The 230,077-nt window shown below is 67.4% G+C and carries 208 protein-coding genes, 3 tRNA genes and 13 pseudogenes (1 of these 224 cut by a window edge); 113 read left to right on the top strand and 111 right to left on the bottom strand.

The features are described 5' to 3' along the window. The 4 genes in view from QM806_RS19770 to QM806_RS19755 are tightly spaced (at most 36 nt apart) and all read left to right on the top strand, a layout consistent with a single transcriptional unit that may run on beyond the window. On the top strand, window positions 1-771 hold the 3' portion of the coding sequence (locus QM806_RS19770) for a DUF8832 domain-containing protein (protein WP_169694582.1). Its footprint begins 120 nt before the window's first position; 771 of the gene's 891 nt are visible here — the last part of the coding sequence; its start codon lies beyond the left edge, outside the window; the stop codon is at window positions 769-771. Continuing rightward, window positions 771-3,041, top strand: a complete 2,271-nt coding sequence (locus tag QM806_RS19765; protein WP_269591063.1) for a heavy metal translocating P-type ATPase — start codon at window positions 771-773, stop codon at window positions 3,039-3,041. The genes QM806_RS19770 and QM806_RS19765 overlap by 1 nt, the downstream gene beginning before the upstream one ends. After that, a complete protein-coding gene (locus tag QM806_RS19760) occupies window positions 3,038-3,358 on the top strand; it encodes a metal-sensitive transcriptional regulator (protein WP_005254339.1) in 321 nt (106 codons plus the stop codon). The genes QM806_RS19765 and QM806_RS19760 overlap by 4 nt, the downstream gene beginning before the upstream one ends. A gap of 36 nt (window positions 3,359-3,394) precedes the next feature. Continuing rightward, window positions 3,395-5,482 carry a heavy metal translocating P-type ATPase gene (locus QM806_RS19755; RefSeq protein WP_283292538.1) on the top strand — a complete coding sequence of 696 codons (2,088 nt, stop codon included), beginning with the start codon at window positions 3,395-3,397 and terminating at the stop codon, window positions 5,480-5,482. A gap of 26 nt (window positions 5,483-5,508) precedes the next feature. On the opposite strand, the pseudogene QM806_RS19750 reads toward QM806_RS19755, so the two are convergent. Further along, window positions 5,509-6,209 (bottom strand): annotated as a pseudogene (locus QM806_RS19750) (DUF2252 family protein); the annotation flags it as partial. A 193-nt stretch (window positions 6,210-6,402) separates the two neighbouring features. Between QM806_RS19750 and QM806_RS19745 the strand changes: the two are divergent. The 6 genes and pseudogenes from QM806_RS19745 to QM806_RS41405 form a co-directional block, all read left to right on the top strand. Further along, a complete protein-coding gene (locus QM806_RS19745; protein WP_054246477.1) occupies window positions 6,403-7,437 on the top strand; it encodes an extracellular solute-binding protein in 1,035 nt (344 codons plus the stop codon). A gap of 42 nt (window positions 7,438-7,479) precedes the next feature. Next, the gene (locus tag QM806_RS19740) at window positions 7,480-8,538 is read left to right on the top strand and encodes an ABC transporter ATP-binding protein (RefSeq protein WP_005254336.1); all 1,059 of its coding nucleotides are present in this window, start codon (window positions 7,480-7,482) and stop codon (window positions 8,536-8,538) included. After that, complete coding sequence (locus QM806_RS19735; protein ID WP_005254335.1) at window positions 8,535-10,334, top strand: ABC transporter permease; 1,800 nt, start codon at window positions 8,535-8,537, stop codon at window positions 10,332-10,334. The genes QM806_RS19740 and QM806_RS19735 overlap by 4 nt, the downstream gene beginning before the upstream one ends. Before the next feature lie 20 nt (window positions 10,335-10,354). Beyond that, window positions 10,355-11,716: a class-II fumarase/aspartase family protein gene (locus tag QM806_RS19730; RefSeq protein WP_283292534.1), complete on the top strand. Its 1,362-nt coding sequence runs from the start codon at window positions 10,355-10,357 to the stop codon at window positions 11,714-11,716. A 5-nt stretch (window positions 11,717-11,721) separates the two neighbouring features. Beyond that, a complete protein-coding gene (locus QM806_RS19725) occupies window positions 11,722-12,765 on the top strand; it encodes a LacI family DNA-binding transcriptional regulator (RefSeq protein ID WP_210460495.1) in 1,044 nt (347 codons plus the stop codon). Then, a pseudogene (locus QM806_RS41405) lies at window positions 12,732-13,244 on the top strand (recombinase family protein); the annotation flags it as partial. The gene QM806_RS19725 and the pseudogene QM806_RS41405, both read left to right, overlap by 34 nt. A gap of 206 nt (window positions 13,245-13,450) precedes the next feature. On the opposite strand, the gene QM806_RS19715 reads toward QM806_RS41405, so the two are convergent. After that, the gene (locus QM806_RS19715) at window positions 13,451-15,136 is read right to left on the bottom strand and encodes an FAD-dependent monooxygenase (protein ID WP_210460793.1); all 1,686 of its coding nucleotides are present in this window, start codon (window positions 15,134-15,136) and stop codon (window positions 13,451-13,453) included. A gap of 37 nt (window positions 15,137-15,173) precedes the next feature. Then, on the bottom strand, window positions 15,174-16,136 hold the full coding sequence (locus QM806_RS19710; protein ID WP_005249229.1) for an MBL fold metallo-hydrolase: 963 nt from the start codon (window positions 16,134-16,136) through the stop codon (window positions 15,174-15,176). A gap of 123 nt (window positions 16,137-16,259) precedes the next feature. Here QM806_RS19710 and QM806_RS19705 point away from each other — a divergent pair, with 123 nt between their 5' ends. Continuing rightward, complete coding sequence (locus QM806_RS19705) at window positions 16,260-16,415, top strand: hypothetical protein (RefSeq protein WP_210460792.1); 156 nt, start codon at window positions 16,260-16,262, stop codon at window positions 16,413-16,415. A gap of 42 nt (window positions 16,416-16,457) precedes the next feature. Here QM806_RS19705 and QM806_RS19700 read toward each other — a convergent pair whose 3' ends face one another. The 5 genes from QM806_RS19700 to QM806_RS19680 all read right to left on the bottom strand — a co-directional run bounded on the left by QM806_RS19700 (window position 16,458) and on the right by QM806_RS19680 (window position 19,031). After that, window positions 16,458-17,033 (bottom strand): dihydrofolate reductase family protein, encoded by a 576-nt coding sequence (locus tag QM806_RS19700; protein ID WP_065492747.1) that lies wholly within the window; start codon window positions 17,031-17,033, stop codon window positions 16,458-16,460. 204 nt (window positions 17,034-17,237) lie between these two features. Continuing rightward, complete coding sequence (locus tag QM806_RS19695) at window positions 17,238-17,723, bottom strand: SRPBCC family protein (RefSeq protein ID WP_054246480.1); 486 nt, start codon at window positions 17,721-17,723, stop codon at window positions 17,238-17,240. Between the two features lie 3 nt (window positions 17,724-17,726). After that, on the bottom strand, window positions 17,727-18,068 hold the full coding sequence (locus QM806_RS19690) for an ArsR/SmtB family transcription factor (protein WP_054246487.1): 342 nt from the start codon (window positions 18,066-18,068) through the stop codon (window positions 17,727-17,729). A gap of 69 nt (window positions 18,069-18,137) precedes the next feature. Next, entirely contained in the window at window positions 18,138-18,653 is a 516-nt protein-coding gene (locus tag QM806_RS19685; protein WP_054246481.1) for a putative immunity protein, read from the bottom strand. A 111-nt stretch (window positions 18,654-18,764) separates the two neighbouring features. Then, entirely contained in the window at window positions 18,765-19,031 is a 267-nt protein-coding gene (locus QM806_RS19680; protein ID WP_005254325.1) for a helix-turn-helix domain-containing protein, read from the bottom strand. 96 nt (window positions 19,032-19,127) lie between these two features. Between QM806_RS19680 and map the strand changes: the two genes are divergently transcribed. Continuing rightward, complete coding sequence (gene map / locus QM806_RS19675; RefSeq protein WP_054246482.1) at window positions 19,128-19,916, top strand: type I methionyl aminopeptidase; 789 nt, start codon at window positions 19,128-19,130, stop codon at window positions 19,914-19,916. 30 nt (window positions 19,917-19,946) lie between these two features. Here the strand turns inward: map and QM806_RS19670 are convergent, their stop codons facing one another. Further along, window positions 19,947-20,999 carry a YeiH family protein gene (locus tag QM806_RS19670; protein ID WP_005561845.1) on the bottom strand — a complete coding sequence of 351 codons (1,053 nt, stop codon included), beginning with the start codon at window positions 20,997-20,999 and terminating at the stop codon, window positions 19,947-19,949. A gap of 101 nt (window positions 21,000-21,100) precedes the next feature. Here QM806_RS19670 and QM806_RS19665 point away from each other — a divergent pair, with 101 nt between their 5' ends. Further along, window positions 21,101-22,006 (top strand): LysR family transcriptional regulator, encoded by a 906-nt coding sequence (locus QM806_RS19665; protein ID WP_005249219.1) that lies wholly within the window; start codon window positions 21,101-21,103, stop codon window positions 22,004-22,006. Between the two features lie 7 nt (window positions 22,007-22,013). Here the strand turns inward: QM806_RS19665 and QM806_RS19660 are convergent, their stop codons facing one another. From QM806_RS19660 to QM806_RS19650, 3 genes are all read right to left on the bottom strand, one after another. Then, window positions 22,014-22,745 carry a sulfite exporter TauE/SafE family protein gene (locus tag QM806_RS19660; RefSeq protein WP_005561843.1) on the bottom strand — a complete coding sequence of 244 codons (732 nt, stop codon included), beginning with the start codon at window positions 22,743-22,745 and terminating at the stop codon, window positions 22,014-22,016. A 49-nt stretch (window positions 22,746-22,794) separates the two neighbouring features. After that, window positions 22,795-23,823, bottom strand: coding sequence for a phosphotransacetylase (locus tag QM806_RS19655; protein WP_054246483.1), 1,029 nt, complete (start codon window positions 23,821-23,823; stop codon window positions 22,795-22,797). An 89-nt stretch (window positions 23,824-23,912) separates the two neighbouring features. After that, window positions 23,913-25,283, bottom strand: a complete 1,371-nt coding sequence (locus tag QM806_RS19650; protein WP_210460789.1) for an aspartate aminotransferase family protein — start codon at window positions 25,281-25,283, stop codon at window positions 23,913-23,915. Between the two features lie 220 nt (window positions 25,284-25,503). Between QM806_RS19650 and ald the strand changes: the two genes are divergently transcribed. The 5 genes from ald to QM806_RS19625 all read left to right on the top strand — a co-directional run bounded on the left by ald (window position 25,504) and on the right by QM806_RS19625 (window position 31,297). After that, window positions 25,504-26,625 carry an alanine dehydrogenase gene (gene ald, locus QM806_RS19645; protein ID WP_005561841.1) on the top strand — a complete coding sequence of 374 codons (1,122 nt, stop codon included), beginning with the start codon at window positions 25,504-25,506 and terminating at the stop codon, window positions 26,623-26,625. 103 nt (window positions 26,626-26,728) lie between these two features. Next, window positions 26,729-28,198, top strand: coding sequence for a MocR-like pyridoxine biosynthesis transcription factor PdxR (gene pdxR, locus QM806_RS19640; protein ID WP_210460788.1), 1,470 nt, complete (start codon window positions 26,729-26,731; stop codon window positions 28,196-28,198). Window positions 28,199-28,336: 138 nt separating this feature from the next. Beyond that, window positions 28,337-29,440 carry a hypothetical protein gene (locus tag QM806_RS19635; RefSeq protein ID WP_246860013.1) on the top strand — a complete coding sequence of 368 codons (1,104 nt, stop codon included), beginning with the start codon at window positions 28,337-28,339 and terminating at the stop codon, window positions 29,438-29,440. Window positions 29,441-29,544: 104 nt separating this feature from the next. Then, the gene (locus tag QM806_RS19630; RefSeq protein WP_210460787.1) at window positions 29,545-30,135 is read left to right on the top strand and encodes a dihydrofolate reductase family protein; all 591 of its coding nucleotides are present in this window, start codon (window positions 29,545-29,547) and stop codon (window positions 30,133-30,135) included. Window positions 30,136-30,751: 616 nt separating this feature from the next. Beyond that, complete coding sequence (locus QM806_RS19625; protein WP_169694562.1) at window positions 30,752-31,297, top strand: DUF2716 domain-containing protein; 546 nt, start codon at window positions 30,752-30,754, stop codon at window positions 31,295-31,297. Window positions 31,298-31,356: 59 nt separating this feature from the next. On the opposite strand, the gene QM806_RS19620 is transcribed toward QM806_RS19625, so the two are convergent. Beyond that, complete coding sequence (locus QM806_RS19620; protein ID WP_283292521.1) at window positions 31,357-31,782, bottom strand: hypothetical protein; 426 nt, start codon at window positions 31,780-31,782, stop codon at window positions 31,357-31,359. Window positions 31,783-32,243: 461 nt separating this feature from the next. On the opposite strand from QM806_RS19620, the pseudogene QM806_RS41715 reads away from it, so the two are divergent. Then, window positions 32,244-33,075 (top strand): annotated as a pseudogene (locus tag QM806_RS41715) (IS256 family transposase); the annotation flags it as partial. A gap of 149 nt (window positions 33,076-33,224) precedes the next feature. Here QM806_RS41715 and QM806_RS19610 read toward each other — a convergent pair. From QM806_RS19610 to QM806_RS19585, 6 genes and pseudogenes are all read right to left on the bottom strand, one after another. Further along, a pseudogene (locus QM806_RS19610) lies at window positions 33,225-33,517 on the bottom strand (WhiB family transcriptional regulator); the annotation flags it as partial. After that, a complete protein-coding gene (locus tag QM806_RS19605; protein ID WP_169694558.1) occupies window positions 33,514-33,729 on the bottom strand; it encodes a hypothetical protein in 216 nt (71 codons plus the stop codon). The gene QM806_RS19605 and the pseudogene QM806_RS19610, both read right to left, overlap by 4 nt. Before the next feature lie 579 nt (window positions 33,730-34,308). Beyond that, a pseudogene (locus QM806_RS19600) lies at window positions 34,309-35,029 on the bottom strand (alpha/beta fold hydrolase). Further along, complete coding sequence (locus QM806_RS19595; protein ID WP_169694556.1) at window positions 35,026-35,478, bottom strand: MaoC family dehydratase; 453 nt, start codon at window positions 35,476-35,478, stop codon at window positions 35,026-35,028. Before QM806_RS19595 ends, QM806_RS19600 begins: the two are co-directional and overlap by 4 nt. 23 nt (window positions 35,479-35,501) lie before the next feature. After that, window positions 35,502-37,199 (bottom strand): PHA/PHB synthase family protein, encoded by a 1,698-nt coding sequence (locus QM806_RS19590; protein WP_169694554.1) that lies wholly within the window; start codon window positions 37,197-37,199, stop codon window positions 35,502-35,504. Window positions 37,200-37,389: 190 nt separating this feature from the next. Next, entirely contained in the window at window positions 37,390-38,085 is a 696-nt protein-coding gene (locus tag QM806_RS19585) for a DUF8020 domain-containing protein (RefSeq protein ID WP_283292519.1), read from the bottom strand. Between the two features lie 125 nt (window positions 38,086-38,210). Between QM806_RS19585 and QM806_RS19580 the strand changes: the two genes are divergently transcribed. Then, window positions 38,211-39,254, top strand: a complete 1,044-nt coding sequence (locus QM806_RS19580) for an AraC family transcriptional regulator (RefSeq protein WP_169694550.1) — start codon at window positions 38,211-38,213, stop codon at window positions 39,252-39,254. A gap of 478 nt (window positions 39,255-39,732) precedes the next feature. Beyond that, window positions 39,733-43,017 (top strand): protein kinase domain-containing protein, encoded by a 3,285-nt coding sequence (locus tag QM806_RS19575; protein ID WP_283292517.1) that lies wholly within the window; start codon window positions 39,733-39,735, stop codon window positions 43,015-43,017. Between the two features lie 190 nt (window positions 43,018-43,207). Here the strand turns inward: QM806_RS19575 and QM806_RS19570 are convergent, their stop codons facing one another. From QM806_RS19570 to QM806_RS19535, 8 genes are all read right to left on the bottom strand, one after another. Further along, window positions 43,208-44,032, bottom strand: coding sequence for an SDR family NAD(P)-dependent oxidoreductase (locus QM806_RS19570; protein WP_283292515.1), 825 nt, complete (start codon window positions 44,030-44,032; stop codon window positions 43,208-43,210). Between the two features lie 136 nt (window positions 44,033-44,168). Further along, entirely contained in the window at window positions 44,169-44,555 is a 387-nt protein-coding gene (locus QM806_RS19565; protein ID WP_169694543.1) for a carboxymuconolactone decarboxylase family protein, read from the bottom strand. A gap of 31 nt (window positions 44,556-44,586) precedes the next feature. Beyond that, window positions 44,587-46,164: a long-chain-fatty-acid--CoA ligase gene (locus tag QM806_RS19560; RefSeq protein WP_169694541.1), complete on the bottom strand. Its 1,578-nt coding sequence runs from the start codon at window positions 46,162-46,164 to the stop codon at window positions 44,587-44,589. Between the two features lie 30 nt (window positions 46,165-46,194). After that, a complete protein-coding gene (locus QM806_RS19555) occupies window positions 46,195-46,857 on the bottom strand; it encodes a 3-oxoacid CoA-transferase subunit B (RefSeq protein WP_169694539.1) in 663 nt (220 codons plus the stop codon). A gap of 1 nt (window position 46,858) precedes the next feature. Further along, a complete protein-coding gene (locus tag QM806_RS19550; RefSeq protein ID WP_210460781.1) occupies window positions 46,859-47,626 on the bottom strand; it encodes a CoA transferase subunit A in 768 nt (255 codons plus the stop codon). Then, window positions 47,623-48,222, bottom strand: coding sequence for an RBBP9/YdeN family alpha/beta hydrolase (locus QM806_RS19545; protein ID WP_169694535.1), 600 nt, complete (start codon window positions 48,220-48,222; stop codon window positions 47,623-47,625). The genes QM806_RS19550 and QM806_RS19545 overlap by 4 nt, the downstream gene beginning before the upstream one ends. 14 nt (window positions 48,223-48,236) lie before the next feature. Continuing rightward, window positions 48,237-49,574: an MFS transporter gene (locus QM806_RS19540; RefSeq protein ID WP_242322417.1), complete on the bottom strand. Its 1,338-nt coding sequence runs from the start codon at window positions 49,572-49,574 to the stop codon at window positions 48,237-48,239. Window positions 49,575-49,721: 147 nt separating this feature from the next. Beyond that, window positions 49,722-50,780, bottom strand: coding sequence for a beta-keto acid cleavage family enzyme (locus tag QM806_RS19535; RefSeq protein ID WP_283292511.1), 1,059 nt, complete (start codon window positions 50,778-50,780; stop codon window positions 49,722-49,724). 1,374 nt (window positions 50,781-52,154) lie between these two features. On the opposite strand from QM806_RS19535, the pseudogene QM806_RS19530 reads away from it, so the two are divergent. The 3 pseudogenes from QM806_RS19530 (at window position 52,155) to QM806_RS19520 (ending at window position 54,237) form a co-directional block, all read left to right on the top strand. Further along, a pseudogene (locus tag QM806_RS19530) lies at window positions 52,155-53,420 on the top strand (IS256 family transposase). A gap of 63 nt (window positions 53,421-53,483) precedes the next feature. Then, a pseudogene (locus QM806_RS19525) lies at window positions 53,484-53,786 on the top strand (STAS domain-containing protein); the annotation flags it as partial. Window positions 53,787-53,830: 44 nt separating this feature from the next. Next, window positions 53,831-54,237, top strand: a pseudogene (locus QM806_RS19520) (MerR family transcriptional regulator). 14 nt (window positions 54,238-54,251) lie between these two features. On the opposite strand, the pseudogene QM806_RS19515 reads toward QM806_RS19520, so the two are convergent. From QM806_RS19515 to QM806_RS19500, 4 genes and pseudogenes are all read right to left on the bottom strand, one after another. Further along, window positions 54,252-54,556: pseudogene (locus QM806_RS19515) on the bottom strand (DNA ligase-like domain-containing protein); the annotation flags it as partial. Window positions 54,557-54,625: 69 nt separating this feature from the next. Next, window positions 54,626-56,230, bottom strand: a complete 1,605-nt coding sequence (locus tag QM806_RS19510) for an amidohydrolase (RefSeq protein WP_242322416.1) — start codon at window positions 56,228-56,230, stop codon at window positions 54,626-54,628. Next, entirely contained in the window at window positions 56,230-57,726 is a 1,497-nt protein-coding gene (locus tag QM806_RS19505) for a sodium:solute symporter family protein (protein ID WP_182624172.1), read from the bottom strand. The genes QM806_RS19510 and QM806_RS19505 overlap by 1 nt, the downstream gene beginning before the upstream one ends. Next, window positions 57,723-57,980: a DUF3311 domain-containing protein gene (locus tag QM806_RS19500; RefSeq protein WP_242322415.1), complete on the bottom strand. Its 258-nt coding sequence runs from the start codon at window positions 57,978-57,980 to the stop codon at window positions 57,723-57,725. Before QM806_RS19500 ends, QM806_RS19505 begins: the two co-directional genes overlap by 4 nt. 179 nt (window positions 57,981-58,159) lie before the next feature. Between QM806_RS19500 and QM806_RS19495 the strand changes: the two genes are divergently transcribed. Next, window positions 58,160-59,386: a PucR family transcriptional regulator gene (locus QM806_RS19495; protein ID WP_283292506.1), complete on the top strand. Its 1,227-nt coding sequence runs from the start codon at window positions 58,160-58,162 to the stop codon at window positions 59,384-59,386. Here QM806_RS19495 and QM806_RS19490 read toward each other — a convergent pair. After that, window positions 59,336-60,091 (bottom strand): sulfite exporter TauE/SafE family protein, encoded by a 756-nt coding sequence (locus QM806_RS19490; protein ID WP_005561832.1) that lies wholly within the window; start codon window positions 60,089-60,091, stop codon window positions 59,336-59,338. The genes QM806_RS19495 and QM806_RS19490 overlap by 51 nt on opposite strands. Window positions 60,092-60,253: 162 nt before the next feature. After that, window positions 60,254-62,062: a sulfoacetaldehyde acetyltransferase gene (xsc, locus tag QM806_RS19485; protein WP_007298660.1), complete on the bottom strand. Its 1,809-nt coding sequence runs from the start codon at window positions 62,060-62,062 to the stop codon at window positions 60,254-60,256. 199 nt (window positions 62,063-62,261) lie between these two features. Here xsc and QM806_RS19480 point away from each other — a divergent pair, with 199 nt between their 5' ends. From QM806_RS19480 to QM806_RS19465, 4 genes are read left to right on the top strand one after another with little or no spacing between them, the layout of a single operon-like run. Next, the gene (locus tag QM806_RS19480) at window positions 62,262-63,095 is read left to right on the top strand and encodes an IclR family transcriptional regulator (protein ID WP_005265605.1); all 834 of its coding nucleotides are present in this window, start codon (window positions 62,262-62,264) and stop codon (window positions 63,093-63,095) included. 10 nt (window positions 63,096-63,105) lie between these two features. After that, window positions 63,106-64,074, top strand: coding sequence for an AAA family ATPase (locus QM806_RS19475; RefSeq protein WP_039951914.1), 969 nt, complete (start codon window positions 63,106-63,108; stop codon window positions 64,072-64,074). Window positions 64,075-64,084: 10 nt separating this feature from the next. Then, a complete protein-coding gene (locus QM806_RS19470) occupies window positions 64,085-65,791 on the top strand; it encodes a cobaltochelatase CobT-related protein (RefSeq protein WP_283292504.1) in 1,707 nt (568 codons plus the stop codon). Between the two features lie 42 nt (window positions 65,792-65,833). After that, a complete protein-coding gene (locus QM806_RS19465; RefSeq protein WP_120660085.1) occupies window positions 65,834-66,517 on the top strand; it encodes a phosphonatase-like hydrolase in 684 nt (227 codons plus the stop codon). A gap of 78 nt (window positions 66,518-66,595) precedes the next feature. Here the strand turns inward: QM806_RS19465 and pdxS are convergent, their stop codons facing one another. Next, a complete protein-coding gene (gene pdxS, locus QM806_RS19460) occupies window positions 66,596-67,486 on the bottom strand; it encodes a pyridoxal 5'-phosphate synthase lyase subunit PdxS (RefSeq protein WP_005249195.1) in 891 nt (296 codons plus the stop codon). Next, window positions 67,483-69,030, bottom strand: coding sequence for an amino acid permease (locus QM806_RS19455; protein WP_210460332.1), 1,548 nt, complete (start codon window positions 69,028-69,030; stop codon window positions 67,483-67,485). Before QM806_RS19455 ends, pdxS begins: the two co-directional genes overlap by 4 nt. 648 nt (window positions 69,031-69,678) lie before the next feature. Between QM806_RS19455 and QM806_RS19450 the strand changes: the two genes are divergently transcribed. From QM806_RS19450 to QM806_RS19435, 4 genes are all read left to right on the top strand, one after another. Beyond that, the gene (locus QM806_RS19450; protein ID WP_005262364.1) at window positions 69,679-71,082 is read left to right on the top strand and encodes an amino acid permease; all 1,404 of its coding nucleotides are present in this window, start codon (window positions 69,679-69,681) and stop codon (window positions 71,080-71,082) included. 141 nt (window positions 71,083-71,223) lie between these two features. Then, window positions 71,224-72,570: a GlnX family signal transduction membrane protein gene (locus QM806_RS19445; RefSeq protein ID WP_283292500.1), complete on the top strand. Its 1,347-nt coding sequence runs from the start codon at window positions 71,224-71,226 to the stop codon at window positions 72,568-72,570. Then, window positions 72,570-73,580 carry a glutamate ABC transporter substrate-binding protein gene (locus tag QM806_RS19440; protein WP_043788757.1) on the top strand — a complete coding sequence of 337 codons (1,011 nt, stop codon included), beginning with the start codon at window positions 72,570-72,572 and terminating at the stop codon, window positions 73,578-73,580. Before QM806_RS19445 ends, QM806_RS19440 begins: the two co-directional genes overlap by 1 nt. 39 nt (window positions 73,581-73,619) lie before the next feature. Beyond that, window positions 73,620-75,788, top strand: coding sequence for a serine/threonine-protein kinase (locus QM806_RS19435; protein WP_242323481.1), 2,169 nt, complete (start codon window positions 73,620-73,622; stop codon window positions 75,786-75,788). Between the two features lie 14 nt (window positions 75,789-75,802). Here QM806_RS19435 and QM806_RS19430 read toward each other — a convergent pair whose 3' ends face one another. Further along, window positions 75,803-76,018, bottom strand: coding sequence for a hypothetical protein (locus tag QM806_RS19430; protein WP_005564647.1), 216 nt, complete (start codon window positions 76,016-76,018; stop codon window positions 75,803-75,805). 212 nt (window positions 76,019-76,230) lie between these two features. On the opposite strand from QM806_RS19430, the gene QM806_RS19425 reads away from it, so the two are divergent. Both QM806_RS19425 and QM806_RS19420 read left to right on the top strand, forming a co-directional pair. Then, the gene (locus QM806_RS19425) at window positions 76,231-76,998 is read left to right on the top strand and encodes a thiazole synthase (protein ID WP_054247949.1); all 768 of its coding nucleotides are present in this window, start codon (window positions 76,231-76,233) and stop codon (window positions 76,996-76,998) included. A 41-nt stretch (window positions 76,999-77,039) separates the two neighbouring features. Next, window positions 77,040-77,849 (top strand): MBL fold metallo-hydrolase, encoded by an 810-nt coding sequence (locus QM806_RS19420; RefSeq protein WP_242322410.1) that lies wholly within the window; start codon window positions 77,040-77,042, stop codon window positions 77,847-77,849. Between the two features lie 56 nt (window positions 77,850-77,905). On the opposite strand, the gene QM806_RS19415 is transcribed toward QM806_RS19420, so the two are convergent. Next, window positions 77,906-78,904, bottom strand: a complete 999-nt coding sequence (locus tag QM806_RS19415) for a PHP domain-containing protein (protein WP_005262376.1) — start codon at window positions 78,902-78,904, stop codon at window positions 77,906-77,908. A 45-nt stretch (window positions 78,905-78,949) separates the two neighbouring features. Beyond that, entirely contained in the window at window positions 78,950-79,825 is an 876-nt protein-coding gene (locus tag QM806_RS19410) for a LysR family transcriptional regulator ArgP (RefSeq protein ID WP_283292497.1), read from the bottom strand. 72 nt (window positions 79,826-79,897) lie between these two features. Here QM806_RS19410 and QM806_RS19405 point away from each other — a divergent pair, with 72 nt between their 5' ends. The 5 genes from QM806_RS19405 to QM806_RS19385 all read left to right on the top strand — a co-directional run bounded on the left by QM806_RS19405 (window position 79,898) and on the right by QM806_RS19385 (window position 82,770). Further along, a complete protein-coding gene (locus tag QM806_RS19405) occupies window positions 79,898-80,518 on the top strand; it encodes a LysE/ArgO family amino acid transporter (RefSeq protein ID WP_169693010.1) in 621 nt (206 codons plus the stop codon). Window positions 80,519-80,565: 47 nt separating this feature from the next. Continuing rightward, window positions 80,566-81,147, top strand: a complete 582-nt coding sequence (locus tag QM806_RS19400; protein WP_064080315.1) for a hypothetical protein — start codon at window positions 80,566-80,568, stop codon at window positions 81,145-81,147. Then, complete coding sequence (locus tag QM806_RS19395) at window positions 81,147-81,551, top strand: TIGR03668 family PPOX class F420-dependent oxidoreductase (protein WP_054247953.1); 405 nt, start codon at window positions 81,147-81,149, stop codon at window positions 81,549-81,551. Before QM806_RS19400 ends, QM806_RS19395 begins: the two co-directional genes overlap by 1 nt. Window positions 81,552-81,606: 55 nt before the next feature. After that, window positions 81,607-82,275, top strand: a complete 669-nt coding sequence (locus QM806_RS19390) for an SDR family oxidoreductase (protein ID WP_005561667.1) — start codon at window positions 81,607-81,609, stop codon at window positions 82,273-82,275. Between the two features lie 153 nt (window positions 82,276-82,428). Continuing rightward, window positions 82,429-82,770, top strand: a complete 342-nt coding sequence (locus tag QM806_RS19385) for a hypothetical protein (protein WP_005249180.1) — start codon at window positions 82,429-82,431, stop codon at window positions 82,768-82,770. A gap of 3 nt (window positions 82,771-82,773) precedes the next feature. Here the strand turns inward: QM806_RS19385 and QM806_RS19380 are convergent, their stop codons facing one another. After that, a complete protein-coding gene (locus QM806_RS19380; protein WP_120660065.1) occupies window positions 82,774-83,424 on the bottom strand; it encodes a maleylpyruvate isomerase family mycothiol-dependent enzyme in 651 nt (216 codons plus the stop codon). Window positions 83,425-83,585: 161 nt separating this feature from the next. Here QM806_RS19380 and QM806_RS19375 point away from each other — a divergent pair, with 161 nt between their 5' ends. From QM806_RS19375 to QM806_RS19365, 3 genes are read left to right on the top strand one after another with little or no spacing between them, the layout of a single operon-like run. After that, window positions 83,586-84,449, top strand: coding sequence for a TIGR04222 domain-containing membrane protein (locus QM806_RS19375; RefSeq protein ID WP_283292495.1), 864 nt, complete (start codon window positions 83,586-83,588; stop codon window positions 84,447-84,449). Continuing rightward, the gene (locus QM806_RS19370) at window positions 84,446-85,291 is read left to right on the top strand and encodes an MbnB/TglH/ChrH family RiPP precursor modification enzyme (protein ID WP_283292493.1); all 846 of its coding nucleotides are present in this window, start codon (window positions 84,446-84,448) and stop codon (window positions 85,289-85,291) included. The genes QM806_RS19375 and QM806_RS19370 overlap by 4 nt, the downstream gene beginning before the upstream one ends. Next, entirely contained in the window at window positions 85,288-85,617 is a 330-nt protein-coding gene (locus QM806_RS19365) for an SCO6045 C-terminal-like domain-containing protein (protein WP_240482960.1), read from the top strand. Before QM806_RS19370 ends, QM806_RS19365 begins: the two co-directional genes overlap by 4 nt. On the opposite strand, the gene QM806_RS19360 is transcribed toward QM806_RS19365, so the two are convergent. Beyond that, entirely contained in the window at window positions 85,535-86,560 is a 1,026-nt protein-coding gene (locus tag QM806_RS19360; protein WP_005561674.1) for an alpha/beta fold hydrolase, read from the bottom strand. The two genes, QM806_RS19365 and QM806_RS19360, sit on opposite strands and share 83 nt — an antisense overlap. 122 nt (window positions 86,561-86,682) lie before the next feature. Between QM806_RS19360 and QM806_RS19355 the strand changes: the two genes are divergently transcribed. Next, entirely contained in the window at window positions 86,683-87,438 is a 756-nt protein-coding gene (locus QM806_RS19355) for a GntR family transcriptional regulator (protein ID WP_120660062.1), read from the top strand. Window positions 87,439-87,451: 13 nt separating this feature from the next. Here the strand turns inward: QM806_RS19355 and QM806_RS19350 are convergent, their stop codons facing one another. Both QM806_RS19350 and QM806_RS19345 read right to left on the bottom strand, forming a co-directional pair. Continuing rightward, the gene (locus QM806_RS19350) at window positions 87,452-88,153 is read right to left on the bottom strand and encodes a phosphonatase-like hydrolase (protein WP_120660061.1); all 702 of its coding nucleotides are present in this window, start codon (window positions 88,151-88,153) and stop codon (window positions 87,452-87,454) included. 49 nt (window positions 88,154-88,202) lie between these two features. Then, complete coding sequence (locus QM806_RS19345) at window positions 88,203-89,348, bottom strand: TIGR03364 family FAD-dependent oxidoreductase (RefSeq protein WP_054247960.1); 1,146 nt, start codon at window positions 89,346-89,348, stop codon at window positions 88,203-88,205. A 186-nt stretch (window positions 89,349-89,534) separates the two neighbouring features. On the opposite strand from QM806_RS19345, the gene QM806_RS19340 reads away from it, so the two are divergent. Then, entirely contained in the window at window positions 89,535-90,344 is an 810-nt protein-coding gene (locus tag QM806_RS19340; RefSeq protein ID WP_005262397.1) for a CPBP family intramembrane glutamic endopeptidase, read from the top strand. A gap of 22 nt (window positions 90,345-90,366) precedes the next feature. Here the strand turns inward: QM806_RS19340 and QM806_RS19335 are convergent, their stop codons facing one another. From QM806_RS19335 to leuS, 7 genes and pseudogenes are all read right to left on the bottom strand, one after another. Continuing rightward, window positions 90,367-91,458 (bottom strand): DUF6777 domain-containing protein, encoded by a 1,092-nt coding sequence (locus QM806_RS19335; protein WP_005262399.1) that lies wholly within the window; start codon window positions 91,456-91,458, stop codon window positions 90,367-90,369. A gap of 69 nt (window positions 91,459-91,527) precedes the next feature. After that, window positions 91,528-91,902, bottom strand: coding sequence for a nuclear transport factor 2 family protein (locus tag QM806_RS19330; RefSeq protein ID WP_005572254.1), 375 nt, complete (start codon window positions 91,900-91,902; stop codon window positions 91,528-91,530). Window positions 91,903-92,062: 160 nt separating this feature from the next. Further along, window positions 92,063-92,935, bottom strand: a pseudogene (locus QM806_RS19325) (MFS transporter); the annotation flags it as partial. Between the two features lie 186 nt (window positions 92,936-93,121). Next, on the bottom strand, window positions 93,122-93,583 hold the full coding sequence (locus QM806_RS19320; protein WP_054248815.1) for a DUF5994 family protein: 462 nt from the start codon (window positions 93,581-93,583) through the stop codon (window positions 93,122-93,124). Then, on the bottom strand, window positions 93,580-94,098 hold the full coding sequence (locus QM806_RS19315) for a DUF5994 family protein (protein WP_166680656.1): 519 nt from the start codon (window positions 94,096-94,098) through the stop codon (window positions 93,580-93,582). The genes QM806_RS19320 and QM806_RS19315 overlap by 4 nt, the downstream gene beginning before the upstream one ends. A 124-nt stretch (window positions 94,099-94,222) precedes the next feature. After that, a complete protein-coding gene (locus QM806_RS19310) occupies window positions 94,223-94,672 on the bottom strand; it encodes a DUF5990 family protein (RefSeq protein ID WP_065492797.1) in 450 nt (149 codons plus the stop codon). 65 nt (window positions 94,673-94,737) lie between these two features. Beyond that, window positions 94,738-97,602, bottom strand: a complete 2,865-nt coding sequence (gene leuS / locus QM806_RS19305) for a leucine--tRNA ligase (RefSeq protein ID WP_005572261.1) — start codon at window positions 97,600-97,602, stop codon at window positions 94,738-94,740. A 115-nt stretch (window positions 97,603-97,717) separates the two neighbouring features. On the opposite strand from leuS, the gene QM806_RS19300 reads away from it, so the two are divergent. Beyond that, complete coding sequence (locus QM806_RS19300; RefSeq protein WP_005249154.1) at window positions 97,718-98,119, top strand: SdpI family protein; 402 nt, start codon at window positions 97,718-97,720, stop codon at window positions 98,117-98,119. A 22-nt stretch (window positions 98,120-98,141) separates the two neighbouring features. Beyond that, window positions 98,142-99,113 (top strand): DUF1648 domain-containing protein, encoded by a 972-nt coding sequence (locus QM806_RS19295; protein ID WP_283292485.1) that lies wholly within the window; start codon window positions 98,142-98,144, stop codon window positions 99,111-99,113. A 32-nt stretch (window positions 99,114-99,145) separates the two neighbouring features. Here the strand turns inward: QM806_RS19295 and QM806_RS19290 are convergent, their stop codons facing one another. Continuing rightward, the gene (locus QM806_RS19290) at window positions 99,146-99,823 is read right to left on the bottom strand and encodes a FadR/GntR family transcriptional regulator (protein WP_005574062.1); all 678 of its coding nucleotides are present in this window, start codon (window positions 99,821-99,823) and stop codon (window positions 99,146-99,148) included. A gap of 68 nt (window positions 99,824-99,891) precedes the next feature. On the opposite strand from QM806_RS19290, the gene QM806_RS19285 reads away from it, so the two are divergent. The 3 genes from QM806_RS19285 to QM806_RS19275 are packed head-to-tail and all read left to right on the top strand — an operon-like array spanning window position 99,892 to window position 102,956. Next, entirely contained in the window at window positions 99,892-101,175 is a 1,284-nt protein-coding gene (locus QM806_RS19285; protein ID WP_283292483.1) for an MFS transporter, read from the top strand. Then, window positions 101,172-102,164 (top strand): bile acid:sodium symporter family protein, encoded by a 993-nt coding sequence (locus QM806_RS19280; protein ID WP_007301452.1) that lies wholly within the window; start codon window positions 101,172-101,174, stop codon window positions 102,162-102,164. The genes QM806_RS19285 and QM806_RS19280 overlap by 4 nt, the downstream gene beginning before the upstream one ends. A 9-nt stretch (window positions 102,165-102,173) precedes the next feature. Next, on the top strand, window positions 102,174-102,956 hold the full coding sequence (locus QM806_RS19275; protein WP_005574067.1) for a Mut7-C RNAse domain-containing protein: 783 nt from the start codon (window positions 102,174-102,176) through the stop codon (window positions 102,954-102,956). Here the strand turns inward: QM806_RS19275 and QM806_RS19270 are convergent. The 3 genes from QM806_RS19270 to QM806_RS19260 all read right to left on the bottom strand — a co-directional run bounded on the left by QM806_RS19270 (window position 102,944) and on the right by QM806_RS19260 (window position 104,571). Next, on the bottom strand, window positions 102,944-103,120 hold the full coding sequence (locus QM806_RS19270; protein ID WP_005574069.1) for a hypothetical protein: 177 nt from the start codon (window positions 103,118-103,120) through the stop codon (window positions 102,944-102,946). The two genes, QM806_RS19275 and QM806_RS19270, sit on opposite strands and share 13 nt — an antisense overlap. A gap of 82 nt (window positions 103,121-103,202) precedes the next feature. Then, window positions 103,203-103,808 carry a YqgE/AlgH family protein gene (locus QM806_RS19265; RefSeq protein ID WP_005249144.1) on the bottom strand — a complete coding sequence of 202 codons (606 nt, stop codon included), beginning with the start codon at window positions 103,806-103,808 and terminating at the stop codon, window positions 103,203-103,205. 67 nt (window positions 103,809-103,875) lie between these two features. Then, a complete protein-coding gene (locus QM806_RS19260) occupies window positions 103,876-104,571 on the bottom strand; it encodes a TetR/AcrR family transcriptional regulator (protein ID WP_054247759.1) in 696 nt (231 codons plus the stop codon). 143 nt (window positions 104,572-104,714) lie between these two features. On the opposite strand from QM806_RS19260, the gene QM806_RS19255 reads away from it, so the two are divergent. Both QM806_RS19255 and QM806_RS19250 read left to right on the top strand, forming a co-directional pair. Further along, on the top strand, window positions 104,715-105,656 hold the full coding sequence (locus QM806_RS19255; protein WP_120660053.1) for an NAD-dependent epimerase/dehydratase family protein: 942 nt from the start codon (window positions 104,715-104,717) through the stop codon (window positions 105,654-105,656). 10 nt (window positions 105,657-105,666) lie between these two features. Beyond that, the gene (locus tag QM806_RS19250) at window positions 105,667-106,965 is read left to right on the top strand and encodes an MFS transporter (protein WP_005574072.1); all 1,299 of its coding nucleotides are present in this window, start codon (window positions 105,667-105,669) and stop codon (window positions 106,963-106,965) included. An 8-nt stretch (window positions 106,966-106,973) separates the two neighbouring features. On the opposite strand, the gene QM806_RS19245 is transcribed toward QM806_RS19250, so the two are convergent. Beyond that, entirely contained in the window at window positions 106,974-107,384 is a 411-nt protein-coding gene (locus tag QM806_RS19245) for a PaaI family thioesterase (RefSeq protein ID WP_005263525.1), read from the bottom strand. Next, complete coding sequence (locus QM806_RS41710; protein ID WP_005574074.1) at window positions 107,381-107,797, bottom strand: hypothetical protein; 417 nt, start codon at window positions 107,795-107,797, stop codon at window positions 107,381-107,383. Before QM806_RS41710 ends, QM806_RS19245 begins: the two co-directional genes overlap by 4 nt. 213 nt (window positions 107,798-108,010) lie before the next feature. Between QM806_RS41710 and QM806_RS19235 the strand changes: the two genes are divergently transcribed. Then, on the top strand, window positions 108,011-109,564 hold the full coding sequence (locus QM806_RS19235) for a glycoside hydrolase family 183 protein (RefSeq protein WP_120660052.1): 1,554 nt from the start codon (window positions 108,011-108,013) through the stop codon (window positions 109,562-109,564). A 21-nt stretch (window positions 109,565-109,585) separates the two neighbouring features. On the opposite strand, the gene QM806_RS19230 is transcribed toward QM806_RS19235, so the two are convergent. The 6 genes from QM806_RS19230 to QM806_RS19205 all read right to left on the bottom strand — a co-directional run bounded on the left by QM806_RS19230 (window position 109,586) and on the right by QM806_RS19205 (window position 118,607). Next, the gene (locus QM806_RS19230; RefSeq protein WP_265146810.1) at window positions 109,586-110,665 is read right to left on the bottom strand and encodes a sulfate/molybdate ABC transporter ATP-binding protein; all 1,080 of its coding nucleotides are present in this window, start codon (window positions 110,663-110,665) and stop codon (window positions 109,586-109,588) included. Continuing rightward, window positions 110,662-111,468 (bottom strand): ABC transporter permease, encoded by an 807-nt coding sequence (locus QM806_RS19225; protein WP_005263520.1) that lies wholly within the window; start codon window positions 111,466-111,468, stop codon window positions 110,662-110,664. Before QM806_RS19225 ends, QM806_RS19230 begins: the two co-directional genes overlap by 4 nt. After that, window positions 111,465-112,274, bottom strand: coding sequence for a molybdate ABC transporter substrate-binding protein (gene modA, locus QM806_RS19220; RefSeq protein WP_283292476.1), 810 nt, complete (start codon window positions 112,272-112,274; stop codon window positions 111,465-111,467). The genes QM806_RS19225 and modA overlap by 4 nt, the downstream gene beginning before the upstream one ends. Beyond that, window positions 112,271-112,675, bottom strand: coding sequence for a TOBE domain-containing protein (locus tag QM806_RS19215; protein WP_283292474.1), 405 nt, complete (start codon window positions 112,673-112,675; stop codon window positions 112,271-112,273). Before QM806_RS19215 ends, modA begins: the two co-directional genes overlap by 4 nt. Window positions 112,676-112,761: 86 nt before the next feature. Beyond that, the gene (locus tag QM806_RS19210; RefSeq protein ID WP_283292473.1) at window positions 112,762-116,898 is read right to left on the bottom strand and encodes a bifunctional nitrate reductase/sulfite reductase flavoprotein subunit alpha; all 4,137 of its coding nucleotides are present in this window, start codon (window positions 116,896-116,898) and stop codon (window positions 112,762-112,764) included. A 257-nt stretch (window positions 116,899-117,155) separates the two neighbouring features. Continuing rightward, on the bottom strand, window positions 117,156-118,607 hold the full coding sequence (locus QM806_RS19205; RefSeq protein WP_005572815.1) for a CCA tRNA nucleotidyltransferase: 1,452 nt from the start codon (window positions 118,605-118,607) through the stop codon (window positions 117,156-117,158). 149 nt (window positions 118,608-118,756) lie between these two features. Between QM806_RS19205 and QM806_RS19200 the strand changes: the two genes are divergently transcribed. From QM806_RS19200 to QM806_RS19180, 5 genes are all read left to right on the top strand, one after another. Next, window positions 118,757-119,332 carry an NUDIX hydrolase gene (locus tag QM806_RS19200; RefSeq protein WP_037206815.1) on the top strand — a complete coding sequence of 192 codons (576 nt, stop codon included), beginning with the start codon at window positions 118,757-118,759 and terminating at the stop codon, window positions 119,330-119,332. Window positions 119,333-119,334: 2 nt separating this feature from the next. Beyond that, a complete protein-coding gene (locus QM806_RS19195; RefSeq protein ID WP_283292470.1) occupies window positions 119,335-121,725 on the top strand; it encodes a DUF6049 family protein in 2,391 nt (796 codons plus the stop codon). Window positions 121,726-121,838: 113 nt separating this feature from the next. Then, a complete protein-coding gene (gene murJ, locus QM806_RS19190; RefSeq protein ID WP_269591108.1) occupies window positions 121,839-125,717 on the top strand; it encodes a murein biosynthesis integral membrane protein MurJ in 3,879 nt (1,292 codons plus the stop codon). A gap of 47 nt (window positions 125,718-125,764) precedes the next feature. Then, window positions 125,765-126,346, top strand: coding sequence for an RNA polymerase sigma factor SigM (gene sigM, locus QM806_RS19185; protein ID WP_054247671.1), 582 nt, complete (start codon window positions 125,765-125,767; stop codon window positions 126,344-126,346). A 78-nt stretch (window positions 126,347-126,424) separates the two neighbouring features. Further along, window positions 126,425-127,171, top strand: a complete 747-nt coding sequence (locus tag QM806_RS19180; RefSeq protein ID WP_005560821.1) for an RsmA family anti-sigma factor — start codon at window positions 126,425-126,427, stop codon at window positions 127,169-127,171. A gap of 3 nt (window positions 127,172-127,174) precedes the next feature. On the opposite strand, the gene QM806_RS19175 is transcribed toward QM806_RS19180, so the two are convergent. Next, window positions 127,175-127,747 (bottom strand): TetR/AcrR family transcriptional regulator, encoded by a 573-nt coding sequence (locus QM806_RS19175; RefSeq protein WP_242322401.1) that lies wholly within the window; start codon window positions 127,745-127,747, stop codon window positions 127,175-127,177. Between the two features lie 89 nt (window positions 127,748-127,836). Here QM806_RS19175 and QM806_RS19170 point away from each other — a divergent pair, with 89 nt between their 5' ends. From QM806_RS19170 to QM806_RS19150, 5 genes are all read left to right on the top strand, one after another. After that, window positions 127,837-128,808, top strand: coding sequence for an NAD-dependent epimerase/dehydratase family protein (locus tag QM806_RS19170; RefSeq protein ID WP_054247668.1), 972 nt, complete (start codon window positions 127,837-127,839; stop codon window positions 128,806-128,808). Between the two features lie 36 nt (window positions 128,809-128,844). Next, a complete protein-coding gene (gene nox / locus QM806_RS19165; protein ID WP_065492817.1) occupies window positions 128,845-130,032 on the top strand; it encodes a 4,4'-dithiodibutanoate disulfide reductase in 1,188 nt (395 codons plus the stop codon). Between the two features lie 111 nt (window positions 130,033-130,143). Next, window positions 130,144-131,127 carry a thioredoxin-disulfide reductase gene (gene trxB / locus QM806_RS19160; RefSeq protein ID WP_164061726.1) on the top strand — a complete coding sequence of 328 codons (984 nt, stop codon included), beginning with the start codon at window positions 130,144-130,146 and terminating at the stop codon, window positions 131,125-131,127. Window positions 131,128-131,173: 46 nt separating this feature from the next. Then, the gene (gene trxA / locus QM806_RS19155) at window positions 131,174-131,497 is read left to right on the top strand and encodes a thioredoxin (RefSeq protein ID WP_005249122.1); all 324 of its coding nucleotides are present in this window, start codon (window positions 131,174-131,176) and stop codon (window positions 131,495-131,497) included. A 165-nt stretch (window positions 131,498-131,662) separates the two neighbouring features. Continuing rightward, window positions 131,663-132,862 (top strand): N-acetylmuramoyl-L-alanine amidase, encoded by a 1,200-nt coding sequence (locus QM806_RS19150; protein WP_009476734.1) that lies wholly within the window; start codon window positions 131,663-131,665, stop codon window positions 132,860-132,862. Between the two features lie 18 nt (window positions 132,863-132,880). Here QM806_RS19150 and QM806_RS19145 read toward each other — a convergent pair whose 3' ends face one another. From QM806_RS19145 to rpmH, 10 genes and pseudogenes are all read right to left on the bottom strand, one after another. Next, on the bottom strand, window positions 132,881-133,579 hold the full coding sequence (locus QM806_RS19145; protein WP_005249120.1) for a GNAT family N-acetyltransferase: 699 nt from the start codon (window positions 133,577-133,579) through the stop codon (window positions 132,881-132,883). Between the two features lie 157 nt (window positions 133,580-133,736). Continuing rightward, window positions 133,737-134,819: a ParB/RepB/Spo0J family partition protein gene (locus tag QM806_RS19140; protein ID WP_120660049.1), complete on the bottom strand. Its 1,083-nt coding sequence runs from the start codon at window positions 134,817-134,819 to the stop codon at window positions 133,737-133,739. Continuing rightward, the gene (locus tag QM806_RS19135) at window positions 134,816-135,829 is read right to left on the bottom strand and encodes a ParA family protein (RefSeq protein ID WP_120660048.1); all 1,014 of its coding nucleotides are present in this window, start codon (window positions 135,827-135,829) and stop codon (window positions 134,816-134,818) included. Before QM806_RS19135 ends, QM806_RS19140 begins: the two co-directional genes overlap by 4 nt. 68 nt (window positions 135,830-135,897) lie before the next feature. Continuing rightward, window positions 135,898-136,581, bottom strand: a complete 684-nt coding sequence (gene rsmG / locus QM806_RS19130; RefSeq protein WP_283292456.1) for a 16S rRNA (guanine(527)-N(7))-methyltransferase RsmG — start codon at window positions 136,579-136,581, stop codon at window positions 135,898-135,900. A 679-nt stretch (window positions 136,582-137,260) separates the two neighbouring features. Further along, window positions 137,261-137,661 (bottom strand): annotated as a pseudogene (locus QM806_RS19125) (nuclear transport factor 2 family protein). Window positions 137,662-138,781: 1,120 nt separating this feature from the next. Beyond that, window positions 138,782-139,336 carry a Jag family protein gene (locus QM806_RS19120; protein ID WP_037206810.1) on the bottom strand — a complete coding sequence of 185 codons (555 nt, stop codon included), beginning with the start codon at window positions 139,334-139,336 and terminating at the stop codon, window positions 138,782-138,784. 19 nt (window positions 139,337-139,355) lie between these two features. Continuing rightward, a complete protein-coding gene (yidC, locus tag QM806_RS19115; RefSeq protein ID WP_005263485.1) occupies window positions 139,356-140,468 on the bottom strand; it encodes a membrane protein insertase YidC in 1,113 nt (370 codons plus the stop codon). A 4-nt stretch (window positions 140,469-140,472) separates the two neighbouring features. Then, a complete protein-coding gene (gene yidD / locus QM806_RS19110; RefSeq protein WP_005263483.1) occupies window positions 140,473-140,835 on the bottom strand; it encodes a membrane protein insertion efficiency factor YidD in 363 nt (120 codons plus the stop codon). After that, complete coding sequence (rnpA, locus tag QM806_RS19105) at window positions 140,832-141,209, bottom strand: ribonuclease P protein component (RefSeq protein ID WP_005249110.1); 378 nt, start codon at window positions 141,207-141,209, stop codon at window positions 140,832-140,834. The genes yidD and rnpA overlap by 4 nt, the downstream gene beginning before the upstream one ends. Window positions 141,210-141,236: 27 nt before the next feature. Then, window positions 141,237-141,380 (bottom strand): 50S ribosomal protein L34, encoded by a 144-nt coding sequence (rpmH, locus tag QM806_RS19100; RefSeq protein ID WP_005263481.1) that lies wholly within the window; start codon window positions 141,378-141,380, stop codon window positions 141,237-141,239. Between the two features lie 738 nt (window positions 141,381-142,118). Between rpmH and dnaA the strand changes: the two genes are divergently transcribed. The 21 genes from dnaA (at window position 142,119) to QM806_RS18995 (ending at window position 166,181) form a co-directional block, all read left to right on the top strand. Then, window positions 142,119-143,705, top strand: a complete 1,587-nt coding sequence (dnaA, locus tag QM806_RS19095) for a chromosomal replication initiator protein DnaA (protein ID WP_005263480.1) — start codon at window positions 142,119-142,121, stop codon at window positions 143,703-143,705. Window positions 143,706-144,354: 649 nt separating this feature from the next. Next, window positions 144,355-145,539 carry a DNA polymerase III subunit beta gene (dnaN, locus tag QM806_RS19090; RefSeq protein ID WP_005249107.1) on the top strand — a complete coding sequence of 395 codons (1,185 nt, stop codon included), beginning with the start codon at window positions 144,355-144,357 and terminating at the stop codon, window positions 145,537-145,539. Between the two features lie 2 nt (window positions 145,540-145,541). Beyond that, window positions 145,542-146,513, top strand: coding sequence for a phosphogluconate dehydrogenase (NAD(+)-dependent, decarboxylating) (gnd, locus tag QM806_RS19085; protein WP_259465776.1), 972 nt, complete (start codon window positions 145,542-145,544; stop codon window positions 146,511-146,513). Next, window positions 146,514-147,746 carry a DNA replication/repair protein RecF gene (gene recF, locus QM806_RS19080; RefSeq protein WP_283292450.1) on the top strand — a complete coding sequence of 411 codons (1,233 nt, stop codon included), beginning with the start codon at window positions 146,514-146,516 and terminating at the stop codon, window positions 147,744-147,746. Continuing rightward, the gene (locus tag QM806_RS19075; RefSeq protein ID WP_005263477.1) at window positions 147,736-148,299 is read left to right on the top strand and encodes a DUF721 family protein; all 564 of its coding nucleotides are present in this window, start codon (window positions 147,736-147,738) and stop codon (window positions 148,297-148,299) included. Before recF ends, QM806_RS19075 begins: the two co-directional genes overlap by 11 nt. Before the next feature lie 125 nt (window positions 148,300-148,424). Next, window positions 148,425-149,333 (top strand): metal-dependent hydrolase, encoded by a 909-nt coding sequence (locus QM806_RS19070; RefSeq protein WP_007301426.1) that lies wholly within the window; start codon window positions 148,425-148,427, stop codon window positions 149,331-149,333. Then, the gene (locus tag QM806_RS19065; RefSeq protein WP_064080185.1) at window positions 149,330-150,448 is read left to right on the top strand and encodes a PDR/VanB family oxidoreductase; all 1,119 of its coding nucleotides are present in this window, start codon (window positions 149,330-149,332) and stop codon (window positions 150,446-150,448) included. Before QM806_RS19070 ends, QM806_RS19065 begins: the two co-directional genes overlap by 4 nt. Before the next feature lie 46 nt (window positions 150,449-150,494). Then, entirely contained in the window at window positions 150,495-151,433 is a 939-nt protein-coding gene (locus tag QM806_RS19060) for an alpha/beta fold hydrolase (RefSeq protein ID WP_167115483.1), read from the top strand. A 197-nt stretch (window positions 151,434-151,630) separates the two neighbouring features. After that, window positions 151,631-153,673 carry a DNA topoisomerase (ATP-hydrolyzing) subunit B gene (gyrB, locus tag QM806_RS19055; RefSeq protein WP_043787085.1) on the top strand — a complete coding sequence of 681 codons (2,043 nt, stop codon included), beginning with the start codon at window positions 151,631-151,633 and terminating at the stop codon, window positions 153,671-153,673. A 424-nt stretch (window positions 153,674-154,097) separates the two neighbouring features. Beyond that, on the top strand, window positions 154,098-156,929 hold the full coding sequence (locus QM806_RS19050) for an ATP-binding protein (protein ID WP_283292446.1): 2,832 nt from the start codon (window positions 154,098-154,100) through the stop codon (window positions 156,927-156,929). After that, window positions 156,926-157,342: a roadblock/LC7 domain-containing protein gene (locus QM806_RS19045; protein WP_005249096.1), complete on the top strand. Its 417-nt coding sequence runs from the start codon at window positions 156,926-156,928 to the stop codon at window positions 157,340-157,342. The genes QM806_RS19050 and QM806_RS19045 overlap by 4 nt, the downstream gene beginning before the upstream one ends. Before the next feature lie 7 nt (window positions 157,343-157,349). Next, complete coding sequence (locus tag QM806_RS19040; RefSeq protein WP_054248914.1) at window positions 157,350-157,724, top strand: DUF742 domain-containing protein; 375 nt, start codon at window positions 157,350-157,352, stop codon at window positions 157,722-157,724. Between the two features lie 13 nt (window positions 157,725-157,737). After that, window positions 157,738-158,289, top strand: a complete 552-nt coding sequence (locus QM806_RS19035; RefSeq protein WP_005249094.1) for a GTP-binding protein — start codon at window positions 157,738-157,740, stop codon at window positions 158,287-158,289. Window positions 158,290-158,300: 11 nt separating this feature from the next. Beyond that, on the top strand, window positions 158,301-159,143 hold the full coding sequence (locus tag QM806_RS19030) for an MHYT domain-containing protein (protein ID WP_005561077.1): 843 nt from the start codon (window positions 158,301-158,303) through the stop codon (window positions 159,141-159,143). A 151-nt stretch (window positions 159,144-159,294) separates the two neighbouring features. Next, window positions 159,295-161,817, top strand: a complete 2,523-nt coding sequence (gene gyrA, locus QM806_RS19025) for a DNA gyrase subunit A (protein WP_005249092.1) — start codon at window positions 159,295-159,297, stop codon at window positions 161,815-161,817. After that, on the top strand, window positions 161,817-163,223 hold the full coding sequence (locus QM806_RS19020; RefSeq protein WP_283292443.1) for a DUF3566 domain-containing protein: 1,407 nt from the start codon (window positions 161,817-161,819) through the stop codon (window positions 163,221-163,223). Before gyrA ends, QM806_RS19020 begins: the two co-directional genes overlap by 1 nt. Window positions 163,224-163,354: 131 nt before the next feature. Then, window positions 163,355-163,428, top strand: a tRNA-Ile gene (locus QM806_RS19015). A gap of 120 nt (window positions 163,429-163,548) precedes the next feature. Then, a tRNA-Ala gene (locus QM806_RS19010) sits at window positions 163,549-163,621 on the top strand. Between the two features lie 94 nt (window positions 163,622-163,715). Next, the gene (locus QM806_RS19005) at window positions 163,716-164,549 is read left to right on the top strand and encodes a siderophore-interacting protein (RefSeq protein WP_054247685.1); all 834 of its coding nucleotides are present in this window, start codon (window positions 163,716-163,718) and stop codon (window positions 164,547-164,549) included. Between the two features lie 19 nt (window positions 164,550-164,568). Next, window positions 164,569-165,159, top strand: coding sequence for a chorismate mutase (locus QM806_RS19000; RefSeq protein WP_120660046.1), 591 nt, complete (start codon window positions 164,569-164,571; stop codon window positions 165,157-165,159). A 50-nt stretch (window positions 165,160-165,209) separates the two neighbouring features. After that, entirely contained in the window at window positions 165,210-166,181 is a 972-nt protein-coding gene (locus QM806_RS18995; RefSeq protein ID WP_120660045.1) for a helix-turn-helix domain-containing protein, read from the top strand. On the opposite strand, the gene QM806_RS18990 is transcribed toward QM806_RS18995, so the two are convergent. Further along, complete coding sequence (locus QM806_RS18990; protein WP_054247682.1) at window positions 166,171-166,635, bottom strand: hypothetical protein; 465 nt, start codon at window positions 166,633-166,635, stop codon at window positions 166,171-166,173. The two genes, QM806_RS18995 and QM806_RS18990, sit on opposite strands and share 11 nt — an antisense overlap. A 160-nt stretch (window positions 166,636-166,795) precedes the next feature. Continuing rightward, window positions 166,796-167,356 (bottom strand): hypothetical protein, encoded by a 561-nt coding sequence (locus tag QM806_RS18985; protein WP_054247681.1) that lies wholly within the window; start codon window positions 167,354-167,356, stop codon window positions 166,796-166,798. Between the two features lie 100 nt (window positions 167,357-167,456). Here QM806_RS18985 and QM806_RS18980 point away from each other — a divergent pair, with 100 nt between their 5' ends. Together QM806_RS18980 and QM806_RS18975 are read left to right on the top strand one after the other, a co-directional pair. Then, entirely contained in the window at window positions 167,457-167,984 is a 528-nt protein-coding gene (locus QM806_RS18980) for a peptidylprolyl isomerase (protein ID WP_005263459.1), read from the top strand. A 13-nt stretch (window positions 167,985-167,997) separates the two neighbouring features. Continuing rightward, the gene (locus QM806_RS18975) at window positions 167,998-168,915 is read left to right on the top strand and encodes a rhomboid family intramembrane serine protease (protein ID WP_005249084.1); all 918 of its coding nucleotides are present in this window, start codon (window positions 167,998-168,000) and stop codon (window positions 168,913-168,915) included. On the opposite strand, the gene QM806_RS18970 is transcribed toward QM806_RS18975, so the two are convergent. Both QM806_RS18970 and crgA read right to left on the bottom strand, forming a co-directional pair. Beyond that, window positions 168,909-169,367, bottom strand: a complete 459-nt coding sequence (locus QM806_RS18970; RefSeq protein WP_120660044.1) for a PH domain-containing protein — start codon at window positions 169,365-169,367, stop codon at window positions 168,909-168,911. The genes QM806_RS18975 and QM806_RS18970 overlap by 7 nt on opposite strands. A gap of 67 nt (window positions 169,368-169,434) precedes the next feature. Then, a complete protein-coding gene (gene crgA / locus QM806_RS18965) occupies window positions 169,435-169,698 on the bottom strand; it encodes a cell division protein CrgA (protein ID WP_005249082.1) in 264 nt (87 codons plus the stop codon). A gap of 119 nt (window positions 169,699-169,817) precedes the next feature. Between crgA and QM806_RS18960 the strand changes: the two genes are divergently transcribed. Together QM806_RS18960 and QM806_RS18955 are read left to right on the top strand one after the other, a co-directional pair. Next, the gene (locus tag QM806_RS18960) at window positions 169,818-170,519 is read left to right on the top strand and encodes a DUF881 domain-containing protein (protein WP_007301411.1); all 702 of its coding nucleotides are present in this window, start codon (window positions 169,818-169,820) and stop codon (window positions 170,517-170,519) included. Between the two features lie 54 nt (window positions 170,520-170,573). Then, window positions 170,574-171,227 (top strand): aminodeoxychorismate/anthranilate synthase component II, encoded by a 654-nt coding sequence (locus QM806_RS18955; RefSeq protein ID WP_005263451.1) that lies wholly within the window; start codon window positions 170,574-170,576, stop codon window positions 171,225-171,227. Between the two features lie 60 nt (window positions 171,228-171,287). Here the strand turns inward: QM806_RS18955 and pknB are convergent, their stop codons facing one another. The 7 genes from pknB to QM806_RS18920 form a co-directional block, all read right to left on the bottom strand. Next, window positions 171,288-173,207 (bottom strand): Stk1 family PASTA domain-containing Ser/Thr kinase, encoded by a 1,920-nt coding sequence (pknB, locus tag QM806_RS18950; protein WP_005263449.1) that lies wholly within the window; start codon window positions 173,205-173,207, stop codon window positions 171,288-171,290. Continuing rightward, window positions 173,204-174,589: a protein kinase domain-containing protein gene (locus QM806_RS18945; RefSeq protein WP_005561059.1), complete on the bottom strand. Its 1,386-nt coding sequence runs from the start codon at window positions 174,587-174,589 to the stop codon at window positions 173,204-173,206. The genes pknB and QM806_RS18945 overlap by 4 nt, the downstream gene beginning before the upstream one ends. A gap of 2 nt (window positions 174,590-174,591) precedes the next feature. Beyond that, window positions 174,592-176,079: a penicillin-binding transpeptidase domain-containing protein gene (locus tag QM806_RS18940; RefSeq protein ID WP_005263445.1), complete on the bottom strand. Its 1,488-nt coding sequence runs from the start codon at window positions 176,077-176,079 to the stop codon at window positions 174,592-174,594. Then, the gene (locus QM806_RS18935; protein WP_005249076.1) at window positions 176,076-177,530 is read right to left on the bottom strand and encodes an FtsW/RodA/SpoVE family cell cycle protein; all 1,455 of its coding nucleotides are present in this window, start codon (window positions 177,528-177,530) and stop codon (window positions 176,076-176,078) included. The genes QM806_RS18940 and QM806_RS18935 overlap by 4 nt, the downstream gene beginning before the upstream one ends. Continuing rightward, the gene (locus QM806_RS18930) at window positions 177,530-178,999 is read right to left on the bottom strand and encodes a PP2C family protein-serine/threonine phosphatase (protein WP_054247680.1); all 1,470 of its coding nucleotides are present in this window, start codon (window positions 178,997-178,999) and stop codon (window positions 177,530-177,532) included. Before QM806_RS18930 ends, QM806_RS18935 begins: the two co-directional genes overlap by 1 nt. Beyond that, the gene (locus tag QM806_RS18925; protein WP_005249074.1) at window positions 178,996-179,460 is read right to left on the bottom strand and encodes an FHA domain-containing protein FhaB/FipA; all 465 of its coding nucleotides are present in this window, start codon (window positions 179,458-179,460) and stop codon (window positions 178,996-178,998) included. The genes QM806_RS18930 and QM806_RS18925 overlap by 4 nt, the downstream gene beginning before the upstream one ends. 256 nt (window positions 179,461-179,716) lie before the next feature. Beyond that, on the bottom strand, window positions 179,717-181,021 hold the full coding sequence (locus QM806_RS18920) for an FHA domain-containing protein (RefSeq protein WP_005263441.1): 1,305 nt from the start codon (window positions 181,019-181,021) through the stop codon (window positions 179,717-179,719). 255 nt (window positions 181,022-181,276) lie between these two features. Here QM806_RS18920 and QM806_RS18915 point away from each other — a divergent pair. From QM806_RS18915 to QM806_RS18895, 5 genes are all read left to right on the top strand, one after another. Continuing rightward, window positions 181,277-181,362 (top strand) — tRNA-Leu (locus QM806_RS18915). Between the two features lie 277 nt (window positions 181,363-181,639). Beyond that, a complete protein-coding gene (locus QM806_RS18910) occupies window positions 181,640-182,035 on the top strand; it encodes a DUF6292 family protein (protein WP_005263438.1) in 396 nt (131 codons plus the stop codon). Between the two features lie 54 nt (window positions 182,036-182,089). Further along, a complete protein-coding gene (locus tag QM806_RS18905; RefSeq protein WP_133985834.1) occupies window positions 182,090-182,743 on the top strand; it encodes a hypothetical protein in 654 nt (217 codons plus the stop codon). Next, complete coding sequence (locus QM806_RS18900; protein WP_005565380.1) at window positions 182,740-183,201, top strand: RDD family protein; 462 nt, start codon at window positions 182,740-182,742, stop codon at window positions 183,199-183,201. Before QM806_RS18905 ends, QM806_RS18900 begins: the two co-directional genes overlap by 4 nt. A gap of 40 nt (window positions 183,202-183,241) precedes the next feature. Next, a complete protein-coding gene (locus QM806_RS18895; RefSeq protein ID WP_054247677.1) occupies window positions 183,242-183,925 on the top strand; it encodes a helix-turn-helix domain-containing protein in 684 nt (227 codons plus the stop codon). Here QM806_RS18895 and QM806_RS18890 read toward each other — a convergent pair. Further along, window positions 183,915-184,311 (bottom strand): annotated as a pseudogene (locus QM806_RS18890) (VOC family protein). The gene QM806_RS18895 and the pseudogene QM806_RS18890 sit on opposite strands and share 11 nt — an antisense overlap. Window positions 184,312-184,422: 111 nt before the next feature. Between QM806_RS18890 and QM806_RS18885 the strand changes: the two are divergent. Then, complete coding sequence (locus QM806_RS18885) at window positions 184,423-184,818, top strand: SRPBCC family protein (protein ID WP_164709576.1); 396 nt, start codon at window positions 184,423-184,425, stop codon at window positions 184,816-184,818. Window positions 184,819-186,003: 1,185 nt separating this feature from the next. Here the strand turns inward: QM806_RS18885 and QM806_RS18880 are convergent. From QM806_RS18880 to QM806_RS18835, 10 genes are all read right to left on the bottom strand, one after another. Then, on the bottom strand, window positions 186,004-186,312 hold the full coding sequence (locus QM806_RS18880; protein ID WP_133985836.1) for an immunity protein CdiI family protein: 309 nt from the start codon (window positions 186,310-186,312) through the stop codon (window positions 186,004-186,006). Between the two features lie 124 nt (window positions 186,313-186,436). Continuing rightward, window positions 186,437-188,071 carry an RHS repeat-associated core domain-containing protein gene (locus QM806_RS18875; RefSeq protein WP_471897030.1) on the bottom strand — a complete coding sequence of 545 codons (1,635 nt, stop codon included), beginning with the start codon at window positions 188,069-188,071 and terminating at the stop codon, window positions 186,437-186,439. 80 nt (window positions 188,072-188,151) lie between these two features. Further along, window positions 188,152-189,051 (bottom strand): hypothetical protein, encoded by a 900-nt coding sequence (locus QM806_RS18870; protein WP_405134904.1) that lies wholly within the window; start codon window positions 189,049-189,051, stop codon window positions 188,152-188,154. Further along, window positions 188,985-191,099: a putative T7SS-secreted protein gene (locus tag QM806_RS18865; protein ID WP_283292423.1), complete on the bottom strand. Its 2,115-nt coding sequence runs from the start codon at window positions 191,097-191,099 to the stop codon at window positions 188,985-188,987. Before QM806_RS18865 ends, QM806_RS18870 begins: the two co-directional genes overlap by 67 nt. Next, window positions 191,096-191,719, bottom strand: a complete 624-nt coding sequence (locus QM806_RS18860) for a hypothetical protein (RefSeq protein WP_120660043.1) — start codon at window positions 191,717-191,719, stop codon at window positions 191,096-191,098. Before QM806_RS18860 ends, QM806_RS18865 begins: the two co-directional genes overlap by 4 nt. Further along, the gene (locus tag QM806_RS18855; RefSeq protein ID WP_005565367.1) at window positions 191,719-192,096 is read right to left on the bottom strand and encodes a hypothetical protein; all 378 of its coding nucleotides are present in this window, start codon (window positions 192,094-192,096) and stop codon (window positions 191,719-191,721) included. Before QM806_RS18855 ends, QM806_RS18860 begins: the two co-directional genes overlap by 1 nt. A 58-nt stretch (window positions 192,097-192,154) precedes the next feature. Beyond that, a complete protein-coding gene (locus tag QM806_RS18850) occupies window positions 192,155-192,922 on the bottom strand; it encodes a hypothetical protein (RefSeq protein ID WP_283292420.1) in 768 nt (255 codons plus the stop codon). Continuing rightward, window positions 192,919-193,596, bottom strand: a complete 678-nt coding sequence (locus QM806_RS18845) for a DUF8176 domain-containing protein (protein ID WP_005565363.1) — start codon at window positions 193,594-193,596, stop codon at window positions 192,919-192,921. The genes QM806_RS18850 and QM806_RS18845 overlap by 4 nt, the downstream gene beginning before the upstream one ends. A 71-nt stretch (window positions 193,597-193,667) precedes the next feature. Continuing rightward, window positions 193,668-194,528, bottom strand: coding sequence for a glycoprotein (locus QM806_RS18840; RefSeq protein WP_283292416.1), 861 nt, complete (start codon window positions 194,526-194,528; stop codon window positions 193,668-193,670). Between the two features lie 300 nt (window positions 194,529-194,828). Next, the gene (locus QM806_RS18835) at window positions 194,829-195,851 is read right to left on the bottom strand and encodes an FAD-dependent oxidoreductase (protein ID WP_265146820.1); all 1,023 of its coding nucleotides are present in this window, start codon (window positions 195,849-195,851) and stop codon (window positions 194,829-194,831) included. Window positions 195,852-195,905: 54 nt separating this feature from the next. On the opposite strand from QM806_RS18835, the gene QM806_RS18830 reads away from it, so the two are divergent. From QM806_RS18830 to QM806_RS18810, 5 genes are all read left to right on the top strand, one after another. Further along, the gene (locus QM806_RS18830; protein ID WP_005263411.1) at window positions 195,906-196,454 is read left to right on the top strand and encodes a TetR/AcrR family transcriptional regulator; all 549 of its coding nucleotides are present in this window, start codon (window positions 195,906-195,908) and stop codon (window positions 196,452-196,454) included. Window positions 196,455-196,760: 306 nt separating this feature from the next. Further along, entirely contained in the window at window positions 196,761-201,389 is a 4,629-nt protein-coding gene (gene gltB / locus QM806_RS18825) for a glutamate synthase large subunit (RefSeq protein ID WP_120660040.1), read from the top strand. Next, entirely contained in the window at window positions 201,382-202,833 is a 1,452-nt protein-coding gene (locus QM806_RS18820) for a glutamate synthase subunit beta (protein WP_005263409.1), read from the top strand. The genes gltB and QM806_RS18820 overlap by 8 nt, the downstream gene beginning before the upstream one ends. Window positions 202,834-203,014: 181 nt before the next feature. After that, window positions 203,015-203,929: a cutinase family protein gene (locus QM806_RS18815; RefSeq protein ID WP_039953080.1), complete on the top strand. Its 915-nt coding sequence runs from the start codon at window positions 203,015-203,017 to the stop codon at window positions 203,927-203,929. Window positions 203,930-203,951: 22 nt separating this feature from the next. Beyond that, complete coding sequence (locus tag QM806_RS18810; RefSeq protein WP_005561111.1) at window positions 203,952-204,401, top strand: acyl-CoA thioesterase; 450 nt, start codon at window positions 203,952-203,954, stop codon at window positions 204,399-204,401. 32 nt (window positions 204,402-204,433) lie between these two features. Here QM806_RS18810 and QM806_RS18805 read toward each other — a convergent pair whose 3' ends face one another. Then, entirely contained in the window at window positions 204,434-205,099 is a 666-nt protein-coding gene (locus tag QM806_RS18805) for a TetR/AcrR family transcriptional regulator (RefSeq protein WP_005561110.1), read from the bottom strand. Window positions 205,100-205,215: 116 nt separating this feature from the next. Between QM806_RS18805 and QM806_RS18800 the strand changes: the two genes are divergently transcribed. Together QM806_RS18800 and QM806_RS18795 are read left to right on the top strand one after the other, a co-directional pair. Continuing rightward, entirely contained in the window at window positions 205,216-205,659 is a 444-nt protein-coding gene (locus tag QM806_RS18800; RefSeq protein ID WP_283292410.1) for an SRPBCC family protein, read from the top strand. A gap of 1 nt (window position 205,660) precedes the next feature. Further along, entirely contained in the window at window positions 205,661-206,500 is an 840-nt protein-coding gene (locus QM806_RS18795) for an SDR family oxidoreductase (protein ID WP_120660038.1), read from the top strand. Window positions 206,501-206,509: 9 nt separating this feature from the next. On the opposite strand, the gene QM806_RS18790 is transcribed toward QM806_RS18795, so the two are convergent. Then, window positions 206,510-207,418: an SDR family NAD(P)-dependent oxidoreductase gene (locus QM806_RS18790; RefSeq protein ID WP_005263403.1), complete on the bottom strand. Its 909-nt coding sequence runs from the start codon at window positions 207,416-207,418 to the stop codon at window positions 206,510-206,512. Between the two features lie 31 nt (window positions 207,419-207,449). On the opposite strand from QM806_RS18790, the gene QM806_RS18785 reads away from it, so the two are divergent. The 3 genes from QM806_RS18785 (at window position 207,450) to QM806_RS18775 (ending at window position 209,015) form a co-directional block, all read left to right on the top strand. Next, window positions 207,450-207,947: a hypothetical protein gene (locus tag QM806_RS18785; protein ID WP_005263402.1), complete on the top strand. Its 498-nt coding sequence runs from the start codon at window positions 207,450-207,452 to the stop codon at window positions 207,945-207,947. A 61-nt stretch (window positions 207,948-208,008) separates the two neighbouring features. Then, window positions 208,009-208,302 carry a putative quinol monooxygenase gene (locus QM806_RS18780; protein ID WP_005249047.1) on the top strand — a complete coding sequence of 98 codons (294 nt, stop codon included), beginning with the start codon at window positions 208,009-208,011 and terminating at the stop codon, window positions 208,300-208,302. 11 nt (window positions 208,303-208,313) lie between these two features. Further along, a complete protein-coding gene (locus QM806_RS18775; protein ID WP_283292407.1) occupies window positions 208,314-209,015 on the top strand; it encodes a dienelactone hydrolase family protein in 702 nt (233 codons plus the stop codon). Here QM806_RS18775 and QM806_RS18770 read toward each other — a convergent pair. Beyond that, window positions 208,990-209,562 carry a dihydrofolate reductase family protein gene (locus QM806_RS18770; protein WP_054247544.1) on the bottom strand — a complete coding sequence of 191 codons (573 nt, stop codon included), beginning with the start codon at window positions 209,560-209,562 and terminating at the stop codon, window positions 208,990-208,992. The genes QM806_RS18775 and QM806_RS18770 overlap by 26 nt on opposite strands. A 38-nt stretch (window positions 209,563-209,600) precedes the next feature. On the opposite strand from QM806_RS18770, the gene QM806_RS18765 reads away from it, so the two are divergent. The 3 genes from QM806_RS18765 to QM806_RS18755 all read left to right on the top strand — a co-directional run bounded on the left by QM806_RS18765 (window position 209,601) and on the right by QM806_RS18755 (window position 212,958). Next, window positions 209,601-210,131 (top strand): class I SAM-dependent methyltransferase, encoded by a 531-nt coding sequence (locus tag QM806_RS18765; RefSeq protein ID WP_133985839.1) that lies wholly within the window; start codon window positions 209,601-209,603, stop codon window positions 210,129-210,131. Between the two features lie 59 nt (window positions 210,132-210,190). Then, on the top strand, window positions 210,191-211,660 hold the full coding sequence (locus QM806_RS18760) for a DUF7159 family protein (protein WP_283292405.1): 1,470 nt from the start codon (window positions 210,191-210,193) through the stop codon (window positions 211,658-211,660). A gap of 71 nt (window positions 211,661-211,731) precedes the next feature. Next, a complete protein-coding gene (locus tag QM806_RS18755) occupies window positions 211,732-212,958 on the top strand; it encodes a DUF7159 family protein (protein WP_054247541.1) in 1,227 nt (408 codons plus the stop codon). Here the strand turns inward: QM806_RS18755 and QM806_RS18750 are convergent. Next, complete coding sequence (locus tag QM806_RS18750; RefSeq protein ID WP_007301385.1) at window positions 212,955-213,332, bottom strand: winged helix-turn-helix transcriptional regulator; 378 nt, start codon at window positions 213,330-213,332, stop codon at window positions 212,955-212,957. The two genes, QM806_RS18755 and QM806_RS18750, sit on opposite strands and share 4 nt — an antisense overlap. Window positions 213,333-213,472: 140 nt before the next feature. Here QM806_RS18750 and QM806_RS18745 point away from each other — a divergent pair, with 140 nt between their 5' ends. Then, window positions 213,473-214,369: an NAD(P)-dependent oxidoreductase gene (locus tag QM806_RS18745; protein WP_054247540.1), complete on the top strand. Its 897-nt coding sequence runs from the start codon at window positions 213,473-213,475 to the stop codon at window positions 214,367-214,369. Next, on the top strand, window positions 214,366-215,190 hold the full coding sequence (locus QM806_RS18740; RefSeq protein WP_054247539.1) for an NAD(P)-dependent oxidoreductase: 825 nt from the start codon (window positions 214,366-214,368) through the stop codon (window positions 215,188-215,190). Before QM806_RS18745 ends, QM806_RS18740 begins: the two co-directional genes overlap by 4 nt. Here QM806_RS18740 and QM806_RS18735 read toward each other — a convergent pair. Genes QM806_RS18735 through lysX form a run of 4 tightly spaced genes read right to left on the bottom strand, consistent with a single transcriptional unit; the run spans window position 215,168 to window position 220,627 of the window. Then, a complete protein-coding gene (locus QM806_RS18735) occupies window positions 215,168-215,767 on the bottom strand; it encodes a histidine phosphatase family protein (protein WP_120660033.1) in 600 nt (199 codons plus the stop codon). The two genes, QM806_RS18740 and QM806_RS18735, sit on opposite strands and share 23 nt — an antisense overlap. Before the next feature lie 5 nt (window positions 215,768-215,772). Continuing rightward, entirely contained in the window at window positions 215,773-216,591 is an 819-nt protein-coding gene (locus QM806_RS18730; RefSeq protein ID WP_349307603.1) for an alpha/beta fold hydrolase, read from the bottom strand. 14 nt (window positions 216,592-216,605) lie between these two features. Beyond that, window positions 216,606-217,286 carry a DUF998 domain-containing protein gene (locus QM806_RS18725; RefSeq protein WP_054247538.1) on the bottom strand — a complete coding sequence of 227 codons (681 nt, stop codon included), beginning with the start codon at window positions 217,284-217,286 and terminating at the stop codon, window positions 216,606-216,608. Then, entirely contained in the window at window positions 217,283-220,627 is a 3,345-nt protein-coding gene (gene lysX, locus QM806_RS18720; protein WP_283292396.1) for a bifunctional lysylphosphatidylglycerol synthetase/lysine--tRNA ligase LysX, read from the bottom strand. The genes QM806_RS18725 and lysX overlap by 4 nt, the downstream gene beginning before the upstream one ends. 110 nt (window positions 220,628-220,737) lie before the next feature. Here lysX and QM806_RS18715 point away from each other — a divergent pair, with 110 nt between their 5' ends. After that, a complete protein-coding gene (locus QM806_RS18715; protein WP_120660031.1) occupies window positions 220,738-220,965 on the top strand; it encodes an RNA-binding S4 domain-containing protein in 228 nt (75 codons plus the stop codon). On the opposite strand, the gene QM806_RS18710 is transcribed toward QM806_RS18715, so the two are convergent. From QM806_RS18710 to rraA, 4 genes and pseudogenes are all read right to left on the bottom strand, one after another. Then, a complete protein-coding gene (locus QM806_RS18710; protein WP_120660030.1) occupies window positions 220,956-222,311 on the bottom strand; it encodes a dipeptidase in 1,356 nt (451 codons plus the stop codon). The genes QM806_RS18715 and QM806_RS18710 overlap by 10 nt on opposite strands. Before the next feature lie 21 nt (window positions 222,312-222,332). Continuing rightward, on the bottom strand, window positions 222,333-222,566 hold the full coding sequence (locus tag QM806_RS18705; protein ID WP_054247535.1) for a hypothetical protein: 234 nt from the start codon (window positions 222,564-222,566) through the stop codon (window positions 222,333-222,335). 100 nt (window positions 222,567-222,666) lie between these two features. After that, window positions 222,667-222,977: pseudogene (locus QM806_RS41705) on the bottom strand (hypothetical protein); the annotation flags it as partial. Window positions 222,978-223,093: 116 nt separating this feature from the next. After that, window positions 223,094-223,564, bottom strand: a complete 471-nt coding sequence (gene rraA, locus QM806_RS18695) for a ribonuclease E activity regulator RraA (protein ID WP_120660029.1) — start codon at window positions 223,562-223,564, stop codon at window positions 223,094-223,096. Window positions 223,565-223,605: 41 nt separating this feature from the next. Between rraA and QM806_RS18690 the strand changes: the two genes are divergently transcribed. Together QM806_RS18690 and QM806_RS18685 are read left to right on the top strand one after the other, a co-directional pair. After that, window positions 223,606-224,451, top strand: a complete 846-nt coding sequence (locus QM806_RS18690; RefSeq protein ID WP_133985842.1) for an SDR family oxidoreductase — start codon at window positions 223,606-223,608, stop codon at window positions 224,449-224,451. A 36-nt stretch (window positions 224,452-224,487) separates the two neighbouring features. Then, on the top strand, window positions 224,488-225,165 hold the full coding sequence (locus tag QM806_RS18685; protein ID WP_005263375.1) for a TetR/AcrR family transcriptional regulator: 678 nt from the start codon (window positions 224,488-224,490) through the stop codon (window positions 225,163-225,165). Window positions 225,166-225,195: 30 nt separating this feature from the next. Here the strand turns inward: QM806_RS18685 and QM806_RS18680 are convergent, their stop codons facing one another. Further along, complete coding sequence (locus tag QM806_RS18680) at window positions 225,196-225,600, bottom strand: hypothetical protein (RefSeq protein WP_005263374.1); 405 nt, start codon at window positions 225,598-225,600, stop codon at window positions 225,196-225,198. A 134-nt stretch (window positions 225,601-225,734) separates the two neighbouring features. Further along, entirely contained in the window at window positions 225,735-226,640 is a 906-nt protein-coding gene (locus QM806_RS18675; RefSeq protein ID WP_133985843.1) for an oxygenase MpaB family protein, read from the bottom strand. 116 nt (window positions 226,641-226,756) lie between these two features. Here QM806_RS18675 and QM806_RS18670 point away from each other — a divergent pair, with 116 nt between their 5' ends. Next, window positions 226,757-227,662 (top strand): IclR family transcriptional regulator, encoded by a 906-nt coding sequence (locus tag QM806_RS18670; RefSeq protein WP_133985844.1) that lies wholly within the window; start codon window positions 226,757-226,759, stop codon window positions 227,660-227,662. A gap of 39 nt (window positions 227,663-227,701) precedes the next feature. Here the strand turns inward: QM806_RS18670 and QM806_RS18665 are convergent, their stop codons facing one another. From QM806_RS18665 to QM806_RS18655, 3 genes are all read right to left on the bottom strand, one after another. Next, window positions 227,702-229,483: an acetyl/propionyl/methylcrotonyl-CoA carboxylase subunit alpha gene (locus tag QM806_RS18665; RefSeq protein WP_283292389.1), complete on the bottom strand. Its 1,782-nt coding sequence runs from the start codon at window positions 229,481-229,483 to the stop codon at window positions 227,702-227,704. A 26-nt stretch (window positions 229,484-229,509) separates the two neighbouring features. Next, a complete protein-coding gene (locus QM806_RS18660; protein ID WP_005265720.1) occupies window positions 229,510-229,779 on the bottom strand; it encodes an acyl-CoA carboxylase epsilon subunit in 270 nt (89 codons plus the stop codon). Further along, window positions 229,776-230,077, bottom strand: a 302-nt coding sequence (locus tag QM806_RS18655) for a carboxyl transferase domain-containing protein (RefSeq protein WP_283292387.1), incomplete at its 5' end; no start/stop codon positions are given. The genes QM806_RS18660 and QM806_RS18655, both read right to left, overlap by 4 nt.

Below are 230,077 nucleotides of genomic sequence, written 5' to 3'. Positions count from 1 at the left end.
GAGGACGACGGCCACGGAGCGGGAGGCCACGACGCCGCCGCCGACCCGACCCCGGGCGGACTGACGCCCACCGCCGACGGCTACACCCTCGAGCTCGCATCCGACCAGGTCACCGCCGGTGCCGCGGTCCCGGTGCAGTTCCGGATCACGAACCCCTCGGGGGTACCCGTGACGGACTACACCGTGGAGCACGAGAAACTGCTGCACCTGATCGTCGTCCGCCGGGACCTCGCCGGGTTCCAGCACGTCCACCCGACGCTCGACGCGACCGGAACGTGGAGCGTCCCCCTCGACCTCGCCCGCGGCGGCGACTACCGCGTGTTCGCGGACTTCACCCCGGCAGGCGGCGAAGGCGTCACCCTGGGCACGGACCTGCGCGTCGCGGGCACCTACGACCCGCAGGAACTGCCCGCTCCCGCAGCGACCGCCACCGTGGACGGGTACACCGTCACCCTCGGCGGCGCGCTGCGACCGGGAGAGACGTCGAACGTGACCCTCTCGGTGAGCCGCGACGGACAGCCGGTCACCGATCTGCAGCCCTACCTCGGCGCATACGGTCACCTGGTGGCGCTGCGCACCACCGACCTCGGATACCTGCATGTGCACCCGGACGGACATCCCGGCGACGGCGTCACCGCGGCGGGCCCGGGGATCGACTTCGCCGTCACCGCACCCAGCGCGGGCGATTACCGGCTGTTCCTGGACTTCCAGCACGCCGGCGCCGTCCACACCGCGGAGTTCACCGCCTCCGCCGGACCGGAGGACAAGTGATGACCCGCGGGACCGACATTGCTGCACCACCCGATTCCCAGATCGAACTGGCCATCGGCGGGATGACCTGCGCGTCGTGCGCCAACCGCATCGAGCGCAAGCTGAACAAACTCGACGGCGTCACCGCGACCGTCAACTACGCGACGGAGAAGGCCCGCGTCCATTACGACGCCGCGGACGTCTCGCCCGAAGACCTGGTCGCCACGGTCGAGCAGGCCGGGTACACGGCGCGACTGCCCGAGGTGAAGCCCCCGGCCCCGGAGGAAGAGGACCCGGCGGCGGAACTGCGGCAGCGGCTGCTCGTGTCGGCGGTGCTGACGGTCCCCGTCATCGCGATGGCGATGATCCCGGCGCTGCAGTTCACGAACTGGCAGTGGCTCTCGCTCACCCTCGCGGCCCCGGTCGTGGTCTGGGGTGCGTGGCCGTTCCACAAGGCCGCCTGGACGAACCTGCGGCACGGCACCGCGACCATGGACACCCTGGTGTCGATGGGCACGCTGGCCGCGTTCGGCTGGTCGCTGTACGCACTGTTCTGGGGCACCGCCGGCATGCCGGGGATGACGCACCCGTTCGAGCTCACGATCGCGCGGGTCGACGGCACCGGCAACATCTATCTGGAGGCCGCGGCCGGCGTCACCACGTTCATCCTCGCCGGCCGTTTCTTCGAGGCCCGCGCCAAACGCCGGGCGGGAGCGGCACTGCGGGCGCTGCTCGAACTGGGTGCCAAAGAGGTTTCGGTGTTGCGTGACGGCACCGAACAGCTGATCGGCATCGACCAGCTCGAGGTCGGCGACCTGTTCGTGGTCCGTCCGGGCGAGAAGATCGCCACCGACGGCGTCGTCGTCGAGGGTTCGTCGGCGGTGGACGCGTCGATGCTGACCGGTGAATCCGTGCCGGTCGAGGTGTCACCCGACGCCGAGGTGGCGGGTGCGACAGTCAACGTCGGCGGCCGAATCGTGGTTCGCGCCAGCCGGATCGGCGCCGACACGCAGCTCGCGCAGATGGCGTGGATGGTCGAGGACGCGCAGACCGGCAAGGCCGAGGTGCAACGCCTGGCCGATCGGATCTCCGGCATCTTCGTCCCGATCGTGATCGCGTTGTCGGTCGCGACCCTCGGTTTCTGGATCGGCACCGGCGGTTCGGTCGCCGCCGCGTTCACCGCCGCGGTCGCCGTCCTGATCATCGCGTGCCCGTGTGCGCTCGGACTCGCCACCCCGACCGCCCTCATGGTGGGCACGGGACGCGGGGCCCAGCTGGGCATCCTGATCAAGGGGCCCGAAGTTCTGGAATCGACGCGGCGGGTCGACACCGTGGTCGTCGACAAGACCGGCACCGTCACCACCGGCACGATGTCGCTGCACGACGTGGTCGCCGCGGACGGCCAGGACGCTGAGCAGGTTCTGCGGTTCGCCGGCGCCCTCGAGGACGCGTCCGAGCATCCCATCGCACGGGCGATCACCCGCGCGGCACGGGACCGGTTGACGACGCTGCCCGACGTCGAACAGTTCACCAACCTCGCCGGACTCGGCGTCCAGGGCATGATCGACGGACACGCGGTGGTTATCGGCCGCGCGAAACTGCTCCGCGACTGGTCGCTGCAGCTCACCACGGAACTCCAGCGCGCCGTCGACGCGGCGGAGTCGGAGGGCAAGACCGCCGTCGGGATCGGCTGGGACGGCCAGGCGCGCGGCGTGCTCGTGGTCGCCGACACCGTGAAGCCGACGTCGCGCGAGGCGGTGGCGCAGTTCCGCGAACTGGGTCTCACCCCGATCATGCTCACCGGCGACAACACGTCCGCGGCCCGGGCGATCGCCGCCCAGGTCGGCATCGGCGACGTCGTCGCCGAGGTGCTGCCCCAGGACAAGGTCGACGTGATCAAGCGTCTGCAGGCCGAGGGCAAGGTGGTCGCGATGGTCGGCGACGGGGTCAACGACGCCGCCGCCCTCGCTCAGGCCGACCTCGGTCTCGCCATGGGAACCGGCACGGACGTGGCCATCGAGGCCAGCGACCTCACGCTGGTACGCGGCGACCTCCGGGCCGCGGCCGACGCGATCCGGTTGTCGCGCAAGACGTTGAGCACGATCAAGGGCAACCTGTTCTGGGCCTTCGCCTACAACGTCGCGGCGTTGCCCCTGGCGGCGGCGGGCCTGCTCAACCCCATGCTGGCCGGTGCCGCCATGGCATTCTCATCGGTGTTCGTCGTGAGCAACAGCCTGCGACTGCGCCGCTTCCAGCCCCTGACCACTCCCACCCGAGGGGAATCACAATGACCGAGCAACCGACCACCGACCACGACCACGCGGCCGGCCACGGATACATCAGCGCCAAGGACGACTACCTCAAGCGCCTGCGCCGCATCGAAGGCCAGGCGCGGGGCCTCCAGCGGATGGTCGAGGACGAGAAGTACTGCATCGACATCCTCACCCAGGTCTCCGCGATGACCAAGGCGCTGCAGGCCGTGGCGCTGGGGCTGCTCGAAGACCACATCAGCCACTGCGTCGTCGACGCCGCCGTCGCCGGCGGCACCGAGGCCGACGCGAAGATCAAGGAAGCCACCGACGCCATCGCACGACTGGTGCGTTCCTGAAACCAGACCACGAGAGCAGCTTCCGAGGGAGCAGGCATGTCTCACGATCATCAGCAGCAGGAAGTGGAACAGGTCCGGAACACCGGACACGCCGGGCACGACGCACACGGTGACCACGCGGATCGGCACGCCGGTCACGGGGCGCACGGTGAGGTGTTCCGGCAGAAATTCTGGATCAGCCTCGCGCTGTCGGTGCCGGTGGTGGTGTTCAGCCACATGTTCGCCGACCTCCTCGGCTACACCGTCCCCGACTTCCCCGGTGCGTCGTGGATTCCGCCGGTGGTCGGCACCGCGATCTTCTTCTACGGCGGCGCACCGTTCCTCACCGGCGCGTGGAGTGAGCTGAAGTCGCGGCGGCCCGGCATGATGCTGCTGATCGGCATGGCGATCACGGTTGCGTTCCTCGCGTCGTGGGTGACGACCCTGCAGATCGGCGGATTCAACCTCGACTTCTGGTGGGAGCTGGCGCTTCTCATCGTCATCATGCTGCTCGGACACTGGTTGGAGATGCGGGCGCTGGGGTCGGCGTCCGGTGCCCTCGACGCGCTCGCCGCGCTGCTTCCCGACACCGCCGACAGGGTCACCGACGACGGCGTCACCGAAGTGCCCGTCTCCGAACTCGCCACCGGCGACCTCGTGCTGGTGCGGGCCGGAGGCCGCATCCCCGCCGACGGCACCGTCGAGGACGGCCGTGCGGAGGTCGACGAATCGATGATCACCGGCGAGTCCAATCCCGTCCCACGGTCGGTCGGCGACACCGTGGTCGCCGGCACCGTCGCCACCGACAGCGCGCTGCGCATCCAGGTAGGCGCCGTGGGGGAGGACACCGCCCTCGCCGGCATCCAGCGACTGGTCGCCGACGCGCAGTCGTCCTCGTCCCGGGCCCAGGCCCTCGCCGACCGCGCCGCGGCGTTCCTGTTCTACTTCGCCTCGATCGCAGGGCTTCTCACGTTCGTGGTGTGGTCGCTGCTCGGCAACGTGGACGAGGCCGTGGTGCGGACCGTCACCGTTCTGGTGATCGCCTGCCCGCACGCGCTCGGCCTGGCGATACCCCTCGTGATCGCCATTTCCACCGAGTGTGCTGCGAAGGCCGGTGTCCTGGTGAAGGACCGGCTAGCCCTCGAACGCATGCGCAACGTCGACGTCGTCCTGTTCGACAAGACCGGCACCCTGACCCAGGGCAGGCACGCCGTCACCGGGGTGGTCACCACCGCGGGTGTCACCGAAACCGAACTGCTCGCGCTCGCCGCCGCCGTGGAGGCCGACAGCGAGCACCCGGTCGCGCGGGCCATCGTCGCCGAGGCGGCCGCGAACGTGCCCGCGGACGAGCGGCGCACCGCATCCGACTTCCGGTCGCTGCCCGGACGCGGGGTGCGCGCGAACGTCGGAGGCGTGGAAGTGGCCGTCGGCGGACCGGCGATGCTCGCCGAACTGAACGTGACGGTTCCCGGTGACGTTGCGGCGCAGACGAAACGGTGGGTCGAGCGCGGCGCCTCCGTCCTCCACGTGGTCCGCGACGGGCGAGTGCTCGGCGCGGTGGCGCTCGAGGACGCCGTCCGAGAGGAGTCGCGGCAGGCGATCGACGCCCTGCACGAGCGCGGTGTGAAGGTCGCGATGATCACCGGAGACGCCCGTCAGGTGGCCGACGCCGTCGCCGCCGATCTCGGCATCGACGAAGCGTTCGCCGACGTGCTCCCGGAGAACAAGGACGCCGAGGTGGCCGCACTCCAGGCGCGCGGTCACCGGGTGGCGATGGTCGGTGACGGCGTCAACGACGCGCCCGCACTCGCCCGCGCGGACGTCGGCGTCGCGATCGGCGCCGGCACCGACGTCGCCATCGAATCGGCCGGTGTCGTCCTCGCCGCCGACGACCCCCGCGCCGTCCTCTCGATCATCGACCTGTCGCAGGCGAGCTACCGCAAGATGTGGCAGAACCTGGTGTGGGCCACCGGATACAACGTCATTGCCGTCCCCTTGGCCGCCGGTGTCCTCGCGTTCGCCGGGGTCGCGATCTCGCCCGCGGTCGCGGCGATCCTGATGTCCGTTTCCACCATCGTCGTCGCCCTCAACGCGCAGCTGCTGCGGCGGCTCGATCTGGATCCGGAACGGCTGAGCCGGAACTGACCGCAGTCTGCCTCGACCTTGCCGGATCATGCCCCCTGGTGCGCGGCGATCCGCCCGTCGTCGATCGCCTTCCGTAGCGGTGTGGGGTCGCGTTCGTTCTGGTCCGCATAGGTCTCGGCGAACGCAGTGAGCGCCTTCTCGCAATCGTCGTCCGAATCGAGGTACCCGCCGATGGCGAACCGGTCTCCGGCGCGGGCATGCGCATATGCGAGCGCCCTGGCACACAGTCGCCCGTAGAGGGCCATGGTGTCGGGATTCATAGCTTCGATGAGGCGGATCGCCAGCCGAGGAGGATGTCGCCGGCCACCTGCATCAGCCGTTGCCCGGTCACGACGCGTTCGCCCTGGTTCGTGAAGGCCGGGCCGTCCAGGTATTCGGCGAGAACCGACGGTTGCGCCTCCTTGGCCTGCAGGAACAGCGGGTCGCCACCGGGGCCGCGGAGCAGGATGATCCAGGCCCCGGTGCCGACACTGCCCACCCCGACGACTTTCCGTGCCGTCAGCACGTACTCGAATCGGTCGAACAGGACACGTCGGGCGGGCTGCAGGCTGTCGCGGGCCCGGGATTTGTCGAGCGTCTTCCGCACCCGTTTGCGGGTCGAGGAGTCCAGGACGTCGCGGTACTCGTCCAACTGGGCGGCGGTATCGATATGGGAGTACCAGGCCGCGAGCCCGCCACGCTCGGCCTGGTAGGTCATGGTTTCGCGTTATTCGGCCGCGCAAGCACGGGGGGTTTTCGGCATTCACTGCCGCCGAAGTCCGGGTTGACAGTCGCGATGGAGGGTGGTTATCTAGGTCACAGATCGCGTGATAGATCGATCTACCACATTCTTACGAAGCCGGATCACCTCCACATCTCGGGAGCTCCGGCTCAGCACAGCGAGGCGGCCGGAGGTCGTGCTCGGAAGGTAGGAGCACTCAATGAGGATCCGGCTGATAGCCGCCCTGGGCGTCATTGTCGCCCTGGTCCTGGGCCTGTCCGCGTGCGGGCTGTCCTCGGGACCGAACTCGGTGGCCCTGACCATCTACACCTCACGGCCGAAGGTCATCGCCCAGCAGGTCGTCGACGCCTTCGAGGCCGCCCATCCGGAGTACAAGGGGCGGGTGCAGATGCTCACGCTCGGTGCCAGCGAGGTCTTGCAACGTGTCCGCGCCGAGAAGAACCGCCCGCAGGCGGACATCTGGTGGGGCGGAACCTCCCAGCAGTTCGGGCAGGGCGTCGACGCCGGTCTACTCACCCCGCCGCCGGCGGAGGTAATCGACCGGGTTCCCGAGCAGTACCGCGGGGCGGACAATCTGTGGCTCGGTGAGATGCGGATGGCCGAGGTCATCTTCTACAACAATACGATGCTCACCCCCGAGCAGGCGCCGAAAGACTGGGGTGACCTGGTCGAACCCGACATGCAGGGGAAGATCTTGCTCCGTGACGTCGCCGCGTCCGGCACGATGCGCAGCATCTTCTCGGCTTTGATCGGCCGTGCCGCGGCCGAGACCGGCGCACCTGATGCCGGCTACGACTTCCTGCGGGCGCTGGACCGCAACACCAAGGACTATCCGGCCAACCCGAGCGATCTTTACCTGCGCATCCAACGGCAGGAGGCCCCGGTCAGTATCTGGAATCTGCAGGACATCCTCGTCCAGCGCAGCAAGGGCGCTCCGTTCACTCCGGTCATGCCCGCCTCTGGCGCCCCTGTTCTGCTCGATGGGGTCGGCAAGATCAAGGACGGACCGCACGGGGAGACCGCCGACACCTTCCTGGACTTCCTCCTCCAACCGACCACTCAGCAGATGTTGGCGGACAAGTCCTTTCAACTTCCGACCGTGCCGCTCGAGCAGCCTCCGTCCTGGCTGGCCGAGGTCGGACTCAACGAGATGCCGGTCGACTGGCACACGATCAACGAATTCGAAGCCGGATGGATGGACTACTGGGTCCAGAACATCAAGAACCGCAGCTGAACTCGACCCCGTACCCCACCTCTTTTCACTGGAGCATTCGCCGTGATACCGATCAAACTCGACGACATTCACAAGAACTACGGCACGACCACGACCATCCAGATGGACACCACCATCGCCGCCGGTGAGCTGTTCACCCTCCTGGGCCCCTCCGGCTGTGGGAAGTCGACGCTGCTGCGGATCATCGCCGGCTTCGTTCCCCCGACCAGCGGCCGGGTGCTTTTCGGGGACAAAGACGTCACCACCATGCCGCCGAACAAGCGGGACACCGGCATGGTGTTCCAGAACTATGCGCTGTTTCCGCACATGAGCGTCGCCGAGAACGTCGCGTACGGTCTCAAGGCCCGCAAGATCGACAAGACCGGCCGCGGTCGGCGTATCACCGACGCCCTCGCGCAGGTCGGTCTCGCCGGGTACGAGGACCGCCGCATCGAGCAACTCTCCGGTGGACAGCAGCAACGCGTCGCCCTGGCCCGCGCGGTCGTGATCTCGCCGTCGGTGCTGCTGCTGGACGAGCCCTTGTCGAACCTGGACGCCAAGCTGCGGGAGGAGACCCGCACCCAGATCCGCCGCGTGCAGACCGACGCGGGAATCACCTCGATCTACGTCACCCATGATCAGGCCGAGGCGATGGCCATGAGTGACCGGATCGCGGTCCTCGACGCCGGCCGGGTCCACCAGATTGCCTCCCCACAGACGATTTACCACCGCCCCGCAACGGAATTCGTTGCCCGCTTCATCGGCCGAAGCAACGTCTCCGCAGTGGTGGTGCTCGCGGTCGATGCCGACTCCGCCCGGGTGGGCCTCGCGGACGGAACCGAATTGACCGCGCCGTTGCCGGACTTCGGGCCCGTCACTGCCGGGGACCGGCTCGCGGTGTCGCTGCGCCCGGAGAACCTCGACTTCGTCGCCCCCGAGCACGGACTGTTCAAGGGCCACATCACCGAGGTCGAATTTACCGGCGCCACCAGCACCTACACGGTGGCCTCCGGGGACCAGACCCTGCATGTCACCACCGCGGACCGCGTGGACCGACCCCAGGTCGGCGACAACGTCTGCGTCGGCGTGACCTCCGGGCAGCCCTGGCTGGTGCAGTCATGAGCACCCCCGCCGCGATCGATCAACCTCCGCTGCCCCACACCGCCGCCGCGTCCGCACCGCCTCGTCCACCCCGCAGGTCACTGCGGTCGAGACTGCCCGGGAGTTCCTCGGACCGGTTCGTCTACGTCCTCGCCGCCCCGGTGCTGGCGATCCTGGCGTTCTTCGTCGTCATCCCGATGGCCTACACCGCGATCACCAGCACCGGCGGTGACGGTGCCGCCGACAACTACGGCACCTTCCTCTCCGGCGCGTCCGGCACCGCGCTGATGCTGTCGGTCGGGATCTCCGTCGCGTCGGTCCTCGGGTGCGGCCTGGTCGGGTCGGCGCTGGCGATCCTGCTCAACCGCTTCGACTTTCCCGGCCGCCGGGTCCTCGAGACGGTGGCGATCCTGCCGATGGCGCTGCCACCGCTGATCGGTGCCGTCTCGTTCGTGCTCCTCTACAGCGAGACCGGGATCGTCCCCCGGGCGCTGTCCCAGTGGTTCGGTGTCGACCCCGCGACGGTGTCGGTCAGCGGCGTCGGCGGCGTGTTGCTCGTGCACGTGTTCACCATGTACCCGTTCTTCTACCTCCCCGTCGCCGCCGGGCTTGCCGGCATGGACTCCTCGCTCGAGTCCGCCGCCTACAACCTGGGCGCGAGCCGGTCGCGGGTATGGCGGACGGTGCTGCTGCCGATGCTCACCCCCGCCCTGGTCTCCGGTGCCCTGCTGACGTTCATGATCTCGATGGCCTCGTTCACCGCCCCGCAGCTCTACAACGTGCAGACCCTGACCATGCAGATCGTCTCGACCAAGACCGTCGGCAACCAGGAACTCGCGGCCGCGCAGGCCACCGTCCTGGCAATGGTCTCGATCCTGTTCCTGATCGGCATGAAGTGGTACCAGGGCCGGCGCACCCACCGCAGCCTTTCCAAGGGAATTCAGCGTGACCGCACCGTCAGTGCCGGGCCGATCCGGATCGTCGCCGGAATCGGGACCACGGTCCTGACCGTGCTGCTGATGGCACCGGTGCTGACCATCGTCCTGGTCTCGTTCTCGGTCGACAGCTCGTGGACCACCCAGGTCATCCCGCCGACCTACACCCTCGGCAACTACACCACCCTGTTCACCGACCCGGCCAGCCTGCTCCCGATCTCGGTCAGTGTGCAGATGAGCTTCCTCGCCACGATCGGCGCCATCACCATCGGTGCCTGCGCCTCCTACGTCGTCGCCCGCTGGCGCGGGCCCGGCCGCAACACCGTCGACATCATGGTCATGCTGCCCTGGGCGCTGCCCGGAACGGTCATCGGCGTCAACCTCGTCAACGCCTTCAACGAACCCCAGCCCAGCAACCTCGGATTGTCCCTGGTCGGAACCCTGTGGATCCTGCCGATCGCCTACTTCGTCCGCTTCGTGCCGCTGGTGTTCCGGTCCACCAACGCCGCCCTCGACACCATCGACCCCTCCCTCGAGGAGGCCGCCCGCAACCTCGGCGCCGGCCCACTGTCCGTGCTGCGCACCATCACCATCCCGCTGGTGTCGAAGGGCATCCTCGCCGGAGCCCTGCTCGCCTTCGTCGACGGCGTCGGCGAATACGTGGCCTCGGTGGTGATCTACCCGGCCAGCTACCCGCCGCTGTCGGTGGAGATCTACAACCGCATCTACTCCTCCGAATTCGGCACCGCCGCCGCCTACGGAACGCTGCAGATCGCCCTCATCCTGGCCGTGCTCATCATCAACAGCCGCCTGCAGGGCGACCGGCGCGGCCGCCGCGGCAAAGCCGCCGCCGTCGCCGCACCCGCGGTGCCCACCACCTGAACGAGAAGGCGACACCGATCATGAAGAAACGCTTCACCTCCGCGCGAGTGCCCGGCACCGGCATGGAGCAGCTGTTCTCCACACCCGCACGCTGGCAGGCCTGGCTCGACGTCGAGGCCGCCCTCGCGAGGGCCCAGGCCGACCTCGGGCTCATCCCGGCCGACGCCGGGAAGGCCATCACCCGGGCCTGCGATCTCGACCGACTGGATCAGGACCGGATCAACGCCGAGATCGACCGGACCAGCCACCCCTTGATGCCCCTGATCGCCGAACTGGGTAGAGCGGCCGACCAATACGGCGGTTGGGTGCACTGGGGAGCCACCACCCAGAACATCACCCAAACCGGGGACACCCTGCTGTTGCGGCGCGCCCACACGATCATTCGCGGCCAGATCACCGACATCCTCACCGTGCTCGCCGAGCTCACCGAACGCGGGGCGGAGATGATCATGGCCGGCCGCACCCACGGCCAGCACGCCGTCCCCATCACCTTCGGATTCAAGACCGCCGGGTGGATCGACGAATACGTCCGGCACCTCGACCGTCTCGATCAGATCAGCCCGCGCCTGTTCGTCGCCCTCCTCGGCGGCGCCGCCGGCACCTCCGCCTCCCTCGGTGAGGATCCCGACACCCTGCAACGGGCCGTGGCCACCAACCTGGGCCTGACCCCGATGGCGGTGCCCTCGCGCAGCATCAGCGACCACTTCGCGGAGTTCGTCACCGTCCTCGGCCTGATCGCCACGACCAGCGGCAAAATCGGCCGCGAAATCTACCAACTCATGAAGACCGAATACCACGAGGTCGAAGAACCCGTCCCCGCCGGAACCGTCGGCAGTTCGACAATGCCCCACAAACGCAATCCGCAACTGTGCCAGGACATCATCGGGATGACCGCCGAGATAAGGGCACTCGTGCCGTTGGCCCTCGAATCGGCAATCAGCGAACATGACGCGGACAACGCACCCTCCGCCCTCTTCGACGTCGAGCAACACGCGTGCGAACTGACCGCGGAAACGTTGTCGCGCATCCACCTGATCGTCTCCGGTCTCCAACTCGATCCGCGACGGATGCGCAGCAACCTCGACCTGTCCGGCGGAATGATCGCCTCCGAGGCCATCATGCTGCGCCTCGGCGAAACCATCGGCCGTCAACTCGCACACGAAGTCGTCTACGACGCCGCGCAGACCGCGAGCACCACCGCGACCTCGTTCACCGACGCACTCGCCGTCGATCCCCGCGTGACCTCCCAACTCGACACCGACACCATCAAGAATCTTCTGCAGCCCGACTCCCACCTAGGATTAGCTCCCGCGATCGCTCACCACCAAGCGATCCGCGCCCGTGAGATCGTGGTTTCACGAGGCGAGAATGACCGGAGGTAGAACCGATGCCCGCGACCGACGACCGCCCCAAACCGGCGACACTGCTCGACGTCGCCGAGCGCGCCGGCGTGTCGCGGGCCACCGCCTCGCTGGTCCTGCGCGGAACCGGGCGGGTCTCCCAACCCACCCGTGACCGCGTCCTCCAGGCGATGACCGACCTCGGCTACATCTACAACCGCGGCGCCGCGTCACTACGGACCCGGGACAACAACGTCATCGGGGTACTGGTCACCACCGTGACGAACCCGTTCTTCGCCGAAGTCATCATCGGCCTCGAAGAACGCCTGGGCGAACTCGGCTATGTCTGCCTGATCGCCAACACCCTCAACGACACCACCCGACAAGACCAACTGATCACCTTCCTCCAGGAAACCAGCGTCGCCGGCGTCGTCATGGTGCCCGCCTTCGGCACCGAACCCGCCGCCATCGACACCCTCACCGCCCGCGACCGGCCCCTGCTTTTCCTCACCCGCCGCATCGGCGACACCGGCAACCTCTACATCGGTACCGACGACATCACCGGCGGCCGCCTCGCCACCGACCACCTGATCTGGCACGGCTGCAACACCATCACCTACCTCGGCGGCCGGGAAGACGCCATCGCCCGCCACGACCGCATCCACGGTGTCCGCGAATCCGCCGCCAACCACGGCTACGCCCCGGACTCGTTGTCCTTCATCGCCTCGCCCACCAACGCCCGAGGTGGACTCGCCGCGGCTCGCGAACTCCTGCAATCCGGTACACCGATCGACGGCATCATCTGCCACAGCGACACCGTCGCCCTCGGCGCCTACCGAGCCTTCCACGACGCCGGACTAGCCGGCACCGTCAAGGTTGTCAGCTTCGACAACGTCGACAACGCCGAACTTATCGAACCACCCCTGACCACCCTTTCCTCGAACCCCCGACAACTCGGCCGCACCGCCGCCCAACAGATCTACGACGAACTCAACGACAAAGAAGGCGCCGACACCACTCTCGTCGAACCCGAACTGATCATCCGGCGCTCCTGCGGATGCCACTCCCCCCGGCCCATGGCGAACCCCTAGACGACCGGCAACAGCTGGAAAATGGTGAACAGCCGCGGCTCGGGATCGTCGAAATACATCGTATTAGGCGCCGCAATCGCTGGTACTGGATCAGGACCCACTCGTTCATCACCGCTCTATGCCTGAAAATCCGGCTGAGAAAGGCGAATTCGATCGGCCAGGCGCTTCGAACTATGTCGAAAAACCTCGACGTGGGTATTTCGACGCAAGTTGATCGGCTATGCCAGAATTTCAGCGCAGACCAGAACCCCGACCATCAGGTCGATGCGTTACGCCGCGCCGGGGTGGCTGCGGAAAACATCCACGTCGACCACGCGGGAGGGACGAAAGCGTCACGGCCCGAACTCGTTCTGGTGCTGAAGCGATTTCGTGGAGGCGACGTCCTGGTGATCACTCGGTTGGATCGGCTCGGGCGGTCGATGCTGCACTTGATCACGCTTGGCACCGATCTGCGTGAGCGGGGCATCGGACTGAATGTGCTCGAGCAGGAGATCGACACTGCCACTGCCGAGTGCCGCGCGATGTTCGGGATGCGCGGCCCGGGCAAGGGCGGTACCGGCACGCTGTCGGGCAACGGCGACAAGGTCGGATCGACAAGACCGTGCCGGTGTACTTCTCCACCGACGACACTTCGACGTCCGCAAGGACTGGGGCACCCCCATCTCGCCCACCTACGACCCCCCGTTCACCCTTCCACGGAAACCTCCGCGCGAACAGCTGCTGCGACGACTCGATCTGGATCCGGAGCGGCTGGCACGGAGGTGATCACGGCGACGACGGGTTCGGTGATTCGGTGCAGCGCAGAGACCAGTTCGTCGACCGTGTCGGTGACCGCCGCGATGTAGGCGTCGGGGCGGATGACCCACACCTCGCCGGGCTTCGCGTCCACCGCGGCGGTGAGGACGCCGGTGCTGTCGATCTCCGACAGCCGGACGAGGCGGATCGGTGTGTGCACCGCTGCAAGGGCCGCGCTTCGGATCTCGTCGACGTCCACACCGTCACCCACGAGGAGCAAGATTCCGTGCCGGGCGATGTCGCGGAGCCGGGTACCGGCACTACCGCTCAGCGTCACCGGGGTGTCGGGCACGAGGATTCCCGGCGCCGCGGCCGGGGTGCAGCCACGCTCGGGGCGCCCGGCGAACAGCCGTTCCGGATCGATTGTGGTCAAGGGTGATTCGACGTACCAGAACGGCTCGGCGAGGCGACCGCTGTCGACCTGCGCCCGGGCCTGCGGGTCGGTGACCGCCGCGGTGAGCACGTCGCACCGGTGCCGGTGCTGGTCCTCGGACTGCGGGACGAGGAAATCCATCGTCGCCGTGGTGACCGCGATGTTCTCGACGGCCGCCGCGTGCCGCTCGGTGTGATACGTCTCGAGCAGCGACTCGTCGGCCCAGCCGCGCAGGACGAATGCGAGCTTCCACGCCGCGTTCTCGGCGTCGGCGACACCAGAATTCAGGCCGCGTGCCCCGAACGGCGACACGATATGCGCGGCGTCGCCGGCCAGCAGCACCCGGTCGACGCGCATCCGATTCGCGACCCGGGAGTGGAAGCGGTACACCGATTTCCACACGATCCGGTAGTCGGTGTCGCCGATGATCTTCCGGATCCGCGCGTCCAGTGCACCCGACTTCTCCTCGGCCTCGAGGTCGTACTCGCCGGGCACCTGCCAGTCGATGCGGAACGTCGAGTCCGGGCACGGGTGGATGAGCACCTGCCTGCCCGGGTTCCACTCGGGGTCGAAGTAGAAGCGGCGTTCGTCGGCCCAGCCCGGGATGTCGGCGGCGATGTCGCAGATCAGGAACTTGTCGTCGAACGAGCGACCGTCGAACGTGACACCCAGCTGCCGCCGGATCGCGCTGCCCCGCGACCCCACGGCCACCACCGCGTAGTCCGAGGTGACGGTCTCCTCGCCGGAGCCGGTGCGGCAGGTGACGGTCACGCCGGTCTCGTCCTGATCCACCGACGTGGCCTCGTATCCCCACCGGACGTCGATCGACGACGTGGCCGCGATCCGCTCGTCGAGCAGTTCCTCGGTCCGCGCCTGGGAGATGTTGACGAACGGCGGGAACGACGAGATGCCGCGGTCGACGAACGTCTGCGCGAACAGTTCGTGGTCGCGGTGGAACGTGCGGGCGCACCCCCACGTCACGCCCTCGTCGGCCAGCTGCCTGCCGACGCCGATCGCGTCCCACACCTCGAGGACGTCCCGCTGCTGGCAGATGGCCTTCGATCCGATCGGGTCGCGTTCGGCCCGTGCGTCGAGCAACGTGACCGGGATGCCCCAGCGTGCCAGCAGCAAGGCCGTCGTCTGCCCCACCGGGCCGTTGCCCACGACGGTGACCGTGCCGCCGCGGGTGTGTCGTCTTCCCATGATCCTCGCCTTGTCAGTGGTGAAACGGTGACGGACTTCAGCCCTGCAACTGGTCCCAGACCTCGCGGTCACGCTCGGCGGTCCAGATGACGGGCCGTTCGATGCCCGAGAGCTCGTCCCACACGCGGGAGACGTCGAACGGGAGGCAGTGTTCGAAGATCGGCCAGTGCCCGTACTGCTCGTTCAGTGCGGCATGGGTGGCTTCGAACGCTTCCTTCAGGGTGCCGCCGCGCTGCTGCACCGCCCCGACCTCGGCCAGCATGACCTCGATGAAGTGGCGGGTCTGCTCGATGGCGGCGTCGACGGCCTCCCGCCCGTGGGAGACGGCGCCGCGTCCGCCGATGAGGACCTCCGCGCCGAGCGCCTTGATCCGGTCGAGGGTGCCGGTGGACCAGTCGCGGTGGAAGGCGTCGCCGGTGTAGAGCGCGGCCTGCGCCTCGACGAGGTCGCCGGCGAAGAGGATCTTCTGCTTCGGCAGCCACGCGGTGATGTCGCCTTCGGTGTGTCCGCGGCCGAAGTGCTGGAGCACGAGGTCGCCGCGGCCGCCGCCGAGGTCGATGGTGAGCTTGTCGGCGAACGTCAGGGTGGGCCAGGTCAGCCCGGGCACGGAGTCGGCGGCCTTGGCCAGGCGCGGCATGCGTCCGAATTCGCTTGCCCAGTCTTCTTTTCCACGCTCTTCGATGAGGGCGCGGGTGGTCTCGTGCGACACGATGGTCTCGGCGTCGAACGCGGACGCGCCGAGCACGCGGACGGCATGGTAGTGCGAGAGCACCAGGTACCGGACCGGCTTGTCGGTGTGCTCGCGCAGCTTGCGCAGCCAGTCCTGGGCGGCTACCGGGGTGGCGAGCGCCTCGAAGCAGACGACGAAGTCCTCGCCCTCGATGGCGCCGATGTTGGGATCCCCCTCGGCGGTGAGGGCGTACACGCCGTCGGCGAGGACCTCGAGGGTCTGCTCCTTCTCACCGAGGTCGGCCGACGAAGCGAAGCTTGTGGGGCTCATGCGATCCACCTAACTAATCAAAGGTTTGATTGATGGTGGCCACAGTAACCCGGATCACAAAATAATGAAAGCCTTGATCAAAAATTGGCCTGGGCACCCTGCGACCGGCCGACCGAACGGAAGGTGAACACGCCCGGCGAAGCCCGAGCCCTGTCGATACGCGGACGGGCGACTATCCGGATCGTCGACGGGGTGACCGAGGAATACCTCGCCAGCGCCAGGAAGACGATGGACGCCGAGTCGGCGGCCCAGGAGCTGGTCGAGCGGACCGGGGGATGACGGTGTGGCGCTGTTATCCCGCCGCGGGCAGGTGAGTGCAGGTCAATGGAGGGTGGGCCGGTAGATGAGCTCTTGGATGTGACCGTCGAGCGTCCGGTTCTCGAGCAGCTCCAGGTCGAAGTCGGCCCCACCCCGGAAGATCGGGTCCAGCCCGGTCTGAGCGGTGATGACAGGGAAGAGCGTCACCTGCACGCGATCCACCAGGCCGGCGGCCATCAGCGCCCGATTCATCGACAGGCTGCCGTGCGAGCGCAACGGCACCTCGGACTCCTCCTTGAGCCTGGCGACGACGTCGACGGCGTCACCGCTCACGACGGTCGCGTCCGGCCAGTCGAGGGGTCCTTCCAGTGTCGTCGACACCACCGTTGCCGGCAGGCTCCTCATCCGGGTGACCCAGGGATCGCGCACGTCGGACTCCTCGGTGCTCGCGGCCAGCATCTGCGCGAACACCCGATACGTGTTGGCCCCGAAGACCATCCGCTGCTCCGCGCCGTACAGGTCGAGACGATGGTCGAGCAACTCGGGGCCTTGCTTGCCCCAGTAGCCGGTCCAGTCGCCGCCGGCGGCGCCGTAGCCGTCGAGGCTGGAAAAGACGTCGAAGGTGTAGGTCGCGGTCATGTCGTTCTCCTCGAGTGCGGTGTCGATCGGTGTAGGTACAGACTGGGTACCACCGCGAAACTCATCGGCGCCGGACTGACCACAGCGTTGCGCTGGCCTACGACGCGTGGTCGCAACAGAAGTGCCGCGACCTTCGTGCCGGCTCGCCGCCTCGCCCGTGGAAGGCGAGGCGGCGAGATGGCCCTGTGCGGTGAACCGACAGGCTCACGCCTTGACGAGGTCGTCAATCTGGCCGATCGCCTGCGAGGCGCCCTCCACCACGCCCATGTCGAGCACCTGCTGGAGGCCTTCGGCGGTTGCGTAGGTGCTGACGTAGGTGGCGATGGTGCTGCCGTCCTTGTCCTGGAAGGAGAACTCGTTGGTGGACACTGGCATCGATTCGATCGGGGTGAAATCCGCATCGGCGAATCCGTCGGTGAAGGTGAAGCCGGTCGGCTCGTCGACGGAGATGATGTTCCAGTAACCCGCATGCTTGTCGCCCTCGGGACCGGTCATGTAGTAGGTGACCCGCCCGCCGGGGGCGAACTCATGGTCGACCACTGTCGCCGGGTACGTCGGTGGACCCCAGATCTTTTCGAGCTGACGAGGATCGGCATAGATCTGCCAGATCCGCGCTCGGGGGGCGGCGAACTCGGCAGTGATGGTCAGGGTCAGTGCATCGATGTCGTGGCTGACATGGGTGACAGGCATCGTTCATTCCTTCCGTTGGGGTTGCGTTGCGATCAATTCGTCGATGCGTGCGATACGCCCACGCCAGACCTGTTCCAGCTCGACCAGCATGGACGACACTGCGCGGACTGCTTCCACATCGCCCGTGGCGAGTTGTTCACGGCCGCTGCGTCGTTTGACGAGTAGGCCGGACTTCTGGAGGACGGCGACGTGCTTCTGTACCGCAGCGAAACTCATGTCGTACTTCGCTGCCAGTGCCGAGACGGAATGCTCACCGGCCAGCACGCGACGCATGATGTCGCGCCTCGTCCGGTCGGACAGCGCGTGGAACAGGGCATCGGCCCGGTCCTCATCTGTTTCTGACACACCCAGAACATACAACCGATTGGTTGTATGTGCAAGGCTGCTTCAACTTTCGGATGCGAGTGGGTGCCCTCAGCAGTCGAACACCGACCAGCAGATGTCGTTCCGCAACCGCTGGTCGTCGAGTACGAGCTCGCGAATCGCCTCAGGGAGCTGGTCACGCTGCCACCTGCACTCACGTCGTCCGGCGGCCTCGCCCTCACCCTCCGGCGCGGCAGCGCGTGCGGCTTTGATCGCATAGGCGGCAGCACCGAGTTCGTGCGCTGCGACATGCGCGACGGCTCCGGCCTGCCCGGCAGCGTATGCAGCGTGCCGTGCCGCTCCGCGCAGGTCCCTGGCCGCGCCCATCGCATGGCCGCCCGCCGCGCGGGCCTGCATCATCTTGACCTCGCCACGCACCCACGCGCGAGCATGCTCGATCGCCTCACGCGGTCGTGTGTCCTCAGGCCGAGCCGACTCGAACAGGTTGAGGACGTGCTCCGCGCACGATGCCGCCCATAAGGCCAGAAGCTGATGATCCGAGTCGGTGAGCGTCCCACCGCGGCGGATCGTGACGAAGCGAGGGTCTCGGACCTTCGGGAGGATCATGGCTAGAACTTCTATCACTTGCATCCGGCCACAGCACCCGAGGGCTGCGCATGCCACCCGCCTCGGATCTGAATCCTGTGTGCGGGCAGCGCTGGTCGAGCTGGAAAATTGTTACCCGGTTTGCCTGAGGCCGGTGTGGGCAAGGCAGATGTCGGCGAGCTCGTCGAGCGACAGGGGAAGCACCCGGGCGAGGGCCGCGACAGTCGTGAATGCGGGTGTCGCCATCCGCCCGGTCTCGATCTTCCGAAGAGTCTCCGGAGAGATCCCGGCCTCCTGCGCGACCTCGGCGAGGGTGCGATCACCCCGCGCCTGCCGTAGCTGATGACCGAGGCGCTTGCCTGCGGCCAGCTGTTCCGGGGTCAGAGGGAGACGCACCATGCGAGCAGTCTAACCCTGCAGCGGTATGAAAATCCCAGCCCGCGGTCTAGAGTGGTATTTTAATACCGAGTTTGTACGTACGAAGAGGAGTAGTTGGTGCTGGAACTGAAAACACCCCGCGAGGTCGCTGCGATGGACGTCACCGGCACATTCATCGCCGAGTTGCTCGACGATCTCGAACACCGCGCCGAACCGGGCGTGAATCTGCTCGAGCTCGAAGACCGAGCCCGCCAGTTGATCGCCCAGCGCGGCGCCACGTCGTGCTACTGGGACTATGCGCCGTCATTCGGGCGCGGACCGTTCCGCAACGTCATCTGCCTGTCGGTCAACGACGCGGTACTACACGGCCTGCCGCACGACTACGTGCTGCAGGACGGGGACCTGCTGAGCATGGACATCGCAGTGTCCATCGACGGGTGGGTCGCCGATTGTGCCCGCAGCGTCATCGTCGGCAATCCACGACCCGAGGACGCGCGCCTCATCGAAGCCACCGAAAAGGCCCTGACAGCCGGAATCGCCGCCGCGTTACCCGGCAGCCGGCTGGGCGATGTGTCTGCGGCGATCGGCGCGGTCGCCGCCGAGTACGGGTACCCGGTCAACACCGAGTTCGGTGGTCACGGGCTCGGGCGGACCATGCACGAAGATCCGCACGTATCGAACACAGGACGCGCAGGCCGAGGACTCACACTGCGCCCGGGGCTGACCCTCGCCCTCGAACCGTGGTTCGCCGCCGGCACGGACAAGATCGTCTACGACCCCGACGGGTGGACCATCCGCTCGGCGGATGGATCGCGCACCTCGCACAGTGAACACACCATCGCGATCACCGACGGCGCGCCGCTCGTGTTGACGCGCCGGGAACAGGTCGCTGCAACTGCACTGTGATTGTCAGGCCCCCGGAGGTTGGTAGCGGTATCACCCCGCGAGCAGGACACCGACCAGGGCGATCGACGCGACCCAGACGGTGGAGATGCCTGCGAGCACGAAGGGTCGTGCGCCGACCTTCTTGATCGTGGCGATCTGAACGCCGGCGCCGAGGGCGAACATCGCGGCGGTGAGGAGGGCGGTCTGCACGATCTTGGCCTCGGCGAGCAGGCCCGTGGGCAGCAGGCCGGACGACCGCAGGCCGACGCAGGCGAGGAAGGCGAGGACGAAGAGCGGGACGAGCGGCGGCCGCTTCACGTCGGCGTCGGTGCCGGCGAGCCTGCGCTGGCGCACGCTGAGGACGGCCATGACCGGGGCGAGCATGAGGACGCGGGCGAGTTTGACCACCGCGGCCACGCCCAATGCGGCACCACCGATGGCGCCGCCCGCGGCGACCACCTGGGCGACCTCGTGGATGGATCCGCCCGCCCACAGGCCGGCGTCGGTGTCGGAGAGTCCCAGCGCCCGCGACAGCAGTGGGATCGCGGGGATCATGAGCGTGCCGAAGATGACGACGAGCGCGACCGCGGTGATCACCTCTTCCTCGTCGGCGTCCACGACACCGTCCACCGCCGCCACCGCGGCCGCGCCGCAGATCGAGAATCCGCAGGCGATGAGCAGCCGCTGAGTCCAGCTGAGGCCGAGCAGCTTGCCCGCGAACATCGTTCCCACGATGCCGAGACAGACGATCGACACCACCACGACGATGACGCCCCAGCCCAGTCCGAGGATGTCGCTCAGCATCAACTGGAGTCCGAGGAGGGCAATCCCCACCCGCAGCAGCTTCTTGGCGGAGAACTGCAGGCCGGGGCGCAGGCGTTCGGGCAGGTGCACGACGTTCGACAGCACGGCGCCGAGCACGATGGCGATGAGCAGCGGGCTCACCGTCGGAAGGAACCGGCCGACACCCATGGCGACGGCGGTGGCGACGGCGCACAGCGCCAGACCCGGCAGGAGAGTGGCCGTGGCGGTCTGCAGTCGCGGCAGCGTTGCCGGGCTCTCGACGCGCTGTTCCTCGGACTTCTCGCTCAGTTGACTACTCATGGATCCACGGTCCGTCACCGCGGCCGTCTCCGGTAGCCGTCATCTCGACATGAACACATATCAGCGTGATATGTCTTGCGCCAGGGTCATATACTCGATGCATGTCCCGCAGATGGCCCGAGTTCCCCGTTCTCGAGTTGCTCGTCGGCGTCGACGACCACGGAAGCCTCAGTGCTGCCGCCAGACTCGCCGGAATGGCGCAGCCGAATGCCAGTCGCGCCATCAAGCAACTCGAGCGTCAGTTCGGCATGACGCTGCTGCAGCGCAGCCCGACGGGCTCGATACTGACACCGCAGGGAACCGTGATCGCGCACTGGGCGCGCCGGGTGCTCTCCGATACGCGCCGGCTGCTCGACGTGGCCGAGGGACTGCGTGCGGAACGCGCCGCCGAGTTGACGGTGGGTGCGAGCATGACGGTCGCGGAACACCTGATGCCGGGATGGCTGGGGCAGTTTCGCCGCTTGCACTCCGACGTGACCATTCACCTGCAGGTGCACAACTCGACTCAGGTGTTCGAGCGGATCAACAGCAGGATCTGCGACGTCGGGTTCGTCGAATCGCCGACGGTGCCGCGACCGTTGAAGAGTCTCACGGTGGCGCGTGACCGCTTGGTCGTCGTCGTTCATCCCACCCACCCGTGGGCCCGGCGACGGAAGGCGCTGACCGTCGCCGAATTGGCGCTGACACCGCTCCTGGTCCGCGAGCCGGGATCCGGCACGCGAACCACCCTCGACGTGGCATTACAGGAATACGACCGGGCGGCACCACTTCTCGAGCTGGGCAGCGCCGCCGCAATTCGCACCAGCGTGCTGGCCGGAGTCGGCCCCGCGGTGATGAGTACCCTCGCGGTGGCGGAGCAGGTCGGCGCCGGAGAACTGAAGGTGATCGACGTCGACGGCCTCGAGCTCGACAGGGTGCTGCGCGCCGTGTGGCGGGGCGCGCGTCAGCTCGACGGTCCCGCGGGAGAACTGGTGCGTCTGGTCCGACGGGTCGGTGCCGAGCCCTGAGCGGCCGTCATCCGAGAAGGCAGGTCGCCGCACCGGCCGCGATCACCAGCACGATGACCGCGGAACGAAACACCCCCGGCGGAAGTCGGCGGGCGATCGCCAGCCCGGTGACGTTGCCGATCAGCGCGGCGATGACGAACACCGGGAGGCGCGGCCAGAACATCGACTCCGTGATCTCGTCGTGGAACCACAGGACAGCGAGAGCCATGACGTTCGCGACGATGAAATAGCCTGCGAGATCGGCGATGAAAGCCATCGGTGGCAACCGCGCGCGCATCAACAACAGGACCGGTGGCGGTCCGTTGAGCGATGTCGTCGTTCCGAGGTAGCCACCCACGGAACCGGTGAGGAGGTGCGCAGTCGTGGACGGCGCACGCGTGACTTCCGCCCGGTTGGGGAACGCCATCGCGAGCCCGCACAGCATCACCACAACTCCCGCTGCGGGCTTCAGATACTGCTCCGGCAGCAGACCGAGGGTGACCGCGCCCAGCCAGGCGCCGGGCAGACTGCCACCACCGAGCAGCGCCACCCGTCCCCACGTGATGTGTTCTCGCAACTGGTACGCGGCGCCGATCCGCGTGATCAGGCCCGCCACCAGATTGACGAATACCACTTCGGGAACGGCGAATCCGACCATCAGCATCACCGGTGTCGCGATCAGTGCCGTCCCGAACCCGGTGGCGCCGCCGATGACGGACGCGATGCCGATGCACAGGGCACCGATGAGGAGCATCGTCATCGCGACTCCCTTCTCGATCCGGCGGCACGTTCCCGTGCAGGTGTGAAGTTCAGGTGGCCAGGGATTGGACTGCGCTCACCAGAGCCATCAGTTCGATGTCGCTGCCGGTGCATCCTCGGGACAGGTCGTTCCACGGTGCGGCCAAGCCTTGCAGGATGGGACCCAAGGCTATTGCACCCCCGAGCCGCTGGGCAATTTTGTACCCGATGTTGCCGGCATCGAGATTGGGGAAAACCAGCACATTGGCCCGGCCGGCGACCCGCGAACCGGGCGCCTTGGACGCGCCGATCTCGGCGACCAGCGCGGCATCGAATTGCAGGTCACCGTCCACATGCAATTGCGGGTCCCGGACGCGCACCAGGTCCGCGGCCTCGCGGACCTTCGCCACTCGCGGGTGGCTGGCGCTGCCCTGGGTGCTGAACGACAGCATCGCCGCGATCGGAGTCTGCTCGGTGAGCTGGAAGTGGGTGGCGCTGGCAGCCAGCGCGATGTCGACCAGTTCCTCGACCGTGGGGTCGGGTACGACGGCGCAGTCGGAGAACGTCAACTGCCTGCCGTCCGACAGCAACATCAGAAACGAGCTCGACAGGATGCTCGAACCCGGCGCGAGACCGACGATGCGCAGCCCGGCCCGCAGCACGTCGGACGTCGGCCTGCTCGCGCCCGCGACGCAGGCGTCGACCACTCCGGCGCGCAGTGCCGCCGCGGCGAGGCACACCGGGTCGGACAGCGCCGACTCGATCCGGTCGGGGTATTTGGCGAATCCCGATTCGACGGCGTCGCGGATCGCGGGGTCGGCAGCCGCCTCGGCGAGGTCGACGACGAGTTCCTCGGCCAGGGGGATATCCGCGGCCTCGGCGATGCGCCGGATGACGTCCCGCCGCCCGAACAGCCGCGGGGAAACGACACATTTGTGGTGCAGATGGTGGGCGGCACGGATCGCGCGTTCGTCTTCTCCGTCCGCGAGACCGACGACGCGATTCTCCCCACGCAGCGTGGCGATCCAGTGGTCGATCAGCGACGAATCATTCAGTCGTGCAGCGTCGGTGGGTGGTACAGCGGTGACGCCCGGGGCCATGGCCTCGCTCTCCCATCACTACGAAGAAGGGTGGCGGTCGTCGATCTCGACGACCGCCACCCGCTGGAACTCGGGGAACGTATCGTTCCCTACGGCTGGATTGCCTTTTCGATGTCGGTGAGCATGCTGTCGATGCCGTGGAGCAGTTCCGAGAGCACCTCGTCGTCGGCCACGAGGGGCGGCGAGATCATCAGCATCGTGGCACCACGGTCGTCGCCGCGGAGAATCACCTTGGTGCGGGCGAACGCCTCCGGCAGTACCTTGCGCAACACCGTCAGCGACTCCTGCTCGGTGAACTCGCGACCGCTGTCGCTGTCGGCCATCAATTCGATCGCGTAGAAGAATCCGGTGCCGCGCACGTCCTTGACGCAGCGGTGCGAGCTCATCAGCGAGTCGAGTGCCGACTTCAACTTCGGGCCGCGCGCGGTGACGTTGCCCAGCACGTTCTCGTCGCGCATCGCGGTGATGTTCGCGACCGCCACCGCCGTCGACACCGGGTGTCCGCCCCACGTCGCGCCGTGTGTGAACACGCCGCCCTTGGGCGAGTCGTAGAGCTCGCGAACCAGCTGCTCACGCACGATCAGGCCGCCGAGCGGGGCGTATCCGGACGTGGAACCTTTCGCGAACGTGATCATGTCGGGCACCACACCGGTGAGCCCGTGCCCGAACCAGTGTCCGAGGCGGCCGAACGAGCAGATCACCTCGTCGGAGACCAGCAGGATCCCGTGCTTGTCGCACAGCGCGCGCAGCGCAGGCCAGTACCCGTCCGGCGGAACCAGGGCGCCGCGCCCGTTCTGAACCGGCTCGGCGAACACGGCGGCGATGGTCTCGGCGCCCTCTTCCTCGATGACGGCTTCGATCGCGGCGATGCAGTCGAGCTCGTTCGCCGGGCCGCAGTCGCCGAGGTAACCGAGGGTGTTGGGTACGGAGCGGACCCCGGGCAGCAGCGGTCCGAACGGATCTTTGATCTTGGGCAGCTGTGTCACCGAGAGGGCGCCGAGAGTGGTTCCGTGATACGCCATCTCGCGGCTGATGATCTTGGTGCGCTGCGGGTTGCCCTGGCTGCGGTGGTACTGCCGGGCGAATTTGACGGCCGTCTCCACGGCCTCGGAACCCGAGTTGACGAAGAAGGTCGTCCCGAGATCACCGGGCGCCAGGTCGGCGATGAGCGCGGACGCCTCGATCGCGGGAATGTGGGCGCTGCCCCAGTTGGAGGCGTACGCCAGCGTCCCGATCTGCTCGCTCGCCGCCTTGGCGATGTCGTCGCGGCCGTGACCGATGTTCACGCAGAACAGGCCTGCCAGACCGTCGAGGAAACGGTCCCCCTCGGTGTCGATCAGATAGCTTCCCTCGCCACGAACGAACACCGGGAAGTCGCTTTCCCAGGTGTCCTTGCGGGTGAAATGAGGTCCGAGGTGCCGGCGGGCCCGTGCTCGCAATTCGGTGACGTCCACGACCATCTCCTTCGTTGTCGAATGGCTGTGATCCACAACATACCGACGGGGCAGACCGCAGGTCAGGGCCAGAAGAGCGGTATTCGATGGGTCCAGTCTGGTCCCCGTAGACGGCGCTCAACTGGTCCTTCTGGTCCCATGCCAGAGTGATCCAGACTTCGGTATCGCTCGGGCACCACGACATGTGGTCGGAGCGGCGAACAGCCCCAGCTAACGGAGGTCTCAGATGAGGATCGGTATCCCCAAGGAAGTCAAGAACCACGAGTACCGGGTGGCGGCCACTCCCGCCGGTGTCCACGAAATGGTCGCCCACGGGCACGACGTGTTCGTGGAACGCGGTGCGGGGGAAGGCTCGTCGATCGGTGACGACGCCTACGGTGCCGCCGGCGCGAAGATCCTCGACTCCGCCGATGCGGTGTGGCAGAGCGCGGAACTGCTGCTCAAGGTCAAGGAGCCCATCGCCGAGGAATACCACCGGATGCGTTCGGACCTCACGTTGTTCACCTACCTGCACCTCGCTGCGGGTGAAGAGTGCACCCGGGCACTGCTCGCCGCCGGTACCAATTCCGTTGCGTACGAGACCGTTCAGCTTCCCGACGGTTCGCTGCCCCTGCTGTTCCCGATGAGTGAGGTCGCCGGCCGGCTCGCACCGCTCGTCGGTGCGCAGGCACTCATGCGACCGGAGGGTGGCCGCGGCGTACTGATCGGCGGCGTGTCCGGTGTGTTGCCGGCTCGCGTCGTCGTGATCGGTGCGGGTGTATCGGGCATGAACGCCGTCGCCGTCGCCGCAGGCACCTGGGCCGACGTCGTCCTGTTCGACAAGAACGTCGACAAGTTGCGCGCTGCCGACCGGATGTACCAGGGCCGGATCCGCACCCTCGCCGCGAACTCCTACTCGATCGAGCAGGAAGTCATGCAGGCCGACCTCGTCATCGGTGCCGTGCTCGTCCCGGGCGCCAAGGCACCGAAGATCATCTCGAACTCGCTGGTCTCACGGATGAAGCCGGGCAGCGTCCTCGTCGACATCGCGATCGACCAGGGCGGTTGCTTCGAGGATTCGCGTCCCACCACCCACGCGGAGCCCACGTTCAAGGTTCACGACTCGGTGTTCTACTGCGTGGCGAACATGCCGGGAGCGGTGCCCCACACGTCGACGTACGCACTCACCAACGTGACCTTGCCGTACACCCTGCAGATCGCCGAGAAGGGCCTCGCCCGCGCGGCCAGGGAGAATGCCGCACTCCGCGCCGGTGTCAGCACCGTCGCCGGGCGCCTGACGAACGATGCCGTCGGTGAGGCACTCGGGATCGAGTCGGTCAGCGTCGACGACGCGCTCAACCTGGTTTGATTTCGCCGCCGGCCCGGCATACTGAGAAGTGCTCGTTCGAGAACTGCTCGGCGTGCCGGGTCGGCCTACCTCTGGCCACTCTTGGATCCACAGGAGGCGATGCGTGCCGAGAACACTGATCGAGGTCGACCGCAATTCCGCCGAACCGCTCTACCGCCAGGTTCGACGGGCGATCGAGCACGGCATCGCCAACGGGCTGTTCGATCCACGACACCGCCTTCCGAGTTCGCGTGAACTCGCCGTCGATCTCGCGATCTCCCGGAACACGATCAACCTGGCGTATCAGGAACTGATCGCCGAGGGACTCGTTCAAAGCCACCAGCGCTCGGGCATGTTCGTGAATCCCGACATGATCGAGACGCTCGCAACGGACGCCCGCGCGACCATCCCGCGCATCGACTGGTCGTCCCGCATCCGGCGCTACCCCGACGCCGACGTCCCGCACATCGAGAAGAACGTCGACTGGCACAGCTACCCGTACCCGTTCCTGGCCGGGCAGATCGACATCCGCAGCTTCCCCGCCCGCGCGTGGGTGCGCTGTCTCCGCGACGCGCTATACCAACCCCACGCCTACGCGAGCCTCCAGGACAGCGTCGGTGCGGACGACCCGATGCTGATCGACATGATCCGCCAGCATCTGCTGCCCTCGCGCGGCATCGAGGCGAGTGCGGACGAAGTTCTGGTGACGGTCGGTTCCCAGCAGGGCCTGGATCTCGTCGGCCGGGTGCTGCTCGGACCCGAGGATCGGGTTGCCATCGAAAACCCCGGCTATCTCGATGCGCGACACATCTTCCTGCGCACGGGCGCCCAGGTGTACGGCATCGACGTCGACGATCGCGGCCTGCGCCCGCCGGAGACTCTCCGCGGCACGGACCTGATGTATCTGACACCGAGCCATCACCATCCGACCAACGCGACGCTCGGCATCGACCGTCGTCAGCGTCTGTTGCAGCTCGCCGCGGAGTCCGGCACCGTGATCGTGGAGGACGACTACGACAGCGAGTTCCGCTACCACGGCAGCCCCAGCCCGGCGCTCAAGGCGCTCGACTCGAGCGGCGACGCCGTGTACCTCGGTACGTTCTCGAAGTTCCTGGCCCCCGGTCTGCGTCTGGGCTACCTCGTCGGACCTGCGGAGCTGGTGCGCGAACTGCGGAAGGCCCGACGGTACGTGCTCCGTCATCCCCCGGGTCACCAGCAACGGGCCCTGGCCATGCTCATCGACAGCGGGGAGTACCACCGCGCGCTGCGCCATCACCGCACCCAGATGAAACACAAATGGGAGCGTCTGTGTGCGGCCGTCGACAAATATCTCCCGTGGCCGCAGGAACCCTATCCGCCCGGTGGCGTCAGCTTGTGGATGACCGGCCCGGAGAACCTCGACTGCCGGGTGCTCGTGCGCGAGGCGGAAGCCCGCGGTGTGCTCATCGAACGGGGCGACATCTTCTTCACGCAACCGGTCCCGCCCCGCAACCACTTCCGCATCGGCTACGGCGCGATCCCACTGCGCTCCATCGAAGAAGGCATCGCCCTTCTCGGCCAGGCGTGCCAGGCGAGTTTCCGCTTTGGCAGGTAGACCCCGATAACACCCGCGCCTGCGCGCATCCTGCCGCCCAGACGTTCGGCCGGCTTCCTCGCAGCCGCAGTGGCCCACGGCCCGCGGTCAGAACATATTGGAGGCGCGTCGGCTCGGGGATTCTAGGGTGGTCAGCACATGACTACAGCAGAAACCTTGTTGGCCGGCCCCCGCGGGCGTCGGATGCTGCTCGCCTACGCCAGGGACGCCGAACGAACTCTGCAACCCGAGTTCCGCAGTGACTCGTTCGATCACGCCGTATTTCTGGCGTCGTATCACCTCGAGTCCGGTCGAGAAGGCGCACGCGTGCTGTTCGGGCCCGGCGCTGAAGAGGCTCGGCGGACCGTCCTCACTGCAGACGATGTGGCGCACCGCCTGTCCCAAGTACCGTTGCCCGAGGTGACAGCGGTTGCACTCCGTTCGGCCCTCGCCGACGCGGTGGACGCGGCGCGCTACTGGCAGGACCCGGACGGTGAAGACATCCTCGTCGACACCGAGCCGGTGCGGCGTGAGCTTCGACGGGTCGCCGAGCACATCGCACGATCCCCGCATGCGCAGTGGTGGACGACGCCCGTTGCGGCCGATCAGTGGTCGGTGGGCTGGAGTGAGGACGGCATGGATCCCGTTGACTCGACGACCGCAGAATTGTTGCGTGACTACCGTGACCGGACTGCCGCGGAGGAAGTGCGAGCAGAACGCGATCGTCCGGCGGATCCGTCGGCGAACTGGTCCGGCTGGTGGTGGTCGACTCCACCCACACGGTGTTCGTCCCGGCGGCTGTTCGACGGGACCCCGGCCGGTTTGTGGTTCGTCGAGGACAGCATGGGATGGGAGCGCGCCATCACACGACGAATGAACATCCCCGCCGGCGCTCGCGTGTACGAGGTCGACGGTGCGCAGGCGTGGGCAGAACTGTGCAGAAAGTTTCCCGTCGAGGTCACCGCGCAGAAACGACACGATTGGTACCGCACCACCGGACGATCTGGACGATGGGTCGTTCCCGACTGGCCGCGGCTCTCCGAACTGTATGAGGGCGTACACCTCACCGTGGCGGGATACCTCGCCGCGGCGGGCACCGCGATCGCCGTCGACGCCGACAGCGCGAGTGTCATCGCGGGATGGGCGCCCGACGACACCTACTGGCTCACCGACACCGTCAACCTCGACAGTGACGATTCCCGGACCTGGGCGGGCGACACCAGTGGAAGACATCCTTCCTGGGTCGACGAAACGCACCGCTGACGACTGCTGTCCCTGAGCCGCAAGCGGATCCGCGAACGCGATGCCGGCGGGAATCGGCACGCGACACGCTAAATTTGGGGCACCCCACAGCAGAGGAGAGCCCCGTGGGCAAGGTGGTCATGTACAGCTCGGTGTCGGTGGACGGCTTCATCGCGGACGAGAATGACCAGCCCGGACCGCTGTTCGACTGGTTGTCCAGCGGTGACGTCCCGTTGGACGAGAGCGGCGAGATTAAGGTGTCGCAGACGTCCTACGACTACACCCGGCCGTACTGGGACCAGATCGGGGCGACACTCGTCGGCCGCCACGTCTTCGACATGACGGACGGCTGGGACGGAAGGCCTCCGAGCGGGATCGACCACGTGGTCGTCGTGACGCACCGGCCGGAGCCCGAGGGCTGGGACCCCGAGACGCCGTTCCACTTCGTCGACGGCGTCGAGGCAGCCGTGGCCAGGGCGCAGGAGCTTGCGGGTGACCGCATCGTCGAGGTCGCCGCTGGCGACGTCGGTGGCCAGGTGCTTGCCGTAGGCCTGGTCGACGAGGTGCGCATGGACGTCGTACCCGTTGTGTTCGGGTCCGGTAAGCGCTACTTCGGGTCGGTCCACGCGCAGCACCTGTTGGAGGATCCTGGCGTGGTGATTCAGGGCAACCGGGTGCTTCACCTGCGCTATCGGGTGCGCCGTCGACCGATCTGAGCGGACTGCGAACGGTGACACAAGATCGGGCCTCCGGATGCGTTTGCGCATCGCTGTCCCTGGTCGGGCAGCCGACGCCGATCCGCCCCATCACCTCACGGCAACTTCAACTCGAGATCACCGGTTGCCGGTTTCCGTCGTATCTTGCCCGACCCCCACCGCCGACGACCCGGATGACCTGGGGGACCTTGGTGACACACCTCCCCCCGCGTTCGTGTGGCCATCCGAGCACGCGTGGTGCGTGGCCTGCGACGTCGATCCTCATTTCGCGTCGATCGGCGTCGCCTAAGACGCGATCGATCGGCTTATGTCCGACTCGCGTGTCGACGTCGTTGTAGATGATCCCGACACCGAACCCCCGTACTACTCCTGAGTGGAAGTTGCTTTCGTGGTTCAGGCGGTCGGTCGACCTGTTCCGTCGACTCCCGCGGCTGAGAAGCGGGGATGGAATCTGGAGGGATCCGGATGAGGATCCGCTTACGGGATCAAGCTGAGCGGCACGGGTTCGGCGTACATGCCCCGATCAACGTTCGCCATTTGGATTCCGATATTCGTTTTTCCTGGCAGAGAAGGGTGTGGCATCGTCAGGTCCAGGAGCGAAGGAGGTCCTGCTCGGATGCGATACACCCGCGACTTCGGTTCTCCCTTGCCTCCGGCGTGGACCGACCTACCCGACCGTGATCGTTATTGGACGGAGTTCGAGGAAAGGTTCGGGTTTCGACCAGGCATGAAACCCGAGTCATGGCCTGCGATCGCCGAGCCGACGCCTTCAGTGACCTTCGATCTCATCAACACCGCCGGCACCAGGGGTTCCTGGCGGGCGCGGTTCGATGCGGTCAACGCCGAGGCGCTGCGGTGCTTCGTTGCCGAGTTCGCCGACGATCCGCGGTTTGTCGTTCTCGACTGGCAACATCCCGGGTACTGGTTCGACACTGCGGAGCACTGCGCTGCTGAGGACTCAGAGTGGCGTGTGTCCGTCTATCCGAACGGCGACTACTACATTTTCCTGCGAGAAGACTTCTCGGCCGGCACTTTCGGCCATCCCTGGGAGCCCACGCTGTGCGTGTTTGGTGAACGACTCGTCAACACTCTTGGTCGCACCTTGGCGACGTGGCTTCCGCGCAAGCGTGTCAATCGCCGGCTGTACGACCGAAACGGATAACTGGACTGTGCTCGATCGGGTTCACTATCGGCGACCGTTCACCTAGCGCCGTGCCGCTGTCACTCTCCTCTGCATTCCCGGATGTACTCTCGCCGACCGGCAAGGTACGGCTCGACATCGTCGACTCGAACGAGGTCAACCTGTTCCAACGGATGTCGACGGCCTTCGAGAACGACTCCGCGGCCGTCGACGGTGCCGGCGGCCCACCAGCGTTCTCGTCCTCCCCAGGTCGTGAAGGCAGTGGAACGACCATTGACACGAATTTGGATTTCACTGCCGGGGACATCTTGGATCGCGCGGTGTCGCCTCGCGTAATCCGCGTCGATGGGCGTCAGGCCGATCGCTCGTTCCATGCTTCTGACGGCCTGACGTCGTGGATCGTGCACGGTGGTCACGACCTCCACCGCACTGTTTGTGTCCGGAGTGCCATGAGCAAGACCGGCCAGAATCAACTTCTTGCCTTGCCACTCCCAATCGCCGATCATGATCGGTCCGTCCCATCCGTCCAACCCATAGGGAGGTAGGGAGCCTGCCCCAGCACGGACCTGCTCCTCGCCTGACTCGACACGGCGCCAGAACTCATCCGGGGTCAGCTGGCCGACGATTCGCATATTTCCAGTGTGACCACCATCGACCCTCGCCGGTCAACAATCGCTGATCGGTTCTCTCAACTGCTGCCAGGGGGTTCTGGGCGGAAGTACTCCTCAGGTGAAACCCCCGGCGGAATCCGGTGAGCCTTGTGGTCAGCATCGTCGTCGAAGGTGATTGTGAGCGACGTGCTGAACGCGCCGGTGCTAGGTCCCTGGGGGCGGTGATACGGGTTGCGTCCGTGAAGATGGTGTATGAACCGGATTCGGATCTGACCGGCGTGTCGTAGCCCAATGAAGGCGGCCATCGCGTGACTCTTCGAGAGACCGACCAAAGTCACTCGATGAAGGACCACGCGATGACCAGTGCTCACGATATCGACCTGTTCCAGTTCCTGACCGACCGCCTCACCGACGCCAGCCCCGACCTGCTGCGGAGCCTGCTGTCCACGTTCATCGACGCACTGATGGGTGCCGAGGCCGACAGCCTGTGCGGCGCTGGTTTTGGTGAACGCTCCGAGGACCGGGTCAACAGCCGGAACGGCTATCGGCACCGCGACTTCGACACCCGCGCCGGGACTCTCGACGTGGCGTCCCGAAGCTGCGTCAGGGCTCGTACTTCCCGGATTGGTTGCTGCAGCGCCGCAAGCGTGCCGAGCGGGCCCTGACGTCGGTGGTGGCCACCTGCTACCTACTCGGGTCTCGACCCGACGGATGGAGAAACTCGTCGACTCCCTCGGCATCACCAGCCTGTCCAAGTCGCAGGTCAGCGTCATGGCCAAGGACCTCGACACCAGGTCGAAGCATTCCGCAGCCGCCCGCTCGACGCCGGCCAATACACGTTCGTCGCCGCCGACGCCCTCGTCCTCAAGGTCCGCGAGAACGGCCGCGTGGTCAACGTGCACGCGTTGGTCGCGGTCGGGGTGAACGCCGAGGGTTACCGGGAAATCCTGGGATTGGAGGTGACCTCCGCCGAGGACGGTGCCGGTTGGTTGGCGTTCTTCCGGTCGCTGGTTACCCGCGGTCTGTCCGGGGTGCGGTTGGTGACCTCCGACGCCCACGCCGGCCTCGTGTCGGCGATCGGCGCCACCCTGCCCGGGGCCGCCTGGCAGAGGTGCCGGACGCATTCTGCTCGCGTTCACCGGCTTCCCGAAGCAGATCTGGCGACAGATCTGGAGTAACAATCCCCGATCGGTTAACCGGCTCTCGGGCGACACGATTCTGTCCGCGGCGTGAGGTCCGGGGCCGACGGCCGGTCCGGCCCCCGGATCCAGTAGGCGGTGGTTATGGGGCGGCCCGTTCCTGTCGATGGGTGTGGTGCTCCGGTCGAGGTTCGGGGTCTGGGGGCGGTGGTGCGTCCGGGCGCGGCGCAGGTGTCGAGTGCGGTCGGTTTCGGACATCCCACCCCAGATGCCGTAGGGTCGCCGACGGTGAGGGCGTGGTCTCGGCATTCGGTCAGCACCGGGCATTGTTCGCAGAGCTGTTTCGCCTCTCGTTCGCGGCGCGCGCGGGCGTGTCCGCGTTCGCCGTCGGGGGAGAAGAACATCGAGGTGTCGGCGCCGCGGCAGGATCCGCGGTGCTGCCAGTCCTGTTCGGCCGTGTGGGGTTTGTCGGTGCCGTCGGGTGCGGTCATGGTTCTGTCGTGGGCCGGTGTCGGGTGGTGCGGTGGTGGGCTCGGCGGCGAGCTGCCCGGTCCTGGGGATTCCTGCCTGATGTGCCCGCGTCGGCGATCGGTGGGGTGTCGTCTTCGGCGAACATGGTCGCGAGGTGGGATTTGATGGCCTCGGTGCTCAGGGCATGGGCAGTGGCCGCGGCGGGACGCCAGGGTGGTGGGGTTTGGGTCATGAGCAATCTCCGTCGCTGTGGTTGAGGGGGCAATCGCTGGGGTGCTCCTCCGGGGACTGGGGGGGTCGGCGTAATGCAGCAGTGACCGTTCCGCGAGCAGCGGCGGTATCGAGCACCGCTGCCAGCCCCCGCACCCTCTCTGGTTCGGTATCCGGTTGAGACATCCGCTTCCGCGGGCAGATGCGCGGCCCGCGGATGGTGGGGGTGTCCCTGCACGAGGGCTTCGACGTAATGACACTCCAGCCACTCGTCCGCGCGCAGGGATAACCGGCAGGGTTTCGGCGGCTCCGGCGTTGGTGGAGACGGTGGAAGTCTTTGGTGGGGCAGCGGATGGTGCCGGGGTCGGCAGTGACGCTGCGGCCGCGCCGAGGCCTGTGCGTAGCATCTGTTGCAGGTCGCGGCCGGCAAGGGCTTGCCCGGATTGATCTGAGCGTAGGACGTCGATGGTAATGATCTCCGGGATCGCGGTCACGGCGACCACCAGAATCGGCCGATGCATCCTCTTGTTGTCCGTAAACTCCCGGCCAGAGGTGTCACTGTGGGAAAGCCCGCAGAGTGCGACCCGAACCGGAAGGTTCTCTAGGTATGACGGAATGTCTCGATCACCGGGGCGAGTTCGGTCGCGTTGGTGAGCAGGTCGATGTGGCCGCCCGCGTGCGTGTGCAATATGGCGTGTGGGAGAAGTGTCTTCATGATGTGGGCGTTGGTGACTGGGATGATCGGGTCGTCGGTGCCCGCGACGATCAGTGTCCGTTGCCGGATCAGGGGTAGCACGGGCAGGCTGGTCCACACCTCGCCGGCGATTGACGCGGCGTAGTCGGCGTCGGTGAACCTGTGCGGGGTGAGCATCTTCGCCAGGACCCGTGGACGGCCCGGCACCATGAGTGCCCCGGTTGCGGTGGCGACGAGAACGAGTCGACGGCAGCGGCGGGGGTTCTGCAGTGCGAATTGCTGTGCCAGGGCGCCGCCCCACGACAACCCGAGCACGTCGACGACGTCGAAGCCGAGTGTGGTGATCGATCAGCCGGCCCAGAACCCAGGCGAGGTACGGAAACCCGTAGGGCACGAGCGAGGCCGGGGACCCGCCGGCCCCGGGCACGTCGAAACGGATGATTGTCGTGTTCGGGTCGAGTTCGGCGACCAGTGGGTCGAGGACCTCCAGTCCGGCGCCGATCCCGTTGCACAGCACGAGCGGGACTCCGGTACCGCGGCGCACGCTGACCCGGATCCGCTGGCCGCCGGCGGCGAGGATCGTCACGTCGGACCGGCGGCGGTTGTCAAACAGCTCGGTCACGGTCACCGGTACAGCACCACGACGTCGGCGATGCAGGCCGGTCGTTCGGCACCGTCGACCGTGAACGTCAGCCCGAACACCGCCTCGACGCCTCCCGGCTTCTGCTCCGCGCCGGTCACGGCCACCGTGGCGCGGACCGGGGAGCCGGCCAGGACCGGCGCCGGGAACCGCACCCTGTTCAGCCCGTAGTTGAGGGCGGCCGTCACGTTGTCGATGGTGAGGACCTCGGCGAGTACCAGTGGTGTCAGCGCCAACGTCAGGTATCCGTGTGCGATCGTGCCACCGAAGGGGCCTTGTGCCGCGCGTTCGACGTCGGTGTGGATCCACTGGTGATCACCGGTGGCGTCGGCGAATCGATTGATCTGGGACTGGGTGAGGTAGTAGGGCTCGGTGATGCCGACCGTTTGTCCGATCAGTCCGAGCAGATCGGCCGGTTCCGCGAGATGAGTGCTCATCGTTCTTCCCTCGAGTGTGGATGTCAGCTCTGATGGACGTAGGTGCCCGGAGCCGGCGCGAGGGGCGGGTACTCGCGGGAGCCGAGGGCACCGGGCGCGTCGATGTCGGGGCCGCTGCGGTCGGTGAGCCACCGTGCGTAGTCGGGCCACCACGAGTCCGCCGCCTGCTCAGCAGAGGCCATCCAGGCGTCCGCCGTGTCCGCGTCGGCCTGCCCGAACCGGAATGACGCCCGCGGGTTGCCGGGCGGGTTCACCATTGATGCGATGTGACCGCTTGATGACAGTACGAATCGGCTGTCCTTGCTGCCGAGCAGGCGGGCGCTGCGGTAGGTGGATTGCCATGGGCTGATGTGGTCGGCGATGCCCCCGACGACGTACGCGTCGGCGGTGATCTTCCCGAGGTCGACGGGGGTGCCGAGCATGCTCACCGCCCCCGGTACCGTGAGCGCGTTGCGGACGCCGAGCAGCACGAGGTCGCGGTGCAGCGCCGCCGCCATCCGGGTGGTGTCGGCGTTCCAGAACAGCACGTCGAACGGTGCCGGGTGGCGGCCCTGCACATAATTGTTGACCCAGTACCGCCACACCAGGTCGGTGGGGCGCAACCAGGCGAACATCTCGGCCATCGCGCGGCCGTCGAGGTAACCCTTGGACGCGGACGCACGGATCGCGGCGCTGGCGGCGCGTTCGCTCATGACGGCTGATGCGAACCCGGCCCGTGTTTGGTCCAGGACGGTGACCGCGAGAGTCAGGCCCGCGACCCGGTCGCCTTGGCCGATCTCGGTCAGGTGGGCGACCGTCATGGCTGCGAGGATCCCGCCCGAGCAGGTTCCCAGCAGGTGCGTACTGTCGATGCCGGTGACGGTCTGCATCGCGTCGAGGGCTTCGATGATCGCCGCACCGTATATGTCGGTTCCCCAATTGCGGTGGCGGGCCTGCGGATTGCGCCACGAGATGGTGAAGACCTGCTGTCCTTGCCGTACCAGGTATTCGATCAGGCTCCGCTCTGGGGCGATATCGAGAATGTAGTACTTGTTGATGACCGGGGGCACGATCAGCAGGGGAGTCGCGTGCACCGTCGGGGTTTGGGGTGCGTAGTGGATCAGCTCGAAGGCCCTGGTTTGCAGCACGACCGCGCCCTTCGTGGTGGCCACGGTTTCGCCCACCGAGAACGCGTCCGGTTCGACCATGGCGGGCACGCGCGGGCTGGCGAGCATGTCGCGGGCGAAGGTGCGCACACCGCGCACGGCGCTCAGGCCGCCGGTGTCGATCATCGCCTTCCATCCCAAGGGGCTCAGGAGTGGATTGTTGGTCGGGGCGGCTCCTTCGAGGATGTTGTCGAGTACGAAGCGGATCTTCTCGGCGTCGCGCCAGTCCAGTGTGGCGTCGTCGAAGAGTGCGTTCGCGGTGTGGGCGGCCGCGAGGTAGGCCTGCATGGTGCGCCGCAACAACGGGTTCTGCTGCCAGGCCGGGTCACCGAAACGTTTGTCCGATCTGGCGGGTGCGCGGTCGGAGGTGCCGGCGGCGATCGCGCCCAGTTCGCGTAGGAGCGCACCACCGCGGAGGGTAAGGGTGTGTGGCTGATCGACCAGGCTTCGGGCGGCCCTGATCCAGGACCGGTCCGGCAGCATGCGTGCGGCGAACCCGCGAGTGCCGTTGGTCAACAGCAGGTCGAGGGGAATGGCGAGCTCGTCGGGGTTACTCGACGTGGATGTAGGTGTCACAGAGATCCGTTCAGTTACGGTGTGAGCCAAGGCTCAGGCTTCTAGCGGGTGTTTGTGCGTCGAGGCGTGGTCCGTCCCCACTCGAACAGGACTTCAGCGGCATCGTTTATGCGAGTGACCTCGCTGCACCACACGCACTGTCCGAGTCCGACCCCGTTTTTCAGTGGGACCACTCGGGTTCTCTTGGCGTCTATTTCTTGGGTGCGGGGGGCTGGTTGAGCAGTTGCATGAACTGTGGGGCGTTCGCCACGGTGGAACCGAGGCCTCCGATTGCGGTGCCCGCAAGCCCGGCGCCGGCGCCGAGCATCAAGGCACCTCCGACACAGCCGGCGAGGGGGCCTGCCCCGAAGAGCATGGCTGCCGGCGCGGAAACGACACCACCGACGATGGCGCCAAGCACGCAGCCGCCGACCAGGCCCGTTGCGGCACCGAGAAAGCCGCCGATCGCGGAGGTCAACATGATGGGGGGCTGCACCGCAAGGGTCGCGGCAGGAAGATCGACGTCGTGAAGCCCTCTGTAGTTGGGCACAGGTTTCGCGACGGCGGGATCGGTATCGGCGGTGAGCACGGCGTTGTTGCCCGAAACCTGGGCGGCGACGGGGTGGACGGCGCCGTCGACTGCGAGTGCCAACGGTACGGACTCCAGGACGACGCCCTGGTCGTTGCGGACCACCAGGCGGTTGCCCTCGGTAGCCAACGTTCCGGATGTGGTCTGAACGATGACGCGGTTTCCGTCACGGTTGACGGTCCAGTCGACTCCCTGCTGGGTGCTCTGGATGCTCGCGGGAGCGTCGGTGGTCGTGGGGACGGCCTGAGCAGTGCCGGCAGTGATGCCGACGGCGGCGATCGCCAGGACGGCGGTGGCGGTGAAGGTGCGGATTCTCATGGTGGGACCGACGCATTTCTGTAAGTGGGCACGGTGGTTGGTGACGCGGATCACGCTAGCGCAGCAAGGGCGGTTACAATTGACCGCACGGGTCAGAATGTTTGACTGTTTGGGACAGGGTGAGGATGCAGTATCTGGTGCGCAATGCCGTGCTCAACGGCTATGTCGATCTCATGCTGACGCTGGGGCGGGACCCTCTCCCGTTGATGCGCTCGGTCGGGGTCGATCCGGCCGCGCTCGGTTCCGGTGACGGGTGGCTGCCCGTCGACTCGGTGAGCCGGCTGTTCGAGCTGTCCGCCGCCGAAACCCGGTGCGAGGATTTCGGGCTGCGGCTGGCCGCTGCCCGCGGAATGTCCAACCTCGGCCCGGTGGGGTTGATCGCGCGGGAGGAACCGGACGTGCGCAGCGCCTTGGGCATGGTTCTGCGTCATGTCAATCTGCACAACGAGGCGCTGCGCGCCCGGCTGGTCGAAGCGAACGGCCTGGCCACTGTGCAGGTCGACACTGCCCCGGGCATCACGTTCGGTCGGCAGGGCATCGAGATCGCGGTCGCCTCGGTCTGTCGGATCCTGCGCGAGTTGCTCCACGACGATTGGGAGCCGCTGACGGTGTGTTTCGTGCACGAGGCCCCGGCTGTCCTCGACACACACCACCGCGTCCTCGGCTCCCAAATCCAGTTCGGGCACACCCTCAACGGGATCGTCGCCTACGCGCGCGACCTTGATTCCGACAACGCGATGTCCGACCCCCTGTTGCGGCCCTACACCCGGCAGTACCTGGAGTCGCTCGTCCCGCCCGAGGACACGACCACCGTTGATCGCGTCCGAACCCTGGTCGAGTCGCTGCTGCCGACCGAGCGGTGCTCGGCCGCGTATGTCGCCCGCAGCCTCGGCATGGATCGGCGAACGCTGCACCGGCACCTCTCCGGGTCGGACGCGACGTTCTCGTCGCTGGTCGATTCGGTGCGGGTCGACCTGGCGCAACGCTATGTCGCCCGCCAGGACCGTCCCTTGACCGACATCGCCGGCGAACTCGGCTTCTCCGCGCTCAGTTCGTTCTCGCGATGGTTCAAGGACCGCTTCGGATGCAGCCCGAAGGCTTGGAATGCGGCGCAGGATTCGACGTCGCCCGCGGTCGGCACCCCCATCCACCGACTTCCGGCGGGTTAGCAGCTCGCCGTGCTCCGGGCTCAAAGCGTGCTCACCGAGAACGAGTTCACCGCCGAGACGCCAAGATCCTGGCGTCGTAGACCTACCCACGGCGGGGCTGTACAAGGTCGCCCGCGGTCGGGACACCTTGATGAGTGACTATTTGCGGTGTGCGTGGCTTCTACCCGGAACGTGCGTCCGATGTCGGCATCCAGGCGTCATTCAGCGGCGTCTCGACGATGTTTTGCTGATGGAACACCTTGCCCTCGCCTTGAAATGGAACGTCACAATCCGGTGATCGACCGACGATCCACACTGGTCGCGGGCGGGGGCGAGGGGATCCGGGGCCCGCGTTAACCCGAGAGACTCGAACTCGTTCGCGAACGAGGATCAGGGGGACAGGGTGTGGACAGCGATATCCTGAGGGCACACCTTTCGAGGTGAGTACGCACGGTTTCGACCGTGAAGATGTCGCGGACCGGATGAATGCTGGTGGCCGATGGCCGGAAATGATGATCCACTCCCCACTCAGCACCACGTGAACCCAGCGGTCGCTGCGGAGCTGACAGCGGCGGGGTTCGAGGACGCCGAGGAGATCGGGCGAGGCGGCTTCGGTGTCGTTTACCGTTGCATCCAGTCCGAGTTGGGCCGCCTGGTGGCGGTGAAGGTGCTCACCCCCGACCTGGACGAGATGAACCGGGCTCGGTTCTTCCGGGAACAGCGCGCAGTGGGCCGGCTGAGCGGGCACCCGAACATCGTCACCGTCCTGCAGGTCGGCGCAACCGAGGCCGGTCGGCCGTACATTGCCATGCAGTACCACCCGCGGGACTCGCTGGAGGCGCGGATCCGCCGGCACGGTCCGCTCCCGCTGGACGAGTCGCTGCAGCTGGGGGTGAAGATAGCGGGTGCGGTGCAGACCGCGCACCAGCTCGGGATTGTGCACCGCGATATCAAGCCGACGAACATTCTGCTCACCGACTACGACGGACCCGCGCTGAGCGACTTTGGTATCGCGCACATCTCCCGCAGCCTCGAGACCGGCACCGGATCCCCGGCGTACCTCGCCCCGGAGGTGCTCCGGGGCGATGCACCGAGCCCGGCCTCGGACGTCTACGGGCTCGGTGCCGTCCTGTTCAGCGCCCTGACCGGGCACGCCGCCGTCGAGCGCCACAGCGGCGAGCAGGCGGAAACCGAGTTCCCACCCATCACCACCGAGCCGGTACCGGATCTGCGCGAGCACGGCATCGACGACGCCGTGTCGGCGGCGATCGGACGCGCAATGGCCGCAAACCCGCCGGACCGGCCCTCGGCTGCGGAACTCGGTGACCAATTGCGGCGGATCCAGCTCGGCAACGGCTTCCCCGTCGACGAGATGGCCCTACATGCCGAACCAGGCGCCCAGCGAGAACACCAGCCGGTTCCACCAGTGTCATCCGGGCGCGCGACGTTCGGTCAGCGCCCGCCGACCCCGCCCGCCATTCGGGGCGCCACCGGGAATCTGCCGGTCGAACTGACCAGCTTCGTCGGACGGCGGGGGGAACTCACCGACACCAAGGCAATGCTGTCGGCCTCGCATCTGGTGACACTGACCGGGATCGGCGGTGTCGGTAAGACGCGGCTGGCAGTGCGGACGGCCGACAGCGTGCAGCGAGCGTTCGGCGACGGGGTGTGGCTGGTGGAGTTGGGTGAACTGTCCGACGGGTCGTTGCTGACCGATGTGGTGGCCGCGGCGCTCGGGTTGCGTGACCGGTCGGCCACACCGTCGGATGAGGTGTTGTTGCAGTTCCTGGCCTCGCGGGAGTTGCTGCTGGTTCTCGACAACTGCGAGCAGGTCGTGGACGCCGCGGCCGAACTGGCCGAGACCCTGTTACAGGCCTGCCCGGGCCTGCGGATTCTCACGACCAGCCGCGAACCCCTCGGGATCGGCGGGGAGGCGGTGCTGCGCGTACCACCGCTGACGGCGCCCGACCCGGATCGGCAGTCGTCGGTGTCGGGACTGCCCAGCTACGACGCCGTAGCGTTGTTCGCCGACCGTGCCGCCACCGTCGTTCCGGGGTTCGAGCTGACCGAGGACAACCAGGCCGCGGTGGCCGGGATCTGCCACCGCGTGGACGGGTTGCCGCTGCCGATCGAGTTGGCGGCGGCCCGGCTGCGGGCAATGTCGCCGGAGCAGATCCTGGACCGGCTCACCGACCGGTACGCGCTGCTGACGCGCGGCAGCCGGGTGGCACCATCACGCCAACAAACTCTGCGGCTGTGTTTCGACTGGAGCTACGACCTGTGCACACCAGGGGAGCAACGGATGTGGTCGAGGTTGTCGGTGTTCGCCGGCAGTTTCGAACTCGATGCCGCCGAACAGATTTGTGGCAGTGACTCGGATCCGGAGGAGCTCCTCGACGCGGTGACCTCACTGGTGGACAAGTCGATCCTGATCCGGGAAGAACATGGCACAGTGGTCCGATTCCGGATGCTCGAGACACTGCGCGACTACGGCCGCGAGAAGCTGCAGCAGAGCAGTGAATATCTGCAACTGTGTGGGCGGCACCGGGATTGGTATGAGAAGTTGGCGCTCACAGCGGAGACCGAGTGGATCAGTTCCCGGCAGCTGGACTGGATCGCCCGGCTCGGGCGGGAGGAGTCGAATCTGCGGGAGGCGCTCGAGTTCTCCGCGACGGACGATCCCGGCACCGGACTACGCATCGCCGCCGCCCTGTTCCCGTTCTGGCTCTCCCAGGGCTGGTTCGGCGAGGGACGGCACCACCTCGACCGCCTGCTTGCGCACGATCCCGGGCGGCCGACCGTCGAGAGGGCCAAGGCGCTGTACGCCGACAGTGCGCTCGCCGCAATGCAGAAAGACTTCGAGACCGGGACCGCACTGGTCGAGGAGGAACGCACCCTCGCCGAACAGTCGACCGACCCACTGATCCATGCCCTGGTCGCCTACTCCGACGCCACACTCGCACTGCTGAGCGGGGATCCTCGGCGTGCACCCGCGCGCCTGGAACGCGCCCTCGAAATGTTCGGCACCCGGACGGGCCACCCACTGCACGTGGGGGCGCTCTACCTGCTCGGCGTGGCCCGCGACCTCCTCGACGAAATAGATCAGGCCATCGATTGCTACGAGCAGGTGCTCACCATCACGACAGCACGCGGTGAATCGATGTATCGCGCATACACGCTGACGGCCATGGGCATTGCCGTGTGGCAGCAGGGCGACGCGGTGCGGGCCGCCCGGCTGCTCGGGCAGTCGCTGCGGCTGGCCCGGCAGGTGAACAATCCCCGCACCGTCGCCACCTGCCTCGACGCACTGGGCTGGATCGCCGCCGACGAGCACGACGCATACCGCGCCACCGTCTTGGTGGCGGCCGCCGAGGAGTTGGGGCACTCGATCGGCAGTGTCGGAGTCGTGTTCCCCACCCTGCGCACCTACCACGAGCAGTGCGAGCGGTCGAGTCGCCGAGCACTCGGCGAGCGAGGATTCGAGGCGGCCCGCCGCGAGGGCAAGCGCCTAGGCCTCGATGCAGCCGTCGCCTTCGGCCTCGGCGAGCGGGCCCCGGCCCCTCCGGCCTCCGCGGCCGGGACCTCGGTGAGACCTACCAAGAGGGAGCGGCAGGTTGCCGACCTGATCGCCGAGGGACTGACCAACAAGGCGATCGCAGCCCGACTCGTGATCTCGCCCCGCACCGCGCAAGGCCATGTGGAGCACCTCCTGGCCAAACTCGGGTTCACCTCCCGCGCTCAGATCGCCGCATGGGTATCGGAGCAGGCGGGAAGCGAGCACTGACAGCTACCTCGACGTCATCCTCGGTTGCGGCAGCCGCCCCCACCGAGGATGTGACCTGAGTCCAGGTGTCTCCGGCCAGGTTGAGGTCGACGAACACCGCCCAGCGCAACACGGCAAACCGAGTGCGGGCAGTCAATCACTTCCATCACCCGGTCTTCTTCTGCGCCTGCGGGATCAGGCGGACCGTCCGTCAGATGACCGCGCCCCCGTTGGGGCTGATGACCTGGCCCACCAGGTAGTGAGAGTCCCCGGCGAGGTAGACGGCGAGAGAGGCGTACTCGTCCGGGCGCCCGAGACGGCCGAGCGGGATGATCTGGTACAGGCTATTTTTCTGCTGATCGGTCGCTCGGGCGAGATAGTCCTCGAATGTTGGTGTCATCACTGCCCCGCAGGCAATCGCGTTGACACAGATGTTGGCGCCGGCGACATCGAGTGCCACGGTCCTGGTGAAGCCGGCGACCGCCGCCTTGCTCGCGGAGTACCCCGGGCTGTGAGTGCTGGCCGCGGAGATGCCCGCGATCGACGCGATGTTGATGATCCGGCCGTACTGCTGCGCCTGCATGAACTTCAACGCTTCCCGCGTGCAGTAGAAGGTTCCGTGGACGTTGACATCCCACCACTTGAGCCAGTCCTCGTCGGTGAGGTCGCTGGTGATACCGAGGGACCGCCGCGGCGTCGGAGTGGTCAGGTGCGCGTATTGCCGGTTGCGCCGCTCCTCCTCGGCGGGGGAGTTCGGTACCCGAGCAGCGTTGTTGACCAGGACGTGCACGGTGCCGAACCGCGCTGCTGTTCGGGCGAACATCTCTCGAACCGCGGCGCTGTCCGAGACGTCGCAGCTCACAGGCAGGCACTGTCGGCCGCGTGCTTCGATTTCTCCCGCAACGTCCGCCAATTTGTCCGCCTGGATGTCGCAGGCGACGATGTCCGCACCTTCCTCGGCCATCGCCACCGCGATGGTCCTCCCCAGTCCTTGGGCCGCCCCCGTGACCACCCCCACCTTGCCTTGCAGCTTCATCTCGGTTTCCTCTCGTCTCCTGGCCGGCTCTCGTAAGTTCTCGACACCGGAAGACCCTGCCGCGCTGCGGTACTCGTTTGTTTCTCGACAGCCAACTCGGTCCGCTGCAGCTTCAGCTTGACGGCTGACCGCAGGGTCAGTTGGCCGCCTGACGGCGCTCGTGCGCGGCCATCTCCTCGACGAGTATCGGGACGCCGAGGTTGCAGGAGTGGATTCCCACGACGGTGGACAGTTTGAGCACCTCGAGGATCTCCTGGGGTGTCACCCCGATGTCCAGGGCGGCCTGGATGTGGCGTCTGGTCCCCGGCGCGTACATGTGGGTGGCGGCGGCGTCGACGGCGATGCACAGCAGCTGGATGACCTTCGGCGAGAGAACTCCACTCCGGTACGGCGCCGTCGCCATCTTCATGTATAGCTCGGTCCAGTCGGGGTCCATCTCGTTGAGCCCATCCCAGAGTGGATTCCAGCTGCCGCCGGCCTTCATCGCCTCCACCACGGGATGGCTGTTTTCGTTCTGGGTCATCATTCCTCCGAAACGGTGGGGTGGTGCGGGATCAGTGGGCAGCCTCAGAGCGGACGAGTTCGCGCTTGAGGATCTTCCCGGTCGCTGTCATCGGTAACGCCCCGACGAATTCGATGCGGCGCGGGTACTTGTAGCTGGCCATCTGCGCCTTCGACCAGGCGACCAGCTCGTCCTCGGTCACCTGCGCCGAGGGCGCGAGGATGACGAATGCCTTGACCTCCTCGCCGTGCCGCTCGTCGGGCAGTCCGACCACCGCTGCCAGCGAGACGGACTCGTGGGTCATCAGCACCTCCTCGATCTCGCGGGGGTAGACATTGAACCCCCCGCGCACGATCAGGTCCTTCGCACGGTCGACGATGTAGTAGAAGCCGTCCTCGTCGACGCGGGCCAGATCCCCGGTGCGGAACCAGCCGTTGTCAATGACCTCGGTGGTCGCGTCGGGCCGGTTGTAGTAGCCCTTCATCACGTTGTGCCCGCGCAGCGCGATCTCCCCGACTTGGACTTCCCCGGAGATCGTGTTCCAGTTCGGGTCCACCAACCGCACCTCGACGCCCCAGACCGGGCATCCGATCGAACCGGGGCGGGGGTCGCGTTCCGGGTCGCTGAACAGCGCCAGCGGGGACGTCTCGGACAGCCCGTACCCCTCGAGAATCTGCACGCCGAACTTGGTCTTGAACTGAGTGAGGATCTCCACCGGCAGCGCGGCGCCACCGGAGATCGCCTTGCGCATGTTCCGGGAGATCGTGTCGACGTCCGCGTCGGCGCCTGTGCCCTCGAGCGCGCCGAGCAGTGCCCAGTACATCGTGGGCACGCCGGCGAAAACCGTGATCTCCTCGCGTTCCATCAGCGCGAGCGCGGCGGCGGCCTCGAACCGCGGCATCAACACCAGGGTCGAGCCCACAGAGAGCGCGGAGTTCATGCTGACGGTCTGGCCGAAGGAGTGGAACAGGGGGAGCGTGACCAGACAGACATCGAATTGTGTTGGCGTGTTGTCTAACAGGCGATTCGCCGAAAGCGCGTTGAGCACCATGTTGGAGTGGGTGAGCTCCGCGCCCTTCGGCTGTCCGGTGGTGCCGCTGGTGTAGAGGATCACCGCGGTGTCGGTGGGCTCGCGCACCACCGTCTCGAACTCGTCGGCCATCTCCGCGGCGGCCTGGGCAGCTGTCTCGACGCCGGCGATCGGGGAGGGCGCGTGCGGGTCCGCGGTGAGCAGGAACATCTCTGTGCAACCGTGGGCGTCGCGGAAGCCGTCGTGGCCGTATTCGCCAATCGGCAGGTCGGGGCCGCCCTCGAAGCAGAAGTAGGCCCTCGCCTGGGAGTCGTTGAGGTGGTACGCGACCTCGCGGCCCTTGAGCAAGATGTTGAGCGGCACCACCACAGCGCCCGCTTTGAGGATCCCGAAATACACCGTGGGGAACTCGATGAGATTCGGGCAGGACAGCGCGACCTTGTCGCCCGGCTTGACGCCGCGGGCCACGAGCAGGTTCGCGATCTTATTGGCTTGACGATTCAGCTCCGCATAGGAGTGGCGCTCATCGCCGAGTACAAGCGCATCGCGGTCCGGGTATCTCCGTACCGAATCTTCAAGCAATACACACAAATTGAGCATCAGGCCCACTTTCAAGACTCGAATGGGTGGTCACGCGACAGCGGCGGCGGTGGCGGCACGGACTTGGGTCTGGGTCACGCCGGGAGCGCATTCGCGCAGAACGAGACCGTTGTCGGTGACGTCGATGACAGCGAGGTTGGTGATGATGCGGTGTACCACGCCTGCCCCGGTCAGCGGCAATGTGCAGGCCGACACGATCTTCGGCGCGCCGGATTTGTCGGTGTGCTCCATGAGTATGATTACTCGGGCGGCGCCGTGGACCAGATCCATGGCACCGCCCATGCCCTTGACCATCTTTCCCGGGACCATCCAGTTCGCCAGGTCGCCGGTGGCGGAGACCTGCATGCCGCCGAGCACCGCGACGTCGATACGGCCGCCGCGGATCATCCCGAAGCTGGTCGCGGAATCGAAGAATGAGGCGCCGGGGTTGACGGTCACCGCCTCCTTGCCTGCGTTGATCAGGTCCGCGTCGACCTGGTCCTCGGTGGGATAGGCGCCAGTTCCGAGGATGCCGTTCTCGCTGTGCAGGGTGACCGTCACACCGGTCGGCAGGTAGTTCGGGATCAGCGTAGGCAACCCGATGCCCAGGTTCACGTACTGTCCCTCAGACAGTTCCAGCGCCGCCCGAGCGGCCATCTCATCGCGCGTCCAGCCGACGACCTCGAGGGTCGCCGGATCAGCAATTGTGGTCATCTCAGGCGGTCCTTATGCCGTTGGCGGTGGTTACGGTGCGTTTTTCGATGTGTTTTTCCTGCGGCCCGGTCTGCACGATCCGGTCGACGAATATCCCCGGCAGGTGCACGTGGTGCGGATCGAGTTGACCGGGTTCGACGAGTCTCTCGACCTGAGCAATGCACACCTTGGCGGCCATCGCCGCGAGTGGATTGAAGTTCATCGCGGCCTTGCTGAAGATGAGGTTGCCCGCGGTGTCGCCGACGAGCGCGTGCACCAGCGCGTACTCCGCCTTGATGGACTCCTCGAGCAGATACCTCCTGCCCGCGAACTCGCGGACCTCCTTCGGCGGCGATGCGAGCGCAACGGATCCGTCTGCGCGATAGCGCCAGGGCAGCCCACCCCCCGCAATCGGGGTGCCGACACCCGCGGGGGTGAAAAAGGCCGGGATCCCGGCGCCGCCGGCGCGCAGCTTCTCTGCGAGGGTGCCTTGTGGGGTCAGCTCCACCTCGAGCTCTCCGGAGAGATACTGCCGGGCGAACTCCTGGTTGTCCCCCACATAGGATGCCGTTACACGGCGGATCTTTCTTCCCCCCAATAGGATTCCCAGCCCGACGCCTTCCACTCCGCAATTGTTGGTGAACACCTCGAGGTTGGTGGCTCCGGCCGCGTCGATGGCCTTGATCAGCGCGTCGGGAATGCCGCATGCGCCGAATCCGCCGACCGCCAGGGACGCTCCGTCCTGGATGTCTGCCACCGCGGCGGAGGCTGTGCCGAATACCTTGCTCATGAGGTGGCTACCGTCCGAACCTCGAGCAGCTCCTCGATGAGCTTCTCTGCCTGTGGCCAATTCCCGTACCCGGAGGCCGGGTTCAGGTGCCCCACGTCTCCGAGGTCGACCAGCCGACCGCCCCACGCCTCCGCCATGCCGGCCACTCTGCGGCGGCTGGCCAGCGGATCGTTCGTGCTGGCGGCGACGATGCTCGGGAAGGGCAGCTTGCGGCGGGGGATGGGCAGCCAGCCGTTGCTGTCGAGGTCCTCGAGCGTCGGATATCCCTCGGGGGGCTGCTGTTCCAGGTCGGGGGGTGTCGCCAGCAGGGCGCCGAGGACCGGCCGGGTCGTCTGCTGAGCCCAGTGCACCGCGATCATGACGCCGGCGCTGTGGGCGACGAGCACGATCGGACCGTCGATGTCCTCGGTCACGGCGTCGAGGGCTGCTGTGCGCGCGCTCAAACTGAGCTTGTCGTTCTCGAGTGGAGGCACGATACGGACCCGGTCGAGCCTGTTCGCCAGCAAGGTCTGCCAGTGCTCTTCGACGTGGTCCCGGAGTCCGGGCACGATCACGACTGTGGGGGATGAGTGGTCGGTGGGGACAGGGTTGGCCATTGCGGTCTCCGGTGTTAGTTGGTGATGCTCGAGGCGCCGCCCCGCCGCAGCTGCTGGAGCTTGCGTAAGCCAGCGGGGAATAGGCGTCGTCCCAGCAGCAGTGCTGAGGCGGCGGGGATGTATGCCAGCGGCGCGAGCCTGAGCGCGTCGAGCAGGCCCAGGTGGTCCGCCAGGATCCCGACGACGAAGGGGCCCAGGGCCAGGCCGAGAAGACTGTTCGCGATAGTGGCCACACCCATCGCGGAGGCGCGGAGGGTGGTGTGCGTGAGGTTGGCGACCATCGCGGCGGCCGGGCCGGAGGAGCCCGCCGAGAAGAAGGCGCCGATACCGATCAGGACCAGCTGGACGGGGCCGTTGCCCATGCTGAACCCAACCCCCAGGCAGCCCAGCGCGATGACGCAGTAGATGATCGCCGAGGTCCACTTCGTGGCCGGGCTCTCGCGGCTGACCCGGTCGGTGATGACACCGCAGACCACCATGCCGCTGCCGATGAGCAACACGAACACGGACGCGACCACTCCGGCCCTGTCTGGGGCCAGGCCGTAGTACCGGTTGAAGAAACTCGGCATCCATGCCAGCAGGACCGCTGCCGTGAACATCTGCAGTCCGCTGCCTACATAGGTCCACACAACGGCGGGGTTGGTGAACAGGCTGGACAGGGGGGCGCGGTAACCGTCCGGCGTGTGTGGGTCGCCGATCGCGGTCGGCGGGCCCTCAACGGCATATCCGGCCAGCTTGCCCTCCGAAACCAGGGCACGGAACAGCGCCACCAAGATCAGGCCGAAGATCGCCATGGCGGCGAAGGACCACCGCCAGCCGAACTGGACCGCGATCAACCCGCCGAGCGCGACGCCGATCACCGAACCGAACGATCCGCCGGACATGAATGCTCCGGCGAGGGCCGCGTGGACGCGGGGCGCGAAGACGGTGAGCGCGACGGCGATACCGACACTGCCGTAGGCCGCCTCGCCCACACCGACGAGGAAGCGGGCGCCGAGCATCTGCTCGTAGCTGGTGGCGATCGCGCACAGCAGCGTCGCGACGCTCCACAGCACGGCCATCAGGACCAGGCTCCGGACCCGTCCCCAGCGATCCGCCAAGATCGACAGAGGTAACGTCAGCAAGCCCACCATCAGCGCAACGATGCTGTTCAGGGAGGCGAGGTGCGAGTCGGACAGGTCCCACTCGGCCTTCAGAATCGGGAAGACGGCGCTGAGCACCTGGCGCGACATGTAGTCCGACAGCAGTAGGCCGAAGGTCAGTGCCAAGACCACCCAGGGGAAGATCCGTCGCTTCCGGCTGGATGTGAGAGTTGGGGTGTTGACCTCGATAGGTTCACCTTGCAGCACCATGGGCTAGTTCCTTGGGGTTGTGTCGAGAAGTTCGAGATTGTGTCGAAAGCGCGGGGCCGATCGGCTGGTCCTTCGGACGGGGAGTGCGTCGGGGGCACGGACGATGTCACCGTGCCCCCAACGTCTGGTGATGTGGTGCTACGCGTTCTAGTGCTGGGCGTAGTGGGTGAATCCGACCTGGCCCGGCCGGCGATTCGGCGCGTAACCGGCCTGCGCCAGCGTCTCGTCCGCATCCGCGTAGCTCTCACCGATCCGGTAGATCTCGCGGGCCTCCTTGGCGGTGGCCACCTCCCGGCCGAGCTCACCAGCGACCCGCACCAACTGGCGCACCTGCTCCGCCGAGGTGATCTTGCCGCCCCGCGGCGCCCACAGATTGTCCTCGTTGCCGCACCGGGCGTGCAGGCCCATCGCGATCGCTATCGTGTTCATCGGCAGCACGCTGCGCATCAACGTCTCGAGCGTGAGCGAGGCGCCGTCCGGGACCCGGCGGATGAACTCCATCATGTTGTACGGGTTCGGCCCGTCCAGCCCGCCGCCGATCGCCACCCACGTGATGTTGAGCGGGCCGGTGTAGAAGCCCCGGCGAACCAGACGCTCCACGGTCTCGAGCTGCGGAATACTTCCCAGCTGGAAGTGCGGCTGAATACCCGCGGCCTGCAGACGGCGCAGATGCTCCTCCACCCAGCTCGGGCCGGCAGGCACAGTCATTTCCCGATAGGTTTCGACCAGTTCCGGGCGCGCCAACGACGTTCCGCGTGTGTCGCCCTCGGTCATCAACTCCATGATGTTCATCTGGCCGGTATTGATCGCGATCGTCACCTGGTCCGGCGCCGGATCGAGCTCGGCCAGCATGTGCCGGGTGTCATCGCTGAGCCACTTCGCCTCCGCGCCCTCGCCCTCGGGGGCGAAGGAGATCGAGCCGCCGATCTGCAGGATCATCTCCGGCACGGCCTCGCGCAGCCGGCCCAGCAGCTCGTTGAACTTCGACAGCCGCTTGGAGCCCTTCCCGTCGAGTTCGCGGACGTGGATGTGCAGCACGGTCGCGCCGGCCTCGAAGCAGTCCACAGCCTGCTGGACATGCTCGTCCATCGACAACGGCAGGTCCTCGGGGAAGTCGTCGACCTCCCATTCCGGGCCGTACGGCGCGACAGTGATAACGAGCTTGTCCTGGTTCTCCGGGAACAGGGCATCATCGTGAAAATGCATGAAGAAACTCCAATCGAGAGGGGGTGGGGCTGGCACGGGACGGCTGGATGCCACCGGTGACGTCTTCCAGCGGAGATCTGAGCGGCCTCATGCTCGATCTCCCGGCCCACCCACATGAGGTGATGGATGTCACGATAGCGGGCGCAGCGTGGTGACATTTGACCAAATGGGACATAAAACTTGACTATTTGGGGCGAGTTGGTGTCGCTCGTCGGTCCTGGCCTAATGGATGCCTGCAGTTCTTGTGCATAGCCCTCTTGACTAGAAAGTGTCGGAATTCCACTGCGCGAAGAGGCGAACCCGACCCCCAGGGGTCCGTGCAATCGACTTCCGAAACTGGCAGGTTCGCCGTGGAGCGCCGTTTCTCCGGTCTGCCGGTATAGCGAAGGCCAAGACTGACCCTGTTCGTGCAGGAAGGCGCTCATGCGGTTTCGGCCGAGATGGGCCAATGTTGACCGGGAAGCTCGAATGCCAGCGAAGCGCCTCCCCATGGGTCACTTTGGCGTAAGGGTGGTGGCATGCAGGTCGTAGGACGATCGGAGGTGCGCTAAGACCATCGGCACCACCTGCTGCATCCCTGGAGAGCTCACCATGGGAAGGATGGGGATTCGGGAAGCCCTGCGCATGTCAAGGACGTGCAGACCCAGGGAACGGAACCGGTGGGGTGACCGCAGAACTGCGCTCAGCCCGTTTCGCCCCCTGGGTGTTCAGATTGACATAGTAATTGTTATCAGTTCTTCGAAAAACCCTTTCTTGCAGTGGATTTGGCGCTATTGTGCGGTTTGCGTCTACGGGTTGTGCGCCGTAATTCTGATCCGGTTGCCCGTGAGCCGCCATTCAGCGAGATCGGGCAAGTGACGGTCGGCAGGTCGGCCGAAAAACGTCGTGTACCAGGCAACGTTGGCCTCGACGTCGACGACGGAGACTACTGCGTTTACACGGCTGGGCTTCATGGGCGGTCATTCTCCCAAGTGGACCCGAAGTTCATCGATTCACCCCTCGGCGCCGGTCAGCGTCATCGGTAGTCCTAGCTCGCCGACGATGCTGCTGGGATACGGCGATGTGCTCCCTACCGTCGGATGCGTGCGCGCGTCTCGGTCGGGGCATGGAGGGTCTTGATAGAACAGAGGTAGTGATACCGATGGTGAGCCTTGAGGGGGCGTGTGGTTTCAGAGATGAGCACCCAGATGCTGTGGTGGTTGCCCCGTCGGTCACAAGTGGCGAGATACTCCGTTGCAGCGGGCGATCGGTTGCGTCCATGAAGATGGTGTATGAACCGGTTCCGCATCTGACCGGCGTGTCGTAGCCAACGAAGGTGGCCATCGCGTGACTCTTCGAGAGACCTACCAAAGTCACTCGATGAAGGACCACGCGATGACCAGTGCCCACGATATCGACCTGCAGCAGATCCTGACCGACCGACTCACCGGTGCAAGCCCCGACCTGCTGCGCGAGCTGCTGACGACGTTCATTCACACCCTGATGGGCGCCGAGGCCGACGCACTGTGCGGCGCCGGCTACGGACAACGCTCCGAGGAGCGCACCAACTCTCGTAACGGATACCGGCACCGCGACTTCGACACCCGCGTCGGCACCCTCGACGTGGCGATCCCCAAGCTGCGGTCCGGTTCGTACTTCCCCGATTGGTTGCTCGAGCGTCGCAAACGCGCCGAAAAGGCCCTGACCTCGGTGGTGGCCACCTGCTACCTGCTCGGGGTCTCCACCCGGCGGATGGACCGGCTCGTCGACACGTTGGGCATCACCGGCCTGGGGGTACCGCCCTGCACGAAGTGCTTGGGGGAGCCAAGTCGCAGGTGTCCGTGATGGCCAAGGACCTCGACACCCAGGTCGAGGCGTTCCGCAGCCGCCCGCTCGATGCCGGGCCGTACACGTTCGTCGCCGCCGACGCCCTGGTGCTCAAGGTGCGGGAGAACGGTCGGGTGGTGAGTGTGCACACCCTGGTCGCGGTCGGGGTGAATGCCGAGGGCTACCGCGAGATCCTGGGCGTGGATGTGACCTCGTCCGAGGACGGTGCCGGCTGGCTGGCGTTCTTCCGGTCGCTGGTCGCCCGCGGCCTGTCCGGGGTGCGGTTGGTGACCTCCGATGCGCACGCCGGGTTGGTGGCGGCGATCGGTGGGACCCTGTCGGGCGCGGCGTGGCAGCACGTAGTGCTTGGGGGCATGGCGGTGACCGGAGAAGGCATCGTGGCCTTGGGTGAAGACGTTGCTGCACTCGGTCTACGACCAACCCGACGCGGATTCTGTTCATGCCCAATACGATCGAATCATCGGCGCACTGTCGGAGAAGCTGCCGAGGGTCGCCGACCACCTCGACGCAGCACGACCGGACCTGTTGGCGTTCACCGCATTTCCCAAGCAGATTTGGAAACAGATCTGGAGCAACAATCCGCAGGAGCGCCTCAATAAGGAAATCCGCAGGAGAACCGATGTGGTCGGAATCTTCCCGGATCGTACCGCCCTGATCCGGCTCGTCGGGGCGGTCCTGGCCGAGCAACACGACGAGTGGATCGAAGGGCGCCGCTATCTCGGCCTGGACGTTCTGGCCCGCTCCCGCAACGACAAGCCCACCGACAGCAGCACCGAGTCCACCGAGGAGGTGACACCGGCCTTGACTGCCTAACTCACCAACGAGGAGTCACGCACGACCCTCTTACACCACTTACACCACCCCCATGGACTTGACCTGACTGAGGTCGTCGACATCGCCCACCCGGACGAGGACACCCGCGTCTACGCCGTCCGTGGCGAACTGTTCTTCGCCTCCAGCAACGACCTGATCTACCAGTTCGACTACGTCGGAGACCCGGAAAACGTCGTCATCGACCTGTCCGACTCGCACATCTGGGACGCCTCCACCGTCGGGACCCTCGACGCGATCACCACCAGATACGCCGCCAAGGGCAAGACCGTCACCATCGTCGGTTTGAACGCGGCCTCCTCCGAGCAGCACGTGCGCCTGAGCGGGCAGATGGGCGCCGGTCACTGACATCATGGTCCGGAAAGCAGGGAGAGAGGCGGAGGAGTGACGAGATGACAGGTCGCATCGAGGTGTCGACGGATCGGCACATGCAGATCGGTGAGGTCGCCGAACGCACCGAACTGTCGATCAAGACCATCCGCCACTACGACGAGGTCGGCCTGGTGACGCCGTCCGAACGCAGCGCCGGCGGGTTCCGGCTCTACACCGAGGCTGACGTCCAACGGCTGCTGGTGATCCGGCGGATGAAGCCCCTCGGGTTCACCCTCGACGAGATGCGCCAGCTCCTCGGCTCCCTCGACATCCTCGACACCACCCAATCCGGCGAGAATCGGCGGCAGCGCAGGCATTCGTCACCGAATGCCACACCCGGGCCGAGGAAAGCTGCCGCAAACTCCGCAAACAGGTCGCCTACGCCGAAGAGTTGACCGCGCTGCTCGCCGACCACGCGGCCGGGTAGCTCGTAGTCCGGTAAAGAACGTCGAACGACAGGTAGGTGACCGGCACCTGCCGCCGCAGGGCCGTGGTCGGACGCAGTCGGACGCAGTCGGACGCAGTCGGACGCAGTCGGACGCAGTCGGACGCAGAGTATTCGTCCGCTTCTGCAACCGCGCGAACGACGGCCACCCCTGGGCACGGACCGCGACCTCGCCGTCAAGCACGATGCGACCGCGACCGCCGAACACGTCGCTCAAAGCCGCGGTCACCTCCGGGTACGAGGAGGTGACCCACGTTGAGTTGCGGGTCCACAACACCGGCCCCTGACCGCCGGAGTTTCCGCCGGTAGCGGGAACCCGCCCTCGCCAGATCGGCGGAGACGGGTTCCGGTTCCGTTTCAGCTGTTCGGGTCAGCGCATGTCCGCCGACGCTCCGTCGATCATGACCACTGCGGGACGGGGGATTTCGGTGGTGCCGTCCGCGAGATCCTCGAGGCTGCCGTCGAGCGCCACCAGGTCCGCACGACGGCCGGCCGTCAAGGTGCCGACACGGGTCTCGTCGTGGACCAGGTACGCGCTGTCGATGGTCATGGCCCGGATCGCGCGATCCACTCCGATCCGCTGGTTTCCGCCGAGCACCATGCCGCCCCTCGTCATCCTGGTGACCGCGGTCCTGATGGTCGCCAGCGGATCCATCGGGGTGATCGGGCAGTCCGAATGCAGTCCGAATCGCAGCCCCAGCTCGTCGGCGCAGGCGAGGGGATCCATTTCGGCGGCACGCTCGGCACCGAGGAACCGGTCGCGGTGGCGGTCGCCCCAGTAGAAGACGTGGTTGACGAAGAAACTCACCCCGAGTTCGGCTTCCCGGATCGCGGCGAGGTCGCTCGGTGCGCTCACCTGGCAGTGTTCGATGCGGTGCCGTCCCACCCGGCCGTCGGTGGCTTGTGCCCTCCTCAGCGAGGTGATCGCGGCACCGACCGCCGCGTCGCCGTTGGCGTGCACGGCGACCTGGCCACCCGCACGATGCACCCGCAGGATCATCTCGTCGAGCTGCGCCTGAGGGTAGAGCAGGTCGCCGTGATGGCTGGGATCGCATGCGTACGGCGTGCGGAGTGCGGCGGACAGCCCCTGGATCGATCCGTCGGCCCAGAACTTCGCGCCGGCCAGCCGGAAGCGTGCGCCGGCCGCGGGTGCGTGCTCGAACGTGACTCCCCGGTCGTCGAGGGCCTCGAGCGCCATGTCACCGCGCAGGAACCCGACGACGTGCACCGGTAGCTCACCCGACGCGTCCAGCGAGCGGTAGGCGGTCAGCTCCTGCTCGCCGGCCGAGAGACCCACCCCGAGATCGTGGATCGTGGTGATACCCCGCGACCGCGCCGACAGCAGGCTGCGAAGCAAGGCGCCGTTGACCTCCTGCTCGGTCAGCGCAGGAACCGCCGCGGTGAGCCTCGCCACTGCATCGATTTCCCACGCCATCCCGGTCAGTCGACCGTCGGCGCCGCGAGGGAAGAGCGGGTCGTCCACCGGCACCGTGGATTCGTCAATGCCTGCGGCCGCGAGTGCGGCGGTGTTGGCGACGGCGAAGTGCCCGCAGATGTGCAGGACGATGACCGGACGGTCGGTGCTGACGGCGTCGAGATCCGTCCGGGTCGGATGCCGCCCCTCGGCGATCTGGGTGTCGTCGTAACCCCACCCCCTGATCCATCCGCTGCCGGCGGCCGCGGCGCGCAACGCCTGCTGGATGTCGGCGATCGACCGGCACGGTGGTGTCCGGCAGTCCGCCCAGCCGTCGGTGAGGCCGGCGTAGGTGGGGTGGATGTGCGATTCGATGAGACCCGGGACCACCGTGGCGCCGGGCAGGTCGAGGCGGCGGGCCCCGATGCCTGCGTAGTCGGCCATGTCTTTCCTGGTGCCGGTGGCGACCACGTCGGCTCCGTCGATGACCAGCGCTTCGACGGTCGGCGACGACGGGTCCTGCGTGTGAATGGAATCGGCGGTGAGCAGTGTCCTGGACATCAGGCACCCACTTCGCTGCGTGCGGCCACGGATCCCGCGGCGGTGCCGGACGTTCGGCCGTCGGCGCGAAGGCCACGGACGGGATCGGTGGGTGGCCAGAACACCCGCGTCGACACCACGAAGAGGATGTTGAGGACCAGGGCGGCCGCGCCGAGATTGACACCGTGCTCGGCGAGCCAGGCGGACACGAGGCCGTGCTTGTCGAGATACAGCCACAGCACCACGACGTCGCCGAGCACCACGCCCATGGCGAGGGCAGCGGGTCGCAGTTTCCATCCGAAGACCATCGTCGCGAAGACCACCGCAGCCTGGGTGACGCCGTAGTACGCCGTGTTGACCAGGGTGAGCAGGAGCTGAGGTGTCGCGAGGGTGAGCAGGAGCGAGATCCCGAGGTACGCCACGACGACTCCACGCACCCAGACCCGTTGGCGGGATTCCGGGATCCCGGGAATGATGTTGCGCGACACGATCGCGCCGATTCCGAGGGCCGCCCCGCACAGGACCACGATCGCGCAGAGGGCCGCGCCGCCTGCGACGACGCCGGTCAGCCAGTCGGGCAACAGTTGTCGCGACAACTGCAGGAGCACCTGGTCGGATTCCGTGCCCTCGAGCTTCGTGGGCAGCAGCGTGATCGCCCCGAAGGCGGCGGCGACGAGGAACGGGTACATGAGCATGTACAGCGGATTGAACTTGGCGACCCGCTTGATCGTCGCCTCGGACTTCGCCGCGAGCACGGCCTGCACGATGATCGGGAAGATGAAGAACCCGACCGATTGGAACACGATCGTCGTCAGGACGAACGTCAGTGACGACCCGGTGACTGTGGAGTGTGAGGCCGAGCCGCCACCACTGGCTGCCGCCGCGGCGAACAGCTTCTCGGTGCCACCGGTCTCGATCATTGCCGCGAGACCGATCAGGACGGCACCGAGCAACAGGGCGGTGTCCTTGACGTACGACACGAACGCGGGGGCGCGCACCCCGGACAGCATGAGGAACAGCAGCGCAAGGGCTGCGCCGGCGAACACCGCGACGGTGGGGTCGATGGAGATACCCAGACCGGTCAGCGCGATCTGCAGTCCGGCGAGCTGAAGCTGGCCCCACGGGATGAGGAATACGACCGAAGCGATGGCGATCGTCAATTCCAGCCCACGCGACCGGAAGTGGCGCCCGGCCACATCGGGCAGGGTCATGGCGCCGTATCTCTTGCCCGCCCGCCAGAGATAGGGCGCGAAGAAGTATCCGATCGGGTAGGCCAGCAGGATGTACCCGATGAACCAGACGCCGTAGCTCGCCCCGTGCGCGTACACGCCGCCGGGGAAACCGATCAGGGTGCCGATGCTGTACGCCTCGCCCGCTCCCAGGATGAAGACCAGCAGCGGACCGAACGACCGGCCACCCACCAGGTAGTCGGAGATCTCCTTCTTGCTGCCGCGCCGCGACAGCACGCCTGCCCCGAGGGCGAGGACGAGCACGAGGGTGAAGAAGGCCGCGGTCATAACTGGTCTCCCGTCCGAGCGCTCGTAGCGGCCGATTCGGCGCGCTCGGCAGCTTCGAAGTCCTTGCGGTCGAATAGCTTCCAGGCGAGATGGAGGCACAGCGAGGTGAGCGGCATCCACAGGAACAACCACGCGAACAGGATGGGGACTCCGAAGACCGTGGACGTGGATCCGGCCAGGGCGACGATGCCGCCCAGAACCCCGGCGAACGGGACACCTATCGCGAGTAAGGCGCTTTTTGCCTCGTTGGACATGATTGTTTTGTCTCCTATTCCGACTGCGTCCACCGGCGTCGCGGGTTGGGTCCGGTGCCGGTCGACGTGCACTCTGGCACTAGTGTGGGCTGAATCACTCCCCTCGGGCCATGGGCGAATCCCGGAAAACGTCGCGGCGGTTCGTGAATTTCACGGGAGTGCGGAATGCGAGGGAGAGGGTGCCCGAGTCCGTGGGTGAAGACACGATCCAACGGCTGTGCCGGCAGGTCTCGGAGGAGATCGAATCGGTAACCGACCGAGCGGTGGGTCAGATTCGCGCCGAGTTGCAGTCGTACGCCGCCGTACCGATCGACGAGCAGCGCGGATACATCAGGCGGCAGCTCGCGGCGACGTTGCGCGCCCTCGCGGAGAGCGAGCCTCTCGCCGACGACGTCCTCGAGCGTTCGCGTCAGCTCGGGCGGCGCCGGGCAATGCAGGGATTGCCACTGTCCGACGTCATCGAGACGTACCACATCGCGTCCCGCGAATTGTGGAACACGATGGTGGCCACAGCCGCCGAGCCGACAACCGACCTGCTGCGCGCAGGCGGCATGATGTGGGACCTCGTCCACACTGCCACCAGCGCGGTCGCTGTCGGACACACCGACGCGACCCGAAGCGAACAGGCCATCCGCGCGGGGGTGCGATACCGGTTCTTCGAGGCCCTCGCGAGGTCGGTCGACGGCGACCACCGCGATGTGCGCGAGCTGGCAGAGGCGCTGGGTTTCACCGCGCAGCATGAGTTCCAAGCGGTGTGCGTCGCCGCGGAGGAGTGGTCGGAAGCGCAGCTCGAACGGCTGCAACGCACCCTGGACACGATCCCGGGCACCACTCAATGCAGCGGGCACGACACCGTCATCATCGCCCTGAGCCAGCGCGCACCGGTCGACGACATCATCCGCGAGGTCCGGCTCGGTCACCCGGGCACCACGGTCGGAGTCGGATTGGGCCGCCCCGGCCTGGCCGGCGCGGCGATGAGCATCACGGACGCGCGCCGGGTCCTGCATCTGGCCTCGCCTACCGGTGAGGTGGTCCGTTTCGCCGACGAATGGGTTGCCGCCACCCTGGCGGACCATCGCGACGAGCTCGCCACGCTGCTGGAGCCGGGTGTCGCCGTCGCCGCGGACCATCCGCACCTCGTCGAGGCGGTAGCGGCCTTCGCCCGCAACGGGTTCTCCATCAGCGCGGCCGGGCGGGACATCCACCTGCATGCGAACTCGATCACCTACCGGCTCGACCGTTGGCAGCAGCTGACCGGCTGGGATCCCCGGACTCTCGACGGCCTGCAACGGTCGGTGTCGAGTCTGAGACTGTTCCAGCGCGATTCGGGGGATTCGAGTTCCCGGGAAACGCGGTCAGCGCAACGCCACCTGCACGAGGACGGCGGCGCCGAGGAAGCCGAGTAGCCACAGCACCCGTTGACGGACCTGCTGGGCGGTGGTGCGGTCGAACAGCCATTTCCCCGCGGCGGCGCCGAACATGCAGAGCGGCGTGAACAGGACGATCTGCGCGAGGACGGGCACGGTGAGGAGACCACCGGCAGCCGACCCCGCGGCGCCGAACGCGTCGATGACGAGGAAGAACACGACGAGCGAGGCGCGTCCGGCCGCCACGTGGGTGGACGCGGAGAAGTACATCAGGACGGCGGGCGGGCCACCGAGCGCGAAGCCGCCGTTGAGGAGACCGGACGCCACACCCGTCACCGTGGTCACCCCGGGGCCGGGCAGCGACTGCCGGTCGGGGACGGCGGCCATGGCGACGGCGGAGCCGATGATCGCGACACCCAGCAGCACGCGCACCAGGTCACCGGACAGCTGCGTGAGCGCCCACATCCCCAGCGGCATACCGATCAGGGTGCCGGCGAACAACCAGCGCAACGACTTCCAGTGCACCTGCCGCCACACCTGGGGCAGCATCGCCGCGCTCGCGACGACCTCGAGGACGAACACGGTTGGGATCACCGACGTCGGCGGGAGCAGGACGACGAGTCCCGCGACCCACACCATCGCGCCACCGAAACCACCGAAACCGCGGACGACACCGCCGGCCACCACGACGCCGAGCGCGAAGAGGAGGGCAGGCAACGACAGATCCCACACCGTTGCCGCCATACCCTGTTGCACCGCTTTCGTTCGCCGTTGTCTCCGTCAGAAGTGTGGGGGTAGCGGCGGTGAAGCGACAGGTCCAGACGACGTCGAATCGTCGGTACCAGGACGGCACGGGACGTGGCCCCCGGCGTCTGCGCCGGGGGCCACGTGCTCGCAGGGAGCGGACTACACGTAGTCCTTGTACTTGTCGAGCAGGCGAACCGGCTTCGACAGCGCGTCGCGGCGGAAGGGGTCGCCGAGTTCGCGGGTGCACATGATCTCGATGACCGTCGTCTTGCCCTCGTTCATCTGTGCGGCGACCGCGCGCTGCAGTGCGGGACCGACCTCCTCGAGCTTGTCCACGACGATGCCCTCGGCGCCCATCGCCTGCGCGATCCCGGCGAAGGACTCGCTCTCGAGCTCACCGGCGACGAAGCGGCGGTTGTAGAAGTCGACCTGATTCTTCTTCTCCGCACCCCACTGCCGGTTGTGGAAGACGACGGCGGTGACCGGGATGTCGTGCCGGACAGCCGTCATGATCTCGCCCAGGCTCATGCCCCAGGCGCCGTCACCTGCGTAGGCGATGGCGGGCCGTTCCGGTGCCGCCGCCTTCGCGCCGATGACGGTCGGCAGCGCGTAACCGCAGTTGCCGAAGCTCATCGGGGCGAGGAAGCTGCGCGGCTTCTCGAACCGCAGGTAGCTGTTGGCGACGGAGTTGATGTTGCCGATGTCCGTGGACACCATCACGTCTTCCGGCATCGCCTTCTCCAGCTCGCGCAGCACCTGACGCGGGTGCAGCCAGTTGCCCTCCTCGCCTTCCTGTTCGGCGATCATGTCGAGGCTGAACGGATCGCGCTCATGCGTCCATTCGTCGAGTTCCTTCTCCCACGCGGCCTTCTCGGCGTCGATCTTCTCGCCGCGTGCCGCGCGGTTGGCGTCGCAGACGAGGGCCTTGCCCTCGAGCCGCTCGGTGAGCGCGACGGCAGCGGCCTTCGCGTCGCCGCAGATTCCGACGGAGATCTTCTTGACCAGACCGAGCATCTTGTGGTCGGCGTCGATCTGGATGATCTTGGCATTCTTCGGCCAGTAATCCATGCCGTGCTGCGGGAGCGTTCCGAAGGGGCCGAGGCGAGTACCGAGGGCGAGCACCACGTCCGCCTGGCTGATCAGCTTCATCGCGGCCTTGGATCCCTGGTAGCCGAGCGGTCCGGTCCACAGCGGGTGGCTGGCGGGGAACGAGTCGTTGTGCAGGTAGCTGTTGACGACGGGGGCGCCGAGACGCTCGGCGAGTGCCTTGCACTCCTCGACACCGTCGGCCATCACCACGCCGCCGCCGGACACGATGACCGGGAACTCGGCCTGCGCCAGCAGTTCCGCCGCCTCGTTCAGGCTCGTCTCGCCACCGGGACCGCGGTCGAGGCGGGTGGGCTGCGGGATCTCCGTCTCGATCTCACCGTAGAAGTAGTCGCGCGGAATGTTGAGCTGCGTCGGGCCCATCTCGGACATCGCGCGGTCGAAACAGCGGCCGGTGAACTCGGCCATGCGCTTCGGGTTGTTGACGTGCCCCTGGTACTTCGTGAACTCCTGGAACATCGGCAGCTGGTTGGCTTCCTGGAAGCCGCCCAGGCCCGTTCCCATGGTGCCGGCCTCGGGAGTGACGATGACGACGGGGCTGTGCGCCCAGAACGCGGCGGCAATCGCGGTGACGCAGTTGCTGATACCCGGACCGTTCTGCCCGATCACCATGCCGTGCCGCCCACTGACCCGGGCATACCCGTCGGCCATGTGTCCCGCGCCCTGCTCGTGCACGACCGGGACGAGCCGAATCCCGGCGGGAGCGAAGATGTCCATCGCATCCATGAAGGCGGATCCCATGATGCCGAACATGTCGGTGACGCCGTTGGCGACCATCGTCTCGACGAACGCCTCCGACGGTGTCATCTTCTGTACACCGGAGACAGCGGTGCGATCGGCACCGTTCTTCTTCTTGCTCATGTGTGATCCTCCTTCAGGGGCGCGCCGGAACCGGCAGAGAATGTCAAAAATCGGAACGTTTCGTTCGTGATTTTGTGATCTGGAACGACAGTAGGCCACGTCACACACTTCGTCAATGAATGTTCCTAAAACTGGAACGAGATGTATGATTTTTCGATACACGATGCGAATGCGTCGCCGTTTCGGCCAAGGAGGAACCGTGGGTGAGATTCACCGGATCGACGAGTCGAACGGACACCCGACTACGGAGCTACCCGGAGACACACCGACGCTCCGCCTGTTCGCACTGCTCGAGATGATCGCCTCCAAGGACCAGCTGTTCACGTTGCAGGGGCTCGTCGAGGAGACGGGCATGGCCAAGCCGACCCTGCACCGCATGCTCCAGCAACTCGAGGGCGCCGGACTCCTCACCCGGCAGAACAACGGCAGGCATTACGGCACCGGCGTGCGCCTGCGACGCTTCGCCGAAAATCTGCTGCTCAACGACACCCACCACGGCGCACGACACGCCATCCTCCGGAACCTCGTCGCGGAACTCGGCGAGAGCTGCAACGTGACCACCCTGTCGGGTAGCGAAGTGGTGTATCTCGACCGCGTGGAAACCTCCGAGCCCCTTCGCTTTACACTACATGCGGGATCGCGGGTGCCCGCACACTGCTCGGCCAGCGGCAAGATGATCCTGTCGCAGCTCAGCCCTGCCCAGCGACGGCGACTTCTCGCGCGAATGCCGCTCGAGAGGTACACCACCAAGACGGTCACCGACGTCGAGCTGATCGAGACCGAACTCAAGCAGGTCCGCCGTGACGGTTACGCCATCGACGACGAAGAGTTCCTTCCCGGCCTCGTGTGCGCTGCGGTACTCGTCCCCTGTGCCACAGGCAATTCCAACCTCTGCATCGCAGTCCAGGCCCCGGTCATGCGACTCACCCCCGACAAGGCGCTCAAGCTTCTGCCCGCGTTGCGGCGGGCGGCCGACGCCATCGGTGAGATCGAGAACGAGGTCACGGACGACGGTTCGCCAGACCTGAACTGAAGGAGGGCGCATGCCCGAAATGACCACTGCGGCACCCAGCCACGTGCTGTCCGCACGCGAGCTGTTCGGAATCGACACCGACCTGACGGTGCGCGCCTTCCGCGAACCCGTCGACCACGTCCCCGACATCGACCCCGCGTACCGGTTCGATCACGCGGTGACGACGGCCCTGCTCGCCGGGTTCGGCCGCAACCGCCGGGTGATGGTGCAGGGTCTGCACGGCACCGGCAAGTCCACGCACATCGAGCAGGTCGCGGCGCGGCTCAACTGGCCGTGTGTGCGGGTCAACCTCGACGGGCATCTCAGCCGGCTGGACCTGATAGGCCGGGACGCGGTGGTCCTGCGAGACGGTAAGCAGGTCACCGAATTCCAGGAGGGCATCCTGCCCTGGGCACTGCAGCGACCCGTTGCCCTCATCCTCGACGAATACGACGCCGGCCGCCCCGATGTCATGTTCGTCATCCAGCGTCTCCTCGAACGCGACGGGAAACTCACCCTGCTCGACCAGAACAGGGTCCTGACTCCGCATCCGGCCTTCCGGTTGTTCGCCACGGCCAACACCGTCGGCCTGGGCAATCTCAACGGGTTGTATCACGGCGTGCAGCGGCTCAATCACGCGCAGATCGATCGCTGGAACATCGTCGCGACGCTCGATCACCTCCCCGCGGAACAGGAAATCGAGATCGTGTCCGCGCGGGTGCCGTCACTGAGCCGGGACCTGATCGGGTCGATGGTGGCCGTGGCCAACCTGACCCGGAGCGGTTTTCGAGTCGGCGACCTGTCGACGCTGATGTCGCCGCGCACGGTGATCACCTGGGCCGAGAACATCGAGATCTTCCACGACCCGGCACTGGCATTCCGGTTGTCGTTCGTCAACAAGTGCGACGAGGCCGAGCGGCCCGTCGTCGCCGAGTACTTCCAGCGATGCTTCGATTCGGAACTGGAGCGGTCGGCGATGCTCGCGACGAGCACGGCCTGAGCGGGCAGTCATGACAGAACTGCCCGAGCGCCCCGCGTCGGTCCGCCGTCAGCAGGAGGTGCACGAACTCTGTGCCGGCACGATCCGTGCCCTCGCGGGGCAGAGTGAGTTGCACTTTCGCGGACCGGAACTCCACCGCGGACATCGGCGCGTGCCGATGCCCGCCCCGCATCTGCACCCGTCCTTCGACGGCGCCGACTTCGCGTCCTTCCGCGGCGCGGCGGACGGCATGGCGTCGCGTCTCCTCCACACCGACCCCGTCCTGCATCGCAGCCTGTGCCCGGACGGCACCGCGGATCGCCTGATCTTCGAGATCCTGGAACAGTTCCGCGTCGAATCGCTGGCCGCCGACGCGTGGGGTGGCGTGCGCGCCAACCTCTCCCACCGCTTCACGCAGTGGTCACAGGACTACGCGGCGTCCGGGCTGACCGAGACCGTGCACGGGATGCTGCTGTTCACGGTGACGCAGATGTGCCGGGCCCGGATCACCGCCGAGCCGATACCCGAGGCCACCGAGGACCTGATCGAATCGACCCGATTCGCTCTCGCCTCCGTTCTCGGCGGCCACCTCCCGTGGCTGCGTCGAACCCGTCTCTCGCAAAACGACTTCGGGGTCCACGCACAGGCAGTCGCCGAGCTGATCGGCCGTCACCTGGAGTCACCGGTCGACACGGACGTCTCGGCCGACGACCGGAGCGCCGGCCGGGCGGCGTTCTCCCTCCTGTTCGACTTCGAACCCGACGACGACGAGGCCTTCCGGACCGCGGAGTCGGGGCGCAGTCGCGCGCTGGGGGAGGACGGAGACGGGTACCGCGTGTTCACCCGCGCCTACGACGAGACACGACAGATCGCGTCCCTCGTCCGGCCCGAACTGCTGCAGGAGTACCGCCGGCGGCTCGACCTCGGCATCGACCTGCAGCACCTCAACGTCCGGAAGCTCGGACGGCAACTGAAGGCCCTGCTCTCGAAACCGGTCACCGACGGATGGGAAGGCGGCCGGGAAGAGGGATACCTCGACGGTCGCCGGCTCGCCCAGCTCGTCACCTCGCCCACCGATCGCAGACTCTTCCGGGCCGAACGCACCGAGCCGCAGACCGACACGACCGTGACCTTCCTCATCGACTGCTCCGGTTCGATGAAGGAGTTCGGCGAACCGGTTGCGATCCTGGTCGACGTGTTCGCCCGGGCACTCGAACTGGCCGACGCCCGCTGCGAGATTCTGGGTTTCACGACCGCCGCATGGAACGGGGGTCGGGCCCGCCGAGACTGGCTCCGGTCCGGCCGTCCGCGCAACCCGGGACGCCTCAACGAGGTCCGGCAGCTGGTGTTCAAGGACGCCGAGACTTCCTGGCGCCGAGCCCGTCCCGCGATCGCGGGACTGCTGAAGAACGACCTGTTCAAAGAGGGCGTCGACGGTGAGGCCGTCGACTGGGCGTGCTCCCGGATGCGCGGCACCCAGGGCCGGAGGCTCCTGTTCGTGATCTCGGACGGAAGCCCCCTGGACGGCGCCACCGCGCTGGCCAACGACGAGTTCTACCTGGACCACCACCTGGAGGACGTGGTCGAGCGACACGAGGACGAGCGGGCCGTCGAGGTGTACGGACTGGGAGTCGGGCTGGATCTGAGCCCGTACTACGACCGCTGCCGGACGCTCGATCTGTCGTGCGGTACCAACAGCGACGTCATTGCCGACGTGCTGTCGATGATCGCCCACTGACAGCATCACCTGCCAGTGGCTCAACAGTGAGGAGTCACATCCATGACCGAACACGGGGTTTCCCTGGTCACCTTGGACATTGCCGGAACGAGCGTCGACGAAGGCGGCGCCGTGTACATCGCGTTACGCGACACCGTCGAGAAGCACCTCGGCGAACCGATTCCGGACGATCGGTTCGACCGGTGGAAGGGCACGGGCAAGCGGCAGGCCATCGAGGGACTGCTGCGGGAGAGCGGCGTGCCGGTCGAGAAGAATGTTTTGGACGCCGTCGAATCCGATTTCACCGCAATGCTTCTGGCTGCGTACCGCAAGACGCCGCCCACCGCACTGCCCGGGGTTCACGACGCCTTCGGTGCGTTGCGCCAGCGCGGCATCAAGATCGTTCTCCAGAGCGGCTATTCACGCCAGATCGCGGAACCGCTACTCGAGCAGGTCGGGTGGGAGATCGGACGGGACATCGACGGTGTGATCACGAGCGACCAGGTGCGGATGAGCAGGCCGTCGCCCTATCTCATCTTCCGCGCCATGGAACTCGCCGGAGTGCAGAGCGTCGACGAGGTGCTGGTGGGTGGCGACACCCCGAACGATCTCCGGGCCGGGACGAACGCCGGGGCGCGCTACGTGGTGGGTGTTCTGACCGGCGCCCACGACGCGGCGGCGCTGCGTCCGGAGCCCCACACGCACATCCTGGAGAGCGCGGCGAAGCTTCCCGAACTGCTGGGCTGAACGACGACTGTGGGCCGGTTCTGCTGCACGACCGCAGAACCGGCCCACAGTGGTTTCGGAAGAGCGGGATTACCTACGTCACCAGCCGCGTTCGGCGAGCCGGTGCGGGACCGGGATGTCGTCGACGTTGATGCCGACCATCGCCTCACCCAGCCCGCGGGAGACCTTCGCCAGCACGTCCGGGTCGTCGAAGAACGTGGTCGCCTTCACGATCGCCGCGGCCCGCTCCGCCGGATTACCGGACTTGAAGATGCCCGACCCGACGAACACACCCTCCGCACCGAGCTGCATCATCATCGCCGCATCCGCCGGGGTGGCGATGCCACCGGCGGTGAACATCGTCACCGGCAACTTCCCGGCCTTGGCCACCTCGACGACCAGGTCGTACGGTGCCTGCAGCTCCTTCGCCGCCACATACAGCTCGTCCTCGCTCAACGAGGTCAACCGGCGGATCTCCCCACCGATCGTCCGCATGTGCGTGGTCGCGTTCGACACGTCACCGGTACCGGCCTCACCCTTGGACCGGATCATCGCCGCACCCTCGGTGATCCGCCGCAGCGCCTCACCCAGATTGGTGGCACCACACACGAACGGGACGGTGAACTGCCACTTGTCGATGTGGTTGGCGTAGTCGGCCGGGGTCAACACCTCGGACTCGTCGACATAGTCGACACCGAGGGACTGCAGGATCTGAGCCTCCACGAAGTGCCCGATCCGGGCCTTGGCCATCACCGGGATCGACACCGCGGAGATGATGCCGTCGATCATGTCCGGATCACTCATCCGGGACACCCCACCCTGCGCCCGGATGTCCGCCGGCACCCGCTCGAGCGCCATGACCGCCACCGCACCGGCGTCCTCGGCGATCTTCGCCTGATCGGGGGTGACGACGTCCATGATGACCCCGCCCTTCAACATCTCGGCCATGCCACGCTTGACGCGCGCCGTACCGACGGCGGAACTGTTCACGACTGTCTCCTCTGGTGGCGATGGGTGTGCGGCTTCTGTTGTGCAGCCGCCAGCAGTTCGATGTCCGAGCCGCCGAGCGTCTCCACGGACTCGATGCGCTTCTCGGCCTCCGCGACCGACTCGTCCGCGGAACCGATCGGGGGAGCACCGGACAGTGATTCGTCGTCGTGACCGCCCTTGCCGAGCAACTTCCGTACCTGGTAGCTGATCAGGATGACGATCAACGTCAGACCGCTCATGAGGAACTGGGAGCGGGTGGACGGGAGGAACGCCATCGCGAGGATGACGGTGGCCATCAGGGCGATGGTGGCGTAGCTCAGCCACGGGAACAGCCACATCCGGAGTTGCAGTGCCTCAGGGTCTTCGCGCTCGAGTCGACGTCGGAGCACCACCTGGGAGATGGCGATCAGGAGGTACACGAAGAGCGCGACGGCGCCGTACGAGTTGACGAGGAAGCCGAAGACGACGTCGCCCCACACGTAGGTGCAGGCGACGGACACGTATCCGACGGTGGTGCCGAGCAGTATCGCACGACGCGGCACGCCGTTGCGGGACAGCGTCGTGAAGAACTTCGGGGCGTCGCCGTTGCGGGTGAGCGCGAACAGCATGCGGGACGTGGTGTACAGCGCCGAGTTCAGGCAGGAGAGGACCGCGGTGAGGACGATGAAGTTCATGATCGTCGCGACACCGGGAATTCCCAGGACCTCGAGCACCGCGGCGTACGGGCTCACACCGACACTCTCGGTATTCCACGGCTGGATCGTGACGACCACGAGAATCGAACCGACGTAGAACGTCACGATCCGCACCACGATCGACCGCATGGCATGGGCGACAGCACGCTTCGGCTCCTCCGACTCGGCAGCGGCGATCGTCACGATCTCGGCTCCCGTGTAGAAGGCGACGCAGGGGACGACCGCTGCGAGCACCGCACCCCAGCCGAGCGGGGTGAAGCCGCCGTGGTTCACGAGGTTGCCGAGCCCGGGCGTCGAATCGGGCCACAGTCCGGTGATCCAGAGGGCGCCCATCCCGAGAAACAGAACGATCGCCACCACCTTGATCGACGAGAACCAGTATTCGAACTCGCCGTAGGAGCGGGCGGACACCATGTTGGTGGCCGTCAGCAGGAGCATCAGCCCCAGGCTCAGGAGCCACAGCGGAATCATCGGCAGCCAGAGCTGCAGGATCCGGCCGCCGGCGATGGCCTCGACCGCGACCACGATGACGAAGAAGTACCAGTACATCCACCCCGTCGCGAACCCGGCGCGACGCCCCAGGGCCTGGCGAGCGTAGACGTAGAACGATCCGACCACCGGCCGGGCCACCGCCATCTCCGCCAGCATCCGCATGATCAGCAACGTGATGATGCCTGCGATGAGGAAGGAGATGATGGCGCCGGGACCGGCACCGCCGATGACGACACCGCTGCCCACGAAGAGACCGGCGCCGATCACCCCGCCCAGGGCGATGAGGTTCATGTGCCTGCGCTTCAGGCCCTTGCCGAGACCTGAACTGTCGGTGTGTCCGGAAACGGTACTGTCCACATTTTCCTCCAGAAGGCGCTGCCGTGGCCCTCACCTGACCCGACCTCGTCGGTCGTACGTCGATGCGGGCACCCACCGGTTCAGCGACCCAATCGTACGTGTGATCCACATCACTTATTTCGGTGTTCACCTCACACTACGACTGGTGCCAGATCTCGCCCAGAGCCAGTTGCCGCGCAAGCGATGGGACCAGTTCGACCGCGGAACCGACGACCGGGAAAGCCTCTGAACTGGGAGGACAGCGATCATCACCAGAAGGAGCGCGTTCGCATGGCCTGGCCGCACGGTTTCCCGGCACATCTGGATCCCCCGGCGCCGGTACGCACCCTCGAGGCCGTGCGAACACCCCTACCCTGTGACCAGTGGCAACGAACTGGTCCTCAGACGTGCCGTGAAACTGGCCCTGTGCTGCCCACCGGACCCTCCATACAGTGTTGTGCATCACATCAACAGTTCAGTTCGCGGTGGATCGTCTCCCGTATCTCCGCCGGCACTGTTCTCCGTTCCAACCGCCGACGATCCGACCCCGGATCGCGATGGCGACCTGACGATTCCGGTCAGCGCACAGTGGAGGAAAACGTGACTTCAACACCACCCCCGGTCCAATCCCAGGACTCCGGCCTCGGAAAGGGCCTGAAGAAACGGCACATGAACCTCATCGCCCTGGGCGGCGTGATCGGTGCCGGATTGTTCGTCGGCAGCGGCGTCGTCATCGAGAGCGCAGGCCCGGCGGCGATCGTGTCGTTTCTCATCGCGGGGGTCATCACACTCCTGATCATGCGGATGCTGGCGGAGATGGCGGTGGCCCGGCCGGTGGTCGGATCGTTCTACGTGTACGCCAGGGAAGCGCTCGGCAATCGCGCCGGCTTCTCGGTCGGCTGGATGTACTGGTACTTCTTCGTCATCGTCGTCGCGGTCGAAGCCATCGCCGGCGGCCGAATACTCCAGCTCTACCTCCCGTCCGCGCCCCTGTGGATTCTCAGCCTCGGCCTTCTCGTGATCCTGACCTGCACCAATCTCGTATCAGCGCGTTCGTTCGGAGAATTCGAGTACTGGTTCTCGTCGATCAAGGTGATCGCGATCGTCCTCTTCCTCGGGTTGGGCGCACTGTGGATCACCGGACTGTGGCCGGATTCGACCCCCGGCGTGGCGAACCTCGTCAGCCACGGCGGATTCGCTCCGCTCGGCTGGGGCGCGGTGCTCGCCGCGGTCGTCCCCTGCGTGGCCTTTTTCACCGGTGCCGAGATCGTGACCATCGCGGCCGCCGAGTCCGCAGAACCCAAGAAGGCGGTCGCCCGGGCGATGCGCTCCATCGTGGTCCGGATCATCACCTTCTACGTCGGTTCCATCTTCGTGGTCGTCGCGGTGGTGCCGTGGAGCACGGAAGCCGTCGGAGTCAGCCCCTACGCGGCAGCGCTCTCCGCCCTGCACATTCCCGGTGTCGCCACGATCATGAACGTCGTCATCCTCACCGCGGTGCTGTCCTGCCTGAACTCGGCGCTGTACACCTCCTCGCGGATGCTCTTCGCACTCACCCGCAACGGCGACGCCCCGCACATGTTCACCCGCCTGTCCGGCGGTGGCGTGCCGAGGCGCGCGATCCTCGCCGGAACGGTGATCGGCTACGCGTCGGTGATCGCGGCGTTCGTCTCCCCGGACCTCGTGTTCTCGTTCCTGGTCAACTCGTACGGCGCCGTGGCGCTCTTCGTCTACCTCATGATCGCGATCTCCCAGGTCGCGCTCCGCAGGAAACTGGAGGCTCGAGATCCCGAGGCCCTCAGCCTGAAGATGTGGCTGTTCCCCTGGCTCAGCTACGCGACCATCGCCCTGATGGGGGCCGTGATCGCCGCCATGGCCGTGCTCCCCACCACCCGTTCGCAGTTCTGGCTGAGTGTGGTGACTCTCGCCTTCATCCTGATCGGGTACGAGTTCCGCCGGCGCAGTCGCACCAGCGCCGAACGCCTCGACACCGTCACGCCGCCCGCGGAATCGCCTGCCGACGGTGCCGACGCGGAGCAACTCGTCGGAGTCGTCACCCACGAGCAACCCTGACGCACCCGCCGTACCGAAGGACAGGGACCGCACCAGCGGTCCCTGTCCTTCTCTGTGGGTCCGATGCGACATCGGCTTTTCCGGCACGACCCGCCGGCAATCGGGGCACACTTGCAGAAGACCTCGGCGGAGGAGGACACCGTGTTCCACCGCGGAGACGACGCCGTCACCGAAGAACACTCGCTGGACGAGTCCCTGCTCGTCGAGCCCGAATCCCGGCGCCGGCCGTGGCGGGAATTCCTCGTCTCGACCCCGGGACGACTGTCCGTGCTGGGGATCGCCCTCGTGACCGCCGCGCTCATGACCGGGGCGATCACGTCGGCGGCGATCGGTGCCCGGCAACAGCGCATCGAGACCCTGCGGACGCACACCGAACCCCTCACCTACGCGGCCGAACGGCTCTACAGTTCCCTGTCCATCGCCGACGCCGCGGCCGCCACGTCCTTCATCTCGGGCGGTGTCGAGCCGATCGCCGTCCGCAATCGGTACAACCAGGCGATCGGGGACGCGTCGAACGCGCTGGTCACCGCGTCGAACGGCGTTGCCTCGACAGACGCCGCGGCCCTCGCGCTGCTGTCCGAGGTGTCGCGGAACCTCGCCGACTACACCAGCCTGATCGCCACCGCCCGCGCCAACAATCGGTCGGGCAACCCGGTCGGCGTCGCCTATCTCAGCGACGCCTCCACGATGATGCAGGACACGATCCTGCCCGCAGCCGAGAGTCTCTACTCGGAACAGTCGAGGTCCGTCGCCGACACCCAGGTCCTCACCGGGCGGCTCCCGAGAGCCGCGTTCGCCGTCGCCGTCGCCCTGCTCGTCGCGCTCGTCGTCGCTCAGGTGTATCTGGCGCGCAAGAGCAAACGCCGCGTCAATCCCGGACTCGTCCTCGCGTCCTTCCTCGCCGCCTCCCTCCTGATCTGGCTGGCCGCCGCCACCCTGGTCTCCACCGCAGCCACGGACCGGGCCAGAACCGAAGGGGCGCAACCACTCGGCACCATCGCCCAGGCGCGGATCCTCGCCCAGCAGGCCCGGGCGGACGAGACCCTCGCGCTGCTGCAGCGCGGCTCCGACGAACAGTCCGAGATCGACTACGCCCGGCGGTCGGCCGAACTCGCCGGCATCCTCGGAGGGCTGCAGGACGGCGATCACGGTCCGGCGACGACACCGCCGATCGACGCCGCCGTGACCGCACTCGCCGACTGGCGGCGCGCACACACCATGCTGCAGGAGAAGCTCGACATGGGGGACTACCCGGGGGCGAAGGCCATCGCGATCGGCCCCGCGGACTCGGCGTCCCCCGCCACCTTCGCGGCGCTCGACGAGTCGTTGCAGGACGGCATCGACCGATTCCGCAGCGAGGAACTCCACGGGATGGCCGACGCATATCGCTCGTTGTCGCTGCTCGCGGTGGGTAGCATGGTGATCGGCGTGCTCTGCGGGTTCGCCGTCGGTGGGGGGATCTGGCCCAGACTGAACGAGTACCACTGATGACGCGGGTGAGTCGACCGAGACGGCGGACGCGGCCGCGCGCCCTCCTACTCTCCGCTGCCGTGGTCGCCGTCCTCGCGGCCGGATGCGCAACCCCGCAGCCCCTCACTCCCACTGTCCAGGGCGACTACTCGGACGTGCCGCTGACGAGTGGGTCGCAGATCCTTCTGCCGACCGGCGACGTGCCCGAGGAGCCACCCGCACCCGACTCCTGCGGCGCGCTCGCGAGTCTCCGCCCCGCCGTCACACCGGACGTCCGGGCGCCGGGAAGCTCGCTGGCCGAGATCACCGCCCGTGGCCGACTGGTCGTCGGAATCGATCAGAACACCAACCTCTTCAGTTTCCGGGATCCGACCACCGGCATGCTGATGGGATTCGACGTCGACGTCGCGGGAGAGGTCGCGCGAGACCTGTTCGGCGACCCCTCCCGGGTCGAATTCCGCCTGCTCACGTCCGGGGACCGTTTCGAGGCACTCGAGAACGAGGACGTGGATCTCGTGGTCAAGAGCACGTCGATCACGTGTGAACGGTCCGAGCGGGTCGCCTTCTCCACCGTGTACTTCCAGGCCTATCAGCGTCTGCTGGTGCCGAAGGGCTCCGGCATCTCCGGTCCGGAGGACCTGGCGGGGAAACGTGTCTGTTCCGTCGGCGACACCACCTCGCTGGACACGGTTCGCCGAGTGCAGCCCGAGGCCACGATCGTGGCGGTACCCGACTGGGACGACTGCCTCGTGGTCCTCCAGCAGCGGCAGGCCGACGCCGCGAGCACCGACGACTCCATCCTCGCCGGGCTCGCCGCCCAGGATCCGAATCTGGAGATCGTCGGCTCGCCGCTCGAGTCGGAGCCGTACGGCATCGGGGTCAACAAGAGCAACGACGATCTGGTGCGCTTCGTGAACGGCACACTGGATCGGATGCGTGCGGACGGAACCTGGACGAGGCTCTACGACAACTGGCTGACGGTTCTCGGGCCCGCCGCCGGACCCCCTGCCCCCACGTACCGGGACTGAGGTGACACCGACGTGAGCGACGAAACCAGGCGAACACCGATGGACGAGCCGGAATCCACCCGGGGTGTGCGGTTCGATCCGTTCGCGGACGACGAGGATGAGGACGTCCCCTCGTCACGCACGGTGCCGGACGCCGTCCACACCTCCGACCTGTCGATGCTCCTGACCAATCCCGTTCTGGCGGAGCACAAACGCTACTGCGACCGATGCAAGCGCCCCGTCGGACGTTCCACCGCCGCGCGGCCGGGCGACACGGAGGGGGTGTGCACCCACTGCGGCACCGTCTTCTCGTTCGCGCCGCAACTCGAGGCGGGCGAACTGGTCGCGGGTCAGTACGAGGTCCTGGGGTGCCTCGCCCACGGGGGAGTCGGCTGGATCTACCTCGCGCTCGACCACAACGTCAGCGACCGCTGGGTGGTCCTCAAGGGCCTGCTGCACTCGGGCGACCCCGTGGCCCAGGAGGTGGCACTCGCCGAGCGCCGGTTCCTCGCCGAGGTGACGCATCCGAGCATCGTCAAGATCTACAACTTCGTCGAACACCCCGGGATGGACGGCAATCCCATCGGCTACATCGTGATGGAGTACGTCCGGGGCAGAACCCTGCGCGACGTGCTCACCGAGCTGAAGGAGGACGCCGGACCCGACGACCCGAAGCCGATGCTGCCGGTGGAGCACGCCATCCGTTACCTCCTCGAGGTCACGCCCGCGCTCGGATACCTGCACTCGATCGGGTTGGTGTACAACGACCTCAAACCCGAGAACATCATGATCGGCGACGACTACGACCAGCTCAAGCTCATCGACATGGGCGCGGTCGCCAGGATCGGCGATCACGGATACATCTACGGCACACAGGGTTACCAAGCTCCCGAGATCGCCACCACCGGTCCCACCGTCGCCTCCGACATCTACACCGTCGGGCGCACGCTGGCCGTGCTGACCCTCGACATGCCGACCGCCGGGGGCTGTTACGTCGACGGCCTGCCGACACCCGAGGAGGCGCCGCTGCTGGCGGAGTACGAGTTCTACCACCGGCTGCTGCTCCGGGCCATCCACCCCGATCCGGCCCGGCGCTTCGCGTCGGCCGAGGAGATGTCGACGCAACTCGAGGGTGTTCTGCGCGAGGTGCGGGCCCAGCAGACCGGCCACCCGCATCCGGGGCTGTCCCACCGGTTCAGCCCGCAGCGCACGACGTTCGGGACCGACCTCACGATCAGCCGCACCGACGTCTACGTCGACGGGCATCGCCGGGACGAGCGGATCAGCGCGATGAGTATCGTTCGGGCGCTGCCGATTCCGTTGGTGGACCCGGACGATCCGGCGGCCCCGCTGCTCTCCGTCGTCCACAGCCGGCCGAGGGAACTCCTCGATTCACTGCACCGGGCGAAGGAGGCAGCGGACGACGGCGTGGCGTCCACGAGCATCGAGATCCCGCTCGCCGAAGTGCGCGCACACCTCGATCTCGGGCAGCCCCGTGATGCCGCCACCATTCTCGAATCCCTCGACCACCAACGCGAGGACACGTGGCGCGTCGACTGGCACACCGGACTGTGTGCGCTGGTGGGCGGCGACTTCGAGGCGGCATTCACCCGATTCGATTCCGTCCTGACCGCGCTACCGGGCGAGGAGGCTCCGAAGCTCGCCCTCGCCGCGACGGCCGAGATGTGGTGCGAATACCGCTCCGGCGAGGACATCGAGCGGTGGCGCCGGACCGCCGAAAAGTACTACTGCACAGTGTGGCGCACGGATCACGGCGCGGTCAGTGCGGCGTTCGGACTGTCGCGGCAACTCGAGCACCGCGACGACCGGGCAGCCGCGGTGGAGGCGCTCGACGAGGTGCCGCCGACATCACGGCACTATGCCGAGGCCCGGTTGACGAGTGTGCTGATGCTCGTCCACGATCGGCCCCTCGCCGAGGTGAGTGAACGGGATCTGCAGGAGGCCGCCCGGCGAGTCGAACTGCTTGCCCACGACGAGCGTCGGGCACTCCAGACCCGGGTGCTCGTCCTCGGCGTGGCCGTGGACTGGCTGCACGCCGGCGGCATCCCCGAGACGACGAGGATCCTCAGCGTGCCGTTCACCGAACGCGGTCTGCGCGCCGGGGCGGAGTCGGCGCTCCGGGCCCTCGCCCGCAAGGCACCCGAGCGCCGGCACCGGTACACGCTGGTGGATCTCGCCAATCTGATCCGCCCGACCACGTGGCTGTGACACCCGAACTCGGGTCACAGCACCCCGAATCCGTTGTGCTCGCGCCCCCACCGGGCGTTCCATGCCATCACCTGCATGCGGTCGCTCAAAGCGTCACGGCTGCGGACCGTTTCGGCCAACTGGCCCATGAGTTCGATGATGCGGCGCCGAGCGTCCTCCAGTTCCGTTGCCAGGCGCTCCTCCTCCCTCGACCTCGCGGTGCGGTTCCTGCTCGCGACCATGGTGTTCATCTCTACTCCGATCGTGACGCCGTGGCGTTGTCCACGGGGCTCATCGCACTGACAACTCTGGGGCATCTGGTACGGGTCCAGAAGATCCAGAAAGACGGTGGGACAGGGGTCCAATCTGGACCTATGACGTAGCGCACAAGTGGTTCTGACGTCGGAGACGATTCGATCGTAGGGTTCGAGTGCTCGCTGAAATCTCGACCGGAGAGGTACCCATGAGCATTGACACCGACGCACTCACGATCGCGGGCCGGGACTTCTCGTCCCGCCTCGTCATGGGCACAGGCGGCGCGGCCAACCTCTCGGTGCTGGAAGACGCACTCGTCGCCTCCGGCACCGAACTGACGACGGTGGCGATGCGCCGAGTGGACGCCGCAGGGAGGACCGGGCTGCTCGAACTGCTGAACCGACTGGGTATCGCGTTGTTGCCGAACACAGCCGGCTGCCGGGGCGCCACGGAGGCCGTGCTGACCGCGCGCCTGGCCCGCGAGGCCCTGGGTACCAACTGGGTCAAGCTCGAAGTGATCGCCGACGAGCGCACGCTCCTGCCCGACGGGATCGAACTCGTCGCGGCGGCCGAACAACTCGTGGACGACGGCTTCGTCGTGCTGCCGTACACCAACGACGACCCCGTTCTCGCGCAGCGCCTGGTCGATGCCGGGTGCGCCGCCGTGATGCCACTCGGGTCGCCGATCGGCACCGGGCTCGGCATCTCGAACCCCCGCAACATCGAGATGATCGTCGCGCGCACCGACGTCCCGGTCATTCTCGACGCCGGGATCGGCACCGCGAGCGACGCAGCACTGGCGATGGAACTCGGCTGCGACGCCGTACTGCTCGCCACGGCGGTGACGAGAGCCGCGGACCCTCCGCTGATGGCCGCGGCGATGGCCGGAGCAGTCACGGCCGGGCGCCGCGCCCGCAATGCCGGACGAATACCGAAACGGTTCTGGGCACAGGCGTCGTCACCGGTCGCGGTGTAATCGGCGCCCCGCGAACACCGACTCGGCTAGCGTGAGCCCCCATGCGGGTACACCACCTCAATTGCGGCTCGTTCTCCTCGGCGCTCATCGGGCGGTTGGTGTGCCATGTGCTGGCGTGTGAAACCGACGCGGGCATCGTGCTGGTCGACTCCGGCTTCGGGCTGGCGGACGTGGCCGATCCCACCGGACGCGTCGGCCGGTACGCGAACCTGATAGGCGCCCGGTTCCGGGAGTCGGAGACGGCGGTCCGCCGGCTCGAGAAGCTGGGCCTGAATCCTGCGGACGTGACCCACATCGTCGCGACCCATCTCGACTTCGACCACATCGGCGGCGTCGCCGACTTCCCGAACGCCACCCTGCACACCACCGCCGCGGAACGAACGGCGTCGGAGGGACGTTCGTCGTTCCGGGAGAAGGTCCGCTACCGTCCCGCCCAGCTCACCCCCGAACCCACGCTGCACACCTATTCGGGGCCGGGCGAATCCGTGCTCGGGTTCTCCGACACCTACCCGATCGCCGGTGTCGGCGACCGCATCGTGCTCGTCCCGATGCCCGGCCACACCCGCGGTCACGCGGCGGTGGCCGTCGACACCGGCGAGAAGGGCTGGCTGCTGCACGCGGGCGACGCCTTCTACCACCGCAGCACCGTCGCCGCCCCCGGACAGGTGTCGCCGGGAACCGAGGGTCGCGCCCTGCGGGTGATGGAAGAGCTGATCGCGGTGGACCGTTCGAAGATCCGCGGCAATCATCGCCGGCTCCGGGAACTGAACAATCAGGTGGCGCCGCGGGTGCGCGTCTTCTCCGCCCACGACCCGACACTGTTCGAGGATCTGGCCGGAGAGCGGGGCTAGGCCTTCGGCCCGTGCGCGGTTGACGAGTCCCTGAACTCGTCAACCACTCACGAGCGCTACTTGGCCCATTCCAGCAGGTCGTCGGCGGACCACGTGTTCACGACGCGGTCGGCCTCGACACCGCACCGCATCGCCCGCTCGCATCCGTACCCCTGCCAGGCGAGTTGCCCGGGGGCGTGCGCGTCGGTGTCGATCGAGAACAGGCACCCCACGTCGATGGCCAGATCGATGAGACGGCTCGGCGGGTCGCGGCGTTCGGGACGGCTGTTGATCTCGACGGCGGTGCCGTTGTCGCGGCAGGCGGTGAACACCTGCTCCGCGTCGAACGTCGACTCAGGCCGGGTCCCGCGCCCACCTTCGACGAGTCGGCCGGTGCAGTGCCCCAGCACGTCCACCAGCGGATTCTCCACCGCCCGGACCATCCGGCGGGTCATCGCCCCGCGCTCCGCCCGCAACTTGGAGTGCACGCTGGCGACGACGATGTCGAGTTCGTCGAGCAGGTCCGGATCCTGGTCGAGTGAACCGTCGTCGAGGATGTCGACCTCGATGCCGGTGAGGATGCGGAACGGTGCCAGTTCCTCGTTCAGTTCGGCGATCACCTCCAGCTGAGAACGCAACCGCTCCGCCGACAGCCCGTTCGCGACCGTCAGACGTGGCGAATGGTCTGTCAGAGCACAGTATTCGTGACCCAGAGCGGCCGCGCTGCGCATCATCTCGTCGATGGGGCTGCCGCCGTCCGACCAGTCCGAATGCGTGTGCAGGTCGCCTTTCAGCGCCTCCCGCAGCGCACCGCCGCCGATCGGCTCCGCGTTCTCCCGTAATTCCGCGAGATAGACGGGCACGCCGTCGAGCGCCTCCCGGATCACGGTCGCCGTCTTGGGTCCGATGCCCGGCAGGTCCTTCCAGCTGTCGGTGCGCTGCCGGACGTCCCGCTGCTCCTCGGACAGTTCGGCCACCACGTCGGCCGCGCGGCGGTACGCCTTCACACGGTGTGTCTCCGCACGCGACCGTTCGAGCCAGAACGCTGTCTCTCGCAAGGCCTGCACCGGGTCCATCGGGCTGTCGGCGTCCATGTCTCCAGTGTTGCGCCCACCCGGACGTCACCGCAACGCTTCGCGCGCCCCGTCCCGGACCGCGGTGGTGAGCGCCGCGAGGATCGGCGAATCCAGTTTCCACCGCTGCCAGTACAGCGGGACGTCGATCGGGCGGGACGGGTCGAGTTCGACGAGCCCGTGGTCGTCGCCGGTGTGTAATTCCGGTAGCAGTCCCCAGCCCAGTCCGTGGCGGACGGCGTCGGAGAACGCCGAAGACCCGGGAACGAAATGTCGCGGCGGCTGCAGTCGGCGCCGTGTGAATCCGCGCAGGAACCGGGCCTGCAGTTCGTCCTTGCGGTCGAAGTCGAGCATCGGTGCCACCGCGAGGGCATCCGGTGTCGGGCCGTCGGGGAGCCAGCGTTCGGCGTAGTCGCGGCTGCAGAGCGCCCGGTACCGCATCGACCCCAGCTTCTCCACGGTGCAGCCCTGCACCGCCTCCGGGACGGACGTCACCGCGGCCATCACCGTGCCCTCCTTCAGCAGGGTGGTCGAGTGGAATTCGTCTTCCCGATGCAGGTCGAACAGTGCCCGATGCTCCGGCGCCAGGCGGGCCAGGGCCGGAATCATCCACGTGGACAGCGAATCCGCGTTGACGACCAGCGACAGCGTGCTCGTCGTCGCCTCGTCGGGATTGAGGGACGACATGGCCTCGCGCTCGAGGTGGGCCATCCGGCGGGCGAGCGTGAGCACGACGTGACCGGACTCGGTGGCCCGGACCGGCTTGGCCCGCTGCACCAGGACGCGTCCCACCTGCTGCTCGAGTGCCTTGATCCGCTGGCTCACGGCGGACGGCGTGATGTGCAGTACCCGGGCCGCGGCGTCGAAGGTGCCCTCGTCGATCACGGCGGCGAACGTGCGGAGCGAAGCCAGGTCCAGGTCCATATGAAGCGATGCTAATGGCAATGAAGGATAATTAGCTGGATTGATGACCTCGCGCTTCGTAGCGTGGTTCTCATGGCTCTCACCCCTGCCTTGCTCACGGCGACGGCCGGCTTCGGTACCGGCCTGTCGCTGATCGTCGCGATCGGCGCGCAGAACGCGTTCGTCCTGCGACAGGGGATCGCGCGCAGGCACGTCCTGCCGGTGGTCGTGCTGTGCGCCGTATCGGACGCCGTGCTCATTGCCGTCGGGATCAGCGGGATCGGCGCCGTTCTCGCGCACGCTCCGGCCGCCATCACCGTGATCCGGTGGGCGGGTGCGGCATTCCTCGTCTGCTACGCGGTACTCGCCGCTCGCCGCGCCCTGCGCCCCGGAACGCTCGATGCCACGCAGGAAATCGGATCGGCGACCCTCGCGACGTCGATCCTCACCTGCCTGGCACTCACGTGGCTCAACCCGCACGTGTACCTCGACACGGTGCTGATGCTCGGCTCGGTGGCCAACAACCAGGGCGATTCGGGCCGGTGGCTGTTCGGCCTCGGTGCCGCCACCTCGAGCGTCGTCTGGTTCCTCGCGCTCGGGTACGGTGCCCAGTTCCTGCACCGCGTGTTCGCCCGCCCCGGCGCGTGGCGCGTGCTCGACGCCGGGATCGCCGCGTTGATGCTCACCCTCGGCATCACCCTCGTCACCACCTAGTCAATATTTGGTTGACAAGGCGACTCGTGTCAACCAATACTTGACACATGCCGGATGCCGCGCTCACCCAACTGCTGTCGGACGCGATCGCCAAGGCGGACCCCGAGATCGACCCGGGGCTGGACCACGACCCCGCCGCCTACCTGGCGCTCGTCCGGCTCACCTCGCAGGCACGGGAGTCGGTCGACGAACTGCTGGTCTCCGCGATCGCCGCCGCGCGCTCCGCCGGGCACAGCTGGGACACGGTCGGCGCCGCACTCGGCATGTCGCGGCAGGCGGCGCAACAACGCTTCGGCAAGCGGATCGGCGACGCCCCCGACACCGACCCGGACGGCCGGACCCGCCGGCTCACCCCGCTCACCGCGTTCAACGAGATGCGCATCCTCAACCACGCCGGCTCGTACGGCTGGCACTCCGTCGGGTTCGGCACCCTGTTCCACACCGTCCGCAAGTCCGAGGAGCAGTGGGAGCACACCCGCGTGTCGGCGCCGGCGAGCCGTCAGAAACTCGAGGCCGACGGCTGGCAGAAGGTCGGGACGCTGTGGTTCCCGTGGGCCTACTTCAAGCGCCCGTTGGGCATTCCCGCTCTCCCGGAACCGGTGAGCGGCGACTACCTGATGGAACCGTGATGGACGCCGTCGCGCGATTCGCGGCCGCCCGCATCGCACGGCTCGCCACGGTCGGGGCGGACGGGGTGCCGCACCTCGTCCCGCTCGTCTTCGCGCTCGACTCCGACACGATCTATTCCTGCGTCGACCACAAACCGAAGCGCAGCACGGCATTACGGCGCCTGACGAACATCGCGGCCAACCCCGCCGTCACCCTGCTCGTGGACCACTACGACGAGAACTGGGACCACCTGTGGTGGGTGCGGGTAGACGGCCGGGCCGAAGTCCTCACCGCCGGCTCCCCGGAGGGCGGCGCCGCGATCGACGTCCTCGCCGCGAAGTATCCACAGTACGTCGACCGCCGCCCGGACGGACCGGTGATCGCGATCCACGACCTGGCGTGGCACCACTGGTCCGCCCTGTGAGTACTTATTAACCGCCCGCGGTTGATAAGTACTCACGGGCGCTAGCCTCGACAGCATGCCCACAGCCCTGATCACCGGCGCGAGCCGTGGCCTCGGAGCCGCCATCGCCCGCGAACTCGCACCGACCCACGACCTCCTGCTCGGCGCCCGGTCGCCGGAGTCGCTGACCGGCATCCTCGACGAACTGCCGGGCGCCACGCCCTGGCCGGTCGAGCTGACCGATTACGACGCGCTGGCGGCTGCGTGCGCCCCGATCGAACGGCTCGACGTGGTCGTCCACAACGCCGGCGTCGCCGATCTCGCGACCGTGGGGGAGTCGACCGTCGAACAGTGGCGGCACACGCTCGAGGCGAACGTCATCGCGGTGGCCGAACTGACCCGGCTGCTGCTGCCCGCCCTCCGGGCCGCGGGTGGGCACGTCGTCCTGATCAACTCGGGCGCCGGGCTCCGCGCGAACGCCGGCTGGGCGTCGTATGCGGCGAGCAAATTCGCCCTGCGGGCGTTCGGTGACGCACTGCGGCTCGAGGAACCGTTACTGCGCGTCACGTCAATTCACCCCGGGCGGATCGACACCGATATGCAGCGCGCCATCGTGGCCGGCGAGGGCGACGAATACCGGCCGGAGAAGTATCTGCAGCCGTCGACGGTCGCAAAAGCCGTGCGCAACGCGGTGGAGACACCGGGTGACGCGCACCCCACAGAAGTCGTGTTGAGGGTGCGCTGACAGCGAAGAAACCTGCGTGAGATAGATCACAGATTGATCTCACAGAAAGGCTTTAAGCTGCTCACAATTAGTCGCCCTACAGTTCTTCTCATCAGCAGAGGCCGCAAACGTGAGTCAGGATGAACGAGCTGACTCCCAGGAGGTATCCCCACGATGAACACCGACCAGCGTATGCACAGCGACACCGTCGTCGCCGTCGACGGCGACGTCTTCGCGACGATGTTCACTCTCGATCTCGGTGACGGCGAGGTCGATCGCGAAGCAGTCGAGCGGATTTACGCCGGCGACTTCGACGAGTGGATCGAGGCGGCAGCGCGGTCGGGTCTGTTCACGCCCCAGGCGGTCGCAAGCCTGGTTCAGACGTGGCAGGACAACCCGAAGACCTTGTTCGACGCTCTGCTCGTCGATGCCGACGAGATGACCCACAAGCGCTACGCGATCATCTGGGACGCGCTCGACGACGCCGACACGTTCGAGAACGTCGAGTACGCCTGACGATCAGAACGGCCACGCGGGCACGGGCGGCAGCCCCTCCCGCGTGGGGCGTCCGATAACCCACGCCAGCAGTTCGGTGCGCGGAAGTTCCGGCACCCCGACGTCCGGATACCGGGCCGCCAGCGCGGGCAGCTCCGATTCCAGCGTGTGCTCCACGAAGGCCCCCGGCCAGTCGGCAGCCGAGTAGTCGAGCCCCAGGTCGACGTGGTGGATCTCGAGCTCGCGCCACCGCAGCACCGGCACCTGTCGCGCAGGCACCCGCTGACGCCAGTTCACCGGCGTCTCGTACAGATCCTCGGTGATCCGGCGTAGCGACTCGATCACCCGCCGTCCCGCGAAGCGGAAATCGGCCACCAGCAGTTCGGCCGGACGTCCGGCCCCCTCCTCGATCGCCGCGGCCCGCGCGGCCGGACCTCCCGGGTACATCTCGGGTGCGGCCTCGCCGGTGATCACCCCGACGGCGAACCGGTTGAGCGCGTCCGCGTTCCTTGCGAGGTGCGTGACGACGTGCCCCCGGCTCCACTCCGGCAGCAGCGACGGCTCCCGCGCCTGCTCGTCGGTCAACCCCTCCAGCGTCGCCTCCACCGTCCTGTGCGATTCGGCAACCGCCTCGAGCAGTTCGGCATACGACAGTGCGGCACGCGGCGATGTCATGCAGACGATGCTAGGCGATGCCACCCACAGCCCACCCCACGACGTATCCCCAGGATCCCGATAACGGAACGGTGACGATCGGTACCCGGCGGGTGCAGAGGGGCCATTCGTACCGATACTGAGATCGACTGTCGGACAACGTGGTTGAAAGGTGGTGTGCAATGTACAACGAATCCGCTACATGGGGGATACCGAGCGAGACCTTTCTGGTGATCTACGTCACCGCCGCTGTGCTCGCGGTCGGGCTGGCGGTGTTCCTCCGGTCCCACGGCACCGCGCCCGCCCCGACCGCCGGTATTCGTCTCGATCCGGTGCAGGCCGGGATGCTGACCAGCGACGATCGGGCCATCGCTGCCTCCCTGACCCTGCTGCGCGGAGCTGACCTCATCTCCACCGACGGGACGATCCTGCGGGGGTGGGGAGTCGCGGACAACGGCCTCGGATCGTTCACGCGGGCCGTCTACGACGAACTCGCCTCCGGCCGCAGCGCCCTCGTCAACGTTCGGCTCCCGGGCCGGTTGCAGGCCCCGCTCGACCAGCTGCGGGCCACCCTGATCGCGCAGGGGCTGCTCACCGGACCCGAACAGAAGGCCTGGAATCGCCGCGCGACCCTCCCGATCCTCGTCGTCGTGGCCATCGGCGTCGCACGCCTCGTCGCCGGGTTCTCCGGCGGAAAGCCGATCGGCTTCCTGCTGGTCGCGGTGGTTCTGCTCTCGGCCTCGCGGGAGCTCGTTCGCCGGACCGGCCGCAGGACGCCCCAGGGCACTGCGGAACTGCAGCGCCTGCGCCGCACACATTCGTACCTGGCGCCGCGGATGCGCCCGTCGCTCACCGCGTATGGACCGACGCCGATCGCGCTATCGACTGCACTGTTCGGGATGGGAACCGTCGGCCTGTTCTCCCCCGGTTTCGCGAGCGCGGCCGGTATCTCCGACAGCGGCAGCAGTGACGGTGGCAGCAGCGGCGGCGACAGCTCTTGCGGCGGCGGCGGAGGCTGCGGCGGCGGTGGGGGGTGCGGGGGATGACCGCCCTGATCGGGCCCGGCGTCGGCATCGGCTGGCGGCCGGAGATCTGCGGGATCATCGACCGGCTCGACGGGCTGCGGTTCTGCGAGGTGATCGCCGAATCGCTGCCCGTCCGGCGGCGTGGAGTCGGCGTTCCGGACGAACTGCGGTCGCTGGGGGTTCCCGTCGTCCCGCACGGCATCTCGCTGTCGCTGGGTGGCGCGGACGGCGTCGAGCAGCACCGGATCGACCATCTCGCTCGGTGCGCCGACGCGCTCGGTGCGCCGCTCGTCAGCGAGCACGTCGCGTTCGTGCGGGCGGGCGGTCTCGACGCCGGGCACCTGCTGCCGGTGCCGCGCTCGGCGGAAGCCCTGAACGTGCTGGTGCGCAACGTCCGGCGCACGCAGGAGTGCCTGCCGGTGCCGCTGGCCGTGGAGAACATCGCGGCCCTGTTCGACTGGCCGGACGACGAATACTCCGAGGGTGAGTTCCTGGCCGAACTCGTCGAACGCACCGGCGTCTACCTGCTGCTGGACATCGCCAACGTTTACGCGAACGCCCGCAACCGCGGCCGCCACGCCGGTGAGGAACTCCGGCGGCTTCCCCTCGAACGCGTGGCGTACTGCCACGTCGCCGGGGGATCCGAACGAGGCGGCACGTATCACGACACCCACACCGACCCGGTGCCCGGCGAGATGCTGGATCTGGTCCGGCAGTGGGCATCCGGGGGCGCTCCCGCGATGATGCTCGAGCGCGACGGGAACTACCCGCCCGCCCGGGAGTTGTTCGCCGAGTTGGATGCGATCGCGGATGCGGCCGGGTTCGGCCGGGTCACCGGCGTCGTTGTGTGGAGTCCGCCGTGACCGGGCTGGCGGGGCGGCAGGCGGCATTGGTCCGGGCTCTCGTCGCAGGGGGAGAGCTGCCGGAGGGATTCGACCGCGACGCGATCGACACCGCATCGAAGGCCCTGCTCCGCAAGCGGTCCGGGGAAGTGGGCGCTCACCTTCCCCACGTCCGCGCAGCCCTCGGCGACCGATTCTTCGCGCTGTTCGCCGACTGGGCCGAGGGCAGGCCGAAGGGGAGCACTCACGCGGACGCGGAGGCGTTCACCGCGCACCTCGAGTCGATCGGTCACCTGCCCGAGCCGAGTCGCCGTCGTCGTCGCCTGTTCGGCCCGCGACGAACGTGAGCAGCAACTCGTTCACCTCTTCCGGTCTTTCCTGCTGGACGAAGTGCCCGGCGCCCTCGACGAGATGGAGTCCGCGCAAGTCGGGGACGGTGTCGCGCATCCGGTCGAGGGCCTGCGCACCACTCATCGTGAGGACGGGATCGTGCGCACCGGCCACGAACAGCGTCGGCACCTCGATGTCGGCTCCGGCGAGATTCCTGGAGCGTTCCCAATTGGCATCGTACGCCCGGTACCAGTTCAGTCCGCCGGTGAATCCCGTCCGGGTGAAGACCTCCACATAATGGTCGAACTCGTCCTCCGTCAGCCACGACCACGGCAGGGGTGGGGCTTCGGGTAACACGTCCAGGTAGCCGTTGCCGTCCGAGGGGTGCTGCCAGATGTCCAGATAGCGGTAGGCGCCCGACAACGCGTAGAACAGCTGGTGCAGGAATCCGCGGGGATCGGCGTCGAGTTCGCGGTCGGCGACACCCGGTTCCTGGAAGTAGTGGATGTGCAGGAAGTGCTTGCGCGCCATCGACGCATAGATTTCCGACGGTCGCAGCGGGAACCGGTCGGGTGCGTAGGGGACAGCCAGTAGTACTAGCCCGGACACGCGTGCGCGGTGACGCAGTGCGACGGTCCAGGCGACCGGCGCGCCGAAGTCGTGGCCGACGAACACGGCACGCTCGTGACCGAGACTGTCGAGCAGACCGATCAGCGCGTCCGACACCCGCTCGTTCGTGTAGTCGTCGATGTCGCGGGGCACGTCGGTGCCGCCGTAGCCGGGCATGTCCGGGGCTATCGCGCGGTACCCGGACGCCGCGAGGGCCCGCATCTGATGTCGGTAACTGTAGCCGAGGCCCGGGAATCCGTGGCACAGGACGACGGGTGGGCCGTCACCCAGTTCGGTAATCTGCCAACGGAATCCGTCGACCGTGACGATCCGCTCCGTCGACGACGCCATTCTCCGCATCCCTCCACCGGCTGGAACGTGTTCTCGCAATGTAGCGTAGCGACGGCGCCATTAGAATGCACCTGACTCGCAGTGGCGATCGTCGACCGACCGGGGAAGTGGAGTGATGCGCAATGGTGGAGGCACGCTCCCGCCATGAGTTCGTCGCACTCCAGCTCCGGCAGCGCATCATGCAGCGGCAGTACGCGGTGGGTGAGTCGCTGCCCAGCGAGAGCATGCTGTGCGCGGAGTTCGAGGTGTCCCGCGGTCCCGTGCGCCAAGCGCTGGCGACATTGAAGAACGAGGGGCTGATCCTGCTGTCCCAGGGGAAGCCGGCCGTGGTGCGAAGCCACGACATCACGCAGACCCTGGACACGTTCACACCGTTCTCCCAATGGGCGCGTCGCACCGGCCGCGCCGCGGGGAGCCACACGCTCGAGATCTCACGTCGCCGCGTGTCCGAACCTGCCGCCGGCGCATTGGGATTGACCACGGACGACTTCGTCGTCGAGGTGCTCCGCGTCCGGCTGCTGGACGGCGAACCGACGATGATCGAGCGGAGCACGTTCACCGAGCGCGTCGGCTCCCTGCTGTTCGAGTTCGACATCGACACCGGATCGATCACCGACTACCTCACCTCGCGCGGCGTCCGCTTCGAATCGATGGAGCACGTGCTCGACGCCGTCGCCGCGACCGGGGTCGACGCCGAGAATCTCGGGATCGACCCCGGCAGCCCGTTGCTTCGGGAACGTCGGACGTCGCGGGATCAGAACGGCGACACGTTCGAGTACGCGGACGATCGGTACCGTCCCGACCTCGTCGCCTTCAGCATCGTGAACGCCCGCACCATCGACCCCCGCCTTCCGTCGGACGACGGCAACGGAAGTTAGCCGGCCGCCGGCATCAGGCGTTGCGCAGTTCGGCGAGCAGACCGGGCAGGTCCGCGACACTGTCGAGCACGTGGGTGGCCCCGGCCCCGGCCAGCTGGGTGGCGTCGTGGGCGCCGGTGAGCACGCCCACGGAGGCGAGTGCTCCGGCGCGGAGGCCGGTGGTGACGTCGGACGTGGTGTCGCCGAGCACCACCATGGACTGCACGGACGGGGCGCCGGTGCGCATCAACGCGGTCAGCGCCAGGTCCGGGAAGGGGCGGCCGCGGACGCCGTCTCCGGGGCACAACACGGCGTCGGCGACGTCCTGCCAGCCGAGCGCGCGGATGATCGACATCTGCGTTTCGCGCGCGAACCCGGTGGTGAGCGCCGTCTTGATGCCCTGCTCACGCAGCGAACCGAAGAGTTCCTCGGCGCCGGGGACGGCGCTGCACCGGCCGTCGTCGACGAGTTGCGAGTAGCAGCGTTCGAATTCCTTGTTCGCGGCCTGCGCCTGCTCCTCGTTTCCGCCGCTGAGATGGCGGAAGACGACGATCTTGGACTGGCCCATGGTGTCGGAGACGTAGTCGAGCATCCGCAGGCGGTCCTCCTCCGTCTTCGACAGTCCGGCATGCGCGTCCGCGGCGAGGAAGGACTGCTGGACCAGCCCGCTGTCCTCCACGGTGGTGCCTGCCATGTCGAAGACGACGAGGCTGATGTCGCGGTGATGTGTTCCCATTGTCGTGTCCCTCTCGGTGTTCGGTGAATGTGCGTGCGGGATACTGCTGTTACGCCAAGGCGGACGCGGTTTCGTGGCCGAAGACGTGGTCGATGCGGTCCTTCGCCAGGCCCATGCCGGTGGTCATGCCGATCCCGGTGGTCACGGTGACGATGTGCACGCCGTCGATCGGCTCCTCGATCAGGAATTCCGAATCGGGGGCCGAGCTGTACACGCCCTGCCAGCGTTCGGTGACGGTGACGTCCGAGACGCCGAAGAGGGCGGCGGCTTCACGGATCAGCACCTCGAACCCCTTCTCCGACTGGAACGGCTCGGCCGAGATCTCGCGGATGTGCGTGTCGCCCAGCAGGATCGATCCATCGGGCTGTGGTGTGTACATCTGGTGGAGGCCGAGGTCGACGTAGTCGGGGTACTCGTCGCGGAGCCGTGCCGCGAGCGCCGCGGTCGCGGGAAGATTCTCGAAACCGCTGTACCGCACGAGCGACCAGCCCGTGAACAGCGGTGCGGGCAACGGCGCGGACAACGGAATCCTCGCGCGCATCATGTGGAGCCGGCACCGCAGGAGCCCCCCGCGCTCGGCCGGCCCCGGGAACAGGCGGTCGATGTCGTAGTTGACGGTGACGAACACCGTCGCCGCGTGCAGATCGCCCCGCGAGGTATGAACGACGCCGGTCTCGAATCCGGTTGCGGCGGTCCGCCAGAAGAAGTCGACGCCCGACACTTCGAGCCACTGCGCAATGGCGGGGGCCGCTTCCCGCGGGTTCACCTGGAGGTCGTCGGCCATGTACATGCCCCCGACGACGCGGTCGCCGACGATGGGTAACGCGCCGAGGATCCGGTCTCGGGACAGCAGTTCCACTTCGGCCGGTCCGCGTACGGCCGCGAACTCGGTCATGACTGCCAGCTCGTCGTCATGTCTTGCCACACAGTACGTTCCGGATTCGGCGGACCAGAACCCGGCCTTGCGTGCCAGGTCGAGCCAGTGCTCCCGGCCCGCTTGGGCGTAGTCGCGGGCGACGCCCGACTGGGCGGTGATGCAGGCGTGGCCGAAGTTCTGGACGGACGCCCCCGCAACGCGGTCGGCGTGGTCGATCACCGCCACGGACAGGCCTCGGTTGCGCGCGTGATACGCGTGCGCGAGGCCGACGATTCCGGCACCGACGACCACCACGTCGTAGCGTCGTTGAGTTGTCATGCGACTCACTGTGGACCCACCCAGGACAACATGTCAATACAAGTACAAGAAATTTGCCGCAGGTATATATAAGTCGCTTTCCGTTAACCGTCCGTTGTGCGACCCGGCGGGCGCGTCGGGTGGTCGCGGTCGGGGGTTGCTGCGAAAATTGCCACCTGAGTCCACCCACCTGCAGAGGGGCTGATCGTGAGTAGTGGTTCCGGCCCGAGTGCCGTTCCCGTCCACGAAGCGGCGTCGTCGAACGACCGCTTCGGTCCCCTGATCGAGCGCCGTGACGACGCCGACTTCCCCTTCTACAACGGGACGCCGACCGCGCTGTCGGTGCGGCAGTGGGCCCTGGCATGGGCCTCGGTCGCAGTCGGCTTCGCGGCCTTGATCCTCCTCCCGCAGACCGACAACTTCGTTGCGCTCATTCCGCGCATCCTGTTCGTCGGTATCCCGCTCGTCGTGCTGGCGATGGTGACGCGCGAGCACTGGACAGCGTTGTTCCGGAAGGTGCACGGCCGGGACGTCCTCACGATGATCGGCTTCGCCGTGCTCAACCTCGTTGTCACGTCGGTGCTGGCGTTGATCGTGCGGGCCCTGTTCGGGGTAGCGTCCAACAAGGCCGTCGACGGTGCGGGCGAGGGTGGTGCACTCGACACCGCCGCGTTCTACGTCGGAACCGGGATCCAGTTGGTTGGCGAAGAAGTCTTCACCATCGTCCCGTTCCTCGCGTTGATGTACTTCCTGTTCGCCAAGGCGAAGCTGTCCCGTAAGACCGCGATCGTCCTGGCCTGGCTGCTCAGTGCGGTGTGGTTCGGCGCCGCCCATCTACCAACCTACGACTGGAACTTCGCTCAGGCCTTCATCGTGATCGGCGGGGCCCGACTGATCCTCACACTCGCCTACATCCGCACCAAGAATCTGTGGGTCTCGACGGGCGCGCACATCATCAACGACTGGACGCTCTTCACCCAGGCGATCGTGATCAACACCGCCCTCGTCACCCTGTAGCCGAGTACTCCGCGACCGACCCTCAGTTGGGAATGGGGATGACGATGGGTGGCAGACCCGGTATCTGCACCTGAATCTGCTGCGGCGGTGCGGGCGCCGGCGCGGGGGGAGGCGGGTAATTCACCGGCGGTTCGGGTGCGGGCGGCGGGGGAGGTGGCGGGGGCGGGGGCGGAGCCGGAGCGGGCGGAGGCGCAGGTTCCGGGGAGGGAGCCGGCGCGGGACGGGGAGCGGCTTGCTGCACCACCGCAGGCGGCGAATCCGCCACCGGCGCCTGGGCTTCCACGGGTGCCACCGGATTCGGGCGCTCCGCCGGCTGCTGCGGGCCGGAACCGATCGGCACCGACGACAGTCCACCGGTCATCAGATCCACCACGGTCACTTCGGTCATCGCCAGGTTGGAGGGCTGCACGACGTACAACCTGTCCTGCTGGAAACCCGGCCACGGATCACCCTGCACGTCCGCGTTCTCGTTCACCACCGGGGACAGCAGTGGGCTTCCGCGCACACATCGGACGCGGGGAACGCCGTGGTCGTCGATCAGCACGATGGTTCCCGCCTCGAGGACGGACTGGAACGCGCTCGCATGCCCGTCGTCGAAGCCGTGATTGGTGACACGGGTGTCCGCACGGAGCAGCACTGGAGTCAGGGTCCGGACGTAGTTCCGCACGTCGTCGACCTGGAACACACTCGACCAGGCCTGCAGCCTCGCCGGATCCTGCTCGAGGTCGTCGACGAGACGCTGCCGATCGCAGAGCACCCTGTCGGGACTTCCGCCGTAAAGGCCGGCACGGTCGCCGATCACCCGGATCCCGGCAGGGCGGGGCTCGCTCGGCAGGTCGGTGCCCGGCGGACCGAACGGAACCGTCGTCGGCGTCTGCGGCGGAAGCAGCACTTCCGTCCACGGAAGCTGCCCGTTGTCGGTGGCCCGGTCCAGGTCGACCGGATCGGGGTTGGACCCGGAACCCGAGGAACACGCCACGAGCACCGTGACGGTCAGGGCCCCGGCGACCGCCAGCCAGCTACGCGGTGCGCGCCCGGGGCGCGTACCGGCTCGAACGACTGCTCTGCGTCGGGCACGCCGTGCGGCCTGCCCGGCGACGTCGGTGGCCACCACGCCATGGTAAGCACAGACGCTGATCAGCCGGGCCGAATTGCGGTGTGGTTGCCGGGCCCCGGCAGTCGGTCAGCTCGTGATCATGTCCTCCTGCGACCAGAAGGCGCGCATGGACGTGATCTTGCCGTCGTCGTCGAACGTCATCACGTCGATCGGCGCGATCTCGAGCTTCTGCTCACCAAGGTCGGTGACGAGGGAGAAGTGGAACGCGGCCGAGTTGCCGGCGATCTTCAGCGTCAGGAGCTCGCCGGTCTGCTTCAGCGGTTCGATCACCCCGTAGAACTCCCGCAGCGATTCCACCGTGGTCCGGGGCTCGGTACCCACCGGATCCTCCACGGTGGCGCCCTCGGCGTACAGCGAGACGACGTCGTCGGCGGTCCCGGTCGCCACCGCCTCGATGTACCTCTCGACGGTCTTGCGGATGTCTTCTGCGGACGGTGCCATGATGCGAACTCCTCAGTCGGATAGAACGTGTTCTAGTGGTGAGAGTAACGCAGCACCGGCGCGGTGGGGAGACCCTTCTCCCAGGCAGCGGGACATGTCCGCACAGGGGTCCGCCCCTGCCGACGTCGCGGAGTCGGCAGGGGCGGACGGGAACGATTCGTCAGGTTCGCGGGGCGGAGGCCTCCTCCAACTTCTCCAGCCGTGGAGCGCTCGCCCCCATGGCCGGAGCAGTGGTTACGGAGGACACTTCTTCCAGTGACTTCCCCTTCGTCTCCGGAGACATGAAGAAGCAGATCACGAATGCGACCGCCGTCAGCACTGCACCGAAGAGCATCGTGGTGCCGGTTCCCAGCGCCGAGATACTCAGCGGCAGCAGGTACGTGCCCGTCGCGGCACCGAACCGGCTCACCGCGGTGGCGATTCCCACCGCAGTCGCCCTGAACTCGGTGGGGAAGAGTTCGTTGGGGTAGATCCACACCAGGATGCTCGGACCGCCGGAGATGAACGCGTACGCGCAGAAGGCGGCGACGATGAACCAGAGGGGCCCGTCCGCCCACAACCACAGTCCTGCCAGCGGAATCACCATCAGTGCCAGCGGGACCACGGCGATCGGACGCCGGCCCCACTTCTCGACCAGGAACAGCGCGGGAATGGATCCGGCGACGATGAGCCCGATGATGACGGTTTCGACGATGAGCCCCGCGGAACCGTCGCCGGAGATCGAGAAGCCCGACAGGATCGTGGGCAGAAAGGTCAGCAGTGCGTCGAGCGGGGTGACGACCGCCAGATACAAAGCGCTGCACATGATCAGCCGGGCAAGGTACTGGCCCCGGAAGTAGATCCGGATGTCGGCCTTCGGCTTGTCCGCCGTGTCCTCGACCGTGACCTTGCTCAGGTCGAGTTTCTCCTCGTAAATCTTCTCGACCACGGCCTCGGCGTCGGCCACGCGGCCGTTCTTCAGGAGCCAGCGCGGCGACTCCGGGATTCCGCGGCGCACCAGGATCACGATCAGACCCAGAACCGCACTGGACGCCTTTGCCGCCGGCGATGCCGACGACTGGCCGCGCAGATTCTGCTGGGCGAGCAACTGTCCCCGCCGCAGTGGGCGGGAATGGCCGTCGTCCTGATCGCGTCCGCAGCGCTGCCGTGGATGCGGGAGAAGCGTCCCCGTCACCTCGAACGGCCGCCGGCCCTGCACGGGTCCGAGAGCCGATAGCGTCTATCGGTCCGGAGCGAGACCGACCGCCCTCTGCATCGCCTCGAAAGCATTGTCGGCGTCCGTGTTGGGTCCGACGATCAGGATGTCGAGCCGACGTCCGTCGGTACCGAAGACGTACATGATGTCGGGCGGCTGGTCCGGATCCGGGCCGGACACCTCGATTCCGTCCTGCCGGTCGATGCCGCGTTGCGAGATGCTCAACGAGTTCCAGTCGAAGGCGACGCGTTCGGTCGTTCCCACTCGATCCGTCAGTGCGCTGATCAGGTCGTGCAATTCGGTGGTCAGGTTGGTGGTCCGGGGCCACCACGCCCCGTCGACGACACCCTCCGAGACCTCGCCACGAGCGCGCAGGAGCAGTCTCGGGGTCCGGGTGGGTGCGTCGAAAGGCTGCCCACCGTCGGCCGTCGGCCGAGAGAGTCCCAGCCCACGACCGGAATGCGTGATGTTTTCGTCGTGCGTCATCGTTCACGTCCCTTCGCGCTCGAGGTGCGGTCGAAGCCATCCCTGATGCCCCTGATGCCCGACATCAGCAGCTCGTCGGCGGTCAGGGCACTGTTGGGGTTGGCCGCCCTGTGCATCGTCGAATCGGCATAGCGGGCATCGGCCTCGGGGGGCACCACCAGAAGCGTCAGCCTCGTCCGCTTCACACCGCTCACGTACAGGGTGTTGATCGGCTGGTACTCGTAGCCGTCGAGATGCACCGATCGACCCGCAACCATCATGCGGCGCGGAGCAGGAAGCCAGGCCTTGATGTCGTACACGACCCGAACGACGACACCCACTCGAATTGCCACCAGCGCAACCAGATCCGGAATCTCCACGGTGAGGTCGCGCGATCGGGGCCACCAGGCGCCGTCCACAGTGCCCGCACCGGGCGCTTCGGGCTTCAACCGCAGGCGCGGCGACTGCGCCGGGCCGCCACGAGTATGGGCACCGTGAAGACGACCCGGAAAGTTGCGATCCTGTTGTAGCGTCATGACGACGCTCCCGCCTCGGCCGCGAGGCAGCCGATATCTCTGTCGGCGGCGACGCGATCTTGGGCGTTCGCATGCGAAGTGCCGCCGATACCCTCACCCTACGCGCAGGGGATACGGCGATCGGCTACACCGACCACTCGATCGACGGCGGACACACCGCAGCGCACAGCGGATTTCCGCGGGCGTCGGTGAGCCCGAGCCGCGCCGTGATGCGACCGGCAGCCGACGCGGCCTCCGCAGTCGCCGGATCCACCGCGTCCCACATCAACTTCGCCCGGCGGAACATGTCGAATCCGCCGTCGGCATCGACCGCCCCCCACGACAGGTAGACGAACCGCGCGCCCGGACGGCCCTGCACGTACGGTCCGGTGATGTCGAGACCCGTCGGCGTCGGGGTCGCCGTGCAGTCGAGAACCCAGCGCGCGGTGGTCGCGTCTCCCGGATGCAGACCGAGCAGGCCGGCGTGGGCACCGCGGCGTTGCACCGCCACGTGGATGTTGTCGTAGCCGGGGAAATTGGCCCCCGGCGGGCACGACGATCCGGGAAGGTCGGTTGCCTCGATCACGAGTTGCACCCATGTATCAAACCACCCGTGAGTACTTATCAACCGCCCGTGGTTAACAAGTACTCACGGGCGCGTCAGCGCACTATGTTGACCATCTTGCCGGGGACGACGATCACCTTGCGGGGATCCTGGCCGTCGAGGAGCGCCACGATCTTGTCGTCGGCCAGCGCGATCTTCTCGATCTCCTCGCGCGGGGCGTCGGCGGCGACGGTCACGCGGCTGCGGACCTTGCCGTTGACCTGGATCGGGTACTCGACGGTGTCTTCCACCAGCCACTTCTCCTCGGCCACCGGGAACGGTCCGTGGGCCAGGGACTTCTCGTGCCCGAGCCGCGACCACAGTTCCTCCGCGAGGTGCGGGGCCAGCGGTGCCAGCATCAGCACCAGCGGCTCCACCACCGAGCGGGGGGCACCGCCGGGGTACGCCTTGGTGAGGTGGTTGGTGTACTCGATCAGCTTGGCCGCCGCCGTGTTGTCCCGCAGGGCCGTGTAGTCCTCGCCGACACCGGCGATCGCCTTGTTCAGCGCGCGCAGCGTGTCCTCCGTCGGGGCGTCGTCGGTGACGCGCAGTGCACCGGACTCCTCGTCGACCACCACACGCCAGGCGCGCTGCAGGAAGCGCTGCGCACCGACGACGTCCTTGGTCGCCCACGGACGGGACGTGTCCAGCGGGCCCATCGACATCTCGTACACGCGGAGCGTGTCGGCGCCGTACTCCTCGCAGATCTCGTCCGGCGACACGGAATTCTTGAGGCTCTTGCCCATCTTCCCGTACTCGCGGTTGACCTCGACGCCCTGGTGGAAGAACTTGCCGTCCTTCTCCTCCACCTCGTCGGCGGGCACGTACACGCCACGCGCGTCGGTGTACGCGTACGCCTGGATGTAGCCCTGGTTGTACAGCCGGCGGTACGGCTCGCTCGAGCTGACATAGCCGAGGTCGAACAGCACCTTGTGCCAGAACCGCGAGTACAGCAGGTGCAGCACCGCGTGCTCGACACCGCCGACGTACAGGTCGACGCCGCCGGGATCGTTCGGTCCGTGGATCTCCGGCCGCGGACCCGTCCAGTACCGTTCGTTCTCCTTGTCGCAGAACACGTCCGGGTTGGTGGGGTCGATGTACCGCAGCTGGTACCACGAGCTGCCCGCCCACTGCGGCATCACGTTGGTGTCGCGGCGGTACGTCTGCAGTCCGTCACCGAGGTCGAGTTCGACGTCGACCCAGTCGACGGCCTTCGCCAGCGGGGGAGAGGGCTCCGAGGACGCGTCGTCGGGATCGAACGACACGGGTGCGTAGTCCTCGACCTCCGGGAGCTCCACCGGCAGAGACGATTCCGGCAGGGCGTGCGCGTTGCCCTCGGCGTCGTACACGATCGGGAACGGCTCGCCCCAGTACCGCTGACGCGCGAACAGCCAGTCGCGCAGCTTGTACTGGATGGTGCCCTTGCCGGTGCCGTCCGCTTCCAGGCGGTCGGTGATCGCCTTCTTGGCGTCGGCGACGCTCATCCCGTTCAGGAAATCGGAGTTCACGATGGTGCCGTCGCCGGTGTACGCGTCCTTGGTGAGGTCGCCGCCGGAGATCACCTCGACGATGTCGAGGCCGAACTCGGTCGCGAACTCGTAGTCGCGGTGGTCGTGACCCGGGACGGCCATGATGGCGCCCGTGCCGTAGCCGGTGAGGACGTAGTCGGCGATGAACACCGGCAGGTTGTGCCCGTTCACCGGGTTCACGGCGTAGGTGCCGAGGAAGACACCCGTCTTCTCCTTGTACTCCTGACGCTCGAGATCCGACTTCGACGCGATCGACTTCCGGTACGCCGCAACCGCTTCAGCGGGAGTCGCGGCACCACCGGTCCAGCGCGAATCGACACCCTCGGGCCACTCGGCCGCAACGATGTCGTCCACCAGTTCGTGCTCCGGCGCCAGCGTCACGTACGTCGCGCCGAACAGCGTGTCCGGACGCGTCGTGAACACCTCGACGTCGTGGACCGTGGATTCACCCTCGCTCCGCTCGACCGCCACGGCGAACTTCACCTGCGCACCGTGCGAGCGCCCGATCCAGTTGCGCTGCATGGTCTTGACCTTCTCGGGCCAGTCCAGGTACTCCAGGTCGTCCACCAGACGGTCCGAGTACGCGGTGATGCGCATCATCCACTGCTGCAGGTGCTTACGGAACACGGGAAAGTTGCCGCGGTCGCTGCGACCGTCCGCGGTGACCTCTTCGTTCGCCAGCACCGTGCCCAGACCGGGACACCAGTTGACCATCGAATCGGAGTGGTAGACGAGGCGGTAGGAGTCGAGGACCGCCTCCTTCTCGGACACGGACAGCGACGCCCAGTCCCGTCCGTCCTCCAGCGACCGCGCACCCGACACGAACTCGGCCTCGAGCTCCGAGATGCGCCGGGCCTTGCCCGCCTCCTTGTCGAACCACGCGTCGTGGATCTGCAGGAAGATCCACTGCGTCCAGTGGTAGAAGTCGGTGTCGGTGGTCGCGAACGTGCGGCGTTCGTCGTGGCCGAGCCCGAGGCGGCGCAGCTGCCGCTTCATGTTGCCGATGTTGGCCTCGGTGGTGGTCCGCGGGTGCGTGCCCGTCTGCACCGCGTACTGCTCGGCAGGCAGACCGAACGCGTCGTAGCCGAGGGTGTGCAGCACGTTGTGGCCCTGCATGCGGTGATAGCGGGCGAACACGTCGGTGGCGATGTAGCCGAGCGGGTGGCCCACGTGCAGACCCGTCCCCGACGGGTACGGGAACATGTCCTGCACGAACAACTTGTCCGCGGGAACGTCGCCGGCGAGGGGACCGACCGGGTTGGGCGCGTTGAACGTGCCCTCCTCGCTCCACCGGTCCTGCCAGCGCTGCTCGATCTGGCCGGCGAGTTCCGCGGTGTAGCGGTGCTGCGGGGTCGCGTCGGACGGGTTGGCGGGCTGCACGTGCTCGGTCACTGTGGTCGCTATCTACTTGGCTGACATTCTGAATTAGGGGGATACCGTCAACCAGGGTAGAGCCTCACCCCACCCGGGCTCACCTGCGCGTCCGGGTCCGCCGTATCCTGGTCACGTGTTGATTGCCTCCGTCGTGCTGTTCGTGCTCGCCGTCGCTGTCTCCGGTGTCGCCGTTGCAGGCCTCGCCGAGCGCCTCCCGCGCAACCGGTGGGCGGGTGTCCGCACCCCCGAGACGATGCGCGACGATCAGACGTTCGCGCTGGCCAACAAGGTCGCAGGGCCCACCCTGCTTGCCGCTGCCGGGCTCCTCGTCATCGGCGGAATCGCCGGAATCCTGATCGGCGGAGTCTTCGGAATCGGCGCCGTCCTCGTCAGCGTCGTGGCTGCCGCTCTCACCGCGGCGACGGGCGGATCGCTCGGTGCCCGTGCCGCCGCGGCGGTGCCCGCTGCCGACACCGGCGGGTGCGGCAGTTCCTGCGGCGCGTGCTCGCTGAAGGGCGCCTGCCAGCCGTCCTGACCGGCTGGCGACGGCCCGTCCGGTGAAGTCCTCGCGCGTCGTCGACCCCGCAGGCGCAGTGTTCGGTCTCCTGCTGCCGGTGGTCGCCGCCCTGTGCGGGGTGATCCTCACGAAGGTCTGGGAACCGCGGCTCCCGGCGGAGATCGCCACCCACTGGACCACCACCTCGCCCGACGGCTTCGCCACCCCGATGTCCAGCGCCTGGACGTTTGCCCTGGTGACGGTGCTGTTCGGTGGCGGATGCGCCGCGATCGCCGCCCTGGCCCAGGCGATGCTGATGATGCGTCGCACGATGCTCGTCGTCGGATTGTCCGTGGTCGGTCTGATCCTGACGGTGCAGGTGGTGCTGCTCTACGTCCAACTCGACGTCACAGACGTCTCGAATACCGAACTTCCGTTGTGGTCGCTCGGCCTCGGCGTCGTGATCGGCGCGGTCGTCGGCCTGCTCGGCGCCGCCCTGCTGCGCGACTACCGGTCCCGGGTGTCCGCCACGAGTCCACCCGACCCCCGGTTGCCGCGCGCCGACGACCCGGCGACGGTCGCGGACACGGTCGGTTTCGGCACCGTCGGCTCGCTGGTGTTGCTCCTGCTGCTGGGTGTCGCGCCCGCTGTCGCCGTCTGCCTGCTCGTCGACGGGTGGTGGCCCCTCGCGGTGTTCGTGCCGGTCGGGCTGCTGATCGTGAGCTTGCTTCGCTTCCGGGTGATCGTCGATCCGTCCGGTATCCGGGTGGTGAACATGGGCATGACCGCCCTGCAGTACGGCGTCGACGAGATCGAGGGCGCCCGCGTCGACGTGATCAAGCCGTTCGACGACTTCGGCGGCTGGGGACTCAAGGTGAAGGGCCGACGGAACTACGGCGTCGTGACGAGGACCGGTCCCGCCGTGATCGTCACGACCGCATGCGGCGACCGGCTGACCGTCACCAGCGCACGGGCCGAGGACATGGCCGGGGCGCTCAACACGTTCGCCGACAGGCGGCTCCGCCGCCCGTGAGTGGCCCGGGAGTGCAGGGACTCGTCAACCACTCACGGGCGGGAGGCCTGGTGCACCGCGTCGAGCACGCGGTCGAGGTAGCCGAGGGCAGCCCGGACCGCGGCGTCCTCGTCGCGGGCGGCGATCGCGTCGACGACGGCACGGTGGTCGTCGGTGGTCAGCGACGGGGGGTGGACGCCCTCGGTGAAGTCGTACGTGGCGCGGGTGGGTTCGAGGATGCCGGCGAACAGGTCGGACAGCACCGGATTGTGCGCGGCCTCCACGACCCCGAGGTGGAACGCGAGGTCGGCGTCCGCGAACCGGGACGGCTGATCCGTCGTTCGCTGCCGCTCGTCGAGTAGCGCAGACAGGGACCGCAGATCGTCGTCCGTGCGGCGACCGCATGCCAGGCGGACGGCCTCGGTCTCGAGCGCCCGCCGGACTTCGAAGACGTTCAGCATCTCGGCGACCGCGACCTGCCGCCCGAGCAGCCCGCCGATGTCGGTGCGGGCCCGCACGAACGTCCCGGACCCGCGCCGGATCTCGAGGATGCCCGTCGACGTGAGGGTCTTGATGGCCTCGCGCACGGTGTTGCGCCCGACCCCGAGCAGCGTCATCAGCTCGGGTTCCGTCGGGATCCGCTCGCCCACCGTCCAGTCGCCCTGGGCGATCCGGCCACGCATCCAGTCCAGGGACTGCTGATACGCGGACTCGCGCCGAACCACTGCCATGTACTCATCCTCACACCTCGCCGGCTCGCGACTGACGACCGGCCCGCCTAAACTACGTAGGACGTCCCATGTATTCGGACAGCCCGAGGAGGCGACCCCACACGTCCACGTCAACCGCTCACGCCGACACCGTCCCGACCGTCACGGCCCGCACCACCAGCCGCCACTTCCACGGCCTGAACTACCTCCTCGTCGTGCTGCTCCTCGGCGCCAACATCCCCACGGCGCTGTACTCGCTCTATCGCCACGAGTTCGGATTCACCCCGCTGGTCCAGACGCTGATCTTCGCCGTCTACGTCGCCGGACTGCTTCCCTCGCTGCTGTTCTTCGGCCCGCTGTCCGACGCACTGGGACGCCGCTTCGTGTTACTGGCCGCCATCTCCTTCAGCGCGCTGGGCGCCGTGGTCCTCGCGTTCGCCGACTCGACCCTCTGGCTGTTCTTCGGCCGAATCGCCCAGGGCATCGCCGTCGGCGCGTGCTCGGCCGCCGGGTCCGCCGCCCTCATCGAGCACGAACCGGCCCGGAACCTGCGCCGGGCGGGTCTCGCCGCCACCCTCACCACCGCGCTCGGTGCGTCGCTGGGCCCGCTGTTCGGCGGGGCCGTCGCGCAGTACCTGCCGCACGCCCTGGTCCTGCCGTACGTGCTGTTCGCGCTGGCACTCCTGCCCGCGCTGATCATGGTGCTGCTGCTCCCCGCACCCACCGGCGGGCAGTCACGACCCACCCAGGTGTTCCAGGTCCCGCACGTCCCCGCACCCATCCGTCAGGTGTTCTGGCTGTCCTCCCTCGGCGTCGCGCTGGCGTGGGGCGCCGTCGGCCTGTTCCAGTCGGTGGTCCCGACGTGGATCATCGGCCTGCTCGGCGTGAGCAACCTCGTGGTCGCCGGCGGTGCCGCCGCACTGGTCATGATCTGCTCGGTGACAGCGCAACTCGTGGCCAATCGGCTCGGAACCGTACTCTGCCGAACCCTGGGCATCGGCGCCGTCGGCGCAGGCATGATCGGGTTGCTCGTCGTCGACTTCGTGCCGTCCCTCGCCCTGCTGTGCGTCGTGACCGTCATCGTCGGTGTGGGACACGGTCTCTCGTTCGCCGGAGCGATGCGGGCCGTGGGTGCCGCCGCCGCGGAGCACGCCCCCGACGCCCAGGGCGGGACGCTCGCCGCGTTCTTCACCGTCGGTTACGTCGGTCTCGCCGTGCCGTCCATCTGCGCGGGCATCACCATCACCGTCCAGGGCATGCACGTGGCCATCATCGAACTCGCGATCATCGGCGCCGCCCTGTGCGGCGTCCTCGCGGTGCTGAGCGTCCGCACGAAGGGTCGTGACGACGCCGCTCTACCCTCGACGCAGTGAAATTTCTCAGCCGGTTCCACCTCGACGGGTTCGTCCTCGGCATCGTCGCCGTGGCGATCCTGGGGAGCGTGTTCCCGGTGTCGGGGACCGGTCAGACGGTGCTCGACTGGGCCACCCGGATCGCGATCGGCATCCTGTTCCTGCTGTACGGCGCGCGGCTGTCGCCGCAGGAGGCGCTGAAGGGGCTGAAACACTGGCGGCTGCATTCGGTCGTGTTCGCCGCGACGTTCGTGCTCTTCCCGCTGATCGGGCTCGCGCTGCGCATCCTCGTGCCGGGGGTGCTCAGCGAGGACCTGTACACCGGCATCCTGTACCTGTGCCTGGTTCCGTCGACGGTCCAGTCGTCGATCGCGTTCACGTCCATCGCCAAGGGCAACGTGGCCGGGGCGATCGTGAGCGCGTCGTTCTCCAATCTCATCGGTGTGTTCGTGACACCGGCGCTGGTGATCCTGCTGATGAACACCACCGGCGACGCCCACGTCGATTTCTCGTCGATCCTCGACATCGTGCTGCAGCTTCTCCTGCCGTTCTTCGTCGGCCAGCTGATCCGGCCGCTCGTCATCGACTGGTTGCAGAAGCACTCCGAGCCCACCCGGATCGTGGATCGCGGCTCGATCTTCCTCGTGGTCTTCTCGGCGTTCAGCGCGAGCATGAACGAGGGAATCTGGCACACCGTGACGGTCTGGCAGGTGATCGGTGTCGTGCTGGTGTGCTGCGTCGTCCTCGCGGTCGTGCTCGCCGTCACGGCCCTGGCCGGCCGGAAGCTGGGATTCTCCGTTCCCGACCGGATCGTCATCGTCTTCTGCGGATCGAAGAAGAGTCTCGCGACGGGTCTGCCGATGGCCTCGGTCCTGTTCGTGGGACAGCCGGTGGGGCTGATCGTGCTGCCGCTGATGATCTTCCACCAGATCCAGCTGATCGTCTGCGCCGCGCTCGCGCAGCAGTATTCGAAGCGCAGCCGCGAGGAGTCGGCCAGTACTGTGGCATGAGGACGTGAAATGCCGATGCCCGAGCCACTTCGTCACTGCGAATTCCGCTTCTACGAGGAGCTGAACGACTTTCTGCCGCCGGTGCGGCGCAAGCACACTTTCGAGCACGAGTTCGACGGCACCCCGTCGGTGAAGGACCGGATCGAGGCGCTGGGCGTCCCGCACACCGAGGTGGATCTGATCCTCGTCGACGAGGTGTCCGTCGATTTCGCCCACCTGCTGCGCGGCGGCGAACGCGTCGCGGTGTACCCGATGTTCGAGCGACTCGATCTGACCGGAGTCACGAAACTGCGTCCCCGACCGCTGCGGGACCCGACGTTCGTGCTCGACGTGCATCTCGGCCGACTCGCCCGCTACCTCCGCCTGCTGGGCTTCGACACCCGTTACCGCAACGACTTCGCCGACCCGGAACTGGTGGACATCTCCCTGTCCGAGCATCGCATCGTCCTGACCCGGGACACCGGCCTACTCAAGAGGTCGGCGCTCACCCACGGCGCGTTCCTGCACGAAACGGACCCACGCCGGCAGTTGCGGGAAGTGCTGGACCGCTTCGACCTTCGGTCGCGGATCTCGCCGTTCACCCGGTGCGCGCGCTGCAACGGGCTTCTCGCGCCGGTTCCCCGTGCCGAGGCGCTGGCCGAGGCACCACCGGGCGTCGCGGGCAACGAACACGAGTTCAGCCGGTGCCAGGACTGTGCGCAGCTGTACTGGCCGGGCAGCCATCTTCCGAAGCTGCGCCGACGCCTGTCGGAGGTCGGGGTGACGCTCGAGGTGGGTTCTCAGGATGCGTGACGCAGCTGCTCGGCGAACTCCGCCGAGCACACGCAGTCGCCGAATTCGTCGCAGTCGATGATCAGTGCGTGCCGGGCCTCGGACAACTCAGCGCACGACTCGTCCGTGCACTCTGCTCCGTAGAGCGTGTGCACGATCAATGTTCCGTGACAGGTGTCGATCACGTGTGCTGTCCTCCTCACTTCGTTCCCCACCTCTGTTGATACCACCCGTCCCCGACAGTCCAGGGACGTGCGCGGGGTGTGTCTAGTTGCGCTCGACGTCGATCGGGTGGGTGGCGAGCAGGGCGAGGGGGAGCGGCTGCCGGCGCAGCACCTGCGCCCACACGTCGACCCGGGCGGGAGCGACCACGTCCGACGCGAGGGCCGAGATGACGATCCAGTCGTCGCGCTGGAGTTCCGAGTCGAGCTGACCGTACGTCCATCCCGAGTAACCGGCGAAGATCCGGACACCCTCCACCAGCGGGGCGATGACCTCGGGGTCGGAGTCGAGATCCACCATCACCACGCGGCCGTGGACCCGGCGCAGACCCGCGACACCGTCGGGCTGCGCGCCGGTGCGCAGTGTCGCCAGGCACAGTGCGGCGTCCCGTTTGACGGGACCGCCGACGTACAACGCGGACGGGCGCGCGGCGAGCGGCGCCCACTGTGGCAGCACGTCGTGCACCGCGGTTTCGCTGGGACGGTTGATGACCACGCCGAGGCTGCCGGCGTCGTTGTGCTCGATCACGTAGATCACGGTGCGACGGAATGCGGGTTCGACGAGATCTGTGGACGAGACCAACAGGCTGCCGGGCCGGACCACCGGTTCCGTCGACGCCGTTCGATCTTCGGGTTCTTCTGCGTGCGCCACCTGAACATCATCCCACCGCGGCGGACGCGATGTGACGGAGGACGCGACCTGCGTCCGGTTCGCCGCTTTACGCCGCCGGCAGCCCCGCCGTCTCGGCCAGGACCGCGAGGTGGTGCTCGAACAGTGCCCCCGGTGTGGTGAACGTGTCGGCGCCGTACTGCCCGAACACCTCGAAGTTCACCGCCCCGAACAGCGCCGACCAGACCAGCACGCCGCGGGCGAGCAGATGGTCGGGGGTGGTGAGTCCGAGTTCGGCGCGGATGCGGTCGAGGTCTGCCGCGAGCTCGTCGTCGATGGGCGCCGCCGCGGCCGCCTCGAGCTTGCCCGCCCGGAACGCGTTGTCGAAGATCCCGACGAGTGCGTAGATCACCCGCGTCCCCGGAGTCGTGGTCTGCTCGCCGGGCGCGTGGTAGCCGGGAACCGGGCTGCCGAACAGCAATCCGTAGCGGGCGGGCTCGCGCAGCGCCCACTCGCGCACCGCACGGCCGAGCGCCAGGAACTGTTCCCGCGGTTCGGCTGCGGAGGCCACGGCCGCCTCCGCGGCGTCGCCGAGTTCGTTGTATCCGTCGACGACGAGCAGCGTCAGCAGTTCGTCGCGGCTCTTGACGTACCGGTAGACGGCGGACGACACGACGCCGAGGTCCCGTGCGACGGCCCGCAGCGACAGGGCAGCGGCGCCGACCGCGGCCAGCTGTTCGCGTCCGATCCTCGTGATGTCCTGCAGCGTCTGCTCGCGGGCGCGTTCTCGTGGTGTTCCTGGCATGGGGTTCAGCGTGGCAATTTCCGAGAGCGGTGTCAACAAACGAGAGCACTGCTCTTGACAATGCGGTCGAACGGGAGCATTCTCGAATCAGACAGAGAGCAGTGCTCTCGAATCGCCGAAATCGACTCACAGCAGGAGCGGACATGTCGAACATCGAGATCGTCACCGGAGCGGGACCCGTCGGCTGGACCGTCGCCCTGCAGCTCGCCGAACAGGGACGGCAGGTGCGAGTCCTCACCCGCTCGGGCAGCGGCCCGGACCATCCCCTGATCGAGCGGCGGAAGGTCGACGTCTCCGACGCCCACGCACTGCGTGAGGCATTCGACGGAGCAGTCGCCGTCTACCACTGCATCCACGCCGCCTACAGCGCCGACGCGTGGGAGCGCGAACTCCCCGCCGCCGAGCAGACCGTGCTCGCGGCCGCCGGCCACGTGGGCGCCGTCGTCGTGTTCCCCGAGAGCCTCTACTCGTACGACACGTCGCAGCAGCCGATGACCGAGCACACCCCGCGGTCGGCCGACTCCGGTAAGCGCGGCGTCCGGACCCGGCTGCTGAAGGCCCGCGCCGAGTCCTCGACCCCCACCGTGAGCGTCGTCGCGTCCGACTTCTTCGGACCGCAGGTGCTGAACGCGCACGCCGGCGAGCGCATGGTGCCCGTCGTCCTCGCGGGCAAGACGATGCGCGTCCTCGGTTCCGCCGACCTGCCCCACTCGTTCACGTACGTTCCCGACTTCGCGGCCGCGATGATCGTCGCCGCCCACGACCGTGCGCTGTGGAACTCGGTGCTGCACGCACCGACCGTCCCGGCCGTCACCCAGCGGCAGATGGTCGAGGCCTACGCGAAGGCCGGCGGGGTTCCCGTCCCGAAGGTGGGCACCCTGCCCGGCTGGGTGATCCGCGGCGGCGGGCTCGTGCACCAGGGCAGCCGCGAGCTGGCCGAGATGCTGTACCAGTTCGAGGAGCCGTTCGTGATGGACTCGTCCGAGAGCGAGGCCCGGCTCGGACTGACCCCGACGCCACTGGACCGGGCCGCCGAGGAGACCGTCCGGTGGTGGCAGGACAGGTCGGTCGCGGCCGCCGGATAGGCTCCTGTGAATGGCGAAACAGCTCGGCGACCGGCGCGAGGCGTGGCGCAGAACGGCGTACACCCTCCGGCGGTCGCCCGGGCTGGCCCGTCTCGCGACGGTGCGATTCGCCAGTCAGCTGGGCGACGGCATGTTCCAGACCGCGCTCGGCGGCGCGATTCTGTTCAACCCGGAGCGCGCAACGGATCCCGTCACGATCGCCGCCGGTTTCGCGGTACTGCTGCTCCCGTACTCGGTGATCGGACCGTACGCGGGCGCGCTCCTCGACCGCTGGGATCGCCGCGCCGTGCTGCTGTGGGCGAATGTTCTGCGCGGACTGCTGATTCTGGTGACGGCCGTATTGCTGGAGACCGGGACCGGTGAGTCCGCGCTCCTCCTCCTCGCCCTCGCCGCCATCGGTGTGAGCCGGTTCGTTCTCGCGGGAGTCTCGGCGGCGCTGCCGCGAGTGGTGCACCGGTCCTGGCTCGTGGCCACCAATTCGGTGCTCGCCACCACGGGCTCTGTCCTCGCCGCACTCGGAGCCGCGACATCGGTCGCCATCATCTCCCTCGTGGGCGCCGGCGACCGCGGCTCGGGAATCGCCGTCGCGGCAGCCGCCTGCGGTTCCGCGGTGGCCGCGTTCGCGGCGTCGCGCTTCCACCATCGGCTCCTCGGTCCGCACGCCGACGAGAAGCCCGCATACGGGGCGGTCCGCGCCGTCGCCGCCGGACTACGCACCGGAGCGGTCGCGGTGTGGCAGTCACCGGGCGTGACGACCGCAATGATCGGAATAGGCACGCACCGGATCGTTTTCGGTGTCAACACGCTGATCATGGTTCTGGTGCTCCGCGACACCGCCACCGTCAGCGCCCTGCCCGGCGGTCTGGCCGGGTTCGGTGTCGCGGTCGGCGCCACCGCCGCGGGCATGCTGCTGGCGGCGATCTCGACACCGTTCCTGATCCCGCGCGTCGGACGGTCCCGCACCATCGTCGGCGGCCTGATTCTCGCCCTCCTCGTGCAGTGCACGCTCGTCGCGATCCTCACGCAGGCGTCGCTGCTGTGCGGCGCGCTCCTCCTCGGATTCGCCGGGCAGTCCATCAAACTCACCGGGGACGCGGCGATGCAGATCGAGATCGAGGACGACCGCCGGGGACAGGTGTTCGCGCTGCAGGACACGGTGTTCAACGTGGCCTTCATCGCGTCGATCGCCGCGGCCTCCCTCGTGATCGCCCCCGACGGCCGATCACTCGGACTGGTACTCGCGGGTGGCGCGGCCTACGGCCTCGGACTGCTCGGCATCCTGCTCAACTCCCGGCGCGAACCTGCCTGAGAACCGGGCTATTTCGACCCCGGCATGGGCACGTTCTGCAATCGGACCTGACCGCGAGCCACCTCCTTCCCGGTGTCGGTCGCGGTGATCACCACCGACCACAACTGCTGCACCCGGCCCTGCTGGATGGGCACCGCGACCACGTCGACCCGCCCCTCGGTGCGGGCCCGCAGGAAGTCGGTGCCGTTGTGCACGCCCACCGCGAACTCACCACGGTCGGCGACCGCGGTACTCGCGCCGATGCTCGCGGCCGATTCGACCGCCGTCGTGTAGACGCCGCCGTGCACCACGCCCCAGGGTGTGTGGTGGTCGGTGGACAGGTCGATGTGGCCGACGACCTTCGTCCCGGACACCTCGTCGAGTTCCAGGCCGGCAGCGGCGACGAAGGCGCTCGCCGCCTCCCGCGTCAGATCGGTCATGGTGTGTTCCCCTCATCGGACACTCGGTTAGTTTGAAATCCCAACCCACCTTGCCCGGCGTCGGCCCTGACGTCAATGGTCCCGGCGGCGCCGATCATCGGATCGGGGCGCCACGTGTGTACCGCCGCGATCACCGGTGGCTCGGCCATCGTCATCTCGACATTCCACGTCCCGTTGCCGGACGGGTCGGTGAAGTAGCGGGCCTCGTCGTCGGCGTCGTAGTCGAGCACCGACCGATCGGCCACGCCGTCGCCGTCCGAATCCCACATCGCGTCGTCGAGAAGGCCGTCACCGTCGAAATCCAAGCGCACGGCGTCGACACCGCCGGACGACCCCAGGTCGAGATCGGCGGGTGACGTCCACGCCGTCGGGGCGTCGGCACCGGTTCCGAACGAATACTCGAGAGGATCCATATGAAGGTATGACGCAGCGGAATCGGATCCGGTTCCACCCGCACCCGACGAATTTCCCTCGCGACAGTGAGACCGCACTGTGACCGGACGGGCCGGGCTCGTGCGCTGAGGATGCCGTCGCCGGGTGTTATCTTCAACCCGAACGTGCAGGTCGGTCCGCCATTACTCCGACCACCGATCTGGAGGGGTCCTGTGGTCGAGAAGTCATGGTCTGTGGCCGGAGTGCCGCTGTGCGTCGCCGCCGTCGTGGCCGCGACGATCGGCTTCACCGCTGCCCCCGCCGCGGCCGAAACCACTCCGTGGCTGCCCGTGAACGCGTGCGGCGAGACCGGTTTCAACCCGGCGAAGGAACCGCCGAGTCCGGGCGGCGGCCCACTGCTTCCGCCCATTCCCCCGGCCGTGAGCATCCCGATCCCGTACCCCGACTTCGTGCCCGTGCCGGTCCCCGGACCGACCGCCGACCAGACGCGTGTCGCCCAGGACCTTCCCGCCGACCCGTGCGCGGACCCGTGCCCCGACCTCACCGATCCGGTCGACGAACCGGAGACCGATCCCGGGTCCTCCGGTTCCGCAGGCTCTTCCGGTTCCGCAGGCTCTTCCGGCTCCGCGGGGTCGTCGGGTTCGTCCGGCTCGAGTGCGCTGCCCATACCGAAGATCTCCATCGATCCGCGTCCCGAAACCATTCCCATCCCCGTTCCCGGCGGCCCCGGACCCGAACCGCAGCCGGCGCCGCCCGTCCAGATCAACCCGGCCGAACGGGGGTTCCTCACCGCACCCGTGGCGAAGCCGGAGGTCGGCGATGTCCGGCTGGTGTCGCAACTGACGGGCCGCGGTTCGGAAAACCGCACGGACAAGCGCTGGCAGGTCGACGGCACCGACCTCGGCATCACCTGGGAGACGAAGCCGGGCGAGGTCGCGGTCGCGTTCGGCGACACGTTCGGCAAGGACTGGGCTCCGCCCGGCGCGTTCGGCGAGGACTGGCGGAGCAACGTTCTCGGCCACAGCACCGACACCGACCTGTCGGACGGCATGACCATCGACAGCATGGTCCAGGACAGCCGGTGCCATGCCGCCGAGATCATCGACAGCAGGCACATCAACAACTTCGAGACCACCACCATCCCCACGTCGGGGTTCGCGATCGGTGACCGTCAGTACCTCAGCTACATGTCGGTGAAGCGCTGGAGCATGGTCCCCGGCATGTGGTACACGAACTACGGCGGCATCGCCTACTCCGACGACAACGGGCAAACCTGGACCAAGGACCAGCACGCCAAGTGGGACAACATCTTCGGCGCCCGATTCCAGGTGTCCGCGATGGTGCCGCAGGGCGACTACGTGTACATGTTCGGCACCCCCAACGGGCGGATCGGCACCATCGGCCTGGCCCGGGTGCCGGTCGATCAGGTCCTCAACACCACGTCCTACCAGTACTGGTCGGACGGCACGTGGACCCCGGTGTCCCAGCACCTCGCGACCCCCATCGTCGGTGGGGTGGCCAGCGAACTGTCCGTCCGCTACGACGCGACCGCGGGCACCTGGCTGATGAGCTACCTCGAACCCGTCGGCGGCTCGATCATCCTGCGGCGGTCGTCGAGCCCGCAGGGTGCGTGGTCGGCCGGCGCGACGCTCGTCGACACGGCCGACTACCCGATGGCCTACGGCGGCTTCATGCATCCGTGGTCGACGGACAAGGATCTGTATTTCACGATCTCCGAGTGGGACAGCTACAACGTCTACCTGATGCACGCGTCCCTGCACCCGTGAGTACTTGTTAACCGCCCGCGGTCAACAAGTACGCACGGCATGGAGGGCGACCTCGGTGGCCTTGACGACGAAGAACACGTCCAGGCCCGGCACCAGATCGAGTTCCGCGACGGACGCCGCCGTCACGTCGGCGCTGAGTTCGAACCGGCTTCCGGCTTCGGCGGCCCGCACCCGGACCGTCGGCCCACGCACCTCGATCTCCGAGATGGACACCCGGAAGACGTTGCGCGGACTGCCTTCCGGAGAGCGTCGGTGGACGGCCACCGAATGGGGAGCGAACACCGCGACCGCCGGCGCGCCCGGCACGAAATCCGCGTCGGGCAGACCGTGCAGCCGAACACCGGTCTCGGTCTCGAAGCCGTCCTGCGCCCCGAACACCGGAACCAGGTTGAGCCCGGCGATTCGCGCGGCAAACGCGCTGCGGGGCCGCGTCAGCACGTCTCGCACGGAGCCGAATTCGACCACCTGACCGCCCTCGACGACGATCACCCGGTCGGCCAGCGCCAGCGCGTCGAGGATGTCGTGGGTGACCACGACCGCGGTCCGGTTCCCTTCCCGCAGCACCCGCCGGAGCAGTACGCGCAGGGCGGGCGCCGCGGCCACGTCGAGCGCCGCCATGGGTTCGTCGAGCAGGAGGGCCTGGGGCGCGGCCGCGAGCGCTCGGGCCACCGCGACCCGCTGAGCCTGCCCCCCGGACAGCTCGTGCGGGCGGCGGTCGGCGAACTGCGTCGCATCCACGGCGTCCAGCCATTTCTCGGCGATCGCGCGCGCCTCCCGACGTCCCCGGCCGGCACTGCGCGGGGCGAACGCCACGTTGGCGGCCACCGTCAGATGCGGGAACAACAGCGCCTGCTGTGCGAGCAGCGCGACCCCGCGCCGGTGCGGGGGCACTGCGACGCCCCGGGTGGTGTCGGTGAGCACGCGACCGTTCAGTTCGACGCGTCCGACGTCGGGGCGCACCAGGCCGGCGACCACCGAGAGCGCCGTCGATTTGCCGGCGCCGTTCGGTCCGAGCACCGCCAGCACCTCACCCTCGCCGAGGTCGAACCCCACGTCGACGCCACGCGCATCCACCCGCGCCTCGACGCTCAGGCCGGTCACAGCGCGGCCCTCGACGCCCAGCCCCGCGAACCCACCACGATGAGCACCGCGACCACGACCAGCACCAGCGACAACGCCACGGCCGCATCGGCGTCGGTCTCCCGCTGCAGGTAGATTTCGAGCGGCAGCGTTCGCGTGACACCCTGCAGGCTGCCCGCGAACGTCAGCGTGGCCCCGAACTCGCCGAGCGCCCGCGCGAACGACAACACCGCCCCCGACACCAGCCCGGGCAGCACCAGCGGCAGTGTCACCCGCCGGAAGACGGTGGTGGGGCTCGCACCGAGTGTCGCGGCGGCGTGCTCGTACCGGCTGCCTGCGGTCCGGAGTGAACCCTCGAGGCTCACCACGAGGAACGGCAGCGCGACGAACGTCTGCGCGAGCACCACGGCCGTGGTGGTGAACGCGATGTGGATGCCCGCGACCTCGAGGTGCTGCCCGATCAGGCCCTTCCGGCCGAACGTGTACAGCAGGGCGATACCCCCGACCACCGGTGGAAGCACCAGCGGCAGGAGCACCAGCGACCGCAGCACGTGCAGTCCGCGAAAACTGCTGCGCGACAGCACTGCCGCCATCGGAACCCCCAGCAGGACGCACAGCACGGTGCTCAGCGCTGCGGTCCGCAGGCTCAGTTCCAGCGCCGCGAGTGAGGATTCCGACGTGACCAGCTGGAAGAACCGCGACCAGTCGACGCTCGCCAGCATCGCGAACAGCGGCAGGACGACGAACAGTCCGCCCAGTGCCGCCGGGACGAAGATCCAGCCCGGAAGCCCGGACGGGACTCTGACGCGCGCCGCCCGGATCACGGCTGGGCGAATCCGGCCTTCGCGAGCACAGCCTGACCGTCAGGTCCCGTGACGAGGTCGACGAAGTCCTGCGCCGCGTCCGGTGCCTTCGAAGCGGACAGCGTCGCAATGGGATAGGTGTTCAGTGCCTGCGCGGCCTCGGGGAATGCCACGGCTGTCACCTTGTCGCCGGCGCTCGCCGCGTCCGTGACATACACGAGGCCGGCGTCGGCCTGACCGGCTGTCACCTTGTTCAGCACGTCGGTCACCGACGACTCCTCGCTGACCGGGCTGAGGTCGACACCCGACGCGGTCTCGACCTTCTGCGTCGCGGAACCGCACGGAACCTGCGGGGCACACATGACCACCAGCGTCCCCTCACGGTTCAGATCCGCGAAGGACGTGATGCCCTTGGGGTTTCCGGGTGCCGTCACGATGGTCAGCGTGTTGGTGGCGAAGTCGACGGGACTGCCCTCGACGAGCCCGGCGTCGACCACCTTCGTCATGTTGGTGGTATCGGCGGACGCGAACACGTCGGCCGAGGCGCCCTGGTCGAGTTGAGCGGCGAGGTCGGAGGAACCCGCGAAGCTGAACTCCACGTGGGATCCGGGGTTCGCGGACTCGTACATCTGGCCGAGTTCCGTGAACGTATTCTTCAGCGACGCCGCGGCGAACACCGTGATGTCGCCACCCGCTGCGGACGCGGACGTCGCCTCGGCGGAACCCGAGGCGCCGCCGTCGTCGTTCGAACCGCAGCCGGTGAGAATGCCGAGACCGAGTGCGGCCGCAGCAACCCCCGTCGTGGCCCGCCGCCAGGACGACTTCATGAAACTTCTCCAGGTGTTTCGACGATCACCGTGGTCGACTTGACGACGGCTACCGCGACCTTGCCGGGCTCGAGCCCGAGGTCGCGCACGGCTTCACTGCTCATCAGGGAGACGACGCGGAAAGGCCCGCACTGCATCTCGACCTGGGCCATCACCGTGTCCATCACCACCGCGGTCACGATGCCGGTGAATCGGTTACGTGCCGAGGACTCCGATCCGAGCAGATCGGGCGACTTCGAGGCGTTGGCGCGCGCGAACTCGGCGAGTGCGGGGCCGTCGACGACCTTGCGGCCCGACTCGTCCCTCTCCGCCGCGAGGCTGCCGTTGTCGATCCACCGCCGGACTGTGTCGTCGCTGACGCCGAGCAGTTCTGCGGCTTGTCGTATCCGGATTCCCGTCATCCCAGAATTGTCCGCGCATGCGTCATGACCGACATCCTATGTCGGCAAATACGGACCGATCAAGTGCACCTTTCCGCAGATGCGGATCAGTACACGTCGCGCACGTACCGCTTGTCGGTCGCGAGCTGCTTCATGTACAGCTCGGTGTCTTCCTCGTCCAGGCGCCCATGGGTGCGGACGACCTCACGGATCGTCTCGTCCACGTCCTTCGCCATGCGGCTCGCGTCGCCGCACACGTACAGCGACGCACCCTCCTGCATCCAGCCCCACAGCTTGGCGCCGTGCTCGCGAATGCGGTCCTGCACATAGATTTTCTGCCGCTGGTCCCGGGAGAACGCCGCATCGAGGTGGGTGAGAAATCCGTCGCGGTGCATAGCTTCCATCTCCTCGCGGTAGTAGAAGTCGGTAGCCTCGTGCTGCTCACCGAAGAACATCCAGTTCTTACCCGTGTGACCCAATTCGCGGCGTTCGTGCAGGAATCCGCGGAACGGAGCGATACCGGTGCCGGGACCGACCATGATCATCGGTGCGTCGGCAGCCTGCGGGGGACGGAAGTGCGCCGACTTCTGCACGAAGATCGGCACGTCGGCCTCGTCGCAGTGATCGGCGAGGAACGTCGAGCAGACCCCGGAGCGGTTCTTGCCCTCGTGGTTGTAGCGCACCGCGGAGACGGTCAGCTGCACCTCACCCGGGTCGACCTTGGGGCTCGACGAGATCGAGTACAACCGCGGCTGGAGGCGCTTGAGCACGCTCAGCCACTCCTCGGCGTCGGCCTCGACCCCGTACTCCGCCAGCACGTCCATCGACTGCCGTCCCCACAGCCACTGCTGGAGCGCGATCTTGTTCTGCGGGCGCAGCAGCCGCGCCAGCTCGGTGTCCTGGGTGCGGCTCTGCACGAACCGCAGCAGCTCGGGGGTCACCTTCGTGATCTCGAGCTTCGTGCGCAGCGCCTCGCGCAGCGTCATCTCCGGCAGGTCCGGCAACGTGACGGGCGTGTCCGGGATCGACCGGGTGACCTTCAGCCACTCGTCGACGACGGCGTCGCTGTTGGTCGGCCAGACACCGAGAGCGTCGCCCGCCTCGTAGGAGAACTCCGGATCGCTCACTTCGAAACCGAACTGCCGCACGTCCTTCGACGATCCGGCGGCGCTGAGCGGAATGTTCTTCGTCAATCGCGTGACCAACGGCGTCTTCCGTGTGAATGTCGCCGCCTTCTTCGCTGCGGGCCGGGCCGGCGCGGGTGCGGACGCCACCACGGTCGCACCGTCGGCCGCCGCACGGTCCCGGACCAGCTTCTGGACCTGGGTCAGCCACTGACGTGCCTGGTCCTCGTAGTCGGGTTCGCAGTCGACCCGCTCGGTGAGACGCTTCGCCTCCAGCTGCTCCAGCCGGGCGTCGATCCGCTTGCCGTGCCCGCAGAAGTCGTCGTAGTTGGAATCGCCGAAAGCCAGCACGGCATACCGGGTCTGCGACAGCTTCGGGGCCTCGTCGCTGCTGAGCGCGGACCAGAAGCTGCTGCCGTTGTCGGGGGCGTCGCCGTCCCCGAACGTGCTGGTGATGATCAGGAGGTCGCGGACGTCGGCGAGACCCGCGACGTCGTAGTCGTCCATGCTCATCAGGCGGGTGCCGTGGCCGGCCGCTTCGAGTTGTTCGGCACATTCGGCGGCGAACTCCTCGGCGTTGCCGGTCTGCGACGCCCACACCACCACCACCGGGTGCTGGACCGATTCAGTGTTCGCGTCCGGAACCACGGCACTCTGCGGAACGTCGGAACGGGAGAACAGCCCCGCCATCAGACCGTCCAGCCACACGCGCTTGGACCCGGAGATCGGTGCGCTTCGCGGAAGAACCGGAACGCCCTGGATCTCGGTGGACTGCAGCCCCGACAGCAGCCCGGCGAGGTACATGCGTTCGTGTTCGTCGAAAGTGGGGGAGACGGAGTCGTCCAGGCCCAGGATGCGGCTCATCTCCGCGGCGGGCGAACCCTGCGCGAGGGTGAGCGCCCCGCCGGACTCCGGGACCTCCGGCGCCGCCACCGGGGCCACCCGGGTCAGGGAGACGGCGCACGCCTTGAACTCCGGCTGGAAGGACGTGGGATCGACGGCGTCGTTGGTGACGGCGTTGATGCTGAGGTACTCGCCGAACGAATCGTTCCAGTGGAACGGGGCGAAACACCCGCCGGGGAGGACACGGTCGCTGACGACGGCGGGAAGCACCGCGCGACCGCGCCGGGACGCCACCTCCACCTTGTCGCCGTCGGCGATCGAAAGCTTCTGCGCATCAGCCGGATTGATCTCGACGAACGGGCCGGAGTTCAGCTTGTTGAGCTTGGCCACCTTGCCCGTCTTCGTCATCGTGTGCCACTGGTGCTGCAGGCGACCGGTGTTGAGGACGAACGGGTAGTCGTCGTCGGGCATCTCGGCGGGCAGCATGTGCGGGCGCGGGAAGAAGGCGGCCTTGCCGCTCGCGGTGGCGAACGCGAGCCGGGGGAGTGAACCGTCGGGAGCGGACAGCAGGTTCTGGCTGACGCCGTCATTCACGTAGCGGAGGGGGTTGCGATCGGTGCGGTTGCCGGGCGGGCTCGGCCACTGCACCGGTGTCTCCCTCAGGCGGTCGTAGGAGACGCCGCGAAGGTCGTAGCCGGTCTTCGGATTCCAGGTGCGCTTGATCTCCTCGAACACGTCCTCCGACGAGTCGTAGGTGAACGCGTCCGCGTATCCCATCTCGCAGGCGACACGGGCGATGATCTGCCAGTCGGGCAGCGCCTGGCCGACCGGATCGATGGCCTGCTGCAACAGGGTGAGGTTGCGCTCGGAGTTGATCATCACCGAATCCGACTCCGCCCACAGCGCCCCCGGCAGCAGGATGTCGGCGTAACCGTTGGTCTCGGTGTCGAGGAAGACGTCCTGCGTGATCACGAGCTCGGCGGCCTCGAGACCCTCGATCACCGTCCGCCGGTTCGCCACGGTGGCAACGGGATTGGTGCAGATGATCCAGCAGGCCTTGATGTCACCCGCGACCATCCGCTCGAACATGTCGACGGTTCCGGTGCCGACCTCCGTGCGGATGCTGCCCTCCGGCAGCTCCCACAGATCCTCGATGAACGCCCGGTCGTCGGCGGCGAGCACCGACCGCTGCCCCGGCAGGCCGGGACCCATGTACCCCATCTCGCGGCCACCCATCGCATTGGGCTGGCCGGTGAGGGAGAACGGGCCGCTGCCCGGCCGGCAGATCGCACCGGTGGCCAGGTGCAGGTTGCAGATCGCGTTGGTGTTCCAGGTGCCGTGGGTGCTCTGGTTGAGGCCCATCGTCCAGCAGCTCATCCAGTTCTCGGCCTCACCGATCCACTGGGCGGCCTGACGGATGTCGGATTCGGGGATGCCGGTGATGTCCGCGACCTTCTCGGGGGTGTACTCCTCGAGGAACTCCGGCATCACCTCCCAGCCCTCGGTGAACTCGGCGATGAACTCGGGATCGGTGTGCCCGTTCTTCACGAGCAGGTGCAGCAGACCGTTGAGCAGCGCGAGGTCGGTGCCCGGCGCGATCTGCATGAACAGGTTCGACTTGTCGGCGGTCGCGTTGCGACGCGGATCGACGACGATCAGCTTGGCCCCGGCCTTGACGCGGTCCATCATCCGCAGGAACAGGATCGGGTGACAATCCGCCATGTTCGCGCCGATCACGAAGAACACGTCGGCCGAGTCGAAATCCTGATACGAGCCGGGCGGGCCGTCCGCGCCCAGCGACTGCTTGTAGCCGGTGCCGGCGCTGGCCATGCACAGCCGCGAGTTGGACTCGATCTGGTTGGTGCCGACGAAGCCCTTCGCGAGCTTGGTGATCAGGTATTGCGCCTCGATGGACATCTGACCGGAGACGTAGAACGACAGGGCGTCCGGTCCGTGCTCGTCGAGTTGTTCCTTCAGCCGGCGCGCGGTCTCGCTGATGGCGGCGCCGACGTCGATCGAGGTGGGTGCCTCCCCGCGCTCGTCGCGGACGTACCCCGTTTCCATCCGGCCACCGGCCACCAGCATCTCTGCGCTCGTCGCACCCTTGGTGCACAGCCGCCCGAAGTTGGTGGGATGGTCCTTGTCGCCGGACGCCTTGAGCACGCGGCGCGCACCGGTCCCGGGATCGGTCCCGACCTCGAGCACCATGCCGCAGCCGACACCGCAGTACGAGCAGGCGGTCTTCACTGTGGAAGTCCCGGCTTTCTGCTGCTGCATCGACTAGCTCCTCACCTGCACGGTCGCCGCCTGTCCACCCGGCTCACGACCTGTATCAATGCTGCCGGGAACCGTGTTTCGTCGGGATTAACCCCCGTGAGCGTTCGGTGACGTCTCTCGCACCCGGGCGCGGGCACGGTGGTGATGTCGGCACGGCAGAATCACCAGATCATGTGACTGTCGTCACTTAAGGTGAGTGGCCGCCCGAAAGCGGAGTAAGGAGAAGGCGACGTCGACCCGAGCGGATCGGCGATCGGTCAGCCCTGCTGCGTGGCCCACCACGACAGCAGTTCGGCCTCGGCCTCGTCGCGGCTGAGGGGACCACGATCGAGCCGGAGCTCCTTCAGGTACTTCCACGCCCTCCCGACGTCGGGGCCGGCGGGAATGCCGAGCAACTCCATGATCGCGTTGCCGTCGAGGTCGGGGCGCACCCGTGCGAGGTCTTCCTGCTCGGCGAGCCGGGCGATCCGCTCCTCGATGTCGTCGTACGTCGCCTGCAGGGCGGCCGCCCGCCGCTTGTTGCGGGTGGTGCAATCGGCGCGGACCAGCTTGTGCAGCCGCGGCAGCAGCGGGCCGGCATCCGTCACGTACCGGCGCACGGCGGAATCGGTCCACTGACCCTTGCCGTAGCCGTGGAACCGCAGGTGGAGGAACACCAGCTGCGAGACGTCGTCGACAATCTGCTTCGAATACTTCAGCGCCCGCATCCGCTTGCGGACCATCTTCGCGCCGACCACCTCGTGGTGGTGGAAGCTCACGCCGCCGCCCGGCTCGTTGCGTTTCGTGTCCGGTTTGCCGATGTCGTGCAGCAGCGCCGCCCACCGCAACACCAGGTCGGGGTCGCCGTCCTCGAGGTCGACGGCCTGCTTCAGCACGGTCAGCGAGTGCCAGTACACGTCCTTGTGCTGGTGGTGCTCGTCGATCTCGAGCTTCATCTGCGGCACCTCGGGCAGCACGAAGTCGGCGAGACCCGTCTCACACATCACGTTCATGCCGTCGATCGGGAATTCGCCGAGGATCAGCTTGTCGAGTTCGGCCCGCACGCGTTCGGCCGTGATCCGCTCGATCTGCGGCGCCATGTCGACGATGGCCTGATGCACGCGCTCGTGCAGGGTGAATCCCAGCTGGGACACGAACCGGGCGGCCCGCAACATGCGCAGCGGGTCGTCGTTGAAGGAGTTCTCCGGCGCCGACGGCGTGTCCAGCACCCCGGCCAGCAGCGCGTCCATGCCGCCCAGGGGGTCGACGAAGTCCTGCGAGCCGTCCGCACCGATCCGCACGGCCATCGCGTTGACCGTGAAATCGCGCCGCACCAGGTCGTCCTCGAGCTTCGTCCCGAACTGGACGACGGGATTGCGCGACACCCGGTCGTAGGCGTCGGCCCGATACGTCGTGATCTCGACCTGCTGACCCGCCTTGGTGGCGCTGATCGTCCCGAACTCGATGCCCGTGTCCCACTGGTTGTCGGCCCAGCCGGACAGCAGTTTCTGCACCCGCTCCGGGTGAGCGTCGGTGGTGAAGTCGAGGTCGGTGCCGAGGCGGCCCAGGATCGCGTCCCGGACAGTACCCCCCACCAGGTACAACTCGTGACCGGCGGCAGCGAACCTCTCACCGAGCGGCGTGAGGACTTCGGACAGCTCGCGCAGCGTCACCGCGGCGCCGGCAAGCAGTCGCGTACGGCGCTCGTCGTCGAGAGAAGGGGCAGTCACGTCCAGGAAGCTTACCGAGGTGCGCAAATAGCGAGATACGCATACACGCTGTCACCTCGCCGTTCGGTTCACCACAGGTCTGTCACGAAGCGTCTCGGTTCGGGTGCGGCGTTCCGGTGGAGACGGCAAAGCCAACTACTATCGATGGGGTGTCTGCTGCCGAACGTGCGAACAGGAGTCGCCGCAACTCGCGGCGGCGCGGCGCCGTCGGCAAACCCGCGAAACCCCACATGAGGACGGTTCGCGAAACCTCGGCGGGCGGGCTCGTCGTCAACGGTCTCGGCGGACCGCGGGAGAATCTGTGCGCCGCGCTGATCGGACGCACCGACCGACGCGGGCGGCTGCTGTGGTCGCTGCCCAAGGGACACATCGAGCAGGGCGAGACCGCCGAACAGACCGCGATGCGTGAGGTCGAGGAAGAGACCGGCATCCAGGGCACCGTCCTCGCGTCGCTCGGCAGCATCGACTACTGGTTCGTCACCGAGGGCCGACGGGTCCACAAGACCGTCCACCACTATCTGCTGAGATTCCTCGGTGGGGAACTGTCGGACGAAGACGTGGAAGTCACCGAGGTAGCGTGGGTGCCGCTCGCCGAGCTGGGATCACGCCTGGCCTACGCAGACGAACGGAAACTCGCAGAAATCGCCGGTGACTTGATCTCGAAGATGACTACCACCCCGACCGCCCCCGACCTGAAGCTCCAGAAGGGGCCAGACGCCGGATGAGGATGGCTTTGCGTCGGGTCGGTGCCGTGACGTTGACCGCACTCGCGGTCGTTCTGGCGCCCACCAGCACCGTGGTGGCGGCGGCCCAGGACCCCGTGCCGCCCGAGAGCGCCGGGACCCAGACGGTCGACGAGGACCCCGAGTTCCTCGAACTGCACATCGACAACGTCACGCCGTCCACGGTCACCACCACCAGCGACCCGTTCGTCACCGTCACGGGCTCGGTGAAGAACATCGGCGACCGCACGGTCCGCGACGTCAGCGTGCGACTGCAGCGCGCCCCCGCCGTCGCGAGCAGCGAGGGCCTCCGCACGTCCCTCACCCTCGATCAGTCGCGGTACGACACGGTCGGCATGTTCGACACGGTCGCGGGCCGCCTCGACGAGGGGCAGAGCAAGCAGTTCACGCTGTCGCTGCCACTACGGTCCGACACCGACATCTCTCTCGACATCACCGAACCCGGCGTGTACCCGCTGATGGTGAACGTGAACGGCACCCCCGAGTACGGCGGGGCCGCGCGCCTCGACGACGCCCGATTCCTGCTCCCCGTGTTCGGGGTCCCCGGCACTCCGGCCGTGCCCCCGGACATCTCCAGTCCCGTCGCCGTCACCATGCTCTGGCCGCTCGCCGACCGGCCCCGGCTCGCGGCGGGGGTGCCCGGTTCCGTCACCGAACCGGTCCGTCTCGTCGACGACGACCTCGCGTCCTCGCTCGCGGACGGCGGCCGGCTCGACGAACTGCTGGGCGCGGCGGAGTTCGCCACCCGGGAGAGCGTCGACCGTGACCACACCCTCCGGGACAGTCTGTGCCTGGCCGTCGACCCCGACCTGCTGATCACCGTCGAGAACATGACGCGCGGATATCTGGTGGTGGACGACCCGTCCGATCCCACCGGTTCCGCGCACGAAGGCACCGGTAAGGATGCCGCGTCGGCGTGGCTCGACCGCGCCCGGTCACTGGCCGCGTCCATGTGCACCACGTCGGTTCCGTTCGCGCAGGCCGACCTGTCCGCGATCACCGAGGTCGCGAACCCGGACCTCACCGCGACCGCCGTCGAAGCCCCCGCGGACATCGTCGACAACGTGCTGGGTGTCACGTCGCTGCGCAATTTCGTGTGGAGCGACGCCGGCGTGCTGGACGACGCGACGGCGCAGATGCTGCGCAGAGACGAGGCGACCACCACGCTCGTGGCCGCCAATTCCGTCGACACGACGACACCCCGCGACAGCGCCCACGTCATCGAGGCGACTCCGCCCCCCGCCCCCGTTCCCGCGAACGGGGAGACGACCCCGGCGGCAACCGAGACGCCTGCGGCCACCGGAAGCGTCGACGCGCTGCTGTTCGATCCGTCCGTCGGGACGGCGCTCGCGGCCATGGGAACGACACCGCAGACCCCCTCGTACACCCCGAAGCGCGCCCGGTACGACCTCTCGGACGATTCCCGGACCGCCCGACTGCAGGACGCACTCGGTGCGGTGTCGTGGTCTGCCCTCGAACCCGAGGCCGCACGCGCCGCAGGCACCCCCCGCTCGCTGATGGTGGTGCCGCCGCAGCTGTGGACGGCCGGCGCCGAGGACGCGAAGACGCTGCTGTCCACGGTGTCCTCGCTGATGCGCTCCGGGCTCGCGACCCCCCGCCCGTTGCCCACGCTGCTGGGACGTCAGCCCGGATCACCCGAGGTCGCGACGCTGGAGTACCCGGATCAGGCCGCCGAGGACGGCGTCCCCGCCCTTATCCGCGACGCCGCCGCCACCCAGACGCCCCGCATCGAGGCACTGAACACCGCACTGGTCGACGACCCGCAGGCCCCGCTCACCCCGGAACGCTTCACGGCACCGCTGCGCGAGGACCTGCTGCGCTCGATGAGCCTCGCGCATCGCCGCGACGACGAACGACGGTCCGCGGAAGAGGCGTCCGACACGCGCGCCGACGAGGTGGCCGAAACCATGGACGACCTGTTCGGGGCCGTCACCGTCGTGTCGCCGGGCGGTGTCTACACGCTGGCGTCGGAACAGAGCCCGCTGCTGCTGGTGGCCAGGAACGACCTGCCGGTCGGAATCACCGTCCGTCTCCAGGTGGACGCGCCGTCGGGGATGACCATCACCGACATCGGCCCCACCACGCTGCCCCCACGTGGCAGCCGCACCCTCACCGTTCCCACCGAAGCCAACGACTCCCGCAAGCTCGTCGTCACTTTCTCTCTGACCACCGCCGATGGACAGCAACTGGGAGAGCCGACCAGCGTGACGGTACGGTCCAACGCGTACGGGCAGGCGTTGGCGATACTGACAGCATGCGCGGGTGCTCTGCTGCTGTTCCTCGCCGGCCGCCGGCTGTGGCATCGATTCCGCGGCCAGCCGGATCCAGCTGACGAAGGGTACGAACGTTCATGACCGGGAACTTGCCCAGTAGGGGCCAGAGGCTTCCCGATCGCTCCCATCCCCGGGTCGCGCCGTGGGAGCGGGACCACTGGGCTCGGGAAATCCGGCCGGACGAGGCGCCGACGGTGCAGTTCGCGGCCATCCGGGTCGACCCCTCGCCGCCTCCGGTCCGGGACTCCGGGCCGTCGACCGCGCCGCAGAAGCAGGGCAACTCCCGACTGCTGGCGTCCACCGGTTCGATCGCGGTGGCGACGCTCGTCAGCCGCATCACCGGATTCGCCAAGCAGCTCCTCGTCCTGACGCTGCTGGGTGGGTCGGTGGCCAGCTCGTTCACCGTCGCCAGCCAGATCCCGAACATGATCTCCGAGCTCGTGCTGGGAGCGGTGCTCACCGCGATCGTGGTGCCCGTCCTGGTGCGCGCCGAACGCGAGGACCCGGACCAGGGTGCCGCGTTCGTGCGACGCCTGTTCACCGCCACGTGCGTGCTGCTCGGAACTGCGGCGTTGCTGGCGACCGCGGCCGCGCCCGTGCTCACCACGCATGTCTTCCTGTCGGCCGACGGCAAGGTGAACACGTCCCTCACCACGGCTCTGTCCTATCTCCTCCTGCCCGCGATCCTGTTCTACGGACTGTCGGCGCTGCTCACGGCCATTCTCAACACCCGGCAGGTGTTCAAACCCGGTGCCTGGGCACCGGTGCTGAACAACGTCGTGATGCTCACCGTGCTGGTGATCTACTACGCGACACCGGGGGAGATCACCCTCGATCCGGTGCGGATGAGCGACCCGAAACTGCTGGTCCTCGGTGTGGGCGTCACGCTCGGTGTCGTGGTGCAGGCGATGAGCCTGGTGCCTGCGATCCGGCGCGAGGGCATCTCACTGAAACCGCTGTGGGGCCTCGACGACCGGCTCAAGCAGTTCGGCGGCATGGCCGTCGCGATCATCCTGTACGTGCTGATCAGCCAGGCGGGCATGATCGTCGCCACCCGCATCTCGTCACACGCGGACGCGTCGGGTCCCGCGATCTACAACAACGCGTGGCTCCTGCTGCAGCTGCCGTACGGCGTGCTCGGCGTGACGGTGCTGACGGCGATCATGCCGCGACTCAGCCGCAACGCTGCCGCCGACGACACCCCCGCCGTGGTCGACGATCTGTCCGTCGCCACCCGGCTGACGATGATCTCTCTCATCCCGATCATCACGTTCCTCACGTTCGCCGGCCCCGAGATCGGCCAGGCGCTCTACGGGTACGGCAACTTCGGGACCGGTGACGCCGAACGCCTCGGCCAGGCCGTCAGCTGGTCGGCCTTCACGCTCATTCCCTATTCCCTGGTGCTGATCCAGCTCCGCGTGTTCTACGCCCGCGAGCAGGCCTGGACCCCCACGTGGATCGTCCTGGGCATCACCGCGGTGAAGATCGCGCTGTCGGCGCTCACCCCGATGATCGCCTCCAGCGACGACCAGGTGGTCATCCTGCTCGGCGTGGCCAACGGCCTCGGCTACATCACCGGCGCGCTCGTCGGGGGCTGGCTGCTGCACCGCAGTCTCGGCAACCTGCAGATGGCGAACGTCGGCAAGACGGTGTGGGTGGTGGTGCTCGCGTCGATGGCGGGTGCGCTCGTCATGCTCGGCGCCGACCGCCTCCTCGGGCTCGACCGCCTCACCAGTCTGTTCGGCGGTCCGGGCTCGATGGTCCGGGTCATGATCAGCGGTGTCCTCATGCTCGTCGTCACCTTCGTGATCCTCTGGTTCGCGAAGATCCCCGAAATCGTGTCCGTCACCGTCGCCGTCGCCCGCAAGGTTCGCGCCCTGCGCGGTCGCGGCGCCGCACAGGAACCGGAGGCCGACCCGCTCGCAGAAGCCGAAACAGAACTGATTCCCGTGGTCCGCGCCACACCGCACGACTTCGGGGGACAGCCGCGTGGTATCGAACGACCCGGTGGACTCCCGTACCCTGGACACGAGCGGGTCGGATCGCCGCCCGGTACTGGTCGGAGTTGGGCATTCGAGAATGAAGGAGTGAGGGTGAGCGACGACGACGTGGCCGGCAGCAAGAGAGCCGGAGGTTCTACGGTGCAAGCGTCCGAACGCGATTCGGCCGCCGCCCCCAACGGCGTCGACGCCCCGACCACCCGGATCCCGTCCGAGTCGGCCTCCACCGACGCCGCGAAGTCCGACAAGCAGGCCGGCACCGACGCACCGCAGAAAAAGGACGCGGCCACGTCCTCGGGCTCCGCAGACACTCCGAAAACGGGGCAGAGCAAGGAGACCGGCGATCCTGCGGATGCGCAGACGAAGGCTACGCCGAAGACTCCCGCCGACGACGCAGGCGAATCGCCCAGAGACACACGTCACATGGGCGCGGCCCCCGCACGGGATCTCAGTTACGACACCGGCGTGATCCCGATCACACCGGCACCCGGACGTGAGCCCGGCGCAGGTCCTCGTCGTACTCCTCGTGGCCCCAAGCTCATTCCCGGCGCGTCCGTCGCGGGCGGTCGGTACCGCCTTCTGACACCGCACGGCGGTTCGCGGGGACTGCAGTTCTGGCAGGCGCTGGACGTCAAGCTCGACCGCGAGGTGGCTCTGACGTTCGTGGATGCCGAACAGCGCTCCACCTCGGCCGGTCCCGAAGGCCCGCAAGCCATTCTGTCGCGCACCCTGCGACTGGGCCGGATCAACTCGCCCGGACTCGCCCGTGTGCTCGACGTGGTCCGCGGTAGCTCGGGCGGCATCGTCGTCGCCGAGTGGACCCCGGGCCGCTCGCTGCGGGAGATGGCCGACACCAAGCCGTCTCCGATCGGCGCTGCCAGTGCCATCCGCGCGCTCGCCGCGGCCGCCGAGACCGCACACCGCGCCGGCGGGGCACTGTCCATCGACCACCCCGACCGCGTCCGTATCAGCATCAACGGCGATGCCGTGCTGGCGTTCCCGGCAACGCTCGCCGACTCCGACTCGAGTTCCGACGTGCGCGGACTGGGGGCCATGCTCTACGCCCTCATCACCGCGCGCTGGCCGCTGGGTGACCCGTCCGCTCCCGCGGGGGACCCGTCGGGTTCGCACCGTCCGGGCACCGTCGGCGGTATGCGGCTGGCCGACCGCGACTCGAGCGGGCAGCCCATCGGACCGCGGGTGATCCGCCCTGAGGTCCCGTTCGAGATTTCCGCGGTGGCGCTGCGCTCACTCGAGCCGAACGGGGGAATCCGCACGGCGGCCACCGTGCAGCACATTCTCGACCAGGCGTCCGTCGTCAACGACAAGACCGAATTCATCCCCGTGCTGCGGCTCGGGCAGCGGGGCCCCGGCACGACCGGTCACGCTCTCGCCGACCCGGAAGCACTGGAGGCGGAGAAGAAGAAGTCCAACCGGATGATCGCGGCGCTCGTGGGCCTCGCGGTCGTCACGATCATCGTGCTGGCTCTGCTGGGCTTCTGGCTCGCGACGTTCCTCACGGGCAGTAGTTCCGACGCGCCGCTCACCGAACAGGACTTCGGGCTCACCACGTCGGCCGAGGCGCCGCCCAACCCCGAGTCGCCCGCCCCCGCGCCCGCCCCGGCGGCGAATGTCGCGCCGGTCAGCCCCTCGGGGGCGACGGTGTTCTCGCCGCAGGGCACCCCCGACTCCGCCGCGAACGCCCGGCTGGCGGTCGACGGCAACACGTCCACCGTGTGGAGCACCGACTCGTACTTCCAGCCGTTCCCCGCGCTGAAGAACGGTGTGGGCCTGATGGTCACGCTGGACGAGCCGGCGACACTGTCGAGCGTGCGGATCAACTCGCCGACACCGGGCACCAACGTCGAGATTCGCAGCGCCCCGTCGGAGAACCCGACCCTCGACCAGACGCAGGTGCTCGGCTCGAAGGTCCTCGGCAACGGTGTCACCGATATCCCGGTGAAGTCGGAGGGACCCACCAAGAACGTCCTGGTGTGGATCACCGGCCTGAGTAATTCCGGTGGCAAGAACCAATCGTCCATCGCCGACATCGGTTTCAACGCCGCGACGTAGTCGGCACCCGGTGCTCGCGGATCGGCGAACTGAGCTAACATCCGCCGGTGCGAATCTTCCGGGGGGATTCCGAGGGTGAGCCCTCGGACGTCGACCTGTTGGCTGCGCACGTCGCCGGCGATCGGCACGCATTCGAGACACTGCTCGGACGGCACTACGACCATCTGTGGCACGTCGCCAAACGCACCAGCTACACCACCGAGGACGCGGCGGACGCCCTGCAGGAGGCGCTGCTGTCCGCGCACCGCAACGCGGGCTCGTTCCGCCGGGACGCCGCGGTCCGGAGCTGGCTGCACACGATCGTGGTCAACGCCTGCCTCGACCGCATCCGCCGGAACAAGGCTCGTCCTGCGGTGTCCCTGTCCGCCGACGAGGACGACGAACCGCGCGATATCCGCGACTACGTTTCCGAGGTGGAGCTCAGCCTGGTGGTCGAGCGCGCACTGGCGCAGCTCCCGCCGGATCAGCGGACCGCGATCGTGGCAGTCGACCTCGAGGGCCGTTCGACGAGTGAGGCGGCCGCGCTTCTCGGGGTTCCGGAAGGCACCGTGAAGAGCCGCTGCGCCCGCGGCCGGAAGAAGCTGGCCGCCTCTCTCGAATATTTTCGGGTGGAGGGGAACCGATCATGACTCCGGGGCGTCAAAACCTAGTGGGAGCGGGAAACTGTCCTGACGTCCCGGACCACGATGAACCGGCGAGGAGGTGCCATGGCCGACCGTGAACCCGAACCGTCCGATGCCGCGCTGCCCGCACCGCCGTACTCCGAGGACCTGCTGGCCGATCTCCACGCCGGGGTGTTGCCGGAGTCGGTCAGCGATCGCCTGTGGCCGCTCGTCCGGAACGACCCGCAGGCCATGGACGTGATCGACGCACTCGACCGGGTCACCGATCAGCTGGGCGCGCTCGGACGTGATCATTCGGTCTCGACCTCGATTCCCGCCGACGTCGCCGACCGCATCAACCGCGCTCTCGCTGCGGAACGGGACACACCGGCCGAGGCCACCGTGGTGCCGCTCGCCCGGCGACGGAAGTGGGCTGCGGCGGCCGCGGGGACCTTCGCGGCGGCGGCAGCGGTCGTGGTGGCCGTCGCGGTCGTCATGCCGGACAGCCGGGAATCCGAGCCGGCCGTTGCCCTGCCCAGTTCCGAAACCTCACCGGCATCGGCCGTTCTCGATCTGGGCACCGATCTCGATTCCGGACGCCTCCTCACCGTGATCGGTTCGCGGCAGCTCGGACCACTCGGGGATCCCGCGCAACTCGCAGAATGCCTGCGCGCCAACGGCATCGAACCGTCCCGCCCCCTTCTGGGGTCCAGTGAGGTTCGCCTCGACGGTGCTCCCGGGGTACTGCTACTGGTGGCTGCGCCGCGTCCGCCGCAGATCACGGCCCTGGTGGTGGGCCGCGAGTGCGGCGCGGGAGATCCGGCGACGATCGCTGTCACCGAGATCGGTTGATTCTCAGGGTTTTTCCCGCTCCGAACGGGCGACCGGCATGAGCAGCTCGAGGATCTTCGCGCGCAATTCCGGAGTGTCGTCCTCGACGGCGATCAGGCTCGTGAACAGTGCGGCGCCGGCGGCGAGGACGAGTACGGCCGTCGCGGTGCTGGACTCACCCGGGCCCTCCTCGCGCTCGAACAGCTGAGTACTCGGCCCGCTGAACCCCCGCCAGAGCGCGGTGCGGAGATCGTCGTGGTCCCGGATCGCGGCCAGCAGACCCGGCGTGGCCGCTCGCACCTCCGGTCGTGAGAACAATTCGGCGCTGCCGGTCACCACCCAGCGGACCCAGCCTTCGCGATCGGTGCCCTCGAACGGTGTCAGGTCGGGTGTCGCGCCGAGGATGGCGTCGAGAACGAGGTGTGCCTTCGACGGCCACCGTCTGGTGATGGACGCCCTGCTCACCCCGGAGCGGGTCGCGATGGCCCGCATGCTGAGTTGTTCCCAGCCCGATTCCACGAGCATCGCCCGGGTGACCGCGAGGACGTCGGTGTCGATCCGCGGGTCGCGGGGGCGGCCCGTTCCAGTTGCATTCATTGGTTCGAATTGTGGGACAGAAGTGCCTTCCGCGCTATATCGTACCTATTACGAGTCCAGTGGCACCGTAATTCGAACAGGGCGGACACATGAAGATCGCGGTCACCGGCGGCACCGGATACGTCGGCGCCCACACCACGCTGGCGCTCCTCGCCGCCGGCCACACGGTTCGACTGCTGGTGCTTCCCGCCGAATCTCCCGACGCACTGCTGGCGGCAGCGGGGAACGACGCCGCGCGGATCGAGCAGGTGGTCGGCGACATCCGCGACACCCAGGCCGTCGGACGCCTCCTCGAGGGCTGCGACGCCCTCCTCCACGCCGCCGGGGTAGTGGGCACCGACGACCGTCGCGAACAACTGATGTGGGAAATCAACACGCAGGCCACCGCCGCGATCCTCACCCGGGCGGCGTTCCTCGGACTCGACCCCATCATCCACGTCGCAAGTTTCAGTGCCCTGTTTCCGTCGCCCGACGCCGTCATCGGACCGGACAGTCCGACGGCGTCGGGCCGCAGCGCGTACGGCCGCACCAAGGCCGCCGCCGACCGCATCGCCCGCGCGCTCCAGGACGCGGGCGCCCCCGTGGTCATCACCTACCCGACGAGCGTCGTCGGTCCCGGGCTCGGATCCACGCAGGGCGTCACCGAACAGGGATGGGGCGCGATCGTCAGCGGCGGGGTGGCGCCCCGATTCGACGGCGGCATGCAGATGATCGACGTCCGCGACGTGGCCGCGGTCCACGCCGCCGCGATGCACCCCGGCCGCGGTCCCCGGCGATACGTCTGCGGCGGCGAACTCGTCGAGTTCAACCAGCTCATCGACGTCCTCGAACACTCCTCGGGTCGTCGACTCCGGCGCATCCCGCTGTCGGGCAGCACCTTTCGCACGATCGGGCGGATCGCCGACGTGATCGGCAAGTTCACACCCCTCAGCGCCGGGCTCAGTTACGAGGCCGCCTGGCTGCTCACCTCCGCGACCCCCACCGACGACTCGCGAACCCGCGACGAGCTCGGGCTCACGTGGCGACCTGCCCGCGCGGCGCTGGCCGCGACCTTCGCCTGAACGCCCTCACACCCCCACCCCCGAAGGCAGACCACCATGACCGTTCCACCACCACACCCCGGCATCTGGGAGCCGGCCCGCCTGGGCCCCCTGACGCTACGCAACCGCATCGTGAAGGCAGCCACGTTCGAGGGCGTCATGCCGCGCGGCCGGGTCACCGACCAGCTCGTCGACTTCCACGCCGAGGTCGCTCGCGGCGGTGCCGCACTGACGACCGTCGCGTACTGCGCCGTCTCACCCGGCGGACGCGTCCACGCGAACACCCTCGTGCTCGACCGTGCCCACGTCCCTGATCTGCGCCGGCTCACCGACGCCGTCCACGCCGAAGGTGGGTTGGTCGCGGCGCAGATCGGTCATGCCGGTCTCGTCGCGAACACGCTGTCCAACCGCACCAAGACCCTCGCGCCGTCCACGCGGCTCAGCCCGCCCGCCATGGGTCTGGTGAAGGGTGCCACGCGGGAAGAACTCGACCAGGTCACCCGCGACTTCGAGGACGCGGCCCGCAATGCCGTCGAGGCCGGATTCGACGCAATCGAGGTCCACCTCGGCCACAACTACCTTCTCAGTTCGTTCATGAGTCCCAACCTCAACAAGCGCACCGACGAGTACGGGGGCAGCCTGGAGCGGCGGGCGGCGTTCCCCCGGCGGGTGATCGAGAGAGTGCGCCACGCCGCCGGCGACTCGGTGGCCGTCACGGCCAAATTCAACATGACGGACGGTGTTCCGAAAGGGCTGTGGCTCGACGACAGTCTCCGCATCGCACAGCTCCTCGAAGCCGACGGGCACCTCGACGCACTGCAGCTCACCGGCGGCAGCTCGTTGCTCAACGGGATGTACTTCTTCCGCGGCGAGGTTCCGATGGCGGAATTCGTTGCCTCACAGCCCAAGCTGGTGGGCTGGGGCCTGAAGGTCTACGGGCCGCGCATCTTTCCGACCTACCCGTTCGAGGAAGCCTTCTTCCTCCCGATGGCCCGGCAGTTCCGCGAGGCCCTGTCGATGCCGTTGATCCTCCTCGGCGGCGTCAACAGGCTGGACACCATCGAGAACGCACTCGGCGAAGGGTTCGAGTTCGTCGCGATGGCGCGCGCCCTGCTCCGCGACCCGGACCTCGTCAACAAATTCCGCGACCGGCACGTGCCCGAGGGACTCTGCATCCACTGCAACAAATGCATGCCCACCATCTACACGGGCACCCGCTGCGTCATCCGGGAGACTCTGCGCTGATCAGGGCGCCTGCGAGGGGAGCGACCGGTATCACCTGCAGTCGGGGAACAACACCCTTTAGTCTTGTGTTGATCCATACGACTGAGCACCCCTCACTACTGGAAGGCCCGCATGACCACTCCATCGACGGTTCATGAACTCATCATCGTTGGTTCGGGACCTGCCGGATACACCGCTGCCGTCTACGCGGCGCGCGCGGAACTCGAACCGCTGCAGTTCGAGGGGACCCAGTTCGGTGGCGCCCTCATGACCACCACCGAGGTCGAGAACTTCCCCGGATTCCGTGAGGGAATCATGGGCCCCGACCTGATGGACCAGATGCGCGAGCAGGCCAAGCGCTTCGGCACCGACATCCGCACCGAGGACGTCGAGGAACTCGACCTCACCGGCCCGATCAAGAAGGTCGTCGTGAACGGCGAGACCTACCAGGCGCACGCAGTCGTGCTGGCAATGGGCGCCGCAGCCCGTTACCTGGGGATTCCCGGTGAAGAGAAGTTGCTCGGCCGCGGCGTCAGCGCCTGCGCCACGTGCGACGGATTCTTCTTCAAGGATCAGGACATCGTCGTGGTCGGCGGCGGCGACTCCGCCATGGAGGAGGCCACCTTCCTCACCCGCTTCGCCCGCAGCGTCACCGTGGTGCACCGCCGCGAGGAGTTCCGCGCGTCCCGCATCATGCTCGAGCGCGCCAAGGCGAACGCGAAGATCCGGTTCGTGACCAACGCGGTACCCGTCGAGGTCCTGGGCGAGAACAGCGTCACCGGCCTCGTGATCCGCGACACCGTCACCGGTGAGACGTCCACGCTGGACGTGACCGGCATGTTCGTCGCCATTGGTCACGACCCGCGCAGCGAACTCGTCAAGGGACAGGTCGACCTCGACGACGCCGGATACGTGATCGTCAAGACGCCGACCACCGCCACCTCCGTGGACGGAGTCTTCGCCGCCGGCGACCTGGTCGATCACATCTACCAGCAGGCGATCACCGCCGCGGGCACCGGATGTTCCGCGGCTATGGATGCCGAGCGCTGGCTCGCAGAGCGCGGCGACATCACGGCCAACACCGTCGCCGCCGCCGGCTCGCCGGTCGACGCCTGAGCTCACCACAAACACCCACCGACCACCTCGAGTAAGGGAAATCCCCGTGTCGAATACCGTCACCATCACCGATGATTCGTTCCAGCAGGACGTCATTTCCAGCGACAAGCCCGTCCTCGTCGACTTCTGGGCCACCTGGTGCGGCCCGTGCAAGATGATTGCCCCCGTCCTGGAGGAGATCGCCGGTGAGCACAGCGACAAGCTGACCATCGCGAAGCTCGACATCGACGCCAACCCGGGCGCTGCCCGCGACTTCCAGGTCATGTCGATCCCCACGCTGATCCTGTTCAAGGACGGCAAGCCGATCAACACGATCGTCGGCACCAAGGGCAAGGCTGCGCTGCTGAAAGAGCTCGCCGACGTTCTCTGATCGACACCCGAACACCCGGCGCGATTCCCGATTTTGTGGGAATCTCTGAGACAATCGATCGATGTGCTCCAGTCGCATCAGCTAGACCGACCGGAACACATCGATCGTTTTGTTTGTACCGAGACTCGTAAGTACTCGTTGATTCGGACTGAGAGGCCCTGAAACATGCACCGACTCCGTCACGGCGACCATGGTCCGGCCGTCGCTGAGATTCGGGGCACTCTGGCCGGTCTCGGTTTCCTGCACAACGGAGTCGCCGACACCCGGCGCGAGGGCACCAACGGTTCGCACTGGATCGCTCCCGACGCCGTGTTCGATCATCACCTGGACAGTGCCGTACGGGCCTTCCAGCAGCAGCGTGGGCTTCTCGTCGACGGAATCGTGGGTCCTGCCACCTACCGGTCCATGAAAGAGGCGTCGTACCGCCTGGGCGCGCGCACGCTGATCTACCAGCTGTCCGCACCGCTCTACGGCGACGACGTCGCCACTCTGCAGACCCGCCTGCAGGATCTCGGCTTCTACGTCGGACGCGTCGACGGCTTCTTCGGCCCGCAGACCCACGACTCGCTGTCCTCATTCCAGCGGGAGATCGGGATCGCCGCCGACGGCATCTGCGGTCCGGCCACCCTGCGGTCGCTCGAGTTGCTCGGCACCCGCGTCACCGGTGGTTCACCGCATGCGATGAGCGAAGAAGAAATGGTTCGCAGCTCCGGACCACAGCTGAGCGGCAAGCGGATCGTCATCGATCCGGGCCTCGGCGGCGACACCTACGGCACCATCGTGCGGTCCGCGTACGGCACGATCTCGGAGTCCGACATCCTGTGGGACCTCGCCAGCCGCCTCGAGGGCCGCATGGCCGCGACGGGGATGGAAACGTTCCTGTCCCGCCCGCACCACGCGAACCCCACAGACATCGAACGCGCATCCACGTCGAACGCCTTCGACGCCGACCTGATGATCTCGTTGCGCTGCGATGGCAACACCAGCCCGTCCGCCAATGGTGTCGCGAGCTTCCACTTCGGCAACTCGCACGGTTCGACGTCGATGATCGGTCAGGTTCTCACCGGATTCATCCAGCGGGAGATCGTGGCCCGCACGCCTTTGCAGGACTGCCGGACCCACGGCCGCACCTGGGACCTGCTGCGTCTGACGAACATGCCGACCGTGCAGATCGACCTCGGGTACCTCACCAACGACCTCGATGCCGCGGTGCTCTCCAACCCGCGGGCGCGCGACGCCATCGCCGAAGCGATCCTCATCTCCGTGAAGCGTCTGTACCTGCTCGGACAGGACGATCAGCCGACCGGAACGTTCACGTTCGCCGAGTTGCTCGCCGAAGAGCTGTCTTCTTCCGAACGTTCCTGACTTCTCGTTCCCGAGCGCTCAGTGCGCACCGACGGGTGTGCGCTCCCCGATGTCGACCATGCTCACCGACGCGGTGTGGATCAGACGCTCCAGGGCAGCCTCCACGTCTTCCTTCCATCCGTGATCCCGGTTCAGCTCGAGCCGCAGACGCGGGAACCGGTGATGGGGCGCGACGATTTCGAAGCCGTTGTCCTCGAGGAAATCGGCCGGGATCATGCACTCCTCGGGGGAGCACTCGCGGGCCGCGGTGGCTGACGCCATCCCGTGTGTGTCGATCGGCCCGGTTCCGTCGGTATTACGGATACCGAACGCCTCGAGGGCACGAACACCGCGGCGCACCAGATCGGCCACCACGGCTTGGATCAACGTGGTTCCCAGATTCTGTTCTTCGCCGGCAGGCTCGAGCCGGAGGCTCGTGAGGAGGACGGCGTCGGCACCGACCGGAGCGGTCGGGAGTAGCTGCGCGCGCGGCACGGTCCGTGGGGGAGCGTAGAGGGCGCTGCCGACCGGCTTACCGTCCATGACGGCAACCTGACCGCACGATCCCCATTCGAGCATGACCATGGAGAGCCATGCTTCCTTCTCGAACTCCTGGTCGCAGAACCCGCGCGAACTGTGGATGGCCGCCGGATCCATTTCCCAGAAGACACAGCGACGAGCGTGGGCGGAGAGCTTGTCCAAGCCGTCGAGAGTGAGCGATGTGACGTGAGTCGACACTGGCTAGCTCAGCCTCCATATGTCACTACCGCAGATCATTCGACATCCTCTGGTATTCAACGTTTTTCGCCCCCGATAGTTCTGCTGGACCCGGTCCGTCAGCGGCCACTGTCACAGTGACGGATCATCCGCGGGTACTTCTACCTCTGTCAGGCGCTCATGAATCGGCCTTCTGTGCCTCCATCATCCCAACGATCCTCTGAAGATCGTCCACCGAACCGAACTCGACCACAATCTTGCCCTTGCGCTTGCCGAGGCTGACCGTGACCCTCGTGTCGAATGAATCCGACAACCGCTCGGCGACGTCCTGCAGTCCCGGCATCTGGATCGGCTTACGGCGCTGGGCGGGCTGGGCCGCCTGGTCGTCGCTGCGGTTGGCGAGCGTCACCGCTTCCTCCGTCGCGCGAACAGACATGCCCTCCGCGACGATGCGGGCCGCCATCACTTCTTGCGCGTCGGCGCCTGCCTCGAGTGACAGCAGGGCGCGAGCGTGACCGGCGGACAGCACGCCCGCCGCGACGCGTCGTTGCACGGGGATCGGCAACTTCAGCAGTCGGATCATGTTCGTCACGACGGGACGCGAGCGGCCGATCTTCGCCGCCAGTTCCTCGTGGGTCACCTCGAACTCTTCGAGCAACTGCTGATACGCCGCCGCCTCTTCGAGCGGGTTCAGCTGCACGCGGTGGATGTTTTCCAGGAGCGCGTCGCGGAGCATTGCGTCGTCGCCGGTCTCGCGGACGATCGCCGGGATCGTCTCCAGCTCGGCCTCCTGGCTGGCACGCCACCGACGCTCGCCCATGACGAGCTGGAACTTGCCGTCGTCGAGTGGACGCACCACGATCGGCTGCATCAGCCCGAACTCGCGGATCGAGTGGACGAGTTCGGAGAGAGCGTCGTCGTCGAACACCTGCCGCGGCTGCTTGGGGTTCCGCTCGATCAGGTCGGGAGCGATCTCCCGGTACACCGCTCCGGTGGGGGAGGGGAGGGGTTGAGCACCGTTCCCGGACACGCCGTCGGCGCCGTTGCTGTCTCCGTTGTTTCCCGTGGACGTGGGAGCAGTCTTCTTGTCGGTCGCAGCGTCCGACGAGTTCGGTGCGGGAGCGGTCAGTACGCTGCGCCGGTCCGCCCCGATCACGACGTCAGCGGCGGCGTTGCCCAGCCCCGGTCCCGTCGTGGTCGGTCCCGTAGGAATGAGTGCAGCCAGTCCACGGCCAAGTCCACCCTTACGCGTCTGACTCATCGCTGCTCCTGCTTCGTGATGTGTGCGGTGCGTGCTGCGAGTTCACGTCCCGCGTCGAGGTAACTCATGGCGCCCCGCGAACCGGGGTCGTAATCGAGCACGGTCATGCCGTACCCGGGAGCTTCGGACACCTTCACGCTGCGGGGAATGACGGCGCGCAGGACCGCATCGCCGAAGTGGGTGCGCACTTCTTCGGCCACCTGGTCCGCCAACTTGGTGCGCCCGTCGTACATCGTGAGAAGGACCGTCGACACGTGGAGGTCCGGGTTGAGGTGCGCCTGCACCAGTTCGATATTCCGCAGCAGCTGTCCCACACCCTCGAGGGCGTAGTACTCGCACTGAATCGGAATCAGGACTTCCTTGGCCGCGACCATCGCGTTCACCGTGAGCAGTCCGAGCGAGGGCGGGCAGTCGATCAGGATGAAGTCGGCATCCACCTCGCCGAGAGCCTTCTCCGACAGTGCGCCCTTCAGCCGCCCCTCGCGGGCGACCATGGACACCAATTCGATCTCGGCACCGGCGAGGTCGATCGTGGCAGGAATGCAGAAAAGCCGGTCATTGTGCGGGCTCTTCTGGATTGCTTCCGCGGCCGTCACCTCACCTAGGAGAAGCTCATAACTGGACGGCACACCGGAGTGGTGAGCGACGCCCAACGCAGTGCTGGCGTTGCCCTGCGGGTCGAGGTCGATCACCAGAACGGTGAGTCCCTGAACCGCGAGGGCAGATGCGAGGTTGACGGCACTCGTCGTCTTGCCGACGCCGCCCTTCTGGTTGGCGATCGTGAGGATCCGCCGTTCGGGCGGCTTCGGCAGGGTCACCGAATGGGGGTGCAGCACCTGGCTTGCGCGGTGCGCTGCCGCACCGATCGGAGTCTCCTCGACGGAGATTCCGTTGTAGGGGGCCGTGAATCCGTCGTCTCCGTTCCCGGAGCTCGTCGCCTGGTCGGATTGATGGTCGGTTTCACGTGAAACTGTTTCACGTGAAACGGCGGATTCAGGCCCACCCGACATTGACTACTCCTTCGATTGGGAATCGCTCGTTACTCGACATACTCACTCCCTAGTCACCGTGCCCATCGTCATCGACGCTGACGGCGTTTCGGTACACGTTCTGCCCGAACGACAACGGTGGGGACAGGAAGCAGGCCCACTCCGCATTCCACGATATCCAGCTTGCCAGCACCCAACCGAGTCAGGGAAGCGCGATCACGGGAAATCTCTTCGGCGGCGCTCGAACCTTTCAATGCGAGCATTCTCCCATGCTCGTGGATAAGCGGCAGCGACCACTTGGCCAACTTCTCCAACGGTGCCACCGCTCGCGAAGTCACAACGTCTGCGCCACCGGCTTCCTTCACCACACCCGACTCCTCGGCGCGGCCCCGGACCACGAGCACGTCCAGGCCGTTCGACTCGACGAACTCGGCGAGGTACACCGACCGCCGCAGCAACGGCTCCACCAACGTGATGCGGAGATCGGGACGGGCAATCGCGAGGGGGATACCGGGCAACCCGGCACCGCTTCCGACATCGACGACGGACTCACCCTCGGCGATCAGTTCACCAACGACGGCACAGTTGAGGAGGTGACGTTCCCAGAGCCGCGGAACCTCACGAGGTCCGATCAACCCCCGCTCGACACCGTCGGTCGCCAACGACTTGTAGTAGCGCTCCGCAATATCGAATCGTCCACCGAACACCTGGCGTGCCGCCGCTTGTTCGTCCCATTCGGCCGGCTCTCCACCATTCGGTTCCACGTGAAACATCCTCCCGCGAATATCGCGAAATCAACAAACACAGCTTCTTCATTATCCGCCCTCTCTCGCGACTATGTCCCTTAACTCGAACGCGCAACGCCGGAGCAGTGTTGGGCCGCACCCCTTCCGGTGGGGGAGGGGAGGGGTTCGGTCGTCTCTCGGTGATGAATCCTGGCGATCCCGCGAATCCGGCCGTCCCTTCGACGGCGAACCCTCTCGGACGGTCGATGTCGCGCCCAACGCCGTCAGAGAGTTACGCAGATTTGGGACTGCAGATCGCGGCGCTCATGTTTCACGTGGAACAGACGACCCCGTCCACGGCGGCGACACAACCAGACCGAGCCCCGAGCGGCGGTTTCACGTGGAACAACCGACTCGTGTTTCACGACTCGTGTTTCACGTGGAACAGACGGCGGTCACTGGCCAAGTTCGCGCGTCACCCCGCGACCTTCCCAAGCGGACGCACGCGGGGTTCGGTGAACGACAATCGAGTCGGGCCTCTCCAACTTGGGGCAGCCGTCCACGCCTCCTCGACGCTACCTCTCGGCAACTCCACCCCAACGAATCCCTGTTTCTCAATCATCACAGTGACGAAACTTCCGGGTGTGGTTGGGTGGGTGAAACTACAACCTAAATTCCTTCGAAAAAGTGTGAGAACGACGGTCCCGGACCCCCTATCCGCCACGCGTCAGACAGTGGTGTCCGGAAAGGAGTGGTGTTCGTGAGCGACGAGCCAACGCCCGTTTTCCTTCCGCAACCCCACTGTGAGGCGGAGCCGGTTCTCCGGATTGTCGGCGAGCTCCGCTTCCATACCGCAGCGGAGGAGTGCATGGGCGAAGGCGACGTCCTCGCCGGCTGTCACATCCAAGGCCACCATCTCGAAGCGGGCACCCTTCGACTGCCATTCGAACGGCGGCCACGTCTCGCGATACGCATCGATTCCGCGAGCACCCTCATATGGCGGTGGCACATCGAACATCACGATGTCGTCGGAATGGTCCGCGAGCACCCAGCCATGTCGCCGCTGTGCACAGCCTCGGCCCAACGGTCGATCAGATTCCGGATTTGTCGTTCGTCCTCGGTCCTCACTCACTCCACCCGTCGACGGCACTGGTTCGGTCGCTTCAATGAGGTGGACTTCGAGAAGCGGCGAAACTCACCGCGTCGAGTCAGCGCACCGTGAATCGTTTGGCTCAGGACTTCGCGAACTTTCGGATCGTGTCCGGTGACCATCGGCGGATGAGCGAAGCAGAGCTTCGATGGATCCAGTACTCGTCTCCACGATCTCGGCACTCGCCGGCGGCACGGTGCAGGAGGAATTGGTCGATCGGTTGGCCCACTAGTCGCCGACGGATTCACGTTTTGGGCGGCCCCTGAAACTGAGCGGGGTACGGCTTGCCAATTTTGACCCCTGCCCATCGATCCCGGCTCGAGCAGTTGCCTATCAGGGCGATCGGATGAGCGATGGGGATTTCCCCGCGAACCCGTCTGCTCGGCGTGAGCCGCCGAGGGCGCACTGAGATCTCGAGATTCCGGCAACCGTGATGGCCGAACGGATCGGCTGGGACCATACCACTCCGGATCCTCAGCATCCACGTCGCCGAACCGTGCCCGATCTTCCTGCCGCCGAATCCTTCCTCATGCGCCACCTCCCTCGCTGGGGATCGTCAGTGTGATTTCCGGTTCCCGCCGATCACCCGCCCGATCAACCAGGGCCAAATCCGAACGACAACGAAGCTCCCAGTCTTGACCATGAACTGTGGATGCCCGCACTGGGTTGTGTGCGGTGCTGGTGCCCGCGGAGCGGTGGACCTGTTGGCGGACTGGTGGCCCCTCATCAAGGCGCTCGGCGATGTACCCCGGGCATTGAACTCGCAGCGTCGTTGCGGCCGCGAACACCCGCCGCATACCCTGGTCGCCGACCACCGGCGGGCGTGCGCGAACATCAAACTCTCTCCGAGATCGAGCGGGCACGGTCCGCGTCTTCGTCGACAACACACTGTCCACGAAGCCCTGAGACAGCGCAGTGAGCGGAGGAGGCATCCGAATCTCGCTGCGGACACCCGCCCCTCGGTGGGGGAGGGGAGGGGTGCGTGTTTCACGTGAAACGAAACGAATCCACAGTGACGGGTAGCGACATACGGATAGAGAAGAGGCGGGGCTCCCGGAGATGAATCCGGGAGCCCCGCCTTGGTGATGCTTGTGTGGATCAGTCCTTGATGACGACCACGCGACGTGAAGGCTCGGCGCCTTCGCTCTCGCTGGAAACGCCATCGACCTTCGCGACTGCGTCGTGAACGATCTTGCGCTCGAACGGCGTCATCGGAGCGAGCTCCTCGCGTTCGCCGCTCTCGAGTACGCGGCGAGCAGCCGAGGAACCCAGCTCGGTCAATTCGGTGCGACGGCCGGCACGCCACCCGGCGATGTCGAGCATCAGGCGACTACGCTCGCCCGTCGCCTGCTGCACGGCGAGGCGAGTCAATTCCTGGAGTGCGTCGAGCACCTCACCCTTGCGTCCGACCAACTTGGTGAGATCGTCTCCACCGTCGATGCTGACAACAGCACGGTCGCCCTCGACGTCCAGGTCGATATCGCCGTCGAAGTCGAGTACGTCGAGCAGCTGCTCCAGGTAATCGCCGGCGATTTCCCCTTCCTCGATCAGGTAGTCGTCAGAATCGGAATCCACCTCGGTGTCCGGGTTCTGCGTCGTTGCAGTCACGTCTGTCTCATCTCCGTCCACTGCGATGTCAGGCTCACTAGCCATGCTCGTTCTCTTTTCTGAATCAGCGCCGCTTGCGCTTGGGGGACTTTCCGCGGTTGGACTGGGGGCGGGCACCGGGCTTCGGCTTCGACGTACCCGTCGCCGAACCATCACCACTCACCTGATCGGAGGCGCTGTCTTCGACGACACCCTCGACGATCTCCGGCTCGTCCGCCGAGGAAGAGCCGTCCGTTGCGGTCGCGGACTTCTTCTTTTTCTTGGTGAGATCCGGACGTGCACCGGGCTTCGGAGCGTTGTCTGCCCGGCGTGCGATGGCAGCTTGCTTCTTCTCTTCCTCTTCTTCGTCGATACGACGGAAGACGATGTGCTGCTGCGCGTAGGTCCAGATGTTGTTACTCACCCAGTACAAGAGGATCGCGATGGGGAGGAACGGGCCACCGACGAGCACACCGAGTGGGAAAACCCACAGAGCGAGCTTGTTCATGATCGCGGACTGCGGGTTGGCGGCGGCCTCGGGACTCTGGCGTGCGACGGAGGCGCGCGAGTTGAAGTGGGTCGCGATGCTGGCAATGACCATCAGCGGAACCGCGACAACCGCGATGTTCAACACCGTGGGGATCGGGCCGTAGGCAGCGAACGCATCGAGCTGCTCCTTCGGCATGGTGATCCAGGCCGAGATGGGAGCACCGAACAGTCGGGCACTCAGGAAGGACTGCACGTCCTCGACGCTGAAGAAGTAGTTCGGCGTGTTCGCGTTCGCCTCGACCGACATGCCGAGCTGCCCGAAGCCGGTGCCGGTGCGGTTGAACGAGCGAAGCACGTGAAACAGGCCGATGAAGACCGGAGCCTGCGCGAGAACCGGCAGGCAGCCCATGATGGGGTTGAACCCGTGCTCCTTCTGGAGCTTCTGCATCTCGACGGCCTGACGCTGGCGGTCACCCGAGTACTTCTTCTGCAGAGCCTTGATCTGCGGCTGAAGTTCCTGCATCTGGCGCGTCGTGCGAACCTGCTTGACGAACGGCTTGTACAGCACGGCACGCAGGGTGAACACGAGGAACACCACGGAGAGCGCCCACGTGACACCGCTGTCCGGCCCGAGGAAGGGAATGGCACCGAATATCTTGTGCCAGACCCACAGGATCCCGGACACCGGATAGTAAATGAAGTCGAGCACGGCTCTATGTACTCCTCTGTTCGTCCACGTTCGCCGGACAGCAACGGCCACCCGCATGACGGTCGTGACGGGCAGGGACCGGGTCCCACCCACCAGGGTGCCAGGGGGCACACTTCGCCAACCGAACCACCGTCAAGAAAAGGCCTTTGATCGCCCCGTGGGTACGCAGGGCTTCCACCGCGTACTCGCTACAGGTCGGCATGAACCGGCAGGTCGGCATCCTCAGGGGCGACACATACGTCCGGTAGAGCTCGATGAAGAATATGAGAGTGCGCGCCGGTAACGCACGGACCGACTTCCACGCGGAAGAGACCGAGGAAGTGGCCTCGGCCGTGTGGGCGCGCGACTCGTGGAGTGCGCTTTTCATGCGGAGTTACTCACAGGCGCAAGAAGGTCCAATCGAAGGAGACCTGCACGGAGTTGCTTCTCCAGGTCCCGGCTACTTGCAGTCGCAGCTCCCGGAAGAGCCCGAATCACCACATCGGTTCCGCGTGGAACCACGTCCACGAGGTCGATGCAGATATGACGAAGCCGGCGTGCGACTCGATGTCGAATCACCGCCGGCCCGACAGCCTTACTCACAACCAGTCCGAATCGCGGACCGCCGCTACTCACCAGCTCATCTGCCTGCGCACGGTCGAATGCGTGCACAACCAGGTCGCGTCTTCCCATCCGACGACCACGTCGCACAGTCAACGAAAAATCTGAATGACGACGCAATCGGTGCGGCTCAGGCAACACCCCGAGCTCCCGAACCCAGTGTCGGGATCAGGCGGTGAGAGATTCGCGGCCCTTACGGCGACGCGCCGAAACGATTGCACGACCCGCACGGGTCCGCATACGAAGACGGAAGCCGTGAACGCGCGCGCGGCGTCGGTTGTTCGGCTGGAACGTCCGCTTGCCCTTGGCCACGGTCAACACTCCTCGAAGTTCATCGACGCCTCCCGGCGTCATGGATCTAACATTGGCGAAAACTCAGGTGTTCATCCACAGGTGGGGATGAAACGACTTCGAAACTGGACTCGAGCCAGCACGAAACCGCCACCTCACCACAGGGTGACTGTTCGAGAGTACTTACCACTCACGGTCAGGTCAAACTCGCTCACCTGCGATTCCCCCGCGAATCGGTTGACCGACACGCCGAGGATCGACAAATGCTTGCACCCCAACTTCCAATGTGCCAAACCGCTGTGAGGTTGCCGACACTGTTGTTAGCGTCTATGCATGGTCTCGCCGATGAACCCTGATCGAGTGCCCAGCTCTCGACTTCAGCGTTCTCATCTGCATATTCACCGCAATTCATCCACAGGGCACAGATGGTGTGCCGCTTCAGATCACCACGAGGGTTGTTGACACCCTTCACTTCCTGGGTCCTCGAACCCGCTCATCCAGGTTTCGCAAGCATAAGCGCAGGTCAGTGCGTTCAATCTGGACTCCTCACCATGCAACGGCGTCTCGACGAGAGGCGTCTGCGGTTTGTCCACATCTGTGGATAATTGTGTGGAAACACAGTTCAGATGGCATATTCGTAGGTCCGTACGGGGTCCATCCTCAGGTCGGGGAAGCTCCCAATTCCACCTCGACGACGGCACCGACACTCGACTCGGCACCGCTGGCGCCGAGTCCGCGAACACACTGGGGAGGAACCACGTGAACGACGATCCGAATGCGCTCGCACGGATCTGGATCGACGTCGTCGCAGACCTCACATCCGATTCGCCCGGCGGCGATCTGCCGCCGTTGACGAGGGGACAGAAGGCGTGGTTGGCGCTCGTCAAACCGCTGACGCTCGCACAGGGCTTCGCGCTCCTGTCCGTACCGTCGCCCTTCGCGCAGGAGGCGATCGAGCGGGATCTCCGTGAGCCGATCCTCCACGCCCTCGGCCGGCATCTCGGTGAGCAGGTCGAAGGCCTCGGTGTGCGTATCGCGGCCCCGGTCGACGACGAACCCGAATCCGAGCCTCCGAGCCGGGACCACCGGCCCGAGCCGGAACCTATCCACACTCCTCGCCACCTCGAGCCTTCCGTCACCAGTTCCGGTTCGTTCCGCAGGCGCCGGTTCGGCTCCGGTGAGGATCAGCCCTACTCGGACACGACGGACTTCGAGGAAGTCGACGACGACCGCGAGGCCCTCGCCAGCGTCCACGAATCCTGGCCGTCGTACTTCACGAAGCCGCCCTCGGGCCCGGCACCGTCGGCGACCGGGGGTAACAGCCTCAACGCGAAGTACACGTTCGACACGTTCGTGATCGGCTCGTCCAACCGGTTCGCCCACGCGGCGGCCGTCGCCATCGCCGAGGCGCCGGCGCGCGCGTACAACCCGTTGTTCGTGTGGGGTGCGTCCGGCCTCGGCAAGACGCACCTCCTGCACGCCGCCGGCCACTACGCCCAGCGGCTGTTTCCCGGGATGCGGGTGAAATACGTCTCCACGGAGGAGTTCACCAACGACTTCATCAACAGCCTCCGCGACGACCGCAAGGTGGCATTCAAGCGCCGCTACCGCGAGACCGACGTACTGCTGGTGGACGACATCCAGTTCATCGAGGGCAAGGAAGGTATCCAGGAGGAGTTCTTCCACACCTTCAACACCCTGCACAACGCGAACAAGCAGATCGTCGTCTCGTCCGACCGGCCGCCGAAGCAGTTGGCAACACTCGAGGAACGACTGCGCACCAGGTTCGAATGGGGCCTGATCACCGACGTTCAGCCGCCCGAACTCGAGACGCGCATCGCGATCCTCAGCAAGAAGGCCCGAATGGACCGGCTCGAGGTGCCCGACGACGTCCTCGAGTTGATCGCCTCCCGGATCGAACGCAACATCCGGGAACTCGAGGGCGCCCTCATCCGTGTGACGGCGTTTGCGTCCCTGAACAGGCAACCCCTGGACCTCACGCTCGCCGAGGTGGTGCTGCGTGACCTGATGCCGGACTCGTCGAGTCTCGAGATCAATGCGGCGACGATCATGGCGGTCACCGCGGAGTACTTCAACATGTCCATCGACGACCTCTGCGGCCCCGGCAAGGCGCGTCCGCTGGCGTCCGCCCGGCAGATCTCCATGTACCTGTGCCGTGAGCTCACCGATCTGTCCCTGCCGAAGATCGGGCAGACGTTCGGCCGTGACCACACCACGGTCATGTACGCGGACAAGAAGATTCGCAAGGAGATGACGGAGCGTCGGAAGGTCTACGACCAGGTCCAGGAGCTGACCGCCCGGATCAAGCAGCGTTCCAAGAGGTAGTCACCGACACCTCCCTCTCCTGTGCCCCTGGTAGCTCGCCTACCGGGGGCACAGGCCGTTTCGGGGGAAACACCGTCCCACGGGCAACTCGAGGGGCTCCTCGAGCCGGTCCTCGAGGGTTGGCTCGAGCGGGTCCTCGAGGTACCGCTCGAGGGTCTACTCGAGGCTCGCGCGAATCCCCGCCGACACGACACGCCGGTGCAACACGCCGACGCCAGGACCTGGGATAAAGCATGCACACCTGTGGATAAGTGTGGGGATGAGGTGGAATCTCTGTGGACAGAACGTGCAGAACTTTGAACAACCTCGAGTAGTCCACATGGGTGCCGGATCGGTCCTCGAGTTTGTCCTCGAGAATTCCCCATACGGCGACGCGGACGGACCAGCGTCTACACACCTTCGTCCACAGATTCCACAGGACCTAATAGTACTTCTCATTAATTCTTCTAAAAACCTCTTTGAAAACAGGGTTGGGGACAGCGTCGGTTCACAGGCCTCTGGCGGAGACTCGAGTACGCAACCGTTCCGCTTTCAAGTTCGTCCTCGAGGGCATACGGTTATGCATCGCCGCTCTGTGAAAGACTGCAGTGCTGTGGTCACGGGCCGACCGTGGCGAACAACCGTGCCTACCGAGAGGAACAACCCGGCGATGGAGCTTGGAAGCCTGAAGTTTCGTGTCTCCCGGGAAGAATTCGCTGATTCAGTGGCATGGGTCGCTCGCAGTCTGCCGTCGCGGCCTCCTGTCCCCGTTCTCGGCGGTGTTCTCCTGGACGCGACCGAGCAAGGGTTGACGGTTTCCGGATTCGACTACGAGGTATCGGCCCAGGTCAGGGTGGCAGCCGAGGTCGGTAGCGCCGGTCAGGTCCTCGTCTCCGGCAAGCTTCTCGCCGACATCACGAAGTCGCTTCCCAACAAGCCGGTCGACGTGACCCTCGAAGGCACCCGCGTGCTGATCACGTGCGGAAGCGCCAAGTTCTCCCTGCCCACCATGCCGGTCGAGGACTATCCCCAGCTTCCGCAGTTGCCGCAGCAGACCGGCTCGATTCCCGCCGACGTCTTCTCCGAAGCGATCAGTCAGGTGGCTGTCGCGGCGGGCAAGGACGACACCTTGCCGATGCTCACCGGCATCCGGGTCGAGATCGAACGCAACGCGATCGTGCTCGCCGCCACCGACCGGTTCCGTCTCGCAGTCCGCGAACTCGAGTGGTCGCCGGCGAACCCCGACACCACCGCGGCCGTCCTCATCCCCGCGAAGACGCTCTCCGAGTCGGCGAAAACTCTTGCAGGAGATGCCACTTCGCCGGTCGAGCTGGCGCTCGGTTCGGGATCCGCGGTCGGCAACGACGGGCTCCTCGGCATCGTCAACGACGGCCGCCGCACCACCACCCGGCTGCTGGACGCCGAGTTCCCGAAGTTCCGGCAGCTGCTGCCGTCCGAGCACACCGCGCTGGCCACCGTCGAGATCGCTCCGCTCGTCGAGGCGATCAAGCGTGTGGCCCTCGTCGCCGAGCGCGGCGCGCAGGTCCGACTGCAGTTCTCCACCGAGGGGCTGCTCCTCTCCGCCGGTGGCGACGACGCAGGTCGCGCCGAGGAAGGCTTGAACGCGGTGTTCCAGGGTGAGCCGCTCACCATCGCCTTCAACCCCGGCTACCTGATCGACGGACTGTCTTCGCTGCACAGCGAGCAGGTGCTGTTCGGTTTCACGACCCCCAGCCGCCCCGCGGTGCTGCGTCCGGCCACCGAGGACGAGATCGAACCCGACGATTCCGGCAACTTCGCGGCGCCGGAGAGCGCGTACACGTACCTGCTGATGCCGGTGCGTCTCCCGGGCTGACGATTTCGCGGAAGCGAAACCAGTACTGCCGAAAGAAATCTCACGAGTGGACGGAGATCACGATGCAGATCGGGTTGGTCGGGCTCGGAAAGATGGGATTCAACATGCGCGAGCGGTTGCGCGCGCACGGGCACGAGGTGGTCGGCTACGACCCCCGCCCCGAGGTCACGGATGTGGCATCGCTGGCGGAGCTCGCTCAGCGACTCGAGTCTCCGCGAGTCGTCTGGGTGATGGTTCCGGCGGGAAAGATCACCCAGGACACGGTGACCGAACTGTCGTCGGTGCTCGAGACCGGCGACCTGGTGATCGACGGCGGCAACTCGAGATACACCGACGACAAAATCCACGGCGAGCTGCTGGGTTCCCGCGGCATCGGCTACCTCGACTGCGGTGTGTCCGGCGGGGTGTGGGGACTCGAGAACGGCTACGGGCTGATGGTCGGCGGATCGGACGCGGACGTCGAGCGGGCGCTGCCGGTCTTCGACGCTCTCCGTCCCGAGGGTGAGCGTGCGGACGGCTTCGTCCACGCAGGCCCGGTCGGCGCCGGCCACTACGCGAAGATGGTCCACAACGGCATCGAATACGGACTGATGCAGGCGTACGCCGAGGGCTACGAACTGCTCGAGGCGGAAGACCTCGTCACGGACGTCCACGGTGTGCTGCGCGCCTGGACCAAGGGCACGGTCGTCCGGTCGTGGCTGCTGGAGCTGCTCGTCAAGGCATTGGGTGAGGATCCCGATTTCGCCGAGATCTCCGGTTACACAGACGATTCCGGTGAGGGACGCTGGACGGTGCTCGAGGCGATCGACCACGCGGTGCCCGCACCGGTGATCTCGGCCGCGTTGTTCGCGCGGTTCGCGTCCCGTCAGGACGATTCCCCCGCGATGAAGGCCGTCTCGGCGCTGCGCAACCAGTTCGGTGGTCACGCCGTGAAGAAGGCGGCAGGCGAGGCAGAAGCCGGTTCTGGAACGTAGGTGTTCGTTCGCGCACTCTCGCTCAGAGACTTCCGTTCCTGGGACGCCCTCGGTCTCACCCTGCGTCCGGGCTGCACCGTCTTCGTCGGACCCAACGGACACGGCAAGACGAACGTGCTCGAGGCGCTCGGCTACCTGTCGACCCTCTCGTCTCATCGGGTCAGCTCGGACGCCCCGCTGATCAGGACGGGCACCGGTCAGGCATTCGCCGGGGCCACGGTCGTCAACACCGGCCGGGAACTGACCGTCGATCTCGAGTTGAACGAGGGCAAGTCCAACCGGGCGCGGATCAACCAGTCGCCCACCCGGCGGCCGCGGGAGATTCTCGGGATTCTGCAGACGGTGCTGTTCGCGCCGGAGGATCTGTCGCTGGTCCGCGGCGATCCGGGTGATCGGCGACGCTACCTCGACGAGCTCCTCACGTCCCGTATCCCGCGGATGGCGGCGGTGCGCGCCGATTACGACCGGGTGCTGCGGCAGCGGTCGGCGCTGCTCAAGACGGCAGGCGGCGCGTTGCGACGGGTGTCGCGCGGCGGCGGCCAGCCGAGCGAGGACGGCGCGAGTGCCCTTGCCACGCTGGAGGTCTGGGACGGACATCTCGCTGCACACGGCGCGCAGCTGCTCGCCGGAAGGCTTCACCTCGTCCACGATCTCGCGCCGCACCTGGCCGAGTCGTACCAATCGCTGGCGCCGGAGTCGAGGCCCGCGAGCGTCCGTTACCGCTCGAGTCTGGGCTCCTCGCTGCCGCCGGAGTTCACCGAACCGGCTCGAGCGCCCGAGGCTGGCGATGTCGCGTTTCTCGAGGAGCGGTTTCTCCAGGAGCTCTCTGTGATGCGCTCCAAGGAGATCGAGCGGGGTGTGTGTCTCGTCGGCCCGCATCGTGACGATCTCGAATTGCAGCTCGGCGACACCCCGGCGAAGGGATTCGCGAGTCACGGTGAGTCGTGGTCGTTCGCGTTGTCGTTGCGGTTGGCGGGATTCGCACTGCTGCGTTCGGAGGGCAGCGATCCCGTCCTCATGCTCGACGACGTGTTCGCCGAACTCGACCGTCGTCGACGGCGCGCACTCGCCAAGGTCGCGTTGGATGCGGAACAGGTGCTGATCACGGCGGCCGTGCCGGAAGATGTTCCGGAGGAACTCGACGCCGTCCGATTCGGTGTGGAGGCCCGCGACACCGATCGAGGACGAATATCGCACATTGTGGAAGAGACGGAGGACCGCCGTGACGGATGACGTCGAACCCACCGCACCGGCTGCGGCCCCCGAACCGGAGGTGAAGGGAATCGACCTCGCGCGCCGTGCCCTGGAGGAGGCGCGTGCCGCGGCGAAGGCCAGCGGAAAATCCGTCGGGCAGGGCCGCCGATCCGGAACGGGTGTCCGGGCCCTGCGCGCCCGGCGTCGACGCGGATGGTCGGGTCCCGGACCGGACGACCGCGACCCGCAGCCGTTCGGTGCGCTGACCAACGCGATCGCGAAACAACGCGGCTGGTCGCCCAAGGTGTCGGAGGGGACGGTCCTCGGTCGGTGGGTACAGGTGGTCGGTGAGGACATCGCCGCGCACGCCGAACCGACGGGGCTGCGGGACGGGATTCTCAGCGTCTCCGCGGAGTCGACGGCCTGGGCGACGCAGCTTCGGATGATGCAGTCGCAGATTCTCGCGAAGATTGCTGCGGCCGTCGGCGACGGCGTCGTGAAGTCGTTGCGGATCACCGGTCCGACCGCCCCGAGCTGGCGAAAAGGCGAACGGCACATCCGGGGGCGCGGACCTCGGGACACCTACGGATAGGCCGGAGCGGACGTTCGGTCCCTAGTTTTGTCTATTACCCGGTGTTACAGTTACTCCAAGTTTTCGAGTGAACTGTGCCACAAGCCTTCGTCGTGGCGCAGCCGCCGGCACGAAGGAGTAATGAGATGTCCGCCCCGACTGCACCCCGGAACGCGATCCCCGAACCGGACCACATCCTGTTGCAGGCCAGGAACGTGGAGTTCGACTGGTCGAACCTCCCCATGCACTGGATCCCGGGCGACCCGTTCGGCACGCACGTCCTCAACGTCCTGCACCTTCTGCTGCCCGCCGGTGAGGAGTGGTTCGTCGAGACGTTCAAAGAGGCACTGCCGCTGATCGAGGACGAGCGGCTCCGCGACGACGTCGTCGGGTTCATCGGCCAGGAGGCGATGCACGCAAACGCCCACACCGGCGTGCTGGCGCACCTGAAGGAGAAGGGTCTCGATCCGACGCCCTTCACCGAGCAGATGGAATGGACCTTCTCCAAGATCCTCGGACCGCGACCGCTGACCGGTCTGCGGGAGAAGAACTACCTGATCGAGCGGCTGGCGGTCATCGCCGCCATCGAGCACATCACCGCGTTCCTCGGCGACTGGGTCCTCAATGCCGAGGGACTCGACCGCTCCGGCATGCATCCGACGATGCTCGACCTGCTGCGCTGGCACGGTGCCGAGGAGGTGGAGCACCGCTCCGTGGCCTACGACGTCATGCGGTACTTCGACAAGCGTGAGTCCCGGCGGATCCGCACCCAGGTGATCGTCACCCCGGTCATCGTGTGGCTGTGGGTGCGCGGCACCCGTTTCCTCATGCGCAACGATCCGGAGCTCGCCCAGTGGTCGGCGCACCGGCGCAAGCCGCACCTGACCGATTTCTTCGCGGCAGGCAAGCGTGGCACCCTCCCGACGGCCCGGGAACTCGGCAAGCGGATGTCGACGTACTTCACGCGTTCGTACCACCCGAGCAACGAGGGTTCGACGGCGCAGGCCGTGAAGTACCTGGCGTCCTCGCCGGCAGCTCAGGCGGCCGAGCGATGAAGCTGTCGCAGGTGCGGGAGGTGCTCACCGGGCAGGGACTGCCCCGCTACGACGCTCCCCCGGACATCAAGGGGCGACCGCGCCCTGACCGCGCGATGCGGATCACCGAGGCCGTCGCTGCCAAGTACCTCGGTGTTCTCACCGCGTACGAGTACAACCCGGGCGTCGCCGGTCACAACCCGGACGTGGCGATGAAAATGGTTGTCTCCCAGCGTGACGTCGTCGCACGGGACGAGAACGTCGTCCAGTTGCGGTTCGAAGCCGAGGACGGCGCGGAACTCCCTGCGTGGCAGCCGGGTTCGCATCTCGATTTCCACCTGCCGTCCGGGCTGCGACGTCAGTACTCGCTGTGCGGGGACCCGGCGGACCGCACGGGCTACAGTGTCGCCGTTCGCCGGATCCCCGACGGCGGTGGCGGATCCCTCGAGATGCACGCGCTCGAACCGGGTGCCCCGGTGACGGTTCGCGGCCCCCGCAACGGGTTTCCCTTCGTCGGCGAAGGGAGCGCGCTCTTCGTCGCGGGCGGCATCGGCATCACGCCGATCCTCGCGATGGTCCGGGCGGCGCGCGAACTCGGAATGGACTGGCAGTTCGTGTACTCCGGCCGGTCACGGGAGTCGATGCCGTTCCTCGACGAGATCGAAACGTTCGACCGGTCACGGGTTTTCATCCGTCCCGACGACGAGTTCGGACTGCCGACCGCCGAGGAGTTGCTGGGGCGCGCCGCGCCGGGCGGTGCCGTCTACTGCTGCGGTCCGACGCCGATGCTGGAGTCCGTGCGCCGTGCGTTTCCCGGAAGCCCGGCCACCGCATTGCATTTCGAGCGGTTCGGGGCGCCGCCGGTGCTCGACGGCACCGAATTCGAAGTGCAGCTCGTCAGCACGGGTGAGGTGCTCACCGTGCCCGCCGACGAATCCGCACTGATGGTGATCAAGAAGACGATGCCCGGAGTGGGATATTCGTGCCAGCAGGGCTTCTGTGGCACCTGCAGGGTGAAGGTGCTCTCCGGCACCCCGGATCACCGCGAGACGCGGCTCACCGACGCCGAGCAGGAGAACGAGATGCTGATCTGCGTGTCCCGCGCCGACCGGGGCCGTCTCGTCCTCGATCTGTAGTTCCCACCGTCAAACCCGAACCCGCACGACGACCAGAGGACCCACCATGACTCCATCCACATCCGGTACCGCCCGGCGGATCACCAACGGTTCCGTCGAACTCGCCGTGTTCGAGAAGGGCAACCCCGACGGCGAGACGATCGTGCTCGTGCACGGCTGGCCCGACACCCACGACCTGTGGAGCCGGGTGGTGCCCTTCCTGACGGAGCGGTTCCGGGTGGTCAGCTACGACAGCCGCGGCGCAGGCCGGAGCACCGTGCCCACCCGGGTCGAGGACTACCGGCTGCCCGCCCTGGCCGGTGACCTGTTCGCGGTGATCGATGCCGTGAGCCCGGGCCGGCCGGTGCACGTGCTGGCCCACGACTGGGGATCGGTGGAGGCATGGGAGGCGGTCTGCGAACCGGGAGCCCGCGAGCGGATCGCGTCGTTCACCTCGGTCTCGGGCCCCAACCTCGATCACCTCGGCAAGTGGCTGCGCCGCCGCATCTCGGACCGCAGCTTCGGCGGGCCGCTCGCGCAGGCCGTCGCGTCCGGCTACACCGTCCTGTTCCAGATTCCGGGCCTGGCGACGCTGCCGCTGCGGCTCTGGTTCTCCCGGCACTGGCCGGCGTTCCTGAAGTTCTTCGACCGCCTCGATCCCGCGCTGGTGCGTCCGGCGCCGACGCTGGCGGACGACATGGTCAACGGTCTCAAGCTGTACCGCGCCAACATCCGCACGAGTCTGCTGAGGCCGCGCGAGCGGTACACCGACGTCCCCGTCCAACTGATCCTCAACAAGAACGACAAGGCGGTGCGGCCCGTCGGCTACGAGGACACCGAGAAATGGGCACCCGACCTGCGCCGTCGAGAGGTCGACGCCGGGCACTGGTCGCCGATCTCCCACGCCGAGGACATCGCACAACTTGCCGCGGAGTTCGTGCTGGACGTCGAGGACCGGCAGTGGGCGGATCTCTCGGACGGCCCGTCCAAGAGCGCTTCGGCCTAGGTTTTCACTCCCGAGACGCCCTGAAAATTCGTCTACGGGGCGCTCAGGGGTGTCATAGCACGCTCCTGGCGCTGACGTACCAGTAAGATGGCCGAGGTAACTAGCGGCAAGATTCCCGATTCTCGTCTCCCGCGTGCCCGACCAGGGCGGTGGGCGCCTGCGTCGGGCATTGGACGGAGAAGGAGAGCTACCCACCCGTGGCTGCCCAGAAGTCAGACAAAAGCACCTCCAGCAAGGACTACGGCGCTTCTTCCATCACCGTCCTCGAGGGACTCGAAGCCGTTCGTAAGCGACCGGGTATGTACATCGGTTCCACCGGTGAACGCGGTCTCCACCATTTGATCTGGGAAGTCGTCGACAACTCCGTCGACGAGGCCATGGCCGGCCACGCCAGCAAGGTCGAGATCACCCTTCTCGAGGACGGTGGCGTTCGGGTCGTCGACGACGGTCGAGGCATCCCCGTCGGGATGCACGCCTCCGGTGTCCCCACCGTCGAGGTCGTCCTCACCCAGCTCCACGCCGGCGGCAAGTTCGACTCCGACTCCTACGCCGTGTCCGGCGGTCTGCACGGTGTCGGTATCTCCGTCGTCAACGCGCTGTCCACCCGGCTCGACGTCGACATCAAGCGCGACGGCTTCCAATGGAACCAGACCTACACCGACTCGAAGCCGGGTGAACTCGTCAAGGGCGAGGCCACCAAGGAGACGGGCACCACGGTCACGTTCTGGGCCGACCCGAACATCTTCGAGACCACGGTCTACAGCTTCGAGACGGTCGCGCGCCGCCTCCAGGAGATGGCCTTCCTCAACAAGGGCCTGACGATCACCCTCACCGACGAGCGCGTCAGCGACGCCGAGGTCACCGAAGAGGTCGTCAGTCAGGTCGCGGACGCGCCGAAAACCGCCGAGGACGAGTCCGCCGAGGCGGATGCGCCTGCCGTGCACAAGGTGAAGACCCGCGTCTACCACTACCCGGGCGGCCTCGAGGACTACGTGCGGCACATCAACCGCACGAAGCAGCCGATCCACAACTCCGTCGTCGGTTTCACCGCGAAGGGCACCGGCCACGAACTCGAGATCGCGATGCAGTGGAACTCCGGTTACTCGGAGTCGGTCCACACGTTCGCGAACACCATCAACACCCACGAGGGCGGCACCCACGAAGAGGGCTTCCGTTCCGCTCTGACGGCGACGGTCAACAAGTACGCGCTCGACAAGAAGCTCCTCAAGGAGAAGGACCCGAAGCTCACCGGTGACGACATCCGTGAGGGCCTCGCGGCGATCATCTCCGTGAAGGTCGGTGAACCGCAGTTCGAGGGTCAGACGAAGACGAAGCTCGGTAACACCGAGGTCCGGTCGTTCGTCCAGAAGGCGAGCAACGAGCACCTGTCGCACTGGTTCGAGGCGAACCCGGCCGACGCGAAGACCATCGTGAACAAAGCGGTGTCGTCGGCGCAGGCCCGCGTCGCCGCCCGCAAGGCCCGCGAACTGGTGCGCCGCAAGAGCGCCACCGACCTCGGCGGTCTGCCGGGCAAGCTCGCCGACTGCCGGTCCAACGATCCGAGCAAGTCCGAGATCTACATCGTGGAGGGCGACTCCGCAGGCGGCTCGGCCAAGTCCGGCCGCGACTCGATGTACCAGGCGATCCTGCCGCTGCGCGGAAAGATCATCAACGTCGAGAAGGCACGCATCGACCGTGTGCTGAAGAACACGGAAGTCCAGTCGATCATCACCGCGTTCGGCACGGGCATCCACGACGAATTCGACATCGCGAAGCTGCGGTACCACAAGATCGTGCTGATGGCCGACGCCGACGTCGACGGCCAGCACATCGCAACGCTGCTGCTCACGCTGCTGTTCCGCTTCATGCGCCCGCTCGTCGAGCACGGTCACGTCTACCTGGCACAGCCCCCGCTGTACAAGCTGAAGTGGCAGCGCAGCGACCCGGAGTTCGCGTACTCCGACCGCGAGCGCGACGTCCTGGTCAAGGCCGGTCTCGAGTCCGGCAAGAAGATCAACAAGGACGACGGCATCCAGCGTTACAAGGGTCTCGGCGAGATGAACGCCAAGGAACTGTGGGAGACCACCATGGATCCGACGGTGCGCGTTCTGCGTCTGGTGACGCTCGACGACGCGGCCGCAGCCGACGAGCTGTTCAGCGTTCTCATGGGTGAGGACGTCGAGGCCCGGCGTAGCTTCATCACCCGTAACGCCAAGGACGTCCGCTTCCTCGACGTCTAGGTATCCGGCACAAGAGATTACGGATATCGTGCAGCCACCGGCGGTCGGAAGACCCCGGTGGCTGCACCCGTCTGGGCCGGTTACAGAACCGGGTGACGCGGAAATCCGTCCTCGACTGTGAACCGCGATTCTGTGTAGCCTGGTCCGCTGATCCCCCCGCGACGGCAACGTCTGGGATCGGTGGTGCGCATGTTACTTGGAAGTAAGGATCGGGGAATTTCTGTGGTAAGAACGTTCCCCATGGGGATGTGATGAACTCGTTACATTCGGAAATCGGTGCGTCGGGCAGCGTTGCGCACAGCGCAACTGATCGATCACTTTCCTCTGTCGACGCGTGTCGTCCGGGCCGGTACGACTGTCCTGCCGCAGGCGCGGTCACGAGCACAGAGCGACAAGCTATGAGTGGTTGGAAAGGAAGCGTGGGATGAGCGACGATTCGCCGCCCCGGGCAAAGTTCTGGGATATCGAGGGTTGGGGCCTGCGGTGGAAGGTCACCGCGGTTCTCGCAGTTCCCGTCACCGTCGCCATGGTGCTCGGCGGGCTCCGTGTGCAGGGCGAGCTGAGTAACGCCGTCCACTTCACCGAGGCGGCCGACCAGATCGTCGTCGTCCCGGACATCGTGGCCCTCGAGGCCTCGATGGGTACCGTGACCAGTGGTTACGCCTCGGGCACCCTCACCAAGCAGGACCGCGAGGACGCGGAATCCTTGATGAACGACGTGTCCGAGGAGGCCCGGAACCCCGAGCTGGATCCCGCCGTCGCGAGTTCCATCAACCAGACCGTCTCGGACGGCCGCGCCCTCCTGAATCTGATGGATTCCCCGGGCGTCGCCACCGACCTGCTCGCGGAACGCCAGCGCGCGTTCGCCGCGGACTTCATCCGCGAAGTGGACGACATCGTCCGTCCCATCGAGGACAGCGAAGTCGTCGACAAGGGCTACCAGCTGACCAACGCGTGGCAGGCGCAGCGTCGTCTGTTCGAGCAGGCCATGGGCCTCGTGATCGTGAAGGACGTCTACGCCGGTCCCGACGGACGGGAGAAAGCCCGCACGGGCGACATTCCCACCTCGGCCGTCGTCGCGGCCGCCGGCGCCGAATCGAGCCTCCTCGACGTCCTCGACCGGTACTACCCCAAGGGTGATACCCGTCTCGAGACGCTGCGAAACAACATCAACGACCGCAACGCCCTCATCGACCAGGGCCTGGCGGACGCGGCGCGCGGCGGAATGCTGCCCATCCTGCAGCTGCGCTCCTCGCTCATCGCGAGCCGCGACGTCTACCAGGAACTGACCAGCGAAGCGGCGAACGACATCGCGTCCACCGTGCAGGTCCGCGCGGCCGAGACCCGGTCCGCCGCGCTGCGTGACACGGCGATCGTCCTCGGAACCCTGCTCGCCGCCCTCGTCCTCGCGCTCCTCGTGTCGCGGTCGCTGATCGGTCCGATCCGCCGCCTGCGGTACGGCGCGCTGAAGGCTGCGCGCCGCGACCTTCCGGAGGCGATCGAGCAGATCAAGGCCAGTGACGATCCGCGGGCACTGTCGTTCGAGCCGGTGGCCGTGCACTCCTCCGAGGAGATCGGCCAGCTCGCCCGCGCCGTGGACGACATCCACGGGCAGGCGCTCAAGCTCGCCGGTGAGCAGGCGCAACTGCGCCTGCAGATCAACGACATGTTCGAAACCCTCGCGCGCCGAAGCAAGTCGCTCGTCGACCAGCAACTCGGCCTGATCGAGAATCTCGAGTTCGAGGAAAAAGATCCGAAGCGACTCGAGAGCCTGTTCCGGCTCGACCACCTGGCCGCGCGTATGCGCCGGAACGGTGAGAACCTGCTGATTCTGGCCGGCACCCGCGTGCGTCGTTCGCAGGCGGCGCCGATCCCGCTCGGCGACGTGCTGCGTGCCGCGATCTCCGAGGTCGAGGACTACCAGCGTGTGCAGATGGGTGCGACCCCCGAGGGCGCGCTCAGCGGCACCGTCGTCACGGACGTCGTGCACCTGCTCGCCGAACTCGTCGACAACTCGCTGCGCGCCTCGCCGCCCGACACTTCGGTGACGTTCAGCTTCGCTCGCGCCGTGGACGGCGGGGTGCTGCTCGAGATCGCGGACCGCGGTATCGGTATCCCGGCCGACGACATGCGCGCCGTCAACGAGCGTCTGGCGTCGGGTGGTGAGGTCGGTCCCGAGACCGCCCGCCACATGGGTCTGTTCGTCGTGAGCCGCCTCGCGAAGCGTCACGGCCTGACCGTGCGCCTGCGGTCGACGTTCGACACCGCCCGCAACCCGGGTGTGACCGTGAGCATCCACATCCCGAATGCGCTGATCGTGTCGCAGGCTGCCCGGCAGGACACCGGACCGCAGCGGAGGATTCCCGCGGCGCCGGTCCGCACCGCCATTCCGGCACCCGCGGCCCCGGCACCGCGCACGGACAACGGACAGCAGAAGCCGGCAACCCGAAACGGACTGCCGACCCGCACCCCGTCCACGCCCCCGCCGAGCCCGGCACCTGCGGGCGCGGTGACGACGGCGTCGGGCACGAGCCTGCCCCGACGTCAGCCCGGTGCCAGTGGCATCGCCGCCGGCGCGGGATCGTCGGCCGGTGCCCCGGCCGCGCAGTCCCAGGACACCGTCAACGTCCGCGGATCCGGGGCGATGCCGAAGCTGCCCGTGCGGCGGCCGCAGGGGGCTACCCCGGAGACGGCACCGGCGGAATCGCAGCCGCAGCACGCACCGCACGCACCACGAAGCGAGAACCGCATCGCGGCGCGGACCGCGGAACAGCCGGCGCCCACGTCGTCGAACGGCGACGATCAGGCACCGGTCCGGCACCGCTACCGCACCAACTCGGCGAAGACCGCGTCGTTCTTCCAGTCGCGGATCGACCCGCCGTCGGCCGAGGCCACACCCCGGCCCGGCGGCGGTACCCCGATCTTCTCCGACATGGTGTCCGACTGGCTGACCGATCCGACCGGCGCCGAGGGCGCACCCGGCGTCTGGCATTCCGCCGGCGACGCCGGATGGTCCGCCGCCGAACGGATCAGCGAGACTCCCGTCGAGGTCGACCCGGAGATCGGACTGCCGAAGCGGCGTCCCGGCGACCGACTGGTTCCCGGCACGGTCGAAGGCGCGCACAATACGGGGACACTGCGCCGGGTGCGTGACCCTGAGACAATTCGCGCCAATCTCAGTCGTCACCAGCAGGGCGTCCGAAACGGCAGGGCCACGAGGCTCGCGGAACGTAACAGCATTGAAGGAGACCGATGAACACCGCTCATGGATCCGACGTCACGCGACCGCTCGACTGGTTGGTGTCGAACTTCGCCAGTGACGTGCCCGGTGTCTCCCACGCCGTGCTCGTGTCGGCGGACGGTCTCCTGATGGCAGCCAGCGCCCATCTCCCGATCGACCGGGCCGAGCAGCTGGCCGCGGTCACCTCTGGGTTGGCCAGCCTGTCGGCCGGTGTGTCCCGGTTGTTCGAAGGCGGCGGAGTGCTGCAGTCGGTGGTCGAAATGCAGCACGGGTATTTGCTGCTCATGAGCGTCGGCGACGGCTCGCACCTCGCGACCCTCACGGACGCCGAGTGCGACATCGGGCAGGTCGGCTACGAGATGGCGATCCTGGTCGACCGCGTCGGCGCATCGGTGCAGGCCACGGCCCGCACCCCGCAGGGTCTCTGACCAGCCCATGCCCATGAACGACCACCACTCGGAGCAGCCGGGCCCGAACATCGTGCGCCCGTACTCGCTGACGTCGGGCCGGACCCGGCCTGCGGTCGAGCTCGCGCTCGAAGCGTTGATTCAGGCACTGCCGCAGTCGGTGGACCGGCAGTGGGAACTCGACGACGTCAACGCCGCGATCGTCGCGTTGTGTCAGCTGTCGCCTTCGGTCGCCGAGATCGCCGCCCGGGTGGGCGTACCCCTCGGAGTGGCACGCGTCCTGGTCGCCGACCTGGTCGAGGCCGGTCATCTGCAGATCCTGGCCACCCTGAAGGAAGACTCGACCGACTCCGAACGTCGTGAACTCATCGAAAGGGTCCTCAGTGGACTTCGCGAAATCTGATCCCCGCAATCGGGTGACCTCGACCAAGATCGTGATCGCCGGCGGGTTCGGCGTCGGTAAGACCACGCTGGTGGGGGCTGTCTCCGAGATCGTCCCGCTGCGCACCGAGGCGCTCGTGACCAACGCCAGCGACGGCGTCGACAACCTGGCTGCGACACCGCAGAAGGGCACGACCACCGTCGCCATGGACTTCGGTCGCATCAGCCTGGCCGACGACCTGGTGCTGTACCTGTTCGGTACCCCCGGTCAGCACCGGTTCTGGTTCATGTGGGACGACCTGATCCGCGGTGCGATCGGTGCGATCGTCCTGATCGACACCCGCCGGCTGGACGAGAGTTTCGCGGCCGTCGACTTCTTCGAGGCCCGGCAACTGCCGTTCCTCGTCGCGATCAACGAATTCGACGACGCCCCGCGCTACCCCATCGAGGACATCCGCGCGGCCCTCGCGATCTCCGAGGACGTGCCGATCATCCCGATCGACGCGCGTGACCGGGAATCGGCGAAACGCGCTCTGGTCGCGATCACCGAATACGCACTGACCAAGCTTCACACGGCCGCGTACTGAGGATTCGAAACATGTCGGACGACTTGCAGCACTTCTCCATGGGCACGTGGATCGTCGCCCTCGCCGCGGTCACGGCGTTCATCGGCGTCTTCGTCGGGATCGCCAGCGCCCGCAAGGCGGTGACCGCGCCGAACCCGAGGCAGCGGTACCTCTGGCTGGCCTGGGGTGCGCTGTCCATCGGCGGCATCGGCGCCTGGCTGCCGCACTACATCGCGATGGTCGGGTTCGAGGTCTACGGCAGCGTGGTGCGCTACGACGTCCTGTGGATCGCGGTCTCGTTCGTGGTGCCCGTCGCGGCCGCCGCGGTGGCGTTGCTGATCATCAGCCCGCCGCCGACGAAACACCGGCTGCCGAGCGCGTCGGTGGAGATCGGCCGTCTCGCCGGCGGTGCGGTGCTCCTCGGCGTCGGCTTCACCGGAATGGACCTCGCGATCGTCGCCTCCCTCGAGATCCAGGGTTCCGTGGACTCCGACATCCTCCTGACGGCAGCGTCGGCCGTGATCGGCCTGGTCGTCGGCGCCGGAATCATGTGGTCGATCTCGGCCCTCGAGTCCCGCACGCTGCGACTCGTGGCGTCGGTGGTCGTGGCCGCCGGACTGGTGGCCATGCACTACACCGGCGTGTTCGGGCTGAGCGCAACCGTCGACCTGGCCGTGGCGCGCCCGGACGGGCTCGAGGTGTTCTCGATCCTGTTCCCCGTCTTCGTGCTGGGCATGCTCGTGGTCACGATCCCGATCACCGCCCTGCTGATGGCGCCCGACCGCGTCGCCGCCGAGCTCGAACTCGAGGCCGACATGCTCGCCGCCGAATCCCTCGCCGCCGAAACCCAGGGCCGGGAGCTCGAACTCCAGTAGATCGGACGACTCCGGCGGCACCGATTCATGAGCGCACCCGAGTCCTTCACCCTCACAGCTGACCTGCACCTATAGACTCGGGTGGTTGCGCGACGTCGTGCAGGACCGCGAGTCCGCGAGGAGACGTCAAGCCGAGTAGAAGAAGGAGCTCATGACTGACACAACGTTGCCGCCGGAGGGACCGGGGCACGACCGCATCGAGCCCGTCGACATTCAGCAGGAGATGCAGAGCAGCTACATCGATTACGCGATGAGCGTGATCGTGGGTCGTGCGCTGCCCGACGTGCGAGACGGCCTCAAGCCGGTGCACCGCCGCGTTCTGTACGCGATGTACGACAACGGTTACCGGCCCGATCGCGGTTATGTGAAGTCTGCGCGACCGGTCGCCGAGACGATGGGTAACTACCACCCCCACGGCGACGCCTCGATCTACGACACGCTCGTCCGCATGGCCCAGCCGTGGTCGCTGCGGTACCCGCTCGTCGACGGCCAGGGCAACTTCGGTTCCCGCGGCAACGACGGCGCCGCCGCGATGCGATACACCGAGTGCCGGCTCACTCCGCTGGCCATGGAAATGCTGCGTGAGATCGACCACGAGACGGTCGATTTCACCCCGAACTACGACGGTCGTACACAGGAACCGTCAGTTCTCCCCAGCCGTATCCCCAACCTGTTGATCAATGGTTCCGGCGGCATCGCCGTCGGTATGGCCACCAACATCCCGCCGCACAACCTGCGGGAGGTCGCCGAGGCCATCTACTGGGCGCTCGAGAACTGGGAAGCCGACGAGGAGTCCACCCTCACCGCGGTCATGGAACGCGTCAAGGGACCCGACTTCCCGACGCACGGCCTGATCGTCGGCGGCCAGGGCATCCACGACGCCTACACCACCGGACGAGGTTCGGTCCGCATGCGCGGTGTGGTGGAGATCGAGGAGGACGCCAAGGGGCGCACCACGATCGTCATCACCGAGCTGCCGTACCAGGTGAACCCGGACAACCTGATCACGTCGATCGCCGAGCAGGTGCGCGACGCGAAGATCGCCGGCATCTCCGACATCCACGACGAGTCCTCGGACCGCGCGGGTATGCGCATCGTCGTCACCGTCAAGCGTGACGCGGTCGCGAAGGTCGTGCTCAACAACCTGTACAAGCACACCCAGCTGCAGACCAGCTTCGGCTGCAACATGCTGTCCATCGTCGACGGCGTGCCGCGCACCCTGCGGCTCGACCAGATGATCCGGCTCTACGTCGCCCACCAGGTCGAGGTCATCCGCAGGCGCACCGAGTACCTGCTCCGCAAGGCCGAGGAACGCGCTCACATCCTGCGCGGACTGGTGAAGGCGCTCGACGCCCTCGACGAGGTCATCGCGCTGATCCGGGCGTCGCAGACCGTCGACATCGCGCGGGCAGGCCTGATCGAGCTCCTCACCGTCGACGAGATCCAGGCCGACGCGATCCTCGCGATGCAGCTGCGTCGCCTCGCCGCCCTCGAGCGTCAGAAGATCATCGACGAACTCGCCGAGATCGAGCGGGAGATCGCCGACCTCAAGGACATCCTCGAGAAGCCCGAGCGTCAGCGCCGGATCGTCCGTGACGAGCTCAAGGAGATCGTCGACAAGCACGGCGACGACCGCCGGACCCGCATCATCGCGGCCGACGGCGACGTGGCCGACGAGGATCTGATCGCCCGCGAGGACGTCGTCGTCACGATCACCGAGACCGGCTACGCCAAGCGCACCAAGACCGACCTGTACCGCTCGCAGAAGCGCGGCGGCAAGGGCGTGCAGGGCGCCGGGCTGAAGCAGGACGACATCGTCTCGCACTTCTTCGTCAGCTCCACGCACGACTGGCTGCTGTTCTTCACCACGAAGGGCCGCGTGTACCGGGCCAAGGCGTACGAGCTGCCGGAGGCGAGCCGCACGGCCCGCGGGCAGCATGTGGCCAATCTGCTCGCGTTCCAGCCCGACGAGCGCATCCAGAGCGTCATCCAGATCAAGACGTACGAGGACGCCCCCTACCTGGTTCTCGCCACCCGCAACGGTCTGGTGAAGAAGTCCAAGCTCACCGACTTCGACTCGAACCGCAGCGGCGGCATCGTCGCCATCAACCTGCGCGGTGAGGACGAACTGGTCGGCGCGGTCCTCTGCTCCTCCGACGACGACCTGCTGCTCGTCTCCGCGCAGGGACAGTCGATCCGCTTCTCCGCCACCGACGAGGCGCTGCGTCCGATGGGCCGCGCCACGTCCGGCGTCCAGGGCATGCGATTCAACGGTGACGACGAACTGCTGTCGCTGAACGTGGTGCGTGAAGGCACCTATCTGCTGGTGGCGACGTCGGGTGGCTACTCGAAGCGCACCGGCATGGAGGACTACCCGGTCCAGGGTCGCGGCGGAAAGGGTGTACTCACGATCCAGTACGACCGGAAACGTGGCACCCTGGTCGGAGCGCTCATCGTGAACGACGACGACGAGCTCTACGCGATCACGTCGGGCGGTGGTGTCATCCGCACCGCCGCCAAGCAGGTCCGCAAGGCCGGTCGGCAGACCAAGGGGGTTCGTTTGATGAACCTCGGGGAAGGCGACACCCTGCTCGCGATCGCGCGCAATGCCGACGAACCGGACGAACCCGACGACAACGCCGAGAGCAGCGGCAAAGGAGCTAAGGAGTCCTAGTGAGCACTCCCAACCAGCCAGGCAGTGACCGGCAGAACCCGGGTTCCGCCAATCAGGCGCCACCCGAGCAGCAGGCCTCCCGCACTCCCCAGAACGGGTCGGCGCGACCGAACCCGCAGCAGGGTTCCGCGCCGCAGGGGCCGCAGGCGTCAGCCGGTCGTGGCCCCGCTCAGGCGGGGCCGGCTGCCCGGCCGGGTGGTGCTCCCGACGGGCGACCGGATCGGCAGGCTCCGGCCGATCCGGCCCGGTCGCCGTCGACGCCCCAGCATCAGGGTCCGCGCACGCAGACCCCGCAGGGCAGGCCCGTGCCGCCGTCGCAGCAGGGTCACGCTCCGAATCAGCAGGCTCCCGGGCATCAGGGCCCGCCGCAGCAGGCGTCCGGCAACCGGGCTCCCGCGGGCGGTGCTCCCACCGAGTCCATCCGGGGAAATCAGGCTCCGCCGTGGCAGCGGGGAATGCAGCGTGAGCCGCAGACCAACCTGAAGCGTCCCGTGCAGGGCGGGGCCGGTGCCAAGCAGTCGCGCCCGGAGGGGCAGCCGAACCCGGCCAACGGCTCGGCAACAGCGGCTGCGGCGGGTGCCGCGGCAGCGAAGGCTCCCGCCGGTCAGGACGTCCAGAAACCGCAGACCGCGCCGACGCAGAAGACGCAGCAGCCCCAGGCGCAGGGTCAGCGACCCCAGGGCGCGCAGAACGGGGGTGCTCCCACCCAGGCCGTGCCCACCCAGAAGGCGCCCGCACAGAACCCGTCGGCGCCGGCGAAGGGTCAGCCCGCGCCCAAGGAGGGGCCCGATCGCACACCGTCCTCGACCGCGACCGCGGCCACGGCAGCGGTCGGTGCGGTGTCCGGTGCAGCCGCCGGTGCCGTGACTCAGCGGGAGGCCGCGAAGGCGAAGGCGTCCGCGATCGACGGACCCACCCGGCACATCAACCGGGACGTGCTCCCCAAGGACATGCCGGACCTGTCCGAGGCCAAGCACCCGTTGCCCGGGGCAGCGGCCGCGGGTCAGCAGCCGAAGGTCGCCGTGGCCCCGCAGCGGGTCGAGGAGGGCGAGGCTCTCCGGGCGACGGTGCAGGTCCGCAAGATCGATCCGTGGTCGACGCTGAAGATCTCGTCCGTCATTTCGGTGTCGCTGTTCTTCGTGTGGATGGTGGCCGTCGGCCTGCTGTACGTCGTCCTGGACGGGATGGGCGTGTGGGACCGGCTGAACAACGCGTTCACCGATATCGTCGCGGAGTCGAGCTCTGACGGGCTCGTGACGGCCGGGCAGGTCTTCGGATACGCCGCCGTCATCGGTCTCGCGAACATGGTGTTGTTCACCGCACTGGCGACGATCGGCGCCTTCATCTACAACCTGTGTTCCGACCTCGTCGGGGGCGTCGAAGTGACGCTCGCCGACCGGGACTGAACGCGGAAAACGACGAGGGCTGAGCTGGGAAAAGACCGTCTCGCCGGACCGGTTTTGGTAGTTGCCGGTCCGGTGGGGTAATCTTCCGACTCGGTTCAGGGAACTGCGCGAGATGAGTTTCCAGACTTCAGGGGCCTATAGCTCAGGCGGTTAGAGCGCTTCGCTGATAACGAAGAGGTCGGAGGTTCAAGTCCTCCTAGGCCCACTCCTGGTGCCGGTGAAAGGTCATTCGCATGAAGGTCCTCCTGTTTGTGGGAGCCGGAGTGCTGGTGGCGATCGGACTGTCCAAGTTGCTTCGCGGCAATGAGGTGTGGCACGAGGTAACGGGGCCTTAGCTCAGTTGGTAGAGCGCTGCCTTTGCAAGGCAGATGTCAGGAGTTCGAATCTCCTAGGCTCCACAAGTACAAATACAGAAATAGCGTGCCCCGGATTCGGAAGAGTCCGGGGCACGCTGCTGTGCGGACCAGAACCGGGTGAGGTTACCCTTACTTCATGACTGCCCTCGATCCCGGAGCCCGTGAACGTCTCGACCCGCGCGGTCGCGTCGCATCCCACCACCGGACCGGTGAGGGAACCGCACGCATCGGATACCCGATCGGAGTCCGCACGGTCACGGTCCGTGCACGCGAGTACGTCACACCCCGCATGGTGCGTCTGACGCTCGGGGGCCCCGGACTCGACGGATTCCACACCTACCAGGCCGACGATCACGTCAAGCTCGTGTTCCCCGATCCGGACGGCACCCGCCGCGTCCCGGTGGTGAACGACGCGATGATGCTCGACTGGCCGCGACCGCTCCCGACCACGCGGAAATACACCGTCCGCCGCTACGACGCCGACGCCCGCGAACTCGACCTCGACTTCGTGCTGCACGAGGGCGGGCTCGCGTCCTCCTGGGTAAGGACGGTCGCGATCGGTGACGACGTGACCATCGCCGGACCGCCCGGCGCGAAGGCATTCGCCCACAACTTCGACCACTACGTCTTCGCGGTCGATTCCACCGCGCTTCCGGCGGTCGCGCGGTGGCTCGACGAATCCCCGGCCGACGTCTCGGCGCACGTCGTGATCGAGACCGACGACGACGTCGAGCACGGTTACCCGCTGGCCGTGCGCGAGAACGTGGACGTGACGTGGCTCGTGCGCGACGGCAGCGAGTCCGCCGTGGCGTCGACGGTGCAGTCGCTCGATCTGCCCGACGGCCGCTCCTTCCTGTTCGCGGCAGGCGAGGCGACCGACATCAAGCCTCTGCGCGCGTGGAGCCGGGACCGGATGGATTCGCTGTTCACCGGGTACTGGAAACGCGGAGTCGCCGGGCTGGACGACTGACCGGCCCTACACTCGCACCATGACCACGGTCCGGCCAGCACTCGCGGCCCGCGCGGCCGTCGCCGCGGTGATGCTCGGGCTACTGACGGCAGGCGGTACCGCGCCCGCGGGTGCGCAGACCCGACCACTGGAACCGATCGCCCGGGCGGTCTCGCTGCGCCTCGCCACGGCCGACGCGGTGGCGGCGGCCAAGTGGGGCACCCCGTCACCGATCGACGATCCCGCGCGCGAGGCGCAGGTTCTGAATGCGGTCGCCACGCAGGCCGCCGACGAGGGCCTGAGCGCGGCGCGGGTGCAGCAGGTCTTCCGGGACCAGATCGAGGCCAACAAGGAGGTGCAGCGGGCCCTCTTCGCCTGGTGGAGCGTCGCGCCCGGTGCGGCGCCGACTGTCCGGCCCGACCTGACACAGGTTCGTCCGGTGATCGACCGCCGGAACTCGGACATACTCCTGCAGCTGCGCGAACAGGAGGCCGTGCTCGCCGGTCCGGGGTGCGTGCCCGCGCTCGTCGACGCCACGGTCGCGGTGGCGGCCGAACAACGCCTCGACCCGCTGCATCAGGCCACGCTGGCGCGTGCGCTCGTGTCGATCTGTGGGCCGGTCCGCGAATGACTGGCCGTTTCGACATGGTCCGACAAGATGTCGCCAATTAGACTGGGGTCATGATCTCCAAGGTCGCGACGCTCCTCCTCGACCGTGTCTCGATGTTCGAGTTCGGGGTGGTCTGTGAAGTGTTCGGAATCGACCGCACCGAACACGGGGTTCCGCCGTTCGACTTCCGGATCTGCGGGATCCGTCCCGGCGAACCGCTCGCGTCGATCACACCGGGACTGACACTCTCCGCCGACTTCGGGCTGGACTTCCTGCGCGACGCGGATCTCGTCGTCGTCCCGCCGCCGGGGGCGCAGTCCGGCTTCCCGGTGGAGGCGCTCGACGCGGTGCGTGCGGCCGCGAATGCCGGTGCCATCGTCCTCAGCCTGTGCTCGGGTGTATTCCTGCTCGGCGAGGCGGGACTGCTGGCCGGACGCAAGTGCACCACCCACTGGGAGTACGTCGACGAACTGGCCACCCGGTTCCCGACGGCAACCGTCGACCCCGACGTCCTGTTCGTCGACGAGGGCAACCTCGTCACCAGTGCGGGCACCGCGGCAGGCATCGACGCCTGCCTGCACGTGGTCCGCCGGGAGCTCGGTTCCACCGTCGCCAATACGATCGCCCGGAGGATGGTCGTGCCGCCGCAACGCGACGGGGGACAGCGGCAGTTCATCGAACAGCCGGTGGTCGCGTGCACGTCGGACAGTCTGAGCGAGACGATGGCGTGGATGAGCGAGAATCTCGAGCTGCCCCACACGGTCGACGAGCTCGCGGCGCGCTCGTCCATGTCGACGCGCACCTTCGCACGCAAGTTCGCGGCCGAGACGGGCACCACCCCCGTGAAGTGGCTGACGACGCAGCGGGTCCTCTACGCACGGCAACTACTCGAGGGCACCGACCTCGGTCTCGAGGCGATCTCGAGACGCAGCGGATTCGGGTCCGGTGCGCTTCTACGTCACCACTTCAACCGGGTGGTCGGCGTCGCACCGGCCGACTATCGGCGCCGGTTCGGCTGCAACGCGGCCGAACTCAGGCAATGAACGTGCCGATGGCCGGGTTCGCCTGGCAGATCGGGCTACTGCCGAAGTTGATCGATCCGAACGCCGTCGCCACCACGTTCCCGACGCCGGTGTTCACCGTCGCGGACAGGAAGGGGTAGACACCGCCGAGGTTCACGATCCCCGACCGTCCGCTGTCGGTGTTGACCCAGGCCACGGTGACCTGCGCGGCTGCCGGAATCGGTGCTGCGGCGGGGCGTGACTCGAACCGGATGTCGCCGTCGGCGATGGGCGGCGACGCCTCCGGCCCGGACTGTCCGGTGAGCGCCGTCAACGACATCAGGCTGCCCTGGTTCGGGCATCCGATGGTCAGAGCCGGTCCGCCGAACGGGTGGGGCGGGTCGGCGCCGGCAGGGCCGGCCGTCAGCACAGCCGCGGTGGCGGCGATCGGAAACGCGACGGCGGCGATACGGTGGACGATACGTCTGGCGGTCATGTCTGCTCCTCGGAACGGATCCTCGCGCTGGTGCGCATCTGCCTGCGGGATACCCCTGGTACAAGCCGTGAAACGAAAGGATTCGCAGATGCCGGAGACCGTGCCGACCGATCCTGCAGCCGCCCGGCTGGCGCCGGGCGACACCGAGCGAGCGCGCGCCCTACTGGCCGGGGAGTGACGGGTCGGTTGCGGTGAGGGGCTTCGTCGCCGCGGGCGGCGTGGGCTCCTGCGTGTTCGTGCTGTCGAGGTCGCGCAGGTTCGGGGGAGCGGACGCGACCCGCGGCTGCTCGCGGCGGCGGCTCTTGAAGAACACCGCCCCCCCGGCCACAGAGGCACCCACGAGGACGATGATCGCGATGCGACGGCCCTTTCGCGACTTCTTCTCCTCGACCGGCGCCGCGGCCGAGGTCAGGGGACGAACGACATCCTGGGCGACCTTCTTCACCGGCACGGTCCGGGCGCGTTCGTAGCCCTTCTTGGCCAGCGAGGCACCCTGACGGCCGAGGAACAGACTGAGCTGGCCGGCGCCGCGAGCCGTGGCGAGTGCCGCCGAGCTTGCGTAGCGCCGCGCCTGATCGACAGCCTCGGATTCCTTGACGCGGGAAGCCGAATCCTCGACGTGGGCCAGAGCGGTCTCGACTCGTTCGGACACCTGCTCCTGCAGGGTCTCGGCGCGTTCGGTCGGAAGCAGATTCGTGAGGGACTCCGTCGCTCGTGTCATGTCCCCACTTTGTCACAAGAACCGGGAGCACGAACCGATCCGAAGGACTCGAGTCACCGCGGCGGAACCACACGGAACCCCACAATGGCAACATGGTGGTGTGACTTCACCTCATCAGACCGCAACCGCAACGCTGCACACCAACCGCGGCGACATCAAGATCGCGCTGTTCGGCAACCACGCGCCCAAGACCGTCGAGAACTTCGTCGGCCTGGCCAACGGTTCGAAGGACTACAGCACCGCCAACGCCGGTGGCACCGACTCCGGACCGTTCTACGACGGCGCCGTCTTCCACCGCGTCATCGACGGATTCATGATCCAGGGCGGCGACCCCACGGGTACCGGCGCCGGTGGCCCGGGCTACAAGTTCGGCGACGAGTTCCACCCGGAACTGCAGTTCGATCGCGCATACATCCTGGCCATGGCGAATGCAGGCCCGGGAACCAACGGTTCGCAGTTCTTCATCACCACCGGCCCGACGCCGCACCTCAACCGCCGCCACACCATCTTCGGTGAGGTCGTCGACGAGGAGTCGAAGAAGGTCGTCGACGCCATCTCGACCACTGCCACGGATCGCGCGGACCGTCCGCTCGAGCCGGTCGTGATCAACAGCGTCACCATCGCGTAGGGAACCGCAGCACATGACCAACCCCGGCTGGGGCGGTGCCGCGAACGAGGGCACTCCGCCCCAGCCGCGGTGCGTCCGCCACCCCGATCGTCCCACCGCACTGTCGTGCAATCGGTGCGGTCGTCCCGCGTGCCCCGAGTGCCTGCGCGAAGCGGCCGTCGGCTACCAGTGTGTCGACTGTGTGGCCGCCGGGCAGCGTGATGTCCGTCAGGTCCGCAACGTCGCCGGCGCCGTGACCACGCAGCGTGCGGTGCCGCTCGTGACGTACATCCTGATGGCCGTGAACGTCGGCATTTTCCTGATCACCGCGGCGCAGTCCCGCAGCATCATGCAGAACCAGGCGGGATCGAAGCTCTTCGCGGACTGGGCGCTGTTCCCACCCGCTGTCGTGGACGGGCAGATCGTCCGCGTGCTCGGCAGCGGATTCCTCCACTTCGGCATCATTCACCTGGCCGTCAACATGTTCGCGCTGTGGGTTATCGGCCGCGACACCGAACTGGTCCTCGGCCGTGCCCGCTACGCCTGCGTGTACTTCGTGTCCCTGCTCGGCGGTTCCGCCGCAGTGATGCTGTTCCAGCTCGGCGCGGTCACCGCGGGGGCGTCGGGCGCCGTCTTCGGACTGATGGGCGCTCAGGCCGTCATCCTCCTGCGGCTGCGACGCAGCCCCGCACCGGTGATCTCGGTGATCGCTGTCAACGTGATCATCAGCATCACGATCCCCGGCATCTCACTGTGGGGGCATCTCGGCGGCCTGGTCGCCGGAGCCGCGGCCACCGCGGGAATTCTCTACGGACCCCAGCTGCTGGGTGCCGGGAACAACCGGGAGAAGGCAATCACCGTCGGCTGGATCTGCCTCGGCGTCGTGGTGCTGGTGCCACTGGCCGTCATCGCGGTCCGCACCCTGCAGCTCCGCGCGAGCTTTGGCTACTGACCCCGGCCCACCAGACGATGCACCGCGAGGGCGTCGAACACGTCCTCCGGATTGGTGCCGAGATCCCAGCGGCCGAAGATCAGGAGGCGTTCGGTGCCGTCCTCGGTGCGGATGTCGATCTCGAGCATCGGCACCCGGCGGCCCAGCCGGGGGTAGCGCACGAGTCGCGCGCGTTCGATCTCCGAGCGGGCATACCTGTGGCGGCCTCTCAGCCGGTTCACCACGATCCCGCCGCACTCCTTGTCGACGGCGAGACGGGGGCGTTGCCGGAGCGCCGACGCGGCGGTCAGCAGCAGCCCGAGGGCGGCGACGCACACGAGAACACGGCCCGCCGGCTCGGTCGACACGGCAAGTCCCGCGACCCCCAACGCGACTCCGCCCGCAGCGAGCGCGATCACCGCGCCGAGGGGCGTCGACCACTCCAACGGCGCCTCGTCAGCAGACATCAGCACTCGACCTGCGGCTATCCACAGGGGTTGTCCACATTGGGGATGAATGACATCGGTGTAATTGTGATCGTCAACGCCAGCGCATCGTCATGATCAGACCGACCACCATGAAGCCGAATCCGATGAGGAAGTTGTAGGCACCGAGGTTGTTCATCCACTCGAGCTGGTCGGCGGCCAGGTAGTAGACGAGCAGCCACACCAGCCCGACCAGCATGAACCCGAGCATCACCGAGACGTACAGGGTGCTGGAGGGGCCGGCCTTCACCTTCACCGGGGTGCGGCTCGCAGGGTTGATCGTGTAATCGGTCTTCTTTCGGACCTTCGACTTCGGCATGACGTCCTCGTTCGTGCGGCTCTACGGGAATGTGGGCAGGTAGATTCGGAAATACCTGCGTGTGTACACGCTAACGTAGCCGCGATTCGCGCGGCGAGGACGAGGGGACGGAAACACCGGTGACCAGGTCGATCTTCTGGCGGATCGCGGTGCTGGTGGTGTGTCTCGTGGCCGGTCTGCTGGTGGCCACCACCCGTCAGGTGTCGCACGGCAACGAGATCCGCGCCGGCGATTCCACCCGGCTGTCCGACCTCGTGCGCAACGCCCAGTCCGAGACCGACCAGGTGGCCGAGACCCGCGACCGGCTGGCGGCGCAGGTCGAGTCGCTGCAGCAGGACGCCGCCGCGTCCGACAGCGGTGTCGCGCAGGCGCTCGCCGACACCAAGGCGCTCGCCACGGATGCCGGACTCACACCGATGACCGGTCCCGGCGTCACCGTCACACTCACCGACGCCCCCCGCGACGCGGACGGCAAATACCCCGTCGACGCGTCCCCGGACGATCTCGTCGTCCACCAGCAGGACGTCCAGAGCGTGCTGAACGCGCTGTGGGTGGGTGGCGCCGAGGCGATCAGCATGCAGGACCAGCGGATCGTGAACACGTCGGCGCCGCGCTGCATCGGCAACACCCTGCTGCTGCACGGCCGCACCTACAGCCCGCCGTACGTGATGTCGGCGATCGGGGACCCCACGCGACTGGAGGCGGCGCTCGCGAACGAACCCGGAATCCGGGTGTTCAAGCAATACGCGTCGCGGTTCGGCCTCGGCTATTCGGAGGCGGCGTCCGGCCAACTCACCGTGCCCGGTTACGCGGGGCACTGACCTGAACGGTCCCCGGCCGTGCAGCGCACGAGGCGGGCAGAATACCCTGCTTCCATGAGGATTCTCGTCGTCGACAACTACGACAGCTTCGTGTTCAACCTGGTGCAGTACCTCGGACAGCTGGGAACACGGGCCGTGGTCTGGCGCAACGACGATCCGAACCTCACCGGGCCCGACGCCGTCGCGGCGGCCGCGGCCGAGTTCGACGGCATTCTGCTGAGCCCCGGCCCCGGCACACCGCAGCGGGCAGGCGCGACGATGGACCTGGTCACGGCATGCGCCGCCGCCGAGACACCGCTTCTCGGGGTGTGCCTCGGGCACCAGGCGATCGGGGCCGCGTTCGGCGCGACCGTCGACCGGGCACCCGAACTCCTGCACGGCAAGACCAGCGTCGTCCACCACACCGGCGAGGGTGTTCTCGCGGGTCTGCCCGACCCGTTCACCGCCACGCGCTACCACTCGCTGACCGTCCTGGAAGACACCATCCCGGACGAACTCGAGGTCACCGCCCACACCGACAGCGGCATCGTCATGGCGATGCGGCACCGGGAACTGCCGATCCACGGCGTCCAGTTCCACCCGGAGTCCGTGCTCACCGAGGGTGGGCACCGCATGCTCGCAAATTGGCTCACCGTCTGCGGCGAAGCCCCGAAGGAATCCCTCGTCGCCACCCTCGAGACCGAGGTCGCGCAGGCGCTGGGCGCGTAGCGCCCGTGCGCCTTTGTGGTAGCTACCGCAACCAGAAAGGCGCACAGGCGGCGGAGGCGCCTACCGCGGGATGCCCAGCGCGCCGACACCGACCGAGACGACACCGTTCTTGGTGATCTCCGATCCCGGCGGCTGTTCCTGGCTGATGATCTTGCCGACCATCTCCGGGTCCAGGGTGGACGTCTGCGTCTGATTGATCGAACTCGACGACCCACTCCAGCCGGCGCTGCGCAGCTCGGCGAGCGCCTGCGACACCGTCTTGCCGGTCAGGTCCGGCATCTCGATATTGTTGCCGTTCGACACCCGGATCTGGATGGTGTCGCCCTTGGCTGCGGTGGAGCCGCCGACGGGGTCGGTGGAGACGACCTGGCCCTTCGGCACACCGGAATCGATGTTCTGGATCTGCACCTTGAATCCGGCACCCTCGATGTTGGCCTGCGCGACCTCGACCTTTTGGCCGGTCACGTCGGGGATGCGGATCTGCTCCGGCCCGGTGCCCAGCGTGACGGCGACCTCGGAGTCGAGGGAGATGCTCGCCCCGGAGGACGGGTTCTGCTCGATCACCTTGTCGACGTCGGACACGTCGGACGGTGCGCGGGCGACGGCGGTGTCGAGCCGCAGACCCACCGCGTTCAGCTCCTGCTGCGCTTCCTGCTGGGTGAGGCCGGCGAGCCGCGGGACCTTCACCTGTTCGGGTCCGGACGACACCTCGAGGGTGATCGTGCTGCCCTCGTCGACCTGCACCCCGCCGACGGGCCGGGTGGTGATGACGTTGCCGGTCGCCACGACGGCGTCCGGTTTCTGCTGCCGGGCGACGCGGAAACCGAGGTTCTGCAGTGTCGTCTCGGCGTCGTCCGCGGCCTGGTTCGTGACGTCCGGCATGGTTACCTGATCGGCCTTCGAACCCGGTCCCACGGACCACAGGAACGCGCCGACGATGCCGACGACGATGAGGGCGCCCAGCGCCATCAACGCCACCCGCATCGGGTTCTTCTTCTTGTCGGGCTCGCCGCCGTCCGTCTTCGACGCGGTGGCCGGGGTGGGTGACTGCGGGCGCCGGTAGTTCCCCGCGCCGGAGTCGACGGCACCGAGGATCGTGGTGCGGTCCTCGTCGCTCATCACCATCGGCGCGCTGGGGCGCTGCCCGCCGAGTACCCGGACCAGGTCGCTGCGCATGTCCGCGGCGGTCTGGTAGCGGTTGGCGGGGTTCTTGCTCATCGCCTTGAGGATCACCGAGTCGAGCTCACGCGGAATGTCCGGGTTGACCACGGACGGGGTCTGTGGGTCCTCCCGCACGTGCTGGTACGCGACCGCGACCGGGGAGTCACCCTTGAAGGGGGGTTCTCCGGTGAGGATCTCGAACAGCACGCACCCGAGCGAGTACACGTCGGAGCGGGCGTCGACCTGCTCGCCGCGGGCCTGCTCGGGCGACAGGTACTGGGCGGTGCCGATGACGGCAGCGGTCTGCGTCATGGGGCTGGACGCGTCGGAGATCGCTCGCGCGATGCCGAAGTCCATCACCTTCACCGCGCCCGCCCGGTTGATCATCACGTTGGCGGGTTTCACGTCGCGGTGGACGATGCCGTTGCGGTGGCTGAAGTCGAGCGCCGCGCACACGTCAGAGATGACCTCCATCGCGCGGCGGGGCGCCATCGGGCCCTCGCCGCGCACGATGTCCCGCAACGTGTCACCGTCGACGTACTCCATCACGATGTACGGCAGCGGTCCCGCGTCGGTTTCCGCCTCGCCGGTGTCGTAGACGGCCACGATCGCCGGATGATTCAGCGCCGCGGCGTTCTGCGCCTCCCGGCGGAACCGGAGGTAGAACGTGGGGTCGCGGGCGAGGTCGGCGCGCAGGACCTTGATCGCGACGTCCCGGCTGAGCCGGACGTCGCGGGCGAGGTGGACCTCGGACATGCCACCGAAGCCGAGAATCTCACCCAGCTCGTAGCGTGAGGAGAGGTTGCGCGGTGTCGTCATGGCAGTCCTTGTGGGGTCGGAGTAGTTGACTCCTCCGACGTGGTCGTCGTGGTCGTCGTCGTGGGTGCGGTGGTGGTCGTGGTGGTGGTAGTCGTCGTCGGCTCTGTCGTCGTCGTGGTCGTCGGCTGGGTGGTGGTCGTCGTGAACGGCTGGGTGGTGGTCGTCGTATACGGCGGCTCGGTGGTGGTCGTCGGTTCCTCGGTCGTGGTGGTGGTCGTCGGCCGCGGTGTCGTCGTGATCGTCCGCAGCGACGACGTGATCGCCGGCGACGTCGGTTCCTTCGTGTCACCACCGTCGAACAGGACGAGCGCGAGCGCGATGATCGCCGCCAGCACCAGCAGACCACCCGCACCCCAGGCCACGGCCTTCTGGCCGCTGGTCAGCCCGCCCTTCTTGCCGTCACCGTTCGAGTCGTCCGGCGGCACCTGCCCCGTGACCGGTCCCGCGTACGCGGTCTGCGAGGGCGGCATCATCTGGGTTGCGCCGGTCATCGGCGGGGGCAGCACCCGCGCCGCCCCGGTACCCGACATGCCGGGCGGCGGGGGACGCCTGCCTGCCCGGACCGCCGCGACCGCGTCGGCGAACTCTCCACCACTGGCGTAGCGGGTGCTCGGATCCTTCGCGATGGTGATGTCGATGAGTTCGCGGATGTTCGGCGGCAGGTCGCTCGGCAACGGTGCCGGTGCCTCCTGCACGTGCTTCATCGCGACCGTGATCGCGCCGTCGCCGACGAACGGGCGACGTCCGGACAGCGCCTCGTAGCCGACGATGCCGAGAGAGTACACGTCGCTCGCCGCGGTCGCGTCCTGCCCGAGCGCCTGCTCGGGGGCGATGTACTGCGCGGTGCCCATCACCATGCCGGTACGCGTGACCGGCGAGTTCTCCACGGCCTTCGCGATGCCGAAGTCGGTGATCTTCACCTGGCCGGTGGGGGTGATCAGAATGTTGCCCGGCTTCACGTCCCGGTGCACGACACCGGCGTCGTGCGCCACCTGCAACGCCCGGCCGGTCTGCTCGAGCATGTCCAGGGCGTGCGGCACCGCGAGACGGCCCACCCGTGCGAGGACGGCGTTGAGCGGCTCACCGTTGACGAGTTCCATCACCAGGTAGGCGGTGGAATCGCCGGTGGCGTCGCGGACCTCGCCGTAGTCGTAGATCCCGGCGATGCCGGAATGGTTCAGCTGCGCGGTGGTGCGCGCCTCGAAGCGGAATCGTTCGACGAACTCCGGGTCGGACGAGAACTCGGACTTCAGCACCTTCACCGCGACACGACGATTGAGCCGGTTGTCCGTCGCTTCCCAGACCTGTCCCATTCCGCCCGTGGCGATGAGCCGGATCAGGCGGTATCGATTGGCGATCAGCGCGCCGTTGTTCAGTGCCACAATCAGCCCCCTTGTAGTCCGGCTGCGATGACGGCACGGCCGATAGGTGCAGCCACCGAGCCGCCGGTTGCGGCCAGTGCACGATCTCCGCCGTCCTCGACGATGACCGCGATGGCGACGGTCGGGTTCTGGGCGGGTGCGAATCCGATGTACCAGGCGTGGGGCGGGGTGTTCCGAGGGTCGGTCCCGTGCTCGGCGGTGCCCGTCTTGGACGCGATCTGGACGCCCGGGATCTTGCCTTCGCCGCTGGTGTTGTTCTCGGAACCGATCATCAGGTCGGTCAGGGTGGCCGCCACCTGGGACGACATCGCCTGGCCTTCGGAGACCGGGTTGGTGGTCGCGAGGTTGGACAGGTCCGGCCCCTGCAATTCGGATACCAACTGCGGTTGCATCCGCACGCCACCGTTGGCGACGGTAGCCGCGATCATCGCGTTCTGCAGCGGAGTGAGCGCGACGTCTCGCTGGCCGATGCTGCTCTGGCCGAGTGCGGCGTCGTCGGGGATCGATCCGATCGTGCTGTCCGCGACGGGGAACGGGACGCCGGGCATCTGCCCACCGATGCCGAGCGCGCTGGACTGGTCGCTGACGGCGTCGGTGCCGGTCTTGACTCCGAGTTCGACGAACGCCGTGTTGCACGACCGCGCGAACGCCTCACGCAACGACGCGGTGGGGGCACCGCCACACGTGGAGCCGTTGTAGTTCTCGAGCGTCGTGGAGGTGCCGGGAAGGGTGATCTGCGGGGCCGCGGTCAGCTGGGTGTCGGGGGTGGTTCCGGCGGCGAGCGCGGCGGCGGTCACCACCACCTTGAACGTGGAACCGGGCGGGTACGTCTGCGACACCGCACGGTTGATCAGCGGCTTCTCCGGGTCGGCATTCAGGGCCTCCCACGCCGCGGTGGTCTCGGTGCCGTCATGGCTGGCGAGCGAGTTGGGGTCGTAGCTCGGGGTGCTGACCATCGTGAGGATGCGTCCGGTGCTCGGCTCGATCGCCACGACCGAACCGGTGTAGCCCTTCGCCGTCAGCTCGTCGTACGCAACCTGCTGCATGACCGGGTTGATGGTGGTCACCACGTTGCCGCCGCGGGGGTCGCGCCCGGACACGAGGTCGAAGAAGCGTCGTCCGAACAGCCGGTTGTCGGAACCGTTGAGGACCGGGTCCTCGGTCCGCTCGAGACCGGTGCTGCCGTATTGCATCGAGTAGAACCCGGTGACCGGTGCGTTGGCCAGCGGGCTGGACGGTGCCGCCGGGTTGGGCGGGTAGGTGCGCAGGTACTTGTAGCGGTCGTCGGTCGGGACGGACGCCGCGAGCACCTGGCCGGCCGCCGAGATCTGGCCGCGCTGACGCGAGTACTCGTCGAGAAGCACGCGCGAGTTCCGCGGATCGGCCCGCAGGTTGTCCGCCTTGATGACCTGGACGTAGGTGGCGTTGGCGAGGAGGGCGACCACCATCACCATGACGGCGATCGCGACGCGACGCAGAGGTGTGTTCATGAGCGCGGCACCATCTCGGTCGGGGCGTCGGCGATGGGTGCGGGGCCCTTCTTCTTCGGGACGGCCGGCTCACGGGCGGCGTCGGAGATCTTGATCAGGATCGCGAGGAGGAGATAGTTGGCGAGCAGCGACGACCCACCGTACGACATGAACGGCGTGGTCAGCCCGGTGAGGGGGATCAGCTTGGTGACGCCGCCGACCACCACGAACACCTGCACCGCGATCGTGAACGACAAACCGGCCGCGAGCAGCTTGCCGAAGCTGTCCCGGACGGCCAGCGCGGTGCGCAGACCACGGATGACGAGGATCAGGAACAGCATCAGGACGGCGGCGAGACCGATGAGACCGAGCTCCTCACCGATCGTGGCGACGATGAAGTCGGTCTTCGCGAACGGCACCTGGGCGGGCCGTCCGCTGCCGAGTCCCGTTCCGGCGACGCCACCGGTCGCGAGCCCGAACAGCGACTGCGAGATCTGGTAGCCGGTGTTGTTGTAGTCGGCCAGCGGGTCGAGCCAGGTGCTGACGCGGACCCGGACGTGGCCGAACAGCTGGTAGGCGAAGAAGAAGCCGATACCGAGCAGTCCGGCGCCGATCAGCAGCCATCCGACGCGCTCGGTGGCGATGTACAGCATCACGAGCACGGTGCTGAACAGCAGCAGCGACGTGCCGAGGTCCTTCTCCAGCACGAGCACACCCACCGACACCATCCATGCGAGCAGGATGGGTCCGAGGTCGCGGGCGCGGGGGAGGTCGATGCCGAACACGTGCTTGCCTGCGGTGGTGAACAGGTCGCGCTTCGCGACCAGCACCGACGCGAAGAAGATGATCAGAAGGATCTTCGCGAACTCGCCGGGCTGAATGCTGAAGCCGGGGAGGCGGATCCAGATCTTCGCGCCGTTCACCTCGGAGAAGCTGGACGGCAGGATCGCCGGGATGGCGAGGAACACCAGTCCGGCGAGGCCCAGCGTGTAGCTGTAGCGGGCCAGGAGGCGGTAGTCCTTGAGCAGCACCAGCACCGCCACGAAACCGGCGATGGCCAGCGTCGTCCACAGCACCTGCTGGTTGGCGTCCGGCGACGGCACGGGCAACCCGAAGTAGGCGGCGGACTGTGCGTCGGCGAGGTCGAGTCGGTGGATCAGCACCAGTCCGAGGCCGTTGAGCAGCGCGACGATCGGCAGGATCAGCGGGTCGGCGTACGGAGCGAACCGGCGCACCGCGAGATGCGCGATCAGGAACAGCGCCGAATAGGCGGCGGCGTACTTGGCGAGATCCCAGGTGATGCTCTGTTCCTGGCTGGCCTCGACCAGCACCAGCGAGATCGTCGTGATCAGGATCGCGAAACCGATCAGGATCAGCTCGGTGCCCCGACGCGTCGACTGGACGGGGGCTGGCGCGAACCCGCCGGGTGGACTGGGAAACTGCGCCCCCGGTGATGCACTTGCGACCGACATCAGCTAGCCGTCCTGCAGTTCTGACCGGGAACCTGGGTCACGGTCGGCGCCGGGGTGGCGGTCGGAGTCGGGGGTGCGGTCGGCCCCGGAGCGGGCGGTACCTCGGCCGGGGGAACAGGTGCAGGCGCGGGCGGCGGCGTGGTCTCCGGGACGGGAGCCGGCGTCGGTGCCGGCGTCGTCGTCGTGGTGGTGGACGACTCCGACTCGCAGACCGGAAGCAGATCGTTCTGGGCGAGCCGCGTCATCTGGTTGCGGACGTCGTCGAGCTTGCCCGAGGGCAGCCCGGCACGCACCTGCTCGCGGGCGGACGGCTGGAGGTCGTCGACCTCGAGGATGGTGCACCCGTTCGGCGATTCGGTCGGCGACATCAACGTCAGGTCGCCGGCATCGCTGACACAGCCGACGAGATTCGCTTCCTGCAGCGAGTAACCCAGCACCGAGCCGGGGACTCCGCGCAGCACGGTGACGCGTTCGCCGTCGGCGCCGACGTAGTAGTTGTTGCGGACCAGAGCCCGCCCCACGAAGGCAGCGACGGCGACCACGACGATCAGACCGAGCGCGAATGCAGCCCACCACATGCGGTGACGCTTCTTCTTCGTCGGCGGTTCCTCGACCTGCGGGACGACCCGCTTCGGGGTGGCCCGCGGCGGACGCATCGCGGCGGCACGCCCCGCGGCCGTGTTGGGCGGCGGGGTGTCCTCTTCGTCGTCGGCGGAGGCGGCACCGGCGACGATGGGGTGGCTCTGTCCGTAGTCGAGGTCGATGACGTCCGCGACGACGACCGTCACGTTGTCCGGGCCGCCGCTGCGTAGGGCGAGTTCGATGAGCCGGTCGGCGCACTCGTCCTGCGAGCCCTCCCGCATCGTGTTCTCGATGGTCTCGTCGCTGACCACGTCCGACAGTCCGTCGGAGCACAGCAGGTAGCGGTCGCCCGCACGCGCCTCGCGGACCGTCAGCGTCGGCTCGATCTCGTTGCCGGTGAGGGCGCGCATGATGAGCGACCGCTGCGGGTGGGTGTGAGCCTGCTCGGCGGTGATCCGTCCCTCGTCGACGAGGGACTGCACGAACGTGTCGTCCCGGGTGATCTGCGCGAGGGAGTCGTCGCGGAGCAGGTAGGCGCGGGAGTCACCGATGTGGACGAGCCCGAGCTTGTTGCCGGAGAACAGGATTGCGGTGAGCGTGGTGCCCATGCCGTCGAGTTCGGGGTCCTCCTCGACGTGGTCGGCGATGGAGTCGTTGCCCTCCCGGGTGGCGGCCTCGAGCTTGCCGAGGAGGTCTTCGCCGGGCTCGTCGTCGTCGAGATGCGCGAGGGCCGCGATCATCAACTGCGACGCGACCTCACCGGCCGCGTGCCCGCCCATGCCGTCCGCGAGCGCCAGCAGGCGGGCCCCGGCGTACACGGAATCTTCGTTGTTGGAACGGACAAGGCCACGGTCGCTGCGGGCGGCATAGCGGAGTACGAGGGTCACGGGCGCAACTCGATTACCGTTTTGCCGACCCGTACGGGGGTACCGAGCGGCACGCGGACAGATGTGGTGACCTTGGCGCGATCCAGATACGTGCCGTTGGTCGAGCCGAGGTCTTCGACGTACCAGTCGGCGCCTCGCGGGGAGAGCCGAGCATGGCGGGTGGAGGCGTAGTCATCGGTGAGAACGAGGGTGGAGTCGTCGGCCCGGCCGATGAGGACGGGCTGGGTGCCGAGGGTGATGCGCGTGCCGGCGAGGCCGCCCTGCGTCACCACCAGATACTTGGCCGTCTTGGTCTTTCCCAGCGACGGCAGCACATTGCCGCTGCGTGAATATCGGGGCGGCACACGGACGCCGGAGCCGGCGTAGATGTCGCCGCGCAACGCCCGCAGAACGGTCCAGACGAACAGCCACAGCAGGAGCAGGAACCCTGCTCGTGTGAGTTGCAGAATCAAACCTTGCACGGCAGTCCACCTCCTTCTGTGGCCGGAACGTTCGAGGTTCCAGCGTCTTTTTCTGGCAGCATCATAGGGGCAACCCGCACCCTGCGATCAGGATACGGACAGCCCACAACGATACGGAGTCCCCACCGTGTTACGTCCGACACGGGCTCCGACGCGGTGTCGGTCCAGTATCGAAGCCGTCTCGGTTGTGTCTCGGTGAGGGAGTTCGGGATCGGGTATCGGCGGTGTCTACTGGGGGACCTGATTCGGTGGAGCCTCAGAGGATTCGGACCAGGATCTCCGAATGACCTGCCCGGATGATGTCTCCGTCGGCCAGCTGCCAATCCTGCACGGGGGCACCGTTGACGGTGGTTCCGTTCGTGGAGCCGAGGTCGGACAGCATCGCGACCTGTCCGTCCCAGCGAATGTCGATGTGGCGGCGCGACACACCGGTGTCGGGCAGGCGGAACTGTGCCTCCTGGCCGCGGCCGATGATGTTGTTGCCCTCACGCAGCTGGAAGTGGCGTCCGCTGCCGTCCTCGAGCTGCAGCGTCGCCGTGAACGTGTGGCCGTCGGTCGCGTAGGCCTGCTGGCCGTAACCGCCCTGGTCGTAGTCGGCGTAGCCCTGCTGGTCGTACGCCTGCTGGTCGTAACCGCCCTGCTGGTACCCGCCGCGGTCGTAACCCTGGTCGTAGCCCTGCGGCTGCTGGTAGCCGGCGTCGGCGTAGGAACCGTCCGGGTAGCGGGCCGGAGCCGCCTGCTGGTCGTACGCCTGCGGGTCGTAGCCCTGCTGGTAGCCGCCCTGCTGGTAGTCGTAGCCGGCGTCCGCGGGCTGGTCGTAGCCGGGAGCCTGCGCGCCCTGGTCGTACGCCTGGCCGTACGCCGCATCCTGGGGGTACCCGCCGCGCTGGTCGTCGGGGTACTGCTGCTGGTCGTAGCCGCCCTGCTGGTAGCTGCCGCGGTCGTAACCGTTCTGGTAGCCCTGCGGGTACCGCTGGTCCTGACCTGCATGGGCATGACCGTTGCGCGCGTACTGGGGATCGGGATTGCGGTTGCCCGCTGGTTCGCGGCTGGGGTCGTAGCCTGAGTTCTGCGTCATGGGGCCAGCTCCTGGATTCGACGTGACGGGTACAAACGGTGCCTGTGGTCGCGGTGCGGGACCGCCTGGCGGTTCGGGTCGCCCCGGCGTGGCCGCCCCTGGGCGGCCGGCATCCGGATCCACCGAACCCCGGGTGCGGAACTGCCCGGTGTGCAGTGAAGGCGACGGTTCGAACGCGACATGAATGGGACCATACGTCTGCCAGCCCTGGTCGCGAATGAAGTCTTCGAGGTGTCGGGCGAAGGCCTTGACCGTCAAGTCTCTGTCGGCGGCAAGTTCTTCGTGGTCCGAGTTGTTGATGGCGATGACATAGCTGTTCGGCGCGAGCAGGTGCCCACCGTCCAACTGCTGGATTCGGTCGGAGGCTTCCTGCTGAAGCGCGGCCTCCACCTCCTGTGGCACCACGCCGCCGCCGAAGACCCGGGCGAACGCGTCACCCACGGCTCCCTGGAGCTTCCGCTCGAAACGTTGAACTATCCCCATCGGAACCTCCTCACGGTGCCTGGCTGTCGGGCCTTCTGTCCTCGGTGCGCGGTGGCTGTGACGGGACATGTCCGTGTCGCGGCACTGCCGTGCGTGTATCCCACGGTACTGTCATTGCCTCGGGCCACGACACGGGTCTACGCCATTGCATGATAACGGTCTTTGTCTGGACGGGTGTTTTTGTGGCCTTTTCGGGTCCTGACCTGTACGAATCGTAATTTCTGGCGACCTCGTGTTAATGTTTCCGGGTCGCTCGGGCGAGTGGCGGAATGGCAGACGCGCTGGCTTCAGGTGCCAGTGTCCTTCGGGACGTGGGGGTTCAAGTCCCCCTTCGCCCACCACAAGTGATTCTCCGGAATCGCGACATCGAGGCCACGAACTCATGAGTTCGTGGCCTTTGTGTTTTCCCCGCAAGGAGCGGGGTGGCGTATCCCCACCCCAGGGTGGCTACCGGGCGCCCCGTCGCAGCCCGACGATGGAGTAGAAGCCTCGTCGCGAACCTCCGGCCCCTCCGGACCTGAACCCGTCCTCTGGACGGTCCGTGACGAATGACTCGAGTGTGAACCTGCCGTCCGGCTCCTTCCGCTGGGTTTCTGCGAAATCGAGAGTGGGTTGTGTATGAGCATCAGCCAGGTCCGGGCCACCAGCTCGGCAAATGTCGGTGAGTACGTCGGTTCCGTCGCGACGACGGTGGGCGCCCTGTCGGTCGACTGGTGGTGCACCCCCGCTTTCGACGCGGTCGTGACGCTGTCCTGCGAGATCCCCTACTACCGCGGCCGGAAGGCCGTTCTGGCCTGGAACCGCCATTTCGGGTGGTCGCTCGGGGTACACGGACTCACCCAGGGGAACGTGCTGGTGGTCGAGGGACTCGGGTTGGGACCGGCACCGGATCCCGCGCACTGCTCGGATCGGGTCGCCGAGTTGATCGCCGAACTCGCCGACTGGGCCCCTCGACCGGCGTCCGGACAGCCCGCCCCACGTATCGTGCACGGCCCCGGCGCACCCCGCGGGTGACTCAGATTCCGGGAACCCCTGCATCCCCAGCGTAGACCGGCTTGGATTACGAGTATGGACGGCAGGAAAGACCCCGATCCGCTGCGCCTCGCGGCCGGCGTCGCCGCGACTGCCGGCGGTGCGTTGCAACGTGTGATCGGATTCGGCGTCGACACGGCGCGACTCCTGCCGGGCGTCGATCCGCTGCTGGTCACCCTCGAGGAACGCGGCACCCAGACACTCCGCGGCGCGGACGAACTCGCGGATCGGTTGCTGCACGCCGTACTCCGGAGAATCGTGCACGTCGCTCTTCAGGAGGTGGACCTCACCGCGATCGTGCATGATCACGTCGACCTGGACGTCGTCGCCGAGGGCATCGACATCCAGCGCATCATCGACCGGGTGGACATTGATGCTATCGCCGCCCGGGTGGACATCCCGCAGATCCTCGATCGAGTGGATATCGACGCCGTCGCCGCACGGATCGACGTGGATGCGATCGTCGATCGCGTCGACGTGGACTCCGTCATAGGGCGGGTCGACCTGGTGGTTCTGGCCGACACCGTGATCGAGGGCGTGGACCTGCCGCGCATCATCCGTGAGTCGACTGACTCGATGTCGAACGAGGCGGTCCGCGGCGTGCGAAACCAGGGCATGCAGGCCGACGACGCCGTCGCCGGGTTCGTGGGCAAGTGGTTCGGGCGCGGGCACGAACCGGACGATGCATGAGCACGCCGGCGCATCGTGCGGCCGGGATCGTGACCCGCGGACTGGCCGCAGGTATCGACCTGGCGGTCGTCCTGGCCATGATGGGCGGCATCTATGTCGGAGTGTTGTTCCTGCGGTTGCTGTTCTCGCCGCAGGAGTTCTCGTTCCCCGATGCCAATGCCGTGCTCTCCGCGACCTTGTTCATCGGCGTGGCGGTGCTGTACCTGACGGCATGCTGGTCGGTGAGCGGCCGCACCGTCGGTGCCGTGACGATGGGGCTGCGGGTGGTCAGCCGCAACGGTGAACTGATCGGCTGGCTGCGGGCCCTTCTCCGGGCGGTGCTGTGCGTGATGTTCGGGTTCGGATTGCTGTGGGCGGCAGTCGACGGCCGCCGCCGGTCACTGCAGGACATTCTGCTGCGGACCGCCGTCATCTACGACTGGGAGCCCGATCTGCATGTCGGCGAGCCGGAGATCTGACGCCACGCAGAGTGTCGTAGCAGCTGCCTAGCATGGGGTCATGTACACGGAGCGGCGGTCGGTGTTCCCCGGCGCTGTGGTGTGGCAGAAGACCGCAGCCGGGGGTGACGCGGCCATCCTGCCCGACGGCTGTATGGATCTCATTTGGATGAACGGTGACGTCGTCGTGGCCGGCCCCGACTCCCGGCCGTATCTCACCCGGAGCCGCGACGGCGACCGTTACGTCGGATTACGTTGTTCCCCAGGCACTCTGCCGGATCTCCTGGGGACGCCGGCGGAGGAGCTGACCAATCTGCGGGTGCCGCTCGCCGAGGTGCTGACAGACCGCGCCACCACGGAGTTTCTGGGCAGGATCGCCGACGACGCCGATCCGGGCCGGGCGCTCGAGGAGTTCGCGAGATCTCGCCGGCTCCTCGGGCCGCCGCCGGACGGCAGGATCCCCGCGATCGCGCGACTTCTGGAGCAGCAGACGTCCGTCCGTGAGGTCGCGGACCGGATCGGTGTCGGCGAGCGCCAACTGCACCGCCTGTGCCGACGGCAATTCGGTTACGGACCGAAGATGCTGGCCCGGATCCTTCGGTTGCAGTCGGCACTGGGGCTGGCGGATTCATCCATTCCCGCAGCTCAGGCCGCCGGCATGGCGGGGTTCGCCGATCAGGCCCACCTTATCCGCGAGGCGCACGAGTTGACCGGCCGCACGTTCGGTCAGCTGGTCACGGTGTGAGCGCGGCGAACAGGTCGACGGGGTTGCCGTCGGGATCGTCGACGGTGGCGTAACGCTGGCCCCACGGTGCATCCCACGGCTTCTTCCGACCGGTGTAGCCGCCGCCCGTGAACTCGTCGAAGAGCGTGTCGACGTCGGCGGCCGTTCCGCAGTCGAAGGCGAGTCCGATGCGATGCCCGCCGGCCGGTTCGGTCCAGTCGGGTGTGAACGAGCGGATGGTCTCGACCGTGTCCCACAGCAGGCGGAGCCCACCGGGAAACTCGAATTCGACGGTGCGGTGCCTGATCGGCGTCGGCGGGAATGTCGAGTCCGAGCCGCCGATAGAACGCGAGCGACGTGGGCAGGTCGTGGACGACCAGTTCGATGGCACTGAATGTTGCGGTCATACCGAGAACGCTAACGACCTCAGGCGGACCCGCATTGAAGGTTTCGGACATCGAGCACCGGAGTCCGATTTCTTCAATCACCCGTGCCGTGTAGCGGGGATGCTGGGTGTCATGACCACCGAATCAACCCATGTCAGTGTGTTCATCGCTCGGCCCGCCGCCGACGTGTACGCCTACGCGAGCGACCCCGCCAACCTCCCCGCCTGGGCGGCGGGCCTGAGCACCAACATCACCCGGGACGGCGACCGCTGGCTCGCCGACTCCCCGATGGGACAGGTCGCAGTGACCTTCGCACCCGCCAACGACTACGGCATCCTCGACCACGACGTCACCCTCCCCAGCGGCGACACCGTCTACAACCCCGTGCGCGTCATCACCGACGGCGACCACAGCGAAGTCGTCTTCACCATCCGGCGACGCGACGGCGTCACCGCCGACGAATTCGCGCAGGACGCAGCGGCCGTCAACGCCGACCTGCAGAGGTTGAAGGGGTTGCTGGAGGCGTGAGGGGGCCGCGGACCTCGCGTTTGCATACCGATTGGTCAAACGCGCATGCAATTGCGTGTGAAGCTGACCAAAAAGTGTGCGGATGTGGTGACTTCGCTCAGCTATTGCCGCTCGGCGTCAGTGAAAGCCCTCCTGTCGCACATTGGCACACCGATTAGCCAAATGCGGACGCAATCGCGGGTGCAAACAGCAAAACCATGTGCGGATGTCTCGAGAGGCATGTGGTGTCCCTAATGGAGCAAGAGCGAATCCTTAATGTTAATCGTGCCGCCGACGTTGATGTACAAGGTCCCGGCAATTTCGCCCGCTTCGAATTCTATTGCAATGACCAGTGAACCGTAGGTTTCGGCTAGTCGGAGTCGCGTTGCGCCTTCGCGAAAAAGGTCGAAGACAAGATGTAAGAGAACCGAAAACCTGAGCCTGATGGACCGGCCCAGAGGGTCGACGACGAGTTCGACATCTCCACCGCGATCAGTTGATGCGCGAAGGATATAGCCGCCCGGGATATCAGGCAACGGCTGGGACGCTATCTGATGAAATCTCGCCAGTTCGTCAGGAGCGGGTATTTCGAATGGGTGGTACACGGATGTCGAGTCTTACACACCCGCGCACCAATTGGTCATCTGCGCACGCAATTGCGGACGCACATAGCTAAAACGTTCGCGGATGTGACTGACCTCGACGTGCCCTCCGGTTAGCACGAGATTCCGCTATTCGTACCGAAGTGCGGCAGTCGGAATCGTGGCGATGAAGCTCCAATTAGGATTTATCGGCAGAGGTAGGCCAAGGTTGTCGAAGTAGCCGTCATTTCCTCCGTCCATGCCGCCGCAGCTGACAGATAGTCATGAGTGGTGAGGTTCTCGAACTCTTCGGAACTGTTTGCCACTTCAGCTGAGAGTTGACGATGAACTCGATAAGCCCCTCTCGATTGTGGATCTCGCTGGGTATCAGGGCATCAAATTTGTCCACTATTCGGGATTCCATTCCTGTCCGGCTTCAATTTGAAAAATTCAAGCATCTCCCGACTGCAACTGCGACCAGAGTTGCAGTATCGATAGTAACTGCCCTGCGCCACCACTCTCGGCTTCGATCTCGCAATGTTCTCCGTAGTTCACCGAGCCGTTGCTCGGTTTCGGCACGGAACGTATTCGAAAAGATCAAGCGTGGGATAATTTCGACGGCGTCTCAGTGATCGATTCTTTTCAGCAAGCCTTCGCTATAGTATTCAACCTTGGCATCATCAACTAGTTCATCGGCGATCATTTGCGCAAGATTGAGGCCCCGAGTGTCTAATGAACAGATGATAGAGTTCCACTGCTCGCTCGACCGTACCGACATACTCAACGGTATGATTGTCTGGTAATCGGAATTCCAATCGGTGAGCATATTCTGCAATTCCGTGGACAGTCCCAGTTCTGAGGGGCTGGTTGGACCATCTTGTTGGTCGACCAGTGATAGAGCCAGAAAATCAGCCGAAAGCTTTAGATACTTCAACTCCCAGACCTCCATGTTCGGTGAAAAATGAGATTTCGATCCGTATTTACAGCAATCTCATAATATCCCGGCTTTCCATTGAGGAAACCATCGGCGCGATAGAGCAGAGAACCGTCGTTCTGAACTATCGGTTGCCGCCGCAGTATCTCGTCATCAAATGAGTACGGAAAGTTGTGCCCAGTCGGATCCTCGAGTCCTCTTGCTCGAATCCTTGGGTGATAGTCGTAGTCATGTTCGAACGCTTTCCCGTTTGTCCCATCACACGCCGCCGGCACCAGGCCGAGTGGGTCGGTCCATCCGGTGGGGTTGTGAGGGTAGGTGTTCGGGTTGGGTGAGGGGGCGGGTCCTGGGTGAGGTATCGGGCGGTGTCGGGGTTGTAGTACCGGTGCAGGTTGTAGTGGAGTCCGGTTTCCGGGTCGTGGTATTGGCCGGGGAAGCGGAGGGGTGTGTCGGTGGCGCCGTGCCAGATGGTGTTTCCCCACAGGTCGGTGGTGGCGTCGGCGACGCGGTCGGCGGTGCGGGGATCGACGAGTTCGATGGGTGTTCCGACGAGGTCGGTGACGATGGCGTAGAACTCGGTGTCGACGGCCCGCTGATCCCACAGACGGTCGATGTCGGAGGTGCGGCTGACGGCCTGGGTGAGGGGGGTGTAGCTGCCGTGCTGGTAGTTCCATCGGGTGGTGGTGTCGCCGGAGCTCTGCTCGAGTAGGTGCGTGCCGTCCCACGTGTAGCGGATGAGGTCGGCGACGGTGCCGTCGTGGTCGAGTCGTTGTTTGGTGGCGCGTCGGCTGAGGGCGTCGTAGGTGTATTGCCAGTGCCGGCCGTCGGGGGTGGTGACGTCGGTGAGCTGATCGAACGCGTTGTAGCGGTAGTGCCACACGTCCGGTGCATGTGACAGCCGGGTGGTGGTCTTCCGGATCAGACGTCCCACGGCGTCGTAGTGGAATCGGGTGCGGCCGTCGCGGACGAGCAGATTGCCGAGATACTCGCGACGATCCGAGCCGGAGTCCGTGATGTTGCCGAGCGGATCGTAGCGATACTGCTCGGTGGCATGGCCGTCCTGCACGACAGCGGTGATCCGACCGGCCGGGTCGAGGTCGAAGCTGCGTCGGACCACCCTGGACGCGTCCCGCTGGGTGGTGTGGTCGACGAGGTATCCGTCCGGCCGGTATGCGTAACTGTCCTGTCTCAGCGCCCGGGGCTGGACGCTCGGCTCGAGTCCGAGATTCAGGGTGGACGTTGGATGGGCGATCACGTCCTGGTTGGCGAGCTGGCCGCGCGGGGTGTGGTTTCGTCGCACGGCGAGTTCTCCGACGCGCCAGTCGGTCAATCGGCCGACGGAGTCGTGGCCGAAGGCCAGGTGGTGGCCGTCGGTGGTGAGTCCGAGGAGATGCCCCGTGGGATCCCACTGCCAACTCGTATCGCTTCCGGTGGGGCTGTGCCTCGTGGTGCGCCGACCGACCGCGTCGTATTCGAACCGCAACGCCGGGTTGTCGTCGACGGTCTCGCTGACCAACTGCCCGGTCGGGCCGTACGTGAATGTGAGGGAATGGACTTCCCGCCGGCGGGTGCCGGAGACGGCGGTGGTGACGCGTCCCGCGAGGTCGTGCGCGTAGTGGAGATGTTCGCCGGTGTCGGCACGGATGTCGGTGACGCTGCCGAGAATGTCGTACGTGTGCCGGCGGGTGATGCCGGTGGCGGGGGTGACCGATGCGACGCGACCCGCGGTGTCGTACGTGTAAGTAGTTGTGGCGCCGATGAAATCGGTTTCCTCGGCGAGCCGGCCGACCTCATCGTATCGGTAGGACCACGTGGCGCCCAGCGAATTGGTGACGGAGGTCAGTCTCCGCTCGGTGTCCCAGCCGTACGTGGTGGTGCTGCCGTCGGGATCGGTGCGGGCGGCGAGGAGGTCGAACGCGCCGTACTCGTAGAGGGTGGTGGCGCCGACCGCGTCCGTGTGGACCAGGAGGTTGCCCTCCCCGTCGTACGCCCAGGTCTCGACAGCGCCGTCGGGTGAGTGCGCGCGACGAGCTGACCGTCCGCCGACCATCGGTAGGTGGTGGTCTCCCCGGTGGGGTTGGTGACGGTGGTGGGTCGGCCGAACCCGTCCCGGGTGATGCGGGTGACGGCGCCGTTCGCATCCGTGACGGCGGCCGGCAGTCCGGCCCGGACGGATTCGACGAATGTGCGACCCCCGGCCGCGTCGGTGATCGAGGTGAGGCTTCCCGACGCGTCGTACCCGTACCGGGTGCGTGCACCGGCCGCATCGACGACGGCGACGAGGTTTCCCTGCTCATCCCATTCTTGCCGCGACATCGTGCCGTCGGGATGGTGGATCGTCGCCGGTTGGCGGGGGCCGGCGTAGTCGATGGCGACGGCGTGTCCGTCGGGTCGGGTGATCCGGGCGACGTCTCCGTCGGCGGTGTAGAGGTAGCTCGTCGTCGCGCCGTCAGGTCCGACGACTCGCAACGGTTCTCGCCGCGCGTTGTAGTCGGTGTGGGTGCGTGACCCTGCGGCGTCGACGAGGTCCCGCAGCCGCAGGTCGGAGTCGAAACCGTGGACCGTCGCCGCGCCGGTCGAGTCGGTGACGACGGTGACGGAGCCCGTGGACTCCGCGTTGGTGCGGTAGTCGAACTCGGAGTCGAGGATGCCGCCGGTGCCGTTCTGCCGGACTACCCTCCCGTCCGCGTCGTACGTGTTGACCATGCGGTTGCCGTTGCCGTCGACCCACGACAGCATGCGGTTTTCCGCGTCGTACGTGTACCGAGTCGAGCCGCGTCGCCCTTGACGACGGTGGTGAGTTGCCCGTCGGTGTAGTCGAACCGGCGAACCGGGGTGGCAGTGTCTCCGTCGACGACGGACAACCCCACGATCCGGCCGGACCGTGTGTCGACGAGAACCCGGTAGCCACCGGAGTGCGACACCTCGACGGGGGTCCCGGAAGTGTCGTACCGGAAGAGGATGCGATTGCGGTGGCGGTCGGTGATCGCACTGATTGCGATGTTGCCGAGCGCGGAGTCGAGACCGTCCAGTTCCGGCTTGGGTGTGAAATGCCAGGTGAGTCCGCGGTCGGGGTCGTGAACCCGGTAGCCGCCGGTGTCGGTCCGCGACAGCGGCCAGCGCTGCCCGGGATCCGGCATCACCGGCGTCCCCACCTCGGGGTGCGGATACGTGAGCATGACACCGTCTTCGGCGAGCAGCGTCACCCCCGGTTCCTCGACCACCACGCGCATGTCCACGGTGGCCGACCAGCTCGGACCGAACCAGCGACCGAACCGATAGCCGGAACGATGCCGCCGGCCGAACACCAGTGGCAGCACACCGGGAAGTGTCAGATCGGTTTCGGGGAGCAGGAATTCACCGGTCGCGACGTCGACGGGGTCGCGGCCTTCGCAGTTCTGGTTGCTCGTGCGATCGGTTTCGGGGCCGGCGTCGTGAGCGGCGTCGTTCGCGCCCGAATCCGCACCGGCATGCTCGGCGGGGCCGGGATGGGCAGGTTCGGGACTGCGCGGTTCGGGAGTCGGTGCCGGGTCGGTGCTCGTCGGATGCGTGTCCGCGTGCGGAGTGGGCGAGTCGACGTGCGGGGTGTCGGGCTTCGGGATGTGGCTGACGTCCGCGACGTCGTCGAGGAGTCGGGCACCGATGCCGAGATCGCCGGCGGTGTCGAGCACGCGGACCGCGGTGCGAGCGCCTGCGACTCCTGCGCCCGCACCGCCGGTGGCGGCGGTGAGCACTGCGTCGCCGGTGAGGCTTCCGGCGAACTCGAGTGGGTTCTTCCGGATGTCGCTGACCATCGTCGAGACCATGGTGCCGGGGTCGGCGGCCGCGACCACGATTCCCGTCGCGAGGTTGGACAGGCCGGCCTGGTATTCGGCCGGATGCGTCATGTTGTAGGTGTCGGTCGGGTTGATCTGCCGGACGAACTGGACGATTCCGCTGAGTCCGGTGAGCAGACCGGAGTAGAAGTTGGCGACGCCCAGGTGCACGCCGTCGGTGGCGTCGGTGAGGTTGTTCATCCACCGTTCGGTGAAGGGCGGCTCCGTGGGGGCTGTCGCGGTGGCGCTGGTCAGTGCACCGGAGACCTGGCCGGCCACGCCGTCGCGGTCCGCTCGGGCGCCCCGCAGGATTTCGCGGGCCTCCTCGCGCATCGCGGTCCAGGTGTCGACGAGTGGGTGGTCTGCCTGTTGCTCACCGGTGAGTGCGTTGTAGGCGGACTTCTTTGCCCTCTCCTCCGCCTCGGCCTGCTTCCATCGCGCCACCGCGTCGGCGGCGCGGGCCTGGGCGGCTTCGACGGTATGACCCCAGGAGACGAGTGTCCGGGCTGCGGAGTTCATCGCGTCGGCCGCGTCGTGCCACAGTGCGGGTTGTTTGTCGAAGATCTCGTTGAATCCGTCAGCCGCGCTGCCCGTCCAATCGGCCGCGTCGACGGTGCGCAGTGCGTCACCGGTGGAGCCGATGCTCGTGGCCAGGTCGGTCAGCGTGGTGGTCGCTTCGGCGATGGCCGACGGCTCACCGCGGATCAGTTCCTTCGGTTCTTCGGTCTGTCCCAGGTCCAGTTCGTCGACGGGTCCACCGGTGGCACTGGCGATGTCGTCACCGAGATCGGTCAGGGTATCTGCGATGCCGTCGGCGCCGACCCGTTGCGCGAGTCCCGCCGCGGCATCGAGGCCCGAATCGGCAGCTTGCCCGACGTTCTCGACGGTGCTCTCGATCGCATTCTCGGCGGCGTCGCCGAAGTCGTCGATCGCACCCTTCGCGTCGTCCCACGTATCACTGAGCCAGCTCACGACGGACCGCCACCAGCCGACATGATCTCGGCGGCCTGCTCCGTTGCGTCGGTGTCCCAGTTTCGTGTGGTGCCCGAATCGAGCATGTCCGCCAGCGGGGAGACATTGGCGAGGGCCTGCGGGCCGACGGCGGCGATGACCTCGTTGTTGGTTGCGATGGCCTGGTCTGCCGCCTCGAATGATTCGAGGCTGTAATCGGCGTTGAGCGTCTGGTTGATCGGATTGTCCGCGAGCGTTTCGCCCCATGTGCGGTCGCTGATCTCGTCGCCGCTGAGGTGGGGGTTGCCGACGGTGTTCGTCCACACCGTTTTCAGCGCATCCGAGTAGACCTGTTCGGTGGTGTAGTAGCTGCCCACAGCCAGATCGAGGACGCGGGCGATCTCGTTGGCCGACTGCACGAGATGACGGACTCCCCAGGACCACCGTTCCGCGAACTCCTCGAGACTCGTCTGGACCTCCTGCTTCCCGGCTTCCATCGGCGACAGGGCGAGGAGGGAGAACCCGCGCCCCACGGATGCTGTTTCGCCGGTCCCGAGCCCGGACAGTGATTCGGTGATCGCCGTGATGCCCTGCGCCGCCTGGATCAGCACCGACGGGTCGACTTCGAGGTGGTCACCCATCAGGCCACCTCTTCGACTGCCGGCGGGAAGGCCATCGGTGTGGCACCGGCGACGTCGATGACGACCCCGGTCGGGCCGGGAACTGACGGGACGAGGATGTCGAGCAACCGCCACCCGAACACGGTGTGGAAGCGGCACGGCCCGCCCTGTTCGTCGCGGGCGAGCAGATACCGGGCGTATTCCTGCTTGCTGGTGAAGGCGCACACCCAATTCAGTCCGCCGAACGTGCTGGTCAGCAGCCGGTCGTCGCCGGTCAGCGGAATGAGAAGCAGCGCCGAACGGAGGGCGTCGGTCAGCAGCGCCGGCTGGCCGAAACCCTGACGGAACGCGTGCATTTCGGCGAGCAACGCGCTGCAGTCGCCGACGGATTCCCCCATGACAGCCCCCTGATGTCGAATGTCCTCCCCGCCCGGGAGGGTACTGGACGCGCCCCGCTCAGACCCGTTCCGGCCGACCTTCGGCTACCGCCGACGCTGCCGCGGACACCCGCTCGTACGCGGCCCGGGTGTCCGGTGCCAGCTTGCTGTGTTCGATGACGATCCCCATGCCCAGATGTTCGTCGTAGGGGATGGTCTCGATGCCCCACACCTGTCCGCCCAGGTACTCGCGGAGGAGGTCGACGTCCACCTGCCAGCCGGTGGCGTCCTGATTCGACACGGTGACGACGGTGCGGGCGAGCGCTGGTTCGCCGAGCGTGTCACCGATCGACTGCAACGCGGAGCGGAGACGGTTGAACGCGTCCGCCCGGCACGGCACGACGAGGACGATGGGCGACGGAGTGGCCAGCAGCGGCGCGAGGTACGCGGCACGCAACCGGTGACCGAGGTCGTGAACGGCACTCACACCGCGAGCGCGGAGTGTCCCTGTGACAGTATGGAATTCACGTTCTGATGCGGTCTGATTCCCGATGCGGTTCAGGATGCGGGTCCCGGCGCTCGTGCGGGAGAAGTACCCGTCGAACACGTCGTCCGCGACGGGGCCGGCGGCCACCAGTTGCTCGAGGCCGCTCACGGAGAGCACGGCGTCGGCGCCGCGTTCGGCGACATCGCCGCCCGCGGGTGTCGCGTCGACGGCCACGACCGCGCCGCCGCGAGCTGCCGCGGTGTTGGCGAGCCCGAGCGTCGTCGTGGTGGCGGCGGCTCCTCCACACGCCCCGAGGACGAGAGTTGACACCGGAAGTGCTTGCAGCAGTTGGTCGGTCACTTCGCGTCTCCAATGGATGTGATATAAGTGCGACCGTCGCGGTCCGCGGTGGTCACGACCTGCTCGTACTTCTTCGCCGACCCGTCCGGTCGCAGCTCCGACAGCGTCACGGCGTAGCGGCCGGGTTCTGTCTCGGTGATGGCGAGGCAGTGCTCGGTGCCCTCGGGCACCGAATCGATGCCGCCCTGGATGGTCTCGGCGGACCCCACCGGCGCGTCGGGTGCGACCACCTCGCGGGCCTTCGCGCCGCTCCGTGCGACGTAGTACGCGTGGTCGAAGCCCAGGATCGCGGCGACGCCGTCGGAGGTCCCGCCCGGACCGTTGCCGGTCACCGTCGAGCCGTCGCGGGATTCGACGCACCAGCCCGAATCGGCAGCGGCGACGGGGGTTCCGCTCGCATCACCGGACGTCGAGTTGAACACGGCGACCACACCGGCGATCCCGGCGATCACCGCTGCCGCGGCTCCGGCGACCGCGAGTGTCTGCTTGCCGCGACCGCTGCGAACAGGTGGGGTGGGATCGGGCTCGTCGCCCGGGGCCAGCCACGTCGGAGCGGGGGGTTGCTGCTCGGTTTCCGCGGCAGGAGCCGTCGACCGCGGTGCCGGGGCCGACGCGAAGGGCGGGAACCAGTGCGAGAAGCGGTCGAGGGGTGCCCTGTTCGGCGGTTCTGTCACAGTTGAATCCTCCACACCTCATTCCCTCGCGCGGAGCCGACCCCTGGCGGGCTCCACGCGAGGGAATCGGATCACACGTGCAGCGTCGCCTGGCTGCGCACGTTCACGCCGCCGATCGTCGTGGTGGCCGGACCGCTGTCGGTGGACTGCAGCTGCGGCAGTTGCGGTGCGGGCAGGGACGCGATCGTCTGGACCAGTTCCCCGAAGGCCGGGTACCGGTGGGCCGCATCCGCGATCGCGGCGGCGGCGGGTGTGACGTCGACGGGCGCGGACCAGTTGGTGGGGTGCTCGGCGTTGGAATCGGCCGAGAACGCGGACACGGTGGCCGCGGTCGGCGAGAACGGGTCGACGGCGATGCCCGCGGTGCCGGTGGCGTCACCGATGCGCCAGCCGATGGTGCCGACGTATCCCTCGGGGTTGCCGTACTGGCGTCCGTTGGCGGCAACCGGCACCGCGCCGACCAGTGTGTCGACGGCCGCATTGACCTCGACCACCGGCTTCGGCACGGGAAGGGCGGGGGCGACGGGTGCCTGGTGCGCCTTCGGCATGTCGTCGGGGTCGATCCACACGGTCGCCGGCTGGGCGGCCGGTGCCTCGTCGACCACTCCCTCGTCGACGACTCCCTCGGCGGTGGTCGCTGCCAGGTCAGGAGCAGCGGGCACAACCGTCTCGGCACCCGGCACCGCCAGCGGAGCCTGCGGGGGAGCGGGCGTCGTCGCGGCCGGAGCCGCCGGGTCGGTGACGCCGGGCTGCGACGTGGTGGGTGGCGTCGTCGGGTCCGTCACGCCGGGCTGCGACGTGGTGGGCGCGTCCCGCGGGTCGGTGACGCCCGGCTGCGACGTGGACGGCGGGGTGGTCGGAGCGGCGTGTGCCGTCGCGGCACCGAGCAGTGCGGCAGCGGACACCGAAATCGCGGCTGCCAGAGCGTGCATGCGGATTCTCAAGTCTTTGACTCCTGAAGTCGAACGGACATGGTGATCGAACGGACTGGTGCTGACGAAGCAAACGCAAGAGTGGTGCAGTTCAGAGGCACCGAAAGAGGGAAGCGAGCACAGCAGAATGCCTCCACCGACCAGGTGGATGTGTTGCTTCCCCGATGAGATACGTCCGTGCTGCCGGCGCACTGCCGCAGCCGTCGTCCACCGCCCCCATGACCGCCCCCGGTTCTTTCTCGTCCCCCTACCGCGGCAAAGTACCAGACGGGCAAGCGTTCCCGCGCCCCCGCATTCCGGTCAGGCCAGGCCCGCGGCCAGCTTCACCGTCAGATCGCGCAGCGGACGGAGGCGGCCGGTCATCGCGAGGGAGGACATGGCGCGCGATCCACGCACGAGCCGCCGCGTCGCGGGCCGCCGCGTGCGGTCGTAACGGTGTAGCGCGGTGTGAATGTCGGTGTCTGCGGTGAGGAATCGGCCGAGCGCGACTGCGTCGACGAGTGCCTCGCAGGCGCCCCGGCCGAGGTTCGGTGCCATCGCGTGGGCCGCGTCGCCGAGCAGGGCCGTGTTGCCCGACACGTACGACGGCAGCGCGGGGGACTCGTACAGGTCGTGGTGGAGCATCGCGTCGGGGGTGGCGGCATCCAGTACTGCCCGGACGTCGGCGTGCCAGTTCCCGAACCGCGAGCGGAGGTAGTCGAGGCCGCCGGGGTGCCCGGCGTCGGTGCGGACGCACGCGAACCAGTTGACGAGATCACCGTCGCGCGGGGTGATGCCGAAAAGCGCGTCCACGTCCCAGGTTTCGCTGACGGTGTCGCGATGGCCGGGCACCCACCCGCGCCAGGCGGTCGCTCCTGTGTACCGTGGCTCGAACTTCTCGCCGAACAGTTGTCGGCGGGTCGGGCTGCGCAGACCGTCCGCGCCGATCACGACGTCGTGGTCCGTCAGCGCGTCGAGGGCGGGGGCCGGTGTGCCGAACGAGATCATTCCGTCGGGCAGGGTCTCGGCCAGTGTGGCCAGGAGGGCGGGCCGCGACAGCAGGTAGGCGGTGCGGTCGCGGTTGTCGATGGTGCCGATCACGGATCCGTCGGGGCGCAGGAGCGAACCGCGGTGCTGGGGTGATCCCAGCGTGCGCACTCGGTCACCTGCACCGATCGCGTCCAGCGCGTCGAGCGCCTGCGGCCACATGCCGAGCGCGGTGCCCGACGTGGGCAGGGTGTCGGCACGCTCGAAGACCTCGACGTGCCAGCCGGCGCGGGACAGGTAGCGGGCGACGGCGAGTCCGCCGATGCCGCCGCCGAGGACTGCTGCGGAGTGCGTCATGACCACCACGGTACTACGGGTGTAGTGGATTTACTACCGTTGTAGTGTCGGGGTATGGCAGACAAACGGGAGAAGGTGCTCGACGCCGCCATCACGCTTCTCGGCACCAAAGGGGTCCGGGCCCTCACGCACCGGGGCGTCGACGAACTGGCCGGGATGCCCCAGGGGTCCGCGTCCAACTACTTCCGCAGCCGGGGCGCGCTGCTCGAGGGGATCGTCACACGGCTGGTCGAACGTGACCGGGAGGACTGGCAGAAGTTCGCGCAACTCCGGCCGGCCGGCACGGACGCCCTGGTCGAGGCCCTGGTTGCGTTCGTGAGCTTCTCCACTGGTCCGGACCGCGTGCGCACGAGTGCCCGCTACGCACTCTTCGTCGAGGCCTCCGTGACGCCGGGACTGGACGCGAAGATCGGATCGGCGCGCCGCGCGCTCGTAGAGTGGGGTGCGGAGATGCTGGAACTCGTGGGATCGAGGAACCCGGCTTCCGACGCAGTGGTGGTCACCGACTACCTGGACGGTGTGATCCTTCATCAACTCACCGTCCCGGATCTCGATTTCGATCCGACTGCGGGAATTACAGCGGTGCTCGGCGCTCTCACTTAACATGTACTCAGTGCAGTCGGACGAGGTCCGCCCTCGACAATGCCCAGTTCAGAGGGTAAATAGGCCAACCTAAGTTGTGTTTCGTCGGGGGTTCTGAATTATCGTTTTCGTTACACGTTGGACCCACGAAAGTCCGACCCGACCGAAAAGCCACGTCGCCCGGTGCGAGGACCACACCCAGCGTGCTGCAAAAGGGCGATAGCCGATCGGTGGTGCCGATCACGTCGTGACGGCACCTGCATTGCAAGTTGATGGCCATCAGCGCTGCTGGTCGTCGGTGCATCTTTTGGCATACGAAGGCTAGGTATGAAGCAACTTCCAGGCCCCCAGGGGCTGTATCACCCGTCGAACGAGCACGATTCCTGTGGTGTCGCGTTCGTCGTGGACATGAAGGGCCGCCGCAGCAGGGACATCGTCGAGAAGGCGATCACCGCGCTGGTGAACCTCGAGCACCGTGGTGCCGCGGGCTCCGAACCCAACACGGGTGACGGCGCCGGCATCCTCCTCCAGGTCCCGGACAAGTTCTTCCGCGCCGTGGTCGACTTCCCGCTGCCCGCGGAAGGCACGTACGCCACCGGCATCGCGTTCCTGCCGCAGAGCAAGGCCGACGCGCAGCGCGCAGCCGACGCCGTCGAGAAGATCGTCGAGAGCGAGGGCCTGAAGGTCCTCGGCTGGCGTGAGGTCGCGACCGACGACTCGTCGCTCGGCGCCCTGGCCCGCGACGCCATGCCGACGTTCCGGCAGATCTTCATCGGCAGCGAGAACGACGCCCTCACCGGTCTCGACCTCGAGCGCCGCGCCTACGTGGTCCGTAAGCGCACCGAGCACGAGCTGGGCAGCGAAGGCGCCGGCAAGGACGGCCCCGGTCGCGAGACCGTGTACTTCCCGAGCCTGTCGAGCCAGACGTTCGTCTACAAGGGCATGCTGACCACTCCGCAGCTCAAGGGTTTCTACCTGGACCTGCAGGACGAGCGCGTCGAGTCGGCCCTCGGCCTCGTGCACTCGCGCTTCTCGACCAACACCTTCCCGTCGTGGCCGCTGGCCCACCCGTTCCGGCGCGTGGCCCACAACGGTGAGATCAACACCGTCACCGGCAACGAGAACTGGATGCGTGCCCGTGAGGCGCTCATCGACAGCGACATCTTCGGTGGGTCAGGAGAGGTTGGGCCCGGCAAGGATCGGCGCAGCCAGCTGGAGAAGATCTTCCCGGTCTGCACGAACGGCGCCAGCGACACCGCGCGGTTCGACGAGGTGCTCGAGATGCTGCACCTCGGTGGCCGCAGCCTGCCGCACGCCGTGCTGATGATGATCCCGGAGGCCTGGGAACGGCACGAGAGCATGGACCCCGCCCGCCGGGCGTTCTACCAGTACCACTCGTCGCTCATGGAGCCGTGGGACGGACCGGCGTCGGTGTGCTTCACCGACGGCACCGTCATCGGCGCCGTCCTGGACCGCAACGGCCTGCGCCCCTCGCGTCTCTGGGTGACCGACGACGGCCTCGTCGTCATGGCCTCCGAGGTCGGCGTCCTGCCGATCGACCCCGCCACCGTCGTGAAGAAGATCCGGCTGCAGCCCGGCCGCATGTTCCTCGTCGACACCGCCGAGGGTCGCATCATCAGCGACGACGAGATCAAGTCGGAACTGGCCGCCGAGCACCCCTACCAGGAGTGGCTCGACCAGGGTCTGACCCACATGGACGACCTGCCGGACCGCCCGTACACCTACATGTCGCATGAGCGCGTCGTGCTGCGTCAGCAGATGTTCGGGTACACCAACGAAGAGGTCAACCTCCTCGTCAAGCCGATGGCGCTCTCCGGCGCCGAGGCTCTCGGCTCCATGGGTACCGACACCCCGATCGCCGTGCTGTCCTCGCGGTCGCGGATGCTGTTCGACTACTTCTCGCAGCTGTTCGCGCAGGTCACGAACCCGCCGCTCGACGCCATCCGCGAGGAGGTCGTCACCAGCCTCGGCGGCACCATCGGCCCCGAGCACGACCTGCTGCACCCCACCGCGGAGTCCTGCCGGCAGATCTTCCTGCCGCAGCCGATCCTGCACAACGACGACCTGTCGAAGCTCATTCACGTCAACGACGACGGTGAATTCCCGAACTTCCGCAGCGTCATCGTCCGCGGTCTGTACCCGGTGGCCGAGGGCGGAGCGGGTCTGCGCAAGGCCCTCGACGACGTCCGCTACCAGGTGTCGGAGGCCATCGCCGGCGGTGCGCGCCTCGTCGTCCTGTCCGACCGTGAGTCGAACGAGACGTACGCGCCCATCCCGTCGCTGCTGCTGACGTCGGCCGTGCACCACCACCTGGTGCGCGAGAAGACCCGCACGAAGGTCGGCCTCATCGTCGAGGCCGGCGACGCCCGCGAGGTGCACCACATGGCGCTCCTCATCGGGTTCGGTGCGGCAGCGGTCAACCCGTACATGGCGTTCGAGACCGTCGACGAGGCGGTGCAGAACAACGAACTGCAGGGCGTCAGCCTCGACAAGGCCATCCAGAACTACATCAAGGCCGCGGGCAAGGGCGTGCTCAAGGTGATGTCCAAGATGGGCATCTCCACCCTGGCGTCCTACACCGGCGCCCAGCTGTTCCAGGTCATCGGCCTGTCGCAGGAACTGGTCGACGAGTACTTCACCGGCTTGCAGTCCAGCCTCGGCGGCATCGGCCTCGACGAGATCGCCGCCGACGTCGCGGTCCGGCACTCCAACGCGTACCTGGACCGTCCCGAGGAGCGCGCGCACCGCGAGCTCGAGGTGGGCGGCGAGTACCAGTGGCGTCGTGAGGGCGAGTACCACCTGTTCAACCCGGACACGGTGTTCAAGCTGCAGCACTCCACGCGCACCGGGCAGTACGAGGTGTTCAAGGAGTACACGAAGCTGGTCGACGACCAGTCCGAGCGCCTCGCGGCGTTGCGCGGTCTCTTCGAGTTCAAGAAGGGCGTCCGCGAGCCCGTCCCGCTGGACGAGGTCGAGCCCGCTACCGAGATCGTCAAGCGCTTCTCGACGGGTGCGATGAGCTACGGCTCCATCTCCGCCGAGGCGCACGAGACCCTCGCCATCGCCATGAACCGCCTCGGCGGCCGGTCCAACTCCGGTGAGGGCGGCGAGAGCCCGGCCCGCTTCACCCCGGACGAGAACGGCGACTGGCGGCGGTCCGCGATCAAGCAGGTCGCGTCGGGACGCTTCGGTGTCACGTCGCACTACCTGACCAACTGCACCGACATCCAGATCAAGATGGCGCAGGGAGCGAAGCCCGGTGAGGGCGGCCAGCTGCCGGCGCACAAGGTGTACCCGTGGGTGGCCGAGGTCCGGCACTCCACGCCCGGCGTCGGGCTGATCTCGCCGCCGCCGCACCACGACATCTACTCGATCGAGGATCTCGCGCAGCTGATCCACGACCTGAAGAACGCCAACCCGCAGGCCCGGATCCACGTGAAGCTGGTGTCCGAGGTCGGTGTCGGCACCGTCGCCGCCGGTGTGTCCAAGGCACACGCGGACGTCGTGCTGATCTCCGGTCACGACGGTGGCACCGGTGCCACCCCGCTGACGTCGATGAAGCACGCGGGCGCCCCGTGGGAGCTCGGCCTCGCCGAGACCCAGCAGACGCTGCTGCTCAACGGTCTGCGCGACCGCATCGTCGTGCAGGTGGACGGCCAGCTCAAGACCGGCCGCGACGTCATGGTCGCCGCGCTGCTCGGTGGCGAGGAGTTCGGTTTCGCGACCGCCCCGCTGGTGGTGTCGGGCTGCATCATGATGCGGGTCTGCCACCTCGACACGTGCCCCGTGGGTGTCGCCACGCAGAACCCCGTTCTGCGCAAGCGGTTCAACGGCAAGCCGGAGTTCGTGGAGAACTTCTTCCTCTTCATCGCCGAAGAGGTGCGCGAACTCCTCGCCGAGCTCGGCTTCCGCACCCTCGACGAGGCCGTCGGACAGGTCGACGTCCTCGACACCACGAAGGCGCTCGAGCACTGGAAGGGCACCAAGGCCGGCAACCTCGACCTGTCGCCGATCCTGCACGAGACCGAGTCGGCGTTCATGGACCAGGACCTGTACTGCACAGGCACCCAGGATCACGGCCTCGACAAGGCACTCGACCAGCAGCTGATCGTTCAGAGCCGCAACGCTCTCGACAAGGGCCAGAAGGTCACGTTCGAGTCGCCGATCACCAACGTCAACCGCACGGTCGGCACCATGCTCGGCCACGAGGTGACGAAGGTGTACGGCGGCGAGGGCCTGCCGGACAACACGATCGACATCACGTTCACCGGTTCGGCCGGGAACAGCTTCGGTGCGTTCGTCCCCAAGGGCATGACCCTGCGCCTGCACGGCGATGCCAACGACTTCGTCGGCAAGGGCCTGTCCGGTGGACGCCTCGTGGTGCGCCCGCCGCTGGAGACCGCGCCCGGCTTCGTCGCCGAGGACAACATCATCGGCGGCAACGTGATCCTGTTCGGTGCCACGAGCGGTGAGGCTCTGCTCCGCGGTGTCGTGGGCGAGCGATTCGCGGTCCGTAACTCCGGCGCCACCGCGGTGGTCGAGGGAGTCGGCGACCACGGTTGCGAGTACATGACCGGTGGAAAGGTCGTCATCCTCGGTGCGACGGGACGTAACTTCGGTGCCGGCATGTCCGGTGGCGTTGCGTACGTCTACAACCCGGACAAGGTGTTCGAGGACAACCTCAACACGGAACTGGTGGATCTCGAGGACCTGACGGGTGACGACTTCACCTGGCTGAAGTCCGCCATCGAGCGTCACCGCGACGAGACGGGCTCGGAGGTTGCCGCGCGCATCCTGTCCGACTGGTCGCAGCAGGTCAATCATTTCGCGAAGGTGATGCCCCGCGATTACAAGAAGGTGCTCTTGGCCATCGAGGCCGCGAAGAAGGATGGAAAGAACGTGGACGAGGCAGTGATGGAGGCAGCTCGTGGGTGATCCAAGCGGCTTCCTGAAGCACACGTCACGCGAACTTCCGGTTCGCCGGCCGGTGCCGTTGCGCCTGCTCGACTGGAACGAGGTCTACGAGGAGTTCTCGCCGGACACCCTGAAGACTCAGGCCAGCCGGTGCATGGACTGCGGTATCCCGTTCTGCCACAACGGCTGTCCGCTGGGGAATCTGATTCCCGAGTGGAACGACCTGGTCTACAAGGACCGGTGGCACGACGGCATCGAGCGTCTGCACGCGACCAACAACTTCCCGGAGTTCACCGGGCGGCTGTGCCCCGCACCCTGTGAGGCGTCGTGCGTCCTGGGCATCAACCAGGACCCCGTCACCATCAAGCAGGTCGAGGTCGAGCTCATCGACCGCGCCTTCGACGAGGGCTGGGTCAAGCCGGTGCACCCGACCCGTTCGACGGGCAAGAAGGTCGCCGTCGTCGGTTCCGGTCCTGCGGGGCTCGCTGCAGCGCAGCAGCTGACGCGCGCCGGGCACATGGTCACCGTGTTCGAGCGGGCCGACCGCATCGGCGGGCTGCTGCGGTACGGCATCCCCGAGTTCAAGATGGAGAAGCGGCACATCGACCGCCGTCTCGATCAGATGAACTCCGAGGGCACCGTCTTCAAGACGGGTGTCAACGTCGGAGTCGACATCACCGCGGACGCACTGCGCGCGCAGTTCGACGCCGTGGTCCTGGCCGGCGGTGCCACCGAGGCCCGCGACCTGCCGATCCCCGGCCGCGAGCTGGACGGCATCCATCAGGCGATGGAGTTCCTGCCGATCGCCAACCGTGTGCAGCTCGGCGACCTGGAGAAGCCGACCATCACCGCGGAGGGCAAGAAGGTCGTCATCATCGGCGGCGGCGACACCGGCGCGGACTGCCTGGGCACCTCGCACCGTCAGGGCGCCGAGAGCGTTCACCAGTTCGAGATCATGCCGAGACCGCCCGAGACCCGCGCCGAGCACACCCCGTGGCCGACGTACCCGCTGATGTACCGGGTCGCGTCCGCGCACGAGGAGGGCGGCGAACGCCTCTTCTCCGTGAACACGGAACGGTTCGTCGGTGCCGACGGCAAGGTGACCGCACTGAAGGCCCACGAGGTCGAGATGAAGTCGGGTCGTTTCGAGAAGGTCGAGGGTTCGGACTTCGAGCTCGAGGCCGACCTCGTGCTGCTGGCGATGGGCTTCGTCGGACCCGAGAAGCCGGGCCTGCTCACCGATCTCGGCGTCGACCTCAACGAGCGCGGCAACGTCGCCCGCTCCGCGAAGTGGGCCACCAACGTCGACGGCGTCTTCGTGGCCGGCGACATGGGACGCGGTCAGTCGCTGATCGTGTGGGCCATCGCCGAGGGTCGCTCGGCGGCCGCCGCGGTCGATGCGTACCTCGAGGGCGAGTCGGCGCTGCCGTCTCCGATCGAGACCACCACCGCCCCGCAGCGGTAGATGTAACTGCTCGTACAATCCGCACCCCGGTAGGTTTTCCTACCGGGGTGTCGGTTTATCGTGCGGGGGTCACGTTCGGTCGGTAACGTTCATTTACCGATCGTGCATCTTTAGGTCACGTCGCCCTGGCAGCATCCCGTCTGCAGGACGGCGAAGGGGAGAACAGGTTGAGGCCATGGCAATGAAACGGGTTGTCGCATTTCTGACCGCAGTGGCTGCTGCGGCAGCCATCCCGGTGGTATCGGGAGTAGCGGGCACGAGCGCAGTGGCGAACGCGGACCCCTGCCCGAGTCTGTACGTGGTCGCGATTCCGGGGACGTGGGAAACGTCCACCAAGGACAATGTCAGGCCCACGCCGGGTCTGCTGTCCGCGGTGACGAACGGTCTGCCGTCGTCGATCCGCACCGACTACGTCACGTACGCCGCCACGGCCTTCCCGTGGGAGTCCGAGGTGTACGGGCGCTCGAAGGCGCAGGCGGTCAGCAATGCCAAGGGCATGCTGTCGTCGATGTCGCAGCAGTGCCCCGACACGAAGCTGTCGATCATCGGGTACAGCCAGGGCGCCGACGCGGCGGGTGATCTCGCTGCGGAGATCGGCACCGGCCTCGGTGTGGTGCCCGCGGACAAGATCGCGGCCGTCGGACTCGTGTCCGATCCGCGGCGGTCGCCGACCGACGCGCTCGTCGGCCCTGCCGTCGCAGGCAGCGGCGCCGGTGGTCCCCGCATCGGCGGGTTCGGCTGGGTCAGCCAGAACACGCGCACCTTCTGCGCGTACGGCGACCTGTACTGCTCCACGCCGAAGGAAGACTTCGTGACGCGGCTCGCCGGGTTCCTCGCGCAGACGTCGGATCCGACGCCGACGCTGTTCGGGCGCTACCAGCAGGAAGCGCTCGCGATCTGGAACGACATCCTCGCTGTGGGCGGTGTGCCGGCCCTGATGGCTCAGCTGGACGAGCAGTCCAACGAGAAGCGCATCGACGAGCTGGAGCAGTTCTACAAGTCGCAGGCTCACCAGGACTACACCAGGTACGCGGTCGACGGATCGGGTACGCCCGCCACGACGTGGCTGAGGAACTGGTTGCGCGACATCGCGTGAGTTCGGCCGACGGCGGCAGGGGATGATGTCCAACGTGACTGACACCCCTGCCGCCGTCGTCGGCTACGACGCCTTCGTGACCGTTCGGTGGTCCGACATGGACGCCTTTCAGCACATCAACCATGCGCGGATGGTGACGTTGCTCGAAGAGGCCCGGATCGACTGGCTGCTCAGCGAGGGCAGCGAGAACTCGTCGCTCATCACGAGCGCGTTCATCGCCGACATCCACGTGAAGTACCGAGGACAGTTGCGGCACTCCGACAGTCCCCTGCGGATCACCATGTGGATCGCCAAGCACCGGGCGGTGGATTTCACCATCGGCTACGAAGTCCGGGGCGCCCGTACCCCGATCACCGACCCGCCTGCCGTCACCGCCACCACTCAGATGGCCGTCGCGGACGTGGATGCCCAGCGGCTACGCCGCATCACCGCCACCGAGCGCGAGTACCTGACCCGCTGGTCCCGCACGTGAGTGGGAATGTGTGTTCCGGCACGCTTTCCCACTCACGTGCGGAGGTCGTCGGGGGCCGGTAGGGGACGGTCCGGGTCGAGGACCGCGCCGCGGCTGCGCATCGTGGCGTCGACCAGCGCCCACGCCCACGCGGCCAGCTGTTCGGTCAGCGCGCCGACGTCGGTGCCGCCCGGTCGATCGATCCACTCCGCGGACACCGACTCGACCATCCCGATCAGCGCATTGGCCAGCGGTGTCGCGGTGGCGGGCGCGCCGAGAGCGTCCAGGTAGGGGTGGAGCATGTCGGCGACCGCGGTGCTGATGGCCCGCCGCACCTCTCCGGCCGCGGGGGAGAACGACATCAGGTAGCGGTACAGGTTGGCGTGTTCGGTGACCCAGTCGAGGTGGGTGCGGGCGGCGCGGGTGAGGATGGCGTGCGGTGCGCCGTCGACGGTGATCACGGGGGCGTATTCGAGGAGCATCATCGCCGCGACCCGCCGGGCGACGGCGTTCTTGAGGTCGGTGCTGTCGTCGAAGTGCCGGTAGATGCGGGTTCGCGCGACCTCGGCGTAGACGGCCATCGTCGCGACCGACACGTCGGGACCTTCTGCGTCGATGGCGACGAGTGCCCGTTCGACGAACTCCGAGCGCCGCTTCTCGCGTTGGCCGCGCCACCGGGCAGCGCGCCCGTCACCGGCGTCTTGCTGGGGTTTCGTCATCGAATCGAATCGTAGTCTTCCCTGTCGCTGCGTTTCCGTATACCGTCGGCAGTATGCGGTACATCGATGTACCACACATTCTCTGCCTCGGACGTCGACACGTTGGGATATCCGTCTTGTCCATTCAGCTCTGCCTGTCCGGCCCCCGCAGTTCCGGGCGTTCGATGATCGGCTTACGCAGCACCACGGTGATCGTCATTCCGCCCGCGATGGCCTTCGAGTACCTTGCGGATCCGGCGACCGTGCCCGGTGCGATCACGCTGCCGTCCCGCGCCCGGGTCGTCGCATCGGACCCGGGTCGCCGGCTCGTCGTCGAGGCCGATCACGGCGTGCACGGATCGGTCTGGACGTTCGACGCGGTCAGCCCGGACGAAACGGAGCTCACCGTCGCCTTCCGCTACCACTCTCCCGGCAGACCGGCCGGACAACTGCTCGGCGGTGTCGCCGCACCCGTGGTGTGGCAGGCGCTGCGACGTGCACAGGCCACGTTGAAGGATCGGATCGAAACCCTCTACCACGAGCCGGCCGGCGCGGCCGGTCTCGACCGCAGGAGAGCATGACGTGGGATTCTCGGTAGCGGGCAAGACGGTCCTGATCACCGGGGCGGCCATGGGGATGGGGCGTCTGTTCGCCCGGCTCGCCGCCGCCGACCGCGCCGGAACGGTGGTGTTGTGGGACATCGACGCCGCCGCGCTCGAACGCACGGCGCACGAACTGCGCGAATCGGGGTGCACCGTCAGCGCACACGTCGTCGACGTCGCCGACCTCGAATCCGTCCGCACGGCGGCCGCCGAGGTGCGGGACGCGGTCGGTCGTCCCGACGTGCTCGTCAACAACGCCGGGGTGGTGCGTGGCAAGTACTTCTGGGATCACGACCACGAGTCGGACACCAGATTCGTGATGGACGTCAACACGCTCGCACCGATGTACATCACGAACGAGTTCCTGCCCGCCATGATCGAGGACCGCGGCCGGGACTGCCGCATCGTGAACATCGCCTCCGCCGCCGGGACCGTGGCGACACCGAGAATGGCCGTGTACGCGGCGTCGAAGTGGGCTGCCCTGGGCTGGAGCGATTCGCTGCGACTCGAACTGGTCCAGGCCGGCCACGGGCACGTCAAGGTCACCACCGTGTGCCCGAGCTACATCTCCACCGGCATGTTCGACGGTGTGAAGAACCCCCTGTTCGCCCCGATCCTGAGCCCGGAGGACGTCACGGCCCGGTCGTGGCGGGCGATGAAGCAGGGGAAGCCTCTGCTGATGCTGCCGCGGTCGCTGTATCTGTCGCGGGTGGCGAAAGCCGTGCTGCCGGTGCGTGCCTGGGACCGTCTGGCCGACCGGCTCGGTGTGTACCACAGCATGGACGCCTACACCGGTCGGGTGCAGGCACCCACCCCCTGACGTTTCGGATCAGCCGAGGTCGAAGCGTGCGCCGAGCCGCATGCTGCCCGGGGCCAGGCGGCTCAGCGCACGCCCGAACTTGGCCTCGGGCGTGACGGGGACGACGGCCTTGTTGTGCTTGACGGCCCTCACGATCTGCGTCGCCACCCGGTCCGGGGTGAAACCGCGTCTGCGGTAGAGCTTGTCGGCCCGGTCCCGCATCTTCGTCTGCTCCTCCGGTGTGGCGCCGGCGAAGTCGGTGGCCTTGACGATGTTGGTGTGGACCAGTCCGGGACAGATGGCGCTGACGCCGATGCCGTGGTTCACCAATTCCGCACGGAGACAGTCCGACAGCATGAACACCGCGGCCTTGCTCGTCGCGTACGCGGTGAGTCGCTTCTGCGGCGTGAAAGCCGCGGCGGACGACAGGTTGACGATGTGCCCACCGGTTCCGCGGTCGATCATCTGCTGGGAGAACGCGCGGGAGCCGTAGACGACACCCCAGAAATTCACGTCCATCACCCGCTCGAAATCCTTCTGCGGGGTCTTCGTGAACGTGCCCGAATATCCGATTCCGGCGTTGTTGACCACGATGTCGGGGGTGCCGTGCTCGGCCTGCACCTTCTCCGCGAAGCGCTGCACCTCGTCCTCCACCGCGACGTCCACCTGATACGCGTGGGAGCCGCCGCCGAAGATGGCCACCGCACCGCCGCCCTTCATCTGGGCGGAGTTGATGAGATCGGAGGTCAGCTGCGCGGATTCGAGGTCGCGGTCGGCGACCACCACGACAGCGCCTTCGGACGCGAACGCCAGCGCGGTCTCGCGGCCGATCCCGCTGCCGCCACCGGTGACGACGACGAGAGTGCCGTCGAGGTCCCGCAGGCGGTGATGCTTCCGAGTACCGCTGCGCCAGCCTCTTACTTCGCCGAGAAGACTCATGTGACCATCTTGTCCGAGTACGGTCGTGTGTGTGCTGATCTGGTACGTCAGCTATGGATCGAACATGGCGACGACGCGTCTGACCTGCTACCTGCGTGGTGGTTGCCCGGCGGGGGGCAACCTCGTGCACACGGGCGCCCGTGACGCGAGCGCCCCCCGCGAGTCGGTACCGGTGGTGATACCCGGCTCGGTGTTCTTCGCGGGAGAGTCACGGATCTGGGGCGGCGGCCGCGCGTTCTACGACCCCGACGCGCCCGGCACCGTCGCGGCCCGCGCATTCCTGGTGACACAGGAGCAGTTCGAGGACATCCACGCGCAGGAACCCGCCTGCTACGACCGCCTGGTCACTCTCGGAGCCCGCCACGATGTTCCCATGTGCACGTTCACCACCCGGGCCCGCGGCGACGTCGTCGCCAGGAACGCACCGGCACCCGCCTATCTCGCGACCATCGCGGACGGTCTCCGTGAAGCGCACGGCTGGGACGAACCGAAGGTCACCGATTATTTGACGCGACTTCGGGTTTCCTAGCCGACCCAACTGTGCTTACGTGAGACGGGCCACACGAGGTGGCGTTCACGAAAGGGAGTCGATGTCCGATCTGCATGTCGTAGCGACCATTCCTGCCAAGCCCGGTTCCGAGGACACCGTCCGCGACGGACTGTCCGCGCTGGCCGCGGAGAGCCGCAAGGAAGAGGGCTGCATCTCGTACGAGGTGTTCGAATCAGCCGCGGTCGCGGGAACCTTCGTCACCGTCGAGGTGTGGACCGGTCAGGAGGCGGTCGACGCGCACATGAAGTCGCCGCACTTCCAGGCCGCGCTCGGGACGTTCGGTGAGCACCTCGCCGGGGCACCGGCGATCCACCCGCTGAAGCCGGTTTCCTAGAGTCGTAGTTCGTGACCACACCACTCACCAGCATCACCCCTGAAGGTCCCGTCCGCGGCGGTGTCGTCGTCATCCAGGAGGCGTTCGGCGTCACCGGGCACATCGTCGACGTCTGCCGCCGCTTCGCCGCCGCCGGGTACCACGCGGTCGCGCCGCACCTGTTCCACCGGAGCGGCGATCCGGTGCTGGAGTACGACGACATGAAGTCGGCGATGTCGTTGATCGGTGAGCTCACCGCCGCGCACATCGACGAGGACGTCGACGGGGCCGTCGCGACCCTGTCGGCGGCCTCGATCGACCCGCGGAACACCGCGATCGTCGGATTCTGCATGGGCGGAACGGTCGCGTTCCACACGGCGACGCGCCTCGACCTGGGGGCCGCAGTGAGTTTCTACGGCGGAGGCGTCGCGAACGGACGCTTCGGGTATCCATCGCAACTCGACGTCGCCGGGCAGCTGAGTACGCCGTGGCTCGGCCTGTTCGGCGACCGCGACAAGGGGATTCCGACCGAGGAAGTCGAGGAGCTGCGCGCCGCGTTCGCCCACGCGCCGGTGGACACCGACATCGTCCGCTACGCAGACGCCGAACACGGCTTCCACTGCGACGACCGTCCCGCCGTGTACAACGAGGAGGCCGCCCGGGACGGATGGGCACGAACGCTGCAGTGGTTCGGCACCCACGTCGACGTCACACGCGCCGCCGGAACCGACTGACCGCGGCCCCGCTCGGGTAGGCCTCCCGGTGGACGACATCGAAGTGGGTGGGCCGAAAGTCGCCGCCGAACATCGGAGTTCCGCGGCCGGCCACCACCGGATAGTGCTTGACGACCAGTTCGTCGATCTCCGGCAGGAGGGTGCCCGCGAGCTCGCCACCGCCCGCCACCCAGACGCCCAGCGCGCTGTTCTCGGCCTTGAGCTTCCGGACCTTCTCGAGCGGGTCGGCGACGATCTCGACGGCGGGATCGGGGCTTTCGGTCAGAGTGCGGGAAGCGACGTACTGACGCAAGTGCGCGTACGGGCTCGTGATGCCGACGGCCAGGGCGGGCTCGTACGTTGCGCGGCCCTGGATCACGGTGTCGAACTGCTTGTTGGCGCCGTCGACGCCGAACTGCTCCCGCAGGTGTGTCGGAATCGTCTCCGGGTATTCCTGCGCCATGAATCCGAGGATGTCGTCGTGCATCGGGAAGAAACCGATGTCGCCGTCCGGGCCGGCGATGAAGCCGTCGATGGTGATGCCGACGAAGTAGGTGAGGTCCCGCATGGTGTCCTTACTGGGGCGCTTCGGATAGGTGGTATGCCGTGAGGGCTGCGGGCATTCCCGGTCGGTTGCTGTGGGCGGTCGATCGTCTCGACGTGAATCCTCGCGATCGGATCCTAGAGGTGGGTTGCGGGCCGGGTGTAGCGATTTCTCTCGTCGCCGAGAAACTCGACGGCGGACGGATCACCGCGCTCGACCGATCGACGACGGCGATCGAACGGGCGGCGCGGCGCAACGACGCCCACGTCTCGACGGGGACGGTGGTGCTCCGGAACACCGACCTCGCCGGATTTCGTTGCGATCAGGCCTCCTTCGACAAGGCGTTCGCGGTCAACGTCAACGTGTTCTGGGTGCGTGACGCGACCGCCGAGATACGCGTCCTGTGGGAGGCGCTCCGACCGGGCGGAATCCTGCACCTCGTGTACGGCGGAGCGGTGTCCGTACACGACCGTGACAAGTCGCGGCGTGTTGCGGATACCGCCACGCGGGCTCTGGTTTCCGCAGGTTTCGACGTCGATGTCACGAACGGGAACCCGATGTGCGTCACTGGGGTACGGCCGAAAAGCGCCTGACGTGCCGTCCGGTCTGCTTCATGCGCGAGACCCGTGACCGAACCGTTATAGTCTGCGTCATGACTTCAGTTCTCGGTGTATCGGTAGGCGCCAGCGCGGTGCGCTTCGCGTGCCACGACGCCGTGACTCTCGAAACGCCGATCTTCCAATCGCGGTCGGTGACCGCAACACTCGAACGGCCGGAGGAACTGGCCGCCGAGTCCATCGGGACGGTGCTCGCCGAGCGCGACGAGACCGACGAGGTGCAGGCCATCGGTGTCGCGTACCAGGACGAGGCGCAGGCCGGTGCCGTGCAGGCCGCGATGGCCCGGCTCCAGATCGGCAACTTCCAGATGGTCCCCGAGGTGACGGCCGCACTCCAGATGCTCGAGATGTCCGGAGAACTCGGCGACCACTCGACGCTCGTGTTCTACGACCTCGGCAGTTCGGGTCTCACCGTCACCGTCGTCGACCGGGACACCGGCATGGTGCTGAGCAGTGCGCGTTCGGACCAGATCAGCGGCGATCTCGTCGACAGGCTCATCTGTGACAATCAAATCGAACTGCACCGCTTCGCGCACCCCGCCGACGCGGCATCCGCGCTCGCGCTCGCCGCGCGGTGCCGCGATGCGAAGGAACAGCTGTCCACCAACGGCGCGGTGTGCATGCCGGGCGAGGGCGGTCTTCTTCTCCTGTCGCAGGACAGTTTCGATTCGCTCATCGTCGGCCCGGTCGAGACGTCGGCGCGCCTGACCCGGGAGGTCATTCGCCGCTCGGGACGCCTCCCCGACGCCGCCGTGCTGATCGGCGGTGGCGCACATATTCCGTTGGTCACATCGGTGATGGAGTCCTGGCTCGACCTTCCGGTGATCGTCCCCGCGCAGCCGGAACTGGTGGCGGCGGAGGGTGCGGCCCTGCTGGCGCGTCCGACGTCCGACGAGTTCGTCGCGGCGGTGGCGCCGGACCACCCGTTCGAGCCGGAGTTCGAGCCCGAGCCGGAGTTCGAGCCCGAGTCCGAGCTGGAGCTCGAATCCGAGAGGGAGCCGGAGCCCGAGTCGCAGTCGGCACCGATCCGGAAGCGTCGTGGCCTCGTCCTCGCCGGAGGTGTCGTGGCCGTGGTCGCCGCGGTGGGTCTCGGACTCGGCGTCGGCACCGACCTCCTGCAGGGTGCGGAGGAGGACGCGCAACCGGCCGCTACGCAGTCGAACACGCAGGCGCCGGCAGCGCGGCAAGTGATACCGCCGCAGCCCACGACGACCGCGGAAGTGGCCCCGCCTTCGGAAGCCGCCCCGTCGGTGGTCGACGAGCAGCCGGTGATCCCGCCGCAGACCGAGGTGCGCACCACGTACCAGCAGCAGCCGCAGAGCCCGACTCGGGCGCCGGCGGCTCCCGAGGCACAGGGTGTCGTGCCGTCCGACGCGTCGTCGGCTCCGCCGACCACGCCGGAACCCGCTCCGCTCGTTCCAGGTCTGCCGCAGTTTCAGCTCCCGACGATTCCGCCGCCCGCGCCGCTCCCGATGCCGGAGTTTCCCCGGATACCCGGACTCTGAGCGCATATAACGAAGGTGGAGGCCGCGAGCCCCCGACACGCGTTCCGTGATCAAACCGTTATAGTCGTTCCATGGTTTCAGTTCTCGGTGTATCGGTGGGTGCCAGCGCTGTGCGCGTGGCGTATCCGGACGACGAGGGGGCCGTCTTCCGGTCATTCCCGGTGGACGCCGCGAGCGAGCACCCGGAGCACGTGGTTGCCGACGCCATCGGAACGGTGATGGCCGAGCGCGCCGCCGACGACGTGCAGGTCTTCGGTGTCGCGTACCGGGACGAGGCGCAGGCCGCTGCCGTGCAGGCCGCGATCGACTGCCGGCTGGTCCCGGAAGTGACGGCCGCGCTCCGCATGCTCGAGGCGTCGGGACAGCTCGGCGACCATTCGACGCTCGTGTTCTACGACCTCGGCAGCTCCGGCCTCACCGTCACCGTGGTCGACCGACTCACCGGCACGGTGCTCGGGACGGCTCGCACCGACGAGATCAGCGGCGACGTCGTCGACCGGTTGATCCGCGACCACCAGCTCGACGAGAAGCGCATTGCGCCACCGGCCGATGCGGCCGCGGAGTCGGCGCTCGACGCCCGTTGCCGTCGCGCCAAGGAAGAGCTGTCGACCAACAGCGCGGTCTGCGTGCCCGGCGACGGCGGCCTGCTCCTGCTCTCGCAGGACATCCTCGACTCCCTGATCGTGCGCCACGTCGAGGCGTCGGCGCGCCTGGCCCGCGAGGTGATCGAATCGTCCGGGCGGGCTGCCGACGCGGTGGTTCTGATCGGGGGCGGCGCGCATATTCCGCTGGTCGCGTCTCTGATGGAGTCGTGGCTGGCGCTCCCGGTGATCGTGCCGGCGCAGCCGGAACTGGTGGCCGCGGAGGGCGCTGCGCTGCTGGCACAGGAGCACTCGGGCACGTCGCACCGCATCGGCGCCGGGGGATTCGCCAAACCCGTGATCCGCGGTGGCGCGCTGGCGGGCGGTGCGCTGGCCGTCGTCGCCGTGATCGGTCTCGGCCTCGGCGTCGGTGGCAGCCACCTGCAGAGCTCTGACGGCGGCGCACGCCCGGTCGCCACTCAGCCGAGTGACGCGGAGGTGTCCCCATCGCCCGCACCGGCACCCGTGTCGGCGCCACCGCCGTCCGCCGCGGTGTCGGTTCCGGGACCGGCCGAGGAGGAGGCGAGCGTGCCGGAGCCCGCTCCCGCGCCTGCCCCCGCCCCGCGCCCACTCATTCCCGGTCTGCCGCAGATTCAGCTGCCGACACTTCCGCCGCCCCCGCCGCTCCCTCCGCTGCCGCGGATTCCGGGCCTCTAGCGGCTCGACGGGTCGAGGCTGTCCCCGTTCGCCTCGACCTCCCGGACCGCCACGATGTGGTCCATGTGCTCGGCGCCCCAGGCGCCGAGCGGTTCGAGGGAGCGGTTGAGGGAGACTCCGAGTTCGGTCAGCGAGTATTCGACCTTCGGCGGAACCTGGTGGTAGACCTCGCGATGCACGATGGCGTCGGCTTCGAGTTCCCGCAATTGCTGGATCAGCATCTTCTCCGATATGCCGGGTACCAGGCGCTTGAGGTCGCCGAACCGCTGCTCACCGGTGTGAAGGGCCCACAGGATCAGCACCTTCCATTTGCCGCCGATGACGTCGATCGCCGCATCGATTCCGCAGGAGTAGGGACGTTGCTGTCGGCGCATGACGCTCCTCACTGACTTTTTGGTAAGTACCTGACTTTGAAGTGGGTACTTGTCGAGTGTAGTGCGCGCGCTGAGACTGGAGAAGGCGTTGCTCCGCAGCGTTGCCCGGTCACTCGGGCACGGACTTCCGAAAGCGAATCATGCCTGCACAACTGCCTTCCGTCACCGTCGTCGGGCTCGGGCCGATGGGCCGCGCCATGGCCGGAACGCTCCTCGATCACGCCGTGCCGGTCATGGTGTTCAACCGCACCGCGTCACGCGCCGACGCCGTCGTCGCGGCAGGTGCCCGCCGCGCGACCAGCGCGGAGGACGCGCTCGACGCCGCCGATCTGGTGATCGTCAGCCTCACCCACTACCGGGCGATGTACGACCTGCTCGAACCCGCCGCCGACCGGCTCGCAGGCAAGGTCCTGGTCAACCTCAGCTCCGACACTCCCCGCGAGGCCGAGCGTGCTGCCGCGTGGGCCGCCCGGCACGGCGCCGAGTTCCTCACCGGAGGCATCATGGTTCCGGCCACGCTGGTCGGCGACGACACGGCGTACGCGTTCTACAGCGGACCGCGCGCGGTGCTCGACCGGTGGTCCGACACGCTCGGGCTCCTAGCGCGGCCGGAGTACGTCGGAGCCGATCCGGGTCTGGCCCTGCTCTGGTACCAGGCGCTGCTCGATCTGTTCATGACCACGCTGGTCGGCGCGAGTCATGCGGCGGCACTGATGAAATCTGCCGGGGTGCAGGCAGGGACGTTCCTGCCCTATGCCTCCGACCTGCTCGCGCAGATGCCGTTCTTCCTCGAGGGCGCAGCCGAGGAGATCGACCGACGGGAGTACCCCGACGTCGGCGCGAGCCTCGCGATGATGGCCGCTGGAATCGATCACATCACGGTCACCACCGAGGACGCGCAAATCGACTCGCGACTTCCGGCGGCGGTCAGGGAGCTGTACCGGCGTGCCCTCGACCTGGGTTTCGGCAGGCACGGTTCGGGCAGCGTGTACGAGGCGATTGTCGCGCCGTCGCAGTCCGCCCGGGGTGTCGCATGACCGGCACCGACGTCACGGTTCTCGGGCTCGGCGCCATGGGACGGGCTCTTGTGGTCGCGCTGCTGCGAGCAGGGCGCACGGTCACCGTCTGGAACCGCACGCCCGAGAAAACAGACACGCTGGCGAACTCCGGTGCGCACCCGGCCGAGTCGGTGTCCGTGGCGGTGCAGGCCTCGCCGCTGGTGCTCGTCTGTGTGGTCGACGACGAGACGGTGCACGAGCTGATCGAGCCCGTCGCCGGCGACCTGCGTGGACGAACGCTCGTGAACCTGACGACGACCACGCCCGAGCAGGCGCGTGCGATGTCGCGGTGGGCCGGCGCGGCGCGAGTGGAGTACGTCGACGGCGGCATCATGGCGGTGCCCGACATGATCGGGGGCGGCGACACGTTCGTGCTTTACAGCGGCGCGGCGGAGGCGTTCGACAGGAATCGGCCGGTGCTGGAACTGTTCGGGCGTGCGGTATTCGTCGGCGACGACGCCGGCGCTGCGGCGATGTACGACCTCGCGCTGCTCGGCGCGATGTACGCCATGTTCGCCGGGTTCGAGCAGGGCGCCGCGATGGTTCGAGGCGCCGGCGGCACCGCGGGGGAACTCGCCGCAATGGCGGCGCCGTTCCTTCAGGCGATGACCGGAAGCTTCGCGGAGTTCGCGGTCGGAATCGACACTCCCGCGCAGTACGAGCCGGTGCAGAGCGCGGAATTCACCGCGGCGGCAATCGACACGGTCGCACGTGCGGGCGCCGAAGCGGGCGTGCCGACCGCTCTGCCGATCGCCGTGCGTGCGGTTCTCGCGGGTTCTATCGACGCAGCATGTCCCTGACGTGACCGGTCTCGTTGACCGACGCCACCCGCCGCTCGCCGCTGCGGGAGACGAGCACCCGGGTCACGGACACGTACTCGATCGGGAACACGAGGGGTCGGTCGAGCCCGAGCAGTTGCTGCAGGAACACGTTGATGACACCGCCGTGGGCGAATACCGCGACGGTGTCCTCGTGGCCGGACTCGTCGACGATGCGGCCGAGGGACTCGAACACCCGCGCGCGGAACGCGTCGGCGTCGACGGACTTCGGGAACTCGCCGGCCCGAATCCGGGCGAAGGCCTCCGGCGCCCGTGCCTCCGCCTCGTGGAACGGGATGTAGTGGTCGAGGTCGTAGTCGTACTCCGCGAGGCCGACGTACTCGGTGACGGGAAGGTTGAGGGCCTCGGCGACCGGCGCCGCCGTCTCGAGTGCGCGGCGCTGCGGGCTGCTCACGATCCGGGCGATGCGGTACGGGGCCAGCGCGGCAGGCAGCCGCTTGGCCTGGGCGTGACCTTCCTCGGTCAGTGCGGGGTCCGCGCGCCCGTCGGACGCGGTGACGAGCTCGGGCAGCGCGTGGCGGATCAGTAGCAGTTGCACGTCGATCAGCTTGCCAGCTCCCGCACCAGCGCCGCGATCTGGCCGGGCTGATCGATCATGGCGTGGTGGTGCGCGGGCCGCACGACGCGGAACGCGGCGCCGAGGAATTCCGCGAACTGCCTCTGCATGCGGATCCACGCCGACCCCCAGGGCGTCGGGCGTCCGGTGTGGGCGGCGGCCACGACGACGGGTGCCGTCATCGTCGTGGTCTCGCGCAGCGCGGCCAGCTCCTGGGCCAGCGCCGGGTACGACGCGTTCTCGACGATCGAGGACTCGAGGTACGCGGGCTCGCGGTAGATCCGCTCGACCCATCGACGGGTGCCCGGCGCGATCCCGCCGGGGGGTGTCGAGTGGTTCAGGACCCGGCGGACCGTGGGGCCCAGGAGGCGTTGCAGCCCCACCCTGCTGGCCGTTCGGGCCGCTCGTCTGCCCATCGTGACACGCCATCGGGTCGGGATCACGCGGTGCGGGTGGGCCGTGACGGTGGCGTCCAGCAGGATCACGCCGCCGGTTCGGTCGGGGTACAGCCGGGCGAAGGCCTCGACGTAGATGCCGCCGAGCGAGTGGCCGACGAGCACCGCGGGGGTGGTCACGGAAAGCGCGTCGAGAACGTCGGCGATTCTCGCCGCCTCGCCACGGGCGGACGGACGCTCGGCGGACGGGGGACTGAGTCCGTACCCGGGACGATCGATCCGCACCACGAGGCAGGTCTCGGACAGCAGTTCGACCACCTCGTCCCAGTCGAACCAGTTCCCGCCCAGGCCGCCGTAGAGGACGACGGGTGGGCCCTCGCCGTCCACCACCACGTGCACTCCCGCGACCATTTCCCCAGGACGTTTCACGTGGAACCAGCCCTTTCCGGGGTGACGTGAATCACGCTGAGCGCCACGAAGATCAGCCATCCGCAGAAGGCGAGCAGCTGGACGCGCTGACCGAGTCCGAGCCAGGCGTCCTGTTCGCCGCGGAGTCCCGCGGCTGTCAGCGTCCATACCGTGCCGCCGACGAACACCGTCGCCACGGCCACGCCGGAAACTTTCAACCAGGTCGGCCACTGGTAGCGGAACGCGGCCAACAGGAACGCGAGGGAAGACACCACGCCTCCCGTCGAGGCGGACGCGCTGGTCACGGCGTGCAGGTCGTGGGTGAGCGGCAGGTGCCCGGCGGCCTCACGCGCAGCGCAGACAGGGTCGTTGGTGGCCGCGCAACTCATCGGCAGGCGCGAATCGGCGATGGTCGCGAGCGCGAACACGATCAGCGCGATCCACCCGACCGCCGTCACCCAGCCCTGCGAGTACCGCGACAGTCCCAGTACCCCGGCCACGGCGACGACGCATCCGGTCAGCAGGTCGCCGGTGCGGAACCAGAATCCGTACGGCTGGTCCGCGGCGGCGAGTTCGCTCGCGAACCCCCGTAGCGGATCGATTCCGGTGTCGAGGACGAATTCGAGCAGCCACGACGCGTAGCCGACGGCGCCGAGGATCAGCAGCGCAGCGACGGCGACCCGGCCACGGGAGGTCATTGCCTCGGCTTGGCCAGGGGGAACGCGAGGGTTTCACGGATGCTGCCGCCGGTGATGAGCATGACCACCCGGTCGACGCCCATGCCGAGCCCACCGGTCGGGGGCATGGCGTGTTCGAGGGCCTGCAGGAAGTCCTCGTCGAGTTCCATCGCCTCCTCGTCACCGCCGGCGGCGAGCATCGACTGCTCGGTGAGCCGGTTCCGCTGGTCCACGGGGTCGGTGAGTTCGCTGTACGCGGTGCCGAGTTCGATGCCCCACGCGACGAGGTCCCACTTCGCGGCGACCCCCGGAATCGTGGGGTGCGGCCGGGTGAGCGGTGACATCGACGTCGGGAAATTGGTGTAGAAGGTGGGGAATTCGGTGTAGTCCTCCACCAGGTGCTCGTACATCTCCTGCGCGACGGCGCCGGCGTCCCAGGTGGACTGGTACGGGATCTCGTGCTCGTCGCACAGCCGTTGCAGTTCCGCGAGGGGCGTCTCGGGTGAGACGTCGACGCCGAGCTTCTCGGCGACCGCCTGGTGCATCGTCTTGACGGGCCATTCGCCGGAGATGTCGACCTCCACCAGCGTGCCGTCGGGGCCGGGCCGCATGATGATCTCGCGTCCGTACGCCGCCGTCGCCGCGGTCTGGATGAGCTCCCGGGACAGCACCATCATCTTCTCGTAGTCGCTGTGCGCCTCGTACGCCTCGAGGATCGTGAACTCCGGGTTGTGTTTGAAATCGACGCCCTCGTTGCGGAAGACGCGGCCGATCTCGAACACCTTCTCCATTCCTGCGACGCACAACCGCTTGAGGTACAGCTCCGGTGCGATCCGCAGGTACAGGTCCAGGTTGTAGGCGTTGATGTGGGTCAGGAACGGGGCCGCGTTGGCGCCGCCGTGCACCTGCTGCAGGATCGGGGTCTCCACCTCGAGGAAGCCGCGGCCGCCGAGCGAATCGCGCAGCGATTTCACGACGGCGCTGCGGGCCTCGAGCAGGCGGCGGGCATCGGAGTTGATGGCGAGGTCGACGTACCGCTGCCGGACGCGGGTCTCCGGGTCGGACAGGCCCTTCCACTTGTCCGGCAGGGGGTGCAGGCACTTGCCGGTCATGCGCCACTCGTTCGCGAGCAGCGACAGCGCTCCGCGGCGGCTGTATCCGATGACGCCGGCGACCTCGACGAGGTCACCGAGGTCGAACTCGGCGGCGAACGCCCGGATGCGATCGGTGCCGACCCGGGCCTCGTCGACGAGGATCTGGATGTCCCCGGACCAGTCCCGGACCACCGCGAACACGACACCCCCGTAGTCGCGGATCCGGAGCAGGCGCCCTGCGATTCGGACCGTCGTTCCCTCCGGCGACTCCACGGCCTCGGTCACCGTGTGCGTGGGCGGATACGCGACCGGGTAGGGGTCGATACCCTGTTCGGCGAGGTCGGCCAGTTTGTCGAGCCGGACGCGGACCTGCTCGGGACGTTTCGGTCCGGTCGCGGTCGGTGCGACGCCTTCGCCGGGTGCGCTGCCGTCGGAGTGCAGTCCTTCGGCGGCGACGAGTGCGGCGGGGACCGCGGCGTGGGTGCCGGTGTGCTCGATGGCGTCCCGGGTTCCGGAGCGGCCGAACCGGGGCAGGGTCACGAATCCTTCCGCGACGGCCGACGCGAATCCGACGCGCAGCAATTCCCGGTTGTCCTCGAAGCAGAGGAACCGCGGCACCCATTCCGGCTGGTACTTCACGTTGGAGCGGTAGAGCGCCTCGAGCTGCCACCAGCGGGAGAAGAAGACGAGGATCGAGCGCCAGATCCGCAGGATGGGTCCGGCCCCGATGCGGGAGCCCTCCTCGAAGACGGAGCGGAACACCGCGAAGTTCAGTGACACCTTGGTGATGCCGAATTGGTCCGAGGTGGTGGCCAGTTCGGACACCATCAGCTCCACCACCCCGTTGGGCGAGGTCGGCTTGCGGCGCATCAGATCGAGCGAGACACCGGTCGGTCCCCACGGCACCAGCGACAGGATGCCGTCGATCTCGCCGTCCTCGGCGACCGCCTCCACCAGCAGGCAGTCGCCGTCGAGGCGGTCACCCAGCCGGCCGAGGGCCATGGAGAAACCGCGCTCGGTCTCGGTGTCGCGCCACGCGTCCGCGAGCCGGATGGCTTCGGCCATCTCCTCCGCGGGGACGTCCCGGTGTCTGCGGATCCGGACGGTGACGCCCTGACGCCGGACGCGGGTGACGGCTTGGCGGACCTGCCGCATGTCGCGTCCGCTGAGGTTGAATTCGCGGGTGCGGAGGATGGCTTCGTCGCCGAGCTGGAGCACGGTGAGACCGGCCTTGTTGTAGGCGGTGGCGCCGGTTTCGCTGGCGCCCATCACGGCGGTGGCCCAACCGTATTGGGACGCGAGTGCCTGCCACTCCTCGATCGCATGGGGCCACGCCTCCGGGTCGCCGATCGGATCGCCACTGGCCAGGCACACGCCGAGCTCGACGCGGTAGGTGATGGCCGCCTTCCCGCTGGGCGCGAACACGACGGCCTTGTCGCGGCGGGTGGCGAAGTAGCCGAGGGAGTCGTCCGCGCCGTACTGCAGCAGCAGCCCGCGCAGCGCCGATTCGTCGTTGCCGGTGAGTGCGTTGTGGGAGCGCTGGGCGCGGAACAAGGTGATGACGGCGGCCAGCAGCGCCATTGCGCCGAACAGGCCGAGGAGGGTGTTGACGAATCCGTGCGGGCGCCCACTGAATTGTTCGTTGTCGGCCGCGGCGAGGGCGGTTACGCGGTTGAGCGCCCACAGGAAACGTTCACCCTGCGGCAGCGTGCCGGGGAAGAGTTCGACGAGCGCCCAGCCCACGAGGGTGCCGATCGCGAGACCGACGATGAGCACGCCGAGGGCTTTCCAGCCCGCCCCGCGCCGGACCCGCGTGTAGAACTCGGGCCGGGCCGCGATGAGAATGCCGATCAGCACCACCTGGACCACGGCGGCGACCATCGCGTTCACGTTCCGGTCGGTGATGCTCACGATCACGTTGGTGATCAGGATCAGAACCAGATAGATCGTCAGCAGCCACCAGGCGATGCGTTTGCGGCTCGCCAGCGCCGCCGCGAGCAGCGCGACCACCAGAGCCCACGACAGGCTGGTGTCCGGAGCGTCGAAATAGTAGGTGTCGACGTATTCCCGCGGCACGTGCACGTAGTAGCGCAGTACCGGCGAGATGCTCCACAGGAACACGAGCACCGAGAAGACGCCCAGGATCAGTCCCGCGATGTGGGGAACCTGGTGCAGGCGCCCGTTCTTCGAGCCGAGTACGGGTCGGGGCCGTGGTGCGGTGCGGACGGCCGCCTCGGACGCGTGGTGTGTCTCGGTGCTAGCTGACATCGAGCGTTTCCTTCCCGGCGAGAGATACGTACCGATCACGGGAGACAGGTGTTCCAGTGTTCAGTGTGAGCCGTCGGGCCGCGATTTGGGTCAAGAGGGAAGATAGAGGCATGTCCGACATCCACGACGCCGTCCCGATCCGCGACGAATCCATCCGTCTCGGCCAATTCCTCAAGCTCGCCAACCTCATCGAGTCGGGTGCGGAGGCGAAGGAAGTGATCGCCGACGGACTCGTGTCGGTGAACGGTGACGTCGAGGTGCGGCGGGGGCGGCAGTTGCGGGACGGGGATGTCGTGGAGATCGGTGGGATGACGGCTCGGGTGAGTTCTCAGTCCTGACGGTCGGCGGTCGCGAACCTCTGCAGGAACAGCGCCTCGGCGACGGCGAGATTCTCGATTTCGCCGGGATCCACACTTTCGTTGGGGGCGTGGATGAGGCAGCGCGGTTCCTCCACCCCGATCAGGGCGATCTCCGCTGTCGGGACGACGGCGGAGAAGACGTTGCACAGCGGGATGGAGCCGCCCTGCCCGACGGTTCCGAGTTCCTTCCCGAACGCCTCCTCCATCGCAGCGCCGAGGGCCGCGTATCCGGGGCCGTCGGTGGTCGCGCGGAACGGGGAGCCCACCGCTTCGCGTTCCACCGTCACCCGCGCATTCCACGGGGCGGCGTTCTCGAGGTGCGCGGCGAGCGCGTCCTGCGCCTTCTGCGGGTCCATACCGGGTGGTACCCGCAGGTTGAGGCGCGCCGATGCGCGCGGCTGGATGGCGGCGGCCGAGCCGACCACCGGCGGGCAGTCGATGCCGAGGATCGTCAGGGCCGGCCGGGCCCACACGGCGTCGGCGACGGAACTCGAACCGGCGAGACGCACACCGTCGAGCACGCCGGCGTCGGTGCGGAACTGCGCCTCGGGGTAGTCGACGCCCGTCCACTTCTGGTCCGACTCGAGCCCGTCGACGACGGTGTTGCCGTCCGCGTCACGCAGGGTGGCGAGCATCTGGACGAGGGCGGCCAGCGCGTCGGGGGCGGGTCCGCCGAACATGCCCGAATGCACCTCCCCGGTCAGGGTCTCGACGTGGACCACGACGTTCGCGATGCCGCGCAGCGTTGTGGTGACGGTCGGGCTGCCGACCGCGGCGTTTCCGGTGTCGACGACGAGGATCATGTCGGCGTCGAAGAGTTCGGGCCTGGCCTCGACGAGGTTCTCGAGCCCGCCGGTGCCCATTTCCTCGGATCCTTCGGCGACGATTCTGATGCCGACGGGGAACGGGGTGCCGAGTGCGCGCAGCGCCAGCAGGTGCATGACGATGTTGCCCTTGCAGTCGGCTGCGCCGCGCCCGTACCAGCGGCCGTCCCGCTCGGTGAGGGTGAAGGGGTCGGTGTGCCAGAGCTTCTCGTCACCGGGCGGTTGAACGTCATAGTGGCAGTAGAGCAGTACCGTCGGGGCCCCGTCCGGCGCGGGCTGGTGTCCGACGACGGCGTGTGAACCGTCGGACGTCTCGAGCAGTTCGACGTGTCCGATCCCGGCTCCGATGAAGGCGTCCCTGACCCACTCGGCGGCGCGAACGCATTCCTCCGGTGGGAACTGCCGCGGATCGGCCACCGACCGCATGGCCACCAGTTCGGCGAGTTCGTCACGCGCCGTGGGCATCAGCGCGGCTACTGTGGAACGGATTTCGTCGGACATCAACGCCTCCTCGGGGTTCCCCTAATTCTCGTCCACGAGTTTCGGATCGGCGACGGCGGACTCGAAATTCGCCGACCTGTCCGGGCAGTGCACGGCGATCACCAGTCGCTCACTTCGACGATGGAGTCCGACGAACGCGGCGGCGAGGACGGAATACAGGATCCAGTGGGTGTTTTCGGGTCTCTTGTGCAGGTCGTCGACCGGGGCGGTGTTCACGGACTGGTCGTCGGGGCCCATACGACCGGATGTGGTCATCACGCCTCCTCCGCGAGCGGGTCGGCCGCCAGTCCTGTTTCCAGGACGGTGTGCGCAGCGCGAACATCAGCCGGTGCACCACGAGATACACCTGCGTGGTGATGGCGGAGAGAATCCAGTACGCGAAGATTCCGAGGACCAGCCCCATGGCGACGAACATCGCGCGAGGGAATTCGCTCGCCGGTCGCCGCAGACTGGAGACGTGCACGGCGTTCACCGGTCCAGAACAGGGTGACGATGATGATGGCCGTGTACAGGCCGTTCGCGGCGAGCGCCGGATTGATCACGTACGCAAAGGTGCTCGCGACGTAGGCCAGGAGCGTCGGGTAGTAGAAGCAGGAAGACGATGGCGGGGACGACATACAGGAACACGCAGGCCAGCCCGTACACGGCCATCGAGTTCGCCCTCCGTGGGAGCGGGTCGTGCGAACGACCGCTGAATTCCTCCGGATTATTGCGTCGGCGGTCGGAGCCTCGCAGCGGTTCGGCATCGAGAGATACCGAACCGCCGCTCGGTTCTCGCCGGATCAGCGGACGACGACGCCGTCCTGATCGCTGTAGACGGTCTCGCCGGGATTGAACGTGACGCCGCCGATCTCGATCGGGACGTTCTTCTCACCGGAGCCGGTCTGGGTGCTCTTGCGGGGATTGGTGCCCAGCGCCTTGACGCCGATGTCGAGGGTCTTCAGGATCGCCGAGTCGCGGACCGCACCGTTGACGATCACGCCTGCCCAGCCGTTGTCGACGCCGCGTCCGGCGATGATGTCGCCGACCAGGGCGGTGTGGATGCTGGCGTCACCGTCGACCACCAGGACGCCGCCGTGGCCGGGCTCGCCGAGGGTCTGCTTGACCAGCAGGTTGTCCTGGAAGCACTTGATGGTGGTGATGGGGCCGGAGAACACTTCACGGCCGCCGAACTGGATGAACTGCGTGTCGCAGCTCCGGATGTCGGGTCCGATCTCGTCTGCCAGGTCAGCGGTTGCCACGGGTTCAGTCATACGCGTCAGGATAGAGGGCCGGCGCTGGGAGAATGCGGGCCATGACCATTGCAGTGACAGGAGCCACGGGGTCGATCGGCGGCAAGGTGCTCGAGCGGCTCGGCGGTGGCGCCGGGGTCCGGCTGATCGGGCGGAACGCCGAGCGGCTCGAGCCGCTGGCCGAGCATTTCGACTCCGCGTTCTCGGTGGCCACGTACGCCGACGGTCCGGCGATGACCGCCGCGCTGGACGGCGTCCGGCTGCTGTTCCTGGTCTCGGGTCACGAGAGCGCCACTCGCCGCGAGGAGCACCGCACCGTGGTGGACGCCGCCCGTGCCGCCGGGGTGGAGCGGATCGTCTACCTGTCGTTTCTCGGCGCGGCGCCCGAGTGCACGTTCACCTTCGGCCGCGACCACTACTTCACGGAGCAGCACATCCGGGAGAGCGGGCTGAAGTACACGTTCCTGCAGGACAGCTGGTATCAGTCGATGATCCCTCTGATGGCCGACGATCAGGGCGTCATCCGGGGACCCGCCGGGGACGGCCGGGTCAGCGCGGTGGCGCCCGACGACGTCGCCGATGCCGTGACGGCGGTCCTCACCACCGGCAACGGCGACCACGACGGCGTCACCTACCGGCTGACCGGGCCGGAGGCGTTCACCCTCAATGAGGCCGCCGAGACGATCACGAGGGTGACCGGACGTTCGGTGCGTTTCGAGAACGAGACTCTGGACGAGGCGTACGCGTCCCGCGCCCACTTCGGGGCGCCGGACTTCGAGGTCGCAGGGTGGGTGACCTCGTACGCAGCGATCGCGGCCGGTGAGTTGGCAGTGGTGACGGGGGACGTCGAGGCGCTCACCGGGCGGCCGCCGCAGACCTTCGCCGACTATCTGAACAGCTACACTTGACCCGTCCTGGCATAGCGAGCGGTAGATAGGTCTTTGATGGTCAGCTCATCCAAGGGTGCGACGCCCACCGAGGTCGGCAACGCAGCGGACTGGCGCCGCCTCGAACCCACGAAGTTGACGCCGATCCTCAGCGCCTCCCTCGACGCGTTCTACGAACACGGTTTCCACGGCACGTCGGTGCGCGACATCGCCCGCCGAGTCGGTGTCACGGTACCCGCCCTCTATTACCACCACGAGAACAAGGAGGCCGTTCTCCTGGCGCTCCTGGAACTCTCCACCAGCGACGTTCTCGAGCGCGCCCACGCCGCGAGCGCCGACGGCGGCGACGATCCCGTGCAGCGACTCGCGAACGTCATCGAGGCGATCGTGTTGCGGATGACCATGCGATCCCGTCTGGCGGCCCTCGAGAGCGAGGTGCGCTACCTGAGCCCGGAGAACCGGCAGCGTTACCGCACCGTCCGCAAGGGTGTGGAGGAACTGGTCCTCGAGATCGTCAAGGAAGGCAAGAAGAGGGAGCTCTTCGACGTGTCGGATGCCGCGGAGACGACGCGGGCACTTCTCGGTATGTGCCAGTCGATTCCGCGCTGGTATCACGCCGAGGGCAAGCTGACCCCGGACGCGGTGGCCCGCAAGTACGTCGAGATCGCGATGAAGACGGTGGGATCCACCGAGGCTCCCGTCAAACCGAAGAAGAGGCGCACCGCCGGCGTCTGACCGGCGATGCGCCTCGGCAGGTTCCGGTGGTCAGCTACCCAGGCCCAGCCCCGGTGACGCGACGGCGTCGAACTGCGTCGTCGTCTCGGCGGGTGTGCCGTTCGGTGGGGCGTAGGTGAACACGGCGGTGTAGCGGCCGGCCTCGTGCGTCCGGATCGCTGCCGTCCCGGCACCGAGGGTGAGTGGGATGGTTCGCGTGTTCACGTCGCCGTCGGGCTCGGTGATCTCGAGTTCGACCGGAGTGGATCCGTCGGTGCCGGTCGGCGTGGGCGTGACCAGCGCGCCGAGCGTCACCAGATTGTTGGCGTAGACGGTCCCGAGCGGCGGAACGACGGAGATCTGATAGGTGGTTGCGGCGGTTGCCGTGGGCGCCAGAGCGAGTGAGGCCGCTCCTGCCAGTGCGGCAATGGTCAGGGTCCCTCGCGAGAAGTGCACAAAATCCCTTCCTGTCGACGGTCTCTACGCGCAGCCACGTTACGGCAGAACCGCGTGATACCCGCCGCCATTCGCCGTGTGTCCGAGAATAGTTCGAACACAGGGCTTTCCGTCGATCACACCTCCAAAGCGGTTCAGGATGCGGTGTTTTCCCGCGCGACCGTACCGTTGGTGTGCTGTACGGGGCAGGTTCTGGGGAAGGTGCCCAGTTTCTCCACTTCGTACCCGGTCGGGTAGCTGCGAATGTTGGGGAGGTCGCGGGCGAACTTGGGCTCGGTGCGCACGGGGTAGAACCGGACGAGGCGGGCGCGGGCCTTCAACGCACCCCGCGACAGAGTTCGCGCGAGGCGGGACGGCCGACGGTAGGCGAACGCGTCGAGCAGCGGATCGTCCATGAGCGCCCAGGAGAATCGCTTGATCAGGGCGGCGGGCGCAAGGTTGTTCGGCGGGAACGTGCAGAGCAGGTCGAGTGTGGAGTCGGCGACGGCGCGGCCGCCCTCGTCGAACAGGAAGTGTTCACGCTCGTAGTCGTCGAGGAATTTCTCGAACGCCTCGAACGTCTCGGGAATCTGCTTGATGCCCATGTACTTGCCGAGCGCGCGGTAGTAGTTGGTGGATCCGACGATCTCGTTGCGGGTGAGTTTCCGCCAGCCGAAGTCGTCGATCCAGCGCACCGGGGTCACCACGAACGTCGACAGCACGTAGCGCATGTCGTCGTTGGAGATGTCGTAGGAGCCGTGCATCTGGTTCATCCGGCGGATCCCGGCGCGACCGGGATCGCTGGTGAGGCCGTGCTCGAGGACGGCATCGAGGATCAGGCCGGTGTCGTCGTAGCGCTTCTGCACGCGTTCGGTGAATTCACCCGTCTCGAACAGCAACCGCCCGATGGTCGGTACGGCGTACGTCCGGAACAGCGCGAAGCTGAGGGCCTGGTTGATGTCCCAGGGAAATTCCTGCGTGGCGAGAATGCGAGCGATCTCTTCGTACTGCGTCTCGGGATCGAGTCGGTCGGTCCGGCGACGTAGATCGAAGCGTTTCATGGGTTTCACTTCCTGCAGCGGCTGTGACGGAGGGTCCACGTGATTTAGCGATCGTTCAGACGACTCGACTGTAACGCCGTTCACAGTGCGACGCCAGAGTGGCATTATGCAAACACATGGCGCGAAATTCACCGCAGACCGACCGGATCGTAATGCTGACGGAACTCCTCGCGGACGAACCGGAGACGCCCCGTAGCCTCGCCGACATCGCCCGGCACCTGGGTGTCGCGAAGGCGACCTGCTACCCGATGGTCGTGGCCCTGACCGAGGCGGGGTGGCTCATCCGGCACCCCACCCGCAAGACCTACCGTCTCGGTCCCGCGCTCATCCCCATCGGACGTGCAGCGACGACGGCCGCGGACGTCGTCGACCTCGCGCGGTCGGTGATGCACGAACTGGCCGACGCGTCGGACATGGCGTCCATCGCGTTCGTGCAATCGGGAAGCGACGTGGTGGTCGCCGAGGTGGTGCAACCGGTCGGGGGACGCCGCGGAACCCTGGGCCTGCGGCTCGGCGACAAGGTGCTGCTCGCGCCGCCCATCGGTTCGGGGATCGCGGCCTGGTATCCGCCGGAGCAGCGCGAGGAATGGTATGCCCTCGGCGGGCAGAATCTGGGTGTCGAGGTGGACGTGCTGCGGGCGACGTACGAGCCGGCCCTCGCGCTCGTCCGGGAGCGCGGATACGCGATGGAATGCATGGAGCAGCAACAGCATTCGCTTGCGGATGCCGTGTCGGAACTCCGCGGTCGCGGTGTGGGCGGGCATCGCTCGACCGTCGCGCTGCGAGAGGCCCGCACACTGTTGTCGGCGGATGCCGTGGTCGGTGACATCGACCCGGAGGGCAGTTACCAGCCGCTGTCGATCAATGCCGCGGCATTCGACCGTGACGGTGAACCCGCAGTCGTACTGTGTGTCGCCGACGCGTCCCGGCCGATGTCGGGTGTGCGCACGGCGGAGATCGGTGAAATGGTCCGGGACGCCGCGGCGCGGGTGACGGCCGCCATGCACGGCCGCCACCCGTGAGTACTTGTCAACCGCGGGCGGTTGACAAGTACTCACACGCTATTTCAGTTCTGCCAGGACGGTGCCCTGGGTGATGGCGGCGCCGGGTTCGACGGCGAGGCCGGTGACGGTGCCGGCCTTGTGGGCGTTGACGGGGTTTTCCATTTTCATGGCCTCGAGGACGGCGATGAGGTCGCCCTCGGCGACTTGTTGTCCTTCTTCGACGGCGACCTTGACGACGGTGCCCTGCATGGGGGCGGTGACGGCGTCACCGGAGGCGGCGCCGCCGTGGGCGCCGCCGCGGGTGCGGGCCTTGGGCTTCTTGCGGACCGCCCCGGGGGCGGTTCCGGCGCCGGTGCCGAGGGTGAACTGTCCGGGCAGGGACACCTCGACGCGGCGGCCGCCGACCTCGACGACGACGTTCTGCCGGGGCCCGGACTCGTCCTCGTCGATCGGCTGGTTACCGGTGAACGGTTCGATCTGGTTGTCCCATTCGGTTTCGATCCACTTGGTGTAGACGTCGAAGGTGGTGCCGTCGCCGATGAAGGCGGGGTCGGCGACGATGGCCCGGTGGAACGGGATGACCGTGGCCAGTCCTTCGACCTGGAATTCGGCGAGGGCGCGGCGGGCGCGGGCCAGGGCCTCGTCGCGGGTGGCGCCGGTGACGATGAGCTTGGCGAGCATGGAGTCGAACTGGCCGCCGATCACGCTGCCGGTTTCGACGCCGGAGTCCATCCGCACGCCGGGGCCGGTGGGCGGGACGAACTTGGTGACCGGGCCGGGGGCGGGCAGGAAGCCGCGGCCGGCGTCCTCGCCGTTGATGCGGAATTCGAAGGAGTGCCCGCGGGGGGTGGGGTCCTCGGTGAGGTCGAGGTGTTCGCCGTTGGCGATCTTGAACTGTTGCAGGACCAGGTCGAGGCCGGCGGTTTCCTCGGTGACGGGGTGTTCGACCTGCAGGCGGGTGTTGACCTCGAGGAAGGAGACGGTGTCGCCCTGGACGAGGTATTCGACGGTGCCGGCGCCGTAGTAGCCGGCCTCCTTGCAGATGGCCTTGGCGGAGGTGTGGATGCGGTTGCGTTGGTCGTCGGTGAGGAACGGGGCGGGGGCCTCCTCGACGAGTTTCTGGAAGCGGCGTTGCAGGGAGCAGTCGCGGGTGCCGGCGACGATGACGTTGCCGTGCTGGTCGGCGATGACCTGGGCTTCGACGTGGCGGGCCTTGTCCAGATACTGTTCGACGAAGCATTCGCCGCGGCCGAACGCGGCGACGGCCTCGCGGGTGGCGGAGTCGAACAGTTCGGGGATTTCCTCGATGGTGTGGGCGACCTTCATGCCGCGGCCGCCGCCGCCGAACGCGGCCTTGATGGCGACGGGGACACCGTATTCCTTGGCGAAGGCGACGACCTCGTCGGCGTTGCGGACCGGGTCCTTGGTGCCGGCGGCCATCGGGGCCTTGGCTTTTTCGGCGATGTGCCGGGCGGTGACCTTGTCGCCGAGGTCGCGGATCGATTGCGGGGAGGGGCCGATCCAGATCAGGCCGGCGTCGATCACGGCCTGGGCGAAGTCGGCGTTTTCGGAGAGGAAGCCGTAGCCGGGGTGGATGGCGTCGGCGCCGGACTTTTTGGCGGCGTCGAGGATTTTGTCGAACACCAGGTAGGACTCGGCGGAGGTCTGCCCGCCGAGGGCGAATGCTTCGTCGGCCAGGCGCACGAACGGGGCGTCGGCGTCGGGTTCGGCGTAGACGGCGACGCTGGCCAGGCCGGCATCGGCTGCGGCCCGGATCACCCGCACTGCAATCTCACCGCGGTTCGCGACGAGCACCTTGGAAATACGTGCACTACTCATCGAAATGTCTTCCCTTTTCTACAGTTTCAGTAGCCTGCGTTGACCAGGACGGCAGCGGCGGCTACTTGCCGACGCAGAATGAGGGCGGGAGTGCCCCACGAATCGTTATCGACCGCGGGCGCTTCCGCCGCGGAACCGGACGAGGCGATCGCAGCGAACACTGCGAGCACCGCGGCGATGTCCGTGTCGCTCGGGTTGCCCGTGAACGTCACGGCCGGCGCCGCCGGCGGCTCTTCGGCGATGCCGGCGCCCAGCTCGTCGAGCACCTCGTCGACAACCAATTCCGCCGCGGTCATAGGGGGATGTTCCCATGCTTCTTGGGCGGGAGGGTGACCATTTTGCGTTCGAGTAGGCGCAGGGCGGCCACGATCTGTCCGCGGGTGTGGGACGGGGGGATGACGGCGTCGACGTAGCCGCGTTCGGCGGCGACGTACGGGTTGACGAGGGTGTCTTCGTATTCCTGTTGCAGTTGCAGGCGCAGCGCGTCGACGTCGTCGCCGTTCTTGGCGGCTTCGAGGAGGCGTTTGCGGTAGACGAACCCGACGGCGCCGGAGGCGCCCATGACGGCGATCTGGGCGGTGGGCCAGGCGAGGT

Source organism: Rhodococcus sp. IEGM 1351, assembly GCF_030056875.1.
Taxonomy (GTDB): Bacteria; Actinomycetota; Actinomycetes; order Mycobacteriales; family Mycobacteriaceae; genus Rhodococcus_F; species Rhodococcus_F opacus.
The sequence above is the reverse complement of the archived record's forward strand: the minus strand, read 5'-3'. Positions and strand labels throughout refer to the sequence as shown.

Excerpts from the sequence above, each read along its gene's own strand:
- QM806_RS18705 (WP_054247535.1), bottom strand. The coding sequence starts at position 222,566 with ATGACCACATCCGGTCGTATGGGCCCCGACGACCAGTCCGTGAACACC.
- QM806_RS19710 (WP_005249229.1), bottom strand. The coding sequence starts at position 16,136 with ATGAGCCCCACAAGCTTCGCTTCGTCGGCCGACCTCGGTGAGAAGGAG.
- QM806_RS18730 (WP_349307603.1), bottom strand. The coding sequence starts at position 216,591 with ATGGTCGCGGGAGTGCACGTGGTGGTGGACGGCGAGGGCCCACCCGTC.
- QM806_RS18670 (WP_133985844.1), top strand. The coding sequence starts at position 226,757 with ATGGCGCGAAATTCACCGCAGACCGACCGGATCGTAATGCTGACGGAA.
- QM806_RS19175 (WP_242322401.1), bottom strand. The coding sequence starts at position 127,747 with ATGAATGCAACTGGAACGGGCCGCCCCCGCGACCCGCGGATCGACACC.
- QM806_RS19535 (WP_283292511.1), bottom strand. The coding sequence starts at position 50,780 with ATGCATTTTCACGATGATGCCCTGTTCCCGGAGAACCAGGACAAGCTC.
- QM806_RS19000 (WP_120660046.1), top strand. The coding sequence starts at position 164,569 with ATGACCACGGTCCGGCCAGCACTCGCGGCCCGCGCGGCCGTCGCCGCG.
- QM806_RS18780 (WP_005249047.1), top strand. The coding sequence starts at position 208,009 with ATGTCCGATCTGCATGTCGTAGCGACCATTCCTGCCAAGCCCGGTTCC.
- QM806_RS19440 (WP_043788757.1), top strand. The coding sequence starts at position 72,570 with ATGACGCGGGTGAGTCGACCGAGACGGCGGACGCGGCCGCGCGCCCTC.
- QM806_RS18685 (WP_005263375.1), top strand. The coding sequence starts at position 224,488 with ATGGTCAGCTCATCCAAGGGTGCGACGCCCACCGAGGTCGGCAACGCA.
- QM806_RS19180 (WP_005560821.1), top strand. The coding sequence starts at position 126,425 with ATGGCCGACCGTGAACCCGAACCGTCCGATGCCGCGCTGCCCGCACCG.
- QM806_RS19425 (WP_054247949.1), top strand. The coding sequence starts at position 76,231 with ATGAGCATTGACACCGACGCACTCACGATCGCGGGCCGGGACTTCTCG.
- QM806_RS19620 (WP_283292521.1), bottom strand. The coding sequence starts at position 31,782 with ATGATCGGCGATTGGGAGTGGCAAGGCAAGAAGTTGATTCTGGCCGGT.
- QM806_RS18675 (WP_133985843.1), bottom strand. The coding sequence starts at position 226,640 with ATGAAACGCTTCGATCTACGTCGCCGGACCGACCGACTCGATCCCGAG.
- QM806_RS19360 (WP_005561674.1), bottom strand. The coding sequence starts at position 86,560 with ATGGCGTCGTCGACGGAGCGGATCGTCACGGTCGACGGATTCCGTTGG.
- QM806_RS19390 (WP_005561667.1), top strand. The coding sequence starts at position 81,607 with ATGCCCACAGCCCTGATCACCGGCGCGAGCCGTGGCCTCGGAGCCGCC.
- QM806_RS19670 (WP_005561845.1), bottom strand. The coding sequence starts at position 20,999 with ATGAGTAGTCAACTGAGCGAGAAGTCCGAGGAACAGCGCGTCGAGAGC.
- QM806_RS18855 (WP_005565367.1), bottom strand. The coding sequence starts at position 192,096 with ATGGGGGAATCCGTCGGCGACTGCAGCGCGTTGCTCGCCGAAATGCAC.
- QM806_RS19510 (WP_242322416.1), bottom strand. The coding sequence starts at position 56,230 with ATGTCCAGGACACTGCTCACCGCCGATTCCATTCACACGCAGGACCCG.
- QM806_RS19285 (WP_283292483.1), top strand. The coding sequence starts at position 99,892 with ATGTATTCGGACAGCCCGAGGAGGCGACCCCACACGTCCACGTCAACC.
- QM806_RS19140 (WP_120660049.1), bottom strand. The coding sequence starts at position 134,819 with ATGAGTCAGACGCGTAAGGGTGGACTTGGCCGTGGACTGGCTGCACTC.
- QM806_RS19070 (WP_007301426.1), top strand. The coding sequence starts at position 148,425 with ATGTCCGCCCCGACTGCACCCCGGAACGCGATCCCCGAACCGGACCAC.
- QM806_RS19680 (WP_005254325.1), bottom strand. The coding sequence starts at position 19,031 with ATGGTGCGTCTCCCTCTGACCCCGGAACAGCTGGCCGCAGGCAAGCGC.
- QM806_RS19655 (WP_054246483.1), bottom strand. The coding sequence starts at position 23,823 with ATGGCCCCGGGCGTCACCGCTGTACCACCCACCGACGCTGCACGACTG.
- QM806_RS19700 (WP_065492747.1), bottom strand. The coding sequence starts at position 17,033 with ATGACCGCGACCTACACCTTCGACGTCTTTTCCAGCCTCGACGGCTAC.
- QM806_RS19605 (WP_169694558.1), bottom strand. The coding sequence starts at position 33,729 with ATGACCCAAACCCCACCACCCTGGCGTCCCGCCGCGGCCACTGCCCAT.
- QM806_RS19215 (WP_283292474.1), bottom strand. The coding sequence starts at position 112,675 with ATGACGGGAATCCGGATACGACAAGCCGCAGAACTGCTCGGCGTCAGC.
- QM806_RS18870 (WP_405134904.1), bottom strand. The coding sequence starts at position 189,051 with ATGCTGTCGTGGGTCGACGGCAACGGCAACCGCATGGTCAACACGTAC.
- QM806_RS19715 (WP_210460793.1), bottom strand. The coding sequence starts at position 15,136 with ATGGGAAGACGACACACCCGCGGCGGCACGGTCACCGTCGTGGGCAAC.
- QM806_RS19650 (WP_210460789.1), bottom strand. The coding sequence starts at position 25,283 with ATGGTCGTGGACGTCACCGAATTGCGAGCACGGGCCCGCCGGCACCTC.
- QM806_RS18805 (WP_005561110.1), bottom strand. The coding sequence starts at position 205,099 with ATGACGAAACCCCAGCAAGACGCCGGTGACGGGCGCGCTGCCCGGTGG.
- QM806_RS19475 (WP_039951914.1), top strand. The coding sequence starts at position 63,106 with ATGCCCGAAATGACCACTGCGGCACCCAGCCACGTGCTGTCCGCACGC.
- QM806_RS19260 (WP_054247759.1), bottom strand. The coding sequence starts at position 104,571 with ATGCCAGGAACACCACGAGAACGCGCCCGCGAGCAGACGCTGCAGGAC.
- QM806_RS18975 (WP_005249084.1), top strand. The coding sequence starts at position 167,998 with ATGACCAACCCCGGCTGGGGCGGTGCCGCGAACGAGGGCACTCCGCCC.
- QM806_RS19565 (WP_169694543.1), bottom strand. The coding sequence starts at position 44,555 with ATGACCCAGAACGAAAACAGCCATCCCGTGGTGGAGGCGATGAAGGCC.
- QM806_RS18815 (WP_039953080.1), top strand. The coding sequence starts at position 203,015 with ATGAAACGGGTTGTCGCATTTCTGACCGCAGTGGCTGCTGCGGCAGCC.
- QM806_RS18760 (WP_283292405.1), top strand. The coding sequence starts at position 210,191 with ATGACTTCAGTTCTCGGTGTATCGGTAGGCGCCAGCGCGGTGCGCTTC.
- QM806_RS18745 (WP_054247540.1), top strand. The coding sequence starts at position 213,473 with ATGCCTGCACAACTGCCTTCCGTCACCGTCGTCGGGCTCGGGCCGATG.
- QM806_RS18995 (WP_120660045.1), top strand. The coding sequence starts at position 165,210 with ATGATCTCCAAGGTCGCGACGCTCCTCCTCGACCGTGTCTCGATGTTC.
- QM806_RS19320 (WP_054248815.1), bottom strand. The coding sequence starts at position 93,583 with ATGACGCACGACGAAAACATCACGCATTCCGGTCGTGGGCTGGGACTC.
- QM806_RS18940 (WP_005263445.1), bottom strand. The coding sequence starts at position 176,079 with ATGAACACACCTCTGCGTCGCGTCGCGATCGCCGTCATGGTGATGGTG.
- trxB (WP_164061726.1), top strand. The coding sequence starts at position 130,144 with ATGACCACTCCATCGACGGTTCATGAACTCATCATCGTTGGTTCGGGA.
- QM806_RS19665 (WP_005249219.1), top strand. The coding sequence starts at position 21,101 with ATGTCCCGCAGATGGCCCGAGTTCCCCGTTCTCGAGTTGCTCGTCGGC.
- QM806_RS19315 (WP_166680656.1), bottom strand. The coding sequence starts at position 94,098 with ATGACGCTACAACAGGATCGCAACTTTCCGGGTCGTCTTCACGGTGCC.
- QM806_RS19120 (WP_037206810.1), bottom strand. The coding sequence starts at position 139,336 with ATGGCTAGTGAGCCTGACATCGCAGTGGACGGAGATGAGACAGACGTG.
- lysX (WP_283292396.1), bottom strand. The coding sequence starts at position 220,627 with ATGTCAGCTAGCACCGAGACACACCACGCGTCCGAGGCGGCCGTCCGC.
- QM806_RS19370 (WP_283292493.1), top strand. The coding sequence starts at position 84,446 with ATGACCGCCCTGATCGGGCCCGGCGTCGGCATCGGCTGGCGGCCGGAG.
- QM806_RS19420 (WP_242322410.1), top strand. The coding sequence starts at position 77,040 with ATGCGGGTACACCACCTCAATTGCGGCTCGTTCTCCTCGGCGCTCATC.
- QM806_RS18910 (WP_005263438.1), top strand. The coding sequence starts at position 181,640 with ATGAGCATCAGCCAGGTCCGGGCCACCAGCTCGGCAAATGTCGGTGAG.
- QM806_RS18810 (WP_005561111.1), top strand. The coding sequence starts at position 203,952 with ATGATGTCCAACGTGACTGACACCCCTGCCGCCGTCGTCGGCTACGAC.
- QM806_RS19490 (WP_005561832.1), bottom strand. The coding sequence starts at position 60,091 with ATGGCGGCAACGGTGTGGGATCTGTCGTTGCCTGCCCTCCTCTTCGCG.
- QM806_RS18830 (WP_005263411.1), top strand. The coding sequence starts at position 195,906 with ATGGCAGACAAACGGGAGAAGGTGCTCGACGCCGCCATCACGCTTCTC.
- QM806_RS19550 (WP_210460781.1), bottom strand. The coding sequence starts at position 47,626 with ATGAGCAAGGTATTCGGCACAGCCTCCGCCGCGGTGGCAGACATCCAG.
- ald (WP_005561841.1), top strand. The coding sequence starts at position 25,504 with ATGAGGATCGGTATCCCCAAGGAAGTCAAGAACCACGAGTACCGGGTG.
- QM806_RS18660 (WP_005265720.1), bottom strand. The coding sequence starts at position 229,779 with ATGACCGCGGCGGAATTGGTTGTCGACGAGGTGCTCGACGAGCTGGGC.
- QM806_RS19500 (WP_242322415.1), bottom strand. The coding sequence starts at position 57,980 with ATGTCCAACGAGGCAAAAAGCGCCTTACTCGCGATAGGTGTCCCGTTC.
- QM806_RS19695 (WP_054246480.1), bottom strand. The coding sequence starts at position 17,723 with ATGCCTGTCACCCATGTCAGCCACGACATCGATGCACTGACCCTGACC.
- QM806_RS19540 (WP_242322417.1), bottom strand. The coding sequence starts at position 49,574 with ATGGTGCTGCAAGGTGAACCTATCGAGGTCAACACCCCAACTCTCACA.
- QM806_RS19385 (WP_005249180.1), top strand. The coding sequence starts at position 82,429 with ATGAACACCGACCAGCGTATGCACAGCGACACCGTCGTCGCCGTCGAC.
- QM806_RS18710 (WP_120660030.1), bottom strand. The coding sequence starts at position 222,311 with ATGTCCGACGAAATCCGTTCCACAGTAGCCGCGCTGATGCCCACGGCG.
- QM806_RS19555 (WP_169694539.1), bottom strand. The coding sequence starts at position 46,857 with ATGACCACAATTGCTGATCCGGCGACCCTCGAGGTCGTCGGCTGGACG.
- QM806_RS19560 (WP_169694541.1), bottom strand. The coding sequence starts at position 46,164 with ATGCTCAATTTGTGTGTATTGCTTGAAGATTCGGTACGGAGATACCCG.
- QM806_RS19435 (WP_242323481.1), top strand. The coding sequence starts at position 73,620 with ATGGACGAGCCGGAATCCACCCGGGGTGTGCGGTTCGATCCGTTCGCG.
- QM806_RS18835 (WP_265146820.1), bottom strand. The coding sequence starts at position 195,851 with ATGACGCACTCCGCAGCAGTCCTCGGCGGCGGCATCGGCGGACTCGCC.
- QM806_RS19065 (WP_064080185.1), top strand. The coding sequence starts at position 149,330 with ATGAAGCTGTCGCAGGTGCGGGAGGTGCTCACCGGGCAGGGACTGCCC.
- QM806_RS19730 (WP_283292534.1), top strand. The coding sequence starts at position 10,355 with ATGAAGAAACGCTTCACCTCCGCGCGAGTGCCCGGCACCGGCATGGAG.
- QM806_RS18740 (WP_054247539.1), top strand. The coding sequence starts at position 214,366 with ATGACCGGCACCGACGTCACGGTTCTCGGGCTCGGCGCCATGGGACGG.
- pknB (WP_005263449.1), bottom strand. The coding sequence starts at position 173,207 with ATGACGACACCGCGCAACCTCTCCTCACGCTACGAGCTGGGTGAGATT.
- QM806_RS19450 (WP_005262364.1), top strand. The coding sequence starts at position 69,679 with ATGAACCTCATCGCCCTGGGCGGCGTGATCGGTGCCGGATTGTTCGTC.
- QM806_RS19045 (WP_005249096.1), top strand. The coding sequence starts at position 156,926 with ATGAACACCGCTCATGGATCCGACGTCACGCGACCGCTCGACTGGTTG.
- QM806_RS18955 (WP_005263451.1), top strand. The coding sequence starts at position 170,574 with ATGAGGATTCTCGTCGTCGACAACTACGACAGCTTCGTGTTCAACCTG.
- QM806_RS18885 (WP_164709576.1), top strand. The coding sequence starts at position 184,423 with ATGACCACCGAATCAACCCATGTCAGTGTGTTCATCGCTCGGCCCGCC.
- modA (WP_283292476.1), bottom strand. The coding sequence starts at position 112,274 with ATGAAGTCGTCCTGGCGGCGGGCCACGACGGGGGTTGCTGCGGCCGCA.
- QM806_RS19290 (WP_005574062.1), bottom strand. The coding sequence starts at position 99,823 with ATGGCAGTGGTTCGGCGCGAGTCCGCGTATCAGCAGTCCCTGGACTGG.
- QM806_RS19195 (WP_283292470.1), top strand. The coding sequence starts at position 119,335 with ATGGCTTTGCGTCGGGTCGGTGCCGTGACGTTGACCGCACTCGCGGTC.
- gyrA (WP_005249092.1), top strand. The coding sequence starts at position 159,295 with ATGACTGACACAACGTTGCCGCCGGAGGGACCGGGGCACGACCGCATC.
- QM806_RS19210 (WP_283292473.1), bottom strand. The coding sequence starts at position 116,898 with ATGCAGCAGCAGAAAGCCGGGACTTCCACAGTGAAGACCGCCTGCTCG.
- gltB (WP_120660040.1), top strand. The coding sequence starts at position 196,761 with ATGAAGCAACTTCCAGGCCCCCAGGGGCTGTATCACCCGTCGAACGAG.
- QM806_RS19575 (WP_283292517.1), top strand. The coding sequence starts at position 39,733 with ATGGCCGGAAATGATGATCCACTCCCCACTCAGCACCACGTGAACCCA.
- QM806_RS19355 (WP_120660062.1), top strand. The coding sequence starts at position 86,683 with ATGGTGGAGGCACGCTCCCGCCATGAGTTCGTCGCACTCCAGCTCCGG.
- QM806_RS41710 (WP_005574074.1), bottom strand. The coding sequence starts at position 107,797 with ATGGATCCTCTCGAGTATTCGTTCGGAACCGGTGCCGACGCCCCGACG.
- QM806_RS19395 (WP_054247953.1), top strand. The coding sequence starts at position 81,147 with ATGGACGCCGTCGCGCGATTCGCGGCCGCCCGCATCGCACGGCTCGCC.
- QM806_RS18920 (WP_005263441.1), bottom strand. The coding sequence starts at position 181,021 with ATGGGGATAGTTCAACGTTTCGAGCGGAAGCTCCAGGGAGCCGTGGGT.
- QM806_RS19580 (WP_169694550.1), top strand. The coding sequence starts at position 38,211 with ATGCAGTATCTGGTGCGCAATGCCGTGCTCAACGGCTATGTCGATCTC.
- crgA (WP_005249082.1), bottom strand. The coding sequence starts at position 169,698 with ATGCCGAAGTCGAAGGTCCGAAAGAAGACCGATTACACGATCAACCCT.
- QM806_RS18770 (WP_054247544.1), bottom strand. The coding sequence starts at position 209,562 with ATGCGGGACCTCACCTACTTCGTCGGCATCACCATCGACGGCTTCATC.
- QM806_RS18790 (WP_005263403.1), bottom strand. The coding sequence starts at position 207,418 with ATGAGTCTTCTCGGCGAAGTAAGAGGCTGGCGCAGCGGTACTCGGAAG.
- QM806_RS19625 (WP_169694562.1), top strand. The coding sequence starts at position 30,752 with ATGCGATACACCCGCGACTTCGGTTCTCCCTTGCCTCCGGCGTGGACC.
- QM806_RS19410 (WP_283292497.1), bottom strand. The coding sequence starts at position 79,825 with ATGGACCTGGACCTGGCTTCGCTCCGCACGTTCGCCGCCGTGATCGAC.
- QM806_RS19760 (WP_005254339.1), top strand. The coding sequence starts at position 3,038 with ATGACCGAGCAACCGACCACCGACCACGACCACGCGGCCGGCCACGGA.
- QM806_RS19415 (WP_005262376.1), bottom strand. The coding sequence starts at position 78,904 with ATGGACCCGGTGCAGGCCTTGCGAGAGACAGCGTTCTGGCTCGAACGG.
- QM806_RS19255 (WP_120660053.1), top strand. The coding sequence starts at position 104,715 with ATGTCGAACATCGAGATCGTCACCGGAGCGGGACCCGTCGGCTGGACC.
- QM806_RS19470 (WP_283292504.1), top strand. The coding sequence starts at position 64,085 with ATGACAGAACTGCCCGAGCGCCCCGCGTCGGTCCGCCGTCAGCAGGAG.
- QM806_RS18690 (WP_133985842.1), top strand. The coding sequence starts at position 223,606 with ATGACCATTGCAGTGACAGGAGCCACGGGGTCGATCGGCGGCAAGGTG.
- QM806_RS19170 (WP_054247668.1), top strand. The coding sequence starts at position 127,837 with ATGAAGATCGCGGTCACCGGCGGCACCGGATACGTCGGCGCCCACACC.
- rraA (WP_120660029.1), bottom strand. The coding sequence starts at position 223,564 with ATGACTGAACCCGTGGCAACCGCTGACCTGGCAGACGAGATCGGACCC.
- QM806_RS19465 (WP_120660085.1), top strand. The coding sequence starts at position 65,834 with ATGACCGAACACGGGGTTTCCCTGGTCACCTTGGACATTGCCGGAACG.
- QM806_RS18665 (WP_283292389.1), bottom strand. The coding sequence starts at position 229,483 with ATGAGTAGTGCACGTATTTCCAAGGTGCTCGTCGCGAACCGCGGTGAG.
- QM806_RS19040 (WP_054248914.1), top strand. The coding sequence starts at position 157,350 with ATGCCCATGAACGACCACCACTCGGAGCAGCCGGGCCCGAACATCGTG.
- QM806_RS19030 (WP_005561077.1), top strand. The coding sequence starts at position 158,301 with ATGTCGGACGACTTGCAGCACTTCTCCATGGGCACGTGGATCGTCGCC.
- QM806_RS19725 (WP_210460495.1), top strand. The coding sequence starts at position 11,722 with ATGCCCGCGACCGACGACCGCCCCAAACCGGCGACACTGCTCGACGTC.
- QM806_RS19400 (WP_064080315.1), top strand. The coding sequence starts at position 80,566 with ATGCCGGATGCCGCGCTCACCCAACTGCTGTCGGACGCGATCGCCAAG.
- QM806_RS19005 (WP_054247685.1), top strand. The coding sequence starts at position 163,716 with ATGACTGCCCTCGATCCCGGAGCCCGTGAACGTCTCGACCCGCGCGGT.
- QM806_RS18840 (WP_283292416.1), bottom strand. The coding sequence starts at position 194,528 with ATGCACGCTCTGGCAGCCGCGATTTCGGTGTCCGCTGCCGCACTGCTC.
- QM806_RS19755 (WP_283292538.1), top strand. The coding sequence starts at position 3,395 with ATGTCTCACGATCATCAGCAGCAGGAAGTGGAACAGGTCCGGAACACC.
- QM806_RS19660 (WP_005561843.1), bottom strand. The coding sequence starts at position 22,745 with ATGACGATGCTCCTCATCGGTGCCCTGTGCATCGGCATCGCGTCCGTC.
- QM806_RS18895 (WP_054247677.1), top strand. The coding sequence starts at position 183,242 with ATGTACACGGAGCGGCGGTCGGTGTTCCCCGGCGCTGTGGTGTGGCAG.
- QM806_RS18725 (WP_054247538.1), bottom strand. The coding sequence starts at position 217,286 with ATGACCTCCCGTGGCCGGGTCGCCGTCGCTGCGCTGCTGATCCTCGGC.
- QM806_RS19275 (WP_005574067.1), top strand. The coding sequence starts at position 102,174 with ATGCCGATGCCCGAGCCACTTCGTCACTGCGAATTCCGCTTCTACGAG.
- QM806_RS18750 (WP_007301385.1), bottom strand. The coding sequence starts at position 213,332 with ATGCGCCGACAGCAACGTCCCTACTCCTGCGGAATCGATGCGGCGATC.
- QM806_RS18985 (WP_054247681.1), bottom strand. The coding sequence starts at position 167,356 with ATGACACGAGCGACGGAGTCCCTCACGAATCTGCTTCCGACCGAACGC.
- QM806_RS19345 (WP_054247960.1), bottom strand. The coding sequence starts at position 89,348 with ATGACAACTCAACGACGCTACGACGTGGTGGTCGTCGGTGCCGGAATC.
- QM806_RS19375 (WP_283292495.1), top strand. The coding sequence starts at position 83,586 with ATGTACAACGAATCCGCTACATGGGGGATACCGAGCGAGACCTTTCTG.
- QM806_RS19545 (WP_169694535.1), bottom strand. The coding sequence starts at position 48,222 with ATGGCCAACCCTGTCCCCACCGACCACTCATCCCCCACAGTCGTGATC.
- QM806_RS19585 (WP_283292519.1), bottom strand. The coding sequence starts at position 38,085 with ATGAGAATCCGCACCTTCACCGCCACCGCCGTCCTGGCGATCGCCGCC.
- QM806_RS18715 (WP_120660031.1), top strand. The coding sequence starts at position 220,738 with ATGTCCGACATCCACGACGCCGTCCCGATCCGCGACGAATCCATCCGT.
- QM806_RS19350 (WP_120660061.1), bottom strand. The coding sequence starts at position 88,153 with ATGGGAACACATCACCGCGACATCAGCCTCGTCGTCTTCGACATGGCA.
- rsmG (WP_283292456.1), bottom strand. The coding sequence starts at position 136,581 with ATGTTTCACGTGGAACCGAATGGTGGAGAGCCGGCCGAATGGGACGAA.
- QM806_RS19685 (WP_054246481.1), bottom strand. The coding sequence starts at position 18,653 with ATGATCCTCCCGAAGGTCCGAGACCCTCGCTTCGTCACGATCCGCCGC.
- QM806_RS19505 (WP_182624172.1), bottom strand. The coding sequence starts at position 57,726 with ATGACCGCGGCCTTCTTCACCCTCGTGCTCGTCCTCGCCCTCGGGGCA.
- QM806_RS18755 (WP_054247541.1), top strand. The coding sequence starts at position 211,732 with ATGGTTTCAGTTCTCGGTGTATCGGTGGGTGCCAGCGCTGTGCGCGTG.
- QM806_RS18935 (WP_005249076.1), bottom strand. The coding sequence starts at position 177,530 with ATGTCGGTCGCAAGTGCATCACCGGGGGCGCAGTTTCCCAGTCCACCC.
- QM806_RS19405 (WP_169693010.1), top strand. The coding sequence starts at position 79,898 with ATGGCTCTCACCCCTGCCTTGCTCACGGCGACGGCCGGCTTCGGTACC.
- QM806_RS19245 (WP_005263525.1), bottom strand. The coding sequence starts at position 107,384 with ATGACCGATCTGACGCGGGAGGCGGCGAGCGCCTTCGTCGCCGCTGCC.
- QM806_RS19150 (WP_009476734.1), top strand. The coding sequence starts at position 131,663 with ATGCACCGACTCCGTCACGGCGACCATGGTCCGGCCGTCGCTGAGATT.
- QM806_RS19380 (WP_120660065.1), bottom strand. The coding sequence starts at position 83,424 with ATGACATCGCCGCGTGCCGCACTGTCGTATGCCGAACTGCTCGAGGCG.
- nox (WP_065492817.1), top strand. The coding sequence starts at position 128,845 with ATGACCGTTCCACCACCACACCCCGGCATCTGGGAGCCGGCCCGCCTG.
- QM806_RS18860 (WP_120660043.1), bottom strand. The coding sequence starts at position 191,719 with ATGGGTGACCACCTCGAAGTCGACCCGTCGGTGCTGATCCAGGCGGCG.
- QM806_RS19060 (WP_167115483.1), top strand. The coding sequence starts at position 150,495 with ATGACTCCATCCACATCCGGTACCGCCCGGCGGATCACCAACGGTTCC.
- QM806_RS18900 (WP_005565380.1), top strand. The coding sequence starts at position 182,740 with ATGAGCACGCCGGCGCATCGTGCGGCCGGGATCGTGACCCGCGGACTG.
- QM806_RS19595 (WP_169694556.1), bottom strand. The coding sequence starts at position 35,478 with ATGAGCACTCATCTCGCGGAACCGGCCGATCTGCTCGGACTGATCGGA.
- yidD (WP_005263483.1), bottom strand. The coding sequence starts at position 140,835 with ATGAAAAGCGCACTCCACGAGTCGCGCGCCCACACGGCCGAGGCCACT.
- QM806_RS19050 (WP_283292446.1), top strand. The coding sequence starts at position 154,098 with ATGAGCGACGATTCGCCGCCCCGGGCAAAGTTCTGGGATATCGAGGGT.
- QM806_RS19430 (WP_005564647.1), bottom strand. The coding sequence starts at position 76,018 with ATGAACACCATGGTCGCGAGCAGGAACCGCACCGCGAGGTCGAGGGAG.
- QM806_RS19330 (WP_005572254.1), bottom strand. The coding sequence starts at position 91,902 with ATGGCACCGTCCGCAGAAGACATCCGCAAGACCGTCGAGAGGTACATC.
- QM806_RS19635 (WP_246860013.1), top strand. The coding sequence starts at position 28,337 with ATGACTACAGCAGAAACCTTGTTGGCCGGCCCCCGCGGGCGTCGGATG.
- QM806_RS19250 (WP_005574072.1), top strand. The coding sequence starts at position 105,667 with ATGGCGAAACAGCTCGGCGACCGGCGCGAGGCGTGGCGCAGAACGGCG.
- QM806_RS19745 (WP_054246477.1), top strand. The coding sequence starts at position 6,403 with ATGAGGATCCGGCTGATAGCCGCCCTGGGCGTCATTGTCGCCCTGGTC.
- xsc (WP_007298660.1), bottom strand. The coding sequence starts at position 62,062 with ATGAGCAAGAAGAAGAACGGTGCCGATCGCACCGCTGTCTCCGGTGTA.
- QM806_RS18990 (WP_054247682.1), bottom strand. The coding sequence starts at position 166,635 with ATGACCGCCAGACGTATCGTCCACCGTATCGCCGCCGTCGCGTTTCCG.
- QM806_RS19135 (WP_120660048.1), bottom strand. The coding sequence starts at position 135,829 with ATGTCGGGTGGGCCTGAATCCGCCGTTTCACGTGAAACAGTTTCACGT.
- QM806_RS19735 (WP_005254335.1), top strand. The coding sequence starts at position 8,535 with ATGAGCACCCCCGCCGCGATCGATCAACCTCCGCTGCCCCACACCGCC.
- QM806_RS19765 (WP_269591063.1), top strand. The coding sequence starts at position 771 with ATGACCCGCGGGACCGACATTGCTGCACCACCCGATTCCCAGATCGAA.
- QM806_RS18905 (WP_133985834.1), top strand. The coding sequence starts at position 182,090 with ATGGACGGCAGGAAAGACCCCGATCCGCTGCGCCTCGCGGCCGGCGTC.
- QM806_RS19570 (WP_283292515.1), bottom strand. The coding sequence starts at position 44,032 with ATGAAGCTGCAAGGCAAGGTGGGGGTGGTCACGGGGGCGGCCCAAGGA.
- dnaN (WP_005249107.1), top strand. The coding sequence starts at position 144,355 with ATGGAGCTTGGAAGCCTGAAGTTTCGTGTCTCCCGGGAAGAATTCGCT.